This window comes from Stenotrophomonas sp. KH_052 (assembly GCF_057838755.1).
Genome location: NZ_CM174475.1, coordinates 2,445,365 through 2,671,020 on the forward strand (window position 1 = coordinate 2,445,365; position 225,656 = coordinate 2,671,020).

A 225,656-nucleotide genomic window follows, 5' to 3' on the forward strand; every position below is an offset into this window, starting at 1 on the left:
CAAATGGCCGGGTCGTACTTGCGGACCTCTGTGCCCACCGTTTCATATTTGCCGGTGCCAGTGGCCGCATAGAACCGCACCGAGTACCGCTGATCGGACCCCAGCGCGTCGAGCTTGGTATACGTGTTCTTCTTCGCCATGCGTTGGCATGGAACGTGCCCAAGCTGGACGAGCCCTCCTTCATAGTCGGGTTGAAGCGGCTCTGCTCTGCCCCCCGATAATCCTCCCAATCCCTGCCCGATGGGCGCCCCTCCTTCAAACGGGTTTGGCACCTCAATTTGACATCCACTTTGGGCAAGAAGCAGACTCCGCCCGTAGGCAGTTCGCAGTGTTGTCTGATGCCTATCATGGAGGCGCGCCATCATGCGCTGCTGCTCGAGGCGCTCGTTACGCGATCCACCGCGCTGGACCGATTTTTGAATATGACCAAGAAGCGTAACAAGCGTAGAAGGAAGAAGGGCAGGCCCGTGACGAAGCCACGACCGGTGGGCTTCGGTCTGCTCGAGCACCCCTTCAATCGCGTTGACCGCGAAGCGCTGCGCGCGGCATTCCATGAGCGGAGCCAAGGTCTACGCGAAGAACTGCCTGCTGTGCTTGCGCGACTTGTAGGCTATTTCCGTGACCACGACCCGGCCACCATCCTGTCGATCATCGCGTTCTATGGATCGTTTCAAGCCGTCACGTCGGAGGGCCCGGCCGGCGAGACTTTTCTGCCAACCCTTGAACAGCATCATCTCGAAGTTCTGCAGGCACTTGCGCTATCTATTCCCGCAGCTGAGGCCGGCCATCTTCCACCGCCGCCAGGGCTTGTCCAACATATCATTGATGACGCAGAACTTCTGAGCCAGGCGTTCGCTTGGTCGCGCCTCCTCGTCGCGCCGGACACCGCGACCCAGGAAGAGCTCGCACTAGTTGCGCTCCAGGAGCGGTTGCGGCTCCACACGCAGATCGTGCGCAACTGGGGCTATGTCCACCAAGTGCGTCAGGTGTCGTCTGAACTCTACGGTTCGATCGACCCCGAGTTCGAAAAAGCTGCGGGTTTCACTACCAAGGATGTCATCGAAGTTATCTATCGCATGGTGAAGCTCTACGAGGAGCGGGCATCACACCGTATGCAGCTGCTTGGCCGGTTCCTGACCGAGCCAACGCCGGAGCGCATGGTGCAGGCATATTACGCCACATTCCCGCACATGATCGGCAAACCAGAAGATTTGCTTCGCGACATCGGCCATCTCCCGAAGGAGAACGTGACCGCTCTGCTGTTGTCCCATTCCGAGTTGTCCCTGCCGCAACTCGCGCGCTTCGACGCGAGCACCCTCTCGCAGCAGACTGGCGTCCCGGAAACGCGCGTGGAACTCATCTTGAACAACCTGTGCATGGAGGCCGGGGATCTATCCAACCGCGATCCGATGCACTTCTTCATGGATAACCCGGTATGGAACCGGCCGGGCATGCGGCACGGTGCGGAATACGTGTTCCCCGCTCCTCAATCAGGCTTGAGCCATGTGCACCGGATCATGCGCCGGCTGATCGAGACTTATGGGGTTAAGGCAACTTATGAGCTGCGACGCGCTAAGTATCTGGAAGACAAGGTTGGCGAACTCTTGCGACGCGCGTTCCCCACAGGAAAGATTCTCTCGTCGGTGTCGTGGTCCCTTGGGGATAGCAGGTATGAAACCGATCACATAGTTGTGCTGGACCGAGCCTTGATGATCGTTGAGGCCAAGTCTGCAGCTCTGACGCCCGAGGCCCTCAGGGGCGCGCCGATGCGCGTTAAGCGACACCTCACTGACCTCGTGTTCGATCCTGCTCAGCAGTCCCAGCGCCTTGAACAGGTGATTCGTCTTTCGCGCGGCGGCGATCCGGCGAGTCACCGCATCACCGACGAGATCGGCATCGACGTCAGTCTGGTCGACACGATCATCCGCCTCTCTGTGACCCTCGACGACTTTTCCATGATCTCGATGGCTGAGGATGAACTCAGGGCGGTCGGCTGGGCACCGGACGATCTGGCGCTACCAGCGACCCTCAATGTTGCCGACTTCGAGACCGTCCTCGAGATCCTCGAGCGCCCAGCCCTCATTCTGCACTACTTTGCTGAGCGCCCCCGGTTCCAGCGCTCTGTAAACCTCCTGGCCGACGAGATCGACCTGCTCGGCGTTTATCTGAGCTCGCTATTCCATTTTCCAGAAATCAACACCGAGAAGATTCAACTCCTTGCATCGGGCGAGTCAAAGCCGATCGATACCTACTTTAATCGATTGGAAATTGGCCTCTCCGCTACCAAGCCGAGTGTTGCTGTCGCTCCAGCCTTCTTGGCCATTCTGGATCGACTCGCCGATCGGCAGGTGTCCGGCTGGATCACCATTAGCTTGGACCTGCTCAGCACCGGTGACCTGCGCCAGCAAACCGCATTCTGGAAAGGTGTCGAGACTCTGAGGCGTAAGGTGCCCAATACCGAAGGCGATCCACGTCATCTGTGCGCGATGATCGCAGAGCCCGCAAATAGCGATGCGGTGATCGCCGTGTACGTCTTCACGAGCGCACGCGCCGCGCAGCGCCGCGAAACGATCGAGCAGCTTGCAGCAGAGCTTCTGGAGCGCAGCGGACGCCAGCGTCTCACCGTCATCGGGAAGCAAGTTGAGTTCTGGGACGAGCCCTACCGAATTGCCGCCGTGGCCTACACGCGCGCCGACGATGGTCAAGGTGAGCCGACGGCGGACCGGTAAGCGTGTTTCGAAGTGACCGTGGACGCAATACAGCCCTTTTGAATTTTCCGCCACGTCATGCCACCGCAGAAGCAGACGTGCACCCTACCCCCGATAAATCTTCCTAATCCCCTGCCCCGCCGATGTCCGCTTCTGGCCAGGAGCGGACTCTGGGGCTTGCGCCGCTACTCTCGCATTACCCTTTCGGGGCAGGCGGGCTGCCGAGCCTACCGGCAGACTGCTGCCTTTCCTCTAAGAAGGACAACGAAATGAGTACATCCAACCGCAGGACGGCCAGCTTTGGCGTGCCGTGGGAATCGGCATATGGTTACGTGCAGGCGGTGCGCGTGAACAATTCGATCTTCGTGTCAGGCCAGCTCTCACACACGCCGGAGGGCCAACTGGTAGCGCCGGCGGCTCTGGGGGCTGATGGGAAGCCTGCCAACTTCGACATCATGGAGGCGCAGATGAAGCGCACCTATGAGAACGCCCAGGTGTTGTTGGCCGAGCTGGGTGGATCGCTGGCGGATGTGGCGGAAGAAACCCTTTTCGTAATCGATGTGCCGGCTGCGTTCGCCGCCAGCGGCAAGGTCAGGCCTGCCGTCTATGGCCAGGCTGTCCCGCAGGTGGCCAGCAACCTCATCGGAGTTTCGGCGCTCGCCTTCCCCGAACAGTTGATCGAGATCGCGTTCCGGGCTGAAGTGCAGTCGTAGGACGCCTTCTGGATCGAGCGAGCGATGCCATGGGAAGCCCGCATGCCACCAGGCGTGCGGGCTTTCGCTTTTCGGTATTCGGTTTGCAGGTCGCATAGCACATCAGACAGTCCCAGTCCGCTTCCGGCCAGAAGCGCGCATGCGAGCAATTAAGTGACTAGTACCCGCAGTTCGTCACACGTTGATGGTTCATGGAAGCTTGGTTAAGCTTCGCAGATGAACACTGCAACTGCCCCAGCTGGTCCCGGCCGTGGGCCGGCCACGCACGATATCCGCGACCAGATTGTTGTTGCGGCTACTGAACACTTCAGTCACTACGGGTACGAGAAAACCACCGTTTCTGACTTGGCCAAGGCGATCGGCTTTTCAAAGGCGTACGTCTATAAATTCTTCGAATCGAAGCAGGCCATTGGCGAGGCGATCTGCTCCAACTGTCTGGCACAACTTGAACAGGAAATCGGTCAGGCGCTCGAGGGTGTAGAGCAGCCTGCAGAGCGGATGAGGAAGCTTTTCAAGGCATCAACCGAGGCTCACCAGCGGCTCCTCTCCCAGGACCGGAAGCTCTATGAGATCGCGCAGTCAGCTGCCGCAGAGCATTGGCCTTCCGTGCTGGCATACGAAGACAGACTGCGCGCTCTGCTTCAGCAGCTTCTGCTGCAAGGTCGGGATTCAGGTGATTTTGAGCGCAAGACGCCTCTTGATGAAGCGACCGACGCCATCTATCTCGTGCTGCGCCCTTACCTGAACCCTCTCCTATTGCCGCATAGTCTTGACCACAACGATCAGGCCCCCACGCTGCTTTGCAGCCTCGTTCTGCGGAGCTTGTCTCCCTGAAGAGGCCGCTTAGTGACTATTGACTAGTTTGGTCACACGTAGCAAAGTTCCGTCCAAGTCGGATCGACGGAACTCCCATGCGGCAGATTGTTAAAAATTCATTATTCATTGCACTTGCCGTTGCCCTGGTCGGCTGCGGTACTGAAGCGCGGCCAGACCCTAGAACAAAGGCGCCCTTGGTCCGCACGGCGACTGTGGGGGGAGACAGCGCTGCGTCTCGCACATTCACAGGAACGGTAGCGGCGCGGGTCCAGAGCGATCTCGGATTCCGCGTTTCAGGGAAGGTATCGCAACGCTTGGTCGATGCTGGACAGAAGGTCCGGCGCGGGCAGGTCCTGATGCGAATCGACCCGGCCGACCTTCAGCTGTCGGCGCAGGCACAGCAGCAGGCCGTCGTAGCCGCACAAGCCCAAGCCCGGCAGGCTATTGCCGATGAGGCGAGGTATCGCACCCTGCTCGGTACGGGCGCCATCTCGGCCTCGTCATACGACCAGAGCAAGGCCGCAGCTGATGCAGCACGCGCCCAGCTCAGTGCCGCCAAAGCCCAAGCGCAGGTGGCAAGCAATGCCAATCGCTACGCAGAGTTGCTAGCCGATGCTGACGGAGTCGTCATGGAGACGCTGGCCGAGCCGGGCCAGGTAGTTAGCGCCGGCCAACCCGTCGTCCGACTGGCCAGAGCAGGAGAGCGCGAAGCCATCGTGCAGCTCCCCGAGACACTGCGCCCCGCCTTGGGCACGGTCGGGCAGGCCAAACTCTACGGGGATCGCGGAGGTCCAGTACCTGCCAGACTTAGGCAGCTCTCTGACGCGGCTGACCCGCTGACACGCACCTATGAGGCCCGCTACGTCCTGGACGGCTCGTTGGCAGAGGCTCCTCTGGGCGCCACGGTGACGGTGGAAATCGCAGTTAACGCCTCAGCGACTGCTCCACTTCTGGTGCCGATTGGCGCCCTGTTCGATCCCGGGAAAGGGAACGGGGTTTGGGTACTGGAGGGCAAGCCCGTCAAGGCCGTCTGGCGCCCCGTTCAAGTGGTAGGACTCTCGGATGACATGGCGCAGGTCAAGGGCGATCTGCAATCCGGGCAGAAGGTCATCTCGCTTGGCGCTCATCTCATAAGGAATGGCCAGGTGGTCACGCCCTTGGGTGAGGGCAAGGACGCACGCAATGGAGCTCAGCCATGAGCGAAGGCCGCTTCAATCTTTCCTCGCTGGCAGTTCGCGAGCGCCCCATAACCGTCTTTCTACTGTTCCTGATCACGGTGGCGGGGGTCCTGGCCTTCTTCCAGCTTGGCCGTGCCGAGGATCCCCCGTTCACGATCAAGCAGATGACCGTCGTCACTGCGTGGCCCGGGGCAACGGCGCAGGAAATGCAGGATCTGGTAGCCGAGCCGCTGGAGAAGCGTTTGCAGGAACTGCGTTGGTACGACCGTTCCGAAACCTACACGCGGCCAGGATTGGCCTTCACGATGCTGTCCCTGCGCGATGCGACGCCGCCCTCGCAGGTGCAGGAGGAGTTCTACCAAGCGCGCAAGAAGCTTGGAGACGAGGCAGCGAGACTACCGGCTGGTGTTATCGGGCCGATTCTCAATGACGAATATGCAGACGTGACGTTCGCGCTTTTCGCACTGAAAGCCAAAGGCGAGCCACAGCGGCTTCTGGTACGCGATGCAGAGGTGCTGCGACAGCAGCTGCTGCACGTGCCTGGTGTCAAGAAGGTCAACATCATTGGCGAGCAGCCCGAGCGCATCTTCGTATCCTTCTCGCATGATCGGTTGGCTACCGTAGGCGTCACCCCCCAGGACATATTCACGGCCCTCAACAGCCAGAACCTGCTGACGCCTGCCGGTTCGATCGACACCCGCGGACCGCAGGTCTTCGTTCGGGTGGACGGCGGCTTCGATAGCCTGGAGAAGATCCGTCAGACGCCGATCGTGGCGCGGGGACATACTCTAAAGCTATCCGATGTCGCCACAGTTGAGCGCGGCTACGAAGACCCCGCGACGTTCTTCGTTCGCAACAACGGGGAGCCTGCGCTGCTGCTGGGCGTCGTCATGCGTGACGACTGGAACGGACTGGATCTTGGCAAGGCACTGGAGTCCGAGGTTGGCAAGATCAACGAACAATTGCCTCTTGGCATCTCGCTCACCAAAGTAACCGATCAGGCCGTGAACATCAGTTCGGCGGTCGACGAGTTCATGGTCAAGTTCTTTGTCGCGCTGCTTGTTGTGATGCTGGTTTGCTTCATCAGCATGGGCTGGCGCGTCGGCATCGTTGTCGCAGCGGCCGTGCCCCTGACGCTTGCAGCAGTCTTCGTCATCATGGCCGCCACGGGCAAGAACTTTGACCGCATCACGCTAGGCTCGCTCATCCTGGCCCTGGGGCTGCTTGTGGACGACGCCATCATCGCCATTGAGATGATGGTCGTGAAGATGGAGGAGGGTTACAGTCGTGTGGCCGCCTCGGCCTACGCGTGGAGCCACACTGCTGCACCGATGCTGTCCGGCACGTTGGTCACCGCCATTGGGTTCATGCCCAACGGTTTCGCCCGATCCACCGCAGGCGAATACACCGGCAACATGTTCTGGATTGTTGGCATAGCGCTCATCGTGTCCTGGGTGGTGGCCGTGGTGTTCACGCCCTATCTTGGCGTGAAGCTGCTGCCCGACATCAAGACCGTGGAGGGCGGGCATCAGGCCATCTACAACACTCGCAACTACAACCGCTTCCGCGCATTTCTGACGCGCGTGATCGCGCGCAAATGGCTGGTCGCCGGCGCGGTGGTCGGCCTGTTCGCGCTGGCCGTCATCGGCATGGGCGTGGTCAAGAAGCAGTTCTTTCCTACCTCGGATCGGCCCGAAGTACTGGTCGAGGTGCAGATGCCTTATGGCACCTCCATCCAGCAGACCAGTGCCGCAACGTCGAAAGTCGAGGCCTGGCTGGCAAAGCAGGAAGAGGCACGTATTGTCACCGCCTACATCGGTCAGGGGGCTCCACGCTTCTTCCTGGCGATGGCGCCGGAACTGCCGGACCCGTCGTTTGCCAAAATCGTGGTGCTCGCTGGTGATGACAAGGAGCGCGAAGTTCTGAAGTTCCGGTTGCGCGAAGCAATCGCCAGCGGTCTGGTACCCGAAGCGCAGGTACGGGTCACCCAGATCGTGTTTGGTCCGCCATCCCCGTTCCCGGTCGCCTACCGGGTCATGGGGCCGGACCCGGACAAGTTGCGCGAGCTCGCTGATCAAGTGGGCCTGATCATGCGCAGCAACCCGATGATGCGCATGGTAAATACGGACTGGGGTCCCCGCACTCCGACATTGCACTTTGCGCTGAACCAGGATCGCCTCAATGCCGTGGGACTGACCTCAAACTCGGTGGCCTCGCAACTACAGTTTCTGCTCAGTGGTGCACCGCTCACCGACGTGCGCGAGGACATTCGCTCCGTGCAGGTGGTAGGCCGCGCAGCGGGCGATACGCGCCTGGATCCCGAGAAGATTGCAGACTTCACATTGGTCGGCAGTGCCGGTCAACGCGTCCCGCTCTCGCAGGTGGGAACCGTAGAAGTACGTATGGAGGATCCTATCCTGCGTCGACGTGATCGCACACCCACCATCACGGTCCGCGGCGACATTGCCGAGGGCCTCCAGCCGCCTGATGTCTCGACGGTAGTCCTGAAGGATTTGCAGCCGCTGATCGAGCGGCTCCCGGCCGGCTACCGCATCGAACAGGCCGGTGCGATCGAGGAGTCCGGCAAAGCTACGACGGCGATGCTCCCACTGTTTCCCATCATGATGGCCCTTACGCTACTCATCATCATTCTGCAGGTGCGCTCAATCGCCGCAATGATCATGGTGTTCGCCACCAGTCCGCTAGGCCTCATAGGCGTGGTGCCTACGCTGCTCCTCTTCCAGCAGCCCTTTGGCATCAACGCGCTAGTTGGATTGATCGCGCTGTCGGGCATTCTGATGCGCAACACCCTGATCCTCATCGGGCAGATCCATCAGAACGAGCAGGAAGGGCTGGGTGCATTTGATGCGGTCGTCGAGGCGACTGTGCAGCGGGCGCGCCCAGTCATCCTGACGGCGCTGGCTGCGATTCTGGCCTTCATTCCCCTGACGCATTCGGTGTTCTGGGGAACGCTGGCGTACACGTTGATCGGCGGGACATTGGCAGGAACCGTCCTCACGCTGGTCTTCCTGCCAGCGATGTACGCGATCTGGTTCAAGATCAAGCCATCCCTACCCGATGCAGTCGAGCCGGCGCTCGGGCCTGCGCACTGAGGAGCACTCCATCACATGAACGCGCATCCAATCCAGAATGCAGCCATGGGAAAGAAGATTGTTCTGGTCACCGGCGTCTCTTCCGGAATCGGGCAAGCCAGCGCAAAGGCGCTGGCCAACGCAGGTTGTGTGGTATATGGCAGCGTTCGCCAGCTTGAACATGCGCAGCCGATCAAGGGCGTGACGCTGGTACAGCTTGATGTCCGTGAGCAGGCAAGCATTGATCGTGCAGTGGCCATCATCTTTGCCAGGGAGGAGCGCATTGACGCTCTGGTGAACAACGCGGGTCACAACCTGATTGGTGCAGTGGAGGAGACCGAAGTAGCTGAAGTCGAGTCGTTGTTCGACACGAATGTCCTAGGCGTAATCAGGGCCATTCGGGCCGTACTGCCCTCCATGCGAGCGCAGCGCGCTGGTCGGATCATCAACGTGAGTTCCGTGCTCGGATTTCTCCCTGGGCCTTACATGGGCGTTTACGCGGCCAGCAAGCATGCCTTGGAAGGGCTGTCGGAGAGCCTGGATCATGAGGCTCGTCAGTTTGGGATACGGGTCACTCTTGTGCAGCCTTCCTTTACCAACACTGGATTCAAGATGAATACACAGCGAGCCAGTACATCCATCGCCGACTACGACTTCGAACGCGAACTCGCACTGGATGCGATCGCTCGCGCTTCCGATGAGGGCACGGACGCAGCGCTCGTGGCCGGCACCATCGTCGAGGCGGTTCTCGGCAATTGGAAGATGCGTCGCACACCCGCGGGCCAGGCGTCGCTGTTAGCGAAGTTGCGGCGCTTCATGCCTGCCGCGCCAGTGGATGGCAGCCTGCGAAGGGCCTTTGGGCTGACCAAGGCCAAGGCGCATAGCGGGCGCTCCTGAGATGAATGGATCTGCGAAGCGTTGGGAGCGCGCGCGCGCGCATACCCGGGCGTGCATTCTTGAAGCCGCCGCCGAAGCGTTCCAGTCCTCCGGCTACGACAATACGTGCATGCAGCAGATCGCCGATCTCGCGGGGTACACCAAGGCGACTGTTTATGCACACTATCGTGACAAGGCGCACCTCTTCACGGCCGTCATGAATCTTCACGCATCGAGCCTTCCCGAGCTCGTTATACGTACTCACCCTGGGGCGGACCTCAAAGAGGAGTTGGACTATGTCTCCCTGGCGATCCAGAAGCTGGCTCAGGTGGAGGTGTGTCGACGCTTCTGCGGGGCGCTCCGCCATTCCGTAACTGGCACAACCGCTTACGCCGAGCTCTGGAACGCTTACCTTGCCCCCTTTAGGGCATACATTTGCTCGGCTTTGGCTCGCAAGGGAGTCGAGAGGGCAGAAGAGCACGCCAGCCTGTACCTTCAGTTGCTGCTGCAGGCAAATTCCCTGCAGGTGGCGCCACAGCCGGCGACCGATGCCGGCGCAATGCTGGACGTGTTTCATCGGGCCTTTCAGCAGTACAGTTCACGTGGACCATCGCAACCGGTTGCATCCTCTGGCACGTCTTGCGTGCTTCGTTGGACCGTATGAGCCAGAGCACCTGCTGCCCTTCCACTGCCAACACGGAGCAATCAGTATGAATGACGTCATTATTATCGGCGGCAGCTTTGCCGGCCTCGCAGCCGCACTTCAGCTTGGCCGCGCCCGTCGGAAAGTCACCGTTCTCGATACTGACCTGCCGCGCAATCGATTCGCCGGCCATTCGCACGGACTGCTTGGTCACGATCACAAGCCGCCACTGGATATTCTGGCGGAGTCACGGTTGCAGCTGGCCCGTTATCCGGCGATCAGCCTGGTCAAGGCACGTGCCGAAGGCATTTTCGGCACGATCGATGACTTCTCAGTCCTGACGGCGGATGGCATGCGTCTTGGCGCACGCCGCTTGATCCTGAGCTATGGCGTGGTTGACCAGGTCCCCGATGTTCCAGGTTTTGCAGAATGCTGGGGGAAATCCGTGGTCCCTTGCCCCTATTGTGACGGTTTTGAGGTTGCGGGACAGCATTGGGGACTCGTCTGGTCCGGTACGCAGTCGCACAATCAGGCCAGGCTGTTCCTCGACTGGACCGACAGATTGACGGTCATCGCTGATGGTCACGACATTCCGCCCGACATCCGGGTCGACCTGGAGCATCGAAACATATCCGTCGTCGATGGCCGGATGGTCGAGATCGCACATCATGGAGGTCATATCACTACCGTCAATCTTGATACGGGCAGCAAGTTGGCCGTCGACATCCTGTTTGCGCATCCGCAGAATAGACCTTCGGCAAATCTGCACGAGTCACTGGGCCTCACCACGGTGGAGACGCCCGCCGGCATCACCCTTAAGGTTGACGAGCGCCGCCAGACCAGCGTGCCCGGTATCTACGCCGCGGGCGATCTCACCACGCCCTTCTTACCCTCGGTAACCCAGGCAACGTCGCAGGGCGCAATGGCGGGAATCTTCGCCCAGCAGTCGATGCTGGCCTGAGAGCATTGATTGGAGATAAGCATCGCCGTTGAGTCGGGCAGCGCGGGGGCGCGTATGCCGCCAGAATTCAACTGTCTGGTACAACCGTTCCACCCTCGATAAGAACCCGAATCCCGTACTTCGTCCGATGTCTGCTTACGGCCAGAAGCGGACGTTAGGTTGCACTGCCGAACCGCGCCTGACCGACCTAGCGGCGTTACCACGCCATCGCCCAACCCGCCATGGCAGCCAGCAACACGACCAGGACCGGCGGAGCACGCGCAACGACCAGTAGTCCGAACGCAGCCAGTGCCATCGCGACATCCCATCGGTCATGGATCGCGCTCGTCCACACCGGGTCATACAACGCCGCCAGCAGGATGCCGACCACCCCGGCATTGACGCCTGCAATCGAAGCTTGCAGATCCTTGCGGTGGCGCAGGAACTCCCAGAACGGCAGCACCCCCACGAGCACAAGAAAGGCTGGCAGGAAAATGATCACCAACAGTGCAAGGCCGCCTGCCCAGCCACCCAGCGGCCCCTCGGCCATAGCCCCTAGGTAGGCTGCAAAGGAAAAGAGAGGGCCCGGCACCGCTTGCGCCGCACCGTAGCCGGCCAGGAGATCCGCCGTGCTCACGGTGCCGCTCTGGACGACCGCGGTCTGTAGCAACGGCAGCACGACATGGCCGCCACCAAAGACTAGGGCGCCAGCGCGGTACACACCCTCCAACAGCACGGCCAACGGGGAGCCGCTAGCCACCGCCCATAAGGGCAGCAGAACGAGCGGCAGCACCAGTAGCACCAGTGCCACCGAGCCGGTCCTTTGCGAGACGGAATAGCCGCAGTCTGATTGGCCGGAGGCCGGCTCGATCTTCAGCATCCAGCGGCCAAGCAGTCCGCTGACGATGATCACCACGATCTGGCCGGCGACCGAGGGCATGGACAAGGTCAACACAGCCGCAAAGAACGCCATCGCTGCCCGTAGACGGTCCGGGCACAGGGATCGGGCCATTCCCCATACGGCTTGGGCCACCACAGCAACTGCCACTATCTTCAGGCCATGCAGCCAGCCGGATTCAACGATGCCCTGGTATTTGGCAACGCCCAAAGCGAAGAGGATCATCAGCACGGCCGACGGCAGCGTAAAGCCAGCCCAAGCGGCCAGCAGACCAGGCCAGCCAGCGCGGCGCAAGCCCAGCGCCATGCCTATCTGGCTGCTGGCCGGGCCTGGCAGCACCTGGCACAGGGCCACCAGATCGGAGTAGCTACGGTCCGTCAGCCAACGGCGGCGTTCGACGAACTCGAGGCGGAAGTAGCTCAGGTGGGCGATTGGACCGCCAAACGACGTCAGCCCCAGTCGCAGGAACACCAGGAAGACGCGCCATGCGCTGTCGCTTGTCGTGGGATCGAGCGCCGACATGGGGCATGACCTCCTGTGGTTCTCAGCTGCGGCAAGCCCAGCCTGGCAATGGGGTCACGGCGTCGAGCTTCCGGCGTGCCCGGTCACCCACTCTCCATCTTCCTTTCGGAACGGTCCGGGCAGCGGCGGCAGGATCTCCAGCACCACTTCCGAAGGCCGGCACAGACGAGTACCCCTATCGGTTTGTACGAGAGGACGATTGATGAGTATCGGGTGCGCCAGCATCGCATCAAGCAGCGCGTCGTCGCTCAGCGCTGCGTCGCCTAGCCCGAGTTCGTCATACGGCGTTCCCTTCTGCCGGATGGCATCGCGCACGCTCAACCCCGCCGCCGTAATGAGTTCGACAAGACGAGCGCGGCCGGGTGGGTTGGCCAGGTAGTCGATCACTTCCGGCTCGATCCCGGCAAAGCGGATCAGCGCCAAGGTATTGCGGGAGGTGCCGCACTTTGGGTTGTGATAGATGACAGCGTTCACGCACTTTCCTCTTGGTTCAAAACGGTCTCCACCACGCCTGCGGCAGCGGCCAGCGCTGCCGCCTCGACGGCCCCCTTGCGCTCGCTGTAGCGGTCCACCAGGTAGTCACTACGCCCGCGCACCAGCAGGGTGAACTTGACCAGTTCCTCCATCACGTCCACCACGCGATCGTAATACGCCGAAGGCTTCATTCGACCGTCGTCATCGAACTCCTGCCAGGCCTTGGCCACCGAGGACTGGTTGGGAATTGTCACCATCCGCATCCACCGGCCGAGCACGCGCAGCGCGTTGACCACGTTGAACGACTGGGAACCGCCGCAGACCTGCATCACTGCCAGCGTACGGCCCTGGGTGGGGCGCACGCTGCCCTCTTCGAGCGGCAGCCAGTCGATCTGGTTCTTGAACACTGCCGTAAGGGTGCCGTGGCGTTCCGGGCTGACCCACACGTGTCCTTCCGACCACAGCGAGGCCTGGCGCAGCTCCTGCACCTTGGGGTGAGTGGCCGGCACCGAGTCAAGCATCGGTAGCTCATGTGGATCAAAGAGGCGGGTTTCCGCCCCAAGCTGCTCCAGCAGCCGCTGCGCCTCCAGCGCCAGCTTGCGACTGAACGACTGCGGCCGCAGCGACCCGTACAGGATCAGGATGCGTGGCCGGTGTGGCTGCGCGGCCGGATCGTTGAGCTTGGCGGCCGTGGGAATGTCCATGGCACCCGGGACCACGTTGGGGATCTGCTGCACGGGGGTTGTCCTGTCATTTTGCTTCGATTATTCTAGAATCATGGAACATAAGAACGCAACCCACGCCCTGGCAGCCCTCGGTCATGCGACCCGCCTGTCGATCTTCCGTCTTCTGGTTCAGGCGGGCAGCGCCGGCAAGCTGGCCGGCGACATTGCCCAAGCCCTCTCTTTGCCTGGCGCCACGCTCTCCTTCCACCTGAAGGAACTGCTGGCTGCGGGACTGATCAGCGCCGAGCAACGTGGCCGGACCATCTGCTACCGGGCTGAGTTCGTGGCGATGAACGAGCTGGTGGCCTACCTCACCGAAAACTGCTGTGCCGACGAACCGGCCTGTGAACGCCCCGCAGGCTGCTGACCCCTTACCCCAGAGATCGCCAAAATGACCCGTCGTGTTCTGTTCCTTTGTACCGGCAATTCCGCGCGCAGCGTGTTGGCCGAATCGACCCTGAAAATGTGGGGCGAAGGCCGCTATCAGTCCTTCAGTGCAGGCAGCCAGCCAGCCGGTCGGGTCAATCCGTTCGCCATTGCCCAATTGCAGCGCGAGGGCTTCCCGGTGGAGGGCCTGCGCAGCAAGTCCTGGGACGAATTTGCCGAAGCGGATGCTGCTGCCATGGATCTGATTGTCACCGTGTGCGACAGCGCGGCCGCTGAGGCGTGCCCGGTTGTGTTTGGCGATTTCGTGCGCGTGCACTGGGGCCTGTTCGACCCGGCCGGTGTGGAAGGCTCGGATGCACAGAAGGCTGAAGCGTTCGACCGGGCACATCAGATCATCAAGGCCCGGCTGAAGGCCTTCCTGGAGATTCCTGACGGGGCATGGGATGACCGTGAGTCTCTCAAGGCCCAGCTTGATCCGATTGCGCAGATCCACTGACCGTCTTCCCGGAAAACCCCATGACCACTGACACCTCCCGCCTGTCGTTTCTGGACCGGTACCTGACGCTCTGGATCTTCGCCGCCATGGCGCTCGGCGTCTGCCTGGGCGCGATGTTCGAAGGCGTGCCCAGCGCGTTGAACAGCCTTTCCGTGGGGTCGACCAACATCCCGATCGCCATTGGCCTGATCCTGATGATGTACCCGCCGCTGGCCAAGGTGAAGTACGAGGAACTGCCCACCGTCTTTGCCGACAAGCGCGTGCTGATGCTCTCGCTGCTGCAGAACTGGATCGTGGGCCCGTTCCTGATGTTTGGCCTGGCCGTGCTGTTCCTGCGCGACTACCCCGAGTACATGACCGGCCTGATCCTGATCGGCCTGGCGCGCTGCATCGCCATGGTGCTGGTGTGGAACCAGCTGGCCCGCGGCGACGGCCAGTACGTGGCCGGCCTGGTGGCATTCAACTCGATCTTCCAGATCGCGCTGTTCAGCGTCTACGCGTGGTTCTTCCTTTCCTGGTTGCCGCCGGTGTTCGGACTGCAGGGCAGCGTCATCGATGTCAGCGTCTGGACCATCGCAGAGGCGGTTCTGATCTACCTGGGCATCCCGTTCCTGGCCGGTTTCCTCACCAGTCGATGGCTGAAGGCGCGCAAGGGCGTGCAGTGGTATGAAGAGAAGTTCCTGCCTGCCATCAGCCCGATAACGCTCGCCGCACTACTGTTCACCATCGTGGCGATGTTCAGCCTGAAAGGCGGTGACGTACTGCGGATTCCCATGGACGCGGTGCGCATCGCGATCCCGCTGACGTTGTACTTCATCATCCAGTTCGTCATCAGCTTCTTCATGGGCAAGCTGATCGCCAAGGATTATCCACGCACCACTGCGATCGCGTTCACCGCGGCAGGCAACAACTTCGAACTGGCCATCGCGGTAGCCATCGCGGCCTTCGGCCTGGCCTCGCCGGTCGCCTTCGCCGCCGTCATCGGCCCGCTGGTGGAAGTGCCGGTACTGATCCTGCTGGTCCATGTCGCCCTGCGGCTGGGCAAGCGCTACTTTCCTGCCGACGCACGGAGCCGCTGAGCCATGAGCACCACCCGACACATTCCATTGCTGATCCTTGGTTCCGGCCCGGCCGGCTGGACCGCCGCTGTCTATGCAGCCCGTGCCAATCTAAACCCGGTGGTGATCACCGGCCTGCAGCAGGGCGGACAGCTGATGACCACCACCGAGGTGGACAACTGGCCGGGCGACGCCCATGGCCTGATGGGCCCGGACTTGATGGCGCGCATGCAGGCTCACGCCGAGCGCTTCGAGACCGAAGTCATCTTCGACCACATCCACACGGCCGACCTGTCCCAGCGCCCGTTCCGGCTGATCGGCGACAGTCACGAATACACCTGTGACGCCCTGATCATCGCCACCGGCGCCACCGCCAAGTACCTGGGCATCCCGACCGAAGAGGCGTTCAAGGGCCGCGGCGTGTCCGCCTGCGCCACCTGCGACGGGTTCTTCTACCGTGACCAGGACGTGGTCGTAGTCGGCGGTGGCAACACTGCGGTGGAAGAGGCCCTGTACCTGTCCAACATCGCCCGCAAGGTCTACCTGGTCCACCGCCGCGACACCCTCAAAGCGGAAAAGATCATGCAGGACAAGCTGTTCGCCAAGGTCGCGGCCGGCAAGATCGAAACCGTCTGGCACCACCAGGTCGAGGAAGTGCTGGGCAACGATGCCGGCGTGACCGGTGTGCGCGTGAAGTCGACCCTGGACGGCAGCACCCGCGACATCGACGCGCACGGCTTCTTCGTGGCAATCGGTCATCACCCGAACACCACCCTGTTCGACGGCCAGCTGGCGATGAACAACGGCTACCTGGAAATCCGCTCGGGCCTGGGCGGCAATGCCACCCAGACCTCGGTGGAAGGCGTGTTCGCCGCAGGCGACGTGGCCGACCAGCACTATCGGCAGGCCATCACCTCCGCCGGCTTCGGCTGCATGGCCGCACTGGATGCCGAGCGCTATCTGGATGCACTCAAGATCTCCGATCAACAGCAGCACAAGAACGCAGCCTGAGTGCAGCGATGTGAGGAATTCCAGATGGACAGCGTCGATGTGGTGGTGATCGGAGGTGGGCAGGCGGGTCTTTCGGCTGGCTACTTCCTGCGTCGCAGCGGGCTGTCCTATGTGATTCTTGATGCTGAAACGTCACCTGGTGGGGCGTGGCAGCATGCGTGGAAATCCTTGCATCTGTTCTCGCCGGCGGGCTGGAGCTCGATTCCCGGTTGGCCGATGCCCGCCACCCGGGAACCGTACCCTTCGCAGGCGGAAGTGCTGGACTACCTCACGCGCTACGAGCACAAATATGCACTGCCCGTCATCCGTCCCGTGCAGGTGGAACGCGTCAGTCGTTCGGGAACGCGGCTGCTGGTGGAAGCAGATGACGGCCGACAGTGGCATACGCGTGCAGTGATAAGCGCCACAGGTACCTGGCAGCATCCCTACACGCCCGACTATGAAGGTATGGACGCATTCGGCGGCGTGCAGCTGCACTCGGCCCACTACAGCCATCCTGGATCCTTTGCCGGAATGCGCGTGGCGATCATCGGCAGCGGCAACTCAGGGGCACAGATTCTGGCCGAGGTATCAAAGGTGGCCAACACCACTTGGATCACCCAGGGCAAGCCAGCCTTCCTGGCCGACGATGTGGACGGGCGCGTTCTGTTCGCACGCGCAACCGAGAAGTGGAGGGCCCAGCAGGAAGGCCGCGAACCGGATGTTCCGCAGGGTGGTTTTGGCGACATCGTCATGGTGCCGCCGGTGGTGGATGCACGGCGCCGCGGTGTACTGGTCTCCATGCCGCCACCCGTCCGTTTCACCGCCACCGGCATACAGTGGGCAGATGGCAGCGAACGCAACTTGGACGCCGTGATCTGGTGCACCGGCTTCCGGCCGGCGTTGTCGCACCTGGAAGGAATGGGCATGGTCAACGCCCTGGGTCGGATCGACGTGGATGACACCCAGGTCCGTTCGGTCGCAGAGCCGTCGGTCTGGCTGCTTGGGTATGGCGACTGGAATGGCGCAGCCTCGGCCACGCTGATCGGGGTGACCCGATACGCGCGCGAGGCAGTAAGGCAAATCAGCGACTACGTCGGGGCTGTTTCTCCGCTGTCATCTGGCGCGTGAGCCTCGGCGCCATTGCCGAGCGCCCGCACCTGCGATTGCAGGGTCATGCGGTCCAGCGCTTCAGGCTTGAGCGCCAACAGCAGTCCCAGACGGTGCTGGAGCTGGTGAAGCGTGCTGAGGAACGCCTTGTGGACCTGCTCCGCGCTGCCCTGCACTGCGGCCGGGTCGGGGATACCCCAGTGGGCGGTAACCGGGTGACCTGGCCACACTGGACACGCTTCACCCGCGGCGCGATCGCACACGGTCACGATGAGATCCATCTGCGGTGCTTCCGGATCTGCGAATGCCTCCCACGGCTTGCTGGACAGCCCGGCAACGTCGAACCCAATCTCTGAGAGCACCTGCAGGGCAACTGGATGAACTACGCCTTTGGGGTGACTGCCGGCACTGTAAGCGCGGATACGTTCACGCCCTAAATGGTTGGCCAGTGCTTCGGCAAGAATGCTGCGCGCCGAGTTGCCTGTGCAGAGGAACAGAACATTCAGGGTACGCATGTCATCTCAACCATTTATCTGGAATATTCGAAGTATTGCCTTGCCATATGTCAGTTCGATTACTGCCGGGATGGAAAGCGGGCACTCTACTGTACCCGCTGGCATTATTGAGCCCGAACGCCTTCACGGTTGCGCCGTGCTCCTGCTTCTTCATCACGATCCGAACATGCCACCCACGAGTGGGTCGATTGAATTGCGTCTACCGGTTGAATCCAAGGCCAGAAGCGAACCTCCGCCTACCCCCGATAAACACCCCTTATCGCGACTGGACTGACTTGGCAGGCAAAACGTTTTTTTGCGCAACCACCAGCCTTCTCACGTCACCCACAGGCGCAGAGAACTGCAGTCCTCTGCGCCGGCTCCCAAAGCACGTAGCTGTCCCCCAAGCGCCCCACCAAACCCAGGCTGCCTTGCACCCTCTCGTCAATAGTCACGTTGACCGTGTACTCGCTGCTGCCAGAAGTAATCGCCTTGGCGCGCTCGAAGCCAAGCCAGTTTGACGAGATCGGGACATAGACAATCATCACGAGCGCATAGACCAGCCACGGTGAGTCCTTCACCGCGGCCGGCAACACTGGGGACAGGCGTACTGCCATTGCACATATGCCCGTCAGTGCCACACCTATCAGAACGGGCCAGGCATTGGACCACCAAAGCAAGGCACCCATTCCAACAAGACAAAGAGCCAGGGTCAGCCACATCAGCAGATTGGCTTGGGACGGCGCCGCTGTCACCTTCCTCTCGACCCAGCCTCCAAGCAGCAGCGCAATCAGTATGAAGAACAACACCATGCCGATCCCAGCAAGCCCTGCCAGCGCAAGCTCACTCACCGCAACAAACTGAAAGGGATCCAGGCCGAAGTGGCCCCAATACGCCTTCAGATAGAAGGCGCCTTGAATCAATCCGAACGTGACGAGCGCCGAACCCCATCCAGCAACATCGGCCATCGTCAGTGTCTTTTTCGTACGCTCCATGTATCCCCTCCATCGATGCAGCCCCGCCACATAGTGACATGCAGCGCTCTACCTCGCAGAACCCAACCCTATTAACGTGACGCGTCACGCCCGATCACCCTATCCCATTGGCGCCCCACCCCTCTCCCACTATAGTGCCAACCCCCACAAGGACGAGGCGGCACACATGCCCTATATCGGAATCGGACTCCACGTACTGGCGGCCATCTACTTCGCGGTGCACGCCATCCGCTCGGGCCAGAGCCTCTATTGGCTCATCCTGCTCTTCTCTTTCCCACTGCTCGGCAGCATCGTCTACTTCCTGGCGATCTACTTCCCGGAAGCCCGCAACTCGCGCGGCGCGCGTCAGGCTATCCGCTCCGCCAAGCAACTCATGGACCCGGGCCAGGACCTGCGCAACGCCCGTGCCGAACTGGCCCGCACGCCCACCGTGCAGAATCGGGTTCGCTTGGGCATGACGCTGCTGGATGCCGGCCAGGCCGAGGAAGCCAGAACCCTGCTGGAGCAGGCAGCCAGCTCGCCGTTGGGCGACGATCCCTACATTCTGACCGGCCTGGCGCGTGCCCGCCTCGATTCCGGGCAGCCCGCGCTTGCGGCGGAGACGCTGGACGGCCTGTTCGCCCGCCATCCGGATGTGCGCCGCAAGCCGGAACAGACCCTGCTCTACGCGCAGGCACTGGCGGCTGCCCAGGCGCCCGGCACCCGTGCCGCGTTCGAGCGAGCCGTGGAATGCGGAAACGATGCCGCCGCCCGCTGCCTGTACGGCGAGTGGCTGATGGCGCAGCCCCAGCCCGCCGACCGTGAGCAGGCCCGTAGCCTGTTCGCCAGCATCATCGATGATGCCCAGCATTGGTCGCGCCATGCGCGCAGTCACAATGCCGCCTGGCTGGAGCGGACCAAGGCCGCGTTGAAGGGCTACTGACGCCTGGCAGCCTTTGGCAATCCTGTCGCATTCGCCTCGCTTACAGCCCCGCCGGGCGAATGCCGACACTTGTCAGGCTTGCACCGCCGACATCGACAACAGCCTTGCGGCGCAAGGCTCCGGCCTCATTGAGCCGTATGCAAAGATTCTGAAAATGTTGAATGTGGTGACGGCATCGGCCTTACTGCATTGGCATCGCGCACAGCCGGGCGTATTCCTCTCCGTGCCACCGAAAACAGGTGGCCGGGATTCGAAACCCCGGTAGTTCGCTGAAGTAAACGCTTGCCAGCCGGCATCACCCTGTGTGGTGCCGGCTGGCAATCCGTCGGCCGGCTATGGCGGGCGGTGCGTGGAGGCCTTGTGCCTGCCGGTTTAGCGAACACCGGGTTTCGAACCCCGCACCGTCCGCCACCTTTATCGGTGGCGGCTTCTGCCTGCACGCAAGGAGCCCAGCCATGACCCAGCCCCACTCCCCTGCCTCGCACCCGATCCACGACGCGCCCGCCAATGGCCCCGCGTTGGACCCGAATACGCTAATCGCCCTGCTGCACAGCATCGGCTCCGGCGCTGCCTCCGATGGCCAGCCCTGGCCGGAGCGCCACCAGATGCCCGGCCGACGGCTCGCCCTCGCCGACACCGACTGCTCGCTGGCGGGCCTTCGCGTGGTGCTGGAAATCCTGCTGGCCGCACAGCGTGCCCGCGAGAACGGCGAGTTGGAGCAATACGTTGGCCCGCGCGTCATGGAGGGCCTGATCATGGCCGGACTGGGACTCACTGCGCACGCCATCGATCGGGTCCGCCCGGAGGGTTGAGTGGCGCGGTACTGCTGGGCGGCCACGCTGCTGTACATCGTGGCGGTGGTTGCGGCACAGACGCGGTGGCTGGCGCCCCCACAGCCATCTCCTATCGGGTTCCAGAGCATCAACGACGATCAATTCTCACAACTGCGCCGCCAGGCGATGCAGTTCGCGGAGTCTCGGCCACGACAGGGCTTCCAGTTCGTCGAAGAACATCGGGATGCCTCGTTCCAGATTCACTGCAAAGGCGTTCCGGTGCTGTGGCTGGAGAGGCGCTCGCGACATCTGCTGTTGCGTGTCTCACTGGACGCGAAGCAGCGGGCGCCCGCCGTTGTGCGGTTGCGGGCGCTCCTCCAATGGCAATTGGAGCCATTGGATTATCTGGAACAGGTGCTGGCTGGTGTGCCGGAGCCTGTTCTGTTGGATCGGGTGCTGCAGATTCTTGCTGGTGATGTGCCTGATGGGGCGCGATGTGGCGTGCCGTAGTCGAGCATGACTCGACTCTACAGGGCCGCCGGCTGCGAGGGATCAGGCTCCGGTTCTGCCGCTACTCACCTGCGCGACGGGCATTGGCCCAGTGATCATGCGGCTCACCCCCCGGCGTCGATCCAGCCCAAATACCGCGCACGCGCGAGATCTTCCGGCGTGTCGATATCCAGGCCCAGCTCCGGCGCTTGAAGGGCATGCACGGCATCGATGGTAAGCTGCCTCAAGCGCGCTCCGAAGCCGCGGTCACCGGTTGCACCCGCAGCGTTGAACCATGCACGCGGCACTACTGCAGGAATGCCAAGGGCGTTTCCATGACGGGTGCCAGCGCACCCTGACGCCGAGGCGCGGGCACCCGAAAGCAACGCCTGCAGATGGGAGTGCTCGATCGCGGGCTGGTCGCATGCCACGACCATCACGGCAGCCACCGCGGGCAGCAGATGTGTGCCTGCAACCTGCAGGCTGCTGGCTAGGCCGCTTTCCCAGTAGTGGTTGGCTACCGGGGTCGCATCCAGTCCGGCAATGCTGGATGTGACTGCCTGTGCGTTCGCGCCAACCACCACCAACACCTGCGAAGGCGCAAACTCCAAGGCCAGCCGCACCACGCGATGTACCAGGGTCTCGCCCTGCCGGGTCAGAAGCTGCTTGGGCTGGCCAAGCCGGGTGCTCCCGCCCGCAGCAAGCACGACGACTGCATGCGCGGCGGTCACGTGCCGGCGGTGCTTCGCCATTGCTGCAGCTGCGCGGCAATGCTGAGCGAAATTGCCTCCGGCCCCCGCCCTCCGATGTTGAGGCCGACCGGTGATCGAAGTCTCGGGGACAGGCGGTGGCGCTGATCCGGTGTCAGCAGCTTGAACAGGTCCTCACGCCTTCGCCGCGGCCCCAGAAGTCCAATGAAGGCAACCTCGGTATCGGCCAGGGCCACCAGCGCCTCGCGGTCCAGCTCGAAGTCGTGGTGCATCACCAGCACCGCGTCGCACGTGTCGGCATGGAGGGCCTCGGCCGGGCTCACCTGGAGCTGTGCATCCGCGCCCTGCCCCGCTGAGGCCCAGCGCGCTCGTCGTTCGGCCACGCTGACCCGCCATCCCAGGCCCTGCAGCAACGGAACCAGGAAGGGCGTTTCGGGACCGCCCCCCAATACCAGGGCCCGCGGAAGCCGGGGCAACGGCAAACGCCACGCTGCGTCTCCAAAGGGCTGCGTCCCGTCCATCGGGTTCAGCTGCCATGCCTGCTCGCGATGGCCGGCGCGGAAAACGATCTGCCCCGACGTGCGAAGGTCGCGCTGGAGTGACACGCCCTCGCGCAACCACGCCTCGATCACGTCGTCGATGCCGGACAACGCACGCAATGGCAGGAGCGCAATCCGAAGCCGGCCGCGGCAGCCGAGCGCGGACCCACTCAGCAGGTCGTCGTCACTGCGGGTGTCGATCTCGATCCAGTCGACCTGCCCTGCCGCACTCACCTGCTCCGCGCGGCGCGCGAGCTCGGGCTCCAGGCATCCACCACTGAGCCAGCCGGTCTGGTTGCCGTTGCAGAACAACACCATGTCGCCGGCACCCGCGTAGGTCGAACCATCGGTTTCGAGCACCAGCGCGAGCACGGCGTGCTCCCGCGCGCGCACGCGCGTCAAGGCCGTCTCGAGCACGCTCCGCGGGCTTCCTTTGGTGAGGAAGCCCGGCGCTGCGGACACGTCCCCGGCAGAATCCCTGGGCTCCACCCCCTCTACCGCAGAGGCCTCCAGGGCGGGTGAGGCCACGGGTTGTTCCATGCGCAACGGTCAGCCTACGTCGGGCAAGCCGGGCAACAGCTTGTCCAGGGTGATGGGATAGTTGCGCACGCGCACGCCGGTTGCGTTGTAGACCGCATTGGCGATCGCGGCCCCGACCCCACAGATGCCCAGCTCACCCACGCCCTTGGCCTTCATCGGCGAGATCACCGGATCCAGCGTATCGAGGAAGACCACCTGCTGGTGTGGAATATCGGCGTGCACGGGAACCTCGTAGCCTGCAAGGTCGTGGTTGACGAACAAACCAAGCCGTTTGTCGACCACCAGCTCCTCCATCAGGGTCGCACCCGCACCCATCACCATGCCGCCGATGACCTGGCTGCGTGCGGACAGCGGGTTGAGGATCCGGCCGCCATCGCATACGGCGAGCATCCTGCGGATGCGCGTCTCTCCCGTGTAGGCATGCACGGCGACCTCGCAGAAGTGCGCTGCATAGGTGCCAACGTCGTAGCCCTGCTTGAAGTTGCCGAAGGCAATGCCGTCCTCTGCCGAAAGTGTCCCCGCTTCGGCCAGCTCGATGGTCCGCCCACCCGCCTGGATACGGCCATTGGCGAAGTTTGCGGTATCGCCGTCGAAGCCCAGTTTCTCGCCCACCTTGCGGCGCAGGCTGACGCACGCCGCGTATACGCCTGCGGTGGAGCTTGCCGCGCCCCACTGGCCACCGGAACCGGCGGAGGCGGGATGACGCGAGTCGCCGAGGGTGACCTGGACCCGGTCCAGCGGCACGCCCATGGTCTCGGCTGCCGTCTGCGCGATGATCGTGTAGGAGCCGGTGCCGATGTCGGTCATGTCGGTTTCCACGATCACCCCGCCCTGGCCATCAAGCCGGACCCGCGCCGCCGACTTCATCGTCGGTGCACCGCGATAGCCCGCAGACACGCCCATGCCGACCAGCCAGTGCCCTTCCCTTACCTGCGCCGGCTTGGCGTTGCGCTTGTTCCAATTGAAGCGCTCCGCGCCCTCGCGCAGGCAGCGCACCAGGTTGCGGTCGGAGAACTTCTTGGACGGATCGCCGGGTACGACCTCGGGCTCGTTGAGGATGCGGAACGCGATCGGGTCGAGGCCCAGCTTCTCGGCCATTTCGTCCATCGCCACTTCCAGCGCCATGTGGCCCGGCGCCTCGCCCGGCGCGCGCATCGCATTGCCTTCGGGCATGTCGAGCGTGGCGATGTAGTTGGCCACCAGTCGGTTGGCGCCTGCATAGAGCTTGGGCGTCTGCAGGGTGCCGTTCTCGCCGTCCTCGCCGTTGATGTTGCCCGACCAGTTCTCATGGGCGATGGCGGAGATCCTGCCGTCTTTCGCGCAACCGATCCGGACACGTTGGATGGTCGCGTGCCGGTGCGTGGTGTTGTTGGGCATCAACGGGCGTTGCAGCGCGATCTTCACCGGCCGCCCGACCTGCTTGGCCGCCAGTGCGGCCAGCACCGCATCGGCGCGGATGAACAGCTTGCCGCCGAAGCCGCCGCCGATATAGGGCGAGTCCACGCGCACATTGCCAGAATCGATACCGAGGATCGCGGCAATGCCCTGCTTGGCCCAGTCGATCATCTGGTTCGAGGTCCACAGGGTGAGCTTGTCGCCTTCCCATGCGGCGATGGTGGCGTGCGGCTCCATCATCGAATGACTTTCGTCGGCGGTGTGGTAGGTCTCGTCGAGCTTGACCGCGGCGCCTGCGTAGGCGCTGTCGAAATCGCCGAGCGTCTGCCGGTCGGGCTTGCCACCGCGCCCCTTTGCCAGCGGCGCGGACGGCGCGAGCACTGGGAAATCGAAGCGCCCCTTGCCGCGCTCGTAACGGGTACGGATCAACGCCGCAGCGGCGCGGGCCTGCTCGAAGGTCTCTGCTACCACGCAGGCAATGGCCTGGTGGTAATGGGCGACCTCGGGCCCGCCGAACAATGGCGCATTGTTCCAGTTGGATGTGCCGACCGGTTTGGTCTCCGGTGCGGTGATCACCGCCAGTACGCCGGGGGCGGCACGTGCACGGGAGGCATCCATCGAGATGATGCGCCCCTTGCCGATGCCCGCGCCGACGATGTGGCCGTAGACCTGATTCGGCGCCACGTCATGGCGCTCGTAGGCATAGGGGGCGGTGCCGGTGGTCTTGCGTGGGCCGTCGATGCGCGGCGTCGACTTGCCGACGACCTTGGCCTTGTCGAACAGGTTGTCGCCGGCGGGGGCGTTGAATTCGAGGGGCATCAGCGCTCTCCTTCGGCCAGGACGGCTGCGAGCGTGCGCTCGGCGAGCGCGATCTTGAACGCGTTCTCCTGCGTTGGACGGGCACCGGCGAACACCTGTCGTGTCGCGGCCTTGACGCTGTCGCGCAGCAGGGGTTCGGCTGCTTCGATGCGCCACGGCTTCGGCGCGACCCCGCCGAACGCGAACCGCGCCGAGCCGTCACGCTGCACGACCGCGGCGACCGACACCAGTGCGAACGCATAGGACGCGCGGTCACGTACCTTGTGGTACACGTGCCGGCCGCCCAGCGGTTCCGGCAGCGTGACGTGGGTGATCAGCTCACCGCGCTGCAGCACGTTGTCCTGCTGTGGCGTGTCGCCCGGGGAACGATGGAAGTCGGCAATCGGAATGCTGCGCGTGCTGCCATCGCCCTTGACGGTCTGGATCGTGGCGTCCAGCACGCGCAGCGCCACCGCCATGTCACCCGGATAGGTCGCGATGCAGCTGTCCGAGGTGCCGATCACGCCCATCTGCCGGGAGAACCCTTCGAGCGCGCCGCAGCCTGATCCGGGCAGGCGCTTGTTGCAGGGCAGATGGGGGTCGTAGAAGTACGGGCAGCGGGTGCGCTGAAGCAGGTTGCCGCCGGTGGTGGCTTTGTTGCGCAGCTGCCCGGAGGCGCCTGCCACGATCGCGCGGGTCAGCACACCGTAGTCGCGGCGCACGCGCTCATGCGAGGCCAGCGCGGTATTGGTGACCAGCGTGCCGATGCGCAGGCCGCCGTCGTCTGTAGGTTCGATCCTGTCCAGTCCGATGTCCTGCACGTCGACCAGGTGCGCTGGCGTCTCGACCTCCAGCTTCATCAGGTCGAGCAGGTTGGTTCCTCCCGCCAGGAACTTCGCGCCCTCGGTGCCGGCGACGGCCTTGGCTGCCTCGGCAGGAGACTTCGCGCGCTCGTAACTGAAGACCTTCATGAGCGCCCCCGTCCAGAGGTCGCGCCAGCGACCTCTTGCATCGCCTCGGCAATGTTGGAGTACGCGCCGCAGCGGCAGAGGTTGCCGCTCATGCGTTCACGCATCTCCATGTTGGTGGCCTGGGGCCGTGCGCTGACATCGGCCTGCGCATGGCTGGGGACACCCCGCTTGATCTCGTCGAGTACCGCCACCGCCGAACAGATCTGCCCCGGCGTGCAGTACCCGCATTGGTAGCCGTCATGCTTTACGAAGGCGGCCTGCATCGGGTGCAGGTTATCGGGGGTTCCGAGGCCTTCGATGGTGGTGATGGCATCGCCCTGGTGCTGCACCGCCAAGCTGAGGCAGGCATTGATCCGCTCACCGTTGACCAGCACGGTACAGGCGCCGCATTGACCGTGGTCGCAGCCCTTCTTGGTGCCGGTCAGTTTCAGATGTTCGCGCAGGGCGTCGAGCAGCGTCGTGCGGGTGTCCAGTTCGAGCTCACGGTGCGTGCCGTTGACCGTCAACGCGACCTTGCTGGTGACCGGCGGCCTGGGTGGCGGTGACGCTGCCAGTTCAGCGGCGAGCGATGACGCCCCCGGTGCGGCGGACATCGCCACTGTCGTGGCCCCGCCGGCAATCACCTGCCGACGCGTCAACTTCATTCCTTCGTCCCAACTTGGCACAGTGACCTCCTGGCGTTCGGGGAAACCCCGTGGCTGGATGGACGCGCTCAGACTACCCAAGGGGCACTATGCCCGGCTGGGTAGTACAGATCTGTGAAGCCTGTCCAGGGTGTGCCATCGTCGGCCGAGCCTGCTGGCCGGTCATCTTCAACGCCGCCTCTGGCAAACGTGCGCCACTGACAGTGATCTTCGCCACTTGCTCACCGATGCGTGCCAGTTCGGCTCCATCCAACACCAGATCCACCGCGCCCAGATTCTCATCCAGCCGGTGAAGCTTGGTGCCGTGCCTGCGCGTGCTCGATGTGGTGACGGTCGATAGCCGAGCATGGCTCGGCTCTTGTGTCTTGGATCGTGCCCTGATCAGGCACAATCCCCCGGTGACCCGGGAGGCTCCGATGACGCTGCCTCGGCTCTTAAGCCTTCGAGCTTGCAAAGTAGATTCAGCGCGTCGGCGGCCTGACACCGCCATGGAACTTGAACGGTATCTTAGGCCCGCCATCGGGTGAGAGCCTGTACTCACAAGGGCAAGTCTGGCGGCTTCCGATCACGATCGTAAGTTCAAGCTGGAGCGAAATCATGCAATTTATCGGCATCGACGCAGCCAAGGCGACTTTTGACATCGCCCTGCCTCTATCTCACGGCAAGTATCGAACCAAGGCCAAACTCCCCAATACGCCAAAGGGTTTTGATGAGCTTCTGGCCTGGCGCGCCAAACATGCGCCGAACGCGGCGGTAGGTATGGAGGCTACAGGCATCTATCACGAGGCCTTGGCTCAAGCACTGGTGGAAGCGGGGGTAGTGGTTCATGTGGCCAATCCCGCCCGAGTAAAGGCGTTTGGGCAGGCGGAGGGGATGCGGACCAAGACTGACCGCAGCGACGCCAAGCTGATTGCCCGGTTTTTTGAGGCACAACGCTCGGAAAAGCTGTATCCCTACGTTCCACCGACGCCCTCGGAGGTGAAGCTGCGCGCCTTGGTACGGCGTCGAGATGACCTCCAGGAAATGCTGCAGATGGAGCACAACCGCCTGGACGTTGCCGATATCTCGGTCCAGCAAGGGATCAAGGATGTGATCCGGACGTTGGAAGAGCAGATCAAGCAGGTCCAGAAGGCGATTGAGGACCATATCGATAACGATCCGGACCTGCGCCGGCGTCATCAACTGCTTACCAGCATCCCCGGTGTAGGCAACACCAGCAGTGCCCAGCTGTTGGCCATGCTGGGGGATCTAAGCAAATACAGCGACGTGCGCCAGGTGGTTGCCCACGCGGGCCTGAATCCGGCCCAGCGTCAATCAGGAAACTACGAAGGCAAATGCCGGATATCACGCGTCGGCGACGCCAATTTCCGCAAAAAGCTGTACATGCCGGCGCTGACCGGGAAGACCCACAACCCCACACTGAAGTCCTTTGCAGACCGGCTCAGCGCGAAAGGCAAGCCCTTCAAGGTCGTCATGTGTGCAGTGATGCGCAAGCTCATCCATCTGATTTGGGGCGTACTGAGAAGTGGCCGACCCTTTGAGCCTGACGTCGCCCTTGCCTAGGCGAGGGCGACACGGTATCTACAGTGGCTCTGGCTGCGTCGGCTCAGGTTCGTGGATGGAGCCCTCGAGCAAGGCCACGTAAGTGTCCAGGCGGGTGCGCATGCTGATCAGCATCCAGCCCAACAGGTACAGCAGAAACATGGCGAAGATCAACAATGCGCCGACCCGGCTGACGTCGAAAGCGCCAGCCCAGTCGCCCCATTTCCATCCCCGGAACTGCAGGTAGAGCGCAATCAACAGCGGGAACGGCCCAAGGCGTTGCAGTCCGCCGTACATCAGGCCCATGCGCTCGATCATATTGGTTCGGAGCGTGCTGACGTAGCGCAAGCGTCGCTCGCGCTCAATGCGAGGGAAACTGCGAAGCTCAGTAACCACGGATTGCCAATGGGCGAAGTCGCCGTCCATCTCCATGGCGTGCGACAACCGTGGCTGACTGAACTGGCGGATGCCTCTGCGGGCGGCCAGAACGCCTCCAAGAATGAAGCCTCCGATCTCGATCGACAGGCACGCAACAACCACTTGCAACACCACACTGACGGGTAGCCACCGATCAGGCAGCTGGCCACAGAGAATGCCGACGATCGCGGCGGCCAAACCAACGCGAAACGCCCACGTCTCCACCCTGCCCGCCTTGGGGTAGATGCTGTGTTGAACCAGCCCCTGCACCCGCTGGTAGAGCCAGTGGAAGGTCAGTTCCTGTGAATTGGTCTTGGCCGGCGAATCGAGTTCGCCCCCTGTCTGCATGTCCATTGCGTCCCCTGCCCCGGCTACGATGCCGGCCGTAGCATCGTAGCCGACTCACAGCTGCTCTCAGAAATAGAAACCGATATTGAGGTTCAGCCGCGAATGCCAGCGCGATGGGCCGCCGTTGTTGATCCCGATGCCATCGCCGCCGGCAAACCACATGTTGCGGCCGGCAATCCAGTCGACATAGGTGAGCATCACCCCCTTCTGCAAGCTACAACCGCTAACGTTCTGCCAGGAGTCGCGCCCCCCGCTGCTGTGCCCCACCGGGCGCGTCATGCTGAGGTTGTTGTAGCAGGTCAGGTCGTCCAGCCAGCCGCGCGGGCCAAAGGAATAGGCAACGTTGGCACTGGGCACATCGGCCTCGGCCGCGATTTCAAACGGGGCCTGGAATGCCGACAGTGCGATGCGTTCGCCGGGCACGTTATAGCGGTACCGCGCCCATTGCAGCTGCGTGGTCCAGCCATCGCGCTTCCACTGCGCGTGGACGGCCGCGGCCTGATGGTCGTGATGGCGGCGGTTGCGGGTGTTCTGCACCTTGCCTACGAAGGCCGATGCGCCGACCAACAGCTCGCCGCCCGCCCAGTGACGCGATTGCTCAACGCGTGCATTGAATCGCTGCCGTTCGCGATACGGAAACGCATCGGTCTGCGCCACATCGAAGGAATAGCGGTCGTAGCGCGCCCCGGTTCCGTACTCGTCACCTGAGAACCAGCCGAGGTGCCAGGTGGTATTGCCGGCCTGGTGAATCACCACAACGCCTGGATCATAGTCATCCTCGATGCCCAGGTAGTACCCGGACCCGAACCAGAAACTCTGCGAGACCGTGGGCAGCAGCCCGAACGGCACCTGCTGGATACCGGTCTTCAGCTGCGTGGCGTCGGTGAACTGCCAGCCCGCGTAGGCGTGATGGATGGCGTTGAAGCCATCGTACCAACGGTACTGGGCGGAGAAGGAGAAAGGCCCGCTGCCGGCATCGATGTCGGCGCGAAGCAGCTCCAACTGCAGGCGGCTGGTGGGCCCGTAATCGAGCCAGCCATAGTTGAATCGAACTGCGCCACCGAGATCGAAGTGGGGCGCTGCATTGCGGTCTTCGCCGGCCGCGCGCGCTTCGAGCGATGGCGCGACCAGTGCTGCTGCGATGATGATGGGAAATGCCCTCACGGTCGCGTCCTGCCTCCTGTTCTGCGAGTGAAAGCACTCGATTCTAGCCTTGGCGCGCGTCATGCCTCAACGTGAGGCATGACGTACTGCGACGAGCAGGTTACGCAATGGAGGGTGAAGCGAACGTCGGCCAGCCGTGCTCACATACCCAGATCAGACAGCCCCGGGTGATCATCCGGGCGACGCCCCAGCGGCCAGTGGAACCTGCGCTCGCTTTCCTTGATCGGCATGTCGTTGATGCACGAAAAGCGGCGCTGCATCAGGCCATCCGCACCGAATTCCCAGTTCTCGTTTCCATAGGAGCGGAACCAGTTGCCGGAGTCGTCATGCCACTCATAGGCGTAGCGCACGGCAATGCGATTGTCGGTGAAGGCCCATAGCTCCTTGATCAGGCGGTACTCAAGCTCCTTGTTCCACTTGCGAGCCAGGAACTGCCGGGCTTCCTCGCGGCCATGGGTGAACTCGGCACGGTTGCGCCACTCGGTGTCCAGCGAATAGGCCAGCGAAACCTTGTCCGCATCGCGGGAGTTCCAGCCATCTTCGGCAAGGCGCACTTTCTCGATGGCCGATTCACGGGTGAACGGAGGAAGTGGCGGACGGGGTGCTTCAGTGGACACGGTGGGGCCTCCAATCAAGTGGATAAACGGGTGCTTCGACGGGTTTTTTGATGACTCAGGCGTCAGCGCCTGGCCTGCTCCAACAACACCGCTGCAACATCCCTTGCAGTGTCTGCGGCGTCGTAGTCGCCCATCACGCGCGAGACGGTGATGGCGCCTTCCATGAGAACCAGCAGCTGACGCGCCAGCGCTGCCGGCTGCTGGATATCCAGTTGCCCGGTCAGTTCCAGCGTGTAATCGAGCAGCTTCTGCTTGTGATCTTTTGCGATGTGGCGAATCGGATCGTCGGGATCGCCGACCTCGCCCGCGGTGTTGATGAAGGCACAGCCGCGATAGCCCTCGGACTGGAACCAGCCCTTGAGTACGGTGAACATGCCCAGGATGCGTGCTTCCGCAGTATTGGCCTTGTCGCACTCCTGCTGGAACCAGGCCAGCCAACGCACGTCGCGCGCTCTCAATGCCGCAGCGGCCACCTGATCCTTGTTTTCAAAGTGGCGGTAGATGCTCTTCCGGGCAACGCCGGAGGTCTTCACCAGCAGGTCCATGCCCGTGGCGTGGATCCCGTTCTGGTAGATCAGCGCCTCGGCCGTGGCCAGGATCTTCTGTTGGGTATCGGCGGTGGTTGTGTTCACGACGCCAAGGTAGAACGATCGTTCTACCCTGTCAACAGGCGGCATCGCGACCTTCCGGGTTGCCCGTTCGCTCAGGACGATCTATCAAGAAATTCGTACATGTCATCATCCAGAGGCTCGATTTCGGTCGCAAAGTACGTCTCACCACCCACCCATGAGACGCCTCGCATGAACACCTTTGCCCGTACCCTGGCCGTTGCCGCCCTCGCCCTCTCGGTCCAGGCCGGCCTGTCCGCGCAGGCCGCCGAACCGGCCAAGCCGGCTGCAGTCACCAGCATCGCGCGCACCGCCAGCTACATCACCACCGCCGATGGCGTGCAGCTCTACTACAAGGACTGGGGCCCGAAGGACGGCGCGGTCGTCACCTTCAGCCACGGCTGGCCGCTGAACTCGGACAGCTGGGAATCGCAGATGATCTTCCTGGCCAATCAGGGCTATCGCGTCATCGCTCACGACCGCCGTGGCCACGGCCGTTCCAGCCAGCCGTGGGATGGCAACGACATGGATCACTACGCTGATGACCTGGCCACGGTGATCAACACGCTCGACCTGCACGATGTCACCCTGGTGGGCTTCTCCACCGGTGGCGGCGAGGTGGCGCGCTACATCGGCCGCCATGGCACCGGCCGGGTGAAGAAGGCCGTGCTGATCAGCTCGGTGCCGCCGCTCATGCTGAAGACCGCCGACAACCCCAATGGCCTGCCGATCGAAGTGTTCGATGGCATCCGCAAGGCGCAGATGGACAACCGCGCACAGCTGTACAAGGACATCCCGTCGGGCCCGTTCTACGGCTTCAACCGCCCGGGCGCTAAGGTGTCTCAGGGCTTGATCGATGCGTGGTGGGCGCAGGGCATGCAGGGTGGCCACAAGAACACCTACGATTCGATCGCTGCGTTCTCGGCCACCGATTTCCGCGCCGACCTGAAGAAGTTCGATGTGCCGACGCTGGTCATCCACGGTGATGACGACCAGATCGTGCCGATCGACATCTCCGGCCGCCAGTCGGCGAAGCTGATCAAGGGCGCCAGGCTGATTGTTTACCCGGGCGCGCCGCACGGCCTGACCGATACCCACAAGGACAGGGTCAACCAGGATCTGCTGACGTTCCTGCAGGAAAAGTAAGCCACCGGGGCTCCGGCCTCAGGTCGGGGCCCTTCTCACGTGGAACGGTGTTGCAGGATTGAACCGTTCCCTCCTGCCTGCCAGCTTCCGGCCGTGGACATGCGTCAGCAGCCGCTCAGGCATCGGATTCATCGGTCAGCCTGGCAAGAATGTCTTCCCGGCAGGCGTCCAGAATCTCGTCCGCCAACGGCGAATCATCCGGGCATGATCGCGACAGCACCATGGCCCCCACTGCCTGGGCGATCCGCGCAATGCGCCGGGCGCGATGACGTGCGGCAGACGCTGCATCAGGTGGGTCAGCGTGACCTGTACCCGCTGTGAGCCGAGCATCAATGCCCGCCACGAACGCCTCCCTCACCGAATCCGGCTGACGCGCAGCATCGCCGCACAGTGCTGCCATCGTGCAGCCCTGCCCCGGCGCATCCCGGTGCACGCGGGACAGGTAATGAACCAGGAAGGTGCGGTGATCCATCCCAGCCAAGGCCTCGGCGGATGTCGAAAAGCCACACGCTGCGGCTTCGGCCATCAGGTCAGCCTTCGAAGCGAAGTGCTTGTAAAAGCCGCCATGAGTGAAGCCGGCTGCCGACATCAGATCCGCCACGCTCACGCCGTCATATCCCCGCTCGCGGAAGAGTGCGCATGCCGTTTCGACAATGTGAGCGCGGTTGGCCTGCGCCTGGGCCTTGGTGACCTTCATGACTCGATACCTGCTGATGACGTGCTGCGGCGAGGGCATCTTACCACGCATAGATTATGTTCATCATCAAACCATTGACATCAATGATGATGCTCATCATCATTGATGTGTCGCGCCGCTCGTCCCACGACTCCCCCCCCCCCATATTTCCAGCGCTGAGCCCGCATATCCCATGACAGACACCCCGCTCTTCCAGCCCTACGTTCTGGGGCCGCTGACCCTGGCCAACCGCATCGTGATGGCGCCGCTCACCCGCAACCGCGCGGGTGCAGGGCTGGTGCCCAATCCGCTGGCGGCTACCTACTACGCCCAGCGCGCCTCGGCCGGCCTGATCATCACCGAGGCCACCCAGATCTCCGCCCAGGCCCAGGGCTACCAGGACACGCCGGGGATCTACACGCCCGACCAGATCGCGGGTTGGCGTGAGGTCACCGACGCCGTCCACGCGCGCGGCGGGCGTATCTTCGTACAGCTGTGGCACGTGGGACGCATCTCGCATGTGGATCTGCAGCCAGGCAATGCGGCCCCCGTTTCGGCCTCGGCCGTCCGGGCCCAGACCAAGACCTTCGTCCACAACGGCTTCGTCGACGTCTCCGAGCCGCGCGCGCTCGGGATCGACGAGCTGCCCGCCATCATCGATGACTTCCGCCAGGCTGCGGCCAATGCCATGGTCGCCGGATTCGATGGCGTGGAGATTCACGGCGCGAACGGATACCTGCTTGAGCAGTTCATCAAGGACGGGGCCAACCAGCGCACCGATGCCTACGGCGGCTCGATCGAGAACCGCGCGCGCCTGCTGCTGGAGGTTACGGCTGCTGTGGCTCAGGAGATTGGCGCCGATCGCACCGGCGTGCGCATTTCGCCGGTCTCGCCAGCCAACGCCATCAGCATCAGTGATCCGCAGCCGCAGTACGACTACATCGTCGACCAGCTCAGCGCACTGGGGATTGTCTACCTGCATGTGGTGGAAGGTGCGACCGGCGGGCCTCGCGACGTTGCGCCGTTCGACTTCGATGGCCTGCGCCGGCGCTTTGCCGGCGCCTACATGGCCAACAACGGCTATGACCTCGACCTGGCCAATGCCCATCTCGCCGAAGGCAAGGCCGACCTGTTCGCATTCGGACGCGCCTTCATCAGCAACCCCGATCTGGTCGAGCGCCTTAAGACCGGTGCGCCGTTGAATGCGTTGAACCCGGCCACGTTGTATGGCGGCGGCGCCGAAGGCTACATCGATTACCCCGCCTTGACCGACACCGCGGCGCAGTAGGCACCGCAACACTCCGGCCGCCTCCCCGACCCCTGACCACATACACGCCAAGAGATGCCCACCATGAGCACGCTTCCCACCGTTCTGATCACTGGTGCTTCCAGCGGTATCGGCGCCGTCTATGCCGAACGCTTCGCACGCCGTGGCCACGACCTTGTACTGGTCGCGCGCGATCAGTCCCGACTGGATGCACTGGCCGCACGTCTGCGTCAGGACACCGGCGTCACCGTCGATGTACTGGCAGCTGACCTCACCCTCAACGCTGACCTGGCCGCCGTCGAAGCCCGCCTGCGTGACGATGACCGCATCGGCATCCTGATCAACAACGCGGGCGTTGCGCAGGCCGGCGGCTTCACCGAGCAGTCGGCCGAAAGCATTGACACGATGGTGACGCTGAACACGCTGGCGCTGACTCGGTTGGCCGCCGCCGCTGCCCGGCGCCTGACGCAGGCTGGCACCGGTGCGATCGTGAACATCGGCTCGGTGGTGGGCCTGGCGCCGGAGCTGGGCATGTCCGTCTACGGCGCGACCAAAGCCTTCGCGCTCTTTCTGTCGCAGGCCCTGAGCCTCGAACTGGCGCCCAGCGGTGTCTATGTGCAGGCGGTGCTGCCTGCCGCTACGCGCACCGAGATCTGGGAACGTGCGGGCATCGACATCAACACCTTGCCAGAGGTGATGGATGTCGACGAACTGGTCGATGCGGCCCTGGTCGGCTTTGATCGCCGCGAGGCGGTGACCATTCCGCCGCTGCATGTGGCCTCGCGCTGGGACACGCTGGACGCCTCGCGTCAGGGCCTGCTCTCGGATATCCGCCAGGCGCACGCGGCCGAGCGCTATCGCAGCGTCGCCTGATCCGCAGCCATCCTCGCCGCGCCTCAACCCGAGTGTCCATCCCATGAAAGCTTTTCTCATCGACCGCTATGGCAGGAAGGAGATGGGCCGCATCGGCGACGTCCCGCAGCCGGCGTTGCGCGACGACGATGTACTCATCCGCGTGCACGCGGCCAGCGTCAATGCACTGGATGCCAAAATCAGGACCGGGGAATTCAAGGCGATCCTGCCCTATCAGCTACCGCTGATTCTGGGCAACGACCTGGCTGGCACGGTGGAACGTGTCGGCGCTGCGGTTCGCCAGTTCAAGCCTGGTGATGAGGTCTATGCCCGCCCGGATGATGATCGCATTGGAACGTTCGCCGAATTCATCGCGGTCAAGGCTGCCTCCCTGGCGCTGAAGCCTGCCAACCTCAGCATGGTGGAAGCCGCCTCGCTGCCGCTGGTCGCGCTGACTGCCTGGCAGGCCCTGGTTGAAACCGGGCAACTGAAAGCCGGGCAGAAGGTCTTCATCCAGGCGGGCTCCGGTGGTGTAGGCACTGTCGCGATCCAGCTGGCGAAACACCTGGGCGCCTTTGTGGCGACCACCACCAGCACGGCCAACGTGGCATGGGTGAAGGCACTGGGCGCGGACGTGGTGATCGATTACACGCAACAGGACTTCGCCACGGAGCTGCGCGACTACGATCTGGTGCTCAACAGCCTGGGCAAGGAGGAGCTGACGCGCTCGCTGCCGATTCTGAAGCCGGGCGGGCATCTGCTCTCCATCTCCGGGCCGCCTACCCCGGCCTTCGCGGCGCAGCGCAGGCTGGCCTGGCCGCTCCAGCAGGTCATGCGCCTGCTCAGCCACGGCGTCCGCCGCAAGGCCAGGCAGAAACGCGTGACCTACACCTTTGTGTTCATGCGGGCTGACGGACAGCAGTTGACCACGATCACCTCGCTGGTGGAGTCAGGTGCGATCCGGCCGGTCATCGACAGGGTCTTTCCGTTCTCGCAGACCCAGAACGCGCTGGATCATGTCGAGAGCGGCCGTGCCAAGGGAAAGGTGGTTGTCGCATTGCGGTAAGGGCACGTTGCTGCCCGGGCAATAGCCACCGCAGGTGGGTGGCTTTCATTGTCCGGCAGGACGCCCCATTCAAGCGACGGCCACGCACCAACCGCCCTACCCCAGCTCCCGCGCAAGAAATGGCGCCGTCCTGCTGACTTTCGCGCGCGCCACCTGTTGCGGCGTTCCCTTCGCCACGATGGTGCCCCCTGCCCCGCCAGCTCCGGGGCCTACATCAATCACCCAGTCCGCCTGTGCAACGGCGCGCATGTCATGCTCGATCATCACCACTGTATTGCCCGCGTCCACCAGCCGCTGCAGTTGCACCAGCAGCCTGTCCGCATCCGATGCATGCAGGCCGGTGGTGGGTTCGTCCAGCACGTACAGCGTGCGCCCGCGTTGGCTGCGCTGCAGCTCGGTGGCCAGCTTGATGCGTTGCGCCTCACCGCCTGAAAGCTCCGTGGCTGGCTGGTCCAGCCGCAGGTAGCCCAGGCCGATTTCCTGCAGCAACTGCAGCGGGCGGGCAATGGCCTCTTCCTCGCTGAAGAACGCATGCGCCTGGTCGACCGTCATCTGCAGGACCTCGGCGATGTTGCGGTCATTCCACTGCACCTTCAGCGTGGCGTCGTTGTAACGGGCGCCATGGCAGGTGGGGCAAGGCGCATAGACGCTGGGCATGAACAGCAGTTCGACGCTGACGAAACCCTCGCCCTCGCAGGTCTCGCACCGGCCCTTGGCCACGTTGAACGAGAAGCGGCCCGCATCGAAACGGCGGCGGCGCGCGGCGGGTGTCGCGGCGAACAGCTTGCGCACGTGATCGAACAGCCCGGTATAGGTGGCCAGGTTGGAGCGTGGCGTGCGGCCGATGGGCTTCTGGTCGACCTGCACCACCCGCTGGATGGCGTCCATGTCGCCTGCCAATGTGCCCCGCGTCGTTTCGATCACGGTCGGCCCGTCGGTGGGAGTGCTGTCGGCGCTGTCGTCCGCAGGCTCATGCCCAAGGTGCAGCAGCAACAGCTCGGGCAGCGCCTGCGCCATCAGGCTGGACTTGCCGGAGCCGGAAATACCGGTCACCGCCGTCAGCAGCCCCAGCGGCACCTGTGCGTCCACGCCCTGCAGGTTGTGGCGGTGGATACCCTTCAGTTCCAGCCAGCGGGTGGCGCTGCGCTGCTGGCTGGCGGGCGCAGGCACCTGATCGAACAGATACCGCGCCGTGCGCGACTCCTGAACCTTGCGCAGGCCGTCGGGCTCGCCACTGTAGAGGACCTGGCCACCATGCTCGCCCGCCTCTGGCCCAACGTCCACCAGCCACTGCGCGCGGCGCATCAGCTCCAGATCGTGTTCAACAACGAACACCGAGTTGCCGCCGTCGCGCAGCCGTTCCAGTGCGTCGTACAGCGCCTGGCTGTCGGCCGGATGCAGGCCGGCCGAGGGTTCATCAAGCACGTACAGCACACCAAACAGCAAGGAACTGAGCTGGGTGGCCAGCCGTAGGCGCTGCAGTTCGCCGGCTGACAGGGTTGGCGTCGCACGGTCCAGCGAGAGATAGCCCAGGCCCAGGTCACGCAGCTGGCGTACCCGCGCCATCACACCGCCTGCCAATCGTTGTGCCGCCAGGCGCTTCTCTTCGGACAGGGCGGAGGTCAGGCGCACGTCGGGAGCACCCTCGTGGGTCGCCTGGCCACTCGCGGCCCTCCGGGCGCGATCGCGGGGTGTCGCGCTCCTGCTGGCGCGAGCGCCCTTGCTGTGCGCGCCGAAATCACCTTGTGCGATGGGCTCCAGCAGCGCCGCCAGCTGGTCCAGCGGCAGCCGCATGAACTCGCCGATATCCACGCCGGCAAAGGTGACCGAGAGCGCCTCCGGCTTCAGGCGTTTTCCATGGCAGGCCGGGCACAACCGGCCTTCCATGTAGCGGGAAACGCGCTTGCGCATCAGCGCGCTCTGGGTGTTGGCAAAGGTGTGCAGCACGTAACGCCGCGCGCCGGTATAGGTGCCCATGTAGCTGGGCTCCTGCTTGCGCTTGAGTGCGGCACGGGTCTCTGCGGGCGTGAAACCGGCATAGACCGGCACGCTGGGCGCTTCCTCGGTGAACAGGATCCAGTCCCGATCCTTCTTCGGCAACTTCTTCCACGGCACGTCGATGTCGTAGCCCAGCGTGACCAGGATGTCGCGCAGGTTCTGGCCATGCCATGCCGGCGGCCAAGAGGCGATGGCGCGCTCGCGGATGCTCAGCGAGGGGTCCGGAACCATCAGCGCTTCGGTCACTTCGTAGACATGCCCCAGGCCATGGCAGGTGCTGCAGGCACCCTGTGGCGTGTTGGGCGAGAAGTCCTCGGCGTACAGCATGGGCTGGTTGGCCGGGTACGCACCGGCACGCGAGTACATCATGCGCACCAGGCTGGACAGCGTAGTCACGCTGCCCACCGATGAACGTGCGTTGCTGGCCCCGCGCTGTTGCTGCAGGGCCACCGCCGGCGGCAGCCCGTCGATGGCATCCACATCGGGCACGCCCGCCTGGTCGATCAGGCGGCGCGCATAGGGTGCCACGGACTCGAAGTAACGCCGCTGCGCTTCAGCGAAGACGGTACCGAAGGCCAACGATGACTTGCCGGAACCCGACACCCCGGAAAACACCACCAGTGCATTGCGCGGGATGGAGACGTCGACATTCTTGAGGTTGTGCTCGCGTGCGCCGCGCACCTCGACGCAACCGCTGGCGGCGGCAGCACATGACGACTCACCAAAGGGGGTATTGGACATCGTTACGATCCTGCGGGCAGTGAGCGGCGCGCTTCAGGGCGCCCAGTGGTGCATTTTCGCTGCTACCGGGTGAATGTGGCGAGGGTGAGCGCGGTCTTGGCGCTCATGATCCGCCGTGGGCGCCGCCACGCCATCAACCTAGACCCGCAATGCCTCCAGCACCAGGCTGAACGCCGGGGAAGGCTGTCGCCTGCTCGGGTAATACAGGTGGTAGCCAGGGAACAGCGGGCACCAGTCCTCCAGTACCCGCACCAGGCGGCCACTTTCCAGATGGGGTGCCAGCTCATCAACGGGCAGATGCACCAGGCCCAGGCCGTCGAGCGCGGCATCGACCATGTGCGGTGACGTGCTGAACACCAGCGGGCCATCCACGCGCACATTGATCTCGCGACCCTTCTTCTCGTACTCCCACACATACAGTCCACCGCTGGTGGGAAGACGGATGTTTATGCACCGGTGACCAGTCAGATCGCCCGGCACCTTCGGCATTCCGTGCGCATCGAAGTAGCCCGGCGTCCCTGCGGTGGCCATGCGCAGGCGTGGGCCGATGGGCAGGGCGACCATGTCCTTGTCGATGGATTCGCCAAGGCGAACACCGGCGTCGAAGCGGTCGGCAACGATGTCACGCAGTGCATAGCTGACGTCAAACTCGATGCGGATGTCCGGATAGCGGTGCAGCAGCGGCATCAGCTTGGGAAGCAGCACCGTGCGCAGCACGTGGTCGCCGCTGGTGATCCTGACCTGCCCAGCCGGTGTGTCCCTCAACGCAGTAAGGGCTTCGAGCTCCATTTCGATGTCGTCGAAGTGGTTGCCGATCGATTGCAGCAGGCGCTCGCCGGCGGTGGTCGGCGAAACGCTGCGCGTCGTGCGGGTCAGCAGCCGGATTCCCAGACTCTCTTCCAGGGTCTTGATGGCCTGGCTCAGTGCGGACTGGGTGACCCCCAGCACGCCCGCCGCGCGGGTGAAGCTGCCCTCCCGCGCTACGGTCACGAAAGCCAGCAGGTCATTGAAGTTGCGTCGTGCCATGCGTGCAGTGTGTCACAGGGATTGATTAGCGCAACTAATTGACCCATTCGAAATTGATTATCTAATCAAACGCCAGCGTGTGGTCCAGACTGGCCCCCTCCCCTACCACGGGAGGTCCGGCCGCCGGGTCTTCCGCCGTCATCGCCCTTCTGGGCCTGGAAACCTTCATGAGTTCACTCAATCTTCCCCCGGCCGGGGCGGGCACGGCCGCGCCTGCGCGGTCGGCAACCCCCAGGGAATGGGGCGCGGTGCTGGCCCTTACACTCGGCGCGTTCGCTCTGGTTGCTTCCGAGTTCATGCCAATCAGCCTGCTGACGCCCATCGCCACCGACCTGCAGGTCAGTGAAGGCCAGGCAGGCCAGGCGATCGCGGTGTCCGGTGCATTTGCACTGGTCACCAGTTTGCTGGTCTCGCCACTGGCCGGGCAGCTGGACCGCAAATGGCTGCTGCTGGGCCTCACCACCGCGATGATTCTCTCGGGCACATTGGCGGCACTGGCGCCCAGCTTCCCGGTGTTCATGCTGGGCCGTGCGCTGATCGGCGTGGCCATCGGTGGCTTCTGGGCCATGTCGGCCGCCACCGCCATGCGTCTGGTTCCTTCGCACCAGGTGCCCCGCGCACTGGCCATCGTCAACGGCGGCAACGCGCTTGCCACCGTCATTGCGGCGCCGATGGGCAGTTACTTCGGCGCCATCGTCGGTTGGCGCGGTGCGTTCTTCTCGCTGGTGCCGGTGGCTGTGGTGGCCCTGCTGTGGAAGATCGCCGCGCTGCCATCGATGAAGGCGACCGCCGGGCGCGCGTCGTGGAATGTGTTCGCGCTGTTGAAGCGCCCGCCGGTGGCGTGGGGCATGGTGGGCGTGAGCCTGTTCTTCATGGGCCAGTTCTCGCTGTTCACCTACCTGCGCCCATTCGTGGAAGGCACGCTGCACGTATCGCCTTCGACGTTGTCGCTGTTGCTGCTGTTGATGGGTGCTGCAGGCTTGGCCGGCACGTTGTTGATCGAGCCCTTCGTGCACAAGGCACTGTTCCGCACGCTGGTGCTGCTGCCCGCACTGATGGCCGTGGTGGCTGTGTGCATGATCCTCATCGGCAACACGCTGCCGAGGGTGGCGGTGTTGTTCGCCCTGTGGGGCCTGCTTGGCACGTCGGCGCCCGTGGCCTGGTGGTCGTGGCTGGCCCGCACCCTGCCCGATGACGGCGAGGCAGGCGGCGGCCTGATGGTGGCCGTGGTGCAGATGGCCATCGCCATCGGCGCCACCGTGGGCGGCGTGCTGCTGGACCACCAGGGCTACCTCGCCACGTTCTGGTTCAGCGCTGTCCTGATGCTGGGCTCGGTAGTCACGTCCTGCATCGCTGCGCGCTCGGCGCAGCACCATCGCCTTCCTGTCCATTCCTGACGGAGCTCCCCATGCACTACACCTCTCTGGGCCGCTCGGGCCTGAAGATCAGCCGGCTGGGCCTTGGCACCATGAACTTCGGCGAACTTGCCGACGAGTCGACCAGCTTCACCATCATGGATGCCGCCGTGGATGCCGGCATCAACTTCTTCGACAGCGCAGACGTCTACGGCGGACCGCAGTCGCCGGACATGGCGCAGGGCTTCGGCGTGTCTGAGGAGATCATCGGGCGCTGGCTCAAGCGCAGTGGCAAGCGTGACGGCTTGGTACTGGCGACCAAGGTCTATCAGCCGATGGGTCTGGGCCCGAATGATCGCCGGCTGTCGGCGTACCACATCCGCCGCGCCTGCGAGGCCAGCCTGCGCCGACTGCAGACCGACCACATCGATCTGTACCAGATGCACCACGTGGACCGGGCAACGCCATGGGAAGAAATCTGGCAGGCCATGGAACAGCTGATCCGCGAAGGCAAGATCACCTACGTGGGCAGCAGCAACTTTGCCGGCTGGGACCTCGCTACCGCACAGGGCGTGGCCGCCGCACGGCACACCTTTGGCCTGGTGGCCGAGCAGAGCCTGTACAACCTGACCCAGCGCACGGTGGAGCTGGAAGTGATCCCGGCACTGCGCTACCACGGGCTGGGCCTGATTCCCTGGAGCCCGATCGGCATGGGACTGCTGGGCGGCGTGCTGAAGAAGGTCGCCAATGGCCGACGCGCTACCCCGCAGCTCCTGCAGCGTATCGAACAGCTGCGCCCGCAGCTGGAAGCGTATGAAGCGTTCTGCGATCAACTGGGCGAAGCGCCGGCCGATGTTGCCCTGGCGTGGCTGCTGCACAACCCGGTGGTGACCACCGCGCTGAGCGGGCCGCGCACGGTGGACCAGCTTTTGCAGAACCTGAAGGCCCCTGCCCTGAAGCTCTCAGGTGAGTCATTGGCTCGGCTGGATGCGATCTGGCCTGGCCCCGGTGGCGAGGCGCCCAATGCCTACGCCTGGTAATCCCCCAACTCCTGGAGTACTCCCCATGTCCATGCTTCTCGGCACGTTGATATCCATGGCTGCGCCTGCGACCGGCGGCGGCCCGGCCAGCGACGATCTGAGCATAACGCCTGCTGGCAGCGCATCGTCCGTGGCGGGCCCCGCTGACTACTTCACCGGCAACGTGCGCATCGACGGCGGCTTCCAACGCCCTGCGCCGGCACGCGTAGGCGGTGCAACGGTCACCTTTGAGCCCGGCGCACGCACGGCCTGGCACACCCACCCGCTGGGCCAGACCCTCATCGTGACGGCAGGCGTGGGCTGGGTGCAGCAGTGGGGTCAGCCACGCCAGCAGATCCGTCCGGGTGACACCGTGTGGATCGCCCCGGGCGTGAAGCACTGGCATGGCGCAAGTGCCGCAGTGGCGATGACCCACATCGCAATTGCCGAGGCGGTGGATGGCAGCCCGGTGACGTGGCTGGAGAAAGTGAGCGACGAAGAATATTCGGAGATGCGCGAATGAAAACGCTGCTGCTTTCTCTGGTCCTCGCGACCATCCCCCTCACTGCAGTTGGACAGGACATGGCCCACGGCGCGGACAACTTCTATCACAGCACTCAGCTCACCAGCGAGAAGGTGCGCTTCAACAACCAGTACCACATGCAGATCGTCGGCAATCTGTACGTACCGAAGAACCGTAGGCCTGGGCAAGCATTGCCCGCCATCATCGTGGGCCATCCCATGGGTGCGGTGAAGGAGCAGAGTGCGGATCTCTACGCACAGAAGCTGGCTGAACAAGGTTTCGTGACCCTGGCTATCGACCAGTCATTCTGGGGTGAAAGTGCGGGCGAGCCGCGCAATGCGGTTGCGCCGGACATCTATGCCGAAGCCTTCAGCGCAGCCGTCGACTACCTGGGCACGCAGCCACAGGTGGATCGCGAACGGATCGGCGTGCTTGGCATCTGTGGCAGTGGCAGTTTCGTGATCAGTGCGGCCAAGATCGACCCGCGCATGAAAGCCATTGCTACAGTCAGCATGTACGACATGGGCGCTGCGAACCGCAGTGCCCTCAACCGCTCGCAGAGCGTTGAGCAGCGCAAGGCCGTGATTGCTGCCGCCGCGCGCCAGCGTTGGATTGAAGCTGAGGGCGGCGCCGCACAGTACACCTCTGGCACCGTGCATGTGCTTGAGGCAGACACCCATCCGATCCAGCGCGAGTTCTACGACTTCTACCGAACGCCGCGTGGCGAATTCACGCCGGCCGGCTCATCACCGCAGCTCACCACCCACCCGACGCTGACCAGCAACGTGAAGTTCATGAACTTCTATCCGTTCAACGACATCGAGACCATTTCGCCGCGTCCGATGTTGTTCATTTCGGGTGATCAGGCGCATTCAAAGGAATTCAGTGAGGAGGCCTACCGACTGGCGGGACAGCCGAAGGAACTGCTGTGGATGAAGGGTGCGGGCCATGTGGATCTGTACGACCGCACCGATCTGATTCCCTTTACGGAGCTGGGGGCGTTCTTCCGGAAGCGCTTGGACGGAAGCATGTGACAGGCCGACGCCCCCTTGCCCTCACCCTGTCCGAAGCATCGCCACCAGCAACCCCATCAGGGCACTCCCCGCCGCCAGACTCAGCCACACCTTCCCAACACTGCGGGCGCTGAAAACGCCCACAGCAACGGCAATGAACAGCACGAACCCCAGCAGTGAACTGGCCAGGACCGAAACGGCTGTCCTTACCCCTGCCAGCACGGGCAACAACAACGCCAGTGCCGTGGCCGTAACGGCAGTGATCAGGTATCCGCCCAGCGAGGCGGCCAGCACACGGCTCGCCACCTGCCAGCGATAGGCCGCTTCCCGCCCGGCCGGAGGCTTGGCCGGGCGCGCCGCCTCCGGCGCCCGTGGCCAGCGGCGCTGCAGCTTCAGGGCCATTCTTGCCAGCATCAACCCGAATGCCAGTGCGACCAGCTCCACGCCGGCCTGCTGCCACGCGCCCCGCTGCAGATACATCAGCAGCCCCTGACCGGTGGTTGCCATGTTCACCAGCGGCAGTGCCAGGCATAGCGCTGCGGCCAGCCACAGCTGCTCGATCCAGGCCAGGCGAGGTGGGCGCCAAAGCGCGTGCAGCACCGAGGCAGCGCAGGCCGCAAGAAAAATGCGTATTTCCCACGCACTGCGACTGCTCATTTCCAGTGGCAGCAACCGATTGCCATACAGGTAGACGATGCTTGCCAGCGCCACCCCAGCCAGCGATGCGACGTTGAACGCTTCCACGCAGCGATAGATGCCCGCCGTGGCCGCGCCGAACTCGTGCTCGCTGCGCTTGCGCCGCTTGATCGAGAACAGCAGCGTGCCAATGGCGATCATCGCCGTGCCGAGCAGACCGCTGATGAAGTACAGCCACTTCATCGGCCAGCCGCCAAAATCGGCCTTGTGCAGTGCTTCGATGGTTTCGTGCACCTGTACGGCGCCAATGGCATGCGGATGTGCGCCATGCTGTTGCAGCAGCGTGCCGCTGGCAGCATCGAACGCCGCCCGGCTGGTCTCGGTCAGGAGATGCCTGCCCGCGCCCCCCTCCGGCTTGCGGCCGATCACCTCCACCACGCTGTGCACGGTGCCGGGCGCCTGGATCACGACCAGTGCCGGTGGCTGCCCGCTGATGGCGTGCGCGCGTGCCAGCAGTTGCTGCAGGTCCGGTAGTTGCGCGGTGGATACCAGGATGCCGGGCGGAGCTGGTTGCATAGGCGCCAGCTCGGCTTCGTAGCGCGCATAGGCGTCATCAGCATCGCCATAGGCCGCATGCACCGGCCACGGCAGATAGCTGCTGTAGAAGAAGGTCAGCCCGGTGTAGCCGATCATGAACAGGAACGGCAGGGTCAGCACGGCACTCAGGTTGTGCGCATCCAGCCAACTGCGCTGTCCCTTGCCCGGGCGGAAGGTGAAGAAGTCCTTGAAGATGCGTTTATGCACCACCACGCCGGACACCAGCGCCAGCAGCATGCAGGCGGTGATCCAGCCGACCAGCCAGTAGCCGGCCATGCCGCCGTGCAGGGTGTAATGGAACGACATGAAGTGGCGCCCGCCTTCGGTCTCCCGAAGACGAGGTGGAGGCTGTGGCATGCCGGTGCCGGCATCCACCCAGCCTTCGTGCCCCGTGCCGTCGCCATCCTCCCATGACAGCTCCAGCGGCCAGCCCTGCTGGACAGGCCAACGGATCTGCCATTCCCGGGCATCGGCAGCGTTTGCAGCCAGCCAGTGCTGCGCACGTACCGCCTGCATTCCCGTGTCCACCGCCGGCGAGGAGACCGGCACGGGGCCGGCCTCCATCCATCGCGTGATCGGCTCGCGGAACACGCTGAGCGTGCCGGTCAGGAAGATCGCGCACAGCAGCCAGCCACAGGTAAGGCCGCACCAGGTGTGCAGCCACGACATGCTCTGCCGGAAGCCCGCTTTCATGCCTGCCCCGTGGCGGGCAGGCCGTTGCCCCGCCGGTTGCGGAAGATCACAGCGAGCCGCGCAGCGTCAGCATCACATTGCGGGGTTCGCCAAAGAAGTTGCCGCGGCGGATCTGGCTGATCATCGCGTAGTAGCGGGTGTCGAACAGGTTGGCCACGTTGACGCCTACGCTCCAGCGCGGATTGATCCGGTAGCCGGCCCGCAGGTCCCACACGGCACGTCCCGCTGCGCCCATGCGCCAGTCCGGGTCGTCGTAGGCCGGATAGGAATAGCTGCTCTGTGCCGATACACCGCCGCCCACGGAGAACGCGTTCCACTTGCCCGGCAGCTGGTAGGACGTCGATAGGCGCAGCAGGTGGCGGGGCGTCTCGGCGCTGATGGTCGCGCCCTCATCATCGCGGCTGGTGACGTGGGTATAGCCGGCCATCATCTGCCAGCCAGGCGCCAGTTCGCCGCTGGCTTCCAGCTCAAAGCCCTTGCTACGCAGCTTGCCGCCATTGCGGTAGCAATCGGACGACGCCAGCGAGCCACGGCAGCTGCCCGGGTCGGATTCGTCCACCACGGCGTTGCCGGTCTTGCGGATGGAGAACACCGCGGCGGAGACATTCAGGCGGCCATCGTTCAACTCACCCTTCACGCCCAGCTCGTAGTTGGCGCCGATGGCCGGATCCAGCACCGAGCCGGACGCGGTGACATACGAGCTCTGCGGCTGGAAGGTATCGGCGTAGCTGGCATAGACCGACCATTGCGGACCCAGGTCGTAGACAAGGCCGGCGTACGGGGTGAATTCGTGCTTCTGTTCGTAGTCGCGGCTCTTGGCGCCGGTGAAGCCATCGCTGGACTGGTACTTCACCCAGCTCAGCCGGCCACCCAGCGTGAGGTGCAGCGGTTCTGCCAGCTGCAGGCGCAGGTTGCTGTACACGCCGCTCTGCTGGGCGCGGGCGTTTTCTGACCAGTCCCACGCGGGCTGCAGCGGCTGCGCAATGGCGCTGTGGTCGGGTGCGTAGACATCAATCGGCACGTCGATGGCCAGGTCCCCCGAGCTCTGGCGGGTACGCTGGCGCGACCACATGGCGCCCAGCAGCAGCTGATGGCTGCGGCCGAAGGCTTCGAAGTTGCCGGTGGTGTGCAGGTCGATGCCATCACTGCGCACGCGCGAGCGGTTGAAATAGATGTCATAGAAGCGCGAACCGATGCCGGTGGCGCGGTCCACCCCGCCCAGCGGAACTGCAACACGCTGGTCCAGGTCCGACTCGGTGCGGTTCACCGACAGGCGTGCCTTCCAGCGTTCGTTGAAGCGGTGCTCCGCCTCTGCAAAGGCTTCGTCAACGGAGCCCTCCTGCCGGTTCCAGTCCTGGATGAGCGAGGTGGAACGCTTGATGTCCAGCGCACCACCATCGGTGTAGCGCGGCAGGCCGAACAGCCAGTAGCCGTCGGTGTCACTGGCCTGATGGCGCAGGCCGAAGGTCAGCGTGGTATCCGTGCCCAGATCGGCATCGATCACCCCATAGGCCACCGGCGTCTTCGATGAGGTGCCCCGCTGGAAGTAGTCGCGGTCCTGATAGGCGGCGACCAGTCGGCCGCGCGCGCTGCCGGTAGCATTGAGCGGGCCACCGCCATCCACCTCGACGCGGTAGTTGTCCCACGAGCCCACGGTTGCGGCCAGATCCAGATGAGCCTGGTCGCGCGGGCGCTTGCGCACCATGTTGATTGCTCCGCTGGGGTCGGCCGCACCCAGCATCATGCCACCGGCACCGCGCAGCACTTCAACGCGCTCCAGTACCGCGGTGTCGATCGGCAGCCAACCCACGGGGGCATACACGATGCCGGCCACGCCATCGACCAGATAGTTGCTGTCGTCCACGGTGAAGCTGCGGATCGAGAACTTGTGGTTGCCGAAGTTGCGGGCGGTCTTGGTCACACCCGTGGTCTGCGCCAGCGCCTCGTCCAGCGTGGTGAGGTTGCGGTCGTCGAGCTGCTGGCGGGTGATCACGCTGACCGACTGCGGGGTCTGGCGGATGCTCTGCCCCAGCTTGCCCAGGCTCAGTTCACGTGCCGTGTAAGCGCCATCGCTTGGGGCATTGGCGGTCACGTTCACCGTCTGCAGGGTGGTCTGGGCATCCTTGCTGCGCGCAGGTGTTGCTGCTTCCTGGGCCAGGGTGAACACGCCCGGACGGGTGGCATTGACACGCACGCCACTGCCCTCCAGCAGGCGCACCAGTGCTTCCTGCGGCGTGTAACTGCCGCTCAAGGCCGGAGCGCGACGGCCGGCCACCGCCGATTCGCTGAACAGCACCTGCTGCCGGGACTGCTCGGAAAAGCGGCGCAGTGCGGCATCCAGCGGTTGCGCCGGAATATTGAACTGCACGCGCGCAGCCGGCTGCGCCTGTGCAATGGCCGGCGCTGCCAGCGCGCTGGAAATGCACAGTGCCAGCAACGGCAGCCGCTTGGCGTGTACCCCCGTAGAGAACGCGCCAGCAACAAGTGCGCGCTTGATCTTCATGTACCCCATTACCGCTCCATCATGCTTGGCCGCTACTGGCCTCACTGGGGTAAACGGAAAATGGCGGTGGGGTGGGAACCCTCGCCGGAAGAAATTTTCGTTCCGGCGTCAGCGGGCGACGGGCCGCTCGTCGATGCGATAGCCGCCCTGGGCAGTGCGCGTTACCTGCACCGGCAACAGATCCGGCAGTGCTTCCAGGAAGGTGGCCGGGGCATCGGTGGCTGCGTAGCCGGAGACCGGCAGGAACTTCAGCCCTGGCTGGCCCAACGTGACGGGATGGCCCAGATACTGCCCCACCTCCTGCGCCACTTCGTCCAGCGGGGTGCGCCGGAACACCAGGCGTCCATTGCGCCAACCGCCAATGCTGTCTGCGCTTGCGGCGATGGGGCGATAAGCAGCGGTGAGCGTGGTAACGGCCAGGCCCTGTTCGGCGTGCAGGCTGACCGGCGAGGCACCTTCGGCGCGATCCGGCTGCACCCGCACGTGCCCATGCAGCACCTTGACCACGACTTCGCCCGGCCCATTGCGCACATTGAAGGTCGTGCCGACCACCCTCACCCGGCTGCGCTGGGCATCGACGGTGAAGGGACGGTCGGCCGCCGGGGCGACCTCGAAGAACGCCTCGCCCTGGCTGAGCACCACTTCACGACGGGATCGATAGAAATGCACGGCCAGCGTGCTGCGTGCATTGAGCGAAATGCGTGAGCCGTCCGGCATTTGCAGATCACGTATCTCACCCGCACCGGTGGCCACGTCCTGGACATAGCTGGGCGCGGAATACCAGGCGTAGCCGACGTACCCCAAGACCAGCATTGCCACGGCCGCAGCCGCCGCAACGCGTGGCAGGCGCCACGAGCGTGCGTGCCGCACCGCCCTGCCCCGTCGTTGAATGGCAGGTACTGCTGGGGTGATCACCGCACGCGCGTCCGAGGCCAGCACGGGGCGCGGCAGCTGGCCGAGGTCGTCCCAGGTTCTGGCCACGTCGGCGAACGCCTGTCGGTGCGCTTCGCTCTCGGCCAGCCAGTGCTGCAGGGCCGCCTCATCCTTCGGTTGCCAGGCCGCATCCTGCCGCCGCACCAGCCACGCGGCGGCCGCCTCATGCAGGGCAAACGGGTCGGAACCTGCGGCAGAAGGGAGATCGGTCATCGGCAGGGAAAATCAGCATCGATGGCAGGCGCCAACGCCTTGCCTGTCCCACTGGGTTGATGCAGTTCCTGCATCTGTGCCAGAGACGCATAGCGTACCCGCACTTCGCAGTAGGCAACCGCTCGCGACAGGTGCTTGACCACCATGCGGCGGGAGATCTGCATGCGAGCGGCAACGTCCTCCTGGGTCAGTCCATCGAAGCGGCAGAGCACGAAGGCCTCGCGTTGACGCTCCGGCAGCTCGGCCAGCGCTTCTCGCAGGCGTTCCAGGCGCTGCCGCTGGGCGCTGAGCTGCAACGGGCACTGTGATTCATCGCTGGCGATGGCCTGGACCGCATCCTCGGCGTCTGCCAGCGGCAGCGTCTGGAGACGGCGGCCTGCGGTGTGCTCACGATATTCATCGGCCACGGTGTTCATCACCGTTCGCCGGAAATAGGCGCCTTGCTGGTCGCACGAGGCCAGTGCAGGGTTTGCCGCCAGCCATTTGACTGCACCGTCGTGCAGGGCGTCCTCACCGTCCGCACCTCTGACACGCGCAAGGCTGCGCAGAATGGGCCCGCGCCAGCGGGCATAGGCTTTCGCAAGGAGGTTCCCACCCATTGGCGAGGCGTCTTCCGGAATGCCTGCCTCCGTGGACGAGGCCCGATCCGCGTTGCTGCCCGTGCCCCGGCCTAGCGTGGACACATCACCCTCAGGGCAAATGCCTGCGGTCTGCACAGGTGGGGCGGGGAATTCACGTTGGGAGCCGGAGTTCTGGCCGCTACAAGCGGCGGAAGGGTTGGGATGCCGCAAGTGTAGTGAGAGTCATTTGCAATTGGAACTCCCTACCCCCTCCCGTTCCTGCAGCCGCGGTTCGGATGAAGCCTGGGAGCTGGGGTGAAGTGCGCGGCAGTTGCGCCCTCCGGGAAGCTGCCGTGATCGCACCATTGGCGCGACGAACTCCACCGCCTCAATCGCGAACCGGCCTGCAAGCGCCTTCGCGTGACCGTCCGGGGTGTAGCTTTTCCGGATGTCCCTCATATCGGCTTCGTCGGCGAGCAGCAGCAGTGCTACCTGCCTGCCAGTGCCTGCGTCGATCGCCTCGATCTCGAGGGAGAGCTGCCCCTTGCTCACCGGTCCCATCAGGACCGATGTGGCAATGTTCAGGCCGACAGACACCTCCTTCACCGAGGTGATCCTTGCAAGCAGCAACAGCCCCGTTCCCGGCCGCCCTGCCCCGCTCCAGCCCAGGCGCCTGTCGATCTGCCGCTGCAGCTGACTGCTTACGGCAGCCTTGAGGCGATCACCGACGCCCGGGCTCAGCGTTGCAGCTACCTCTGGCATCAGCAGGACGGGGGCGAGAGTCACCGTCTGGAAGTGCCCGTGCGTGCTACCCGCCGGCACGATCTCCATCCGACGCTCCCCGTGGATGCTGAGATCTGCATAGGTCCTGGCCTGGTTTGACCTGACCACATGCACCGGACTGCATGCGGCCAGCAACAGCATTCCCACTCCTGCGAGGAGCCGCGGAACCCGCCGCCACAAGCTGCCTTCCGCGACGCGTCCGGAACCGGGTGTTCTCGCCAGAGTGGCAGTTCGATCGCCGCCTGATGAATGACGACGGCAGCAGGGAATTGCAGAGCGCATGACTTTCACAGGTTGAGTGGAACGGAATCAATCGAGGTCGAACATCCCCGACGTGCGAGGCTTGCCTTGGCCGGTCCGGAATGCCGGGCCCGACGATTTCAGGGTGTCGGCAGGATGTCGGCAATCACCAATGCAACATGTGCTTCGGATCGAACAGCACGCACGACACTGCCATGATGATCACGACAAGCACCGCGAATCCTGTGGCAATGGCGCCTCTGAGAAATCCAATTCGGATGAGGATGTGCTTCAACAGGGCCACCTCGCCAAGCAGCAGGACAAAGAGAAGTCCTGCTTGTGCTGCGGCAAGCAGCGCATAGACCAATGCCCAGCACCCCCATGCGATGGCCGCCACACGAATGACGGACGCCGGAACGTCCATCAGCAGCCCCACCACGATCAGCATCGTCACCGCAATGGTGATCGTGCGCATGTTCTCAGCCACGTTCTTCAACGTGGCGCCTTCCCGCGCCAATCGATCGACCTCAAGGAATCTCGCCGCGAGTTTCGATTCAAACAGCCGTATGCGCTTCATGGTTCTACCCAGGTGAAGGAGGGGTGGCTGGAGAGGACTGCACACGCACTGGTGCAATGGACTACAGACGCGCAACCACCACCGGCAGCACGGCCCGGCGGCAGCCCCGACGTCAATGGGTGGCCCGGCCTCTACCGATGGCTGCCCGCCATGCTGGAACCACGGTGGATGATGTCTACCTGGATTCCCGGAACTCGGTTGGCAGGCAACCCGCCCAACGCTTGAATGCGCGGCGGAATGCACGGGCGTCGGAATATCCAACCGCGTCTGCAATTTCGGCGATGCTCAACTCTGAGTTCAGCAGGAGATCGCGGGCGCGCTCATACCTCGCTTCGTCCCGAATCTCCCTATAACTGGAATCCTGGCGGCTCAGGCGGCGGCGGAGCGTTCTTTCACTGACATTGATCAGGCTCGCAAGTTCGCTCTGCTTGGTCGTTGACTCGATATCACATCGAAGGTGGCTCGACAGGGATTCAACAATCTCATTGCGGCCCCCTCGCGTTGGAAGAAGTGAATCCAACTGCTCTCGGACAATTCTTGAATTGACCCGATCGAAACCGGGCAAGCGCGCGCTCAGCCAATGTGAGTCTATGGTCAGGCGATTGACGCCAGCATCGAAGCGGACAGGGCACTGGAAGAATCGTCGATAGACTTCAGGATCAGAGGGCTTGGGGAGTGAGAAATCAACCCTGAGTGGCGCGAATGATGGTCCAATCACGTATCTGCTGACCGCAACGAATCCGGCGAACGCGTCCTCGACCAGCACCGACTCCAGTTGAATGTCGAATCGTTTGAACCGGACTTCCATCCTCACTTCCCTTCCCACCTCCTCCACCGTGTGGATCAGCATCGAGCCGATGGCTTGCTGATGGGTGAGGCCGTACGTCAGTGCATCGCCGTAGGTCTCGCAGGTGAGCATTGCCAATCCGGGTACGCCCCAAGAAATGGGCGTCTGTCTGGCTCCCAGTGCCAGGCCCAGCGCAGGTTCGCCCAGCAAGCGCTCAGCCCGCATGAACAACTGGCGCATCTGGCGGTAGGACAGCCTCACGTCCCTCATTGATAGATCGCGATAAGTGAAGCCGAGCCCGCGGCATAGCTCTTCCGGAGAGAACCCCCGGTCCTCGACCAAGCCGAGGATTACCCTCGCCCCGGTAGGCACTATCTCGGCAATCTGCGATTCGCTTGCGGCGTTTGGATCTTCAGAAGCCTGGAGACCGGCAGCATCCAGCGCGGGATCCTCGCCGGCGACAGGCCAGTCCTTGAATGCCGGCAAATTCTTGGGGATAGGGGCCATCACGTATTCGAAAGGTAGTGCGACGCCCACATAGTCGGGCCGCCAGGGGACCTGTTTCAACATGGCGGACACATTCTGGCCTTTTGGGTCCCCTGCCCGACCTCCAATGTCCCTTTGAGGGCACCGACAGTAACCATGCCCTCACGTCGCTGACCAGATTCAGGCGGGAACGTCTCATGCGACGAGGGATCACTAGGCGAGCCATCTGTCCCAGTTGACCTGTTTGAGCCCCTGCGTGTCCATAACTGTCCTGTTCGTGGTCCAGGTGTCCCCCTAAATTTACGCCGCCTGCAGACCTGACTACACCGCGCTGGTCTGTGGAACTGACCACCCATACAAGGAATCGAACGTGAAAACCCATATGACCTGGTCATTGGTGCCTCGTCTCAGCGCGCTGGCCATTGCCCTGTCCGCGATGACGGGATGTTCCGATACACCAGAGAGCGGGACGGCAGAAGCCCGCACCGCGTATGTCGCCTCCGTTCGACAGGCTGCTGGCGATCAGCGCGCTTACATCGGCACCGTGCGTGCCACGCAGCGAGGACAGCTGTCCTTCCCGGTCTCCGGAAAGGTCTCCGCGGTACTTGTTGAACCGGGTGACGTTGTACGCAAGGGACAGGTGCTTGCTCGACTGGATCCGGTCCCCTTTGCCGCGCAGGAGGCGTCCGCTGCTGGCGACGTCGCACGCGCGCAGGCCGCACTGGACGAGGTCCAGCGACGCGTCGAGCGACTGGATGTTGCACAGAAGGCCGATGCGCTCAGCCCGGCGGAGATGACCGCAGCGAAGGCCGAACTGGCGGCCGCCAATGCGGCAGTTCGAAACGCGCGCGCGCAGCATGAACTTGCCGGCTGGTCACAGGGGGAGGCCACGCTGCGAGCCACCTTCGATGGGGTGGTCGCTGTCCGCAACGTTGAAGTTGGGCAGTCCGTAGGCCCGGGCGCCGTCGCCCTCCAGGTCGATGGTGCGGGCCGTGAGCTGTCTGTCGCGATTCCGGGCACCGCTCCCCTGGGTGTTGGGCAGGCGGTCAATCTGATCAGCGGCTCGGATACCGTGGAGAGCAAGGTGGTGCGTGTCGACGGCCGCGTGGATGCCGGCGGCGTGCGTACGGCATACGTCGCAGTTCCCGAGGCGTCGACCGTGGGCTCGACCTGGTCGGTCCAGATCACTGGCGCGGATACGGGCCCGGCCAGGCTTCAAGTGCCATTTCGTGCTGTTCTGCCGTCTTCCGTTGGCGGTAAGGGGCAGGTGCTTCGGCTGGCAAAGGATGGCAAGACGACCGAGCTTGCCGAAGTAAGCCTGGGTCAGTATCACGGTGACTGGATCGAGGTGAGCGGGCAGATTTCTGCCGGTCAGCGCGTCGTGGTTGCGGGTGCCAAGGCCATCCGTCCGGGCACGCTGATCAAGCCCATCGAAATGAAGATGGGATCAGAACAATGAGCCTCTCCTCATTCTCGCTGGCGCGCCCCCGCCTGACCTTGCTGGCGATTGTAGCGATCGTCCTCACCGGCCTCATTCTGGCGCTGGACTTCCCATCCACTGAAGAGCCCCCCATCACCATTCGCACGGCGACGGTACTCAGCTTCATGCCGGGCGCCGGCGTGGACCGGGTCGAGCAGCTGGTCGCTCGCCCGATCGAGGAGAGCATTCGTGGCATGCCGGAGGTCAAGCGCATCCGGACGACTGTTCGTCCAGGCTTTGCGTTCACCTACGTTGATCTCTATCCCACCGTGGAATCGGAAAAGATCCCCATCGTGTGGCAGCGTTTGCGCTCGCGCATGGGGGACATCCAGAGCCAGCTTCCCGAGGGAACGATTGGCCCGGTCGTGGACGACGAATTCGGTCGGGTTGCGGTGATGACCATGGGCCTGACCGGCGAAGGCTATAACGCAGGCGAGCTTCGGGCAGAGGCACGCCGCCTGCGCGATGAGCTGTTCCGGCTGCCCGGGGTGGAGCGTGTCTCGCTGCACGGCGTGAGGGACGAGCAGGTCCAGATCATCCTGGACGTGCCTTCCCTGGCTGCGCGTGGGCTCAACCCCAATGTGATTGCCGACGCGGTTTCCAGGCGCAATGTCATTGCGCCGGCAGGTTACGTCGAGATCGGAGGTTCGGAGATCGCGCTCAACGTGAGCGGTGACGCCGACAACCCCTCCCAGCTGAAGAGCACGCCAATTCCGCTGCCGAGGGGTGGCTCGGTGCCCCTGGGCGCCCTTGCGCGAGTGGAACGGGTGACCCAGGACCCGCCGATGACCGGTGCATTCGTCAATGGCACGCCGGCCGTGGTGATAGCGGTCTCCATGGCACCGGGACTCAACGTGGTGAGCTTCGCCGATCTGCTGCGAGGCGATGTTGAACGGCTTTCGGAAACGCTGCCGGCCGGCATGCAGCTTGTCCAGATCACGGATCAGGCCGAGGTTGTTTCCACCCAGCTGCTGCGCGTTGCCAAGGTTTTCCTGGAAACCCTGGCCATCGTCATGGCGGTCGTCGTCCTGTTCCTTGGAATGAGGACCGGCCTGATCGTCAGCGCCATCGTACCGACCACGGTGCTGGGGACAATGGCAATCATGAAGATCCTGAACATCGATCTGCACATGATCTCGGTGGGTGCAATCATCATTGCCCTGGGCTTGTTCGTTGACAACGCGATCGTGGTTGCCGAAGACATGGAGCGGCGGCTTTCGCTGGGTGAGACGCCGGACCAGGCTGCCGCTCACGCAGGCAGCACGATGTTCGTGCCGCTTCTGGTTTCTTCGCTGGCGATCATCCTCGCGTTCATGCCGCTGGCCATCTCCAGCACGGAAACCGGTGAGTATCTGCGCAGTCTCGGCATCGTGATGGCCATCGCCCTGCTGTTGTCGCTGGTCATCGGCGTTACCCTGATTCCGCTGCTGTGCAAGCACTTTGCCCATCACCATGCCGAACTCAGCCGCACCGCACGCGCGGTCGAGCGGCTGACGGGCTGGTACCGTGGCAAGGTCCGCTGGATCCTCGGGCACAAGGCCATCTACATCGGTGTAATGGTTGCGCTGCTGGCAACCTCCGGCTGGCTGTTCACCACCGTCCCCAACGAGCTGATGCCGCCGTCCGAGCGCCATCAGCTGCAGATGGCCATCGAGCTGTCCCCGGATTCCAGCCCGGCCAATACGATGGCGGTTGCTCACCAGATCAGCAAGGTACTGGCCGACGAGAAGCTCGTTCCGGAGATCTCCAGCCACGCCCTGTACATGGGCGATGGTGGCCCACGCTTCATTCTGGCACTGAATCCCCCTACTCCCGCAGGACACCGCGCGTATGCCGTGCTGTCCCTTGCGAAGGGCGTCAAGCATGAAGCGGCCATTGAGCGGCTGCGTTCTGTGATGGCAACACACTTCCCGGATGTGCGGGTGGAGCCCAAGCGGTTCTCGATGGGGTCTTCGGATGCCGGGGTTGCGACGTTCCGCATCTCCAGCAGCGACGGCGCACATCGGATTGCCGCCGAGAAGCTGCTGCGCACGCTGCAGGACACGCCGGGGATGGTGGATGTATCCAGCGATGCCGAACGACAGGTTGTCCAGCTTGATGTGGACGTCGATCAGCCCAAGGCCCAGGCCGCAGGCATCAGCAGCGCGGACATCGCAAAGAGCATGGACATGCTGCTGACCGGCGCAACGATCTCCCGTTATCGTGAGGGCGACACCGTTCTCCCGGTCATCCTCCGCGGAGAGGCGGCACTGCGTACGGATATCGGGCAGCTTGAGGCACTCCCGATCCAGAAGGCGGATGGCAGCGGAAGCGTGCCGCTGGGCCAGGTGGCCAAGCTTCGCTTGGCGCCGCAGCTGTCTTCAATCCAGCGAGTGAATCAGGCGCGGGCGGTCACCGTGCTTGCAAAGAGCTCCGAGCTGACAGCCCAGGGGATCGCGGACAAGGTCGAGCCACTTCTTTCCGAATTCCGCAAGCAGGGCGTGCGGGTTGAACTCGGTGGCGAGATCGAGGAAAGCAAGAGTGCCAACGAAGGCATCGAGAAGCTGCTCCCGCTCTGCCTTGCTGCCATGTTCCTGTTGTTCGTATGGCAGTTCGAGAGCATCCGCAAGAGCCTGATCGTCCTGGCGAGCATTCCGTTCGTGGTCATCGGCGCGACCTTGGCACTCAAGCTGAGTGGCACCAGCCTGACCTTCATCGGAACACTGGGGCTGCTCGCACTTGCCGGCATCATCGTCAACAACGCGATTCTTCTCATCGATGCGATCGACGAAGGCCAGCGCGATGGCTTGCCTCCTCTCCAGGCCATTGAAGAGGCTGCGGCAAAGCGCTTGCGGCCCATCGTCATGACCAAGATGGTCTGCATTCTAGGCCTTGTCCCGCTGCTGCTGTTTGGCGGCTCCATGTGGACCAGCATGTCGATCGTGATGATCGGCGGCCTCGCCCTTGGAACGCTGATCACGCTGGGTCTCATTCCAGCGCTGTATGCCGCGCTCTACCGCATTCACCCGACCGAGGAGGCATGATGATGTCTATTGGAAATCGAGTTGCCTGCCTGTCGATTGCTATGCTTGTGGCTCTGTCTTCTGGCTGCGCCTCTGTGGCCCCCAGGACCGGGATCCCTGACGCCGCAGCCCGGCATCATGTGGGCCAGGCACCCACGCCGGCGGCGCTGGATGCGGATGTCCTGCCCGGGACGCCCAACAGGCAATGGTGGAAGGACTTCTCCGACCCCAACCTGGATGCGCTGGTCACCCTGGCCATGCGCGGGAATCATGACCTGAAGTCTGCCCTTGCCGCCGTGGTGGAAGCGCGCGCACTGGCAGGCGCGGCGCGCAAGGACTATCTGCCGAGCGGTGCGCTGCAGGTCAAGGCCGAAGCCATGCAGTCCGCCCAGATCGAAGCGGATCCCTATCGCCAGGATCTTCCCCGGCCCCCTTCCCAGAGGCTGCTGTCCGCTGGACAGATGTTCTCCTGGGAACTGGACCTGTTTGGGCGCATTGGCACCGCCGCAGCCATGGCCGATCGCAAGGCCGATGCCGCGGCGGCTGACGCGAGGTCAGCGGCCGCAGTGCTCCAGGCCGAGGTTGCGAAGAACTACTTCCTGCTCAGGATGGACCAGATCAGCCTGTCCTCTCTTGATCGGGAGGTTGGCCTCAGCGAGGCCCGCGTTGCGCGAGTGAAGGCCCGGTATGCGGCCGGGCTGGTCGATCGCAGGGAGGCACTTGCGGTCGAATCCGAACATGCCGAGCTGGTAGCGCAGGAGGCGGCAACCGTTACCCGGCTGCAGGCGGACAGGGCCGCATTGGCGGTTCTTGCGGGCCGCTCGCCGACCGCGCGGGACGACACCTGGGAGGCGTTGCTGGCCCCGACTCCACTGCCGGCCCCGCCGGGTCTTGCATCGCTTGCGCAGCCGACCGACCTCCTGGCGCGGCGGCCTGACGTCGCCAAGGCCGATGCACTACTGCGGGCAAGCCTTGGCAACGTCGTACTCGCCGAGCGCGCGCACCTTCCGCGCCTCACACTGAATGTCTTCGGCGGCATCCTTGCACCGTTCGGTTCGCTGGGCGATTCCAGCGCAAAGCGCTTCTCGGCCGGCCCGGAGCTTCAGTGGGAGTGGCTGAGCTTTGGCCGGAAGAAGGCCAGGGAGGAAGCGGCGCGCGCCGGGAGCGATCAGAACTGGCATGCGTTCGAGCAGACCGTGCTGACTGCGCTGAAGGAGAGTGAGGACTCCCTGCATGCGTGGACGAGCTCCCAGGTCAGGATGCAGCAGGCGGTAAATGCCGAGGCACTCAGCAGCAGATCTTCGGCCTATGCCTCTTCCCGCGTGGACGCTGGAATCGAACCGAAGGATGCCGGCCTGCAGCAGCAGGCGATGCACGAGAAGGCGCGCAGAGAGCTTGCGGCGGCACAGGCCGGGCTGCTGATGGCCCACGTGCAGGTGCAGTTGGCACTGGGGGCATGGCAGCCCGAGAAGGGGGACCCGGAGATTGAAATCGGCAGGCCCATCGCTTCCCGGAAGAGCACCGAAAGCGAAGCATCCGCGGCGCATCACTGACTGGCTCGAACGACAACCCGCCCGGCCGTACCGGCCTGGCGGATAGTTCGTCGCCCGCTACATGAGGAAAACTCTCTTGAACGCTACCCACAGTTCGTCCGTGCGTGTGCCCGGCATACTCATCCGCGAAACGGCAGCGCTTATCGTCCGCAATGGTCGGTCTTCGGTGACCGTCAGTGAGATTCTTGAGTGCTCGGGCGTCAGCCGTGGCGCGATGTTCCATCACTTCTACTGCAAGCAGGATCTCATCGACGCCACTTTTTCGTGCTGGCTGCAGAACTTCAATCATGATGTGGAACGGAGAATGCGTGCCAACGGGCTCCGCCCCGGCGCATTCACCAACGCCTACGTGGAATCGGTGGTCGAGGGCTGCAGGCGGCACGACGTTGCAATGCTCTCGGCCCTGATCATTCGCCTGGACCTGACCCAGGTATCCGCGTCGCAGTGGATCGAGTGGATGAAAAAGAAGCTGGCCACCGAGCCGTCCGAGGCGGACGATCCCGCGCTGAAGTCTGAGCGTCTCGCCGCCGATGGTCTGTGGCTTGGCTCACTGTCCTGCCCTGCCCCCGCCAATGAACCGAAGATCGACATTCAAGCGCCGCAGATCCCGGTGCAGCGCTGTGGCCATGGCCCGTCCCATCGCCTTGTCTAAGGACGATCAGGACGCGCGGCCGCGCGCTCATCGAACAGCAGGGATGCAACCGTGCCATGGCTAGAAGAACCAGGGAGGACGCACACGCCACGCGTGAGAGGATCCTCGATGCCGCACTGGTGTGCCTGCTGCGCCACGGAGCCGCGGGCGCCACGCTGGAGCTGATCGCCACCGAGTGCGGCCATTCGCGCGGCGCGATCTACTGGCACTTCGGGTCCCGTCAGAACCTGCTGGGTGAACTTTCCGCGCGAGGGCGGCCAGATGCACCCGAAGGACTGCGGGAGGCCGCCATCCGGCAGTGTAATGACCCGTTCAAGCTTCTGTTTGCGGACCTGGTCAGAGTCTTTGATCACACGCGTCGTACCCCACGCGTTCGCCGGACAGTTGAGCTTCTGCTCCGCTCTGGCGCATCACGTGAGCTCGGCGGCCTAGGCGACGTGCTTGCAGCGTGCGCGATGCCGGAGGTCCGCATGCTGGAGCTTATATACCAGCGTGCAGGAGCACTGGGCCAGCTCCGTGAGGGCGTTGATACAGCCACTGCGGCGCGCAGCCTTCATGCGATCGCGGTCGGTGTTCTGCTGGGATCAATCCTGGAGCCCGGCATCCTCGACCTGGAGATGGGCGCGGCACGCACCGTGGAAGACCTGCTCAGGCTGCACATGGCTGTTCCCTTCGCGACTGCCGGAACGTGGTTCACCCCATGTGCGGGCTGAGCCGGTTCCTCATCGATCCACTTCGCCGAACACAATGTCATAGGTGCCAATCATGGCGACGACATCCGCCAGCATGTGGCCCCTGACGATTTCATCCAGTGAGGAGAGATGGGCGAAGCCGGGGGCACGCAGGTGCACCCGGAATGGCTTGTTGGCGCCATCGGAGATCAGGTAGCAACCGAACTCGCCCTTGGGCGCCTCGACCGCTGCGTAGGTTTCACCTGCCGGCACCTGGTAGCCCTCACTGAAGAGCTTGAAGTGATGGATCAGCGCTTCCATGTCGGACTTCATCTCCTGCCGGGACGGCGGCGCCACCTTGAAGTTGTGGAGCATCACCGGGCCGGGGTTGGCGCGAAGCCAGTCGACACATTGCCTGATGATGCGGTTGGACTGTCGCATCTCCGCGACCCGGCACAGGTAGCGGTCATAGCAGTCACCGGCGGTGCCGACCGGAATGTCGAAGTCAACGGCATCGTACTTCGCGTAGGGGCGCTTCTTCCTCAGATCCCATGCCACGCCCGAGCCTCTCAGCATCACCCCGGTCATGCCCCAGTCCATGGCCTGCTGCGGGCTCACAACGCCAATGCCCACCGTACGCTGCTTCCAGATTCTGTTGTCGGTGAGCAGGGTTTCGTAGTCATCAATCCGGTTGGGGAATTCGCGGGTGAAATTCTCGATGAAATCGAGCAGCGACCCTTCTCTTGCGGCGTTCAGCCGCCGCAGCTCCTTCCCCTTCTTCCAGCGTGACTCCTTGTACTTCGGCATCTGGTCAGGCAGATCACGGTACACACCGCCGGGCCGGTAATACGTGGCATGCATTCGAGCGCCGGATACCGCCTCGTAGCAGTCCATCAGCTCTTCGCGCTCCCGGAATGCGTAGAGCATCACGGCCATGGCGCCCAGGTCCAGCGCGCCCGTTCCGATGTTCATGAGGTGATTGAGGATACGGGTGATCTCATCGAACATCGTGCGGATGTACTGTGCCCTGATGGGCGCCTCGATTCCCAGAAGGGTTTCAATCGCACGTACGTAGGCGTGTTCGTTGCACATCATGGATACGTAGTCCAGTCGATCCATGTAGCCGATGGACTGGTTGAAGGGCTTGGACTCCGCCAGCTTCTCGGTACCCCGGTGCAGCAGGCCCACATGCGGATCCGCGCGCACAACGGTCTCGCCATCCATCTCAAGCACCAGGCGTAGTACCCCATGTGCCGCAGGATGTTGGGGGCCGAGGTTCATCACGTAGTTCCGGATCTCGGTATCCCGCCGATCACCGCGCATGGGAGCGGGGCCGCCCGCCGTCGTCCGCTTCATGTTCATCCAATAGCTTCCGTAGACCGAACGCATTCAGCGGAAGTGCTCAATGCTCCAAGCGTCGATGCTACTTCGACGTGGAAGGCCGGTTATGGACTGCTTGGTCTGGAATGTGGGGCGCTGGGATTGTTCCCGAGCCGAAGCAGTCTGCGGTCAACGCGCGGATTTTCTCGACGGCGGCACGTGCTGCCAACCCCGGTTGCGGCGGGGACCAAGCGTGGCAGATCACTTCAATGAGGTTGGGTCAGTTTCTCCTGGACTGTCCAATGCCACCGCGCGATGCCCGGCGCTCGCAAGGAAATGCTGTTCGCAGGCCTTCCACAACCAGCGAAGAAGCATTCTGTTGCAAGCGGTCCTGGGGCAGTTGCTGGAGATGGGAGGCGACACGATCGACCAGTTCATGTGGAAGGATCTGGCCTTGGCCACACCACTGGCCACGACTGGCATCGGCAGCACCCTGGATGTAGGCACTGGCACGGGCGCTGGACAGATTCCGGCACTGTTCGCCGGCACAGAATCCGTCAGCCCCTTTTCCCTGCAGTAGCGTGATCAGCTCTGCGCTGCTTACAAGCCAGGTGCGCTTCGGTGGTGATGTCTCCGCAAGCAAGGATCCGGCCAGGAAGCAGGCTCCAAGCGTAAGCAGCCGGCTCATGCGACGACCCGCCTGTCGGCCTTGATGTCCTCTCATGCCTTGGACCTTGGTTGTCGTCCTTCTGGATTCCATGCAGTTGATCCCCTCACCACGCATCGACCCGTCATCACCAACCGGCGCACCGGCAACTCCGGCGTGCGCAGTCGTTCCAGCAACAGCGACATCGCTGCGCGCCCCATCTCTTCGACCGGCTGTTCGATCACGGTGATGCCCGGTTCGACCAGCTCGGTCCAGCGTTCGTTGTCGAAACCCGCCAGCGCCAGCGCATCCGGAATCTCCAGCCCCGCGCTGCGGGCGGCCTTCAATGCCCCCATGAGCAGCAGGCTGTTGCTGGCGACCAGCGCCTCCGGCCGCGATGGGCCAGCCAGCCACTGTTCGACTGTTGCAATGGCCGCTTCAGCCGTGGGTTCAACCTCGCGATAATCCGGCTCCAGCCCGTGCGTGCGCATTGCAGCCAGGTAGCCGTCGCGACGTTCGGCCGCCGTGGTGCTGGTGCTGCCAAACAGGCCGCCGATGCGGCGACAGCCACGCGCGATCAGATGCTCGACCAGCCCCGCCATCGCGGCCGGATTGTCGAGCACCACGCTGTCGATCGACCCGCCGGGTGCGGCGCGGTCCACCAGTACCGTCGGATAGCCCAGTGCGAGCCGTTCCAGGCGCCCCACCGTGGTGCGGGTGGGCGCAAAGATCAGTCCACTGATGCGTTCCTCGTGCATCAACTGCAGATACAGCGCCTCACGCTCGGGGTCCTCGTCAGTGTTGCAGAGGGTGACGCGCAGGCCTTCACGATAGGCAACCTCCTCCACCGCGCGAATCAGTGCAGTGAAGAACGGGTTGCGGATGTCCGCCACGATCAGCCCGATGATGCCGGTGTGCCGGGCCCGCAGGCGTCGTGCCTGCAGGTTGGGGTGATAGCCGGTCTGGCGGATCGCCGCCTCCACCCGGCCACGCACGGCCTCGCTGACCGGGCCGCCGCCGAGCACGCGCGAGACCGTGGACTTGGAGACCCCCGCCACGCGCGCGACGTCGTTGATGCTGATGCTCATTGGAACCGTTCCCGGAAACTGCCGCTGTTCGAGGCCGGATGGCCGTTCAGGGCAATGCTAACGCCAAAGGACTATTGGTTTTTGTGCAGTGCACATTGAAATAGGAACTGGGAACGTTCCCAATACGCCACAGCACCCCCTTCCCGGAGCCCACCTTGCAGCCCTTGACCTCCCCAGCCCCCGTCAGCCGGGAACTGATCCGCCTGGATGCGCGGGCGCTCGACAAGGCCGACGCCATCGCCCAGGTGGCGCAGATGCTGGTCGCTGCCGGCTGCGTTGCGCCGGGTTACGAGGCCAGCATGGGGCGTCGCGAGGCGTTGGCGAACACCTTCCTCGGCCATGGCGTGGCCATTCCGCACGGGCTGGGCGAGGACCGCCACCTGGTGCGCCGCGATGGCATTGCCGTGCTGCAGTTTCCGGAAGGCGTGGAGTGGAATCCGGGCCAGGTCACCCGGCTGGTGGTCGGCATTGCCGCGCAGTCCGATACCCACATCACCCTGCTGCGCCGGCTGACTCGACTGATCCAGGATGAGGCAACGCTGCAGCGCCTGTTCACCACGGCCGATGCGAGCGAGATCATCAACGCGCTGGCCGGCGATGTTGCGACCACGGCCCCCAATGCGCCGGTGACTGACCTGGCCGAGCGTTTCGACTGGACCATCGCCTACCCCAACGGGCTGCACGCGCGCCCAGCCACGCGCTGGGCCGAAACAGCGCGCGGCTTCGCGGCCCGCGCACAGATCCGTGCGGGCGATCAGGCTGCGGATGGCAAGAGCCTGGTGGCGCTGCTGCAACTCGGGTTGCGCCATGGCGACGCGGTCAGCGTTTCTGCCGAGGGCGCCGATGCTCCAGCCCTGCTGGCCACGCTGCGCAAGGTCATGGACGGGCTGGTGGCACAGGAAAGGGCCGATGCCGAGCGCGCGGCGCAGCGCAAGGCTGCGCCGGTTGCGGGCTGGAATCCGCCCGACGCACAGGCGGCGATCGTCGGCATCGGCGCGAGCCCTGGGCTGGCAATCGGCCCGGTGCATGTACTGGCCAGCACGCACACCGACGTTGCTGACCGCCCCACCCCGCTCGGCGAAGGCGGCGCACGCCTGCAGGACGCGCTCAGCCGCACCCGCCAGCAGCTGGCTGCACTGCAGGATGACACCCAGCGCCGGCTCGGCGCCTCGGATGCGGCAATCTTCAAGGCGCAGGCTGCGCTGCTCGACGACACCGATCTGATTACCCGCACCTGCCAGCTGATGGTCGAAGGCCATGGCGTTGCGTGGTCCTGGCACCAGGCCATCGAGCAGATCGCCTCCGGGCTGGCTGCCCTGGGCAACCCGGTGCTGGCCGGGCGCGCCGCCGACCTGCGTGACGTGGGCCGGCGCGTACTGGCACAGCTTGATCCGTCCGCGGCGGGAGGCGGCCTTGCCGACCTGCCTGCACAACCCTGCATCCTGCTCGCCGCCGACCTGTCGCCGTCCGACACGGCCAACCTCGATACCGGTCGCGTGCTCGGCCTTGCCACCGCACTGGGCGGGCCGACCTCGCACACCGCGATTCTCTCGCGCACGTTGGGCCTGCCGGCGCTGGTCGCCGCGGGCGCGGAGCTGCTGGCGATCAGCCCGGGCCGCGAGGCGATCATCGATGGCAACAGCGGGCGCCTCTATCTGTCTCCGTCCGAGGCGGATCTCGCCTCGGCCCGTGCGTGGATCGCCGAACAGCAGCAGATCCGCGAGCGTGAAGCGGCGCAACGCGCGCAGCCGGCACAGACCCCTGACGGCCACCGCATCGACATCGGCGCCAACGTCAACCTTCCCGAACAAGTGCCGCTGGCACTGGAGCAAGGCGCGGAGGGCGTCGGCCTGATGCGCACCGAATTCCTGTTCCTTGAGCGCGGAAGCACGCCCAGCGAAGATGAGCAGTACGCCACGTACGTGGCGATGGCCAAGGCACTCGACGACCGCCCGCTGATCGTGCGTGCGCTCGATATCGGTGGCGACAAGCAGGTCGCGCACCTGGAGTTGCCGCGCGAGGAAAATCCGTTCCTCGGCGTGCGTGGCGCGCGCCTGCTGTTGCGCCGCCCCGACCTGCTGGAACCGCAGCTGCGTGCGCTGTATCGCGCGGCGAAGGACGGCGCACGCCTGTCCATCATGTTTCCGATGATCACCTCGGTGCCGGAGTTGATCGCACTGCGCGCCATCTGCGAACGGTTGCGCGCCGAGCTTGAGGCACCCGAAGTGCCGATCGGGATCATGATTGAAGTCCCTGCCGCCGCGGCCCAGAGCGATGTACTGGCGCGCCATGCCGACTTCTTCTCGATCGGCACCAACGACCTGACCCAGTACGTGCTGGCGATCGACCGCCAGAACCCGGAACTCGCGGCCGAGGCCGACAGCCTGCACCCGGCCGTGCTGCGCGCGATCCGCGCCACTGTGGAAGGCGCACGCCTGCATGGACGCTGGGTTGGTGTCTGCGGTGGCCTGGCGGGCGATCCCTTCGGCGCAATGCTGCTGGCCGGCCTGGGCGTGGACGAACTGTCGATGACCCCGAACGACATTCCGGCAGTGAAGGCGCGCCTGCGTGGCAACGCGCTGACCGATCTGCAAGCACTGGCCAACACCGCGCTGGACTGCGAAACCGCCGAGCAGGTGCGCGCTCTCGATGGAGCGCGCGCATGAGCGCCCGCGCCGTCACCATTACCCTGAATCCAGCGATCGACCAAACCGTGCGGCTGGCGCACCTGCGACCGGGCCATGTGCATCGTGCCCGCAGCTCCCGCGACGACGCTGGCGGCAAGGGCATCAACGTGGCCGCCTGCCTGGCCGATTGGGGCGTGCCGACCACCGCGATGGGCGTGCTCGGCAATGGCAACGACGGCGTGTTCAGCGCGTTGTTCGCCGAGCGCGGCATCGCAGACGCTTGCCTGCGCATTGCGGGCCGCACCCGCACCAACATCAAGCTGGTCGAAGAGGCCAACGGCGAGACCACCGACATCAACCTGCCCGGCCTGTCACTGCGTGATGCCGATCTGGACGCGGTATCGCGCCGACTCGACGCCCTGCTCCAGCCGGACCTGCCGGTGGTGCTGTCCGGCAGCCTGCCGTCCGGGCTGCCAGCCGATGCATGGGCGAGACTGCAGGCGCAGGCGAGCGCCGCCGGTGCGCGCGTACTGCTGGATACCAGTGGCGACGCGCTGGCCGCGGCGTTGAGCGGCGCACAGGGCGCACTGCCCTACGCGATCAAGCCCAACCGCCACGAACTGGAGGCTTGGACCGGTACGCCGCTGCCGGATCGCAGCGCCCTGCGGGCTGCGGGCCAGGCCTTGGTGGAACGCGGAGTTGCGCTTGTGGCGATCTCGATTGGCGCCGACGGCGCGTTGTTCATTGATCGCAGCGGCGCCCTGATCGCGCGACCGCCGCGACTGGCGCGCGGCAGCACGGTAGGCGCCGGCGATGCCATGGTCGCCGGCATCGCCGCCGCCTTGCTGGAGCCCTCCCTCGATCTGGCTGCCTGCGCACGACTGGCGACGGCGTTCTCGATGAGCCGGCTGGAAAGTGGCGACGCGCGACGGCTGGATCCGGCACAGGTGCGCGCGTGGACCGGCGACGTACTGATCGAGCAGTTGGATTGAAACCCCTGCAGAGGGAGCTGCGGCTGGCCCGGCCCCTCCTGCAAGGACGAACCCGAAGAATTCCAGGAGTTCCCATGCAAGCTTCCACCGTAGTCATCGCTGCCGGCGAACGCAGCATCGAGGCGGTCCTTGCCGCCGAAGCGCTGCGCCGCGCCGCCCGCCAGCAAGGGCTCGAACTGGCGATCGAAATCCGCAGCGACCAGGGCGTGACCGGTGCACTGCCCGCCACGCACGCCGCCGCCGCAACGCAGCTGCTGCTGGTGGGTGACGGCGAGGCGGATAGCTCCCGCTTCGGCAATGCCCAGGTCGTGCACGCCAGCCTCGGTGAAGTGCTGGACGACCCGCTTGCCGTGCTGGCGCAGCTTGCCGCGACATCGGCAACCGCGCCCACCGCCGACGCCGGCAAGCGCATCGTCGCCGTCACCTCCTGCCCGACCGGCATCGCCCACACCTTCATGGCAGCCGAAGGGCTGCAGCAGGCCGCCAAGGCATTGGGCCACGCGATCCGGGTGGAAACCCAGGGCTCGGTCGGCGCGCAGGACGCGTTGAGTGACGAAGAAATCGCTGTCGCCGACCTGGTATTGATCGCCGCCGACCGCGAAGTCGATCTGTCGCGCTTCGCTGGCAAACGCCTGTTCAAGAGCGGCACCAAGCCGGCGATCAACGATGGCCAGAACCTGATCCGCAAGGCGCTGGCCGAGGCCGGCGTGCAAACCGGCACGGCGTCTTCAGGCCGCGCGACCGAAAAGGCCAAGGTCACCGGCCCCTACAAGCACCTGATGACCGGTGTGTCGTTCATGCTGCCGTTCGTCACTGCCGGTGGCCTGCTGATCGCACTGGCGTTCGCGCTCGGCGGCATCTATGCCTTCGATGATGCACACAAGGGCACGCTGGCCTGGTCGCTGTTCCAGATAGGCGCCAAGTCCGGCTTCATGTTGATGGTGCCGGCGCTGGCCGGTTACATCGCCTACTCCATCGCCGATCGCCCGGGTATCGCGCCGGGCATGATCGGCGGACTGGTGGCAGTCAACATGGATGCGGGCTTCATCGGCGGCATCCTGGCCGGCTTCATCGCCGGCTACGGCGTGCACTGGATCAACCGTGCGCTGCGCCTGCCGCGCAGCCTGGAAGGCCTCAAGCCAGTACTGATCCTGCCGGTGCTGGGCACGTTGCTGGTTGGTTTGTTGATGATGTACGTGATCGGTACGCCGGTTGCCGGACTGCTGGCCTGGCTGACCGACTGGCTGCGCGGCATGCAGGGCAGCAGCGCGATCCTGCTCGGCCTGCTGCTGGGCGGAATGATGGCGGTGGACATGGGCGGGCCGGTCAACAAGGCCTCCTACGCGTTCTCCACCGCACTGATTTCCAGCCAGGTCTACACGCCGATGGCTGCGACGATGATCGGCGGCATGACGCCGCCGCTGGGCATTGCGCTGGCAACGTGGTTGTTCAGCAACCGATTCACTGCCGAGGAGCGCGGCACGGCCGGTGCCGCGGGCGTGCTCGGCCTCAGCTTCGTGACCGAGGGTGCGATCCCTTACGCCGCGCGCGATCCGCTGCGCACCATTCCGGCGTTGATCCTCGGCTCTGCCGTGGCTGGTGCGATCTCGATGGCCGCAGGCGTCGAGCTGAAGGTGCCGCACGGCGGGGTGTTCGTGCTGCCAATCCCGAATGCGGTCACCCACCTTGGCATCTACCTGCTGGCGCTGGTGGCCGGCGTGGCCGTCACCGCGGTCGCGCTACGCGTCCTCAAGAAGCCGGTCACGGCTCCCACCCTGTAAAAGGAACCTCGCCCATGACCTGTTCTTCCCGCCGCCTGTTGCCGGTAGCGATCCTGCTGGCCCTGCCTACCGTGGCCGCAGCCGCCGACGCGAGCGACGTCTTCACCCCCAAGCTGGCGTACACCGGCGAAGCGGCCGCCACGCTCGACGGCGGCAAGCGCAGCGGCACGGCGTATGCCGGCCAGCTGATGTTCGGCGCCGACGTGGATCTGGACGCCGCGTTTGGCTGGCGGGGCGCAACGATCAAGGCCTACGGCATCAACCGCCATGGCACCAATCTTGCCAACAGCAGTACAGGCAATAGCACGTCGGTGCAGGAAATCTACGGCGGCCAGGGCACGCGCCTGGCCAACCTGACGCTCGAACAGAAACTACTGAACGACCGATTGGTGCTGGAAGCCGGGCGCAGCGTTGCCAACATCCATCACCTCGGTTCGGAGTTGTGCCAGTACTTCCAGGGCAACTCGGCCTGCGGCAACCCGACCTACGTATTCCGCACCAGCAATTTCACCTGGTGGCCGGTATCGAGCTGGATGGCCGATGCCACGGCCTGGGTGACGCCCGATGTCTATGTGCGCGTCGGCGCCTACCAGGTGGATCCCAGCCAGGCCGAGGACGGCCAGCATGGCCTGAAATGGAGTACGCACCAGGCTACCGGCTGGATCGTGCCCTACACGATCGGCTGGCGCAGCCCCGCTTCGGCGCGCCTGAAGGCCCGCTACGAACTCGGTGGCTGGCAGGACAACTCGACCTACCGTGACCCGCTGCGCGATGCCAACGGCGTTCCGGCGCTGCTCAGCGGACAGGACTACGCGTCCCGCCGCGGCCGATCCGGTGCGTTCGCCCGCTTCGAGCAACAGCTCACCAGTGATGGTGCCGGCCGCGGTCTGACCCTGTTCGGTGCGGCGCTCAAGGGCACCTCCGGCCAGTTGATCGAGGATCATTTCCTGCAGGCTGGCATGGTCCAGAAAGGCACGTTCGCCAGCCGGCCGCAGGACAGCATCGCTTTCGTGGTGACCCAGCAGAAGTACAGCAGCATCGCCTTGGAGAACCTGCGCCTTGCCCGCGCCGCGGCCGGCGGTAGCGGCACGCCGCACGGGAGCCAGGTGATGATGGAACTGAGCTATGGCATCCAGCTCACCCCGCAGCTCCGGATCGCACCGAACCTGCACTACATCGTGCATCCCGACCAGTTCAACGAACCCGGACGCCAGCGAGACCTGTCGAATGCGCTGATCGCGGGCATGCGGGTTGATTGGAGCCTGTAGGGGCAGGGTTGTCGGCCAGCGGCCGGCACCATTCTTCGGGGCTATTAATGTGACGCGTCACGACGGAGCTGGTTTCAGCCTGCGACCCCAACCCCTTTACCTGCCTCGCCCAGTCGCAACGAGGCCAGGTAGCGGCAGTACTTGCCGACGAAGATGCCGGTGAATCCGCCTGCCAGCAGCAGGTAGGCGGCACTGAAGCCGGCGTTGGCGGTCAGCGACGGCGACACCGCAAATGCGACTTCGAAGCCGTACTTCACCAGGAAGGTGATCAGCAGCAGCGGCAGCAGGCTGAAGTCCGCGTTGCGCCAGAGCTTTCCGGTAGCGCCATCCGGGGTCAGCTTCACGTGGCCCAGCAGCAGCCATCCCAGTGCTGCCCCGGTGCCGATGCCGACCAACCACTCGCTCCAGGCGATCAGCGACGCGCCGAAGCGATGGCTGATCGACCACGCACTCCAGACGGCAAACAGGGCGGGCACGATCGCCAGCTTCTGCAGCGAGGTCTCGGCCGGCTTCATGGCGGCGATGCCACGGGTGACCAGGAAGGCCAGGAGCAGCCAGACCCAGATCGGCGTCTGCGAGGCGAGGTGCTGGAGCATGTTCATGAGCGGTCCCCTTGGTGAGTGGTGGCTGAGTGGTGGCGAGGTGCCCTCGCCTTGGCGCTCACTATTCGCTTCCGCCCGGGGTGTAGCCAGTGACAGCTGTCAGTCTTCGGGTGTTACTGGACGATAATCTGGCGCACTCAGGGTGCTCTCGATCCAACCCACATAGCGCGATACCCGAACGTTGTGCACCACCTGCCCGTAGAAGCCGGCCTCAAGGGCATGCTCGGGAACGGCGGTGATCCAGGAGCCCAGCCCCACCAGCTGCCAGGCGCCGTGATCCTTGATCACCAATGGGCCGCCGCTGTCCCCGTTACCGAGCACGCCTTCAAGCGGCAGGCCCTGTGGCGGGGCATCGAACCGATACCAGAGATAGCGATCATTGCCACCGGTAATGGCGTTGTACGCCCGCCGCAGCGTGGTGCGATGCGGCCCGTCCGGTACCAGTCCCATCGCACCATTGCCAGTGGCGCCCTTTCCGATCAAGGCGGCGATCTGCGTAATCTCGGCGCTACCGCGATACAGCGCCACGGGCTGCACATCGTTCACGGGCGCTGCGAGCCGGATCAGTGCAATGTCATCCGACCCGGCCAGGTACGCATGGATCTTCGCCGGGCTCCCCGTCGCCAGCGCCTCCTTACCCAGTGCGTCGGGCATTCTCCTGTAGCCGGGATGCACGATTACACGTTCCACGCCGTAGCCCTTGCCGTTGATGGCGATGGTCTGCCCCATCCCTTCCATCGGTGCGGCATGCGCTGCTGTCAGCACCCACTGCGGCGCGATCAGAACGCCCTGCCCTTCGCCCGGCATGTCAGCCAGGGCCGGAAACTCGGATCCATCGATCCGGTAGCGGGCATCGTCCACATCGTGGCGGATGACCACGGCCCCAGCAGCGAGCGGCAGCGCGGCAAGCGCCAGAAACAGCCAGCGGATCATGGGTGCCTTCATCCTTGCGGTCAGTCGCTGCAGCCTAGCCGAACGCATCCAGCCAAGGGGAAACGTCCGATCAACCTCCCCTGTCCGACGACGAATGCCGCAGATCCGGCCCCGAAACCGGGGCGGCCACGGGCCGTTAACAGCCCGCCTCTATGCTGGGGCCTCATTGGACACCCATGAGGCATGACCATGACCAAGCTGCACACCCTGATGTTGACCGGCTGCCTGCTTGCACTGAGCCCACTGGCCTCGGCCGAAACCGTGAACCTGACCAACAGCGCCGACGGTGCCAATCGCGATGCGGGCATCGCGGCGGTCAAGAAGAAGCTGCAGGACGCGTGCACCGACCGCAAGGGCTCGCCCGATGCGGCGTCGTTCGAGGTGGTCTTCGAGAAGACCAGCGAGAACCCGAACGTACCCAAGCCGTACTACGTAGATGGCAAGATGAAGTGCGAACTGCCGGGCTGAAGGGCCCGGCCACGCGATCATCGATAGAGCATCAAACGCTGGCGGCCGACGTGCGCCGCCGGTACCGCTCGATCCAGTCCAGTGATGGGGCAATGCCGCCGAACGGGAAGAAGTGCGGGCTGATCTGGCCGTGCCCGGCCGTCAGCCCACTCACCAACCGATCCACAAACACCTCCGGCCCCGCCGTGCCGAGCAGCCGGCCGATCGAGATGCCATACCGCGCCAGCATCGATGCACTGGCACCCACGCCGCACATCGCGGCGTAGCGGGCCAACCGCGCAATGCTGGCCGGCCCCGGCACGCCCACCAGCACTGGCACCGTGATGCCACGGGCCCGCAGCGCATCCAGCCAGGCCAGCACGATATCGGCATCGAAGCCGAACTGGGTGATGATCAGCGGTGCCATGCCCCGCGCCTCGATGGCCTGGCACTTACGCTCCAGCACGCGCCAACGGTCCTCGGCGTTCATCACCGGATGCCCTTCCGGATGCCCGCCCATGGCAACAACCTTGATGCCGCAACGTTCAAGAAGGCCAGTCTCGATGATCGAAGTACTGTCGGCATACGGACCTGCGGGCGTGGAAAGATCACCCGCGATAAGCAGGCACTTCGCTACCCCGGCTTCGTTGGCGGCACGTTCCAGGAACCGCTCAAGCGCTGCACGCGACCCGATACGGCGGGCAGAGAGATGCGGCATCGGCTCGAAGCCGAGCTCGCGTACCGTGCGAGCGGCCGCCAGCCGGGCATCGTCGTCCTCGTTCGCCAGGTAGGGAATCGAGATCGTCGTTCCGGGAGCGATGCGGCCCGCTTCCGCGCGCAGTGCCGGCATGGCCTTGGCGCTCACTTCCAGCGAAAACGTGTTGATGAAGGCTTCCGCCCGCTGCGATCCAGGTGCGGGCATCAACGGGCTCCGCCTGCATTGCCGGCAACCGGCGTGCTGTTACGCGCCAGTTCGACGAAGGCCTGCAGGTAGTCGATACCGGTATCGGCCTCGCGCGCGCCCAGGTAGATCTGCTTGGGAATGCCTTTCGCACCCAGGCGCACCGGCACCACGTCCATGCGTGCGGCATATTCCTCCACCAGCCAACGCGGCATGGCGGCCACGCCGCGACCGCTGGCCACCATCTGCATCATGATGTCGGTGGTTTCGATGGTCTTGTGGCGCCGCGGCGTAATGCCGGCCGGCAGCAGGAACTGGTTGTAGATATCCAGGCGCTCGAACGGTACCGGGTAGCTGATCAGCACTTCCTGGCCGAGCTGGCGCGGCTTTACGTGATCCACCTTGGCCAGGGCGTGATTCCTGGCCACCACCAGCACCTGCTCGTAGTCGAACACGGGCACGAACTTCAGGCCCGGCTTCAGCAGCGGGTCCGGCGTGACCAGCAGGTCGATCTCGTAGCCGAACAGTGCACCGATGCCGCCGAACTGGAACTTCTGCTTGACGTCCACATCCACGTCCGGCCACGCGGCCAGGTACGGCGAGACGATCTTCAGCAACCACTGGTAACAGGGATGGCATTCCATGCCGATGCGCAGCGCGCCTCGCTCGCCCTGGGCGAACTGGCCCAGGCGCTCCTCGGCCAGGTCCAGCTGCGGCAGCACGCGGTTGGCGACCGCCAGCAGGTACTGCCCGGCCTGGGTCAAGCGCAGGCTGCGGCCTTCGCGCAGCCAGACATCGGTGCCCAGCTGCTGCTCAAGCTTCTTCATGCTGTGGCTGAGGGCTGACTGGGTCAGGTTGAGCACGCCGGCCGCAGCGGTCAGCGAGCCCTGCTGCTCGACCTGCTGCACGATGCTGAGGTGGATCCGTTCCAGCATGACGATGAATCTCGCTCATGGATTGGTGAAGTAATACCATTTTACGTCATGGAAGTGCATGACTAGGATCGGGTCATGCCTTCGGTTGCCTGCCAGCCCGGTCACCTCGCCGGCCTGCAGGACTGCGCCCCCGCAGATCGCCCGAAGGAGCTCCCTCCCCTGCTGAAAGCGAACAGATGACCCGCCCCCTCCGTATCGTCGCCGTTTCCGGCGGGCTGCAGCGCCCCTCCAGGGCTGCGACTCTGGCCGAGCACCTGCTGGACCTGATCGGCGAGGACGTTGCCTGCGAGCCGCACCTGATCGAGCTGGGCGAGCTGGCGCCGCAGCTGGCCGGTGCGCTGTGGCGCTCGCAGCTGCCCGAGGCTGTCGAGCGGCAGCTGGCCGCTGTCGAGCAGGCCGATGTACTGGTGGTGGCCACGCCGGTCTACCGCGGCTCGTACACCGGCCTGTTCAAGCACTTCTTCGACTTCATCCACCAGGACGCGCTGGTCGACACCCCCATCCTGCTGGCCGCCACCGGCGGCAGCGAGCGCCACGCACTGGTGATCGATCATCAGCTGCGGCCGCTCTTCAGCTTCTTCCAGGCGCGCACCCTGCCCTTGGGCGTGTACGCCACCGACCGTGATTTCGCCGAGGGCCGCGTGCACAACGACGCCCTGATCCAGCGCGCACGGCTGGCGGTGCAGCGGGCGATGCCCCTGCTTGCCCTGTCCCATCGCGCAGCGCCTGCCACTGCCGAGGCCGCTGCAGTCCTTTGAATGCCGAATGCCAGCGACCTGCATTCGGATGTCACCCCCGCAACCCGGAACGCCGCCCATGTCGACCGAGAACTTCACCTTCAGCATCACGCGCATCCCTTTCAACGAGGACTACCAGCCCGCTGACGGCACGCGCATCACCACAAACTTCGCCAACCTGGCTCGCGGCGAGTCCCGCCAGGAGAACCTGCGCAACACGATCAGCATGATCAACAACCGCTTCAACGACCTGGCGCACTGGGACAACCCGAGCGCGGACCGCTACGCCGTCGAGCTGGACATCATCTCGGTGGAGATGCACATCGATGGCGGTGATGGCAGCGATCCGTTCCCGCTGATCGAAGTGCTGCGCCCGACCATTGTCGACACGCGTACCGGCGCTCGCACCGAGGGCATCGTCGGCAACAACTTCTCGTCCTATGTGCGTGACTACGATTTCAGCGTGGTGCTGCCGGCCAGCAACGAGGGCAAGGCCACCTTCGGCATTCCGGAAGGCTTCGGTGATCTGCATGGCAAGCTGTTCCAGCACTTCCTTGAATCGGAGGCCTACCGCGCCAATTTCAGCAAGGCGCCGGTGATCTGCATCAGTGTTTCCAGCAGCAAGACCTACCACCGCACCGAGAACCACCATCCCATCCTGGGCATGGAGTACCGCCAGGGCGAGTTCTCCCCCACCGACCAGTACTTCGACAAGATGGGCCTGCAGGTGCGCTACTTCATGCCGCCGGGCAGCGTCGCGCCGCTGGCGTTCTACTTCCAGGGCGACCTGCTGGGCGATTACTCGAACCTGGAACTGATCGGCACCATCAGCACGATGGAGGCGTTCCAGAAGATCTATCGCCCGGAGATCTACAACGCCAACTCCGTGGCCGGCAAGGTCTACCAGCCCAGCCTGAAGCACCAGGACTACTCCTCCACCCGAATCGTCTACGACCGCGAAGAGCGCAGCCAGTTGGCGGTCAAGCAGGGCAAGTTCACCGAAGAGCACTTCATCAAGCCGTACCGCGCCGTGCTTGAGCAGTGGGCTGCCCGCTGATCCATCGATTCCCCATTCGCCCCAGGACACAGAACGCAATGTCGACGAAGAAACTGCTCCCCACCTCCACCGCCGGCAGCCTGCCCAAGCCCTCCTGGCTGGCGGAGCCCGAAAAGCTCTGGTCGCCCTGGAAGCTGCAGGATGAAGGACTGACCGAAGGCAAGCAGGATGCCCTGCGCCTGTCCCTGCAGGAACAGCAGCACGCCGGCATCGATATCGTCAGCGACGGTGAGCAGACCCGGCAACACTTCGTCACGACCTTCATCGAACACCTCAACGGCGTCGATTTCGAGAAGCGCGAAACCGTGCGCATCCGCAACCGCTACGACGCCAGCGTGCCGACCGTGGTCGGTGCCGTGAGCCGCCCGAAGCCGGTGTTCGTGGAGGATGCGAAGTTCCTGCGCCGGCAGACCACGCAGCCGATCAAATGGGCACTGCCCGGGCCGATGACCATGATCGACACCCTGTACGACGCACACTACAAGAGCCGTGAGAAGCTGGCCTGGGAATTCGCGAAGATCCTCAACGAGGAAGCGAAGGAGCTGGAAGCCGCCGGCGTGGACATCATCCAGTTCGATGAGCCCGCCTTCAACGTGTTCTTCGACGAAGTGAACGACTGGGGCGTGGCCGCGCTGGAACGTGCGATCGAAGGGCTGAAGTGCGAGACCGCTGTGCACATCTGTTATGGCTACGGCATCAAGGCCAACACCGACTGGAAGCAGACGCTGGGATCGGAATGGCGCCAGTACGAAGAGTCGTTCCCGAAGCTGCAGACCTCCAGCCTCGACATCATCTCGCTGGAATGCCACAACTCGCACGTGCCGATCGATCTGATCGAGCTGGTCCGCGGCAAGAAGGTGATGGTCGGCGCCATCGATGTGGCTTCCAGCACGGTGGAGACGGCTGAAGACGTGGCCAACACCCTGCGCAAGGCGCTGCAGTTCGTGGATGCCGACAAGCTCTACCCGAGCACCAACTGCGGCATGGCGCCACTGGCCCGTGAAGTGGCACGGGGCAAGCTGCGTGCGCTCAGCGAAGGGGCAAGGATCGTGCGCGAGGAACTTTCGGCGTAGCCTTGGCCGGGAACGCACTCCCTTCCGGCCGCCGGGTTGACGGAGCCTGGCCTGGTATCGACCAGGCTCCGCCCCGCCCCGGCACCTCGGGCCTGGCCAGCATCGCTGGGGGCCGCGGCGCCAGCGCCGCCTTGATCCGCCCCATCTCCCCCGCCCCGGCCTCCGCCAGACGGCGGGCCTGCTGCCGTTGTTCCCGCGTGGGTGCCGGAGGTGATGGAGTACCTTTATCTACCAGCCGCGCCACCGCATCGCGCAGCCGCAACTGCGGGCAGAGCCGGGCGGCGCACCATCGTTCGGCGTAGCGTTTGGCCTGGCGAGTATTCACGGCGGCCACGATCTTGGGCTGGGGTGATTTCCGCGTGTCGAGGAACAGGCGGACACCGAGCACGGCATGCGGCACGACGCTGGCCACGCAGCGGCCGTTCCACCACAGGTCCCAGCGGTCACCGCTCTGCACCCAGCCGGAGGGCCGGGTAGCGGTCATGAAATCGGGAGGGCTGGAGGGGGAATGCATGGCCGGAAGAATACGGTCGGCCGTCGCACGGGCTGAGATTGCGGAGTTGCGCTGGCGACCTCTCAACGCTTCTGCCGTAGCGAAGCTCTCTTCACCACTCTGGGCCGAGCAGCTTCTCCACCTCGGTTTCGAGCTTCTTTGCGGCTTCGGCCTGCGAGGCCACCTTGATGCACAACCCGGACTGCGCGGGCCCCGGAGTCAACTGGTAGCGGTTGATGGTGCCGCCGCCGTCGGCATCCAGCTCCACCCGGGCCACCAGGGTCCGGCCGTTGGCATTGAAGGTCCAGTCTCGGTACTCGGACATCGTTGATTCCACGCGTGACACCATGAGTGGCCTTCACTCTAAGCGGAGCGACGGTGAAGAGCGCCCGAAGAAAACGTTCGCGGAGCGTGGGTGCCGGGGGCACGTGGTCAGCAGCCGAGCATGGGCCCGGCTCTACAGTTCGGGTGTAGCTCACGAGGTATGATGCCGCCTTCCCCGAACTGCCGTGATTGCAGCGGGCGCGTTCCTGCGAGGTACGCGTCGGCGCCGCTGAGACACCCCGCTCGATGCTCGCTTCCTACTCCTCTTTCCTCATCTGGGCGGCGGTGGCCGTTGCCACCGTCGGCCTGCTGTTCCGGCCGTTCCGCATTCCGGAATATGTGTGGGCACTGGGGGCTGCCCTTCTGCTTCCACTGCTGGGAGCGGTGTCGTTCGGCACGACCTTGCACGCGGTGGCCGAGGGCCGCGATGTCTATCTGTTCCTGGTCGGCATGATGGTGCTGGCCGAGCTGGCCCGGCGCGAGGGCCTGTTCGACTGGCTGGCGCTGTACGCGGTCCGCCACGCAGGCGGCTCGGGACGACGCCTGTTCGACCTCGTGTTCCTGGTCGGCACGTTGGTGACCGTGTTTCTTTCCAACGATGCCACGGCGGTGGTGCTGACCCCGGCGGTCTACGCAGCCTGCAAGGCGGCCCGTGCCAACCCCCTGCCCTATCTGTTCGTCTGTGCGTTCATCGCCAATGCGGCCAGCTTCGTGCTGCCCATTTCCAACCCGGCCAACCTGGTGGTGTACGGCCAGCACATGCCGCCCTTGATGCAGTGGCTGGCACAGTTCGCGCTGCCGTCGCTGGCCGCGATCGGCGCCACCTATCTGGTGCTGCGCTGGGTGCATCGGCGCGAGATCGCGCAGCCGCTGGTGGCGGCGCCGGCGCATCGCCCGCTGACCGAAGGCGGCCGGCTGAGCGCGCTGGGCGTGTTGTTCACCGGCACCGTGCTGCTGGTGACCTCCGCACTGAACGGCCCGCTCGGCCTGGCCACGTTCTGCGCAGGCACGCTGAGTGTGGCAGTGGTGGCGATGCGCCAGCGGCGCAGTCCGTTGCCGCTGCTGCGCCATGTGTCATGGGGCGTACTGCCGCTGGTGGCTGGCCTGTTCGTGCTGGTGGAAGCGGTGGCACAGACCGGTGTCATCCAGATGGCGGCCAGCGCGCTGCAGGCCGTGGCGCAGGCATCGCCACACCAGGCCAGCTGGCTGGCCGGTGGCGCGGCGGCGTTGCTGAGCAACGTGGCCAACAATCTGCCGGTCGGCCTGGCCGCTGGCTCGCTGGGCCAGATGGCCGATCTGCCGGCACAGACCCGCGCCGCGCTGCTGGTGGGCGTGGACCTGGGGCCGAACCTGTCGGTAACCGGCTCGCTGGCCACGATGCTGTGGCTGGTAGCGCTGCGCCGCGAGGGCGAGCATGTCAGCGCGCTCGACTTCCTGCGCGTCGGTGCGCTGGTGATGCCGCCGGCGCTGATCGGGGCGCTGTTGCTGCTCTGATCCGCGCAGGCGGCACACGGGAATCGGCACGCAGGCGCTAGAAGGCCACCTGCAGGCGGGTATTGAAGGTGGCTCCTTCGTCCCTGCCCTGCCCGGTGCCACTGCGATTGTGGGTCTGCCATCGGATCGCTTCGAACATCACGCGGCTGAAATCGTTGAGATACCAGTTCGCGCCCAGCGTCCACGCATGCCCCGTTCCGCCGGTGGGCAGCTCGGCATAGTCCACGTCCTCATAGCGGCCCTTCAACTCCCACGCGCCGGCACCGCCGCGGGTGACCGGATCGGCCACCTTCACCCGGCCCCATGTACCGGCCTTGCCCGAATAGGCCGGCATCGCACCGGCCAGGAACCAGCCGGCCGAGATCGCCCAGGCCTGATGGTCCAGATCGTAACGGCCGCTGGCGTCGGCGCCGCGCAGGTTGCGCGTGCCCCATTCGCCGGTCGCCCAGGCCGGGCCAAAGAAGCCGGCAAGCTCTGCGCCGTAGGCGGTGCTGCGATCAGCCCCCGACAAGGTGCCCGGCGCGATCTTCACCAGGTCGTTGAAGTGCCCTGCGATGGCCGAGCTGCGAACGACGCCACTCGCGCCTGCGGCGATCTCCTCGTGGAAGGCCCAGGCGCCCAGGTGTACGGTGGCGCGGTCGCTGGCCACGGGATTCCAGTGCACGCGCGTGGCCCAGGTCTGGCTGTCGTTGTCGGTGCCTGCATTGGTGAGGTCATTGCCGGCCATCGACAGGCTGGCATGCCAACCCTTGCCGTAAACACGTTCAGTCAGGCCCACGCCGAACAGGCCGCGTTGCGGCAGCATCAACGTGCCCACGGCGTTGCGGTCCTGGAACGGCGTGTTGGATGTGCTGCTGGAGCCGTCGATGCCGCGGTCGTTGAGGCGGTTGCCGACGGTGAGGTCGGCTGGCAACCCGAACAAGGTGTGATCCAGCGTGGCATAGACCGACTTCCAAGCCACTGCGTTGTCGGCGAAGTCGCCCTCCACCGCCCAGCCGAGGATGCCGTAGCGCCCTTCCGCACCCAGGCGCACCGAACGGATCTCGGTACCGGAGATGTTGCGATCGCCCAGGGTGGAGCCGTCGGTACTGGAGGCATCGACGAACAGGCGTCCACGTGGGCGGAAAGCCACAGTGCCGTCAGCACTGCTGAATTCCGGGGCGCCCTTGGACCACGACATCTTGGGCAGCCTGGACTGGCTGGACTCCAGTGCGGCGACCCGCGCCTCCACTGCAGGCTCGGGCGGGGCGGGCCGCATGGCCGCAATGCCCTGCTCGCCCTCCACTGCCCGCAGGCGCGCTTCCAGCTGTTGGATCTGCAGTGCCTGCTGCTGCACCAGGCGTGACAGTTCTGCCTGGCTGAGGGGCACCGGCGGGGATGACACGGCCTGTGCACCTGCAGGGCCGCTGGCCAGCAGCAGGCCGAGCGCGACCGATAGCGCTGCGCGTGGCAGCACACTGGAATGTTTCATGGCTCTCTCTCCGGCCAGCCGGCCCCCTGGTCTGGCGCTGGCCTGTTGCGGTGATGCGGGGGAATGACGGGGAGGTTCGCGCCGCCGGATCAGGCCGGCGGCGCGACAGGCAGGCTCAGGCGGCCGTGCTCAGCTGGTGGCCTGTGCCTGGGCGTTGGGACGCCAGGTGATCAGCTTGTTCTCGACCACGTCCAGCAGTGCGTCGATGACCAGCACGAAGGCGGCCAGGATGATGATGCCGGCAAACACACCTACGGCATTGAAGTTGCCCTCGGCCTGAGCGATCAGGTAGCCGAGGCCGGCCGAAGCACCGAGGTATTCGCCGATGATGGCGCCGACGACGGCGAAGCCGACCGATGTGCGCAGCGAGGACAGGATCCAGCTGGCGGCCGCCGGGAAGTACACGTGGCGCAACAGATCGCTGCGTCCGGCACCAAGGATGCGCGCATTGGCCAGCACCACCGGATTGACCTCGCGCACGCCCTGCATGGCGTTGAAGAACGTGGTGAAGAACACCAGGGTTACGGCCAGTGCGACTTTTGACCACAGACCAAGGCCCAGCCACAGCACGAAGATCGGCGCCAGCACCACGCGCGGGATCGCATTGAAGCCCTTGATGAAGGGATCCAGGATGCGTGCCGAGCGCCGGCTCAGGCCCAGCCAAACACCGCCGGCCACACCCAGCCCGGTGCCGATGATGTAGCCCAGCGCGGTCTCGGTCAGGGTGATGTAGACATGCTGGTAGAACGAGGTGTCGGACAGCCAGGTCCAGGCCTGCTGCACGATGGCCGTTGGCGACGGGAAGAAGAACGGATCGATCACGCCGAGCGCGATGCCGCCCTCCCAGCCACCGAACACGGCGACCACCAGGGCCAGTTGGATGAACTTGTCAGTCTTGGCGTGCATAGCTCTTCTCCACTTCACCGCGCAGGCAGGCCCAGATGTCGCGGTACAGGTCAGTGAAACGGTCATCCAGCTTGATCTCTGCGACGTTGCGCGGGCGTTCCAGATCCACATCGAAGCTGCGCACGACCCGGCTGGCCGGCCCGGACGACAGCACCACCACGCGGTCCCCCAGGGCAATGGCTTCTTCGAGGTCGTGGGTAATCAGGATCACCGAGCGCCGATCCTCCTGCCACAGGCGCAGCAGCTCGTTCTGCATCAGGTGGCGGGTGTGGATGTCCAGTGCCGAGAACGGTTCATCCATCAGGATCACCTTCGGCTCCACGATCAGTGCCTGCGCCATCTGCACGCGCTTGCGCTGGCCACCGGACAACTGGTGCGGATAGCGATGCTCGAATCCGGTCAGGCCAACCTTGGCCAGCCAGGCATTGGCCTTGGCCTTGCGTTCGGCTTCGGCGACGCCGCGGAAGCGCAAGCCCAGTTCGACGTTCTGGAATGCGGTCTTCCACGGCAGCAGTGCATCCTGCTGGAACAGGTAGCCCACCGATTCCTGCACGCCGCTGACCGCGCGGCCGTCGATGCTGACCTGCCCGGAAGAAGGCTTCAACAGGCCGGCCACGGAATTGAGGATGGTGCTCTTGCCGCAGCCGGTGGGCCCGACAATGGCGAGGAATTCGCCATTGCCCACCTGGATGTCGACATCACGGACGGCAGTGAATTCACCGAAGGACATGGTCACCTTGTTGATGGCGACCATGGTCTGTGCGGGCTCCAGCTGCGGCGCGCCGTTGAACTGGCGCACGGTGGCATTGAGGGCCATGGGTATACCTCCGCTTACGGTTGGGTTGCCGGCGCCGCAGCGTTGGCTCGCTCGACGAAGGCATTGGTGTAGGTCCTGGAGAGATTGATGTTGGCGTTGGCCACATCCGTGTTGAACTCGCGCAGTACCTTCAGCGGTGTTTCCAGGTCGGCGGGGGTGAATCGGCCATCGCGGGTGAAGATCGCGCGCGCATTCTCCACGGCGCGTGCATAGGTGGCGCGGTCTCTAGACACGTAGCTGTCCGGCAGTGCTGCAACGATGTCCTCGGCGCTGCTGTCGGCGATGAACTTCAGTGCCATCTGCTCGGCGCGGGCGATCTTCTCCGCCGCCTCGGGGCGCTTGTCGAGGAAGCTCTGGTTGGCGTACATCACCGAGGTCGGATACAGGCCGCCATAGACCTGGCGGGCACCGTCGTCGCTACGGGCGTCGATGATGATCCTGCCGACCTTGCGCTCGGTAATCAGCGTGGCGGCAGGGTCGTAGTTCACCGGCAGGTCGATCTTGCCCTGCTCCAGTGCGGCAACGGCTGCGGCGCCGGAGCCGACGCCGATCAGCGAGATGCTGTCGACCGGAATATCGTGTTGCGCAAGGAAATGGCGAACGAAGAAGTCCGACGACGAGCCGGGTGCGGTGATGCCCACCTTCTGGCCCTTGATGGTCTCCGGGCGTGCCGGATCGAAGGTTGCATTCTCGCGTCCCGCCATCACCAGGCCGGAATTGCGCGAGAGCAGCACGAAGGCCACCACGTCCTTGCCCTTGGCCTGCATCTGGATGGTGTGGTCGTAGAAGCCGACCGCCACGTCAGTGGAATTGGCCACCAGCGCCTGCAATACCTTGGAACCGCCCTGGGCGAAGTTCTCGGTCTTCACTTCGAGGCCGACGTCCTTGAAATAGCCCTTGGCGTCGGCGATGAAGAACGGCAGGTTGTTGAGGTTGTAGGAGCCGACGCTGATGCGCACCGGTGCGTTGTCAGCGCTGCCTGTGGTCGCACCTTCGGCGCGCCCGCTGTTGCTGCACCCGGCCGCGGCCAGGCCGGCCGCGCACAGCGCGACCATCAGGAACTGCTTGTACATCATCCCTCCCAGGAGTGAAGCATCTACGTTGTGGTGGCGGGACAGGCACGCCTGTGCCGACCCAGCCGGTTTCAGATCATGCCGCTGACGTCCATTGGCGGTCTTGGGTGGTACTGGCCGTGGCGTGCGCGGGCGAGGTTGCATACACCCGACCGTCGAACAGTCGGCGTGCGGTGCGGACCACGCTGGCAATCACCGGCGTATCGTCCGAACTGCCACTGAGACCCACCTCCAGGGCCCCGCTCGGATGTTCGAGGGTAATGCTGCCGGGAACGGACAGGCATCCGACCAAAGTGTGGGCCAGCGTGCCCGGCGTGACGGCGGCGGTGGCCAGGCCGACCGCACCGGTGATGGCCAGCGCGGTGTGGCATTGGTGCGGCATGAAATAGCGCACCTGCAGGTCGCCCCCATGTTGTGGCGCCGACAGCAGCACCGGCTTGGGGATGACCGTGTTGCCGGCGTTGGCGATGCCCATGCGGGCCCCCGCCTCGATGCGCAGCGTTTCCAGCCGGCGCATGAACGCCGCGTCCGCGTTCAGTTCGGCGGGCGAAGCATCACCACGTACGCCCAGGTCTTCGGCACGCACCAGCATCATCGGCATGGCGCAGTCCACCAGGCTGACCGGCACGCCATTGATGGATTCCTGCGCGTGCCCGCTGGGCAGCAGCTTGCCGGTGCGGGCGCCCGCGGCATCAAGGAAGGAGAGCCTGACCGGCGCGGCCGAGCCCGGCGCGCCGGCAATGCGCGTATCGCCGCGGTAGACCACGTTGCCGCCCGGCGTTTCCACCGTCGCGATGATCAGCTTGCCGGTGTTGACGTTGTGGATGCGCACCTCGGTCTGCGGATCCTTAGCCTGCACCAGCCCCCGCTCAATGGCATACGGGCCCACTGCCGCCAGCATGTTGCCGCAGTTGGGGGACGTGTCCACCACCTGCTGCTCCACCCGTACCTGGGCGAACAGATAATCCACGTCGGCGTCCGTCCTGCTCGAGCGGTCGATGATCGCCACCTTGCTGGTCAGCGCGTTGCCACCGCCGATGCCGTCGATCTGCAGCGGATGGCCCGAGCCCATCACTTCCACCAGCAGGCGATCGCGTTCGGCGGTGTCTGCCGGCAGGTCGCTGGCCAGGAAGAACGGGCCCTTGGAGGTGCCGCCGCGCATGAGCACGCACGGAATGCTGAGCAGATCGTTGGTCATACGTGTGCTAGATTGATGCGTATAGGGGATGAATGCCCCCTCTGTGATTCGATACTGGCATGACCTCAATTGATCTGTGAATTGCTGATTTTTGGATGATTGATACCCAATGAGCATCAATTGCGAAATCCTGGATCTGCGCGCATTCCAGCTGGTGTCGGAGACACGCAGCTTCCACCGCGCCGCTGAAATCCTGCACGTCTCCCAGCCGGCGCTCAGCCGACGGATACAGAAGCTGGAGCAGGCCGTGGGTTCGCCGCTGCTGGAGCGCACCACGCGCAGCGTCAGCACCACCGCCGTCGGCGAGAACCTGCTGCCGCTGGTGCGTCGCATGCTGGAGGAATTCGACGGATCACTGTTCTCACTGCGGGGCCGGGAGGACACGCGGGGCGCTACCGTCACCATCGCCTGCCTGCCTACGGCGGCGTTCTACTTCCTGCCCAGTGTGATGGCGCGCTTCCACGAAGCGCACCCCAACGTGCGCTTCCGGATCCTGGATATCCCGGCGACCGAGGGCCTGCAGGCGGTGGAACGTGGCGAAGTCGAGTTCGGCATCAACTTCATGGGCGCCAACGATCCGAATCTCGATTTCGACGTACTGGCCGAAGACCCGTTTGTGCTCGCTTGCCGACGTGACCACCCGCTGGCCCGCAAGCGCAGGGTGGACTGGGCCGACCTGGCAGAGCATCAGCTGATCACCGTGCATCGCACCAGCGGCAATCGCACGCTGCTGGACGGCGCCCTGGCGCGCGAGAACCTCAAACTGAGCTGGCACTACGAAGTGACGCACCTGTCCACGTCGCTGGGCATGGTCGAGGCAGGTATCGGCGTATCGGTGCTGCCGAAGATGGCCACGCCCGATGGTGATCATCCGAGTCTGGTGACGCGTTCGATCGGCAACCCGGTGGTGTCGCGCACGATCGGCATCGTGCGCCGGCGGGGCGCCCTGCTCTCGCCCACTGCCGAGCGGTTCCTGCGGATGTTGATGAGCCAGTGGCGCGGCGATGCCTGAGCACGACGGCGGCCCTTGAACCCGCAGGAGACCCGCATGCCGCCGCTGGCTCAGCGATCACTCTCCAGCTCGATCACCCGGTCAGTCGGGCTCACGATGCCTCGCCGATGGGTGATGGCCACCACGGTTACATCATTCGCAAGTGCGCGGATGTGGTCCATGATCTCGCGCTCGGTGGCTTCATCCAGCGCGGAGCTTGCCTCGTCCAGGAACAGGATCGCTGGCCCGCCATACAGTGCACGGGCTATCGCGATGCGCTGGCGCTCACCGCCGGATAACTTCAGGCCACGCTCGCCCACCGTCGTTTCAAGGCCCTCGGGCAGCGCCTCGATCAACGGCAGGATCGAGGCCTTGCGTGCGGCATGCCGCAGCCGATCATCATCGCGCGCGCGCCCCAGCAGGATGTTGTCGGCCAGGCTTTCGTTGAGCAGGATGACATCCTGCGGAACCACTGCGACGGCGGCATGCCACGCCGCACGGTCGATCCGGGACAGGTCAACACCATCGACCAGGATCCGGCCACGCTGGGGATCGATCGACTTCAGGGCAAGCTTGAACAGGGTCGACTTTCCTGCCCCGGTTGGCCCGATCAGGAAATTGATGCCGCCACGTTCGGCCTCGAAGGACATATCACTTACCCCGCGACCGTTGCCATAGCGGTGGCTGACCCGCTCGAACGCCAGCCGGCCGCTTTCACCCGCAAAGCGCTGGGCATCGGCTGCCTGTCGCTCCTCGGGCGCCGCCCACAAGGTGGAAAGCGGTGCCAGCATGCTCCACGAGCGCGCGACGTCATCGATCGAACGGGCAATCATCTCGAACGGCATGTTGAGCTGGAGCAGCAGCAGGTTGAACAGGACGATGTCGCCGACGCTCAGGCCGCCGCTCTGGTAGCGCGGCAGCAACAGGTGGAAGGTAACGATGAACTCGACCGCCAGGCCGATGCCCAGCAGTGCAATGAAGCCGATCCGCTGCAGTACGTAGGCGCGCCAGCTGTCGCGCACCTCCTGGGCCTTCTGCTCGAAGCGCTGCACCATCCAGGCGCTGCCGCCGAACTGGCGCAGCGTCTCCATGGCATTCATGGCATTGCCGACGAAGCGCGCGTTCTGCTGCCCGGCCTCGACCGCCGCTTCGCGATGGATGCGTGCACGCCGGGTAGCGATGGCGGAAAGCGTGACGGCTACCGTGCCGTAGGCCAGCACGATGGCCACCACCTGCAGGTTGATCAACGCACCCAACGTTATCAGCGTCAACAGGATCTGCAGCGCACTGGGAATGAAGGCCACCAGCCCCAGCTGCACCACGATCTTCAGCGCGCCACGGCCTTTCTCCCCTGCCACCTGCAGCTCGGCGGCGTTGTAGTCCAGGAAGAAGCTGTTGGTCTTCTTCAGCAGACGGGCGAAGTAGCGGGTACTGGTGATGAAGCCGAGGTTCTCGCCGCTGAGGAACGACAGGTACTGCACCGTGTTCTGCAGGGCACTGCCCGCGCCCAGGATGAAGGCGTAGAGCAGGAATCCCCCCGCCAGGGCACTGGCCCCGTCGATGGGCAACCGGTCGATCAGGCGCGAGAAAAGGTACGGCGCAGCAACGTTGGCCAGGCTGGACAGCAGGACACTGCCGGCGATGAGCAGCAGCAGCCGACGATCAGCCTTCCAGTACGCGCCCAGGATTTCAGCGACGGGCGGCGGAACAGCAGTCTTCTTCATCGGCCTTGTTCCGGCGTGGATTCAACCCTTGAATGATATGCTATAACATATCCATTCAGGAGCGACGTCACCACGTCGCAGGCCACTTTCGGATGGGATCGATGGACCGGGGAATGACGAACGTATCCGCTGCCGCGCCACGCGCACTCATGGCGCTCAGCATTGCCGCTGCACTGCTGGCCAGCGTGCCGGCGATCGCCCAGGACTCCAGCGACACCCGGGGTTCGGGGGCCGCAGGCGCACCGCCGCAAGCGCCGACCGCGACCCTGGACAAGGTGCTGGTGGTCGGCAGCAACATCCGCGATGCCATTGGCGGCGGCGCATCCCCGATCATCGTGATCGACAAGGAGGCCATCGACCGCACCGGCGTGGCTACCGTGCAGCAGCTGTTCGAGAAACTGCCACAGAACTTCGGCGGAGGCGCCAATGGTGCGAACGTCGCCAACCTTGGCGTCGACCGCGATACCGGCAACAACTTCGGCCAGGGCACCGCGATCAACCTGCGCGGCCTGGGAACCGGCACCACGTTGACCCTGATCAATGGCCACCGCGTGACCTCGTCGAACCGCTACCAGTACGTGGATGTCTCGCTGATACCGCTGAGTGCAGTGGAACGCGTTGAGATCCTCACCGATGGTGCTTCGGCCATCTACGGCACCGATGCGGTCGGTGGTGTGGTCAACATCGTCCTGCGCCGCGACTTCACCGGGTATGAGACCGCTGTGCGCTACGGCACCGTCACCGCCGGTGGCATGGAGGAGTACCAGGCATCGCAGTCGGCAGGCTGGTCGTGGGATGGCGGCCATGTGCTGGCCAGCTACGAGTTCCTGAAGCAGAGCAACCTGCCGGCGGTGGACAAGGACTTCTCGAAGAACGTGCGGGTCAAACCGTACGACCTCTACCCGGGGTCCAAGCGCCACAGCCTGTACGTGGACGGCGTGCAGCAGCTCAGCGATGTGCTGACCCTGAACGTGACCGGCTCGTTCGCCAAGCGCGAGATGGATACCACCATTTCCGGCACCGCCGACGAAACCCGGCTGTTCCCGCACACGCGGCAGTTCGACCTGTTCGCCGGACTCACGCTGGATCTTCCGCGACAGTGGCAGGCGCGCCTGAATTCCGGGTTCGGCAGGAGTGACGTTTCCTATCAGCGCACCACCATCACCGGCAGTTCGGCCAGTACGGCGCCACCGACCGATACGAACTCCGAATCCCGCTACCTGGATGTGGTCGCCGACGGCGAGTTGTTCAGCCTGCCCGCCGGGCCGATACGCGCGGCGTTCGGCGCGGGCTACCGCCGCGATGGCTATGAGCTGATCGATCATCGCGGCCTGGAAAAGCCACTCGACCTGCATCGAACGATCAGGTCCGCCTTCGGCGAGCTCAACATCCCGCTGCTGAAGGACATGCCGGGCGTGCGCAGCCTGTCCTTCACTGCGGCAGCGCGCTATGACGATTACAGCGATTTCGGTTCCACGCTGAATCCCAAGCTCGGCCTGCTGTGGGAGGCGACCCAAGGGCTTTCGTTCCGTACCAGCTATGGTCGTTCCTACCGGGCGCCGGTGTACCAGGACATGCAGTTGAACAACACCGTGGTGGTGGCGAACGTGCCCAACCCGAGCGCAGCCAATGGCAACACCATCCTGATGATGCTCTCCAATGGCAATCCCGATCTGGGCCCCGAACGGGCCAAGACCTGGACCGGCGGTTTCTCGTTCGCGCCGCCGTCGCTGCCCGGCCTCAAGATCGACGCGAACTACTACCACATCGAATACGCCGACCGGATCGGCAGTGGCTTCGGCGGCAGCTTCCCGTCGCTGTTCCTGCAGTCCACGGCGCCCTACACAGACATCCTGACCAGCAACCCGACGCAACAGCAGATCCAGCAGGCGCGCCAGCTGGGCATCTCGGGCCTGGGCCTGTTCGTCTCGCGCGTGGGGCCGTATGCGCTGCCACCGGGAACGGACGAAACCAACAGTCAGGTGATCCTGGACAACCGTTTCCGCAACAATGCCTTCACCCAGCAGCGCGGTATCGATTTCAGCGCCGGCTATGACGTTGATGCCGGCCAGACCCGCATCGCGACGAGCCTGGCCGGGCAGTACATCATCGAATCAAAGCGTCGTGTGACCAGTACGTCACCCGAGGTGGATGCGGTGAATTCGGTGTACTACCCGGTGGACCTCAAGATGCGCGGTGGCATCGCGCTGAGCCGGCAGCAGGCCGCGGCGGGGATCTTCGTGAACTACGTGGACAGTTACCGCGACCCCGCCAACGTCGCCCGGCCCCACGTCAGCTCCTGGACGACCGTCGATCTGAACCTCGCCTACCACTTCGGTGCATCGGCGGACCCGCAGCGTGGCACCTCGCTTGCGTTCAACGTGCAGAACCTGTTCGACCGGGATCCGCCGTTTATCGTCAACAGCATCAACACCGGCTACGACCCCACCAATGCGACAGCGCTGGGCCGCTTCCTGTCCATGTCGCTGACCCACCGCTGGTAGGCCCCTGCATGCGCGCCGTCTCCCCTGCCCAGTCGAGGTCCGTAGTGGCCATCCAGCAGGCGTTCGCTGTCGCGGCAACCCAGCTCACGCTGATGTGGCGAGAGCGGCGCGTGTTGTGGCTCGCCCTCGCCCTCTTGTTCATTGCAGGTGCGTCGGCGCTCAGCGGTGCTGCACGCCTTACCCTGCAGGCGCAGGAGCGCCAGGCAATGAGCGAGGAAGAGGCGCGGCTCTGGGACAGCCAGGGCACGATCGACCCGCATAGCGCAGCACATGTGGGGCGTGCCATTGCTGCCCCGGTGCGGCCCCTGGCTGCACTGGACCCGGGGCTGACGGATTACCTGGGAACCTCGGTGTTCATCGAGGGTCACGCACAGAACCCGGCCAGGCACCGCGCCGTGGATGGCGGCACCGCACTCAGCCGCTTCGAGGGTTTCTCTGCGGCGTGGGCGCTGCAGGTCGTCGCGCCGCTGCTGATCATCCTGGCCGGGTTCGCCACATTGTCCGGCGATGTGGCCCGCGAGACGCTGCGCCAGGAACTCGGTACCGGCGCCTCGGCCGGCGTGCTGATCTGTGGACGCTTGATTGCCCTGGCGGCCGCCTCGCTGCTGCTGGTGATGGCCATGCTGCTGATCAGTCTTCCGGGGCTGTCCATCCAGTACGGCGACGCCACGGATCTTGCCGCCCTGCTCGCACTGGCTTCCGCCTACCTGCTCTATCTGCTGGTGTTCTGCGCACTTACCGTGGGGGTCTCGGCACTTGCCGGCTCGGCACGGACGTCACTGGTCGTGCTGCTGGGCTTCTGGGTGGTGTCCACACTGCTGCTGCCGAGGGTGGCGCCTGCCATCGCCGAATCCCTGCACCCGACCCCTTCGGCACCGGCGTTCAGGACCGGCGTGACCGAGGAAGCGGAGAACGGCGCGGATGGCCATGACCCGGCAGACAAACGCCTTGATGCCCTGCGCGCCGCGTTGATGGCGCGCTACCGGGTCGACAGCATTGACGACCTGCCGCTGAACTTCCGCGGCGTGGCGCTTGAGTTTGCCGAGGCCAACTCGACGCGCGTCTACAATCGCCATTTCGATCGCCTGCATGCCACCTACCAGCAGCAGGACGCCATCCAGCGCCTGTTTGGCCTTGCCTCGCCGACATTGGCGCTGCAGTCCTGGTCGCGCGCCATCGCCGGCACGGATTTTCCGGCGCATCTGGCATTCCTGCGCGGCGTGGAGGACTACCGCTATCGGTTGATCCAGGCACTCAACCAGGAAGTAAAGCTGCACAAGGCACCACCGGGCGGGAAGCACATGGCCGACATCGCCGGCATCACCCGGTCGGTGCAGTACCGGCCACCACAGCAGACCCTGGCTGGCATCGCTGCCGCGCAAGGCGTGAATCTCGCCATTCTGCTGGCCTGGCTGCTGCTGGGTTGCGCGGTGGTCGCCCTCTCGGCGCGGCGGCTGGGGAGATCGCCATGAGCGTTGCGTCGATTGCACGCTACGAGATCCGCCGATTGCTGCGTGATCGAGCGCTGCCGGTGCTGCTTGTCCTGCTGCTCGGGCTGGGTGCCTACGCCGCGTGGAATGGCCGCACATGGGTGGACCAGCGCGAGGCGGCCATCGCCCTGATCAAGCAGGAAGAGCAACAGACGAAGGAGCGCAGCCGGGAATTCGTCGGCAAGGCGCCCTCGGTGCTGCCCCGCGCCCAGCCGGTGCTTGCGCCCGGCGCCATGGCGCCGCTGTCGATCGGCCAGGCAGACGCCTATCCGTACACCGCTGATGTGGTCGCGCTGGGCGATCCGACCCAGCTGCTCATGCACGTCTGGGCCGACATCGGCAATCCGACGGCACGGGCTGCGGGACGGTTCGACCTGGCGTTCGTGATCGTCTTCCTGCTGCCGCTGGTCATTCTCGTGGCCACCCATGATCTGTGGTCACGTGAGCGCGAGCGCGGTATCACAGCGCTGGTGCTGTCACAGCCGGTGTCGGCAACACGGCTGCTGGTGGTCAAGGCCCTGGCGCGTGGGCTGGTGGTGCTGCTGCCCGCACTGGTCATCATCGTGGCGGTGGCGATCGGGGCCGGCGCGCGCAGTCCTGCAGGCCTGGCCATGCTTGCACTGACCGTACTCTCATACGGCGCGTTCTGGCTGGCCCTTGCACTGCTGATCGGCTGCCTTGCCCGGCGCACCACCGAGGCGGCCATCGCCGCCGGCGCGCTGTGGCTGCTGATCGTGGTCATGGCGCCGTCGCTGGCGCTGGCCACGGTGAATCTGATCGCGCCGCCGCCGTCACAGATGCAGTTCGCCACCGAAGTAAAGGCGATGCAGTCCGATATCGCCACGCGCCAGCGGCGCGAGCATGCGACGTCGGCGCCAGTGAATTCGCCGTCCCCCGTCATCTCCGACACTGTGCGCCAGGCCTACGCCGATCGGGTTGCAGCTGACCGGGAACTGGAACGCCTGATCGCCTCGCATGCGCAGGCCGAGGCCGCACATCGCCAGGTTCTGGACAAGGTGCGGCTGCTGCTGCCGGCCGTCGCGACACAGGACGCGCTCGACCGCATCGCAGGCTCGGATGCCGACCGCGCGCTCGACTTCCAGGGGCAGGTCCACTCCTTCTGGCAGGCGCGGCGGCTGTTGCACAAGGCCTATCTGGATCGTGACGCGCCGCAGACCTTCGAAGAGTACGACACCCTGCCCCGCTTCCAGTTCCACGAAACAGCCGGCGTCGCCCAACGTGGTGTCCTCGCCGATCTCACCGCACTGATCATTGCCACCCTGCTTGTCCTGCTTACAGCCGGTGCATTGCGCAGCCGGCTGGCAACGCCCTGAGGAGACGTCCACATGCTGTCTGCAAAAAGCCTGGTCATGGAACACGGTGCACATCGGGCGCTGGATGACGTCAGCTTCGAGGTGAAGCCCGGCGAGATCTTCTGCCTGCTGGGCGCCAACGGCGCCGGCAAGTCGACCACCATCAAGCTGTTCCTTGGCTTTCTGAAACCCACCTCCGGTGCGGCCGAAGTGGACGGTCTCAGTGCGCACCAGCAGCCGCAGGAGGTACGCCGGCGGCTGCTGTACATCCCCGAGACCGTGGCGCTGTACGACGAGCTGACCGGCTACGAGAATCTGGACTACTTCGCGCGCCTGGCCGGTGTCGAGGAACGCTCGCCAGCGCGGTTGAAGGACGCACTCAGGTCCGCCGGCCTGGCGACCGACGCATTCGGGCGACGCGTGGGCCTCTATTCCAAGGGCATGCGGCAGAAGGTCGGCATCGCACTGGCCATCGTCAAGGAAGCCAGGGCCCTGTTGCTGGATGAACCCACCTCGGGCCTGGACCCTACGGCGTCAGCCGAGTTCCACGAGCTGATCGTGCGGGAACGCGATCGCGGCACAGCGATCCTGATGGCCACCCACGATCTGTTCCGTGCCCGTGAGGTGGCGACCACGATCGGCCTGATGCGGGCCGGCCGCCTGCGCAGGACGCTTGATGCCAGCACGATCACCGCGAACGATCTTGAGAGCCTGTACCTGGAAGAAATGAGCCGCAGCGCCTAGGCCACGGCGGCCGCCTGCGCGCCACGCTGGCCGGACCAGCGCCGCAGCCACGCTTCGATGTTGATCTGCGGGCCGAAGATGCCGAGCACCTGCGATGAGTGGTCCGGGCCGACCTGCTGGATGCCGGCATCGGCCAGCGCGCTGTCGAGATAGCCGCGCTTGGCCAGCATGCCGTCAACCAGCAGATTCCTGATGAACTGCTTGTGCCCCTGGGTGACCGCCACGGAGTGATCATCCAGATAGGATTTCACCTTCCGCGACAGCAGCGCATCCGGTAATAGTCCCTTCATTGCACGCCGCGCGATGGTGCGGTCTTCCGCGTCCGCGATGAGCAGGTGCAGCGGAATGCGCGCGAACAGTTCAACAAGCGGCTGCGCACTGATCGGCGATACACCATGCCAGTGGCCGGCGCCTTCGAACGGATCAAGGACGCTGGTCGGGAACACCATCCGGCCGATATGGGCCAGCTTGTAGGGTGATACGCGATGGCCCTGCGCCTGCGCATGCCGCAACCAGGCCGGCTGCAGGCCATCCTGTTCGGCGCGGTCCACCCGCACCCATGGGCACGGTTTGCCCCAACGGCCATTGATGCTGCCTGGCCGCTTGAGCAGACCATGGACCATCGCATCCTTCAGCACGCCGTACAGTGAATCGCCGGACTGCGCGGTTTCGAAGGCGACGCGGAAGAAATCCCGGTCGATGCCGCGCCGCCAGGCGTAGTCGATCGCAGCGGCATTGCCCTTGAAACGCAGGAACACCGCATCACCGCCAACACCGGTGAACTGCACGGTGTCACCGTCGAAGGCCACGTCACGGCGGTGGAGAAGATAGCCGGAACAATGCGCCGGCCGGGCTGTACGCGGGAAGGTCATGATCTCTTCCAGAGCGCAGTGAGGTTGCCTTCGGTACTCGATGTATTCGCAACGCCTGCCCGAGGAATCACTGGCCCCTTGCACTGCCATCCGCGCGAACAGCCGTTCGTCGGCGCCGATGCCATCATCGTAGTGGTGAACACACGTCACCTCCGGTGCCGACGGCGCCTGCAACAGGCCGGCCAGGATGATCGAGGAATCCAGACCGCCCGACAGCTGCAGCTGGATGCGCCGGTGCGGGCTGGCCAGTGCACCGATGCAGCCCAGCAGCGTGGAACGCGCCAGCGACACGGCTTGCTGAAGATCTTCGATCGGCGCGTCGCGGGCCAGCCGCACCACATTCCACTGGCACTGCCGGCCCACCGGTTCGCCGTTCCGGATCGAAACCGCCTCACCGGCTTCGACGGCAGTGACTTCCTCAAAGCCGGTCTGCAGGCCATCACGAAACGGATACAGCAGCGAATAGGACAGGAATGACCAGTCGACGTTTAACTCGCGCAGGCCCAGCAGCAGGCAGTCTTCCATGTTGGAGAAGACCACCGTCAACTGGCCCACGGTGGTCATGTAGCACGGGATCTCCGCGGTGGGATCGCGCAGCACGAACCAACTCGCTGTCTCTGGCTGGTAGCCAAACGCCACGTATCGCCCCCAGTACTGCTGGACGATGCTCCGGCCAAGGCTGCTGCAGGCGGTGTCGGCCGAGCCCGCATCGAGGCGCACGCGGCCGGGCACGGTGCCTTCGCTGAAATCCTTGTGGAACAACGCACCGAGTACCACCAGCGCATCCGATCGACTGGATTCGAAATAGCCTGGGTTGTCACTCTGCGCATAGATCGCAGCACCGTTGTCGTTCAACACGCAACCAATGCCAGGCAGCGCGGCCTCGATGCGTTGCACGGCCTGTTGCGCCTGGGCTGTTGCGGCGTCAGAGAGGGTGTTCCAGAGCACGGCGATGTATCGGTACATGCGTCAGGTTTGGTTACAGCACCAGAATGGGAACCATCCGGCGCAGGTTGAAGGGAATGTCGGTCAGCACGTGATCGCCGTGCTGCAACCAGCAGTGCGCGGCGAACGGCTGGGTTCTGACCGCGAACACCCAGCGCGGCACGATGCCGTACTTCGACAGGAACTCGCGCATCGCCAGGCAGTAGAGAAAGCACTCATCAGTTTTCCTGAAGGCCAGGGGTCGTAGCCAGTCGAACACCCGGACCCGCGACGCCAGTTCTTCAATGCTCACATGCGTGCCGTGGTGGTGATCCGCTCGACGGCGCTCGGCAGACACCGTGGCACTGAAAGGAAGGAATGTTCTGCTGCAGGCGGCATGGGCACACGAGACAATGAAACGACGCAGGTCCCGAGCCATGATCGGTTGACGGCCGCGAGGTGCGCCCTCGCGCACCCAGTACCGTGGCAGCGTAATGGCAGGGCTGGCGGCGGATTTGCCCAGCAGCGGGTCCGCGGTGATCAAGCGGCGGTCGAGCAGGGCCTGCAGAAGCGTGGGTATGCTTGCGCCATCGGGCCGCAGCGGCCAATCGAGAATGAGGTGGCCAAGGCCCGCGGCGCCGCGCCTTTCAAGGGAAAGATACTTACCCGTGGCCTGGTCCAGGATCACCATGGCATCGCCGGTGACACAGACGTGCGCGTGCTTTGACAGGAAGTACGGGGCGGCTGCCTGCTCCATCATGCGCTCCTGCGCCGGAACCGGAGAAGCGGTGCATGCAGGGCATGCACCGCAGATGCGACGTTGTGCGGAAGATCAGGGCGACGTGGTCGGGAACACGCCATCCCACAACGTGCCGTGGTTGTGCGCCTTCGTTTCCGAAACCACCGAGCCCAGCTCGATCAGTTCGCCACCCACACCCTGATCCTCAGGGTTCTGTCCTGCCACTACACCCAGCTCAATCAGCTCGTTCATGAACATCTCCTCTAGTCAGTGGATGTATCCATGCGTTGCGTTGGATCGCGTTGCATTGGATACGGAGCAGCCAAGCCATCATCGCCGCCACAGTGCGGGGCGATTGCCGCCAAGGCATCGAAATGTTACGATATAACATATTATTTTGGCGTGACGAACGACGCCAACGGCCCGCTGTCGATGCGACCCATGAGAGGCAAGAGGGATGAACACCGAAATCAATGCTGACGGGCTGGATCCCACGCTTCTGCTGAAGGGGATGTTTCCCCTGCCGAAGCTCATCCGCTTCGTACGGGAGCGTTGCCCCCCGGGACGCTTCGACGAGGCTGCGCTGGTGGAGGAATGGCGGACGGCACGTGCCGAGGTGCTGAGGCTGCAGCAGGAGGAAGCCGGTGAGGCCGACGCCATCAATGTCCATGCGTTGGCGGATGAGATGCTGCCGCTGGCTGAGCAGACGCTGCGACAACCCTCGATGCACCGGATGACGAGTGTTCTGCCACGCAGTTGGCAGATGGTCGAGATCGATCGACTGGTGATCTTCCAGGAGTGCATCAACCTGCGTCACATCGATCAGTTGGCGGCATCCCTGACCGCCTCGCCCACCGCGCAGGAGGTCATGCAGCTTGTCGCGCGCAGCGGCGGCCATGCACATCCGGAAGTGCGCTTCACCCAGTCCGATGGCAGCTACACCTTCGCGTCCACCTCGAACGACCTGCGCTTCCTCGATGTGGCAACCCTCGATCCGGCTGCCATCGCCGACTACGAGCCGTTCGGCGCAGCCAGCCACGCCGTCGTCATCTATCTGGGTTTCAGTGACAACCTGATCAGTGCCACCCGGTTTGGCAAGCGCATGGTGCTGACCAATGGCTCCCATCGCCTGTACCTGCTGCGCCGGCTCGGGTTCAGCCATGCGCCCTGCCTCGTCACCGATGCCTCCGACAGCGACCTCAGCGAGGTTCTGCTGCCGGCGGCGGTCAAGCAGGATCGCGGATTCTACCTGTCTTCCCCGCGTCCGCCGCTGTTCAAGGACTATGTCGATCCCCGCCTGACCTGCGTCGTGCCGGTCACCCGCAAGCACTACGCTCTGAGGGCCAAGCTCGACCTGCAGAGGATCACGGTTCCGGCGCTGTAATCCTGGGCCGAACCCTCCCTTCCCTGGGGCCACGTCGACAGAGATGGCCGGATTGGTGAATCACCTGGCGGAACTGTCGAATGACGCCTGCGGGCTTGCCGCATACGCTTCCCATCCTCAACAAGAGAGGATGTCAGCGTGATTGAACAGCCACGGACCACCGAAACCACAGGAAAGGACGCGCCGATCGTCCATGTCCTGATGGGACTGATCTGTATCTGGCACAGGCGCGAAGCGGTGTCGGCACGCGATGACGAGTAAGCGCCGCCGTACTGCCCGGCGTAGCTCTGAGTCGTAGGTCCGGCGTGGAGATTTCGATTGCGGGGCTGAGCGAGGTTGGGCCCGACTATCCGGACCGTGTCGATCTTCCGGTGATGGTGCTTGGGCTGGACCCCATTCCAGATGCCTGGCAGATGCCCTTCCATGCGCACCGGAAGGCACAGCTGCTGGTTGCCACGCGCGGCTTGATCATGCTGGAGACCGCAGCCGGCCTGTGGGTGGTTCCCCCGCAGGGCGCGATCTGGATTCCCGGTGGCCTTTCCCATCGGGCCAGCAGCAGTGGGCGGCCGCATGGGTTCGTGGTGTTCGTGGAACCCGGTGTCGTGCCGGGGCTGCCGACGCACTGCGCTGCAATGGCGATCACCCCGTTCATGCAGGCCCTGCTGGAGCGGGCATCCGCCCTTCCCGGGCACTACGAGCCTGGCAGCGCGCAGGACCGCCTGATGGCCGTGTTCCTGGATGAGCTGATCGCCGCGCCACCGGAGTGGCTCCATCTACCCATGCCATCCGATGCAAGGTTGCGCCGGCTGGCCAATGCGATGCTGGACACGCCTCTGGTGCTGCGCTGGGTGCATCGGCGCGAGATCGCGCAGCCTCTGGTGGCGGCGCCAGCGCATCGCTCGCTGACCGAAGGTGGCCGGCTGAGCGCGCTGGGCGTGTTGTTCACCGGCACCGTGCTGCTGGTGACCTCCGCACTGAACGGCCCGCTCGGCCTGGCCACGTTCTGCGCAGGCACGCTGAGCGTGGCAGTGGTGGCGATGCGCCAGCGGCGCAGTCCGTTGCCGCTGCTGCGCCATGTGTCATGGGGCGTACTGCCACTGGTGGCCGGCCTGTTCGTGCTGGTGGAAGCGGTGGCACAGACCGGTGTCATCCAGACGGCGGCCAGCGCGCTGCAGGCCGTGGCGCAGGCATCGCCTCACCGGGCCAGCTGGATGGCCGGTGGCGCGGCGGCATTGCTGAGCAACGTAACCAACAATCTGCCGGTCGGCCTGGCCGCAGGCTCGCTGGGCCAGATGGCCGATCTGCCGGCACAGACCCGCGCCGCATTGCTGGTCGGCGTGGACCTGGGCCCCAACCTGTCGGTGACCGGCTCGTTGGCCACGATGCTGTGGCTGGTGGCACTGCGCCGCGAGGGCGAGCATGTCAGCGCGCTCGACTTCCTGCGCGTGGGCGCGCTGGTGATGCCGCCTGCGCTGATCGGGGCATTATTGCTGCTCTGGTCGGCGCAAGCGGCACGCAGGATTCGGCACGCACACGCAGATGCTGGAAGGCCACCTGCAGGCGGGTATTGAAGGTGGTCCCCTCGTCCCTGCCCTGCCCGGTGCCACTGCGATTGTGGTTCTGCCAGCGGATCGCTTCTAACATCACGCGGCTGAAGTCGTTGAGATACTAGTTCGCGCCCAGCGCCCACGCATACCCTGTTCCGCCGGTTAGCAGCTCGACATGGTCCACGTCCTCATAGCGGCCCTTCAACTCCCACGCACCGGCACCGCCGCGGATGACCGGATCGGCCACCTTCACTCGGCCCCATGTACCGGCCTTGCCCGAATAGGCCAGCATCGCACCGGCCAGGAACCAGCCGACCGAGATCGCCCAGGCCTGATGGTCCAGATCGTAACGGCCGCTGGCGTCGGCGCCGCGCCGGTTGCGCATGCCCCATTCGCCGGTCGCCCAAGCCGGGCCAGAGAAGCCGGCAAGCACTGCGCCGTAGGCGGTGCTGCGATCAGGCGGGGCGGGCCGCATGGCCGCAGTGCCCTGCTCGCTCTCAACTGCCCGCAGGCGCGCTTCCATGAGGCGCATCCGAATGTGCGCTCCGCATCCTGGACATTCCGGCCACCGAAGGCCTGCAGGCGGTCGAGCGTGGTGAAGTCGAACTCGGCATCAACTTCATGGGCGCCAACGATCCCAATCTTGATTTCGACGTGCTCGCTGAAGATCCATTCGTGCTGGCATGCCGGCACGATCATCCCCTGGCACGCAAGCGTAAAGTGGAATGCGCGGATCTGCCCAACCACCAGCTGATCACCGTGCACCGCACCAGCGGCAACCGCACGCTGCTGGATGATGCGTTGGCGCGTGAGAACCTCAAGCTCAGCTGTCACTACGAAGTGACGCACCTGTCCACGTCGCTGAGCATGGTCGAGGCAGGTATCGGCGTATCGGTGTTGCCGAAGATGGCCACGCCCGATGGTGACCATCAGAGTTGCGCCGGCGGGGCGCCCTGTTCTCGCCCACTGGCGAGCGCTTCCTGCAGAAGTTGATGAGCCAGTGGCGTGGGGATGCCTGAGCAAAAACGTGGTGCTTGCGAGTGCCGGACGTGCCGTCTGGCACGTCCGGCAGAGCGCGCCCCCTCCCCTGTCCGCGGTAATTCCCTGCAGCGCCTACTGAAGGCTTCCTCGGTCCCGGTGCCTCAGAGTGGGTCGAGATTCAGATCCGCAACCTTGCCGAAGGGCATGACGGTCAACGCATTGCAGCTTCCCTTTTCGATTGAATCACTGGGATTCTCAGCGGATTTTACGATCCCGTAGCCTGAGCCGCTCTTGTTGAAGACGGCGGCGCCACTGTCACCGGACGCGCATGCAAGATCGGAGCCTTCCACTCTTCCCCAAGTGGGTGCACAGACTGCAGCGCCACATACGCCCAACGGGGCGTGCTGCACCGATGTGACGGTTCCGCAACTGAAGCCGGTGCGAGCCCCTCGGAAGCAAAGGAGGCCATGCAGTGGAAGGTCGGCATAGATCAGTATCAATGCCTTCGTCTGGTACTCACCCTTCAGTTCTGCAAACACTTCCTGGAGCGGTGTATTCCCAGCAGGAAGCGAGTGCCATTGAACATCGTGACTACCGTCGAAGAGCGCGTCCTGGAATGTCAGTGGCATCATGACCTGCGGGCCACCAACCTCATGACCGTAATTGCTGTAAAGCAACTGATCATCGCAGTGCGCAGCTGTAAGCAGCCCTTTTACCTTGGTCAGCTTGTGCCGAACTGCAAGGCCGCTTGTGCACATCCTGCCATTGGCAGTGAGGATCGCCCCTCCGGCGGTGTACGCCGAATTGCGGAAGGGGCCCCTCCCAGGAATGATGTTGACCTTCAGCTTCGCAGCCTCTTCAATCTTGCGCTTAGCCGCTTCATACGATTTGACATCGGCCCCACGAACCGAAACGTCAATCATGCCAAGCTCAGGCCGGCCGTCCACACTCACTGCATCAGGTATGAGTTCGACCACAAGTGGAACGACTCTATGCATGGTTTCGGAGAACTCCTTCTCCGTGTACGGATACCCCTCCTCGAACTCGACCCTGATAGATGAGTCGCTCACGCTGAAGTGCCGGGCCGCCTCCATCATGTTTCCCTTCAGTCCAACAACGAGGTGTTGATCGGGCATGTTTTCGATCGACACATATGCGAGCCGATCTTTGTATCGCCGTTTCAGTTCGGCGATGACCGAAGGTAGCTCGGATTCAACTTCAAGCCTGCGCTTGGCGGTGTCGAGTGACACGCCGTTCGCATTCATGTAGGCCTTGGCAGCGATATCCGATTCCTTCTCCGACAATGTCTGGCCTGCCGGCATAACCGCGAGACTCTGAGCTGACGCGAGAACAAACAGAACTGATGCTAGCGACATCTAGGTTTCCTCCATGGAATAAGCTCAGGAGCCAGTGCCGGCTCCACGGCCGAAGGTAGCAGGAAACCTCTTTGCGCTCTGCGGGGGAGCAGGGCTATGCACTGTTTCGTGACGCAGTGCGCGCTTCGACGCTGGTGTACGTCGCGCCAGATCAAGCTCAGCGCTGGTAGTCCTTCAGGAACAACCAGGTGATCAGCGTGGCATCCGGCCCCTTCGGGTCGGTGAACGGCAGGCCGGACTGGCTGCCGCTCCACGCATGGCCCATGCCCTGCACCACATAGTGCTGCACCAGCGTCCTGCCACCGTAGGCGTAGGTATCCACTGTATACGCACGCCCACCCGGCACCTGGCCGTGATAGGTGCTGGTCGGCACGTACTTCACCGAGTCGTTGTCCAGGCCGTCGTCGGCCAGATCGTTGGTCTGCAGGAACTGGCGCACGGCCTGCTGGCCGTTCACCGGATTGACGGTGAGATCGGCGCTGCCATGGAACACCAGCACCGGCAGCGGTCGGGGCGACGGCGATCCCGAGCACTGCCAGGCCAGACGGCCATTGCTGTCCGGCGAATAGATGCTGCCGGCCAGCAACGCATAGGCGCTACCGGAAATCGTGGTCGCACCCTTGAACATGCCACCGGAATGGATGGCGCCGGCAGCGAACACATCCGAATAGCAGGCCAGCATGATCGAGGTCATCGCGCCGCCCGCGGAAATGCCGGTGACATAGACACGGTGCGGATCCACGCTGTAGCCCGCTTTCACCTTGTCCACGATGCCGGCCAGGATCGAGGCTTCGCCGCTGTCGCGGGCCTGGTTGATCGGCAGCTGCCAGTTCCAGCAGCGGGCCGGATTGGAGGTGACGTTCTGCCGGGGGTAGACCACGATGAACCCCTCCGTGTCGGCCACATCATTGAAGCCTGACGCCTCGCCCATCAGGTTCGGCCCGGTCACACAGCCATGCAGCACCAGCAGCAGCGGCAGCGGCCGGCTGTCGTCATAGCCGGCCGGCACCCATACCTGGTACTCGCGGGCGCCGAACAGATTGCCGTAAAGGCCGATATCCCAATGACCGGCCGGGCCAGCGGCAACCGCGCTGCCCGCCATCGCCAGCCAGCTGCACAACACCAGCAGTACCGCCTTGATCGAATCGATTCCGGATTTCATGGCCAGATCCTCGCGCGTGAGTCGTGGATGAAGGAGTACCGGGGACCGCTTCCGGTTGGGGGCGCGCCCAGTATCCGCATCCACGGGCCGCTGCCGACTGGACCTAGGTCCACTCGCTGCTTGCCCATGACACCGCTAGCCTTGGCTGCAGGGGTGGCAATGGGCCATCCGCACGCTCATGCCTGGGGGAGGACCGAATGAAACGGAATTGTTTGAGTCTCATGATCGGCGCGCTGCTGGCCACGGGGCCGGTACTGGCGCAGGAATCACCGACGGCAGGCAGATCCGCTTCGCCGACCAACCTGGACAGCATCAAGGTCACCGCACGCAAGCGCGAGGAAACCCTGCAGGAAGTACCGGTGGCGGTCACCGCGTTTACCTCCGAAGCGCTGGACAGGATGAACGTCCAGGATCTCAGCGACCTCGATGCACAGGTGCCCAACCTGACCATCTACGCCGCACGCGGCGCCAGCAGCACCGTTACCGCCTACATCCGAGGCATCGGCCAGTCCGATCCCACCTGGGGCGCCGATCCGGGCGTAGGCATCTACCTGGATGACGTCTACATCGCGCGCCCGCAGGGTGCGCTGCTGGATGTGTTCGATGTCTCGCGTATCGAGGTGCTCCGCGGCCCGCAGGGCACGCTCTACGGCAAGAACACCATCGGCGGCGCGATCAAGTACATCTCGCGCGGCCTGCCCACCCAGACCGAGGGCTTCGCCCAGATCACCGTGGGCAACTACAGCCAGCTGGATGCGAAGGCGGCCATCGGCGGCCCGATTGGCGGCGCCGACAGTGGCCTGCGCGCCCGTGTGGCGGTGGCCAGCATGAACCACGACGGGTTTGGCGAGAACACCTTCAACGGCCAGCCGGTCAGCGACAAGCAGATCAATGCCGCACGACTGAACGTCGGCGCGTACGCGGGCGATGACTTCGACGTGCAGTTCGCACTGGACTGGATCGATGACCAGTCCGGCATGCGCGGTTCGAAGATGCTGGCGCCCAATCCGTTCCTGCGCGCATACCCGCCGATGGACAGCCGCTATGACATCCGCTCGGGCATGCGCAACCTCAACAACGTGGAGAGCAAGGGTGCCTCGGCCACGGTGAACTGGCGGCCGAACGACGACATTGCACTGAAGTACGTGGTCGCCAAGCGTGAATCGGACAGCGAGGCCAACATCGACTTCGATACCGCGCCGGTCAAGCTGGCCGACGTGGGTGGCACCTATCACGACGACCAGGTCAGCAACGAAGTGCAATTGAACTACGATGCCGGCGGCCGGGTGCGCGGTGTGGTCGGCCTGTACCAGTTCAGTGGCGAGGCGGGCGGCCAGATCCAGAACAACTACTTCAGTGCGCAGTTCGCCGACAACCAGGGCAAGGTGTTGACCGACAGCATCGCGCTGTACGCGGACTGGACCTTCGACCTGACCAGCAAACTCAAGCTGGATGTGGGCGCCCGTTACACCGACGAGGACAAGCGCGCGATCGTGCTGAACCGCCTCTACGCCGACCCCGGCTTCAGCCGGCCGGTGGCGGTGACCGCGGACTTCGACAAGAAGACCAACTTCAAGAACATCTCGCCCAAGGTCTCGCTGGACTACCAGATCACCCCGGACATCATGGTCTACGGCCTGGCCACGCGTGGCTTCAAGTCCGGTGGCTACAACATCCGCGCCAACGCTGTGGCCGTGCCGCGCTCGGCCGAACCGTTCGATGACGAGACCGTGGACAGCTACGAGGTCGGCAGCAAGATGGCCTTCCTCGACCAGCGCCTGTTCCTCAATCTGTCGGCCTTCTACAACAAGTACAAGGACATCCAGTTGTCGGTGTTCACCGGCATGGATACCAATGGCGATGGCGTCGATGACTCCTTCTTCGGTGATTTCACCAATGCCGGCGCAGGTACGGTCAAAGGCCTGGAAGTCGAGTACCAGTACCTGCCCAGCCAGCACTGGCTGATTTCCGGCAACCTGGCGTGGCTGGAAGCCAAGTACGACGAGTACATGGATCGTGGCGTCAACGTGGCCAGGCAGATGAAGTTCACCAACGCGCCGGAGTTCTCGGGCGCGTTCAACGTGGAGTACCGCACCGAGCTGGCCAATGGCAGCAACCTGTCGGCACGGGTGAGCTACAGCTACCAGAGTGAAGTCTGGCCGACCACCGACCTGAGCCCGGTGATCCGCCAACAGGGCTACGGGCTGGTCAATGCCGGCGTGATCTGGCGGCTGGATGATGCGTGGACCTTCTCGCTGCAGGGCACCAACCTGGCCGACAAGGAATACCGCACCACCGGCTACAACATTCCGGCGGTGGGCACGCTGATTGGTTTCTACGGTCCACCGCGCCAATATAGTCTCAGCGTCCGTTACGATTTCTAGAGCATCCGTTACGATTTCCAGGAAGCCCCTGCATGATGCAGTCTTACGTAGATCTGTATTGGAACAGCGACGACGGCCTGCGCCTGCACGCGCGCGACCATGCACCCGATGCAGGGCAGGCGCCCCGCGGCACCGTGGTCTGCATTCCCGGCCTGACACGCAATGGCGCCGACTTCGACGTACTTGCCGGTTCGCTTACCGCCGTAGGCTGGCGGGTGATCGCGGTCGATCTCCGCGGTCGCGCCGGTTCGGAACGTGCGCATGATCCGTCCAGCTACAACCCGCGCACCTATGCCGACGACATGGTCGCGCTGCTGCACGCGCAGAACATCGACAAGGCCGTGTTCATCGGTACCTCGCTGGGCGTGCTGGTGACCATCACCCTCGCCTCGCGTGCGCCCGAGCGGATCACTGGTGCAGTGCTCAACGATGCCGGCCCCAAGGTGCCGCGCGAGGCGCTGGCACGGATTGGCAAATACGCCGGCAAGCCGGTGCCGCCGATGGATCTGGAGCAGGCCACGGCTTACGTGGCGTCGATCGGCAAGGCCGCCTTCCCACGTTTCAGCAGCGATGACTGGCGGGCAATGGCGGTGCGCACCTTCCGCCCGCGCAGCGATGGGCTGCTGGAGCTGGACTATGACCCGGCGGTGATCCGTACCACGCGGCCGTGGCTGCTGTGGTTGCTGCGGCCGGTGCTGTGGCGTGCAGTTCGCGGGCTGACCGCACGGGTGCCGGTACTGGTAGTCCGGGGTGCGCTGTCGGACATCCTGCCGGCCGATGTCGCGCGGCAGATGGCCGCGACCTCGGAAAGCGCCCGCCTGGTCGAAGTGCCGGATGTCGGCCATGCGCCGATGCTGTCCGAACCCGAGGCGCGTGATGCGATCCTGGCGCTGCTGGAGCGTGTTCGGTGAGTGCCAGGGCTCCGATCGACGCGCTACCCACTGCCATGCAGGCGCTGCGGCAATGGGCAGCCAGCGAGCGCCTGAGCGCCGGCACACCCATCACGCAATCGCGCATCGACACTTTCGCCGACGCCACCGGTGATCACAACTGGATCCACGTCGATCCGCTGCGGGCACGGGCCGAACTGCCCGGCGGGCAGACCATCGCGCATGGCTTCCTGCTGCTGTCGCTCACCGTGGAAGACGATGTTGCAGCATTGGCCGGCTTTCCCGGCATCGCCCATGTGCTCAACTACGGCTTGAACAAGGTCCGCTTCCTGGCGCCGGTGCCCAGCGGCTCCGAGGTGCGGGTGCGCTCGCAGCTGGTGGCACTGGAGGCGCGGCAGCCCGGGCAATGGCTGCTTACCCAGCGCAAGGCTGTCGAACGCGTTGCCGATGGCGAGCTGGCACTGGTCGCTGAGCATCTGTCACTGATCGTGCTCGCCCCCTAGCACCACCCTGCCCGGTCCTCTGCCTACACTGGAGCGATGTTGACGCCCTCCGTCGTTCTGTTCGCCTGTATTGCGTGGACCGTACTGCTGTTCGGCGTGGCCCTCTGGGGTGAGCGCCGGGGGCATCGGCTTTCGAAGGTGTGGCCGCTCATCTATGCGCTGTCGCTGGCCGTGCACTGCACCGCGTGGACCTATTACGGCGCGGCGTCGCAGGGCCTGCAATGGGGCTTCCCGATTCCACCGACCCTGGCGGGCATGGCGCTGATATTTGCCTTCGGCCTGCCGTTCCTGCTCCGCCTGGGGCGGCTGGCCAAGCAGCACAACAGTGCCACCATCGCCGACCTGGTGGTCGCGCGGCTGCGTGCGGATCGGGGACTCGGGTTCACCATCACCCTGGTCGCGCTGTTCGGCATCATTCCCTATATCGCCCTGCAGCTGAAGGCTGTCAGCCAGGGCTTGGGCGCCCTGCTCGGTGATCGCTTCGCGCCTGCTGGCGCGCAGCTGGACATGTCGTTCTGGTTCGCGTTGACCATGGCCGCGTTCACGCTGCTGTTCGGCGCACGCAAGGCGTCGGCCACCGAACCCAATCGTGGCATCGTGGTCGCGCTGGGGCTGGAGTCGTTATTGAAGCTGGTGGCGCTGCTGGCCATTGGCCTCTACGCGGCGCTGTCGGTGCGCCAGGCGGGCACGCCACTGCTGGAAAAGATGGCACAGCTTCCACCACCGGCCATCATGCCGGACTACCTCACCATGGTCGCGCTGGGAGCGATCTCCGCGTTCACCCTGCCTCACCAGTTCCATGTCGGCGTGGTCGAGCTGCGCCAGACCTCGGACCTGAAGACGGCGCGCTGGATGTTCCCGGTCTACCTGTTGCTGATCGGGCTACCGTCGGTGCCGATGGCGCTGGCCGGTGCCGCGCAGCTGCCCGCATCGGTGTCGCCCGACCTGTACGTGCTGGCGCTGCCGCAGGCCGGTGGCCACCACCTGCTGGCCTTGCTGGCCTACCTGGGCAGCCTGAGCGCCGCCACCGGCATGATGATCCTGTCCGGGCTGACCCTGTCGATCATGCTCGGCAACCATGGCTTCGGTTCGAGGCTGCTGGACGGCATCGCCGGCGGCGCGGCGGCAGCTGACCTGCGTCCGCGCGTGCTCGCCTTCCGCCGTGCCGGCATCCTTGCCGTGTTCCTGATGTCGTGGCTGTACAGCCGCGCGATGAGCGACACCGAGGCACTCAGCGATTTCGGCCTGATGTCATTCACCGCTCTCTCGCAGCTGGCACCGGCGGTGCTGCTTGCGGTGTATCGCCCACGCACGCCCTCCCCGGCCATCATTGCCGGCATCGTGCTGGGTTCGCTGGCCTGGTTGTGGCTGGTGCTGTTGCCGATGGTGATCCCCGCCGCGCCGGCGTCGGCCGCCCGCGACGGACTGCATTGGCTGGCCGTGGTCTCGCTGCGCATGCAGCCGGGCCATATCGCCATCAGCATGGGCGCCAGCCTGGCGGTGAACCTGCTGACGGTTGCGCTGGTGTCGCGCGCGGTGCGCCCTTCGTTGCCGCGACGACGGGATGCGGTGGCGGCAGCCTCGCTGCGCAAGACGGCCGGACGCTTTCTCGGCCAGGAGCGGGCGCGGCAACTGATGGACGGGCATGCCGGACAGCTGCTGGATGACGACCGGGTCATCACCATCGAACGCGAACTGACCGCTGTGGTCGGTGCGGGCATGGCGAGGCTGCTGGTGGAGGCCGCTCGCGACGGCGGTGCAGCGCCACTGGATGCGGTGACCCGTGCCGTGGGCGAAGCCACCCAGGTGCTGCGCTTCAACCAGCGCCTGCTGGAGGCGGCGCTGGAGAACATGAGCCAGGGCATCAGCGTGGTCGACGCGCAGCTGCAGTTGGTGGCTTGGAACAGTCAGTACGCCGCGTTGTTCAAGTTTCCGCCCGAGCTGCTACAAGTAGGACAGCCGGTGATCAACCTTACGGCTTGGGCGCTGGACGAACTGAAGATCGGCGAAGGACCCGGTGACTCCCGCGACAAGGCCTTGCAGCGCCGCGTGGCACACATGCAGCGCGGCACGCCGCATCTGTCCGAACGGATTTTCCCCGACAACACCATCGTCGAGATCCGTGGCAATCCAATGCCGGGCGGCGGTTACGTGGCCACCTTCACCGACGTCACTGCGTTCCGCCGGGCCGAGGAAGCACTCAAGCGCAGCAACGAAACCCTGGAGCGCCGCGTGCAGGACCGCACCGCACGGCTGGAACAGGCGGTGCACGAAGCCGAGCGCGCGAACGTTGCCAAGACACGCTTCCTGACTGCGGTCGGTCACGACCTTATCCAGCCACTGCATGCGGCGCAGTTGCTGACCGATGCGATGTCGCAGCACATCGAATCGGTGTTCCTCGACAGCTTCCTGCGCCAGATCCGCGGTGCGCTGGATTCCACCGATGACCTGCTATCTGGACTTCTGGATATCTCCCGGCTGGAAGCCGGTGGTCTGGTGGCCGATCCACGCGCGTTCGCGCTGTCGACCGTGCTCGATCCGCTCGCGCAGGAGTTCGCGGTGCTGGCGGCGGCGCGCGGGCTGCAGTTCCGCTACCTGCGGACCGGTGCCTGGGTCCACACCGATCCGCTGCTGCTGCGCCGGGTGCTGCAGAATTTCCTGGCCAATGCCATCCGTTACACGCGCCATGGCGGCGTTCTGCTGGGCGTGCGACGCCATGGCCAGGCACTGCTGGTTGGCGTGCATGACAGCGGCCCCGGCATCGCGCCTGAGCAGCAGGCGATCGTGTTCGAGGAATTCCATCGCGGCGACCGCAGCAACGGCCAGGGACTGGGACTGGGCCTGACCATCGCGCAGCGCATCGCCGAGCTGCTCCATGCGCCGCTGCAGTTGCGCAGCGTGCTCGATCACGGCTCGACGTTCTCGATCAGCGTGGTGCGAGCAGCACCGCCGGCTGCCCCGCCCACGGAGCCCGCCGCAGCGGGTACCAGCACCGTCAAGGGCATCCGCGTGCTGGTGGTCGACAACGACGCGGACGCGCTGGAGGCGATGCGGCAGATGCTGCTGGCCTGGGGCTGCGAAGTGGTCGCGGTGCGTGCCGCCAGCGAGGTCGGCGCGTCAGCGCATGCGGCCGCGTTGTGGCTGTTCGACTACCACCTGGATGATGGCGATACCGGCGTGGCGCTATGGCAGCGGCTGCAAGCCGAACATGGGCAGCGGCCAACGGTCATTCTCAGCGCCGATACCGGCAGCGACACGCGCGAGGCGGTGCGTGCGGCAGGACTTTCACTGTTGAACAAGCCCTTCAAGCCACTGGCGCTGCGCTGGGCGATCAACCATCTGCTGGCAGCACCTGGCACAGCAACATCCTGAGAGATCAGGTGTCCTGGGTACCTTCAATCTGCCGGGACGGATCGGCCAGTCCCATTTCGTGCAGCACGCGGATCGCCTGTGCACGGTTGCGGACTCCCAGTCGCTCCATGATACGCGTCATGTGCGCCTTGACGGTGCGCAGCTGTACACCCAACCGGTCGGCGATCTGCTTGTTGAGCAGTCCTTCGGCCACCAGGCTCAGCACCTTGTACTGATGTGCGGACAGGCTGGCCAGGCGCGCGGCCAGGTCGGCATCCTTGCTGAAGGGCGCCACCCGCGCCACTGGCTCACGCAGCAGTGCAGGAATCCAGCGTTCGCCCTCCAGTACCGACCGCAGCGCGCACTGCAGCTCGTTCAGTCCGGAACTTTTGGGCAGGTAGCCGGCCGCGCCCAGGTCAACTGCGCGGCGGATCACCTGCGGCTCTTCGTTGGCCGAGACGATGATGATCGCCAGTCCCGGCTGCAATGCACGGATGGTCGCAAGGCCGGCAAGCCCATGATTGCCGGGCATGTGCAGGTCCAGCAGCATCAGGTCGATCTGCTGGTGTTCCAGGACCTCGAGCACGCTGTCCAGCGAGTCGGCCTCGCTGATCTGCAGATCGGCGACCGCCTCTTCGGCCGCGCGATGCAGTGCCGCGCGGAACAAGGGATGGTCATCGGCGATGAGCAGGGTCGGCATGGCAAGGCGAGAGTAGCAAATCGTCTGCCGTTGGACAGGGGTACCTAGGTACGCTGGCGCGCTCAGGCGGGATTGCTAGTGTGGACGAATGAAGACCGGCCACTGACAGGCCGCCCACGAGGTCACCCCATGTCATTCGCTCCCGATGCCTCTGCCTATCCGCTGCTGATCAAGCAACTGCTGCACACGCCGCTTGCGGTGAATCCTGACCAGGAGATCGTCTACGGCGATTCGGTCCGCTTCGACTACCGCACCCTGCAGGCGCGCATCGGCCAGTTGGCCGGATTGCTGACTTCGTTGGGGGTGAAGCACGGCGATACGGTTGCGGTGATGGACTGGGACAGCAACCGCTATCTGGAAGCGTACTTCGCCGTGCCGATGATCGGCGCGGTGCTGATGATGGTGAACGTGCGCCTGGCGCCCGAGCAGATCGCCTATACACTGAACCACAGCGGTGCACGGGTGATCCTCGCCAACCGTGAGTTCCTGCCGATACTGGAAGGCATCGACGGACAGTTGCCAGACCTGCGCACGCGCATCCTGCTGGACGATGCCGGCGGCCCGTTGCCAGACGGTTTCGTGACCGAGTACGAAGCCGGTCTGCGGGCTGCCACTGCGACGACCGATTTCCCGGACTTCGACGAGAACACCCGCGCAACGGTGTTCTACACCACCGGCACCACCGGCCTGCCAAAAGGTGTCTACTTCAGCCATCGGCAGCTGGTCCTGCACTCGCTGACGGGGATGGCGGCGCTGGGCAGCGCGGCCAGCCAGGGACGCCTGCACCGCGGCGATGTCTACATGCCGATCACCCCCATGTTCCATGTGCACGCCTGGGGCCTGCCGTATGTGGCGACACTGCTGGGCATCAAGCAGGTCTACCCCGGCCGTTATCTGCCAGCCAACCTGCTGGCATTGATCGCCCGCGAGAAAGTGACCTTCTCGCACTGCGTACCAACCATTCTGCACATGCTGCTGGAACACCCGCTCGCGGCGGAGACGGACCTGGGCAGCTGGAAGGTGATCATCGGCGGCGCGGCCCTGCCGCGGGCATTGGCGCAGCGGGCACTGGCACGCGGCATCGACATCTTCGGTGGCTACGGCATGTCCGAGACCTGCCCGCTGCTGACCCTGGCGCAGATCGATGCGGAAGCCGTGACCGATACGGATGATGTTCTTTCGCTGCGCACCAAAGCCGGCATTCCGGTACCGCTGGTGGACCTGCGCATTGTCGATCCGGACATGAACGATGTCGCCCACGATGGCATCGCCACCGGCGAGGTCGTGGTGCGGGCACCCTGGCTCACCCAGGGCTACCTGCACAATCCGGACGCATCGGCGGAACTGTGGGCACGCGGCTACCTGCACACCGGGGACATCGGCAACATCGACAGCGGTGGTTACCTGCGCGTGACCGATCGCATCAAGGACGTGATCAAGACCGGTGGCGAGTGGATTTCATCGCTTGCGCTGGAGGACATCATCGCGCTGCATCCGGCGGTCAACGAAGTCGCGGTGATCGGTATCGCCGACACGAAATGGGGCGAGCGGCCGTTGCCGCTGGTGGTCAGGCAGCCGGGCAGTGAAGTAAGCGAGGCAGAGATCATCGAACTGATCGCAGCCCGTAGCCGCGCCGGGGACATCTCACGTTATGCGATTCCAGAGCGGGTCAGTTTCGTGGATTCGATCGAGCGCACCAGCGTGGGCAAGATCAACAAGAAGAAGCTGCGGGAGCTGCATGATCTCGCGGTGGGCTTGGGCAGCGGCGGATGAATCGGGCCGGCGAAGGAGGCCGTCAGGCCCCGCAGATGGGGCAGTCTTGCGGCTTGCTTCGGTTCGCAGATGTTGGGTAAGTTGGCCCAACTTGATGAAGCAAGGAAGCGACATGGCAAGTGAGTTGAAGCTCTATCTGCAGCCGCTCAACGCCTCGAAGTGGCCACTGAGTTACGACCATGCACACGTGGCTGCGGCCTTCGCTCCCCCCTCTCTTTCGCCACTGCCACATCCGCACGCTGTCGACACCCTGTTCGCAGCACTCGACTGCGGCTATGGAAACATCCTTGCATTCCTTGGGCCGCCGGCGGCCGTGCCCGCGCCGGGATTTACCAACATGGGCTTGACGACCAAAGCTGAGTGGGAGCAGCTGGGGACGTACATCTACAGCAAGGTCAATCTGTTGGGCGATATTTTTGGAACTACCGTCGTGGCAGGGGCTCCTTGCGTCAATGCCCTCCCATTTGTTCCGCAGCTCGAGAAGAACGAGAAAGGCAGCTTCAGCTACTTCCTTGGCATGGTCTATGCCCGGTATGCATTGGAGCAGGTGGTCATTGCCGCGCCGGCAGCCCCGGGTTTCGTGAGCCGCATCCTTCACTTTCACACAGGTCAAGGTGGCCCCATCCAGATCCAGGGCTTGCCCTTCCCTCTAGTTGGGGCGGCTAAAGATGCTCCCGATTTCCTGGTTCAATTGAACAATGCCACGTGGGGTTTACTCGAAGCCAAGGGGTCGCTGGGTGCACGAGTAAACAAAAAGCTCGATGAGGCGCAACAACAGGTTGATCAGTACCCGATGGTCAATTTCTCCGTGGGGGGGCGGCACGCCTGCGCTTCTTGCCATCAGCTTTTGTGCCATCAGCTATGCCTACGTTCAGAACGGGAATCTGCAAGTCGAGTACATCGACCCTGAGCCAGACAATGACGCTCTGGAACGTGTGAGACGGGGCGACGCATGGGCAAATCCAGTTTTCATGCCCGCAGCAGACTGCCTGAGTTTCCTGCAAGCCTGTGGGCGCTTTGCCAGCCAAGCAGAAGATGGCGGCGAAGCCGAGCAGTACATGCGCTGGACGCGCTTCAAGGACGGTCTCTGGTTGGGGCTGCCCAATGGGATCTGGAGCAGATTCGACAAACTTGTCGCCCTGATGACGGTGTTCGAGGCTGTCTTTGGAAATGGCTGCGTGGAAAGTTGCGCACCCTTGATCGAGGAGAGCTCCGTCGACTTCGATGTAAGGTTCAGCGAGGAAGCAATCTTCCGCCTACGCCGTTTGGCCGATGACGAAGCCTTCCCCTTCCATCAGCACGCATCCGGGTTGCTTGCCAGAGTTGATGCATCACGGCGCTCCAATGAGGCAATCAGGCTGGGAGAATTCGCAAAGGATGTTGCTGATCCGAAGAGCGCCAACGGAATGATTGAAAATCTCAACGGCCTGCTGCATTCGCTCCGCAAATACTCCTACCTGAAGCATGGGGATGAGCCTGATCTTCATACCAGATTCCTGTCGAACGGCCTGTGCATCGCTGACGACGCAGGGCGACAGTTCCTTGATTCCACTCCACTTCACGATATCAGAAGGTTCTAGGGCCAGCGCGCTCGTAGGCCTGGTGTCATTGCCGGCCAGCGGCCGGCACTACCGGCTCGCAAGCGCAGTGAAACGCGCTGCGCTCAGGATGGTCGTTCAGATCCGCGTCGTCGCCATGAACCGCTCGCGATCCTGCTGCGTGCGGCGGCGGATCTCTTCCAGCGCCTGGCTTTCGGTCGCCTGCAGCATCGCTTCGAACAGGCGCTGGAAGTGATGGCGCATCGCATTGCGTGCCGCCACCGGATCACGGGCGCGCAGCGCTTCGAAGATGGCCATGTGCTCATCGGCACGGCTGGCGCCATCGTCATGGCAGACCCGCGAATAGACCTCGGTGACGCGCGGCAGTTCGCTGCGCATGCGCCAGATCTGCTGCACGAAGTACTCCACCACCGGATTGCCTGACAGGCGGGCAATGGTCAGATGGAAACGGCGATCGTACTCACCGGCTTCCTCGTCGCTCAGGTCGCGACGGCACAGCGCTTCGGCCAGCACCTGCAGTTCGGCGATGCCGGCATCATCCAGGTTGCTGGCGGCCAGCGCGGCAGCCTCGGCCTCGAACACCGCGCGGGCAGCGGTGAGGTCGAAGGCACTGACATCCGGCAACCCACCCGGAACCTGCGTCGGCCGTGGCTTCACATGCACGCCCGAGCCGATGCGGATGGCGATCCAACCCTGTGCTTCCAGTGCGATCTCGGCCTCGCGGATGGTCACCCGGCTGACGCCGAACCGTTCAGCCAGCTCACGCTCGCCCGGCAGGCGCGAGCCCGGCGGAAATTCGCCGTCCTCGATCAGCTTGCGGAGCTTGGCGGCGATGGTCTGGTAAAGGCGGTTGGCGGACATGCGGCTGACCCTTGGCGATTCCCTCCGGGCCCCTGCCCTGCCACCGCGGCCGGCAAGGGTCCGGTTGGAGCGACGGCGCGACCACTGGCCGCGCCGCCCTGTTCAGAACTTGTATCGTACACCGAAATACGCACGCCGCCCGTAGGTCACCACTTCGCGGAAGTTCCCATAAAGCGGCTGGTAGGCCACGCGCGGCTCGTTGGTCAGGTTCATCAGTTCCAGCGACAGCGACAACTGCTTGCTTACCCGGTAGCGCAGGCGCAGGTCGACGCTGGTGTTGTCGTCGTAGTAGCGGTTCTGCTGAGCGGTATTGCCAGTGAAGTCCTGGTAATAGTGCGAGCGGAATTTGCCGATGGCCTGGATGTTGAAGCGCCCAACGTCCCAGTAGATCGAACCGGACAGCACGTGCCGCGAGAAACCGCTCAGACCCGCCGGTGGCACGATGGCCGGAATGATCGTGCCATCACTGGCCAGCTGCTCGCCCAGCCGCGAATCCTGGGTCTGGTAGTCGGCATCGGCGTAGTTGTAGCTGACCTTGAAGCCCAGCCCGTCGAACGGCTTGGGCAGGTACGACAGTCGATGGGTAGCGCTCAGCTCGAAGCCGGTCAGCGTGCTGTCTTCGTCGGTGGTCACCTGCTGCCGCACCGGCACGGTCACGCTCTGTCCATCGATGGTGTAGGTCTCCGGCACCAGCGCCGTGGCGGTGCCGCCGTTGAACTGTTTCCAGTACACCGCACCGGCCAGCAGGGTGTCCGGGTTCGGGTACCACTCCAGCGACAGGTCTCCGTTCCAGGACATCAGGGGCTGTGCGGCCGGGTTGCCACTGGCGCTGATGTCATCCAGCGCATCGGCGAGGTTGCCATAGGTGGCGTCACTGCTGACGTTGATGGTGCGCCCCGCTCCCAGTGCCGAAATGTCCGGACGGGACATCGCGCGGTAGGCGCCGACCCGCAGCAGGACATCCGGCCGCAGCTCGAACGCGGCGTTCAGGCTGGGCAGCAGCTTGTCGTTGCCCGCCTTGAACACCTGGGTGCTGTAGTCGCCGGTAGGCTGCAGGCGGATCGTGCCGTCTCCGTTGTCTTCAATGCGCAGGCCGGTACGCACTCCTTCGGAACGCACATCGGTCTTCACCCAGCGCAGGCCCAGATTGCCGGTCACCGGCAGCCCGAACAACGAGCTGCTGAACTCGCCCATCAGGTAGAGCGCGCGGGTCTTCTCGGTGATATCGACATTGTTCGGATCCTGGAAGCCCGGATCGAGGCCGCTGTCCAGGCTGCCACGGAACGACTGGTACAGGCAGTTCGGATCGAAGTACGCCCAGGACGAAATCGTGTTGCCGCTGGCGGCATCCATGAAGTCATCCTGCGGGAACGGCGCGCGGCAGGCCTGGTTGGCGGCGATGATCTTCGCCTTGTCGGCCGACACGCGCTGGTCGTAGTCGGTCACCAGGGTGTTGTCTCGCAGGCGGTAGTCGGCCTGGCTGGCGCGCACGCCGCCCTTGATGCGGGTGAAGAAGCCCGACTCCGGCATGAAGCTGGCATCGAAGCGGCCGGCCCTGATCTTGTGATCGTTCTCCGTTGCGCTGGAGGTGACGCGCGCCGCGCCGGTGTAGGCGTCCCAGTTGTTGGGGTCGAAGTTCGGCGCCAGGGCAACACTGGGCACTTCGCCATGCCAGTCCCAGTCGTAGTCCACGTACCCGGTGGCGCCACTGCTGATGCCGGGCACGATGGCGTTGTTGACGTCGCGCTGGTTCGCGCGCAGCCGGGTCATGCGCTCGCTGTCGAGACGATTGGTGTGCGAGTAGGAAAGATCGGTGGACAGTTCCCACGCCGCGCTTGGCCGCAGGATCAGATTCAGGCCACCACCGGTGTATTCCTCACCGCGCCAATAGCGGTTGGAGGTGGAATCGATCGAAGTGCTGCCATGCAGGTGGCGCACGATACCCTCGTCGTCCACCTCGCGCTGAGTAATGCCGCGGCGCGCATTGGACAGGCTCAGGTCACTGCGGTTCTCGTACCAGTTGCGCTGGGTGTGTTCGAAGTCGACATTCAATTCGACCACGTCATTGGGCCGCCACTGCAGTGCGGCGAACTCGCTCTGTCGGTCGTTGCGCTCCTGCTTGAGCCGGTAGATGCGGCTGCTCGGCACCAGGTAATACGGCGCACCGTTGGCGATGGCCTGTGCACTGACTTCGCCACAGTTGGCATTGGCCACGTTCTGCGTGCCATCGCAGGCATACCAGGTGGAACCGCTGGTGATGCTCTCTTCCGGATCGGAACCTTCCAGGCGCTGGAAGCCCAGCGATATACCCAGCTTCTGCCCATTGCCGAACTCGAACTGGTCGATGTAGCTGGCGGTGCCGCGGTAGCCGATGCCGTCGTCGTCGCGGTACTTCTTGTCATACTCGGCCCAGCTGCCACGCATATCGATCTGCGCCGAGCGCTTGCCGTACTCCAATGGCCGTACCGTCTCCAGGCCGATGGTGCCGGCCACGCCACCTTCGATGATGTCGGCGCGCTGGGTCTTGTAGATGGCCACCGTGTTGATCAGCTCGGCCGGGAACATGTTGAAGTTGACCGAGCGGTCGCCACTGCCGTTGGTGATCTCGCGACCGTTGAAGTTGGTGCTGCTGAGGAAGGCGCCCAGGCCACGGATCGAGATCTCCGAGGCACCGGTCTTGTCGCGGGTCGAGGCGGCACCGGTCAGGGTCTCGATGGCATCGGCCAGCGACGGCGCCGGCAGGTCGCCGATGTCGTCGGCCGAGAGTACGTCGGCAATGACGGTGTCGTCGCGCTTCTTGTTGATCGAACTCTGCATGGACTCGCGGATGCCGGTGACCTGCACCTGGTCCAGCGTGGTGGGATCCTGCCCCGCCCCGTCCTTGCCGGACTGCGCCTGGGCAGTGGGTATGCCCGCCAATGCGGCGAGCAGCGCCACGATCAGCGGTGTGGGGGACAACGAGATGCTGTGCACTGCTCCGGCGGGTCGCCGCATGGTTTCCTCCTCCCAAAGGATCGCCTGCACGGCAGGCGTGGGATGCAGCTTCGGCACGGCGACATGAAAATGTCAACCAACTGGTATGCAATTGTTCAAATGCCTTTGTTTCATACCACTTGTCCGCCATTTAATGTGCTTGTGCAGCATGACTTTGCGCCAAAGCTGGCTTACAAAGGACGCCGAAGTGGTATGCAAGCCCACTCTGAAACGACGGCACGGCCGCCTCTGGAAGGATTTCATGCGCATTCGCTGGCTCGTGCGACACCCACTCAATAATTCATCACTGTTTTGCCTGGCCACTGGTCTAGCAATGTGCCTGACCACTTCAGCGGCAAGTGCAGCCAGCTGGCTCGTCCACGATGTCGCTGAGTTCGCTACGGCCGCCTCGGCGCTGCAGCCCGGTGATGAGATCGTGTTGGCTGACGGCATCTGGACCGACGCCCGGTTGCTGCTGAAGGGCCAGGGCACGGCAGCCGCGCCGATCGTGTTGCGCGCGCAGACGGCCGGCAAGGTCGTCCTCAGCGGACGCTCGGACCTGCGCCTGGCGGGTAGCTACCTGCAGGTGTCCAATCTGGTGTTCCGCAACGGCTACGCACCCGGCGACGCGGTGGTGGCGTTCCGCGAATCCAGCAAGGCGGTCGCCAGCAGCAGCCGCGTCACCGGCCTGGTGATCGACGACTACACCAACCCCGATGCCAGCGACCAGGACTACTGGGTTTCCTTCTATGGCAGCCACAACCGCCTCGACCACAGCCAGCTGCGCGGCAAGACCAATGCCGGCCCCACCGTGGTGGTGGTGCGCGATGCCACCCAGGGCCTGGACAACCAGCACCGTATCGATCACAACTGGTTCGGGCCGCGCCCGGCACTGGGCGTCAACGGTGGCGAAACGATACGCGTCGGCACCAGTGATAGCTCACTGAGCGACTCCAACAGCACCGTGGAGAACAACTGGTTCGAGGGATGCGACGGCGAAACCGAAATCGTCAGCAACAAGTCGGGTGGCAACACCTACCGTGGCAACGTGTTCTACCGCTCGGCCGGCGCGCTCACGCTGCGCCATGGCAACGGCAACCGGGTGATCGACAATGTCTTCCTCGGCGATGACAAGGCCGGCACCGGTGGCGTGCGCATCATCAATGCCGACCAGACCGTCAGCAACAACTACTTCGAACGACTGGCCGGCTCCAGCAACCGTTCCGCGCTGGCGGTGATGGACGCGCAGGCCGATCCGCCGCTGTCCGGCTATGCGCCGGTGGTGAATGCCACGATCAGCCGCAATACCTTCGTGGATGTGGCGAAGATCAGTTTCGGCGTGGGCCATGACGAGGCCAAGGGCATCGTGGTGGCCGCGAGCAACAGTCGCTTCACCGGCAACCTGATCGTCAACCGCACCAGCAGGAACCCGCCCGATGCCGCCAGTTCGCTGGCCGGCATCAGCTTCAGCGGCAACCTGCAGTCGCCGCAGGCCAGCCCGGTGTTCCCCGGCGGTATCGAAGGCCGTGCGGTCACCCTGCAGCAGTCCGCCAATGAGTTGTGGGTACCTGCGCCCGCCCTGCCCACTGTCGGCGCCGATCCCGGCCTGGCGATGACGGCGCGCACAGCAACCGGCGTGGACTGGTATCCCAAGGTGGGCGAGGTTGCCCTGTCACGCACCAGCACCGGAGTCGATCGATGAGGTTGCAACCGCTGTCCGTTTCCCTGGTCCTGGCCCTGGCCGTTCCGTTCGCCCTGCTTCCCGCAGCGCCGCTGCTGGCGGCACCCGCCGCAGCCACTCGCCAGGCCGATACCGAACCAGTGCTGGTGACTGCCACGCAATGGCAGCAGATGGCCAGCGAAGGTAGCCGTTACCCGTGGTTTGCCAAGGAACAGGCACGCACGCAGAAGACCCTGCAGAAGATGATGAAGGCAGGTATCGACGTGCCGGTGCCCAAGGACAAAGGCGGCGGCCGCACCCATGAACAGCACAAGCGCAACTACCAGGCACTGCTGGCGGCCGGCACGCTGTACCGGCTGACCGGCGACAAGGCTTATGCTGATTACGCGCGTGACATGCTGCTGCAGTACGCCAAGCTCTACCCCACGCTTGGGCCGCATCCGGAAGGCCGCGGGCAGATTCCCGGCCGCGTGTTCTGGCAGGTACTGAACGATTCGGTGTGGCTGGTCAACGCCATCCAAGGCTATGACGCGATCCGTGATGCGCTGTCTGCCGAGGACCGCAACACCATCGAATCGAAGGTGTTGCGGCCGATGGCGGAGTTCCTGGTGAGCGAACCGAAGAACTACGACCAGATCCACAACCATGCAACCTGGGCGGTAGCTGCGACCGGCATGACCGGCTACGTGCTGCGCGACCCGGAGCTGGTGGAGAAATCCCTGCGTGGCAGCCAGAAGAACGACCAGTTCGGCTTCCTGCGCCAGATCGACCTGCTGTTCTCGCCCGATGGCTATTACGAGGAAGGCCCCTACTACCAGCGCTATGCGTTGGCGCCTTTCCTGCTGTTCGCCAACGCCATCGAGCGCAACGAGCCTCAGCGGAAGATCTTCCAGCGTCGCGATGGCGTACTGCTGAAGGCAGTGGACGTATTGGTGCAGACCAGCTACGGCGGCCTGTTCTTCCCGATCAACGACGCCATCCTCGACAAAGGCATCGATACCGAGGAGCTGGTGGCTGGCATCGGCATTGCTTACGCACGCACCGGTGATGACCGCCTGCTGTCGGTGGCTCAGCAGCAGAAACGCCTGCTGTTGTCGCCCGAAGGCCTGCAGGTGGCGCAGGCACTGGCCGCCAACAAGGCCAAGCCCTTCGACTATCGACCGATGCTGCTGCGCGACGGGCCCGACGGCGATCGCGGCGGCCTGGCGATCCTGCGCATGAACGGCGAACGCGGCCAGGCGCTGGTGCAGAAGGACACGATGCAGGGCATGGGCCATGGCCACTTCGACAAGCTCAACTGGCTGTTCTACGACAACGGCAACCCTGTGGTGACCGACTACGGCGCCGCCCGCTTCCTCAACGTGGAAGCCAAGCGCGGTGGCATCTACCTGGCCGAGAACCGCAGCTGGGCCAAACAGACCGTGGCCCACAACACCCTGGTGGTGGACGAACAGAGCCATTTCAAGGGCGACTGGAAGCGCGGCGAGGAACATGCCCCGCAGGTGCGTTTCTTCCAGGCCGATGCCGATACCCAGATTGCCTCGGCGACGATGCGCGACGCCTACCCCGGCGTAGTTTTCACCCGCACCCAGGCGCTGCTGCGCCACCCCGGGCTGGGCCTGCCGGTGGTGCTGGACCTGCTGCAGGTACACGGCGAGAAGGCTGCGCGCTACGACCTGCCGCTGCATTTCAACGGCCACATCGTCACCACAGGTTTCGAGACCGAACACTTCACCAGCCAGCGCCCGGTGCTGGGCAGGGACAACGGCTACCAGCATCTGTGGCTGGATGCGCGCAGCAAGCCTGGCAGCGAACCGCGCTCGCTGGCCTGGCTGCTGGATGGTCGCTTCTACACCTACCGCTTCGGCAGCAGTGCGCCTGCGCAGGCACTGCTGGTGGAAAGCGGTGCCAACGATCCGGAATTCAACCTGCGCCGTGAACCGGCCCTGCTGCAACGCGTGGACGGCCAGAAGGACGTCACGTTCTTCAGCGTGCTGGAGCCGCATGGCGAGTACAACGGCACTGCCGAGTACGTGCACGGCGCCGACAGCCGCATCAAGGACATCGTGCGCACCCGCGGCAGCGATGCCGAGGTGATCGAGCTGCGCCTGGCAAGCGGTGAACGCATCGCCCTCGGCGTGGCTGACGACAGCAGCGCCAAGGGCGAGCACAGCGTGACCGTGGACGGCCATGCCTACCGCTGGAGCGGCAGCCATGCACGCATGGACCGCAGCAAGAGTGACGGAAAGTGAACGGCCCTGCCGTGGTGGCCAACCTGCGCAAGGTGCCGGTGCGTTCAGCAGTGCGCTGGTTGATCGTGGGCCTGATCGCCGTCGCTACGGTCATCAACTACATCGACCGCAATGCGCTGGCGGTGATGTGGCCGGAGATCGCCAAGGAAGTGGGCGCGACCAAGGACGACTATGCCCTGCTGGTAACGGTGTTCATGCTGTTCTACGCCGCCGGCCAGTTCCTGTTCGGGCGCCTGTTCGACATGATCGGCACGCGGCTGGGTTTCGCGCTGTCGATCAGCGTGTGGTCGATCTCCATCGCGCTGCATGCGGTCACCCACTCCATCCTGTCCTTCAGCCTGGTGCGCGCGATGCTGGGCATCAGCGAGGCAGGCGCATGGCCAGGCGCGGTCAAGGCCAATGCCGAATGGTTCCCGGCGCGCGAGCGTGCGTTGGCCCAGGGCGTGTTCAATGCCGGCGCATCGGTCGGCGCGATCATTTCCGCACCGGCCATCGCCGGCCTGTATCTGTGGCTGGGCTGGCGCGGCACCTTCGTGCTGGTTGGTGCCATCGGCTTCCTGTGGCTGCTGCCGTGGCTGTTCGTCTACCGCGCCGGCCCGGACAAGCACCCGTGGGTGAGCGATGCCGAACGCCGCCTGATCATGGAAGACCAGGCCGGGCAACAGACAGAGGCGGCGCCGAAGGCCGGCGTTCGCGAGCTGCTGGCCCATCGCCAGAGCTGGGGCATGCTCGCCTGCCGCTTCCTGCTGGATCCTATCTGGTGGCTGTTCGTGTCCTGGCTGCCGATCTACCTGGCTGAAACTTTCGGCTTCGATATCAAGCAGATTGGACTGTTCGCCTGGGTACCCTTCGTCGGCGCGATGCTGGGCAGCCTCAGTGGCGGCTGGCTGTCGGGTCGCATGATCCGCACCGGACACAGCGTGGACCGCGCCCGCAAGCTGGCCATCACCCTGGGCTGCGTGATCATGGCCCCTGCCCTGCTGGGTGCTGTGCTGGCCAACCAGCCACTGCTGGCCGTGCTGGCGATTGCCGCCGTGCTGTTCGGCTTCCAGGTAGCCATCGGCAACATCCAGACCCTGCCCGGCGACCTGTTCGACGGCCGTTCGGTGGGCACGTTGGCAGGTCTGGGTGGCCTGGCGGCGGTCGCCGGCACCTTGATCACCACCTGGCTGGTGCCGGTGCTGACCCGCCACTCCTACGCCCCGATCTTCATCCTCGTTGCCGCGCTGGTGCCGCTGTCGCTGGCTGCGCTGTGGTGGTGGACCGGGCCGATCCACAAGCTCGACCGTCGCGGCGGCTGAGCTTGGGTCTCCTTCTCTTCCAAGTACATCCATTCCCCCGCAAACCAAGGAGTTTCCCACATGTCGTTCCAGGACAAGGTGGCCATTGTCACCGGCGGTGGCCGCGATATCGGTCGCGCCGTTTCGATCAAGCTGGCTGCCGCCGGTGCACGCGTCTGCATCAACTACGCCAATGACGAGGCCAGTGCCCAGGAAACGCTGGCACGGATCCATGCGGCCGGTGGCCAGGCCATCGTGCATCGCGCCGACGTCACCGACGCCACGGCCGTCGCCGGCCTGGTCGCTGCGGCACAGGCCGCGTTCGGCGAGCGCATCGACCTGCTGGTGAACGTGGCCGGTGGCATGGTGCAGCGCCGGCCGCTGGCCGAGATCGACCCGGCGTTCTTCCACACGGTCATGGACCTGAATCTGACCTCGACCTACCTGACCACCCACGCGGTGGTGCCGCACATGCGCGAAGGCGCAGCCATCGTCAACTTCGCCTCGCAGGCAGGCCGTGATGGCGGCGGCCCAGGTGCATCGATCTACGCCACCGCCAAGGCGGCGGTGATGACCTTCACCCGCGCCATGGCCAAGGAGCTGGGACCGAAGGGCATCCGCGTGAACGCGCTGTGCTGCGGCATGATCGCCACCCGCTTCCACGACGAATTCACCAAGCCGGAAGTACGCACGGCCGTTGCCGGCGCCACTCCGTTGCGCCGTCAGGGGGCGCCGGACGAAGCCGCCGACGCTGCGGTGTTCCTGGCCTCGGATGCGGCGGCGTTCATCACCGGCGCGAATCTGGACGTCAACGGCGGCACCTACTTCTCCTGATACCTGACCGGACTCCTGCCCATGCAGCGCTGGACACTTCTACTTTCATTGACACTCTGTTCCGCCATGACCGCCCCCGCCGCATGGGCGGCGCCGGTCTGGGTCACCGCATGGACCGCGTCACCGGCACCCGACCGCAAGGACGGAATGCCCGAGGCACCGGTACAGTTCGCCGCGCAGACCGTGCGCCAGGACATGCGGATCGGCAGCCGTGGCGACGCGTTGCGGCTGCGCATCAGCAACGAACTCGGCACTGCGCCGTTACGGGTCGAGGACCTGCGCGTAGGAGTGAAGAACGGCAAGTCCGCTCCTCTGCCGGTAACGGTGGATGGCCGCGCGGTCATCGAGGTGCCGGTGGGTACCGCGCTGCTGAGCGACCCGGTACGGGTGCCGGTGGCGCCGCTGCAGGAGATCAGCGTGACCGCCTACTTTCCGCAGCCGACCCGCCCGGCGGTGCGCCGCACCGAGGTGCGGGTAGCGGACGGCAGGCAGACATCGGTCGCCGACAGCGTGCGCCTGAGCTACCAGCAGAACGTGTTCTCCGCGGTGCTCGTACAGCGTGCCGAACGCCCGCAGGTGATCGTGGCACTCGGCGATTCCATCACCGAAGGCGCCACCGCCCGCCGTGGCACCTTCAACCAGTGGCCGGAGCGCCTGGCGCAGCGCCTGCAGCAGGCCTGCCCGGACCGCTTCGTGGTGCTCAACCAGGGCATCAGCGGCAACAAACTGCTCGACCATGGCCGCAGCCACAGCGCCCTGTCACGTTTGGACCGCGATGTGATCGCGGTGGCCGACGCCGACCAGGTAATCCTGTTCGAAGGCATCAACGATATCCGCCATGGCGGCGGTGCGCAGCCGGTGCCGGGCCGCACTGTGGCAGACATGCTGCTGGGTTACCAGCAGGCGGCGACGCGATTGCAGGCACATGGCATCCGCGCCTGGTTGGGTACGTTGACGCCATTCGGCGGCTCCGAGCGCTATGAGCCGGTCTCCGCAGCGACCCGGAACGCGATCAACCAGTGGGCACGCGGCGGGAAGACCGGGTTCGATGGCATCATCGATTTCGATGCCGCAATGCGCGATACGAAGTCGCCCGAATCACTGCCGGCCGACATCACCCGCGACCACCTGCACCCCAATGACGAGGGCTACCGGCGCATGGCCGATGCCATCGATCTGCGCATGCTGGGCTGCACCCCTACCGAGTGAGAGAGAACCGATGAGCCGCGTCGTTTGTTTCGGTGAATTGCTGCTGCGCCTGGGCGCACCCGGTCGTGAACTGCTGCTGCAGACACCGCAGCTGCAGGTCCACGTGGGGGGCGCCGAGGCCAATGTAGCTGTCTCACTGGCCTGTCTCGGCCACGATGTGCAGATGGTCAGTGCGGTACCCGGCAACGCGCTGGGCCGGCATGCGGTGGCCGAGCTGCGACGGCATGGCGTGGGCGTGGCAGGTGTGCGCGAAGTCGACCGCGACCGCATGGGCCTATATTTCCTGGCCACCGGCGCACTGCAGCGCGCCAGTGAGGTGGTCTATGACCGGGCGGGTTCGGCATTCGCCAACGGTACCCTTGCCGATCATGACTGGCCGACACTGCTGCGTGATACGCAGTGGCTGCACCTTTCCGGCGTCAGTCCGGCCCTGGGCGCCAATGTTGCAGAATCCGTATTGAGCGCTGCACGGGCCGCACGCAAGGCAGGCGTGCGTGTGTCTTTCGACGGCAACTACCGCCCTTCGCTCTGGCAACGCTGGGGTGGCAACGCTGCCGCCATCCTGCGGGAGCTGTTCGCCGAAGCGGATATCATCTTTGCCGATCATCGCGATATCGAACTGGTGCTTGGGCTGCGCTTTGCCCAGGACGATGTGGTTGCCCGCGTTGAAGCCGCCGCAGCTGCCGCCTTCGCCAGCTTCCCGCAACTGCAGTGGCTGGCCTGTACCCAGCGCGAGCTGGTCAGCGCCGATCATCACGTACTGGGTGCGCTGCTGCTCGGGCGCGACGGCACCCGCGCACAGGCACCATCGCGACCACTGCCCGGCATCGTTGACCGGATTGGTGGCGGCGATGCATTTGCGGCCGGCATCCTGCATGGCTTGGTGTCCGGGTTTGATGCAGAGAGCACCGTCCGTTTCGGTCTGGCCGCAGGCACATTGAAGCACTCCATTCCCGGGGACTTCAGTCCCGTGCGCGAGGCCGAAGTCTGGGCGCTGCTGGAGAGCGAGCAGTTCGACGTCCGGCGCTGATCGGACCGGTTGCCCGATTACTCTGCAGTCCGCGCCGCAGTGCCCTGATTGAGCCGAAGGTAGACGCTGCCGGTGCGGGTATCGAGCAGGAGATTGAACTGCTGCAGCGCCTCACTGCCAAGGATTCCTTCACCGCCGGAGCCATCGTCATCAAGGGTGATCGAGGCCTTGGCATCTTTCAGCTGCAGGCTTGAAATGGTCGCCACAGGCACGCGCACGTCCACCGCCCGGATCTTGCGGCCCGCGCTGCCGCTGAACTGTGATGTTCCCAACCGCTCCGGGAACGCCGCCTGCAGATCATGGGTAGCACCGAATGCATAGGCCAGATCGATGCTGCCATTGCTGCCCGTGTCCAGTGCAAGCCAAGGCATGAAGGTACGACTGCCGTTGCTGAGCGCGACCTGGATGGCCGGGGTATTGTCGATCCAGCGCACGTTGGCCCTGACATACCCGACGAGTTCGGGTAGATCGTCATGCACGCGCAGCACGCTGCGGTCGTAGTCGATCTCCAGAACCCTTCCCAGGAAGAAGGTCCAGCCCAGCACCGCATCGAAGGGTCTCCCCTGGTAGTCGATCACTACGGCTCCCATCGGTCGCCGCATGGCGCCGATCTGGACGGAGTTATGCGTGCTGTAGTCGAGAAACGTCACTCCGTCGGAGCCGGTATTCTCGCTCTGGTCGTCAATGACCAGCTTTGCATCCTGTTGAACGTGCCTGGCAACCGCCAGCGCCGATGCGCCGGTATCGACGAGGAGGCGAAGCGGGCGCGAACCGTTGATTGCGCCTTCGACGTAGATCCGATGGTCTTTGCCCAGCTCGAAGGGGATCTCGGTGACCGCAGCGCTGGCCGTGAGCGGCCCCAGCAGGATCATCACCATGCATCGGAATGCTGCGCGAGGAATTGCATGCATTGAAAGGCTCCTTCCCAAAGCGTGGCGCAGCGGGCGCTGTGCTCATCGCGACTTGGATGCAGATGCCGATGAAAAGGTTTAACGCTCTGGTGCAATTGATTGCCGAGCCGCCAGGCCCGGATCATTTGCCCGATATCCATGCTTCCAGTGCCGCAGTGTCTCTCATGTCGCCCTCATACCGGCGATGGGGAACATGCGGTTGATTCGAACCACGCACCCGTCCCCGAAAAACCTTCATCGGCACCGAGATCCTGGCCAGCCCGCTGGGCAACCGTTCCGGCCGTACATCCATGTAAAGGCTGTCGGCCGAGGTCTCCACGCCTACCTGCTCTGCACCCAGCTGCTTCCACAGGTCCAGTGCATCCAGGCAGGCCGAGCCACAGGAGGCGTCGGCCAGCACCACCACCCTGCCGCTGCGCGTTGATCCGGCACGGACCGGCTTCGATGCCTCACCCGCCGGGATGCTGGAAGGGTCATGCCACAGCGCCTCCCCTCTCTCAGCCGCCTGTGTCATTCCCGCCGTCACGGTTTCCAGCATGCGCAGCAGCTCGGGCGATGCGTCGGGCGCCTGCTTCAACTTCTGCAGGAACCCGCGGAGCTGGGCGATGTTGGCATCGGACGTCCGCCATTCGACCCAGCTGTGGTCAGGCAGCGCATCCACGGCGGTACGCCCCCAGATCAATCGTGCCAGTTCAATGCTCCATTGCGAAGCACCGCCACTGTTGCCACGTACGTCGAGCACCACCAGCGGCGCCTGCTGAAGCGCTTCGGTTTTCAGCGAAAGCTGCTCAAGCAGGCCGGTCAGTTCCCTGAAGTTCTGCTCGGTCGGGTCGGCGTTGAAGCTGCTGGTAGTGATCCAGTAACCGTCATCGGGCATCGTGTGCCAATCATTGGCCGGGCGGAAACTGCGGCGGGTGTCGGCCAGGCGCTGCTTGCGGGTTTCCAGGTCAAGCGGCTTCCACTGCAGCGCATAGGCCTTCTCATGCCCACCCGCTCCGAAAATGCAGGAGTGCAGCGTAGTCACGAACGGATTGCCCTGGTCCAGCATCACTTCGCCGCCGGTCAGGATGCGGCTGGCCTGCAGATTCCAGCGCCCGCTGAAGTCACCCACCCGGCGTGCAGCCAGTGTCTGTGCATCAATGCCATCACACGACAGCAATCGCGCGCCCAGTGGCGGATGGCCCGGGCCACCCTCCACGGTCATGACCACCTGCCTGTCGCCGTCGAAGCCGGTCAGGAAGCCGGGCCAACGTGTCGGCAGCTCGGGCGCACCGGCAAGTGCATTGAGGCTGACATGGCCATCATTGAACGCCGCCGCATAGCCCTTCATCGCCCACCAGTACCCGGCGAAACTGCCGACACGGCCCGTACGTGAGCGTGCAAGCGCCAACGCATCGTCCAGCTGTGCAACGAAACCGGGATTCTGCCGGTCAACCATGCCTGGATGACTGCCGCGCATGGCCGCGTCGACGGCATCCAGATCCTTCATCAGTGTGGCCGACCAGTCGGTCGGTGCATCCTGCGCGCCCGGAGCGGCAAGCAGCGCACCCATCAGCAGCCCCGTGATCGTCATCGATTCAACCCTGCCCTGGATCAATCTGCAGTCTGGCAGCTTTCCGGCCTGCTGTGCCGAGCCCGCCGCAACGGGCGCACCACCCCATCAATGCAACGGCACCTTCAGTACCGAAGGTGCATTGGCCGGCGAACTGAAGGTCACCGCACCACCGAGCTGGCTGATGCCCGCATAGCGCAGATCCACCGTATCGACCACCAGGGTCAGGCGGCTGCCGGCCGGAATGTTCCAGCTGCTCGCCTCCAGGCGCAGGTCGAGCGTCTTCGGCTGGCCCGGCGTGGCACCGCGTAGCGTGTAGGGCTTGTGGCTGATCAGCTGGCCATTGCCCAGCACATCTTCCGCGTACAGGTACGCATACAGCGTGGTGTTGGCGCGGCTGGGGGTGACGGTCACGCGCACTTCGGGGGCACCATCCAGGCGCCGTGCGCTCCAGTAGATCGGCCCCTGCCAGACACCGGCGGCATTGCGTCCCACGAACGGCACGTAGGCCCCCGGTGGCAGATTGATCATCTGCAGCGCGCCAGACGCCATCACGATGCCGGAGTTGGCGGCCGTCAGCAGACCACTGCCGATGCGATAGTTCCAGCCCGTGGTACGCCCGTTCTCTGCCAGGCCACCGGTGGGCAGCAGCAGCCCGCCCGGTGCGGTCAGCCCGTAGCTGACGGCGCCACTGTTGGTGGCCTGCCAGTCCGGATAGCGGCTCCAGCTGCCCTTCTGCGACTTCAGCTGCACCGCCGCCTGGCGCTCGATCCCATTGGCCGTGCCTTTCAGGTAGTGATCGAACCACGCCCCCACCTGGTCATAGACCTCATTGGGAACACCCAGCGCACCGAAGGCCTCGTTGAGTGCGTGGTCACCGTGGCGCAGCTGCAGCTGCTTGGGCCCCTTCAGGCGATTGAAGAAATCCACCAGCTGGCCCGGCGGGAACAGGCTGTCGTTGAACGCGTTGGCCAGGAAAATGGCTGGCTGGTTTGCGTTGATCTCTTCGATGCTGGCGCCGGGGCTGCGCTGAGCCGCAACCGGCAACAGCGAATCCACCGCACCCTGGTAGTTGCCGAGCAGCACGCTGCGGTTGATCGTGGCCAGCTCCGCACCTGGGCGCCCCGTGGCCAGCCCGGCCGCCACCAGCAGGGCGATGCCCTGTGCGCTGGGGGTCTCGTTGCTGTACAGCGAAGCCTGCAGGTCGGCCCAACCGCTCAGGGCCGCTACCGCCTTGATCCGCGGGTCGCGCGCCGCTGCCAGCAGGCTGGTGCCGGCGCCGTAGGAGATGCCGGAGACGCCGATCCGCGCCGGATCAGCCTGGGTGTTGTCCAGCGCCCAGTCGATCAGGGCGCTGACATCTTCGACCGTGGCCGGTCCGGCAATGTCGATGGCGCCGCCCGATTCCCAGAAGCCGCGCGAACTGTAGCTGATGACCACGTAGCCACGTCGCGCCAATGACTGTGCCACGCCCACATATTCCACGCTCGGAACTGCCCAGCTGCTGGGCATCACCAGCAGCGGATAGCGGCCGCTGCCCGCGTCCTGCGGTTCGATGACGAAGGCCCCGAGAGGCGTTCCATCCCAGCTGGGAATGGTGCGGTGGGTAGTCTTGACCGTGGCCGCCCAGGCGGTGGGCGCCAGCCCTGTCAGCAGGATCAACAGCAGCAATATCTTGCGCATCGTCGTCTGTCCCCGTCGTTGGTGGTGCAACGGGTCGGACCGTACCAGTGCGAATGGTGGCTGACACCTTGCGACGCAACATGACGTTCGCGGCACGTTGCGCGCGGTTGCAGGCTGAACAGGGGGCGATACCTGCCCCCTGCCCGACCGTGCGCTTACAGATCCACGCCGAAGCCCATGCCGGCCGACTTCTCGCCGTTGCTGAAGGCACCGCCCAGGGAGAACGAGGCGCGCTCGCCGATGCGCTTGCCGTAACCGACCGACAGCGCCTGCTCACCGCCCTGGAAGCCGGCGCCGACGGCGATGCGGCCGCGCGGACTCTGCGAACCAGCGGCGTTGATGGCCATGTTCAACATCGCCGAACTCATCGCACCCATGCGGTCGATGCGCTGGTCCTGGTGGCGCAGGCGACGCTCCATCTCCTGCCGCAGGCCGTTGTTGTCCAGCGAGAACTGGGCCAGGCGCTGATCGGTGTAGGCATTGGCAGTGGTTACCGCCTGCGCGGACTTGGTATCGGTGTAGGTGTTGGCCGATGAAAGCGTGCTGGCGCTGCTGGCGTCCGTGTAGGCCTTGGAGGTGGTCACCGCAGCTGCAGCCTTCGTATCTGCGTAGCCATTGGCTGAAGAGAGCGTTGCCGCGCTGCTCGCATCGGTATACGCGTTGACCGAATTGACCGTGGCGGTGGCGCGCGCATCGGCATAGCTGTTGGCCGACGACAGCGTACTCGCGTTGGCGGTGTTCATCTGGTTGAGGTTGACCGCATCGGTGCCCTGGGTGGCGGCAGCAACGTTGGTCAACTGGCGTTCGTTGCCGGCACTGCCAACGGATACGGAATTGGCACGGTCAGCCACTGATCCATTACCGAGTGCGACGCTGTCGTTGGCGGTGGCCACCGCGCCGTTGCCAACGGCGCTGCTGTTGGCGCCGCTGGCTTCGGACAGGCTGCCCACGGCCGTGCTGTTCTCGCCGGTGGCATTGCTGCCGGCACCCGATGCCGTGGCGAACGAGCCGGTGGCGGAGCTGCCCGAGCCGCTGGCGCTGCTGAAGTCTCCGCTGGCGGTCGAACTGTCGCCGATCGCACTGCTGTTGGCACCCGTGGCCGATGCGCCTACGCCCACTGCAGCGCTCTGGTTGCCCGAGGCACTGCTGGCAGCGCCGATGGCGGTGCTTCCGGTGCCGCTGGCACTGGCACCGGTACCCACAGCGGCCGAGAGATCGCGGCTGGCATCGGCACCATTGCCGCAGGCCATCGAGGCGGCACCACCGGCACTGGCGCCGCCGTTGGACACGCCGCCGAAACCATCGTCCAGCTGGCAGGTATCGCCGGCCCACGCCGGCGCGGTTGCCATGGCCAGCGCCACGGCAAGGATGTGCTTGTGCATCGTCTTCACGGTACCCCCAAGGTCCATCAAGGAAGGTTCCCGGCCAGCGCCGGAAACAGTTGGATCCGGGCCGGCCCCTGCGCAGGGCCGGTCCGGGTGCCCGCGTCGCCCTACGGCGTCACGGTCAACGCCACGCGTACGGCGGTCTTCGGCGTGATCGGGTCGTTGCTGCCCACGCAGACGAAGCCGGAGTAGCTGCCGGGTGCAAGCCCGGCGGCGCTGATCGATACCTGCGTGGCCTGGTTGCCACCGGCCACGATGCGGCCCAGGGCACGGGTCGGTGCGCCGATCCAGGTGGCACCGCAGGAATTGCTGCCGCCGAGGCCGAACGCCAGGCCAGGTGCACCACTGGTGGCCGACCACGCACCGCTGCCATCAGGGTTGATGATCGCGCTTCGGTAGACGTTGTCGCCGCTGGTGGCATTGAACCAGAACCAGCTGGTTGCCAGCGGCGCACGTACCGAAACCACCAGCCAGTAGCGCCCTGCCGCCAGGTTCACGTTCTGTCCCGCCGCCGCCAGGTCCAGGTTGATGCTGGCAAAGCCGGACGCGCTTACACCAACACCGATTGCCGATGAGGTGTATGACCACACCGCCAGTTGCGGGCTGGATTCCGGATTGCCTTCCGGATTGCCGGCGACATCGCGGTAGATCGACCAGTTGATGTTGGTCGAAGTGGCCAGGCTGCCACCGTTGACGAAACCATCGGCGACGATGCGCCTGATGCCGGTTGCCTCGCCGAGGGTGAAGTCATCTGCAGACAGCTGCGCGCGTGCGCCGACCGTGGCAGCGTCGGTGAAACGCGTGGAGCGGCGGCCGTTGGCATTGTTCGGTGCCTGTGCGACCAGGGTGCGCGTACCCACGCCGGTGTTGTCGATCTGCCATTCCAGCGGCGAGCCACCCGTGTTGGCGATCTGCAGGTTCAACAGGCCGTTGCCACCGGCCGGCAGGCTCAGCGTGTTCGACGGCGGCGTCGCTGCGATCTGCGGCGGCGGTACCGAAACCGCAATCGGCAAGCGCAGCAGCGGCTGGCTGGTATCGCCGCCCTGCGGTGCCAGAGTCAGCCTGGCGAAGCGCCAGCTGCCATCGTTGGGTACCGATCCGGTGGTAACGATCACCCGCACCGCCTTGCTCTCGCCCGGCGCAAGGGTGAAGACCGACGGCGAGACAACGGCAGTCAGGCCCTGCACCTTCGCCGTCCAGGTCTGCCGGGTTGGCAGCACGTTGCGGAACACGCGGGTGAAGCTGCAACTGTCGGTGCAGGTGCGCTTGCCCATGCTGGCGATGTTGAGCGAAGCCACGTTGCCACCGTTGCCCGGATCGGCGGCGAGGAAGTTGGCCTTGGTTTCGTTCAGCACCAACCCCGCGCGCAGCGCCTGGTCGACCTGGATACGACCGGCACCCATCGCAAACGCATCGGCCGGAGTCACGCCGTCTTCCTTCAGCACTTCCTGGCGTGCGGTCATCATCAATGCCGAACGTACTTCCTGCACGGTCCAGCCTGGACGGGCCTGGCGCAACAGGGCCGCGGCGCCGGCATGGTGCGGCGATGCCATCGAGGTTCCATCCATCAGGCCAACGGCATTTTCCGAGCCGGTCACTTCATTGCCAGCGACCACGGCGAGCACGCGCACGCCCGGCGCAGTGACGTCCGGCTTCACCAGATCGAATATGCCGGCGGGACCACGCGAGCTGAAATCGCCCAGTACGTCCGGCGTGTTGCTGACCTTGGTCGCCGGATAGGCGATGCCAGCGGTGGCGGTGTTGCCGACGCTGCTGGCGAAGGTCCTCAACGCGTCGGCATCGGCCTGATCGATGGCGAAGGCCGGAATCGTGGCCCCGGCAACATTCGGCAGGATCGGCGTCGGCTGGTTGTTGCCGATCAGTACCGCGATCGCACCCGCGGCGGCGGCATTGTTGACCTTGTCGCTGAAGTTGCACGAGCCGCGACGGATCACCGCAATCGCACCCTGGAAGGTGTTGGCCGGGAAGGCCGCACAACCATCGTTGGCGCTGTCGATGCCGGCACTGACCCGCAGCGGCGTGGTCGCTGCAATCGGCGTGCTGAACGGCACGCCGCCCGAACCTTCGGTCAGCAGGATGACGCCCAGTGCGGGCGGCACGCTGCCCGGGCCACTGACCGCCGCGTACAGTTCGATGTCACCACGGCCATGGGTGGCGGCGGCGGTGCTGCCGGTCCACGGTTCCAGATGGCCCATCGTGTTCGGGCCCGGACCGGAGTTGCCGGCCGAGGTCGCGACGTAGATGCCTGCGTCCGACGCGTTGAGAAACGCCAGCGACACCGCTTCGCCCCAGGGCGCAGTGCCGCCGGCAATGGAGTAGTTGATGACATCGACCACGCCATCGGCCAGCGCCTGGTTCACCGCCGCCAGTGTCGACGTATTCGGGCACAGGCCGCGGCCTGTGGAAATCTCGGTGTAGCAGGTGTCGTAGGCAATGATGTTGGCGCGCGGCGCAACACCGGAAATATGGATCTGGTTGCCGCGATACGACGCCATGTGCGGATTGCCAGCCGCGGTCGACGCGGTGTGGCTGCCATGACCGTTGGTATCGCCGAAACCGGGTTCCTCGCGGACATCGGCCGCGCCGCACTGATTACCCGGTGCGGTGCAGACAAAGTCGTAGCCGCCGATCAGCTTGCTGTTGCAGCGGCCCTCATCGGCACCACCAGGCGCACAGGTGCCCAGGTAATTGCCCGCGCCCAGCGGGTTGATGTGCTCGTAGCCATCTTCGGCGCGGGCAGTGAACGCAGGACTACCGAAATTGATACCCGAATCGATGACGCCGATGACGATGCCCTCGCCACGGAATGGCGTGGGCGAGGCACTCCACAGTGCCGACGCGCCGATCAGGCCCGGTCCGACGTCGGTATCCTGCTCATACTCGCGGTACTCCTCCACCAGCTGCACGTCCGGCAATGCACGCACGCGCTCGGCTTCCTGCGGATTCATCTGCAGCACCGATGCATTGATCGCGTGCTGCATGCGGCGCTCCACCTTCACGCTGCGGCCGAGTGCCGAGCTGATGCGCGCTTCGTGCTGGCTCTGGCGGTCAGCCAGGAACCGTACGTAGTCACGTGATCGGGCACCCTGCACCGCGATACGGTCGGTGGCAACGCTACCGGTGGCTGCCGCGGCGCGCGCGGCACTGGCGGAGGGACGCTTGCGTTCCGGTGCGGGAAGACCCTGGATGTCACCCTTGTAGGTGGCCAATGGCTCTTCGCGGTACACCACGATGTAGCGGTGCGAGAGCTCGCCCAGACCGCTTCCTGGCCCGGCGGCAGCGGGCGCAGCAGGACCACCGGCGCGCGCATCCAGCGAGGGATTGCCCGTCTTTGACGGCGTGGACGTAGCCATGCCGCCTACGCTCACCGCCGCCGCAGCCAATGCCGCCCCTGCGACCAGGCCCAGTGCGATCCACTTGTTTCGTTTGATCCATGCATTGCGCATCGAATACCCCTTCCATTGAAAGCCCGAGATGCACGCCGGCGTCAGCGCCGGCGCTGTGATGTCTGGTGCTTCAATTGCAGGTGCGGCGCGTAGTCCCCGACGCCATGCACCCCGCTACCCCCCGGTAGCGGAATCGACACTACCTTAAAATTTGACGTAGTGCACAGTTTTTGATGACACGGCGATGACACCCATTCGATACGCACCGGTATGGGGGATGCCATGAGCAGCAGTGCAGCGCTGCACTACTGAAATGCCCTAGCACGCGCGCGTTTCATCCACGCGCCACGAAATCTGACACAGGTCCAGTGCTTGCGCGCGGTCACAGCTTCGCCCTTTCGTCGTTGACCGAAAGGCGACAGCTTGTGACGCTTACGACACCGCACGGCCTCCGCGGCCCTGTCATCGCGGTTACGCCCCACGCATTCCGCACTACCCGACTCCGCAGTGTCCTCACGTGACCTCGCTCAGGCCCGGTCGTGGCGGACGGCTGCGTCCTGAATCCTCTGCTGGAGAATCGCAATGCGCCTTGCAGGTTTCTTCTTCGCGTTCGTCCTCAGTGCCTTCGCCGGCGCTGCCCAGGCCCAGGTCGTCACCCTCAACAAGGGCGGCTTCGTGCTCACCTACGACTGCAGCATCCACAGCGCCACCCGCTACGAGTACACGCTCACCGCCGACACCGGCTCCGCCGCGCGCCCGTCCAGCTTCTACAAAGACCCGGACCTGCCGGCCGGCTGCCTCGGCCAGAACAGCACCGCGTCGTATGCCAGCATCCGCAGCGGCTATGACCGCGGCCATCTGGTGACCTCCAATCACATGGACTACAACGCGACCTACATCCGTCGCGCCAACTACATGAGCAACATCGCCCCGCAAGTATCCAGCTTCAACCAGGGCATCTGGGTGAAGGCCGAGAACGTGGCCGAGTGCTACCGCGACATCGCGCCGGTGGATGTCTACGGCGGCGTGGTCTACGGCGACGCGTCCAACGATTACTTCCTTGCCAGCCACGGTATTCCCACGCCGGAGTTCTTCTGGAAAACGATCATCACCCGAGACCCCAACACCGGCACCGCAAAGGCAATCAGCTGGATCATCCCCAATGAAGCCAACCTCGGCAGCCTGGACAACTATCTGGTGACCATCGCCGACCTGGAAGAGCTGCTCGGTACCAGCTACGTGGCGATCAACGCACCGGCTTCGCTCAAGAACATGCTGCCGGCCACCACGTGGCCGCAGCCGGCTGGCTGCGATCTCGGCTGAGCATCCTGATGCAGGGGTGCGGGGCGCCCGGCATGGCCACGGGTGCCCCGCTTGCGCGGCTGTGGGAAAATGACGGGTGATTGCCCCGCTGCACTGCCCCAGGAGTTGTAGATGTCCCGTTTCCCCTTCGATGCCGTGCTGTTCGACTGCGATGGCGTACTGGTCGATTCCGAGCCGCTGGTAGCCCGCGTGCTCTCGGAGATGCTGACCGAGCGCGGCTGGGCACTCACCCCTGCGCAGGCGGGTGAAGTCTTCCTCGGCCAGTCCGTGGCCCATCTGGCCGGGCTGATCGAAGAGCGCACCGGCAAGCCGTTCACCGAAGAATGGCTGGAAGAGTTCCGCCAGCAGCGCAACCGGGCATTGGAACGCGACCTGGTTGCGATCCAGGGTGCGCCCGAGGCCGTGCGTGCGATCGCCGCCGCCACCGGCGGGAGGATCGCCTGCGCGTCCGGTGCGGACCTGCACAAGGTGAAGCTGCAACTGGGCAAGGTTGGCATCCTCGATGCCTTCGGTGCCCACGTGTTCAGCGGCCAGGACATGCCGCACACCAAACCGCATCCGGATGTCTATCTGGCCGCAGCCGTTGCGCTGGGCGTGGACCCGAAGCGTTGCGCGGTGATCGAAGACACCGTGACCGGCGCAACGGCCGGTGTGGCCGCTGGCGCTACCGTATTCGGTTTCAGCGAAGGCGGTCCGCACCACAGTACGCCGGAGGCCCTGCGTGCCGCGGGCGCGCAGGTGATCTTCCAGCGCATGGAAGACCTGCCCGCCCTGCTTGCCGCCCATGCGGTCGACGCAGTCGCCTGATCCGCTCTCAGCCCGCAGCGCCCAGCGAGGCGCTGCGGCGCATGCCTGCGTAATGCAGGGCAAACAGATACAGGCCGGTCAACAGCTGCAGGAACAAGGGTGGCAGTGGCGCATAGGTAATCCACGCCGATGGCTCGCCCTGCCCCATCGCGCGCGCCACGAAATTGGCGACCACGGCCAGTGTGAACACAATCGATGTCCAGCGGTGCACAGGCCGTGCCCAGTGGCCGCGATTCATTGCTGGCGCCTCGCCTCGGACCGCGCTTCGATCATTTTCCAGCCATTGCCGGATGGATCACGGAATCCCGCATCCACCGCACCATAGCGTTCGATCGGTTCCTGGGTGAACTCAACGCCCTTGGCCAGCCATTCCACATGGCGCGCCCGGCAGTTCTCCACCGCCAGCACCAGCGGTGGCATCGCGCCCTTGGCCACCAGCTGCTGCAGCGCCAGAGCCGTAGCCGCGTCATGGGTGGGCGGGCCTGGCACGAACAGACCCAGCTGGAAACCGTCCTGGCCGGGGCTGCGTACGGTAAGCCAGCGATAGCTGCCATTGCGTACGTCGGTATGCACCTCAAAGCCAAGCGTGTCGACGTAGAACGCAAGCGCTTCATCTTGGTCGCGCACATATAGGCCGACCGTGTTCACAGTGTTTGTCATGGGACCTCCCTCAGGTGCGGTCCACGTTAGCAACCGCCTGCCGGCGGCGCTTCTCCAAAACTGCGATGTTGAGGTCCGGGCGCTGCGCGGCACGTGCGTGGCATTCCGGCACGGTGGCAGGTATCGACTGGCCGGCGCGCTCGCGCTCCCGCACATTGCCCGGACTATCGCCGGTGATGTCACGGAAGATGCGGCCGAACGTACCCAGGCTGGACCAGCCGGTCTGGGCGGCGATCTCGGTCACCGGCAGATCGGTGTCGCGCAGCATGGCCACCGCCCGCTCGATGCGGCGACTGAGCAGGTAGCGGTGTGGCGGCAGCCCGAAGGCCTGCTTGAACGAGCGCGCGAAGTGCGCCGGCGAGACCGCACTGACCTCGGCCAGGCGCGCGACTGACCACTCTTCGTGGCTGGCGCGGTCCATCCGGTCCTTGGCGCGCAGCAGGCGCCGCAGTAGTTCGGGGCTCTGGTTCATGGCGTCACCGCTTTGGCCAGATGATGACGTGCTGCACGTCGTGCCTCAGCCGCCTGCTCGCCAAGCCAATCGCGGAACGCGCTGACCTTGATGCTGCCGCTGCGCGCAGTTGGTGCCACGAACCAGAAACTGCGGCCGTCACTGGCCACACCTGGATGAGCCTGTACCAGTCGCCCGCTGTCCAGCTCTGCCTGGAACAGGATCGGCGAACCAATGGCGATCCCCTGCCCCGCAATCGCCGCACCGATGTCCAGGTGCTCGACAGCAAATGGTGCAACAAAATTCTCCCGCGCCGGCGGTGGGATCTGTCCATGAGCGGAGAACCAGACTGCCCACCAGTCTGGTCGCCCGAGCAGCGCGACATCCAGCCCGCCACGACCCAGGTCACGTGCGGCTGGCAGCAGCGACGGTGCGCACAGCGGTGTGAATACGCTGGGAAACAGGGGCGTGGCCTGCAAGCCGGGCCAGTCGCCATGCCCGTTGCGGATGGCCGCGTCGAAACGACCCGCTGCCAGGTCCTGCGGTTCCGCCGATAGATCCAGCTCCAGCACAAGCTGCCGGTGACGCGCGCGGAAGCCGCCCAGTCGCGGCGTCAACCAACTGGTGCCCAGCGTTGGCAATACGGACAGGCGCAGTCGCGCTGCATCCATGTCCGCACCACGCATGAAACTGGCACGAAGTGCATCGAATGCCCTTGTAGCCTCCTGCGCGATGCTGGCACCGGCAACCGTCAGTTCCACATGCTGTGCGTGGCGCAGGAAGAGGCAGGTACCAGTCTGGGCCTCCAGCCGCCGCACGTGGTAGCTCACTGATGCCGCAGTGGTGTCGAGCTCTTCGGCGGCACGCGCGAAGCTGCCCAGCCGCGCCGCCGCCTCGAAGGCGCGGATGGCGGCAAGCGATGGCAGCTGGCGTTGGGTGACCATAAGTGTGACTTAGCCTGAGCCCCGATATCTGCGTGGTCAATCCCCCGCGCACCCGCAACGATGGAGGCACCTTCGGTAGGGGATCACGCACATGGATCGACGGCAGTTCCTGGCCACCCTGACCGCTGCGGCGGCGTCCAGCGTCCTGCCCTCCGGGTGGGCCCTGGCCAGCCACAGCAAAGACTGGAAATGGCTGCAGGGCAACTGGCAGGTCCGGCACCAACGCCTCAAGGAGCGCCTGGCCGGCGATACCCGTTGGGAGTCCTTCACTGGCTCCAGCGCGGTCTGGCTGACCCTGGGCGGGCTCGGCACCATCGATGACAACGTCATGGCGCTGCCTTCGGGCCCCTACAGGGGCCTGGGCGTGCGTGCGTTCGATCCGGTGTCTTCCATGTGGTCGATCTGGTGGATCGATGGCCGCAACCCTGCCCACATCGAAGCCCCCGTGCGCGGCGCTTTCGAGGGCGATGCCGGCAGCTTCCGCGGCACCGACCGGATCGACGGGCGCCCGATCGACGTGTGGTTCCGCTGGCATGACATCCACGGCGAGGAGCCGTGGTGGGAACAGGCATTCTCCGACGATGCCGGTGCGCACTGGGAAGTGAACTGGCGCAACTGGTTTCGCCGCACTGCGGCGGCCCCCTCTCCACTTCCGAGGCTGCCGGATGCACCGGGCGATTTTGATTTCCTGGTGGGCCATTGGAACGTGCGCCATCGTCGCCTGCGCGCTCGGCTGGCAGGCAGCGATGCTTGGGACGTGTTCAACGGCACCCTGCACAACTGGCCGGTACTGGGAGGCTTCGGCAACGTGGGTGACAATCTGATGCACGTACCTGGAGCGCCGCTGCGTGGCATGGGCATCCGCGCCTGGAACGCGGCTGAGCGGCACTGGCTGAGCTGGTGGCTGGATGGCCGGGAGCCGACCCGGATCGGCGTACCACTGCGCGGTGGTTTCGAGGCCGAAGTCGGCCGCTTCTTCGGCGAAGACCAGCACGACGGGCGAGCGATCCAGACGCGGGTGATCTGGTCACGCATCACACCGCGTTCGGCGCGCTGGGAACAGGCGGCCTCGACCGATGGTGGGCGTAGTTGGGAAACCAACTGGGTCAGCGATTTCGAGCGACAGGCATGAAGGCGCTGCTGGCCGTGATGCTGCTGGTGTCTGCGTCGCCTCCCGCGTCTCCATCGAGGGTGCTGCAGATCGTCGGCCCCGGCGAACGCTTTGCCCCGGGCGTTGCCTCCACGCAGTACGACGAGATTCGACTGACCTTGAGCCCCGACGGCAAGACCGCACTGTGGTTCAGCCGCAACCGGCCCGGAGGTCCGGGTGGGTATGACATCTGGGTCTCGCGCCACGACGGGCAGCGCTGGCGACCGGCGACGCCGGTCTCGTTCAACACACCGGGACGTGAGTTCGATCCCGCGTTCTCCGCCAATGGCAGTGTGGTGTACTTCTGTTCGGATCGTGCAGGCGGCCAGGGCGGCGACGATCTGTATCGGGTCAGCATGGGTAGCGAGGGTCGATTCGGGGAGCCGGTCAATCTTGGCCCCGCAGTGAACAGCGCGGCCGATGAGTTCGCGCCAATGCTCTCGCCGGACGCAGGCACACTGCTGTTCTCCAGCAATCGTGCAGGCGGTGCGGGCGGCCATGACCTCTACGTCGCAGCGATGGTCCGTGGCGTGGCGCAGCCCGCGCGGCCGCTGCCCGGAGACCTAAACACCGCGGCACAGGAGTTCGATGCCACCTTCCTGGGCGACGGCCGAACGGTAGTGTTTGCCCGCGCTCTGGACTTCGGCAATGCACCGGTGCGCCAGTTCATTGCCTACGTTCATGGGGGCCGTTATGACGCGGGCCATGCGTTGCCGGCCCCCTTGAACGATGCCTCCGGCGACAGTTACGGCGCGATGCTCGATGGCTCGCAACCCGACACGTTGACCTATTCGGCGCGGCGCGCGGACGGCACAGGGCTGGATCTGTACCGCATCCGCTACCAGATGAAGCGCCCTTGACGGTGGATGTTGTCGATTTCCGCAGCCCCGGTTCGTCGAGAGAATGAATACCCCAGGAGAAAATGTAGATGCCCTCCCATCAGTCCCTCGCCTGCGCCTGCGGCCAGGTCCGCCTGACCGCCACGGGCCAGCCCATTGCCACCGTCGAATGCTGCTGCGACAGCTGCCGCAAGGCCGGCGCCATGCTGCAGTCGATGCCTCGAGCACCGGACGTACTGGGCCCGCATGGCCAGACGCATTTCGTAATGCATCGCAAGGATCGCGTCAGCATCGATGCAGGACATCCCTTGCTGCGCGCGTTGCGGTTGTCCAGCAGGGGCGGCAGCCGCCGCGTCCTGGCGAGCTGCTGCAATACGCCGCTTTTCCTGGAGTTCAGCGGCGGCCATTGGCTGAGTCTGTATGGCCTGTTGTGGCCGGCATCGACAAGACCCGCCGTGGAGATGCGGACGATGGTCAGTGATCTTGCTGATGCGTCTGCCCTTCCCGACGATGTGCCGAACCTGAAGACCCGGTCACTGCGGTTCTATGCACGGTTGATGAAGGCGTGGATCGCCATGGGCTTCCGCAGCCCACGCATCGAGGTCGCCGGAGACAGCCATGTCTGAGCCCGAGCGGATCGAGATCGAAAGCATCACCACGCCCGGTCACATCCAGCGCGTGGATCGCGCCAAGTATCTCGCCATGCGCCACGCCTTGCTCTTGAGCTTGCCTGCGCAACCGCCGGGCCTGACGGTTGCGCAGGCGAAACAGGCGCTGTTGCCGCACCTGCCCGCCTCCCTGTTCCCGGCAGGGGCCACCGCCGGTTGGTGGTTGAAGGCGGTGCAGCTTGACCTGGAAGCCAAGGGCGTGATCGAGCGCGTCGCGGGCAAGCCGTTGCGCCTGTTCAAGCACCTGCCGGCCGGCTGATCAGCGCTGCGCAGGCAGTTCCAGCCGGTGCTTGCGGCACAGGCGATACACCGTGACCCGCGAGATCTGCATCTGCCGCGCGCACTCGGAGACGTTGTAGCCGGTCTGGCGCAGGGTCTGCAGCAGCACATCGCGCTCGGCCTGGCCGCGTGCGTCGTGCAGCATCGCACCCGGCAAGCTCGGGGCCGGTGCGCCCAGTTCCAGATCGCGCTCGCTGATCAGCTCGCCCTCGGCCATGATCGCCGCCCGCTGCACGCGATTGAGCAGTTCGCGTACGTTGCCGGGCCAGTCGAAGCGCCGCAGGGCCTGCAACGCTGCCGGGGCGAAGCCACGTGCGCGCACCGCATGGCGCAGGCGGAAGCAGCGCAGGAAGTGCTCGGCCAACAGCTGCACGTCGCCTCCGCGCTCGCGCAGCGGCGGCATCGGCAGCCGCAACACGTTGAGCCGGTAGTAAAGATCACTGCGGAACCGCCCCTGCGCCACTGCCTGCTCCAGCTCTACATGGGTCGCGGCAAGCACCCGCACATCGGCGCGCAGGGGCTGGCTGCTGCCGACACGCTCGAAGGTGCCCTCCTGCAGCACCCGCAGCAGGCTGGTCTGTGCTTCGGCGGGCAGGTCGCCCACCTCGTCGAGGAAGACGGTGCCACCATGGGCCGACTCGAACACGCCAATCTGGCGCTTGTCGGCACCGGTGAAGGAACCGCGCTCGTGCCCGAACAGTTCCGATTGCACCAGGTTGGCCGGGATCGCACCGCAGTTGACCGCAATGAACGGCCTGCCGGCGCGGCCTGACAGCGCGTGCAGTGCATGCGCTGCCAGCTCCTTGCCGGTGCCGGTCTCGCCGGTGACCAGCACCGGCAATTCGACCGGTGCGAACTTGTGCAGGACGGTACGCACCGCGTGCAGTGCCGGGCTCTCGCCAATCAGTGCACGTGGCGTGCTGCCATTGCACGCTTCATCCGGCGGCGGGTCGTCAGCATCGAACTGCTGGCGCATTGCGCTGACCATGTCCTGCAGCCCGAACGGCAACGTAAAACGTGCCAGGCAGCGCTGCAGCAACGGCAACCACGCGGGCGGAGCGGCACCTGGACTCGGCGGCATTACCGCCAGACATGGCAGGTGCTGATGTTGTTCGATCCACGGCAGCAGCAGTTGCAGCGCGGCTGCATCCAGGTGCCGTAGATCAAGCACGGCGAGCAATCGATCGCGTCCGCGCAGGCCGATCGCCATGGCCGGATCAGGATGGATGCTGCGCACATACCAGCCCGCCGCAGCCAGCGCACTGCGCTCGCTGGCCGACGGCTCACCAAACCACAGCACGCAACGTGATGTAGAAGCTTCCGGGACCGCTGCCATGCTTCCCCCAGCATCCGGACACCGTCGGCGGACTGTCAGCCAATCACCGGCGTGCCACCCTCCGCCGGGACCTCTACGGCCACCGCGGCGGCCTTTGTTGGGCGGATCCTAGCGCTTCGCTAAACGGCAGCGCAATGAGCGCCGCGTCAAGGAATGCACGGCTGAAGCCGCACCGTTGCAGTCCGCGCCGACACCTGTAACAACAATGCGACAGTCCGCCGGGCGCCTTGCCCTGCGGCGCTTGGCGCGGCGCAATCGCAACATTTCTTCGACGTGCCTGTAACACCCTGGCAGCAGCGATGCCTCGCACCGTGTCCGTCCCGTGTTGCCTGGTGGGCCTTCTGCAGTTGGCACGGTTGATGCGTGGTTCCGCCGCACCCATCGCGGGAGATCGGCATGGACGGTGTCACCCCAGTTCTTCGCAGACTCGGCCCCTCAGTGGCCGTCCTGCTGTTGCTGCTGCCGGGGGTTGCGGCAGCATCGGGCGCCCGCCAAGGGGTGAAGCCGCAACCGGGCGAAATCGTCCTGTTGCGCGATGTCTCGGCACGTCCGGCCTATCGCATGGCGCCACCGGGGATGGCATTGATTGCCGACCCGAAGCCGCAGCGCGAGATCGCCGCGGCCCTCGGCAGCGGTGGCGCCTCGACCGGCATGGACGAGCTCAGCGACGACGACTATGCCGGGATGGGTGCAGGCCACACTGCCATGGTCGCGGCGCCTGGCGGCACAACGGTAGAGCGCGTGACCCAACAGGCCCTGGGCAGCACCCTGGGGCGTGGCGGCGATGGCATGGTCGGCAGCAGCCTGGGCGGCGCCATGAGCGGCCCGCTGGGCGCGGTGGGCAACAGCACCCGCGGCATCGGCGATACGGTGCGCGGCGCGTTGGCCCAGTTCCCGCTGCAGGGCACGGCCCCGGCAGGTGGAAAATGAAGGCCCTGCACGGGTTGCTTCTGCTGCTCGCTGCAGCGCCCTGGGCGACCCGGGCCGATGACTACAGCGGCATGCTCGCCTATCTCGACGTCGCCCGCATCGACGGCCACGCACTGGCTGGCGCCAGCGGTGCCATCGCCGTGAACCAGGCCGCCGGCGACCTCAACCTGCAGGCCAATCTGCGCGGCATCGCCCACGGCGAACGCGCCGACGTAGCGATCAGCGCCCAGCAGCTGCAGCGCGGCAACCGGGTGTTGTCGGCGCCGATGGAGGCGTCCGCGCTCATCGGCGGTAACGCACTGGCCGGTGCCAGCGGCATCGCTTCGATCAACCAGGCCAGCGGCATCGCCAACACGACGCTCAACGTCGTCAGCGCGACGCTGGCTCGACAGGGCATACGCGAATCCGACGACACGGCCCTGGCCGCCGAAGGTTCCGCGTTGGCAGGGGGGCGGGACGACGCCGGTCGCGGCGTTGCGACGGGGACCCGCAGCGCCGGTGTAGCCAGCACCGCACTGCGGGGATTCGACGGGGTCCTGCAACTCAATCAGATCGCGGGCAGCGGCAACGACACAGCCAACGTGCTTGGCCTGGTCGTGCAGGACCGCCCGTGACAACCACCCAACCGATGCACCACCTGATGAGAGAGAGGGCACCATGAAAGCGACCGTCAAACAGACCATGCTCGCCATGGCGATTGCCACTGCCTCGACCGCCGCTGCGGCCAATGGCTGGGACAACCAGAACGCCAATGCGAACATCAACCACAACCACACCGTCAGCGAAACCCGCAACGACACCCACAACCATACCGACAACGACGTACGCAACCGTACCGTCAACGTCAATGTGCAGAAGCACAGCAACATCCAGGCCGACGAACGCAAGGAAAAGAACAACCACGGCGTCGACGTGAACCTGGAGAAGGACCTGCGCCTGAGCACCGACATCAACTTCTCCGGTGACCCGAACATCACCGGCGACATTGATCTCGACTCCGCCGCCATCGCGGTGATCGACAACCGGCAGTCGATCAGCAACAACGCCACCAGCAACAGCCTGGTCACCAACAGTGCTTCCATCGGTGACAGCGTGGGTGCCGGCGCTTCGGGCAACCTCGGCTTCAACGTGGTGTCCGGCGACAACAACGCCCAGGACAACGCCGCGTCGCTGTCCGCTGCCGATGCATCCTTCAGCTTCGGCATGGCCGACGCTGAGGTGTTCGTGAACCAGGCCGGCTTCGGCAACGCCACCATGAACTCCGGCGTCACCAACGCCGCGGGCCTCGGCGGCAATGCCTTCGGTGGTGCTTCGGGCAACATCGGCGTGAACATCGCCTCGGGCAACAACAACGAGCAGAAGAACGCGCTCGCGGCCTCGGTAGCGACCACCGCGGTGGCGCAGTCGAGCATCAGCTCCAACCAGGTCTCCACCGGCAACACGGTCAGCAACGCCGGCTTCGTGCAGTCCTATACCGACACCGTGCAGGTCGGCATGCGCGGCGGCGTCAGCGGCCTGACCCTGGCCTACGGTGCCGGCACCTACCGCGGCACCGGCAACGCCTACCAGATGGCCAATTACTACCTGGACACCTGGAATGGCGAGCTACCGCACCCGGGCGGCAACAGCACCGGCCACATCGACCTGGACAACGAAATCCAGAACGCCACGATGAACCCCAACCGGCCGGGGGTGGGCGGCCTGGGCTTCGATACGCGTGAGAGCGGTACCAGCCAGTTCGTCGAACTGGGCGTGGCCGATCTGTACGCCAGCCTCAGTGGCACGGTCAGCACCACGCGCTGGGTGAACGTCAACGCGACCAACACCTCGGCGTTGTCCGGCAGTGCCTTCTCTGGCGCCTCTGGCAACATCGGCGTGAACGTGGCGGCGGGCACCGGCAACCTGCAGGCCAACAGCCTGGCCCTGGCTGTCGCCCAGCCCAGCACCGGTGGCGGTGGTGGCAGCGGCGAGTAAGCGCAACACCCCGGCCGTCCGCCAATGGCCGGGTTCCCGGGAGCCCCTGTTCCTCCTCCCCCTTGGGACAGGGGCTCCCCCCTGCTGCCGGAGAACGTGATGATCCGTTGCCGCCTCTCGATGCACCTGCTCGCGATGCTGTTGCTGCTGGGTACCACTTCCGCGTGGGCGGGCGAGGTGCGCTTCAGCGGCGTACTGCCCAATGGCGCGTTGCTGCAGCAGAAGGTGGAGAGCATGCAGGAGCGGCGCTACCGCAACGTGGTGCGCCAGCACACCGATTACAGCTGTGGGGCGGCTGCGCTGGCCACCATCCTGCGCCACGCCTACCACCTCGATACCGACGAGGCGACGGTGATCGAGGGGATGATGGGGGTCTCCGATCCCGCACTGGTGGCCGAGCGCGGCTTTTCGCTGCTCGACATCAAGCGCTACGTGGAATCGCTGGGCATGCGCGGCCGCGGCTACCGTATCGACGAATCCCGTCTGCGCACCCTGCGCGTCCCCGGCCTGGTGCTGATGGACGTGCGCGGCTTCCGCCATTTCGTGGTGCTCAAGCAGGTGCGCAACGGCATCGTGGAAGTGGCCGACCCGATCCTGGGCAACCGCAGCCTGGCGCTGCCTGAATTCCTTGCGGCCTGGCCATCACGCGCGGTGTTCGTGGTGATCGGCAGCGATTTCGATCGCAACACCGCCCTGCTGCAACCCAGCGAACGGCCCAGTGCGCGCGCGCTCTATGCGCGGCAGGGGCCGATCACCGATGCCGAACTGGTCGACTTCGGTTTCAGCCACGCCGACCTGTTCTGAAGGAGGTTCGACCATGTTCCGCCAACCGCTGATGATGGCCCTGCTGCTGGCCTTCCCTACCCTGCCCCTGCAGGCAGCAGAGGGCACGCCCGGTCGCGGCCTGAAGGAAATTCCGGACCCGGAACTGAGCCTGATGCGAGGCCGCTACACCGTGGGCGGCAACAACGTGGCCTGGTTCGGGGTGACCATGGTTTCGCAGTGGCAGGCCGGCAACGGCGCCACCCTGCAAGGCGCATTGACCCTGGCCATGGACTTCCGCGGCGGCGGTGCGCCGAAGCTGAGCTTCCAGCCCAGCGTGCATGTCACCGCTGCTGATGCGCCACTGCCGGACACCCGCGGCCGCAGCATCGACAGCAGCGGCCTGGCCAACGCCAGCGGCCTGGTGCAGAGCGTACAGGTAGCCGGCGATGGCAATGTCGCCCGCAATGTCACCACGCTGAGCGTGCGTGATGGCGAGGTGCCTTCTGCAGTGAGCGATGGCGCGCGTTCGGTCAGCGCGCAGCAGTCCGGTGCAACCGCGACCGCGGTGCTCGATGGCAACCAGGCCCGCCTGCTCCTGCAGGTGGATGGCCAGGGCCTGGTGCAGCAATGGATACGCAACGGCAGTGTCGGCCAGGGCATTGCCCTGGCCGGTGACGGCCAGATCGCCAGCAACCAGCTGCGGCTGGAGCTGGTGCGCGACACCGTGGGCGGCAACCTGCCGTTGAGCCAGAACGTGGCCCAGGCGATTGCGCTGAACCGCGGCATGGGGCCGGGCCAGTAGCGCGGCGCGGCATTGGGGGAAGCGCTTCACAACGCAGGACACGAACATGCACACCCTTCTGAGGATCACCCCGTTGGCGCTGGCGGCACTGGCGGGCACCGCGCTCGCCGCACCGCCCACAGGCGACGACGGCGCTGACGTGCAGGCCCTGGCCAACCAGCTGGAGCAGCTGAAATCCAACTATGCACAGGAAGTGCGGCGGCTGCGCGAACTGGACATGCAGGTACAGGCGATGCAGGCGCGATTGAGTGGCCGGGTGGGCCCAGCCACAGCCACGCCCGCCGCGCCGCTGGCCGCGGCGGCCGCCGCGGCCGTTCCACCCAGCAGCGAAGGCTACGCCAGCACCGCCGCCGAGGCGCAGCAGGCCAAGCAGGAGTCGAGGCGCAGCGTGGATGACGTCAAGCAGCAGCAATCCGCGTTGTTCTCGCGGCGCTTCACCATCGAGAACAGCCTCACCTACGCCCGCTACGACCGTAAGCAGCTCACCCTCAACGGCTTCCTTGCCCTGGACGCGATCTTCCTAGGCAACATCGCCATCGAGAACGTCGAATCCGATTCGTTGACCTACAACGTTGCGGCTCGCTGGGGCGTCAGCCCGAACCTGACGCTGAATCTGGATGTGCCTTACCTGGCGCGACGCACGGTCTACCAGAAGGGCGGTGCCGGTGGCGCAGCAGCGGCCATCGCGCAGGAGGAAACCAACGGCAACGGCCTGGGTGATATCGGTCTGAGTGCGAACTACCGCCTGTTCGGCGAGCGCGGCTGGCGCCCGGAAACCGTGCTCACTGCCGGCGTGACCGCGCCAACCGGGCGAGCGCCCTACGGCCTGGACTGGAAAGTGATCGAGCGCGACGACGATGACTACATCCGTTTCGCCGTGCCACGTGAGCAGCCCACCGGCAATGGCGTGTGGCAGGCCAATGTCGGCCTGTCGATGGTCAAGACCGCCGATCCGGCGATCCTGTTCGCCAACATCGGCTACGTGCACTCGATTCCGCGCGGGTTCAACGACATCGACAGCAATCCGGACACGGTCAATCCCGGCGACGTGAAGCTGGGCGGCTCGGTGTACTTCGGCGCAGGCGTGGCGTTCGCGTTCAACGAGCGCACCAGCCTCAGCCTGTCCTTCAGTGACCGCATCAGCGCCCGTGCCTCCACCCGATTCGAGGGCGGCAAGTGGATGAAGGTGATCGGCAGCGACGCCAACGCAGCGTCACTGAATCTGGGCGTGACCTATGCGCTGAACCAGCACACCACCTTGGTGACCCTGCTCGGCATCGGCCTGACCCCGGATGCGCCGGACTTCACCCTGGCGTTCAAGATTCCGTACATGCTCTAGCGCCTGCGGCCCGGCGATGGCGCGGCTGCGGCCCGCCGTCGTCGTCGATTCCGCCGCATCGGCACACATCCGCGCGATGACCCCGCATTGCGCGTCGATTCCGCCGATTCCCGCAGTCTCCCCGTTTCTAGCATGCCCCTGAGCCGGCCATTCCCGGTCGCGCACTCATGCAGGGGCTTTCGCATGGCAATCATCACAGAAGACAAGCGGCTTGGCTGGATCGTCAGCACGCGCCCGCAGGTCCAGGGCATCACGATTGGCAAGGGTGGCGAGGCGCTGACCGATAACACGTATGGCATCGAGATCGAATTCTGCACGCATGACAGCGTGATCTTCGCATTCACCCATGTGGTCGCAGGTTGCTTCGACATCGTCGGAACCGAACCGTGGAAGCTCGAATCCGATTCCGGCAACGTCTTCGAACTTGTCACGCCGCCGTTGCCTTTCGAGGCCATCGAGGACGCCTATGCCTTCAAGGAGCAGCTGGTGGCGATGCTGCAGACGTCGATTCAGCGTGCCGAGACGCAGGGCGTCAATGCCATCACGCTGGGGGACTGGGCGAAGCCGTTCGCGCTCAATCTCGTCGAGCTGCTCAACACCCACATCAACACCCGGCGGCTGAAGCTGGAGTCCGTGGCATTCAAGGCCGTCGACTACTCCGGCTGGAAGGAGGTCGGCGAAGGATTGAACGTGGGCAATGTGGATGACGGCATCAACATTCCCGCAGCACTCCTGCGCCACAAGCTGCGCGAGCCCGACTGGGAGAGCTACACGCCGGGCATCATCCTGGCCCGCTGCAGCAAATTCTGGTCGGAGGGCTACGCCTCGCAGATGAATCTGCCGATGACGCTGAGCGGCTATTTCCTCTACATGATGCACAAGACCCATGACAAGAAGTACTCGCAGTCCGTCCGCATCCAGGAGGCACTCACGGGTGAGAAGGCAGGGCAGAAAATCACGGCGTGGTACTGGCGGCACGTGCTCCTTCAGGCGTGGTGCCGGTATCAACGTGCGCTCAAGCAGGAACCTCTTGCGAAGAAGCTGTTCTGTCCCGACAACATCGCCCGTTCCGCGCTGCTCTACCTGGTCGTCGGAAAGCTTCTGACCGGAGCCCTGGCCGAACTGGGAGAGACGCCGCAACTGGCGCTGCAGCAGAAGGCTTGGGATGCCGGCTCCACCCGCGCGATCGATGCCGACGAGCCGGAGGTGACCCATAGCGAGTGGGCACCCTATCACAGCGCACTGAAGGACCTGACCGGCATCTGGCTGAAGGCGTCGCTTCTGGATGTGCTGCGCACCCAGAACCTGCAGACCTACATATGGGCCGTTACCGAGCTGCCGGACGTGCTGGCAACGCCCCAAGTATGGAAAGACGCGCTGCTGAACTGGAAAGGGATGGATCGCATCAAGGCGATGGGCTCGACCATCGAATGGACCGACCTGGAGGACTTCGCCGAGCCCGAGCGCAGGCAGATCCTCTGCGAGAAAGTCATTGAAGTTGCCACGCAGCTGGCCATCAGGCTCAAGGAGCTCGACCCCGACACGCCCGGCAAGCCGGATCTCCCGGACGAGCAGCAACGCCCGTTCCTCGACCGCCGCAACACCCCTCCTTGGGAGGCCCGCTACGACACCTTGCTTGCTCCCATTCCGCCGCGCGAGAACACGCGGCTTGAGTTCACCTATCTGGTCGAGCATCGCAATCACTGAGCTGCCGCCCGGATCGCCGCCCGCACCGAGGCATTCCCCACGACGGATCCCTGGCTACAGATTCCTCGCTGTCCACTACTGGAGAAACAAAATGACGCAGGTCTATGCAACCCTTCGCTCAGGCAATCAGTACCTGATCGCACGCAAACAGATCACCAATGCATGGTGGAGCGGATATGCGGCGCCGGTACTGGTCGCCGAAGCGGCCGCTGCGCTGGTGACGGTGGCCAATGTGGCCGCCGACGCACCGGTCGACGCCGACGCCCTCGCTGTGGCCGTCACCGCAATCAACACCACGCTTGGCAATGCCGCTCTCGCAGCGAAATCGGCCTGGCCCGGGTTGAACCCGGCCACCGGCGCCGCTACCCGTGCGGCCATCGATCTGGCGGTCGCGGCGGTCAGCAATGCCGGCCAGGCCCTCGACCAGCTACAGGCCGCAGTGCCAGCCGTGTTCACCGCGGTGAACCGCGCAGCGCGCATGGGCGCCGATCAGTGGCCACCGGCAGCACCGGGAGCACCGACGCCGCCGTGGGTCATGCTGACCGTGCCTGATATGGCTGTGTGGCCGATTGCGGGTCTGCAGGCTCGGGTCAACGCTGCGCTGGAGCGCATTCGCAACTGGGCCGGTACCCGGCCAGCGACGCTGGTCAACCAAGCCGGGCAATGGGCGTTGCCAGGAGGGCGCATGGGCGATGCGGAAGCCGCCGAAGACGCAGCCAGGCGAGAATTTCTGGAAGAGACGGGCATCGTGCTGGGAGCGCCCTTCGCAATGGCATTCCATACACTGTTCCAGACCGCACCGCAGGGCCCCCAGTTCTACCTGGTGTGCTTCGACATTCCCGCCGATCAGGATATCGCGGAGCTGGCAACGAACATCAACGTCAATCTGATGGCCCGTCCCACGTGGCTCAATCGGCCGACCGCCGGGGCGGTAGTCGACTGGGAGCTGGACATCGTCAGCACCGTGGCCCAGAACGAGCTGAGCGCGTACCTGGGGGCGTACCAGGCCACCCGGATTCCGGAAAGCTGCGTGCCGGTTCCCGTGCCCGTGCCTGTCGGGGCTGCGGCGATTGCCGCCTGGGAGTACAGGCAGCGGCGCTTCGCCGATTCCCAGTCCATCGACTGGTATCTGCGCATGGCCCGCTACATCGAACAGCAGTAGGCAACCGACGGACGATGCGGAGAAATCGATGGTCCGACAACGGCATCACCCGCATCGCCCCTGCCTTCTTCACACCATTTCCCCCGCATTCTCCGTCGATTCCACCAATCCGCCAACAACGCTTCTTTCTACTCTGCATCCACGGTGAAGCACAGGCAGTTACGCACAACGCACCGTGACGCTGGATACCACGCACTTCCACCTTTTCGCAGGAGCAGGACATGGCATTTCCAACCGCGGTAAACGACCAGATCACCGATTCGGTCACCCAGGCCAACACCAAGGTGCTGGGCGATGCGCCCGCCGTGGCGGTGGGCAATCTGTACCAGGCCACCGCCCAGGCACTGGCCAACGCCGCCCACAACGCCACCAACGCGCAGCAGCAGTCCTATGTGACCGCGCAGTCGGCCACCACCATGGGCGTGGCCACGCTGTACTCGATCGATACCGCCACCACCGCCGTGGCGAGCAAGGAAATCCTCAGCACCCGCGTCCGCGGCCTGGGTTCCTGATCCGTCGTTCCGTAGCTGACCCGCCAACCTCAAGGAGCTCGACATGGCTTTTCCGACCGCAGTAAACGACCAGATCACCGATTCAGTCACCCAGGCCAACACCAAGGTGCTGGGCGATGCCCCCGCCGTGGCCATGGGCAATCTGTACCAGGCCACCGCGCAGGCACTGGCCAACGCCGCCCACAACGCCACCAGTGCCCAGCAGCAGTCCTATGTGACTGCGCAGGCGGCCACCACCATGGGCGTGGCCACCCTGTACGCGATCGATACCGCCACCACCGGCGTGGCCACCAAGCAGATCCTCGGCGCGTGATGCGCCGCCAGGCAAGGAGCTGAGCCATGGCATTTCCCACGGCCGTCAACGACCAGATCACCGACTCGGTCAGCCAGGCAAACCTGCAGGTGCTGGGCGTGGCGCCGGCCACGGCGATGGGCACGCTCTACCAGGCCACCGCGCAGGCGCTGGCCAATGCCGCCCACAACGCGACGCTCGCACAGCAGCAGATGTACGTCACGGCCCAGGCCGCGACCACGATGGGCGTCGCGCTGCTCTACGCCATCGATACCGGCGCCACCGGCGCCGCCACCCGGAAGATTCTCGGCTGAATCCAGTAAGTGCCGGCAGTCTCCGTTCCTGTAGTGCTGTCCATCCAAGGAGTTTCCACCATGGCATTTCCCACCGCCGTCAACAGCCAGATCACCGATTCGGTCTCGCAGGTCAACACCAAGGTGCTTGGTGATGCGCCAGCCATCGCAATGGGCAATCTGTTCGTGGCCACCAGCCAGGCGCTGTCCAACGCCGCGCACAACGCCACCAACAACCAGCAGCAGTCCTACGTGACCATGCAGGCCTCGACCACCCAGGGCGTGTCCACGCTGTATGCGATCGACACCGCGTCCAACGGCGTGGCCACCCGCGAAATCCTGGGTCTGCGCTGACGTGTCGGCCCGGCGTGACGCCAGCCACCGCGCCCCCGCCAAGGACGGCGTCACGCCGGGCCCCTGATCCATGCCCACATCGCCTGCCATCGGCTACCTCCTGGATGCAACCAGCAGCGGATCCGGACTGGCGATCGCTCTCGCACCATCGTTCGCGATGTCTGCCAGTTACCTGGCGATGGCCGACACCATCGGCCTTGCAATGCAGAACGCCGTCGCCAACCAGCAGCGCGGCCAGGTCACCGCCAGCGCAAGCCTGGCGCAGGTCCTTGCCTTGATCATCCAGAAGGGAGCCGTTCCGTCATGAGCACTGAGAACACCGTCAACAGCCAGATCGTCGACAGCGTCAGCGCGGCCTCCACCCTGCTGGTGGGGCAAGGACCCGCGCAGTCCTTCAGCATGCTGGACATGGTGCTGCTGGAAACGCTGGGTACTGGCATGCACAACGCCGTCGCCCGCCAGCAGGGGGCCAGCATGGTCAGCAACGCGGCGGTCACCGCCGCCTGCGCGAAGATGATCAACGCGCCCTGGCCGGTGCCACCGCCTGCTCCAGAACCGCCTCCGCCGCCACCGCCGCAGGTGATCCCCCTGCCGGGACCGGTGCCAGCCCCCCCTTCGCCTGCGGCCGTCATCGCCGCGGCCACCGCAGAAGGAAAGACCGCCATCAGCGTCCTGCAGGCACAGACCCACGGTGCCACTGCCGATGCTGCGGCCGCCAACGCCAGCCTGCACACGCTCGAGCAGCTTGCAGGCAACGGCACGGCGCCCGCGCCCAATCCTGCGCCCGACTCCACGCCTGGTCCGGATCCAGCAGCGGGTCCCGTCCAGGATTCCGCGCCAGACTCCACTCCGCACCCGTCCGCCGACGGCGCTGACGCCCCGGCCTGACACCGCGCCGGCCCTGCCCGGCCGCACCCGCCCATCAAGGAGCCCGTATGGACCCGCGCAACGTCAACGCCCAGGTCATCGATGTGATCAACCAGGTGCAGACGGCCACCATGTCCGAGACCGTGGTGACCACCAGCGGTGCCGGCAAGGCCTACCAGGCCGTGGCCCAGTCCGCCGCCATCGCCGTGCAGGATGCCGCCGATGCCCTGCGCAATGTCTCGACCATCGCCACTACCGCCGCCGGCGTGGCCATGGCCCAGTACCTGGCCACCGGCGATGAAAAGTATGCGCGGGTATTGACCCAGACGCAGACCATGATGCAGGGGGCTACCGAAGACTTCACCCGCGTTGGCAGCGCTGCTGCGAACGTCCTCAAGGGATTTCCGGCCAAGTGAGGCCGTCAGGAGCCACGCATGAGCGTTTTCATCAACGGTCGAACCACTCCGCAGACCAGCCAGCTGGGCCCGCGCAGCCGGCACGTACTTGGCCTCATCGACGGTGGCCACCAATGGCTGCAATGGGCCATCGACTCCCCTGAGCACCGCTACAGCTTCGCTGACGAAGGCGCCCTGCTGGACGGCATCCAACAGGGCCTGCATGGGTCCAGGCTGGCCTGGCTGCCCCAGGTAGGGTTGCAGGTCAGCCCGATCAAGCTGCTGAGCCTGGACAACGATGACCTTGATGTACTGCGGCGTCAGGAGCATGGCGAACACAACCGGCTTCTGGCCAACGAAGTGCAGGAGGTACTGGACAAGTACGACCTGCTGACCAATACGGCGTTGATGACGTTCCGGCCGTTCCTGGCGGCTATCGGCGCAGGCACCGCGCCGTTGTTGCAGCAACTGGACTTCCGCGAAGCCCTGCAGTTGCACGAACTGGCTTCGGAGCAGCGTGGCGCAGCCGATGCCGGGGAGACGCAGGCCGAGGCGGCGCGCTTCGCCCTGTTGCATGCACGCCGTCCCATCGAGTTTGTCGACTACTTCAACTTCTACCGCTTGGTGGCCTCCGGCGGCGGCAGCGCGGAACGACGCATCGAGGATGCCACGGAACTGCTGCGTGCCCTTTTGCCGATGCTGCTCGGCTCGCTCGACGGCCCGCAGCTTCCACAGTTGCCTTCACCGGAGCAGGTGCGCAGCGCCATTGCCGCCACGCTCGACGCCCAGCGGCAGATCGGCTATCCGCGCATTTCCCTTGCCGCCCAGCAGGCAGCGCTGTGCCTTGATCGCGGGGCAGGCGACCTGCTGGGACAAGCCCATGCACACCTGCGCAGCAGAGTGCACCGCCAGCTCGACGCCGCAAAGGCGTTCCTGAAGGAGCATCCGGTGGCCGGTGGCAAGCTCGGCCAGGATGGTGCCAGCGTGCAGTTCCGCATCGAAGGACGGCATCAGGAAGCGCGCGTACAGGTCGAGGACAATGTCATCACCCTGCTGGGATACCGTCGTTTTCTTGCTGATGCCGGCTCACCGGCGATGGTGGGCTACCTGGCAGGCGAGCTGTGAGCACCGCCGCATCTCCCGGACCAACCGGGCCCAGCCCCCAGCAGGTCGCCACGCAGCTGGCCATAGCCGCCAGCGCTGCGGTGGCGACCGGCCGCCAAGCTGCCCGGTTGCAGGCGCAGCAGATCCTGGCCGATGCCGAGGCAGCATTGAGCCATATCCTTGGGGGAAGCAACCAAAGCGCCCCCACTCCAAACCCACCAGGAGCACAGACCATGACCTTCCCGACCCCGCTTTCCGGCACGCAGACACCGGCGTATCCGGCCGGCAAGACCCCGATGGAGATCGCCCAGGAACTGGCGGACGCCGCCGTTACGGCCAGTGACGAAGGTGTCCGTGCCGGCATGGCGGTTTCCGAAGCGGCGCTAGAAGTGGCTGCCGAAGCCAGTCGGCGCGCAGAACAGGCCGCAGAGCTGGCGGTGCAACGTGCCGCCGAGGCGAACGCCCGATAGCGTCCGCGACGGCAGCCACGCGCCCCGGGCAGGCCTGCGCCTGCGCCGGGGTGTTGTCATTGCTCTGGAGTACGACGATAGCTGCGCGGGCTCACGCCCACCGCGCGGCGGAAGCTCTTCTCGAAATGACTCAGGTCGCCGAAACCGACCTGCAGCGCAACATCGGTGATGCGCAGTCGTTGCCCGCCGCGCAGCAGTTGCTTGGCGTGCTCGATGCGCAGCTGCTGCAGCAGCAGCTTGAAGGTGGTCCCCAGTTCGCTGCGGAACAGGAAGCCGAGGTGTGACTGGCTGACATGCGCCTGGCGGGCCAGGTCACCCAGGGTGACCGGTTCGGCGGCATGATCCTTCAGATACGCCAAGGCGCGCTTCAGCCCGTCATGCAGGCCTTCGTGCGACAGGCGGGGTGGATCCAGCACGTCGGGGTCCAGTGCGATGTCGTGCTCCGGCAATGGTGCCTGTGATGCACCACGTTCATGGACATGGTCCGTGCTGGCAGCGGCCAGCCCCGGCGCATGGCGCAGCAGGTCCTCACGACGGATGCAGCGGCCGCCGGTCATCACCGCCAGGCGTACCACCACCCGTTCCATCTCCAGCAGGTTGCCCGGCCAGTCATGCGCGCACAGCGCCAGCAGGACGTCTTCACTGAGCACATGCGGATCGAAACCGTGCAGCTCCAGCGCACGTGCGGCCAGTGCACCGATGTCCTCGACCCGCTCCCGCAGCGGCGGAATGTCCACGATGAGGAACTCCAGCCCGGCCAGCAGCGCCCGTGAAAACTGCTTCTCGCGCACCCGTTGTTCCAGGTCCGCACTGGTCGAAGCGATGACCCGTATCGGCCGGATCGCCTCCGCTTCGGAGCGTGTGGCATGCAGGCCGCGGATTCGATGCGACAGCTGCCCCTGCAGGATCGCCGGCAGCTCGTCCACTTCGTGGAAGTACAGCGTGCCGCCCTGGGCATGCGCGAACCAATCGTCGGGTTCGCCCGCAGGATGCGCACAGTTCACTTCAACGAACGGCCCCTGCCTGGCGTGGCCGCCGCTATGCAGCGCCGCAGCCAGTTCCATCTTCTCGGTACCGAACTCCCCGCGCAGCAGCACCGGCAGTCGACTGGCCGCGGCGCGTTCAATGAACTCCTCGATCTGCTTCAGTGCTTCACCCGCCCCCACCAGCAGCAGCGGCCTGCGCAGTGCCTGCTCGGCCCATGCCTTGGCTTCGTAGCGCTTGATCAGGTGCGCGCAGCGCTGTGCAAACTGCTCCCCCAGCACCAGTGCACTGCCGTCCAGCGGGCCGCACTCCCCTTCAAGATGCAGCTCGCCCAGTACCTCGCCGGCATAACGGATGGGCACCCGGTGTGATCGACCGCGCTCGGCGTGCTTGGCCGGCAGCGGCATTCCCGCTGCCATGCCTGCCATGTCGCCATGCAGCTGCACCTCGCCACCACGCATCGCCTTGTGCTGGGCCAGCTCCTTCACGAATGCGCCCAGCAGTTCGGGCAGCGACGGATAAGGCCGATAAGCGCGCTGCAGCATCTCACTGACTTGCCTGTGCATTGAAACTCCCCTTCGGAATGGCAACCCACTGCAGATGCAGCGGGCGATCACGCGATGCAGGCCGCTCCGGCGTCATCGCGGGATGCTGCGACGTCCACGCCGCATGCCGTGCCCGCAGGTCGCACCGCTGTTGCCGCGCACGCTGTCCGCTCCCGTTGCACCGGGAACTGCCTTCACCGCTGGAGGTCGGCACGGCTGACGTCGTCCAGGCCTGGGTCGTGCGCGCTGGGGCGGCACTGCCGATGACGCGCCGCCCAGTTACGTCCCGGCAATCGCATCCCTGGATTATGGAGAGCGAGTTTCCAGAAAATCGGCATGATAATGACGTGAATATCCGCGCCGGATACTCGTCGCAGCCAATCCGCCGGTTGCCGATGGATCAATCGCCTGCGGCGCGGTCTGCCACCTGGCCGGATGAATGGGAGTCAGCCGGGATGCTGGCGGCGTGGCGGCCGGCTCCACTATAGTCAGCACAGCTAGGCAGGCATGGTGCCTGCCCTCGAATCACAGGGAGTTGGACATGGGTCTGGTACAGGCGGTCAAGGGTGCGGTAGGCGGTGTGCTGGCCGACCAGTGGAAGGACTTCTACACCGTGCCGGCGGGCCTGCCGTCCACCGCCGCGCTGTTCGCGGCGGTGCCGCAGGGCACCAACGCCGGGCGCGGCTCCAACACCAGCGGCTCGTCCAACATCATCAGCAACGGCTCGAAGATCGTGGTGCCGGAAGGCTACGGCCTGCTGCTGTTCCAGGATGGCGCGATCACCGCCTTCGTCGCCGAACCCGGTGGCTACGAATGGCGTTCGGATGATCTGAACTCGCAGTCGATCTTCGCCGGCGACGGCCTGGTCAGCACCTTCATCAAGCAGAGCTGGGAACGCTTCAAGTTCGGCGGCCAGCCCGGCTCGCAGCAGGCTGCGTATTTCGTCTCGCTGAAGGAACTGCCGGACAACCGCTTCGGCACCCAGTCGGAAATCTACTGGGACGACGGCTTCCTTAACACCCAGGTCGGCGCGGTCACCCGTGGCTCGTACACGCTGAAGATCGTCGACCCGATCCTGTTCGTGAAGAACTTCGTGCCGGCCAGCTACCTGCAGCCGGGCCAGGTGTTCGACTTCACCGATCTGGACAACGCCGCCGCCAGCCAGCTGTTCAATGAAGTGGTCGGTTCGCTGGCTCCCGCCTTCAGCCTGTACACGAACGATCCGAGCAAGGGCAACCGCATCACCAAGCTGCAGCAGGATTCGCTGGGCTTCGCGCAGAGCCTGTCGGCGGCAGTTGAACAGGGTTACCAGTGGAAGTCCGATCGCGGCCTGGCCATCGTCAAGACCGCCATCGTCTCCATCGAGTACGACGCCAACACCCGCGAGCTGCTGAAGACCGTGCAGCGCGCCGATGCGCTGTCCGGTTCGCGCGGCAATTCCAACCTGCAGGCCAGCGTTGCCCAGGGCATCCAGTCCGCCGGCGAGAACGGCGGCGCGGCAGGCCTGGTCGGCGTCGGCATGGCCTCGGGCATGTTTGGTGTCGGTGGCATGCAGCAGCCGACCACGCCGGCCGCCGATGATCCAGTGGCCAAGTTGAAGAAGGCCAAGGAAATGCTCGACCTGGGCCTGATCACCCAGAGCGACTACGACGCGCTCAAGGCCAAGGCGCTGGGCCTGTAACTGCAGGACGCACAACCACCATGTCTGATCCCCGAAACGGCCCACCGCCGCTGCCCGGATCCGCGCCCTCGACGCCGCCGCCCTTGCCGGCGGCGTCGCTGGATGGGCCGGGTTCGCCGCAGGACGTCCCTCCCCTGCCCGGCAGCTTCCCGCTGGACACCTCGAAGCTACCGCAGGCCATCCGCGATGAAGTGGAAGCGCCCGATCCGGTCGCCATCGACACCTCCGCCAGCGAGCTGAAGGACGGCCTCAACCGCTGCCCGAAGTGCGGCGCCACCGACATCCGGCCCAAGGCCGGTACCGATATTCTGGTCTGCCTGTACTGCCGTCACGAATGGCATGGCGCGCGGGTCGAGGAGGAATTCGGGCTGGGCGAGGCCATCGACCAGCTGCGCGGCACCGTCGTCGCCTCAGGCGCTCGTGACATCGATGCCGACACCTCGGCGTTGATGACGTTCAAGTGCACCGGCTGCGGCGCTGAGGTCACGGTCAATACCGAAAGCACGATGACGGCGCGCTGCCACTGGTGCCGCCATGTGTTCGGCGTCAACGAGCAGATCGCCAACGGCGCCGTCCCCGATGCCGTCCTGCCCTTCCATATCAAGAAGGACGACGCGGTCGCACGCATCCGCCAGTTCGTCGACAAGCGCCGGATGTTCGCGCTGAAGGCGTTCAAGGACCAGTTCACGCCGGAGAACGTGGTGGGCGTGTTCCTGCCCTATATGATCGTGGACAGCAATGTCAGCGCGGCCGTGGCCGGCAAGGGCGAGATCAAGACCCGCGAATACACGGTCGGCAGCGAGAAGAACAAGCGCACCCTGTACGACGCCGATGTCTACCAGGTCGAGCGCCAGGTGGATTTCACCGTCGATGACCTGCCGCTGGAATCCTCCGCCGAACGCGGCAATCTGGATACCCGCGCCAACACCAACAACATCATCAACACCATCCTGCCGTTCGATACCAAGAACGCGGTGAAGTGGAACGCCTCGTACCTGGCTGGCTTCACTTCGGAGAAGCGCAACCTGGATGTGGAAAAGCTGCGGCCGCGACTGGAAGACCAGCTGCTGTCGATTGCCCGCGCACAGGTGGAAGGCTCGGTGAAGCGCTACAACCGTGGCGTGCGCTGGGAACAGGAACAGCTGGAGGTGCATGGCACCCGCTGGGTGTCGATGTACCTGCCAGTGTGGCTGTATTCGTACCACCAGCCCGGCAAGAACGGCGGCATGCTGCACTACATCGCAGTGAACGGCCGCACCGGCGAAACCATGGGCAGCGTGCCCGTGCAACAGTGGAAGATGCTGCTGGCGGCCCTGGCCACCGGCACTGTCATTGAAGCCCTCGCAATCGCCTTCCTGGTGGCATCGACATGAGTGATGACAGTGGTCTCTGGCTGTTGGCGGCAGGCCCGGCCGGCGCAACCGCGCTGTACTGGGCGCTGTACCGCTATTACCGCAACACCGACAAATCGCATTCGTTCGAACACGAAACCGAGATCGAAGCCCAGCCGGTGACCGGCTCGGACCAGCAGGTGGGCCGGGTCACCGGCACCGAGGAAAAGCGTATCCGCGGTGACAATGTGTACGAGTACCGGAAACGGGTTGTGCGGGTGAAACCCGAGCCGTAGAACCAGGCCATGCCTGGCTGACGTGGGTAGTGCCGGCCGCTGGCCGGCATTCCTTTTGCTTCCAGACCTGAAAGGAATGCCGGCCAGCGGCCGGCACTACCCTCAGCCAGCCTGCCCCAGCCGTACCTTCAACTGCTGGATCTCCTGTTCGCTGACCCCGATCGACTTCAGGTAACCCTCTGCACCACCGTACTGGCTGTACAGTGCCGCCAGGAACTGCTCCATGTTGTCCGGCGCGGTACCGGCCATGCCGGCCATCTTGCGGCCGATCTCCGGATTCTGCTTGATCAACGCCATGATCTGCGCGTTCATCGCGCTGTCCTTCGGCTGCCCTTCCAGGTAGTGCGCGGAGATTGCGTAGTTGTGCACGATCTCTGCCTTCGGGACACCCGCCAGGTCCAGCAGCAGGCCGGCGATGATGCCGGTGCGGTCCTTGCCTGCAGTGCAATGGAACAGCACCGCGCCATCCTGCTGTGCAGCGATGCGCTGGAACACCTGCTTGAACTGCGGCTGGCTGTGGCCCAACCATTGCACATAGGCCTCGCCCAGCGTATCCGGGAAGCTGGTCATCATCTTCTGCAGGTCCATCTTCTCCGTGCCCATCAGCGAAATGCGCTGATAGTCGAAGCGATCGTCGCGGGCCAGCAGATCCGGTGACTGTGCTTCCTCATCGGCGGTGCGCAGATCGATGTCGAGCTTCACACCAGCGGCGACGAGGGCATCACGGTCGGCATCGGTCAGGCGGCCAAGGTCGGCGGTGCGCACGAAGGCATCGGCGGGAATCGGCCCTTTGCTGCCCTGCAGGCCAGCGAAGGTACGCACATTCCAGGCACCCTGCAGCGGGATCACCCGCTGTGCATCGGCGGCGGCGGGCTTGGTGTTGGCGGCAGCCACCTGCCTGGCAGCGACGGCCTGTGGCGCATCAGCGGCAACCGCTGCGGCAGCCATCGGAAGGGCCAGTATCAGGGCCAGGGCGAGTTCGGTACGAGCGATCTTCATTGGAGTCTCCAGTCGAATCAGAAGTTGACGGCCACATCCAGGCCGAAGGTGCGCGGGTCGTTGAAGATGCCGCTCTGGCCCAGCGCTGCGCTGTTGATCTTGTAGAACAGGTGCTGCTCATCCAGCAGGTTGCGCGCCCACAGCGAGAACGACATCGTGGTGCCGGTGCTGTTGACCGGCACATCCACCAGCGCCACCCGTGCGTTCACCACGAACGAGCTGTCGGTCAGCATCTGGTCGTACTCGCTGGTGTAGTAGCCATCGGACCAGTTGCCGTCCACATGGAACTTCAATGCCGAGAAGTTGGCGAACGGCACCAGGTAGTCGACCGACAGGCTGCCCGCGTTCTTCGGCGCCAGCAGCGGCTGGACCGTTACCTGCACCCCTGCACCGAACGGGTCCGTCGCGGTCTGCGCGTCGATCTTCGTATAGGCGTAGTTGAGGCCGAGGGTGAGGTTGTCCACCGGCATCACGTTGAACTCCAGTTCCGCGCCGCGCGACTTGCCATCGCTCAATGCATTGGTGGTGACCATGGTGGTGCGGGTCTCGCCACTGTTCGGGTCGAACGGCAGCGAGAAGTCCATCTGCTTGTGCGCGATGGTCGAATCGAACACGGCCAGGTTCAGGCGCGCGCGGTTGTCCCAGAACTGCGACTTGAAGCCGAGCTCGTAGGCCGTCACTTCTTCCGGCCCGAACGCGGTGTAGTTGGTCGAGCGCGAGTTGGCACCGCCGGCCTTGAAGCCGGTGCTGTACTTGGCATAGACCATCGCGTGCTCGCCAAGGTCGTAGGCGATGTTGACCATCGGGTCGAAGCGGCTCCAGCGGTCCTTGAACGCAAGGTTGGTCGCCGCACCATTGACGATGTACAGGCTGCCCTTCTTGTCATCGCGGGTATAGCGGCCACCGGCGGTCAGGTGCAGGCGCTGCAGCGCCTCCGGGGTCCACGTGGCCTGGCCGAACACACCCAGGCTGTCGGTCCAGGCCTTGCTGGCGCGGTCGATGCGCACCCGCGAAAGATCCAGTGGATTGGTCGCCGGATTCACCGTATAGCTGTTGCCACCTGGGCCCCACACCAGCATGTTCGGGGTCTGCGCATTGTCACCGGCGGTCTCGTGGTAGTAGAACGCGCCACCGAGGAACTGCACCTGCGAGGTGTTGCCGATCAACTGGAATTCCTGGCTGTACTGGTGCTGGTAGACCTGGGCCAGGCTGTAACGTCCGAAGGGCGTACCGGCGCCACCATAGGCCGAGATCGCGTCAACCAGGCCCATGTCGAACTGGCCCTGGGTGAGTTCACGGTATGAACTGATCGACTTCAATTCCAGGTTGTCGTTCAGCGTCCACGACAGGTTCAACAGATGGCCACTGGTGCGGCCGGTATTGTCTTCCTGCGCGCCGCCGAGGATGGCGCTGTCGCGGCGATCCTGGCTGGCGCCGGCCTTTTGCAGCGGGCTCAGGTAGGCACCCGGTACCAGCACCTGGGTGTGGTACGGCGTGGTGGCGTCGTAGGAACGATCGAACGCGTACAGCAGCGAGAAGTCATCACGGGGCTGCCACAGCGCGGTCAGGCGTGCGCCACGCTTGTCGTAACTGTTGAAATCGCGCTCGCCACGCATCGGATTGTCGGTGGTGCCGCCACGCCTGGCCTGCACTGCATCGATCTTGAAGCTGACATCGCCCACCTTGGGCAGGTCGAGGTGCAGCGCGCTGTTGTAGCCGCTGAAGTTGGACACACCGGCACTGACGCTGCCGCCGAATTCACCGGTCGGCTGCTTGGTCACGATGCTTACTGCGCCGCCTTCGGTGTTGCGGCCGAACAGCGTGCCCTGCGGCCCCTTCAGCACTTCGATGCGCTCCACGTCGTAGAGCATGCTGCCCAGGCCCTGCGCACGGCCCATGAACACACCATCGACATAGATGCCGACGCCGGCATCGCGGGCCGGTTGGTTGGCGTCACCGGAGGCACCGATGCCACGGATGCCGATGTTCAGCGCAGAACTGCGGGTAGCGAACGGCGTGACCCGCAGTGATGGGATGGAGCCATCGGACAAGCTGCCCAGCGAAATCGCGCTGCGGTCCTTCAGCGCTTCGGCATCGACCACCGATACCGAGATCGGGGTCTCCTGCAGGTTGGTGGCGCGTTTCTGGGCGGTCACCATCACCTGGTCGAGGGCAACCACGGCACGGGCCGCGTCGGCGGACGCCGTGGCCTCGGCGCTGGGACTGTCTTCGGCATGGGCCAGCACCGGCAGCGCGGCGGCGATGGCGAGGGTAAGCAACGGGCGGTGCAGCGGGAGGTGGCGCATCGGACTCATTCGCGGAAGGAGGAGGCCGGCGCAGTCTGGAAGGCGGCAATTACAAATGAATGACCGTTCATTCACATCTTTTATGACGTACTATCCCGCCCTTGGACGCTCCTACCTCTCGCAATGACGCCGAAAACCGCCGTAGCCGTATCCGCTGACGACCCTGCCGCCGCACACGCCGAGGCCCAGCGCCGGCGCATCCTCGATGCCGCCCAGAAGTGCTTCATCACCCGCGGTTTCCATGCCGGTTCCATTGCCGACATCGCCGCCGAAGCCGAGATCAGCCAAGGGCTGATGTACCGCTACTTCGCCAACAAGCGCGCCTTGATCCTGGCCCTGATCGAGCGCCAGCTGCGCCACGACCAGGCCTCGATCAGCGAGATGCCGGCAGCATCGGACCTGGTGGACGGCCTGCTGGAGTGCTACCAGCAATGGGCACGCGGCGAAGTGCTGCCGATCCACGGCAACGCCATCGCCAGCGTGGCCCTGTATGCGGAGATCAATGCCGAGGCGCATCGCGACCCGGTGCTGGCCGAGGTGCTGCGCACCCACGACAAGCAGACCAGTGCCGCGATCCATGCCTGGTTGCGCCAGCGCGATGCCGATCAGGGCCGGATCGTGGACGAGGAGCAGATTGCAGGCCGCACCCTGCTGCTGCGGTTGCTGGTGGAGGGCCTGGCGATGCGTGCGGTACGCGATCCGGACTTGCCGCCGGAGCGGGTGCGGGCGCTGCTGGCCGATGCCATCCGGCGGGTGATGGGGGATTGAGGGCCGCGTGCATCACCGCTCGTCAGAGCAAGAGCTGCAGTGAGAACAAGGCTGTGATCGTGGGATACAACCAACGACTTTCAAGGTAGCGATTAGGGCGGTGTATCTGACAATGCCGCGCCATGGCCCTAGGGATCATCGACCCGTCAGGCCTGATTGAAGGCCGATCCATTAAAGAATGCAGGCACCGGGCCGATAGCAGTCGCGACCCAATGCTTTAAGGATGACGCACAGTGTCTGCACACAGTTCCTATCCCTCAGGAATGAATTCGTCTACGCAGGAGGCACCCGCACTGTGGTCGCGTGCGGCAGCAGCATTGGATGTGATCAATGCACATAGGTGGGCATTCGCTGTCGCAGGCACATTTGCGATGGTGATCTTCTTCTGGCGCATCCGATATCTTCCCAGCCTTTCATTGACGGATATCGGCCTGGTCGCGTTCGCGATCGTGGTGTTCTCTTTCATCATGATGCTGGTTTTCGTCTTGGTCTTGCTAATTCCGGCCATTCTGTTGGTCGAGTGGCATAGGCTGGGACTGATCTTCGGTAAGAACAGTGTCGGCAAGGCCGATACCCGAGAACGGACGCTTACCATCTATAGCCTGGCTTGGCTGATCTTGGGAGCACTGATTGCAGAATGCCTCCTGTACGTTGCACTTATTTCTGAATTCGGCACTGCCCATGATTCCGTTTTTCCGATAATTATGGGCTTGGGGACCACAGCAGCGTTTGTTCCAATGATCTGGACCTCCACGCCAGATGTTGCTGCGCGCCGCATCAGCAATGCCGCCCCGTGGTGTGATTTCTGGTCGCTTCGGCTGGTCCTTCTCTCCGCCGGGCTCTACCTTTTCTCAATGCCACTCGTAGCGCTTGTGGTGCTCGGTACCCATGAAGCTGCGGCCTCGCTGGCGGACTGGCAGTTCGGTTTCATGCTGCTTGTGCTGCCAATCCTGCACTTCGCCTTCTTCAGCGTCTGGAGCTTGCCTACACGCCACAAACTGGTTGCCCTTGGCGCGATCATCATCTACGTACTGCTCTTCGCAGGTACGCTCTTCGAAGCGCTTGACCGTGCTGCGAGCACCTTCCAACTAGGCCTGTTGAAGCATCAAAGCGTGGTCGTTTCCAGCGAAGGTTGCCGCATTGCCAAGTCGTCGCGGATTGTGCGGGCCTGTCGCAAACTGGACGGCACAGGCGCAACCCTGTACGAGATTCGCGACGTACAGATCCTGAACCGGCTCGGTAGCCATGTCGTCATCGCCCATAACCAATGGAAGCCCACTCACCCAACCGGGTCAGTACCAATTCCAAGCGCGGACGTCAGGTCCTGGTTCCCGCTCGTCCCCGTGAAGGGCCTACCGCGTTCGCCCCGCTCAAGGGCACCGGCTGCCATGGTCGATGTTCCCGCACAAAGTTCTATCTCCACTCCCCCGATGACTCGCAAGTTCCTCCCTCGGCGCAAGGCGGTGACTTGCATTCCTCAAGAATCTGACAGCGGCAGCGCCGGCCATTTGTGATATGTGCTTGCGGTCACAGGATTGTGGCAGCACAACTTGGGCTCACATCGGCATCACCCCAATACGGACATAGATAACATCTGCTGACGTAGCGTCATGCCGACTGCCTTTAATGCTGCCCTCGCCTCCAGTCACGCCACGCGCCATGGACGAAGCCGACCGCCTGCTTGAAATCGACCGCCTGCATCTGCTCGACACGCCAGCCGAACCGGTGTTCGATGCAATCGTCGCCGCCGCGCGTGCCGCCACCGGCATGACCATGGCACTGATCTCGGTGGTCGCCGACGAGCGTCAGTGGTTCAAGGCCAACATCGGACTGGAAGGTGTCAGCGAGACCGCACGCGAGATTTCTTTCTGCACGCATGCGATCCAACAGGATGAGCTGTTCGAAGTTCCGGACGCGCGCCAGGATCCGCGATTCTCCACCAACCCGCTGGTGACCGGCGGCCCGCGCATCCGCCACTACGCCGGCATCTCGCTGGGCTCGGCGCACGGCGCTCGCATTGGAACGCTGTGCCTGCTCGACCCGATGCCGGGCGTTCTGTCTCCCTCGCAGCGCGAATTGATGGTGCATCTGGCCCGGGTCACCACCCAGGTGCTGGAGCAGCGCAGCACGCTGATGGCCCAGGTCGGCCAGGCCAAGGCCCTGCATCGTGAGCTGAAGCGCAGCGAGGACTTCCTGGAGCGCACGAACCGCGCGGCCCGGGTGGGTGGCTGGGAAATGGACCTGGTCAGCAACGAGGTCCGCTGGACCCGCGAAACCAAGCAGATCCACGGCGTGCGCAGCAACTTCGAACCGACGCTCGAAACTGCGCTCTCGTTCTATCGCGAGGACAGCCGAAACATCATCCGCACGGCGGTGCAGCGTTGCATCGATGAAGGCACGTCGTGGGAGGTGCAGCTGCCGATGACCACCGCCGACGGCCGTTCGATCTGGACCCGCGTGGTCGGTGGTCGGCAACAGGTTGATGGTCGCCCACGGCTGGTCGGCGCCATCCAGGACATCACCGAAGAGCGTGCCGCACTGGATGCGCTGGAAGCGAGCGAAACACGCTACCGGCGCCTGTTCCACTACAGCCTCGGCCTGATCTGCACGCATACGCTGGATGGCACGCTGACGTCGGTGAACCCGGCGGCCGTGCAGTCGCTGGGCTTCGACGAAAGCCAGATGATCGGGCGCAGCCTGTGTGACCTGATGCCGCCGGAGAAGCGCGCCGCCTTCAAGGCGTATCTGGAACGCATCGCGGTCAACCACACCGATGCCGGCGTCATCGAGCTGATCGCTGCCGATGGCACCCGCCACTACTGGGCTTATCACAACGTTCTCGACAGCGAGGCCAACCCACCCTACGTGCTCGGCCATGCGCAGGACGTCACCGCACTGCGGATGCAGGAACAGCAGCTGCGCGAGATGTCCTTCAAGGACCCGCTCACCCAGAGCTACAACCGCCGCTTCCTGCCTCGCCTGGACGAACTGGGCGAGCAGCCATGGGCCTGCCTGATGTTCGATCTCGATCATTTCAAACAGATCAACGACAGCCAGGGCCATGCGCGGGGTGACACGGTGCTGGTGGAGTTCGCCACCTTCCTGCGCTCTCCGCTGGGCACGGCGGAGAACGTGGTGCGGATGGGAGGCGACGAGTTCATGGTGGTGCTGACCGCCCCGGAACCCGGACGGCTGGCCGCGCTCGAGCAGTGGTATGCACAGCATGCCGGGCAGTCACCCACGCCCTTCTCGCTGGGCGCGACCCACCATGCACCCGGAGAGACGGTGGCCGACACCCTGCAGCGTGCCGACAGCCGGCTGTACCGCGAGCGGGCACGTGTGCGCAGGCATCCCCGGCCGGAGCCCTGATACCTCAGCCGGTATACATGTACCCCCAGCGTAGCGCTATTCTCGGCGGCGGCCACCAACGGCCCCCTGGGGAACGCACATGACCCGCAGCATCCGCCTCGTCCTGCTGCTGTTGCTGCTTCCTTCACTCGCATTGCCGGCGCCAGCCCCTGCACCGGTCGAAGCGAGGGTGCCCTTCGCGCCAGCGCCCTTCATCGGCAGCGACGGCCTGCGTCATCTGGCCTATGAACTGCACATCACCAATTTCTACGGCGATACCGGCGCGCTGCAGCCGCAGTCGCTGCAGGTGTTCGCCGACAACGCTGCAACATCGCTGCTGACGCTGGACGGCCCTGCTCTGCGCGGCTGGGTTCGGCCAATGCCGGCCGAGAATGTGTCCCTCAGCATTGCGCCCGGCAAGCGGCTGGTGGTTTTCCTGTGGCTGTCATTGCCCCCTGGCACCCCCGTTCCACACACCCTCCGCCACCGCATGCTGCTGGGCACCGAGCATCACGGCAACGTACTGCTGGATGGCGCCAGCGTGCAGGTCAATGCTGCGCCAGTGCTGGCCGTGGGGCCGCCGCTGCAGGGTGGCCACTGGCTCGCGCATGAAGGACCGGGCGCGGCGCAGTCGCACCACTGGGGCAGCCTGGTTGCGGTCAATGGTGAGCTGACCATTCCACAGCGCTTCGCCCTCGATCTGGTCGGCGTGGACGTACAAGGCCGCGCGTTGCGGCCCGGTACAAAGGATCTGCAGCACACCCGCCACTCGGACTGGGTGGGCTATGCGGCACCGGTGCTGGCCGTGGCTGATGGCATCGTCCGCGCCACCCGCGACGGACAGCCGGAGCATGCCCCACTGACCGCACAACCGGAGCCAACGTCACTGACCGCCGACGGCTTGTTCGGCAACTACGTGGTGCTGGAAATCGCGCCGGATGTCTTCGCCAGCTACGCCCACCTGCGCGCAGGCAGTGTCAAGGTCAGACCCGGGCAACGGATCCAGCGCGGACAGGTGCTGGCGCAGCTGGGGCAGTCGGGCAATTCCGCTGCGCCACACCTGCATTTCCAGCTTTCCAACAAGGCCACGTTCGAAGGGTCCGAAGGCATTCCCTATGTCTTCCAGTCCTTCGACGATTTCGGCCCTGAAAGCGAGGCACAACTGTTCGGCCAGGGTGACGTCTGGAAACCCGGCGTGGCCATGCCGCGCGAGAACCAGTTGCCGCTGAACGACATCGTCATTGCCTTCCCGCCGCGCTGACAGACCCACTCTGCTGTAGAGAGTGCTCCTGCCCATGCTCGGCTTGCTGCGCGCAGCGCAGGGTTCATCGTGGTCTGGCCGGAGAGCAGCCGAGCATGGCTCGGCTCTACAAGGTCGCGCAGCGGGTGCGGCCCTACTCCGCTGCCAGCGCCTGGATCGGGTCCAGCTGCGCGGCGCTGCGCGCCGGGAAGTAGCCGAAGCCCAGCCCGATCGCCGATGAGCACGCCAATGCAGCCAGTACCGGCCCGGGCGTGAACAGGAATGGCACGCCCAGCGACAACAGACTGGACAGCCCACCCACGCCGAACGCAAACAGTACGCCCAGCACACCACCGAACAGGCAGATCAGCACCGCCTCGATCAGGAACTGGCGCAGGATGTCACCCTGCCGCGCACCCACCGCCAAGCGCACGCCGATCTCGCGCACGCGCTCCTTCACCGACACCAGCATGATGTTCATCACCCCAACTCCACCCACCACCAGCGCCACCGCAGCAATGGCGGAGACCAGAGCCGCCATGGTCTGGCTGGACTTCATCACGGCCTTGCGGATCTGATCGGCGTTGTAGATGAAGAAGTCACGCCGCCCATGCAGCCGTTGCAGTTCGGCTGCCAGCGAGGCTTCGGCGGCGGTGGTCGGCACGTTGTCGCGCACCCGTACCGTGATGCTCTCCAGGCGCTGGCTGCCCAGCAGCCGTGAGGCGGCCGAGGTGTACGGCACGTAGACCGTCGGCGTCGCACCGCCGGCAAAGGCGCTTGCACCCACCACCCCGATCACCTCCACCGGCATGCCGCCCAACAGCACCGTACTGCCGATCGGGTTGCCGGTGAACAACGCCTTGGCCGCCTTCTGGTCGACCACGCCTACCGCACGATGCGCATCCACTTCGGCATCGGTGAAGAAGCGCCCAGCCTTCAGCCGCAGCCCGCGCACACGCGGCAGGTCCGCGCCCACGCCCTGCACCTGGGTGTTGGCACGGCGGCTGCCCTGCAGTGCTGCCACCGAGCCCGTCAGATTGGGGCTGACGCTGTCCACGTAGCTCAACGCGGCCAGATGGTCGGCATCGCCCACCACCAGTGTCTCGATCTCCGCCGAGCGCGGGTCGCCGAAATCGGCGCCGGGGAATATCTCCAGCGTGCTGGCGCCCAGTTCGTTGATCTGTGATTCCACCTGCGCCTGCGCGCCCTTGCCCAGCGCGACCACGGTCACCACGGCGGCCACGCCGATGATGATGCCGAGCATCGTCAACAAGGTCCGCAGTCGATGGGCCAGCATCGAACGCACCGCCATCCGCGCGGCCTCGCGCACCGCGTCCAGGCGTGCACGGCGCTCGGCGATCAGGGACGACCCGCGTTCGGCGATGGATGCAGCGGGCGCCACCACCGGCGCCCTCTCACCGCGATCGGAGACCACTCTTCCGTCGGCAATCTCGATCACCCGGCCGGCATGTGCGGCAATTGCAGCGTCATGGGTCACCAGGATCACCGTGTGGCCTTGCCCATGCAGGCGCTTCAGTTCGGCCATCACCTGCTGGCCGCTGGCGTGATCGAGCGCGCCGGTCGGCTCGTCGGCCAATACGATGGCGCCGCCGTTCATCAACGAACGGGCGATCGACACGCGCTGCTGCTGGCCGCCGGACAGCTGGCTCGGTCGGTTCGCGGTGCGTTCGCCCAGGCCCAGCGTTTCCAGCAGCCCGCGGGCACGCGCGGTGCGCGTCTCTGCATCCACGCCCGCATAGACCGCCGGCAATGCCACGTTCTCGGTGGCGCTCAGGTTCTCCATCAGGTTGTAGCGCTGGAAGATGAAGCCGAAGTGCTCGCGGCGCAGCCGGGCCAACGCATCCGGCGCCATCTGCTCGGTGGCCTCGCTGTTCACGCGATAGCTGCCTGCGGTCGGCCGGTCCAGGCAGCCGAGGATGTTCATCAGCGTTGATTTTCCCGAACCGGACGGGCCGATGATGGCGATGAACTCACCGGCGTCGATACGCAGCGAGACATCCTTCAGCACCACCACTTCACCGGCGGCCGAGCGATAGGCGCGCGATACGCCATGCAGCTCCAGCAGTGCGTCGGCCATGCTCACATCCCCAACAGGCTGGCAGCTTCCGGCTCAGCGCCGCTGGGCGCCTGGCCGACCACCACGTTCTCGCCTGCCTTCAGCCCGGACAGGATCTGCACCGCCGTAGCAGTGCGCAACCCCGTGCTGACCTCACGCTCGGTGACGCGGCCCTTGGCATCGACCACCTGCACCGTGCCGTGGTTGCTGTCCTTGTCTTCGGATTCGGTCAATGCGGTCAACGGTACCTGCAGTGCATTGGCAGCACGTGCCAGTTGCAGGGTGACCTTCACCGTCATCGATGGTTTCAGCTTCAGACCCGGATTGGCCACATCGAACAGGCCGGCGTAGTACACCGCCTTGGGCGTCTGCGCCGAGCCACCCGCACTGCCGGTGGCCACATCGGCAATCGTCGACGGCGCAGGTTCCAGCTGCTGCAGATGGGATTCGTAGCGGCGGCCACTCGGCCCCAGTGTCGAAAACCACAGCGGCTGGCCGGGCGCGACCAGTTCCACATCGGCCTCGGCGATCTCGGCGCGCACGGTCATCGTATCCATCTGCGCCAGCATCACGATGGTCGGCGTGGTCTGCATCGAGTTCAACGTCTGCCCGGCCTTGGTGACGATAGCGACGATGTAGCCGTCGCTGGGCGAAACGATGCGGGTATAACCAAGGTTGATCCGCGCGGTTTCGACCTGGGTCACGGCCTGGTCGATCTGCGCCTGCAGCGCGGCCATCTCTGAGCGCGCCGTATCACGTGCCACCCGCGCGGCTTCGAAACCTTCCTGTGACACCAGGCGCGACGCCACCAGCTGCGACTGCCGCTCGTAGACACGGCCGGCCTGCACGTAACGGGCCTGGCTGGCGGCATGCTGGGCACGTAGCGTATTGGCAGCCGCCTCGGCGCTACGCAAGGCGATGCGCTGCGGCTGCGAGTCGACCTCGGCAATCAGGTCGCCGGCCTGCACGCGCTGGCCCAGCACCACATGCAGGCGCTTGACCTGGCCGGACACCTGCGCACCCACCGCCACCAGCTCCTTGGGATGGACCCGGCCCACCGCCTGCACGGTCTTCTCCAGATCCGCCACCCTTGCCGGCGCGGTGATCAGCGCGGCATCATCGCTGTCTGCAAAGGCCCACCAGCCGGCGGCGCCCGCAATGAGAGCCACGGCTGCGGCGATGGTCCAGATCCTGCGGTTGTTCATCGAAACGCCCGGCTGCGGGCGGCCACCCAGTGCGACCGCTGAGGCCGCAGTCTGCAAGCCAGGGGTGGACGTTTCTTGGAGCCACTGTGGAGATTGCATGGAGATCCGGCAGCCGTTCAGGCACGCCGCCGGCGGCTGAACCAGTCGATCCGTGTCCACGCAATCTCGACACAATCTCGACCGAGTCTCCATCAATGGCGGCTAGCCTCGGCAACCTTGCCGACTGCCTGCCCACCGTGCTCCGTCCCCATCCAGACCTGCCGTCGATCGATGTGCGTCGTGCCTACCTGGCCTGGTGCGCGCCTTCGCCGTGGCTGCTCGCCCTGGTGCTGGCATCGACCACGGCCTGGACGCTGGCCAGTCCGCATGTGCTGGCGCCCCTGCTGGCAGGCTTCGGTGCTGCCGCCCTGCTGTGGTTCCGCAGCGATGGGCCAGGCCACGCGAGCCGCCTCGGATCGCCCGCTTCGCTGGCGCTGATCGGCCTGGCGGTCTCGTCGGAGACGAAGCCAACCGCCGCCGGTGCCACGCTGCCTCTTCTGCTCGCCCTCGCCACCCTGCTGGTCGCCACCCAGATGACGCTCCGCCTGCGCGCCATCATGCGCATGGCCACCCGCCTGCAGGCACGGGTGGATGCGGCGGACATGGCATCGCGCTGGGCCCGTTTGTCGGCAGCGCTATCCGCCCTTGCTGCACGGGATCTGCGCGAAGGGCGGCTGCTGGCGCCGTCGCTGCATCGCACGCTGGTGCTGGCCACGCTGGCCTGGGCCGCAAACGAGGAAGCACAGGCCATGGAACGCCGACGATGACCTCGCCACTGACGTCGCCCCGCCCTCACCTGCTCACTTTCCAAAGCCGCATCACGCAATGAAACCCGATACCCGCATGCGCCAGGCACCCCTGGTCCTGATTGCCGAAGACGAGGGCGAGATCGCCGACATCCTCGGTGCGTACCTGGCGCGTTCCGGCCTGCGCAGCGTCCGCGCGGTCGATGGCGAGGCGGCCCTGGCCAGCCATCGCCAGCTACGCCCGGATCTGGTGCTGCTGGATGTGCAGATGCCGAGGATGGATGGATGGCAGGTGCTGAGCGAACTGCGCAGGCGTGGCAATACGCCGGTGATCATGCTCACCGCACTCGACCAGGACGTGGACAAGCTGACCGGCCTGCGGGTCGGCGCCGACGACTATGTTGCCAAGCCATTCAATCCGGCCGAGATCGTCGCCCGTATCCAGGCGGTGCTGCGGCGGAGTGCCAGAGAACCCAGCGATGCGCCCGGCGGGGTGATCCGCCAGGGACCGTTCGAGATCGACCTGCGCAGCCATGAAGTGACCGTGCGCACAGATGAGCAACTGCACGCGCTGACCTTCACGCTCACCGAGTTCCGCCTGCTGGTACACATGGCGCGCGCACCACGCCAGGTGCACAGCCGGCTGGATCTTCTGCACAACTGCCTGCCCGAGGGCGATGCGCAGGAACGGACGGTGGACAGCCACGTCAGCAAGCTGCGCCGCAAGCTGGAGGACGTGGGCGTCATCGGCATTCCGGCCACCATCCGTGGCGTTGGCTACCGTTTCCTGGACTGAATGATGAACCCCAAAGGCAAGAGCATCGGCCGCCAGATCACGCTGTCCATCACGGTCGCCTCGCTGTGCTCGACGGTGCTGTCGATCAGCGGCTTCTACCTGTTCTACTACCTGATGGAAGTGTTCTACCCGCGTTGGTACGACGAGCCGGAAACGATCATGCCATCGGGGCTGGAGTGGCTGTGGATCGGCTTGACCGCCTCCGTTGTCGTCATCTTCGCCACGCTGGTCGCCTCGCGCCTGACCCGCCGCATCATTACCCCGTTGAACTCGGTGGCCGAAAGCCTGCGCCGGGTCGCCAGCGGTGATCTGGAGGCACGTGCACGCGGTGGCGATACCTCGATGACCGAAGCCGCCACGCTGGTCAGCGACTTCAACTCCATGGCAGAGCGGCTGAACCGGATGTCCGAGAACCGGGTGTTCTGGAACGCCGCGATCGCGCACGAACTGCGCACGCCGATGACCATCCTGCGCGGCCGCCTGCAGGGCATTGCCGAAGGGGTATTCGAGCCCGGGCCGGAGCAGTTCAACAGCATGCTCACCCAGCTGGAAGGCCTGACCCGGATCATCGAGGACCTGCGCGTGGTCAGCCTGGCAGAGAGTGGTCATCTGGATCTTCGCCTGCAGCGCAGCGATGTCAGCGTGCAGGTGGCCGCGGTAGTGGAAGCCATGTCCGAAGCGCTGACCGAAAGCGGCTTCTCGGTGACCTTGGATGCGCGCCCGTCACTGGCCGACTGCGATCCCGCACGCATCCGCCAGGCCGTGCTGGCACTGCTGGAGAACGCGCGGCGGCATGCCATTCCGTGTCCGCTGCGGGTGGCCGTCACCCTGGCCGAAGGCCATTGCACCGTAGCGGTGGAGGACGGCGGCCCCGGCGTGCCGGACGAGTTGCGCGACAGCATCTTCGAGGCCTTCCAGCGCACCGATGTCTCGCGTTCCCGGCAGAGCGGTGGCTCCGGGCTTGGCCTCGCGGTAGTACGTGCGATTGCCGTTGCCCATCACGGAACAGCGCAGTGCCGGGCCACCGAACGTGGTGGCAGTTCGTTCGAGATCCGCTGGCCAGTGCATGCGCGCCGTTGAGGGCGCAAGGTTGCGGCAGACGCTGCTCTGGTAGCGGCCCACCTTGGTGGGCATTCGCATCGCTGAACGGCGCCGATTTCTCCACGCAATCTCCATCGTCCCTCCATGCCCGCTCCAAAGGGCTGCAGATACTGGGCGTGACCAGGGAGGCGGCAGGTATCCAGCCCCCTGCCCTGTCTCCACCTTGCCCAGGCATCCCCATGAAACCCCCTCACGATCCGGCGGCCGCCGCCGGTAGCATCGGCCAGCAGAACGCGGCCGCCACCCTCAAGGCCATCCTGCGCACCTACCCGTGGCAGCTCACCGGCACGTTCTCGCTGGTGGCGCTGGAGAACGCGCTGCTGCTGGCGTATCCGCTGTTTGCCGGCTTCGCGGTGGACGCGATCATCCGCGGCGACATCGGCCACGCCATCTCCTACGCCGGCGTGGTGCTGTTGTTCTGGCTGGTCGGTGCCGCCCGCCGTGCGGTCGATACCCGCACCTTCACCCGCATCTATGCCGACCTGGCGGTGAACGTGGTGCAGGCGCAGCGCAGGCTGGGCCACGCCACCTCCACCTCGGCCGCACGCGTGGTGCTGGCTCGTGAGTTCGTCGACTTCTTCGAAAAGCACGTACCGATCATCGCTACCGCGCTGGTATCGATGTTCGGTGCGGCGGTGATGCTGCTGGTGATCGAACCACTGGTGGGCGCCGCGAGCCTGATCGCCCTGCTCGGAGCGGTGTTGCTGATGCCGTCGTTCGCACGCCGCAACGAGCAGCTGCATGGGCGCCTGAACAACCGGCTGGAACATGAAATCCGCCTGGTCGATCGGGTCAGTCCCTCGGTGCTGCGTCGCCATTACACCACGCTGTCGCGGCTGCGCATCCTGCTCTCGGACCGAGAAGCTGGGGCCTTCGTGGTAGTGGGCGCGGCGGCGGCGGTGTTGTTCGCGCTGACCATCGGCCGTCTCGCCACCACCGACGGGGTGACGCCGGGTCATGTGTACGCGGTGATGACCTACCTGTGGACGTTCGTCGGCAGTCTGGACGATGCACCGTCGATGGTGGATCAGCTGGCGCGCTTGAAGGACATCGGCCGCCGCGTCAGCCCTGGCATGGAAGATGCGGAGCGCAAGGACGCCGCTTGACCGGTAGCTGCCCACCTTGGTGGGCAACGATGTATAGCGGCGCCAACCAAGGTTGGCGACTACCGGCGCAACGGTGCCAACCAGGATTGGCGGTTACCTCGCTGAAGGACATCGGCCGGCGAGTCAGCCCTGGCATGGAGGATGCTGAGCGCAAGGACGCCGCTTGACCGGTAGCTGCCCACCTTGGTGGGCGCCGACACATCGCGGGGCCAATCAAGGTTGGCCACTACCACGACAACGGCGCCAACCTTGAATGGGGCTTACCCGGAGGCTGCCGTGCGCCCGCACATCGCCAACGCACCGATGATCAACGCCTCCATGCTGCGGTCGAACTCGGCCTGCTGTGCCTTCCTATCCAGTGGCCGCCGCGATGTATCGACCACCGCATTCCGCGAGTACACGGTGTCGGCCAACGCGACGGCGTGATACGCCACGGTCGACAGCAACCACGCTGCCTGCTCCAGCGACAGGCCATGTACACGACTGAACTCGGCATGGTGGCGCTGGATGCGAGCCAGCATCTCCGGCGTCTTCGCGCCGTGGCTGACCAGGAACGGCGCCAGGCCCGGATTCGCATCCACCAGCGCCCGCAATGAACACTGGAATGCGCGCAGGTCCGCTTCGATGGAAACATCGGCGTCGGCATCCAGCGCCGGCGCCTGCCAACGCTCGAAGATCGCCTCGGCCACCAGCTCGCGCAGTGCCGCCAGATTCGCCACATGCTTGTACAGCGCGATGTGGCTGACCCCCAGCGCCGCCGCCACGCCCACGAAGCTCAGCCCCGGCAGCGTCATGGCAATGCCGGCGTCGGCGATGCGCTCGCGGGTGATGGTGGGCGGTCGCCCACGGGCAGCGGTCTTTTTCGGTGCAGCCATGCGGTAACGGTTCCTGCGCGGTGCGCGGGCAAGGGCTGTCATGGTGGTCCGCAGCGACGCCGCGGTCAACGCGTCGCTGCGGTCCGTGGACAGGCCCCGGTTGCGGCACGATCAATTTAGTTTAATATGATGTAACTAATTCGCATTTGCAGTGTCCAGGATCGTTGTCGATGTCCGCGTCCCCCACTTCAATCACCCCGGCCGGGCCGCTGCGCGGCGCCGACCATGATCGCGGCCTGCAGGCGCTGCAGGTCCAGGTGGTCGCGGTTGCACAGCCGTGCGCCAGCCTGCTGCGCCTCGTGGTCCAGCTGCCGGAACATGCAGAACTCGCGCCCTGGCAGCGTGCCAACACCGCCGTGCGCATCCAGCTCGGCGCCACGTTCGGCGATGTGTCACGGATCTACACCGTGCGCAGCCTCGATCCCAACACCCGCCAGTTCACCCTGGACGTAGTGCTGCACGAGGCGCCGGGGCCGATTCTGGCCTGGGCGTGTGCGCTACGCCCCGGTGATGCCTTCGATCTGACCGGGCCGCGCCCGCATCTGCAGGTGCCGCAGCGCGAAGGCACCTGCGCCCTGCTGTTCGCCGATCAGAGCGCCATCCCGGCCCTGTTTGCCCTGCTGCAGCCGTGGCCCACCGGACTGCATGCGCAGGCCTGGATCGCCTCGGATGATGCTTTCCCGGTAGACGAACTGCCCGCCCTTGAAGGCGTTTGTGTGCACCGCCTCGCCACCGGTGACGCGCCGTTGCTGCAGCAGGCGCACCAACTGCGGCCGGAGCCCGGCAGCACGGTCTGGGCGGCCGGCGAGCGCGAGGAAATGCGTGCCCTGCGCCGCCACTTCATCGAAACGGTCGGCCTGGCACGCAGCGACGTTGCCGTGGCCGGCTACTGGAAACGTGGCGAGACCACCACCGAGACCGACCAGCGTCGCCGCCGCAACTACGAGCGCGTGCTGGCACGCGGCGGTGGCCTGCAGGACCTCGACGACCTCGCCGACGATATCTGATCCACCCCGCAGTATCCGCGCCCCGCGCTTCGTTCCACCCAGCCACAGATCGCCCACGCACCTCGCGTGCAGCACTGCCCCAGCGGCAGCGCCGTGCCCTCTGCCAGCCACTCCACAGCCCGCGTCGTCCTGCCCGTGCAGGTCATCGACGGCGCCGTGCTGGCCGATCGCACGACCCACCACGACGAGAACCGCCATGTCCCTCCCCGCCCGAACCCTGCCCCTCCCGCGCCGTACCGCGCTGTCCCTGGCCGCGCGCGCGGCATTGCTGCCTGCGCTGCTGATCGCCACTGCCGCCCACGCCGACGACGCGCCCGACGGCGCCCGCCAGCTGCCCACGGTTAACGTGCGCGCCGACAAGACCGCACCCACCGATGCCTATGCCGGTGGCCAGGTGACGCGTGGCAGCCGTGTCGGCCTGCTCGGCGACCTCGATTTCATGGACACCCCGTTCAACACCACCCGCTACACCGCCGAATTCATCGACAACATCCAGGCACCGGATCTGGTGCGGGTCATCGCACTGACCGACCCCAGCGTCTACAACAGCGGTTCCAGTGGCGGCATCACCGACTACTTCAACATCCGAGGCTTCGGCGTGGCCTCCTCGGACATCGGCTTCGGCGGCCTGTACGGGCTGATTCCCTACTACCGGGTCACCCCGGAACTGGCCGAGAACATCGAGGTGCTGAAGGGTCCGTCCGCGCTGCTCAACGGCATGCCGCCGGGCGGCTCGGTCGGCGGCAGCGTCAACCTTGTACCGAAGCGTGCCGGCGACACGCCGTTGACCCGCTTCACCGCCAGCTACGGCAGCGACGCGCAGTGGGGCGGTCATCTGGATATCGGCCGCCGCTTCGGCGCGGACAAGCAGTTCGGCGTGCGCCTCAATGCCGTGCATCGCGATGGCGACACCGCCACCGACCACCAGCAGCACAAGGCGCAGCTGGCATCGCTGGGCCTGGACTGGCGCGGCGAGCGCTCGCAGGTGTCGCTGGACCTGTTCAGCAGCCGCGACCACGTGGATGGCCTCAACCGTGGCGTCTCGCTGGCACCTGGCTTGGCCGTGCCACGCCCGCCCAAGGCCAGCACGCTGTTCGCACCGGACTGGACCTTCAGCACCGTCAAGGACTCGGCCGCCGCGCTACGTTGGTCGTTCGACATCAATGACCACCTGCAGGCACACGCCAGCTACGGCCACGGCCATACCGATTCCGATTCCGTCGCCAGCGGCACCACGCTGATCACCAACACCGCCGGCGACTTCCGCAACAACTTCGCCCACCAGCGTTTCATCTACAGCAAGGACACCGCCGAAGCCGGGCTGTCGGCACGCTTCCGCACCGGCCCGGTCGATCATGCACTGGCCATCAGCGCCGCCTGGTACCACCACGATTACAAGTTCGGCTTCCAACGCAACCTGCTCGCCCGCGACTGGGTGACCAATATCTACAACCCGCAGTGGGGCCCGGCCATCGACCGCAGCTTCAGCAATGCGTCGCTGCCGAAGACCGGCGAAGTCCGCACCACCAGTTTCGGTATCGCCGACACGCTGTCCTTCATCGATGACCGCGTGCAGCTGACCGTGGGCATCCGCCGCCAGACCGTGCTCAGCGACACCATCGACGGCAGCACCGGCAAGCGCACGTCGCGCTACGACACCAGCGCCAACACCCCGGCCGGCGCGCTGCTGTTCAAGGCCAGTGATCGCCTGTCGCTGTACGCCAACTACATCGAAGGGCTCAGCCAGGGCAGCACCGCCCCGGTCAGCGCAGCCAACGCCGGCGAAGTGTTCCCACCGTACAAGACCCGCCAGCGCGAGGTCGGCGCCAAGTTCGACTTCGGTCGCCTGGCCAGTGCGCTGAGCGTGTACGAGATCGAGAAGCCCGGTTCCTACACCGACCCGGCAACCAACGTGTTCTCGTTCGGCGGCCAGCAGCGCAACCGTGGCGTGGAATGGACCGTGTTCGGCCAGGCCACCGAACAGCTGCGCGTGCTGGGTGGCATCGGCTGGCTGCAGCCGAAGCTGACCCGTACCCAGGGCGGCATCAACGAGGGCCGGCTGGCGACGGCCACACCGCAATGGCAGGGCAAGCTGGGCGTCGAATGGGACGTCCCGACCTTGACCGGACTCACTCTCACCGGCAACGCGGTCAGCCTTTCCAAGGGCTACATCAATGCTGACAACAGCCAGTGGGTGGCTGGCCGCACCGTGTTCGATCTCGGTGCCCGCTATGCACTGCAGGCCGCCGGTCACCCGCTGGTGCTGCGCGCCACCGTGCAGAACCTCACCAACAAGGCGTACTGGGCCGGCAGCCTTGGCTCCGGGCTGGGCACGCCGCGCACCGCCCTGCTGTCGGCCACCGTCGATTTCTGATGCCTGATGCACGGGCGCCACGCCATCGCGCGTGGCGCCCCGGAGAACTGATGTGAGCGTTTCCCGTACCACCACCGTGCTGGCCTGGCTGCCGCTGGTCTCACGCATCCTCGCCGCGTTGTTCGGCGGCTATGTGCTGGCCGCGCTGTGCAGCATCGCCGCACTGGCGCTGCCCATCGATGGCCGCCAGGCCGTGTTCACCGGCATGCTGGCCAGCTTCCTGTTGTATGCCGGCGCCGTGGTCTGGGTGTTCGCGGTGCGATCGGCGTGGCGTGCGTGGCTGGGCCTGATCGTCGCCGCGCTTCCGCTGTGGCTGGTTGCACAGATGGTCGGCAACGGAGGCGGTGCATGAGCAAGGTCGAGCGCAGCCCGAAGCCACGCGGCATCCGCCAGACCATGTCCGACCTGCATATCTGGGTCGGGCTGCTGGCCGGCTGGATCCTGTACGCGATGTTCCTCACCGGCACCGCCAGCTACTTCCGCGACGAGCTCTCGCGCTATACCCGCCCGGAAATTGCCACGCCGTCTACATTGCCGGATGCCGCTATCGTCACGCAGCGCACCGTCGCCACGATCATGGCCGACACGCCTGCGGCCAGCCAGATCAACCTCAGCCTGCCGAGCACGCGCATGCCGTGGGTGTCGGCGATGTGGGCCAGCCCGGGTGGGCGTGGTCGGCATGGTTTCGACTCGGGCCTGTTCGATGCCAGCACCGGCGCGCCGCTGCAGGCACGTGACACCGGCGGCGGCGACTTCTTCTATGCCTTCCATTTCAACCTGCATTACATGCCTGCGATGTGGGGCCGCTGGATCGTCGGCCTGTGCGCGATGTTCATGCTGGTGGCGATCGTCAGCGGCGTGATCACCCACAAGAAGATCTTCGCCGACTTCTTCACCTTCCGTTGGGGCAAGGGCCAGCGCTCGTGGCTGGATGGTCACGCGGCGCTCTCGGTGCTCGGCCTGCCGTTCCACTTCATGATCACCTGGAGCGGGCTGGTGATGCTGGCGGTGCTGTACATGCCGTGGGGCCTGGCCAAGCTGCCGGACAAGCGCCAGCAGGCCGAGGTGGTCAGCGAGATGCGCCTGTTCCTGCCACCGCAGAAGGCCGCAGGCCAGCCTGCCCCGCTCATCGACGTCGGCGCGCTGGTGCAACAGGCCGAGCAGCGCTGGGGAACCGGATCGGTGGGCAGCGTGCAGGTGCAGAACCCCGGCGACCAGAACGCGCGCGTGGCCGTGGTACGTGCGCAGTCCAGCCGTGTTTCGACCACGCCGAACTATCTGCTGTTCGATGGCAGTGGCGGGCAGTTGCTGCAGGTCAAGGAGCACTCGGGCGTCGCCGCCGATACCCAGGGCGTGCTGTACGGCCTGCACCTGGGCCGCTTCGCCGATGCCGCCCTGCGCTGGCTGTACTTCATTGTCAGCCTGGCCGGCACCGCCATGGTCGGCACTGGGCTGGTGCTGTGGACGGTGAAGCGCCGTGCGCAGCTGCCCGATCCGCAGCGCCCCTACTTCGGCTTCCGCCTGGTCGAGCGTCTCAACATCGCCACCGTCGCCGGCCTGTCGGTGGCGATGACCGCCTACCTGTGGGCGAACCGCCTGCTGCCCGTTGCCATGGACGGTCGCGCGGCGTGGGAGGTGCATGTGTTCTTCCTGGCTTGGGCAGCCATGTTCGTGCACGCCACGCTGCGGACACCCAAGCGAGCGTGGATCGAACAGTTCCTGCTGGCGGCGTTGCTGCTTGCACTGCTGCCGGTGCTGACGGCGATGACTACGGCACATCCGTTGTGGCGCACGCTGGCCGCAGGCGATTGGGCGTTTGCCGGGACCGACCTGACCCTGCTGGGATTGGCCGCCCTGCACACGCTGCTGGCCTGGCGCACTTGGCGGCATGCACCAAAGGTGAAGCGCACACGGCCGTCTGCAGCGTCACGCAATGCGGTTTCCGAGGCCAGCGCATGATCCACGTCATTCTGTTCTTGCTGTCACTGGCCGCGTTCGGTTGTCTGGCGCTGGCGATGGAGCGCCATCAGCGGGACGTGTTGCGGCGTGTGTTGAGCACACAGGCGACCGAGAAGCTGCGCGCGGTCGGCTGGGCGCTGCTGGTATTCAGTGCCGTGTTCGCCATGCGCGGGCTGGGGGTGGGGTTTGGTCTGGCCGCGTTGTCCGGGCACACCAGCGTGGCCGCAGGTGTTGTGGTGGTGGCGATGGTGGCGCATGGGCGGCGAGATCGGTAGATGCCCACCTTGGTGGGCACCGGTGGAAGCCTGCGCCAACCAAGGTTGGCGACTACCGGGCCTGAGCGGTGTTGCTTTGGTAGATGCCCACCTTGGTGGGCGCCGGAGAAAGCGGCGCCAACCAAGGTTGGCGACTACCTGGACCGACAGGCGCCAATGCGCCGCTCGGGGCTACAGGAATGCTGCCATGCGCTGCAATTCGTCTTCCAACGCGCCGCGAAACACCTTGTCGCGGGCCAGCGACTTGCCGGCATAGCCCACGCTGGAAACCAATTCGCCCTCGCGTACGCTGAGATTGGCCCAGCCCACCACCTGGTCGTGCCACAGCATCGGCAGCGCGTAGTAACCGTATTGGCGTTTCGGCGCAGGCGTATACGCCTCGAACTTGTAGACCCAACCCCATAGCAACTCGAAGCGGCGGCGGTCCCACACCACCGGGTCGAATGGGGCCAGCAGGCGCACCTGCTCATCCGGTGCGTGGCGGCGCGAACGCGGGTTCTCATCGGCCGGCCAGTACCAGGTGGTGCCGTCCAGCGTGCAGCTGGCCAGCTGTTGCTTGGCCAGCATCAACGCCTGCCGGGTCTGTTCGGCCAGATGTGGTGCGCCATAGCCCAGCAGGCGCACCAGGTAGGTCAGGCTGGCCGATGGCAGCGGCGCGTACTTGCGCACCACCAGGTCGATCAGGGCGGCGGCGCGTTCAATCTGCGCCTGCTCGCTGGCATCCGCTTCTACGTGGTCGGCCACGGCGTAGATGCGGGTGCCGCTGTCGCGCCGCTGCACGCGCAGCAGGCCACGGTAATGCATGCCATCCAGCAGGTGCGTGCTGGCATTGCTGGTGCCGCCCCAGTAGTTGGTCACCCGCCCATGCGCGAACGCCTGATCAACCTCGCGCGGGTGCACGCTGCCGCGCTCGCGCACGAAGGCCAACACGTCCGCCGCGCGGCGCTGGGTCTCAGCGTCCCATTCGCGCTTGGACACGCGCGGATGCATCAGCGCCAGATGTTCGCGCGGCAGGAAGCCGTAGTTCACCAGGCAATCCTCTTCCACCGGCAGGCGCGCATAACGCCGCTCCAGATCACCGGCGCGGTAGTCCTTCACCCGGTGGCGCAGGGTCAGGTCCTGCGCGCGTGCCGGTGCGCGGATCGGGTCGGCCTGCACGAAGCCCAGGCGCCGGATCGCGGTCAGCAGCGTGGTGGGTTTGAACAGCGTGCGCGCCACCGCGTGGCGGCGCAGATCGTCAAGGGTGGGCGTGGCAGGCATGGCCGCATTGTATTCCCGTCGTTGCGTGGTCCGTCCAGTAGAGGCGGGCCGTGTCTGGCTCTGGGCGCCCCTTTTGTAGAGCCGAGCCATGCTCGGCTGCCCCAGGGGCCAAGCAGCCGAGCATGGCTCGGCTCTACAGCATCGGCATTACCGGCGACTCCGGATGCAGCGCCCCCTCATCATCCACCCAGCTGTAGCGGATGCTGCTCAGCGGACCCGCGAAGCCTTCCGGGAACGCCAGTGTGCGCGTTTCGCCCGGCGCCAGATAAAACTGATCAAGTGAACGTTCGCCACGGGCCGACACCAGCGTCATTTCGGCCACATTGAAATAATGTCGTGCCGCGTTGTGCAGCACCAAGCCGTCTGGGGCCTGGCGGATGCTCACCTGGGCGACGGGGTTCACCGGCGCGCCCAGGCCTTTGGGTCGGTAGAACACCTTCATCCGAAAACGAATGGCCACCTGCACCGCATTCTCGTCGGTTGCCGCTTCGCGCGGCGGCACATCCACCACGTTCAACCAGTACAGATGCTCGCGGTCGCCCTGAGGCGCCTGCGCGGGAAGACTGCGCACGCGCAGGATGTGCGACTGCCCGGGCTCCAGCCGAAACAGCGGCTTGTCCAGGATGAAAGGCGCCTTGGACGCTTCCGGCTTCTGCTCGAGATCGCCATCGGCAATCCAGGCCTGCAGGAGCGAAGCGCGCGCGCCTTCGTTCTTGAGCGGCACGCCCACCTCACGCTGCTCGGCCGGGTAAACCACCCGGGTTCCCAGCACGGAGACTTCCGCATGGGCCGGCGCACAGAACGCCAGCAGCGCTACCAACAGGAGATGCGGGAACGAGGGCTTCATGACTGCGCGGGCTCCGGGCCGTGGAAGGCGATCATGGGAAGGTCAAGCTGAAGACAAGGCCTGCATTGGCCACGCCCGGTGTAATAGTGGGTTCTGTCTGCTGGTAGCGCACACCGAAGGTCTTGCGCAGTACTTCCGCGTTGGACGACCCGTATCCAAATACATCCGAACCATAGAAGCGCATCGGTGAGCCATCTTCATTGAGAAATTGATAGGCCACACCCTTCACGCCACCAGTAGCTTCCGCCAGCCCCTGCGCACTGTTGAGTACAGGGGTTGTCGGTACCACCTGATAATCCACCTGGCCCACGCCGCCCTCGCAGTCCAACAGCAGCTCATAGCTGCGCTGCCCGGCATGGGTGCCAACGCCCTTGAACGCGGCCATTGAAAGCGTGGGCATCCGCACCTCCTGCGTCCGCATCCTGCAGCTGGGCCGGTCCTGGATCTGAAGTACGTTGGCCGCAATCTGGAGGTTCACCGACACAAGCAGCCTGTCGTTATAGTCAAGAATTCGCGATTGAACAATCATCCCGCCTGACGTACCAACGGTGCCACCTTTGATATCACCCGTACGGATGTACTTCATCATGATGCGCGTACCGAAGGTGTCGGTGCCACTGTCAGACTGGTAGAGGTCGACGTCACGATCGCCGAGCGCAAATGGTGTGCCGCGCCTGTCCCGGGAGTGCTCGACCAGGAACGCCATCCCCACCCCTTCCACACCCGTGGGGTACACCACGAACTGGGACCCACTTTCCGCATAGCGTAGACCAGGCAGGAAAGCGCCGGCACTCGTCGCCCAGTGTTTGATCCATTCGCTGCGATTACATTGGAAGTCACCCGTAGGCGCTCCGTTGTTGACCGCAAGCCAGGGCGTCAACGCCCCACCCACCTCCACGCCGCGGGCGCTGAACGTGACCTGCGCTGGGGGTGGCAAGGTGGTGCCCCCGCCTCCTTGCCAGCACGCAGCCTGGGCCAGCATGGGCGCGCACAACAGGGCGGACAGCAGCCACCACCTGCCACACGCGACGGTGCGGGAGCGCGACCTGCAAGTTGGAGTGAGCCCTGCCTGAGGCGTCATGGGTGTCATAGTGCACGACGGCTGGTTGAATACGGTGCTTATAGCCTAATCCGCCCTCGCCGACCATCACGCGCCCGCAAGGCGCGAGGCATGCATCCACTGGCTTCATCACCTGTAGAGCCAACGGCAACGGCAGACGCCGTTGCCGCGTCGCGCGCGACGGCCCGAAGGGTGCCGGCCAGGACCACCGGCATCGCCATGCTCGGCTTGTACCGGAGAGGAGCTATTCCGGCTGCAGCCGGAAGATGGCATGGCTGGTCAACGCCAAGGCGGCCAGCTTCAGTCCTTCCATCACGCGGTCGCCCACGTAGTGTTCCGGGCCGCCATTCTGGCGGGCGCGTTCCGCCGCCAGCAGAATCTCCTGCACGATGCGCAGGCCGGCCAATGCCCCATCGGCATCGGCCAGCGCCAAGCATCGCCCCGGCAGTTGATGGCGCTCGGGCCAGGGCTGGCCGTCGGCCGCCGCACCCAAACCAATCTGGTGCAGCAGGGCCATCAAGCTATTGGGGTCAGGCGTTGCGCTATCGACGTCATCGGCATTGGCCGGGGCGTACTGGGCGCGCAGCTGGGGAATATCCGTTGCGTTCATGGCAGGTCTCCGTGCAAGGCATACGGCACCGCCCCTTAACAAAGGTGGCGGACGGTACGTGTGTGGAAACCCGCGAGAGTGTGGTCGTACTCGGGTAGGCGCGCTTGCACGAGCCTGCACGTACCGTCCGCCATGGAACGCGAACGGATTGCCAGCCGGCGCCGCAGAAAGCGACGCCGGCTGGCAAGCGTATTCACCACTACTCTCGACGGGTTTCCACACCCGGCCACCCTTTTCCGGTGGCAACGCATCATGCGCACAGGAAGGCGACGGCCGACAAGCAATCGGCGCGTGCAGAGAGTGATGTCACGCAGGAGCGGAATTGTCGCATATCGACAATCAGCCCGTACTTTCAATATGTTGCGTCGTTGAATGCAGGCATCTATTCCCCCCGCACATGCAGGGCTCATTGCTCGACCGCAAGCGCCATTCGAGTCATCCGCCCTGCCGATGGCGACAAGCCGCCGGCAGCGCAACGCTTAGAACCGATGCTGCAAACCCAGCGTGACCGAACCGATATCCAGCTCACCGCGACTGGGCCCCGCCCGGTAGCTGCCATGGCTCAGGCCCTCCAGATCCAGCCGCAGCGCGGTGGCATCGTTGAACCAGTAGCGCGCGCCCATGCCCAAGCCCAGGTTCCACTGGTTCAGGGTCACGCGGTAGGGCTTGAGGCTGCCCTCGGTCCAGTGGCTGCGTTCGTTGCCCAGCGATACCTTGCCGACCAGCTCGAAGCGGTCGCCCAGCGGCAGGATGCCCACAACACCGGCACGCGCACCGTAGCTGCCTACCTTGCCGAGACCCTGCAGGTCCGCTTTACCCAGCGTTGAATGCCCTTCCACCTCCATGGCCAGGTGCCGATTCCAGCGGTAGCCGGCACCGGCTTGAAGGCTGCTCACGATGTCACTGCGCTCGAAGGATTTGCCCTCGTACGACAGGTCTCCATTCGGGACGGTGGCACCGATGCCACCGAAGGCGTACAGGCCCTCTCGGTCAGCAGCCTGCGTAGTGAAAGACGCGTTGGTCATCGCCGCCAGTGAGATGAGAACGGGAGGAAGGTGCTTTTTGATCATATAATGCGATACCTGTGTAGGTGGAGATGCCAGAATCGGCGTACTTCACCGGCAGGGGCATAGAACAAGTACCAATCAATCTCACTACGGTGTCCGGATATCACTGCGATTAATGTTGAAGCCTCCGAAAGCAATTGGGAAACAGGACAGACTCACATCCCACACTCCAGCAGTTCGGCAATTGCTCCCTGTCAAAGGGGAGAGCCTGTATCGACCTGCCTCGTCACGGGGTGCAGCGCGCCATTGTCATCCAACCAGCTGAAGCGAACCTCCATTACGCCCACACCTACCCCATCCGGAAGTGCAATGGCTGCCTCACCAAAGGGCGGAGCAAAAGGATTATTCAGCTCATACTGTTTGCCGCCAGCAACGATCGAAACCCTTCCAAGATTCAAATAGTAAGCGGTACTGTTACTAACAACGAGGAAGCCATTCCCGTGGCCCCTGCGCACGGACAGTGTCACCCCCTGCATCCGATCTGCAGGCGGCGGTGGTAAGGTTGGCGGGCGGAAAAGCAGTTTATAGCGACTGCGGACGGCGAGTTCCAGCTTGTTCTCCGACGACTCGGCACTCGGAGGGATGGCCAGGACGTTGAGCCAGTAAAGATGCTCCTTGGCATCCGTTGGCGCCCTGGCTGAGATCTGCCTGATGCGGAGATTCGCGTCCTTGGCCGGCTGCAGGCGGAGGACAGGCGGCGCCAGAACGAAGGGAGCACCGGACTGCTCTGGAAGCTGGTCGGCATCATCGTCGGAAACCCAGGTCTGAACCAGCACAGGACTTGCCGAAACGTTCTTGAGCGGAACCACCACCTCCGCCTGCTTTCCCGGATACACCACACGCGTTCCGGGCATGCTCACCTGGGCCCAACATACCGACGTGAATGCCCCGCCCAGCAGCAGGATGCATGTGCCTACCAACCGACGCCAGCATCCCCAAATATGCAAACGGGCAACGTTCAATTCCGCAATTGTGTGCACTAGAAGCCTCCAGATTCAAGGAGAGCGGCGCTAGCTCCATCCCACTCCCACAACCCGCCAAGGGCCGGGGCCCACCGAGTTCGTGGTGGCCCGGTGGATACCCTGCGCGCTCTGATCGCGAGCCCCTGCTACGGGTAGTCGACCCGATAGCGAACCTGTGCATCCGCACGGCCCGTTTCCAGCAGCGATCCATCGCTTTCGGTACGAATATAGCGTGCCTTGAATGCCGCGGTGCGCCGCCCATCGGCAGCACTGTTACCGAACGGATAGGCCTTCCCAATCTCGACCACACTTCCGGACTCACTCAGCAATTGAAGCCCGAAACCAACCGCGCCGCCGGTTGTGCTGATTATGCCTTTCTCTTTGTCCACCACGGGCGATACGGGCTCCAGATAGTAGTTCACGCGCCCGGCATCGACCTCGCACTCCATATCCACTGAATAGTTTACGGGAGGGGTGCCGTCACCTACTTTTTCGAAGTCGGCAAAGAACGCAATGCCCATGTTGACGGTCTTCGACTGCACATGACAAAGCGGGCGATGCTCCACAACTACCGAGAATGAGCCCAATGTATGCTCCTCGGTCTGGACTACTCGGCCACTGCTGGTGGTCACCAGTTGCATCTTCAGGAGCCGCCACGCGGGAAAGGTCTTATCGCCGGGCACCGTGGCAGCGAGCTTTATGAATCTGATGCTCAATCGCTGGTCCAAATACACATCGTCGCCGTATCCGGTCCGACCATTAACCCAATGGGTGCGGCCGGTCCGGAGCCCTGCCGGCCAGCCGGAGGGGTCACCAGCAGTATGCGGATGAAAGCGAACCACGACACCGATGCCCGCCATCGGCGTCGAGTAAACGCCATATGTTGTCCCGCCCTCTGTGTAGGTGCCAATCTCAGGAGACGTACCTTCGTATAGGAAGTGCTCGCTCCAGCTACCAGGGCCACACGCCGCTACGCCGTGTGTTTCCGACACAATCCACGGTGTCAGTGCTTCGCCAACGTCTGCGGCGTTACCCACAATTCTGACTGCCGTGATTGCCTGGAATTCTTTTGGATAGAGGGAGCAGACTGCTGCGGCCTCGCCGGCCGCTCCTAACCCCACCATGGCCAGAGCCAGTGTCAGCGGCGCGCGCTGAATCCAGTTGCTTCCGATCATCGTCTTTTCCTCTCGTTCAATGCGCCGCCGCGACAGACGCAAAAGCCTGACACTGCGTTTCGATTAGTTCGCCTGCTTCAGTGCTGGCCAGGTTGTAGGCAATGCGGCATTGCTGCTCGCCGCGATCACCATGCCGCACCAGCAATTCACCCTGCTCCTCAATGCCACGCACCCACAGGCGACTGCCCTGTCCAACAACGCCAACAACGGACCCATCCGCAGTGGTTACATCGTTGCCGAACGGCAATGGCGAACCATCGGGAAGCAGCGCCTCAATCAACGCATTGCGGCCCTGTTCGGTCGGCAACACCATCTTTACGATGGCCCCTGCATTGGGGATGGCCGTTATCGAGGCAGCACTCAGTTCGATGTCCATCGGCAACCCGGTGGGATCGACGTTGATTTCGTTCCTCCGGAAAGGACTCATGTACGGCATCACGGCATAACCGCGCCGATCGGTCTTGACACCGTTCATATGACCAACGGCAACACCCTTGGCTCCTGGGATGTGTACCAGGCCCGGAGTCTCACCCAGTCGCTGCGACAGCGTCAGCCCATTGCGGTGCAACATCAATCCACCAGTTGCACCGAGCGACAGCTGACGCGAGGCGCGCGCCTGGTTGTAGGATCCGGTCACTTGAACCGACGGGAACTGATAGTAGGCACCCCCACCGAAGCTGTTGCTCTTGTTGTCACGGCTTACGTATCCGTTGTAACCACCCAGATGGCTCTCGCCCATTGCGCCGGAGACGCCCAGCCTTTGGCCGCTCGAACCTCCGCTCTCGCGACTCGCACTGGCATCCAGCCGCGGCGCTGCTGGCGCCTTGCCCAGCGGCATGCTGTAGCCCACGTAGATGCTATTGCTGGCCTTGCTCGGGCCATCATCGAACAGCGACGACTCGAGGGTGCGGCGCGCCGTAAGGGTCAGGCTGCCCGGACCCAAACGGTTGCTGTAGCCCAACGAGAAGCTGGTCTGGCGCCGGCTGTCGCCCCAGAAATCGGTACTGCCGCCATTGAAATACAAAGAGCCACCGTGATCACCCAGCCGCTGGTTGACCGTCAGGTCCACGCGGCTGCGCTGCCTGACAAGCCCCCTACCGCCATGGTCCGCCTTCAACTGGGAGCCCAGGCGCATGGCATCGCTCAGCGTCAGGAAGTCGCTGGTCGAGTAGCGGTAAGCCGCCATGGTGATGTTCGTATTGTTGGAGAACAACGCTTTGTTGAACGCCACCCGATAGGACTGTCCTCGCAGGCGCTCGGCAGCCGAATCCCCATTGCCTGGCAGCCGTGCGTCGCTCAGAGTCACGTCGCCGGAAATGGCACCAATACGTGTGTTCCACGCTGCACCCACCACCGCCGAGGTGTAGCCCTCGGCAATCGTGAGGCCTGCATAGCCTGTGAGTTGATTGCCGAGACCGCGCCGCAGCGTCGCCTCCGCAAAGCGGGGCTTCTCCGACCAGGTGTCATCCAGCAACTCGCCCGCCGTAACGCTGTAGCGGCTCTGGCCGGGGCGCAGCAGTTCTGGCATGGCCGTGTAGGGAATCATGAAGCGTTCCACGCGGCCATCGGCCTCAGTGATCTCGACTTCGATATCGCCGCTCGAGCCAATCGCATGGAAATCGTCGATGACGAACGGGCCAGGCGCGACCATAGATTCATGGACCACCTGCTCGCGCTGGCGAATGGTGACGCGCGCGTTTGTCTGAGCTACACCCCGAACGACCGGCGCATACTCGCGCTGCGAGTCCGGCAACATGCGAGGGTCGGTTTGCAGGTTCACGCCGCGGTAATTCACAGGCGCCAGCATGTCGCCCGCCGTGGAGCCATCCCCCAGCGTCAACTGTGCACCCAATGACGGAAGATTCCGACGCAACTGGGTGGTGCCCACCGTGTAGCGGGTTCCATCCACATCAGTATGCTGAAGGTAGCCACTGTGGCGCACGCGCCATTCACCCAGGTTGATGCCGGCCTCCAGGGTCGCGCTGGTACGGTTGTACTCGCGATCCTGGTTGCGTTGACGGCTATGGCTGACACTGTAGTTGAGCGTTGCGGCCGCGATCCCCGCCTCCCACTGCGACGGGTCAACCCAGCCGCGCGGATTGCGCGCCAGGTACGCCTGCGGAATGCTGATGGAGAGCGACATCTCGCCCACATCGAAATCACTGCTCGCGCCAGGTACATAGCTGGACAGCGGTGCGCAAGTCTCACCGGTGGGTAGCGGTTGAATGCCTTCATTGGCAGTGTCGCCAGACGCACGTGCAACCTCAAGGCGATCCACGTTAAGCCCCATCAGTTCGAACAGGCCCGGATCTAGGCAGAGCCCGACCTCCCCCTGTTCATCTGCGCGAGCAACAATATCGCGCCGCCCAACGATGGCACCATTGATAAGAACGTCTACGTTGTAGGCACCCGGCAGAAGGCTGCCTTGTTCGAAGCGGCTGAGATCGATCTGGGAACCTGCGGAGCCAAACAGAAAGTCAGCATTGAACTCGACGTTCGGCGCTGCCAGTGCTGCGGAGGGTAGCAGGGCGGCTACGACTGCCGTTGCCAGGAGCCGCCGGTTCGAGGTGTTGTGCGAGCGCAGACGATTCATGGCGATCTTCCAGTCGATGAGCAAAGCGCTGCCGACCATGCTCGAGGCACAGGTTGGCGACGCGGCGAATTGGGATACTGCTTGCGGCTTTAGGGGCTTTCCACCGGCTTGGTGTGCTCGCTTGGCGAGCCATACTCGGTGACGAACTTCAAACGGACCTCGGCTTTGCCAACGGGACCGCTGAACCCTGGCACCTCAAACGGCGAGTGCTGAGTGGCGCGATGAGGTTCACGCCCGGGACTTCGATGCTGCGTCCTTCCACAAGCAGCGTTGCCTTCACGGCGTTCGCATGGAACGGGCTGTCGTTGCGAGCGCTCAGCACCCAGCGCCCTTCCTGCTTTGCAAGTGACCATTGCAGTTGGCTGATGACCCCGGTGGAGGCCTGGCCCTTTAGAGACTCCGGGCGATAGAACAGCTTGAAGCGATTGCGGACGGCAAGCTGAATCTGCGCAGAGGCTTCCGAGCTGACCGCCGGGGTATCGAAGACATTCAACCAGAACACGCTTTCACGATCCTGCGGTAGGGTTCCACCGGTGTAGCGGATACGGATGAGCTGCTTCTTGTTGCCGTCGATACGCATCAACGGCGGCATTGCAACAAACGGAGCCTTTGAAGCATCAGGGCCTGCATCAACGTCAAATTCATCGACCCAGACCTGAGCCAGAGACGCCGCATCGCCATGGTTCTTGACGCGAACCGAGATGTCCTTGCTGCCCTGCGGATAGATCACACGATTGCCTTCCAGCACCAGGCGTGCATGGGCAGGTGCCGCTGTCATCAGTACCGAAACGGTCAAGCTGCAGAACAGTGCGGAGCGGATGGAGCGCATCATGTCTATTTCCTCCTGCCGGAGCCGGAGCGCTTTTGCGCTCCGGCTGCGGGATCACTGGTTGATGACGTCGAACACCAGCTGACCGGTATACTTGCCGCCGGTAGCATCACCACCACCCTGAACCAGGTAGCGGGCAACAAATTCGTAATCGAATTCGTCGCTCACCTTCGAGGCCTCCAGTCGGTCGGTCTGCAGGTTCACCGCACTTTCCGCAAGGCCAATCTTGCGGTGCAACTGGACCACAACGTTCGATGCCGGATCACTAGCATCACCCGAGCCGTCGGTATGGGTATTGATGATGTGACCGTTGGCATTGATGCCGGACTTGCGGACAATCAAGTTGGTGGTGTCGCCGTCGCACTTCGGCGCGTCCGAGCCGACACCTGCCTTGAGCACGACGTGGAAGCGCTGGCTGCCGGCCGCTGCGTCGGCCTTCAGGGCGTCGGCGGTGATCGGAGTAAGCGTGATGGTGGTGCTGTTGCCACCACCGCCGATGTCCACAGCGCAGGTATCGGCAGCAATCTGGCCCACGAAGTTGATGGTGCCGGTTGCGGCCGACGCCGAAGCGGCTGCACCCAGCGAGAGCGCGGCGGACAATGCAATTGCAAGCTTGTTCATGTTTCTAAAGTCCTATCAGGAGTGGTTGTTTGCGTTCAAGCCGCGCGTTGCTGGGCTTGAGCGAAGGGCATTCCCTTCGAGAGGAAATGCTACGTACACCGCGATTCGGCAGGCATAGGACAACGACGAGTTTTGAACCCGCCTGCCGAGTCGCGGCTGTTCGTTCAGAACGCCCAGCGGGCACCCACGTGGATCTCGCTGGAGGCCAGGTCCAGGCGCATCTTTTCGTCCTGCAGGCTGCGGGCATTGCCGAAGGCGTTCCAGCCGCTTTCAGTGCTGCCCATATCGACGTAGCGGTAGCCCAGATCCAGCGTCAGCTGCTGGCTGGCGGCATACGAAACACCTGCGCCCAGCGACCACGCCAGGCCCGTGCGGGTGGCGCTGTCGTAACGGCGGCTTTCGTTGCCCTGCCAGCCACCCGAGGTGATGCGAGCGAGGCCAGCGCCGGCGCTGCCGTACAGGGTCCAGCCCTGTGCCAGGGTCAGGTCGCGGTAGACATTGAGCATCAACCGCTGCGAGCTGACATCGTGATTGTTGAAGCTGGTGGCGAAGATGCTGGAGCCGCTGGTGTAGGTGTCGCTGCGGCGCAGAGTGTATTCGCCTTCGGTACGCCAGCCGTTGCCGTGCGCATAGCCGAAGCCGACGGCGCCGGTGACAAAACGCTGGCGCTCGTCGCCGGCCACGAAACGGCCGATGCCCGGGCGGGCGCTGGCGTCCATGTTATTGGCGCGGTGGTCGGCCGCGATGATGCGGGCGGTGGCGTAGTGGCCGGCGGTGGTTTCGGCGTGGGACAGCTGCGGCAGGCAGCAGATACCCGCCGACAACAGAGCGGTAGCAAGGTGCTTCATGGGATTTTCCTTGGTGTTAATGCAGAAGCCACACGTGGCACGGGAGAATTCACCCGTGCCACGTGTGGGGGCGCGACTTACTGGCGCCAGGTGCGCGCTGCGGCGTCGTAGCGGAACGTGATGCCGTTCGCCGGCAGGCTGATGGCAGTGCTCAGGTTGCTGTGATCCGGCTGCAGTCGGGTGAAGTGATCGCCCGACGGATTGCTGAGGGTGTAGACATCGCCCTCTACGGCGGTGGCAGGCAGACGCAACATCGACGGCGTGGTGAGATCCTCCGCCGCACTGCCAACCACCACGTCCATCACGCGCGCGGTCGGTTCCGGCAGGTCAACCTGCGAGGGCTGGATACGCGCGTAGGCAGCGCGTGCGTGCCATGCACTGTCCATGTCATTGAAGATGTAGGCGCAGGTCCGCGTGGACGGGCACGTCGTGCGCTTGCCGCCACTGCGGATCTCAACGTCGTTCGTATTGGTGTTGACGAAGGTCAGTTGCGCAAGCTTGGGCGCCCATTCCGGAAGATTGACGCGAGTGATGGTCTTCGACATGGACGGGAACACGTCCGTCAGAACATGCTCCGACATCGGAACCGTCGCTTCACCCTCTTGGTGGAGGGTCAGAAAGCGTGCAGTTTCTCCGCCGAGCATGTGCCAACGCTGATAGTTGCTGGACCAGCGCAGTTGGACGTTGGTCCCCGCATTGATCGTCAGATCAAGCAGATCAGCGTGGGTGGTCTTGCTTGTATCCAGCGTGGAGGTCCAGGCCGCGCGCGAGCTCAACTCGACCACATCACCCTGGCGCGGGTGCTCCGGGAGCTTCAGTTCGCCGGCCCAGTCGCCATCAATCAGATCAAAATACAGCTTGCTGTAACCCGACGGCATTGCACCGCTGTCACCGTTGGAGCTCGGGGTGAGGCGGATTTCCGTGGCCGAAGCAGCCGCCGGGGCCAGGCACACCAGCAACGCGGCCAACAGGGAATTGCGACGCGAATTCTTCATAAGACAGCTCTCTCTCAGAAAGGGATGACCGGCATGCGCTGCACTGCCTGTGCAACTGCATCCCGGCCCGGCCACGATGGCCGAACCCATTCCTTCAAGCTGTCTGACTCGTCCTAATTTTCACGCGGATTTCACCTGCTCGCTGGCGCGTTTCCAGACCAATCCCTCAGGCCTTTTTCACGGGCAACTGCAACCACGCGCTTTCGTGATCTTCTCCACACGCGCACGGTTGGGCAACCGTGCCTTCCCAGTCCAGCCGCAACCGTCGTCGTTGCGTGGGCGATGCATACAGGTACTCGTTGAGCAGCGCCATGAACCGCTTCTGCCCGTGGGGCGACAGCTGGCTGAAGCTGCACATCAACGAGGCAATGCGGACATCGAGTAAAGGGGGCACGGCGGCTCCATGCGAGGAAGCAAACGGTACCTCCACCCTAGTTTCCTCAGCCGGTGTTTCCATCGGACGATGTCGGATTGCGGCCGTGTCATCCACCATGACCCCCGTCAGGAACGCCACGCGCCACCTGTGACGCCGACACCAGGCCCTGCGCCAGCGCGTAGTCGAAGATTTCACTGGTGCGCTCCAGCCCCAGCTTGCGCATGGCCGAGTGCTTCTGCGTGCTGACGGTCTGCCGGCTGCGCTTGAGCTGTTCGGCAATCTCCTTCTGGCTCATGCCCTGCGCGATCATCCGCAGCACTTCGATCTCGCGCTTGGTCAGCGCCACGTCCTGGGTTTTCTCCAGCTGCTGCACGATGCTGCCGGACAGGTAGCCATCGTGGCGATGGGCGGCCTGGATGGCGCGGGTCAACTCGGCAATGGGGTCGATCTTGCCAACGATGCAGTTCACGCCGGTGCGGCCGATGCCGGCCAGCACCTGCGCACCGGAGATGCTGGTCAGCACCACCAGCGGCAGCTTCGGGAAGCGGCGGCGCAGGAAGCCGAGCATGGCCACCCCATCACCGTAATCGCCCCCCGGCATCGAGAAGTCGGTCACGGCCACGTCCACCGAGTGCTTGCTGAGCGCCTCGACCAATGCCGTAGAATCGCCGGCGGTATCGATGATGTCGATGCTTGGCTCGGACGCGAGCGACTCACGCACGCCGGCCAGGATGACGGGATGGTCATCGGCAATGACGATACGGATTTTCATGGCATGATCTCCTTGTTGTTCTTCATAGCGGTACCGGCACCGGCTGCAGGTGCCCTGCACTTCCCCGCCTTCTTCGGACCCCTGCCTTGATGACCCAGTTGGCCATTCGCGTTGCCCTTGCCGACGATCACCCGGTGATCCGCCTTGGCGTGCAGAGCGCGCTGCATGAGGCGCCAGCCATCCAGTGCATCGGCGCGGTGGCCGACTCCACCGAGCTGGTCGCGCTGCTTGAGCGCGAACCTTGTGATGTACTGGTAACCGACTACGCGATGCCGGGCGGTGCGTTCGGCGATGGCCTGGAACTGCTGAGCTATCTGACGCTGCGCTTCCCGGCCCTGCGCATCGTGGTGATGACCGGAATGGATCAACCCGGGCTGATCCACAAGCTCGACGCCAGCGGTGCATCCGGCATCGTCAGCAAGGCCGACGATCTTTCGCAGGTACAGGCAGCGGTGATGGCGGTGTACGCGCACCGCCGCTACCACTCGCCAGCGGTGGTGGAACTGCTGCGGCGCAAGGAGCAGCGCCGGGTCACGGTGCTGTCGCCCAAGGAAGTAGAGGTGGTGAGGCTGTTCCTGGAAGGGCTGAGCATCACCGAGATTGCCGCCCGCCTGGACCGCAAGAAGCAGACCGTCAGCACGCAGAAGGTCAATGCCATGCGCAAGCTGGGCGTGGAACGCGATGCCGAGCTGTTCTCGTTCGCTGCGGATCTGGGGCTGAAAGCGGACAATCCGCAGCGCTGATCGGGCGCGCACCACGCACGTCACGATTCCTGCTCCAGTTCGTGCCGGTAGTCATCCAGGCGTGCCTGCAATGCCGCCTGCAGTGCATCCAGTTGTGATGCCGGAACGGCCTGGCCCTCACGCAGGGACTGTTCCACCTCGCCGCAGCGTTCGCCAAGTGCCTGCTCGCCCAGCATCTGCAACACGCCCTTGAAGGCATGCACTCTATCCAACAGCCGCGGCATGTCGTTCCCGGCACGCGCGGCGGCCATCACCTGCAGATCCTTGTCGCCGGTTTCCACGAACAGGCGACGGATGGCGGCGGGAACCTTGCGTGGCGTGCTGTTTGTTTCCACAACCGGTGGCGGCGCAACGACCGCCTTGCCAACCTTGCCCAGCCCGGCTTCCAGCCGGTCCAGGTTGAGCGGCTTCAGCAGCAGATCATCGATGCCGGCGGCCAGGCAGCGCTCGCGCTCACTGGCCAGCGCCGTGGCGGTGATGGCCAGGATCGGCAGTGACTGCCCGCGCTGGCGAAGCGCGCGCGCCAATGCGTAGCCATCCATCACCGGCATGTTGATGTCGGTCAGCACCGCTGTGTAGGTGTCGTCCTGCCACAGCGCGAGTGCAGCGGCACCGTCTTCGGCGGCTTCCACGTCGTAACCCAGTTCCTCCAGCTGCTGCTGGATCAATTCACGGTTGACCGCGTTGTCCTCCACCAGCAATACACGCCCACGCGACTGCGCCACGGGTGCACGCTCGGGAGGCGCCACCGCGGCGGGCGCACCCTCACTGCTGCCGATGGCCGCCAGCAGGGCGTCGCTGGCGTAGCAGGTCACCTCGGTACGGTCGTCACGGGACTCGGGGATCAGCGGGCCTTGTGCGTGGGCGAATACGGTGCACCGATGCGAGGCAGCCAGCTGTTGTTCCTCTTCCGGGCTCCATGGCCGGTGGTCACCTACGATCAACAGTACCTCGCCGCTGGCGTCGGTCTGCGGTGCCGCCAGCAGCAGGGGCTCGGCACCCCACGCCAACAGCAAGCGCTCGACTTCACTGCGCCATTCCGGGGTGGACGACAGCACGGTGATGCGCTGGCCGCGCAGCGGCTGCGCGGGCGGGTTTGTTGCCAGCTGCAGGCGCACCGGCAGCCGCAGGGTGAAGCTGCTGCCCACGCCCTCGGTGCTCTCCACCGAAACCTGGCCGCCCATGGCCTGCGCCAGCTGCTGGCACAGCGCCAGGCCGAGGCCACTGCCGCCGTAGCGACGCGAGACGCTGGCATCGGCCTGCTGGAACGGCTGGAACAGCTGCTCCGCCTGTTGCGGGCTCATGCCGATGCCGGAGTCGATCACCTGCACGCACAGTTGCGCGCCCTTGCCGTCCACCTGCTGCAGCTCGGCGCGCAGGATAATGCGGCCCGATGCGGTGAACTTCACCGCGTTGCTGACCAGGTTGTTGAGGATCTGGCGGATGCGGTGCGCATCGCCGATGCAGTCCTGGCACAGCGGGGCTTCCACGGCGAAGAACAGGCGCACGCCTTTGCGCAACGCGTCGGGTGCGTACAGCAGTGCCACGCCTTCGATAAGAGGACGCAGTGCGAACGGTGCCGGCTCCACGTCCAGCTGTCCGGCTTCGATCTTGGAGAAGTCCAGCACGTCGCTGATGATCCGCATCAGCGCATCGGCCGAGAAGCGGATGCGGTCCAGCCGCTCGCGCTGGCCCGGCTGCAGCGGCGAACGCGCCAGCAGTTCCAGATGGCCCAGTACACCGTTGAGCGGCGTGCGGATCTCGTGGCTCATGGTCGCCACGAAGGCGGACTTTGCGCGGGTTGCAGCTTCGGCGGCCTGGCGTGCGGCCTCGGCATCCTCGCGGGCACGGCGCAGCGTGTCTTCCAGTTCCACCTGCGCGGTGACGTCACGCAATGCGCAGACCCAAACGGCCTGATCGTGGTAGGTGGCCAGCGCCATGCTGATCTGCAGCTGGGTGTCAGTGCTCCCCTCCGCGGGCGACCATTGCAGCTCCAGTGCCTCGTCACCGTGGCTGCTCCGCCCCAGTTCGGCCAGGCGCGCGTACAGCGGTGCGGTTGCGATGCTGCCCTCCTCGGCCTCGTCGCCCACCAGCTGGCGTGCGGTGTCGTTCTGCAGCAAGGGCCTGCCACCATCGCGGGCCAGCAGCGCCAGGCCAATCGGCGCGGTGCCGATGATGGCGCGGCTGAGCGCTTCACTCTCATACACGCGCGATGCATCGGCCAGCGCCGGCGTGAACACGCGCCGATCGATGCGCAGCAGCAGCCACCACAGCAGGCCAATGATCAGCAGTGCGCTGAGGCTGCGCGCCAGCAGATACGGGCCCTGCGCTTTCCAGATGTCTGACCAGTCGTAGACATGGTTGAGGGTCCAGTCCACGCCGGGCAGGCTGCAACTGAGGATGAAACGCCCCTGCGCGTAGTGCCGGGAGGGCTTGGAGCCGGCGCGCGCCGGCAGGGTCTGCAGCAGCAGGTCCTGTTCCTGGCTGGTCAATCCGCCGCTGCTGAGCACCACCTCATGCTGGGCCGAGAGCACCAGGTAGCGGCCTTCTTCGCGGGCCTCCAGACGGTTCTTGATGTTGTCCACCGACTCGAACACCACACGTCGGAAGTAAGGTGTGGTGCCCTCGGCCATGGTCACCACACCCACCAGCGACGACTGGCCGGTGAGCGGATTGACGGCGAAGCGGGACAGCAACCGGCCCTCGCGGGATGCGGCGCGGATCGGGCCGGGACGCGGCAACACCTTGCGCACCTCCGGCTCGTCGCGCAGCAGGCGGGCAAAGGCCTGCTGGCGGGTGGCCACGCCGAGGGTCTGCAGCAGCTGCGCCTCGTCGCGGACATTGGAGACGGCCAACAGGCGTCCCTGTGGCTCGTAGGCGAACATCGCCACCGGGCCCGGCGCATCCTGCGAGGTGATCGAATCGGCGGTGTAGGCCGAATAGATATCGATCATGCCGAGGTAGGCCTTCAGCTCCTCGGGCGGCAATGGATTGTCACGCGCACCCAGCACCAGCCACGGCACCGCGGTACGGCCTTCCGCCCTCACTACCACTTCCTCGCCTTGGGCATGGAAGCGTTCGGCCAGCGGGGTGCCGACCGCCGTCAGCGCAGGGCGCTGGTCGCGCCACAGCACGTCGTTGCCGTTGACCGAGGTGGCATAGGCGCGGTCGCGCTGGTACAGGAAGTAATCGAGCGCCGCGCGGGCTTCCAGGAACGACTGGCGTTCGCGGGCGTGGAACTCTTCCACGTCGGCTATTGAGCTGACGATGGCCGCCAGCAGCACCAGCGCCGTTATCAATGCCCCTCCCCCGAACAGCAGGCGGCGACGCAGCCGGCGCAGATCGTCCAGGCGCGCGGCGGCGGCGCCGCCCGCGCCCTGGGCTGCTTCAGTGCCTGCCATGACCGTGATCCTGAGGTGGGTACTCATGCAATTTATCCGATTGCGCCAGTAGCTGGCGCATTTGGCATAGCTGGGGCCAGTGCCAGCACAACGGCCTGGCAAAGGGCTTCGCTGGCGTAGCAGGACACCACGTGGCCCCCGTCCTGCGCCTGCGGCCGCAAGGGACCCTCACGACAGGCCTGTATCCAGGGCTGGCCCGTGCGTCGTGCCCAATGGACATCGTCCGCTGACGCTTCGAACAGCACCCACGCTGCCCCCGGTGATGACTCCGGCGCCTGGCCCTGGACCAACTGCACCTGCGCCCCCCATCCGCGCAACCGCCGCTCCAGTTCACCCCGCCACGGGCCCGGCGCTGCCAGCAGGTTGATCCGCCGCCCGGCCAGCGGCAGCGGCACCGGAATGGCAATCGAGGTCAGCAACGGCACGTCGACCACGAAGCGACTGCCCACGCCCGGGGTGCTTTCCACCCAGATGCGCCCGCCCATGCGCTCGCACAGCTGCTGGCACAGCGCCAGGCCGAGTCCTGAGCCACCGAAACGCGAGACGATGCTGGGCCCGGCCTGCACGAAGGGCTGGAACAGGCGTTCGCATTCTTCCGGGCTGAGGCCGATGCCGGAGTCGGTGGTTTCAACCCGCAGGACACCACCCTCCTCTTCGCGCAGGTACGACACGCGCAGCTGCACCCGCCCGGACGCGGTGAACTTCAGCGCGTTGCTGGTGAGGTTGCGCAGAACGCGTTCAATGGCGGCCATTGGCGCAACCGCAGCCGCCGGTACGTCAGCGTCCACCACGCAGTCCAGCTGCAGGCCCTTGGCCTGTGCCATCGGCGCGTACAGCACGGCAACACGTTCCAGCAGCGCGGACGGCGCAAAGCGCTCCGGTGTCAGCGTCCATTGCCCGGATTCAATGCGCGACAGGTCCAGCACATCGGTGATGATGTCCATCAGTGAATCGGCGGACTGCCGCAACCGCAGCACGCGCTCCGCGGGCTCGGCCTGCAACGGCGTGCGTGCGAGCAGGTCGAGGTGGCCGATGATGCCGTGCAGCGGGGTGCGGATCTCATGGCTCATTGCTGCCACGAAATTCGATTTGGCCCGGCTGCACGCCTCTGCCGCCGCCGTGCGGGCGCGCTCGGCCTCGATCTCGCGCATGTCGCGGCTGATGTCCTCCACCATCAGCAGCACCCCGCCGGGCCAGGCATCGCCTCCCGAATGGATGTGGGTGCGATGGAACAGGCGCTGCCGGGAATCGCTGGCCAACGCGAGGTCGCCCACCACTTCCACGGCGCCGTGGCGGAGATCGGCCTGCATCATCGCTTCGCGCAGGTGCGGCATCAGCCGTGAACCAGCGGCACGATCCATGCGCTGAAGCGGACCATTCCAGTCCTGCACGTGGCCGGTACCGGCTTCGAGCAGGGCCACGCCCACCGGAACGTGTTCCAGCAGCAGGCGCAGGCGCCGATCGCGGGCATAGATGGCCTTCACCTGCCGGAGGGCTGGCGTGTACATGCGCCGGTGCAGCCACAACAACAGGAGCCACAGCAACGCCAGTGCAGCCAACAAGCAGCCAACGCCGCTGAGCAGCATCGGCGCGATGCCGCGCAGGATGTCGGTCCAGCTGTAGGTTTCCACCAGCGTCCAGGGCGTGCCTGCCACGGCCAGTGCGAGCGTGAAGCGTCCGTTGTGGAAGCGCGCACGGGTGGCGTCGCCCAGCAGCACCCAATCGACATCGGCACGCGGTGGCGATGCGCGGGCGTCGTCCGGGTTCGAGGCCAGCACCTGCAGCCCATCGCGATCCAGCAGGGCCAGGTGGCCCTGGCTGTTGCGGCGGAGCAGCGCCTGCAGCTGCGCCATCGGTTCGTAGGCGACGAACGTAGCAATGGGTTTGGCGCCCGCGCTGGCCTGGAACACCGACACCAGCGATGACTCGCCGCTGATCGGGTGGCGGCCAAAGGTCCGGCGTGGCGTGTCGCTGCGCTCCACGCTTTCCAGCAGCGGCACCTGGTCGTGGCTTGAGGCCGGCGACAGCAGCTGTGCCGGTGCGCGCAGATGCTCGAACACCTCGCGACGCGAACTGGCCGCCAGCGCGCTGATCAGGTTGCGCTCGGTCAGTCCCTTGTCCAGCGACAGATACTGGCCACTGGGGTCGAAAAAGTAAGACGCGCTGGTCGGCTCACCCTCATCCGCGCTGCGGCTCAGGCGCTGGATGAGCGACACGGCGGTGGTGAGCTGCAGATAGCGCTGCAGGTCCTGTGGCCGCCACTGCGTGGTCTCCAGGCCCAGCACCATCTGCGGGCGGCTGCTGTCATCGGCGACCACGACCAGGCGTTGCCCGCCCTCCAGGTAGGCGCGGCGCAGGCTCTCGGCGCTGGCCTCGCCGAGCTGGATGTTGCGGTCCCAGGCGTACTCGACCATGTCCGCCATGCGCCCATAGCTGGCGTCCTGGCGGGCCAGCTGGATCTGCAGCGCGGTATGGGCGCGGCGGAAGTCGGCGATGCGCCGTGCCTCGTAGCCATTGACCTGGACCACGATGAGCGTGATCAGCACGCTCAACGACAGCAGGCTGAGTACCACGCCGCAGGCCACCATCAGCCGCCGTGGGTACTGCCTCAGCGCCTGCAGCTCACCCGCGCCCGATACGTCCGGATCGGCACCGGAGTGCAGGCGGCGCAGGGACTCTGCAATGGAGGGAGAGGCGGAGGGCATGGCATCGAGCCGGCGCCGGCGGCGCGATGTGAAGGACATGGGAACGCCAGCATGCGTGGCGGCAGCGAGCGCCGATGTAGGACAAGGTCGAAAAAGGCGTCCATGCATGACGCATTTGCCCGTACAGACAGTTCTGTCCACATTTCGATCTTGTCCGGTTTCTGCGCGGCTTCAGGCTGGGGAGGCTGTACGCATTCCCAATCGACGAGGACATCGCGATGAAGCCTGCATGGAACGGTGAACGGCTGTGGGCGCTGCGCCTGATGGCTCGCCACGCCCTGCATCGTGCGAGCGTGCAGATCGGCGCGGCACTGCTGCCCATGCTGACGGCCCAGGCATCAACTCGCCTTGCCGAAGGGGCCTTTGCCACGCTCGGCCCGTTGCTTCACGCAGAGCGCCATGGCCGCGCCTTCCACACCCTGCAGCGACTGGGCCACGCCCCGTCGACCGCCGCCGAGTTGAGCGCCCGCTTCCTCGCCGGGCACTGGCTTCGCAAGGTCCATGTGCACCACCTGCAGTCGCTGCCCTTCCCCGCCCTGCAGCACCTGCTCCGGGGAATGGCCTGGCGTGACCCAGGCGCGCTATGGCCCTCTGCCGCAGGACGCCGGCGGGTGGTCTGCCTGCTCCCCAGCGGCAATATCGAACTGGCAATGGCGGCACTGCTGGACCGTCCGGGCGCACCCGCGCACTACTTCATCAACGCGCTTCACCATGAAGATTCCCCCATGCACCGCACGCTTCTGGCGCTGCAGCGTCAGGGCCATCGCCTGGACATCGGCCGACCTTCGCGCTGCGGCCAGGCATGGAGGAAGCTGCGGCGCGGGGCCACGGTGGTGACCGTGCTGGACCCCTGTCCCTGGCGCCAGACCGGAAACGCCACGGAGCCCCAGCCGCTGCGCCTGGCAAGGCTGGCGCAGGTGCCTGTGCTGCTGCTTGGACATCGTTGCGATGGTAGCGCCGCGGGCAGGCTGCACGTACTGGGCGAGTACAGCGCCGAGTCCATCGCCAATGGCGCCACGGCGCTGTATGCCAGCGCGCATGCGTTCCTGGCCGCAGCGCCGCATGACTGGCGCGATCTGGACCGGTAGATGCCGCCTTCGGCCGCAGCAGGTTGTCATCTGCTGCGGCCGATCCACTCAGGCGACGATCAGCGCCACATTGATGTTGTTGCGGGTGGCGTGCGAGTACGGGCAGACGATGTGCGCCTTGCGCACCAGCTCCTCGGCCTGCGCGGTGGGCACGCCGGGCATCGAGATGGTCAAGGCCACGTCGATGGCGAAACCGGTGCTGACCGCACCAATGCCGACACGGCCGGTCACCGAGGTGTTGTCAGCAATGGTGATGTTCTCCTGGCCGGCCACGTACTTCAGCGCACCGAGGAAACAGGCGGAGTAGCCGGCGGCGAACAGCTGCTCCGGGTTGGTACCGGTGCCGCCGGTGCCGCCCAGTTCGGCCGGAGTGGACAGGGCGATGTCCAGGGCCTTGTCGGACGAGGTGGCGCGGCCTTCGCGGCCGCCGACAGCGGTGGCCTGGGCCGAGTACAGGATCGATTCGATGCTCATGGAACACTCCGGTGGGTTGTTTGAGTAGGTGACGGCACTTGCCCTCACTTGTTCATCCTCTCCACCGTCGGGAGTACCTTCCATCGGACAGCGACGATAGCGCGCCCTTTTCTGCACCCTCAACCGTGAAGGTGCGCGTAAAGGGCCAGCAGCGCCAGATGGCCCACGTAGTAGCCATAGAACGCCCAGCGCCAACGTGGCAGCCGCCACGGCACGCGTGCCACCGCCAACACCACCGGAACGGCCAGCAGTGCCCAGCCATTGTGATTGGCCCAGCACACGGCCCCGAGACCAACCAGCAGCAGCCACCATGCGCGATGCCGGAACGCGATCCAGCCCAATAGCACGAAACCGACGCCGGCCCACTGGTAATCCACCAGCATCGGTGCCAAGCCCGCCGCCAACAGCAACAGTAGTGGGCGATTGTTGGCCAGCGCATGCACGGCCACCGCGGCCAGTGCGAAGGTGAGCAGGATGTTGAGCGGCAGCCAGTAGCCGAAGGCCAGTGCATGCAGCGGCTGCGCGATCACGCCCCATACGGCCAGGCGACGGATCGACTTGCGCAGGTCCGCACCTGGCTGGGCGAGGTTGCAGGCCATCACCAGCGCGAACAGCGGGAACGCTATGCGCCCCAGTTCGCTGAGTAACGGCACGTAGCCGCCGAAAACCACCTTCGCCACGTGGTCGCCGGTCATGGTCAGCAACGCGAGCCACTTCAGCAGCTCGCGGCCGCCGCTGCTGAGGCTGGGATCGTGCGTGGACGTCCCTGTCATGGTCGCATGCATCGCGGAAGCTTATGCGCATCGGCCAGCCCATTTCCAGCGCCGGGAATGCGTGTGCGGCTGCAGACCCCGGGCTGCAGCGCTATGCTGGCCGCCCCTGCTTGTGAGACACGCCCCATGCGCACCCTGTATCCCGCCATCGAGCCCTACCGCGAGTTCATCCTGCCGGTGAGCGATCTGCACACCCTGCACATCGAGGAATGCGGCACGCCCGACGGGATTCCGGTGGTGTACCTGCATGGCGGACCGGGTGCGGGCATTTCGCCCACCCATCGCCGCTTCTTCGACCCGGCGCGCTACCGCATCGTGCTGATCGACCAGCGCGGCAGCGGACGCTCCACACCGTTCGGCGAGCTTCGCGACAACACCACGCAGGACCTGGTGGCCGACATCGAGAAGGTACGCGAACACCTTGGCATCGAAGGCTGGCTGGTCTATGGCGGTTCCTGGGGTTCAACCCTGTCGCTGGCCTACGCGCAGGCGCATCCCGAGCGCGCCACCGGCCTGATCGTGCGCGGCGTCTTCTTGGGCCGCGAGATGGAAAACCGCTGGTTCGCGGAAGCCAACGGCGGTGCGCGCTGGATCTTCCCAGAGCGCTGGGACCGCTATGAGGCCTACATTCCAGAAGCCGAACGTGGCGACATGATCGCGGCCTACTGGACGCGCATGGACAGCGCCGATGAGTCCACCCGTATCGCAGCCGCGCAGGCCTGGCTTGGCTGGGAGGACAACGCCGCCACCCTGCAGCACGACGTGGATGCTGTTTCCACGGATGACCCGCTGGACACGCTGGCCAAGGCCCGCATCGAAGCGCACTATTTCCGCAACGGCACCTTCCTGGAACCGAACCAGCTGCTGCGCGACATCGACCGCATCCGGCACCTGCCCGGCGTGATCGTGCAGGGCCGCTACGACATCATCTGCCCGCCGCGCAGCGCCTGGGACCTGGCCAAGGCCTGGCCGGAAGCAAAGCTGGAGATGGTGACTTCCGGCCACAGCGCCAACGAGCCGGCGACGGTCGATGCACTGGTGCGGGCCACGGACGCGTTTGCCGACCGCTTCTGAAAGCACGGGGTAGTGCCGGCCGCCGGCCGGCATCCCAGCGTTCTGCCCGCCTGTCACGGATTGGCATCAAACACCACCGTCATGTTGCCCTCCCAATGTGAACCGGGCGACTTCAGCATCTCGTCCACCGCAGCTTTCTCAGCGGTGAATCGAAGCGTTGAACGTCGCTGGACCATGTATGCGTCGGGTGTAAGGCGAGGTGCGCGTAGATCACCCGGCGGAAGATGCATTCCTTGTACTGGCGAGCCATCGATCCGGCTCCGCATACCGGGAATGGTGACGTCCACCGCGACCGGAATCACGTCATTGTTATGCAGATTGCGGATGCCGCAGTGATTGTCCAGTTCATGCTCACAGCGGAGCTTGAGACTGAAATCCATGGACGAAGTGAGGAAGAACGGAAGCTCCTGTGAGAGGCGGGTGGGACGAATGGCATGATCGATCCATGCCCGCCATCCTCCGTCCGGCACCAGCGTGGCTTTCGGCATTTCCCCAGGGAACCGCACCTCCAATTCATGGGTCACGTCGAACACGAAGTTCAAGCGGATCATCTTGACACCCGAAACATTGTCCCCAAGGTCGATGTCGGCCTCCGCCCCACCGGTGGTCCAATCCTCCTGCGCAATGTAGCGACCGTTCTGCAGAGTGATGGCGTCGGGAAGCTCCACCTGAATGCCAATCCCCACATTGCGATAGGAGTAACTTCGCCCGTTGCGGCGTTGCGAACTGTAGCATTCCTGGGGATTGGAGGGATCACGCACACCCCATCCCCCATTCGACCATCCTCGGCCACCCGCACCCCGTATCGCGGTGCAACCGCCACTGACGCCGTGGTACCAGGGATCAGCCCCATTTCCGAAATTCAGCCGCAGCGACATTGCGACAAAGCCGACACGTGCCTGCGCCGTCGCCCCGGTTCGCTCGTCGCGCAGGGTGATTGAGCGGGGGGCGGGGAATCTGACGTAGGTCGTGTCACGACGGGATTCATTGTCGCCGTCTCCGTTCTTCTGCCAGAACTCACCCGTGCCAAGATCGAAGATGTAGGCTCCTGCCTTGTCACACTCCGTTGGCCTCCAGTTGCAGAACGCACCGCGAGGTGTGGTGTTCTCAAATGACGTATTGCTCGGGTTCGCAGCATTCGGCCGGAACTGCCCGGTAACCACGGTCTCCACCGTCTGGGCCCATGCGGGAATCACCATCATCCAGAGAACTGTAATGAATAGATAGGAGCGATGCTTCATGGGTTCCTCTCATCGTTGCTCAACGTGCCGGCCCTGGATGCGAGCAGATGAGGACAGCCGATCCCTCCCACCATCAACACGTCCCCCTCGCGCGGATACCGTCCCTCCTCCATCGTCAGCACACAGCTGATCATGTTCGGATAGCGCAACTCCACCACCGGCGCACGCGCACTCAGCTCCAGCGTGAAGAACCCCTCCTCCTGGCTGACGCTGCGCCCGGCGTGATTGATCACCTGCACACCCCGCACGCCGTTGCCATCGGCATCGAGCACCTGGCCCATCACGGTGAATGTGCGCAGCACATCCATGGTGGCGTGCATCACCCCACCCTTGTTGAGGTGGTAGCTGATGGTTGCCGGTTGTAGCGTGGCCGCGGGGGCATGCCGCCCCTGGAAGTCGAACTGCACGTGGCCCGCGCGGTAGGCAGTCACCGGCACGAAGTTGCGCCCCGGCTTCAACTCCACGCCTCCGCCCCGGCTGTCGTCGCCGCGCAACATCACGTCGGGGTAGTCGCTGCGTACGTCAACGATGATGCCGGTATCCACGCTGCCGCTGCGGCCCTGGCCAAGCACCGCTGCGTGGCCACCGCCGATCACCAGCGTACTGTCCAGGTTGGCACTGCCGCTTACGTGGCCCGAGCCCGCGCCACGGTATAGCTGCACGTCTCCCTCCAACAGCGAACTCTGCAGGTAGGCACCAGCACCAGCACCGATACCGCTACGCTCGGCACTGATCATGCCGTTCACGCTCTGCAGCAGCTTGCCATCCACACGCTGCGTGGCTGCCGCGCTGACATAGGTATCGCGCTGGCCAGCCTCGCCGGTACGGCTGCCGAGGCTGCCGCTGTAGCTGCGACGCTCGCTGCCCAGCGATACGCTGACGGTCAGATCAACGCCGCGCTGCCGACGGTAATGGGTGAAGCGGCTGCCAGGTCGATCGTAGGCCGAGACCCGCCAGTTCACGTCGTGCCTGCCGAGCAGGGTCTCCCGGCGCCCATAGGACACATCGATGCCGGTGCCTTTGGTGAAGCCGGAGCTGCGCGCCACACGCAGGCTGGCGTTGTCGCGATGGCTGAAGCGATGGGTGATCGACACGGCGGTGGTGTCCTGCCAGCCGCCACGGGTTTCCCAGCGCGGCGCCGAGCCGTCACTGGGCAGGACACGTTGGCGTTGCTCGGCCCAGCTGCGCGCGTGGTTGGCCACCACCGATCCGGCGCGGTAGCGGTACAACCCCTGCAGATCCACGCCGCGCCCGGCATCACTGGAGGTATAGAAGTTGGTGTAGGTGCTGAAGCGGTCACTGGCCTGCCAGTCCATCGACAGACCGGCCGCGTGGCGCGTGCCGATCTGCTGCACGGTGGCACCGGCCACCGCACGTGGATGCACCAGGTAGTTGACCACCGCGCCGGCGGCCAGCTTGCCGTCCTGCGATGCACGGCCACTGTCGAGCAGGCCACGCTGCTGGCCTGCGAACACGCTGTAGCGCCATCGGCGTGTGGGGTCGCTCCAGCGACTGGACTTGTGGATCGACGCGGTCTCACGCGAGGCCTCGTGGCCATCTTCGATGACACGCAGTTCCACGTCATAGATGCCGCCCGGCAGGCGACGGGTGTCGATCTCCTGGATACCAGGTTTGACTGCCTGCGTGGACAGTAGATTGCCGTCCCGCAGGATCTCCACCACGCCCTCACGGCTGGCGGTGACATAGACCGGGTACACACTGGGGCTGCGCGTGTCGGCCAGCAGCACATCCGACGAACCGAGCATGAAGCCCAGCGCGGTATCGTTCTGGGTACCCGGTGCACGGGGCTGGCGGATGATGCCCTCGAAGGTGGGCAGGAAGTAGCCGGCGCGCACGAAATGGTCGCCCAGCTCGCGCTGCGCATACAGCGCACTGAGATAGTGCTCGCGGCTGCCCGGTTGTGCGTAGTACTGGTAGCTGCCGACAGTGCTCCAGCGGCCAACACTGCCACGCAGCTCGGCGCTGTAGCGTGCGGACGTCTGTTGCTCCTGGCCGCCATGCACGGCCACGCTGTTGCGGACGATCAGGCCGTGGCTGCCGCGCTCCGGCAGCGCGATGTGGCGCCCTTCCTTCTGCGCACCCGCTGGTGTCAGCAGGCTGAGCAGGGAATTGGACAGGCTGTAGTGCAGCGCTGCCAAGCCCCGGCATTGCTGGCGGCACACACCCAGCGACATCGGCTCGGCCAGCGCCTCGGCCCAGCGCGCCCGCTCCGTCTGCGGCCATGGACTGTCATGGGCTTCGCCAAAGCCGATCAGGTGCACACGATTGTCTTCGTGCAGCAGCACCTCGGCATCACCCAGGTAGCGCCCGTCCAGTTCCACCCGCACGGTGAGTGGATTGCCGAACAGATGCGCCCGGAATTCTGCAGGCATGCGCTCGCGCTGCTCCAGCAGGCTGGGCAGCTCACCCAACGCGAGACCAGCGGCATGGCTGGACGCGGCAAATACCACGGCGCCGATGCCAGCAGCCAATCGCGCAAGGGCCGGATATGCGGGAGCGAGGGGAAGTCTCATGGGCGGACGCCTGTGCCCTGCCCCCCGCATCGACGATGCGGGAGGAAGGGCACGAAGCTGCACGATCGTCAGATGTCGCTTTCGAAGATCATGTGGAACTGGCCGCCGTAGCTGCCCTGCTCGTAGCCATCGGTCGGCACGGTGGGGGTGATAGCGAACGCCAACGACTTGCCGGCCGCCGCCTGTGCGGCATTGGCCACCGTGATCTTGGCGGCCGAGGTGGCCGGCACCACCACGTTGTCCAGCTTCACTGCCAGGTCGACCACATCTGCCGCCGAGGCCATCTGTGCCGGCGCGGACAGGTAGGCACTGATGGCCGCCGGCGACTTGATGTTGATGACGCGGCCGGTCAGCTCACCCAGCACCTGGCGGGCGGTATCCCACGGCAGGTTCTGCGGCAGGCCTTCCCAGCCATCCGGCGTGGACACCTGCAGGCCGGCGGTGTTCGGCACGTCGGCGGTGACGTTGACGGTAATCGACTTGGTTTCGGTGGCGGCCAGGGCAACGGCCGGGGTGATCAGCAGGGCGGTGGCCGCTGCCAGCAGGGTGGTCTTCAGGGACATGGATGCACTCCAGGTTCAAGGGTGGGAATCAAGGTGCCAGGCAAGGGCAAAGCAGTCCCAGCGGGCGCCTGACAGGCCCGTTCGGGACAGATCCATCGGTGGAAGTGGGCTTAACGGCGTGAGTCGATGCTGCGCTGGCTATCGCCTTCGCGAAGGTCGAAACGCAGGAACTGGTGCTCGGCGGCCTGCAGCGCATAGCTGTTGCCGGGACGCACATGGGCGATGATTCCCGGCGTGCAGCTATCAGGGCGATCTCGCTCGCACTGGCGCAGGTTGTCCAGCACCACGGTGGCGTTGCCACGATTGCGCACTTGCTGTTGTTCGATGAGCGTGTCGTAGCGCGGGTTCTCCGGCGCAACGAAGAAGATCGTGCCGTAGCCGGTGAACACACGGATGGCCGAAGTGAGCTCCGCCACTTCCCGAGCCTGGTCTTCGCTGAGCGAGAATTCCTCGGCCGACGGCGCCACCGGGATGAAGCGCAACCGGTAGTAGCGCTCTTCATCGCGGGCGCCGCGGTAGACCAGGCGCGTGGCCTGCTGCCCTTTGCCCGCAATGATCAGCCGGCTGGGGCTGGCGATGACGCCTTGGGCGTCCGGCCTATTGCGGACCAGCGCGGTGGTATCCACCGGCGTTTCGCTGGCCCTGCCATCCGTATCGAAGTGCATCTGAGTGACTTCCACACGCACGTAGGCCGTAGCGTCACCGGTGTTGCGGATGCGCTTGAGCAGGTTGCTGTGCGTGGGCTGCAGATAGTCGAACAGCACGCCTACGTTGATCTGGGGTGTGGATGCGTGCGCGCTACCAGACAGGATGACCAACAGAATCAATGAGAGAAGACGACGCATGGCGGGCCCGCAGGGAAAGGCGAGCGCGAATTTTCACGACCGCATCACAATCTCGATATGCAAAAAGTTGCAAAAGCCGGACATGTCCTACGCATCTGAAGCGATTCCTAGTCTGCCGGTCCTGACCCGCGGGACCGGCGCCATCGCGGTGAACGGCGCCCTACTTGCGTGCACGCTTGCCTGCATTCTTCGCAACCGGCTTACAGTCCCCCGCCGAAGATCCGGCCGTGGCCACCACACCGGTGGACCGCCCCCTCCTCAGGAGCACGCCATGACCGGTTTCCGCTACCTTCCCGCTCTCCTCATCCTCTCGGCCGGCATTCTGCTGGGCGGTTGTTCCAAAACGCAGGAAGCCAGCAAGGCCACCGCGGCCGAGGACGTAACCGAAGTGAAGTTGATTCCAGCCTATGAATCGCTGGACAAGGACAAGGACGGCATCGTCACCCTCGCCGAAGTCGATGCGGTTGCGCCGGACTGGGCAGAACGAATGCACGCCTGCGACACCGACCACGACAAGACGCTTACACGCGGCGAATATGACGTCTGCAAGCAGACCACGCCGGCTGCCCATTGATCCGCACCTTGGCACATCGCCGGGCCCGGCTATACAAAGGTATAGCCGGGCTAACCCACGAGCCTCTAGGACTACCCCATTCAGGGGCGGACAATAGCGCCACTGGCCAGGGCAACCCTGGCTGGCTCCCTCCCCTCATGGAGACGCAGATGGACCCCGACCCTGCCGGGCGCACCGCGCCCCGTATGCCCGCCTGTTGCCTGTTCCTGGCGCCTGCCTGTCGGTCCCTGCCTGCCTGAGTGACGGGGGATCGTCAGGCGCCGCCTGCCTGGAGATCACCCCCATGTCCTACAAGATCCTCTACATCACCCTGCGCCGCCTGATCGGCGAGCGCGATGTTGCCGCCCTGCGCAGCCACCTGCTGCAGCACGGCCCCGTGGTTTTCGCCCGTTCGCTGTCGCTCGGTTCGCCACGCGTGGTCGCCGACGCACTGTCGCTGCTGCCGATCAGCGAACGCATCAACGTGCTGCGCCATCTGCCCTACCCCCTTCGCGATGCGATGAAGCCGCTGTGCATCGGCGGCAGCCAGCGCCTGCACATGCAGCCGTGGTCGCCGGCGGTGCTGGCGATGCGCCACGCCTGAACCGTTGCATCCGTTCCGTTCGTGTTCCGGCCGCGGCCGGCTCTGACATTCAAGGAGTTCCCATGAGCCTGCTCAACGCCTGGTTCAATGCCTTCCTGCGCAGCCGTCGCGCAGGCAACCTGTTCGGCCGTCGCGCCATGCCCGAAGCCGGCTTCGGCCCGGGCAGCGCCGAAGCCGCACCGTTCGCGCTCACCACCGGCCTGGTGACCCTGTCGCAGCTGGACGAGCCGCGCCTGCTGGCTGCGCTCGACTCGCACGTCGATGGCCTCAGCCCGCATGAGGCCGAGGAGCGGCTGGCCACGCTCGGCCCCAACGAGGTCGATCACGAAAAGCCGCTGCCGTGGTGGCGCCACCTGTGGCAGTGCTACCGCAACCCGTTCAACCTGCTGCTGACCGTGCTGGCGGCGGTGTCCTGGCTGACCGAGGACATCAAGGCCACCGTGGTGATTGGTGCGATGGTGCTGCTGTCCACGCTGATCCGCTTCGTGCAGGAAGGCCGCTCCAATCGTGCCGCCGAGCGGTTGAAGGCGCTGGTCGGCAACACCGCGCGCGTGCTGCGCCGCAATCCGGGCACCGAGGCGGCAGACGTTGCCGACCAGTATTTCGGTGCACACCTGCACAGCCGTCGCCCGGCGCGGTTGCTGGACCTGCCGATCCGTGAGCTGGTGCCCGGTGACCACATCGTGCTGTCGGCCGGTGACATGATTCCGGCCGACTGTCGCGTGTTGACCGCCAAGGATCTGTTCGTGGCGCAGGCAGCGATGACCGGCGAGTCGCTGCCGGTGGAGAAGTTCGCGCACCCGGGCGATGGCCTGGCTGGCCTGCTGGAGCAGCACAACCTGCTGTTCATGGGTACCAATGTGGTGTCCGGCACCGCCACCGCCGTGGTGCTGGCCACCGGCAACCGTACCTACTTCGGCACCCTGGCCCAGCGCAGCACCGCCACCGACCGCGCGCCGACTGCGTTCCAGGCCGGCGTCAACAGTGTCAGCTGGCTGCTGATCCGCTTCGCGCTGGTGATGGTGCCGTTCGTGCTGCTGATCAACGGCTGGACCAAGGGCGACTGGACCGAGGCGTTCCTGTTCGCGCTGTCGGTGGCGGTGGGTCTGACCCCGGAAATGCTGCCAATGATCGTTACCTCCACGCTGGCCAAGGGTGCGGTGCTGCTGTCGCGGCGCAAGGTGATCGTCAAGCGTCTGGATGCGATCCAGAACTTCGGTGCGATGGAGGTGCTGTGCACCGACAAGACCGGCACCCTCACCCAGGACAAGATCGCGCTGGAACGGCACACCGATGTGTTCGGTCACGATTCGGAGGATGTGCTGAAGTTCGCCTACCTCAACAGCCATTTCCAGACCGGACTGATCAACCTGCTCGACCGTGCGGTGCTGGAGCACGTGGAGCTGCAGAGCTCGCTGCGGCTGTCGCAGGACTACCACAAGGTGGATGAGATTCCATTCGACTTCGAGCGCCGCCGCATGTCGGTGGTGGTGTCCGAACGCGAGGCCCACCATGAGCTGATCTGCAAGGGTGCGGTGGAGGAAATGCTGGCGGTGTGCAGCACGGTGCGCGAGAACGGCGAGGACAAGCCGTTGGATGAGCAGCGCCTGGCACGCGTGCGGCAGACCACCGAGGAACTGAACGAACAGGGCCTGCGCGTGGTGGCAGTGGCGATGAAGGAAACTGCTGCCAGCCAGACCGTGTATTCGCAGGCTGATGAGTGCGGCCTGACCCTGGTCGGCTACGTGGCCTTCCTCGACCCGCCCAAGGAATCGGCTGCGCAGGCGCTGCAGGCGCTGGCCGCGCATGGTGTGGAGGTGAAGGTCTTCACCGGCGACAACGAGCTGGTCACCGCCCGCGTCTGCGCCCAGGTGGGGTTGGACGCCGACACCATCCTGACCGGTCCGCAGATCGAGCGCATGGATGACGGCGCGCTGTCGCGGGCGTTGCATCACCACCGCGTATTTGCTCGCCTGACCCCGCTGCACAAGGAGCGCCTGGTGCGCGAGCTGCGTGCGCAGGGCAAGGTGGTCGGTTTCCTCGGCGACGGCATCAACGATGCGCCGGCACTGCGTGCGGCGGACATCGGCATCAGCGTGGACAGTGCGGTGGACATCGCCAAGGAGGCGGCCGACATCATCCTGCTGGAAAAGAACCTGATGGTGCTGGAGGAAGGTGTCATCCAGGGCCGGCGCACGTTCAACAACATGCTGAAGTACATCCGCATGACTGCCAGCTCCAACTTCGGCAACGTGTTCTCGGTGCTGGTGGCCTCGGCGTTCCTGCCGTTCCTGCCGATGCTGCCGCTGCAGCTGCTGGTGCAGAACCTGCTGTACGACATCTCGCAGATCGCCATTCCGTTCGACAACGTGGACGAGGAACTGGTGCGCAAGCCGCTGAAGTGGAACCCGGCAGACATTGGCCGCTTCATGGTGTTCTTCGGGCCGATCAGCTCGATCTTCGACCTGAGCTGCTTCGCGCTGATGTGGTACGTGTTCGATGCGCGCACAGCGGCCGACCAGGGCCTGTTCCAGTCCGGCTGGTTCGTGGTGGGCCTGCTGACCCAGACGCTCATCGTGCACATGATCCGTACGCCGAAGGTGCCGTTCCTGCAGAGCATCGCTGCGCCGCCGCTGCTGGTGATGACCGGCCTGATCATGGCCATTGGCGTGACCCTGCCGATGAGCCCGCTGGCTGGCTACTTCAAGCTGCAGGCCCTGCCGACCGGCTACTGGCCGTTCCTGGTGGCGATCCTGTTCGGCTACGCGGTGCTGACCACCGTGCTGAAGAAGATCTATATCCGTCGCTACGGCTGGCAGTAAGCGCCCGCCGCCTGGTCCAGGGAGAAGCACAATGGACATCAATCCGAACCTGCCGGCGTTCAACGCCGGCGCGACCCTGAGCTCGTTGATCAGCCTCTCGGTGGCCTTCGTGCTTGGCACCGTCATCGGCCTGGAGCGACAGCTGCGCCAACGCACCGCCGGTCTGCGCACCAATACACTGGTGGCGGTGGGTGCTGCCGTCTTCGTGGACCTGGCCGTGCGCTTCCATGACCTGTATGGCGGCCCGCCCTCACCGCTGCATGTGGTGGCCTATGTGATCTCCGGTGTCGGCTTCCTCGGCGCCGGCGCGATCATGAAGGACGGCGCACAGGTGTCTGGCCTCAATACCGCCGCCACCCTGTGGGGCTCGGCGGCGGTCGGTGCCTGTGCGGGTATCAAGCTGCTGCCGGAGGCGGTGATGGCGGCGGTGTTCGTGCTGGCCGCCAATACCCTGCTGCGCCCGGTAGTGAACCGCATCCAGCGGCAGCCGTTGCCGGAGGCGTTCAGCGAGGCGACCTATGCGATCAACGTGGTCTGCCAGCGTGAGCAGCAGGCCGAAGTACTGGACCAGCTGTTGCTGCTGCTGGAACAGGCGCACTACCCGGTGCGCGCGGTGGACCAGCGCCCGTTCGGCGAGCGTGACGTGGAGATAGAAGCGGTGCTGTATGCCACCACGGTGGATGCCGGTGAACTGGATGCGGTACTGGCCACGCTGGCGACCACCCCCGGCGTGCTGCAGGGGTTCTGGAACGCCAGCCTGGAGGAGTAGCCGCTCGGTAGTGCCGGCCACTGGCCGGCAACCTCATGGACGCCGGAAGAACCGTGCATTGCTCTTGTGGGTGCCGACCGTTGGTCGGCACAAACCGCAGAATCCCGGCCCCAGGCGTTCGTGCCGACCAACGGTCGGCATCTACCAAGGTCGGCATCTACCAAATCCGGCTTTGCTATCCTTTCCCCCCACGCCAGGGAGACGTCCCGATGCCATCGCTGTCGCCCCGCCGCCCTCTGGTGCTGCTGGCCCTGATCGTCGTGATGGCGGCGATCTTCCTGGTCGATACCGTCACCGACTACGCCGTGGCGGCCGCTTGCTTCTACGCAGCGGTCATCCTCGCCGCATCGCGCGTACTGGCCGCGCGCGGGCTGATCAGCCTGGCCATCGCCTGCATCGCACTCACCGCCCTGAGCTTCTTCCTGACCCGCTTCGGCACCTACCGCATCGGTCTGGTCAACTCGGTGATCGGCATGCTGGTGATCGGCATCACCACCTACCTCGCGTTGAAGATGGAAGCGGCCAAGGCCGCGGTGCAGGAAGCACAGGGCCGGTTGCTGCGGGTGGCGCGCGCATCGACCGTGGGCGAGCTGACCACCTCCATCGCACATGAAGTGAACCAGCCGCTGGCGGCGATCGCCAGCAGCGCCGAAGCCTGCCAGCGCTGGCTAGCGCAGGACCCACCAAACGTGGACAAGGCACGGCAGACCGTGGCCCGCATCCTGGCCGATGCGCATCGCGCTGGTGACGTGATCGCCCGCATCCGCGGCCTGACCCAGGGTGCAGCACCGGAACGACGCGCCTTCGACCTGAACCAGGCGGCGGAGGAAATGCTAGCACTGTCGCGCAGCGAGCTGGACCAGCACGGCGTGGCCGTGGCCCTGCTGTTCGATGCCGACCTGCCGCTGGTACAGGCCGACCGCGTGCAGGTGCAGCAGGTGATCGGCAACCTGATCCTCAATGCGGTGGACGCGATGGAAGCAGTGCCCGCTGCCGATCGCCGCCTGTCCCTGTTGACCCAACGCGACGGACAGCGGATCAGCCTCAGCGTGCGCGACCGCGGTGTCGGCCTGCCAATCGACCATCCTGAGCGCGTGTTCGATGCGTTCTGGACCACCAAGTCACATGGGTTGGGGCTGGGATTGAGCCTGAGCCGTTCGATGATCGAGGCCAATGACGGCAGGATCCGCGCTGAGCGGCCGGCAGGTGGCGGCGCCTGCTTTGTGTTCGACCTGCCCATCGCCACGGAAGTCCCCCATGCGTAAGCCCGCTGCACCCATCACCGACCCGGCACCTATCGTCTACGTGATCGACGACGATCCGTCGGTGCGCGCCGCGCTGGAAGACCTGCTGGCCTCGATGGGCCTGCAGGTGCGGGCCTTCACCTCGACCCAGGCGTTCCTCGAACACGATCTGGAAGACGCGCCAGCGTGCCTGGTGCTGGACGTGCGCATGCCCGGCCAGAGTGGGCTGGAGTTCCATCGCACGATGGGCAGCCACGGCCTGCAGCTGCCGGTGGTGTTCATCACCGGCCACGGCGACATCGCAATGGGTGTCAACGCGATCAAGGACGGTGCCATCGAGTTCCTGACCAAGCCGTTCCGTGACCAGGAACTGCTGGATGCAATCCACAAGGGCATCGACATCGACCGCCAGCGCCGTCGTGACGGCGAGGCGCTGGACGCCCTGCAGCAGCGCTGGAACACCCTCAACGCCGGCGAGCGCGAGGTGGTTGACGGTGTGGTGCGCGGCCGCCTCAACAAGCAGATCGCCGGCGACCTCGGGGTCAGCGAGATCACCGTGAAGGTGCGCCGCGCGCAGGTGATGCGCAAGATGGGCGCGCGTACGCTGGTCGACCTGGTGCGGATGTACGACCGCCTGCAGGCAGGTACCCCATGAGCGTGCATGTCGCACTGCTGCGAGCAGTCAATGTCGGAGGTACCGGCAAGCTGCCGATGGTTGAACTGGTGGCGATGTGCGAAGACGCCGGCTTCACCGACGTCCGCACCTATATCGCCAGCGGCAACGTGGTGTTCCGCAGCGGACTTGACGAAGCCGGCGTGCGGAAAGCCCTTGGCCAACGGCTGCAGGCCTATGCCGGAAAACCGGTGGGTGTATTGGTGCGCTCCGCAGCCGAGATCGCAGCGGTTGCCGCCCGCAATCCGTTTCCGCATGCCGCCGGCAATCGCGTGGTCGCGCTGTTCGTGGATGAGGCACTGCCCACGGATCCCTTGGCCGGGGTGACCGGCCTGCGCGATGAGCAGCTGGCTCTGGGTACCCGCGAGATCTTCTTCCACTATGGCGACGGCATGGCCGACTCACGCCTGCGGATTCCCTATGCCCAGCAGGGCACCGCCCGCAACCTCAACACGGTCGGCAAGCTTGCGGCAATGGCCGCCGCACTCGGCCAGGTCACCGCAGACGGTAGAGGGCGGCGGTAGAGTCGACTGTCAGTCGACTATCGCGCGCAGCGCGGGATTTTCCGCAACCTTGTGGAAGAGCAGTCGACCAACAGTCGACTCTACCCGGCACGTGCTGGATACCGGACAAGATCACGCCCGTTGCAGGCGGTGCTTCAACCGCGTATCCATCAACCCCACCGCCAGCAGCACCGCACTGGTCAGCCAACCGGCGGCCAACAGATGGGTCTGCGGCAACACCACGCCCAGCACGCCCAGCGCCACCGCACCGATCAGATGCGAGTACGGTGCTCGCCCGTACACCACGCGCTTGTACAGCGCGCTGCCCAGCAGGTAGATCAACGGGCCGGCCACCAGCACGGCCGCATACACCCGCGTCACCACAGCGTGCGGGTGGTCCATGACCAGGTCATTGCCCACCGCCGTCGCGATGATCCCGGCGATCAGCAGCGCGTGCACATAATGGAAGTTGGCGCCCATCCGGCCCGGGTCTTCGGCGTGGCTGATGGCCTCGGTGGCGTCGCGGCTGGAGATGCCGAAGTACAGCCACCACATGGCGATCGTACCGGCGAAGGTGGCGAGCACTGCGGACACCACCGCCCCGCTCCAGTGTTCGACCTCGCTGAGTACACCACCGGTGGCCAGCAACGTCTCGCCCAGTGCGACGATGACGAACAGCTGGCAGCGCTCGGCCAGGTGCCCACCTTCGATGGTCCACTCGCGGGTGTGCGAACGGCCCAGCCCCGGGAACGCGAAGCCGAACATCGGTGAGATGTATTCGCACGCCACCGCCACCGCCCACAGCGCCAACCGCGTATTGCCCTCGGCTGCAGCACCTGCCAGCCAGAAGCAGGCCGACACGCTCACCCAGGCCAACATGCGACGGAAGTTCGGCGCCAGCGGGTGCATGCGGCCAACTTCGAACAGCACGAAGGCGGTACGCCCGACCTGCATGGTGGCGTAGGCGCCGGCGAACACCCAGGCACGGTCGGCGAAGGCCTCGGGAATGGACGAGGACATCAGCAAGGCCAGCAGCATGGTGGCGAACAGCAGGCCGCGAATGCGCGGTGCTTCCGGATCGAACCAGTTGCTGACCCAGCAGGCGTACTGCCAGCCCAGCCACACCGCAAACCACAGCACCAGGGTCTGCAGCACCCCGGCCAGGTCCAGGTGGTGCAGCAGGTGGTGGCTGAGCTGGGTGACCGCGAACACGTAGACCAGGTCGAAGAACAGCTCTTCGTAGGTCACGCGCGCGTGGTGGCCATCGCGCTGGCGCAGGGCCGGCAATCGCAGTCGTGTACTCATGGCTGTCCTTCAGCGCGCCAGGCGCCAGTAGAGCAGACCGGCCAGCAGGGCCGGCACCGCGAACACCAGCAGCAGGATCGGCAGTTCTTCGCGCATCCCGTAGCCGGCCTTGCTGACCCCCACCCACAGGTTGGCCACCGTCACCAGCAGCCAGGTGGCAATGAACGCGATCAGGGCCGTGGGCAGCTGTGAGGTGCCCACGCTCCACAGCCGCCCGAACAGCAGGAACACCCCAAGCAGCACGACGCCACCCACCATCACCAGAAGCACATGCATGGTCCACCTCCTTGAGCCTGCAGGCAGGCTAGCCGTGGGCGATTCTGCGCTCCAGCCGATGATCGTGGATTCACTTTCCAGACGCGGCGAACAATCGCCCTGACGATCGCGGCATGGCAAACGAGAACAGTTCCCATTAGTATTGCGTCATTGCGCAGGGATGACCTCCCGGCACCCGCCTTTCACCCTTGCTACCCGTCCGGATGTCCCAGCCGACACTTCCCCGCCCACCTGCGCTGCCGCTGGTGACCTCGCTGGTGCGCCACTACGAGGAACTGGTGGACTACCTGCATCGCCGGTTCCGCTCGCCCGGGCTGGCCCGCGAAGTGGTGCACGATGTCTGCGTGCGCCTGCTGGAACGCCCGGCCGTGCATGACGCCCGCCAACCGATCGCGCTGCTGCGCAGGATCGCCCACGATGCGGCGGTCGACCGCTGCCGCGCCGAGGATCTGCGCCGGCACTGGGTGGAGCCCCGCGCCGAGCTCCCCGAAGGCGCCTGCGAGCGCCCCGGACCCGAGCGCCAGGCGCAGGGCCAGCAGGCGCTGCAGCGGCTGACTACCAGCATCGAGCGCATGCCCTGCCGGCGGCAGCAGGTGTTCATCCTGCACAAGATCCACGAGCTGCCCCAGGCCGAGGTGGCGCAGCGGATGGGCATCGGCCTGAAGGCAGTGGAACGTCATCTGCGCCTGGCCATGGCCGACTGCCGGCTGCACGGTGCGCTGCGGTGAGTCCTGCATCACCCGATCCGGTACCGCCGTCGCAGCCCACCGAACCGTCCGCCGAGGACATGCTCGACCAACACCGGGAGGCGCTGAAGGAGCGTTTCCCGTTGCCAGGCCCGGAGCAGTTGCAGCGCCGCCGCCGCGGATCTGGCGCGAAACGGGTACTGCCGGTGCTGTTGCTGGCGGTCGCCGCGCTGCTGCTGGCAGACCCGGCCTGGCAGGTGCGTGACTACCAGACTGCCGTCGGCGAGCGCCGCGACATCGAGCTGCCGGACGGCAGCCGCGTGCTGCTCGACGCGGGAACCCACCTGCAGGTCCGTCGCCATCTGCGTTCGCGGCAGGTGCTGCTGGCGCAGGGCCATGCGCGCTTCGAGGTGCAGCATTCGGCGTGGCGCCGCTTCCAGGTTGATGCCGGGCCGGTACAGGTACGCAACTACGGTACGGTGTTCGATGTTGACCGCCAGGGCGATCTCAGTGAGGTCACGCTTTGGCGCGGCGAGGTCGGTGTCAGCGTGGATGCCGGCGGCACCGAGCAGCGGCTGAAGCCGGGGCAGCGCCTGCTGGCCCAGCCAGGCTCGCTGTCTCCGCCGGAAGCCGTGGATCCGGACCGGGCCGACTGGACCACCGGTCGGCTGCAGTTCGACCGCATGCCACTGAGCGAGGTGCTGCGCATCCTGCAGCGCTATCACGACCGTCCGATCGTGCTGGACGACCCGGCACTGGGTCCGCTGCAGGTGTCGGGCGTGTTCGATGCCGATCGTGCCGAGACGGCGGTCGCGCTGCTGCCGGAGATCCTGCCGGTCCAGGTGCAGACCGCCGCCGACGGCACCCTGCATCTGCGCGCCCGCGATTGATTCCCACGCCGAGGGTGGGTTGCGCGCCGTCCCATCCGGCAAGTGCTTGAACCCTTCCGAAGGACCCCCGCATGACCCGCCCTGTTCCGCCCGCCGCACTGCGCCGGCTGGCCCCCACCCTGCTCGCTGCCTGCCTGTGTGCGGCGCTGCCCGCCACCGCGCAGACCGCTGCGTCCGCACCCGTCGAACTGCACCTGCCGGCCGGCCCGCTGCAGGCTTCGCTCACGACACTGGCGCGGCAGAGTGGCATCCAGCTGCTGTTCGCGGCCGACAGCGTGAGCGGCCGCAACGCGCCCGCCCTCGACGGCCGCTACACCCCGCACGACGCCCTGCAGCGCCTGCTGGCCGGGCAAGGCCTGGCGATGCAGGAGCGCTCGCCGGGGGTGTTCGTGGTGAGTGCCACGCCAGCATCCCCCAAGCCCCGCACTCCGGCCCGGGCCGCGTCATCGGCAGCGTCCCAGGCCACGACCACTTCGCTGGCCCGGGTCACGGTATCGGCCTCGACCGCGCGCATGCCGCAGGGTGAGACTGCGATGCCCAACACCATCACCGTGCTGACCCGCGAGGACATTGCGCAGCAGCTGGCGCTGGGCTCGGATGTCTCGCGCGTGCTGTCGGCGCAGATCCCGGCGTTTGCCCCGGCACGCGAGAAGATGTCCAACTACGGCGAAACCATGCGTGGCCGCGGCATCCTGTACATGGTCGACGGCGTGCCGCAGTCGACGCCGCTGCGCGATGGCTCACGTGATTCGCACACCATCGATCCGGCGATGATCGAACGCATCGAGGTCATCCACGGTGCCAACGCACTGCAGGGCATCGGCGGTACCGGTGGCATCGTCAACATCATCACCCGCAGCGCGCCCAGCGAGCCGGGCGCCTTCCTGCTCGACACCAACATCAGCTACAGCTCGGCGCTGCCCAGCCGCCGTGATGACAACGGCCAGCGCGGCTCGGCACTGGTCGGCGTGCGCGGCGAGCAGTTCGATCTGGTGGCCGGCCTTGCCTATGAGAAGCAAGGCCTGTACCACGACGGCGAGGGCCGATCGATCGGTACCAACGCGCAGGGCGAACTGATGGATTCGACCTCGTCGAACGTGTTCGCCAAGCTGGGCTGGAACATTGCCGAGGGCCACCGCGTGCAGCTGATGGCCAACCGCTACGAGCTGCGCGGGCTGGACAACTACCTGGCGGTGAACGGTGATTACCGCACCGGTCGCCCGACCATTTCGGTGCCCGGCGATACCCCCCTGGAGCCGCCGATGAACCGCTCGCGTTCGTTGACGCTGGACTACAGCGCCGCCGATCTGCTCGGTGGCCGCTTCCAGGCGCAGGCCTTCGCGGTGGACTTCGAAGGCCGCTATGGCGCCAGCCAGTGGGACCCGTGGGGCAACACCGGCGCCAACGCCGCCTGGGACCAGACCCAGAACGAATCGGACAAGCGCGGCTTCAAGCTGACCCAGAGCTGGGCCCGCATCGCTGACACCACGCTGGACGTGACCCTGGGCCTGGACGGCCTGCGCGACCGCACCCACCAGGTGCTGCTGGCCAGCGGCATGAACTGGGTGCCGCAGACCACCTACCAGAGCCTGTCACCGCTGCTGCAGCTGCACTGGTGGCCGACCGACCACCTGATGCTGTCTGGCGGCCTGCGCTACGAAAAGGGCGAGCTGGAAGTAGGCGACTACACCACCCTGCCCCGCTACGGTGCACGCAAGGTGGCCGGCGGCAAGCCGACCATGAGCGAGACCCTGCCCAACTTCGGCGCGGTCTGGTACATCAATGACCGCCTCAACGCCTACGCCTCGTATTCGGAAGGCTACACCGTGGCCGACGTCGGCCGCGTGCTGCGCGCGATCAACCGCGACGGCCAGCGCGTGGACAATCTGATTGACCTGTCACCGGTGGTGTCAGACAACCGCGAAATCGGTCTGGAGTACGACGATGGGCGCTTCAGTGGCGATATTGCGTACTACACCTCCGAATCCAAGCTGGGCTCGGTGCTGATCTACGACCCGGGCATCGACGCCTATGCGGTGCAGCGCCAGGCCACCCGCGTGGAAGGCTTTGAAAGCAACCTGCGCCTGCGCCTGGGCGACAGCCGACTGGGCCTGGGTTATGCACGCGCCAACGGCCGTTACGATGCCGACGTCGACGGCCGCCTCGACAGCGACCTGGCCGGCGTCAACATCGCGCCGAACCGGCTGACCGCGTTCTGGGAGCAGAGCTGGACACCACAGCTGAGCACCCGCCTGCAGGCCAGCCACGCCTTCGACCGCGATTTCGACCTGCGTGGCGCACGGGTGGCGGAGTTCAAGGGTTACACCACGGTGGACCTGGTGGCCCGCTACGTACTGGACAAGCACAGCTTCACCCTGGGCGTGCAGAACCTGGCGAACAAGCAGTACATCAGCTACTACTCGCAGACCACGCCGTCGAACCCAAGCTATTTCTCGGGCCGCGGCCGGGTGCTGACGCTGGGGTGGCAGTACCGGTACTGAACCATAGCGCCCTTATGGGAGCCATGAAATCTATGCGCGACGCGATGAAGGAGGCCCATGCTAGTTTCTGGGCCTCCTTCAAACGGACGTGAATCATGCGT

At 65.1% G+C, this 225,656-nt stretch carries 199 protein-coding genes and 5 pseudogenes (2 of these 204 running past the window's edge); 114 read left to right on the forward strand and 90 right to left on the reverse strand.

Annotated elements, in window-relative coordinates:
• Positions 1-140, reverse strand: partial view of a zonular occludens toxin domain-containing protein gene (locus AC3ITW_RS11310; RefSeq protein ID WP_489390344.1) — the 5' end (the start) only. 718 nt of this gene lie to the left of the window's left edge; 140 of the gene's 858 nt are visible here — the first part of the coding sequence; it begins with the start codon at positions 138-140; its stop codon lies beyond the left edge, outside the window.
• Positions 141-347: 207 nt separating this feature from the next.
• On the opposite strand from AC3ITW_RS11310, the gene AC3ITW_RS11315 reads away from it, so the two are divergent.
• From AC3ITW_RS11315 to AC3ITW_RS11350, 8 genes are all read left to right on the forward strand, one after another.
• On the forward strand, positions 348-2,729 hold the full coding sequence (locus tag AC3ITW_RS11315; protein ID WP_489389482.1) for a hypothetical protein: 2,382 nt from the start codon (positions 348-350) through the stop codon (positions 2,727-2,729).
• Between the two features lie 248 nt (positions 2,730-2,977).
• Positions 2,978-3,421, forward strand: a complete 444-nt coding sequence (locus AC3ITW_RS11320) for a RidA family protein (protein WP_489389483.1) — start codon at positions 2,978-2,980, stop codon at positions 3,419-3,421.
• 216 nt (positions 3,422-3,637) lie between these two features.
• Positions 3,638-4,255 (forward strand): TetR/AcrR family transcriptional regulator, encoded by a 618-nt coding sequence (locus AC3ITW_RS11325; RefSeq protein WP_478482503.1) that lies wholly within the window; start codon positions 3,638-3,640, stop codon positions 4,253-4,255.
• Positions 4,256-4,332: 77 nt separating this feature from the next.
• Positions 4,333-5,436: an efflux RND transporter periplasmic adaptor subunit gene (locus AC3ITW_RS11330; RefSeq protein WP_489389484.1), complete on the forward strand. Its 1,104-nt coding sequence runs from the start codon at positions 4,333-4,335 to the stop codon at positions 5,434-5,436.
• Positions 5,433-8,528, forward strand: coding sequence for an efflux RND transporter permease subunit (locus tag AC3ITW_RS11335; protein ID WP_489389485.1), 3,096 nt, complete (start codon positions 5,433-5,435; stop codon positions 8,526-8,528). The genes AC3ITW_RS11330 and AC3ITW_RS11335 overlap by 4 nt, the downstream gene beginning before the upstream one ends.
• Before the next feature lie 15 nt (positions 8,529-8,543).
• The gene (locus tag AC3ITW_RS11340) at positions 8,544-9,404 is read left to right on the forward strand and encodes an oxidoreductase (RefSeq protein ID WP_489389486.1); all 861 of its coding nucleotides are present in this window, start codon (positions 8,544-8,546) and stop codon (positions 9,402-9,404) included.
• A 1-nt stretch (position 9,405) separates the two neighbouring features.
• Positions 9,406-10,047, forward strand: coding sequence for a TetR/AcrR family transcriptional regulator (locus AC3ITW_RS11345; RefSeq protein ID WP_489389487.1), 642 nt, complete (start codon positions 9,406-9,408; stop codon positions 10,045-10,047).
• A 46-nt stretch (positions 10,048-10,093) separates the two neighbouring features.
• On the forward strand, positions 10,094-10,987 hold the full coding sequence (locus AC3ITW_RS11350) for an NAD(P)/FAD-dependent oxidoreductase (protein WP_489389488.1): 894 nt from the start codon (positions 10,094-10,096) through the stop codon (positions 10,985-10,987).
• Positions 10,988-11,183: 196 nt separating this feature from the next.
• On the opposite strand, the gene chrA is transcribed toward AC3ITW_RS11350, so the two are convergent.
• The 3 genes from chrA to arsH are packed head-to-tail and all read right to left on the reverse strand — an operon-like array spanning position 11,184 to position 13,597.
• Positions 11,184-12,386 carry a chromate efflux transporter gene (gene chrA / locus AC3ITW_RS11355; protein WP_489389489.1) on the reverse strand — a complete coding sequence of 401 codons (1,203 nt, stop codon included), beginning with the start codon at positions 12,384-12,386 and terminating at the stop codon, positions 11,184-11,186.
• Between the two features lie 54 nt (positions 12,387-12,440).
• Entirely contained in the window at positions 12,441-12,860 is a 420-nt protein-coding gene (arsC, locus tag AC3ITW_RS11360; RefSeq protein WP_489389490.1) for an arsenate reductase (glutaredoxin), read from the reverse strand.
• Positions 12,857-13,597, reverse strand: a complete 741-nt coding sequence (arsH, locus tag AC3ITW_RS11365) for an arsenical resistance protein ArsH (RefSeq protein ID WP_282272509.1) — start codon at positions 13,595-13,597, stop codon at positions 12,857-12,859. The genes arsC and arsH overlap by 4 nt, the downstream gene beginning before the upstream one ends.
• A gap of 40 nt (positions 13,598-13,637) precedes the next feature.
• Between arsH and AC3ITW_RS11370 the strand changes: the two genes are divergently transcribed.
• Genes AC3ITW_RS11370 through AC3ITW_RS11390 form a run of 5 tightly spaced genes read left to right on the forward strand, consistent with a single transcriptional unit; the run spans position 13,638 to position 17,647 of the window.
• Entirely contained in the window at positions 13,638-13,952 is a 315-nt protein-coding gene (locus AC3ITW_RS11370) for an ArsR/SmtB family transcription factor (protein ID WP_489389491.1), read from the forward strand.
• A gap of 24 nt (positions 13,953-13,976) precedes the next feature.
• Positions 13,977-14,468 (forward strand): arsenate reductase ArsC, encoded by a 492-nt coding sequence (locus AC3ITW_RS11375; RefSeq protein WP_005407578.1) that lies wholly within the window; start codon positions 13,977-13,979, stop codon positions 14,466-14,468.
• 20 nt (positions 14,469-14,488) lie between these two features.
• The gene (gene arsB / locus AC3ITW_RS11380) at positions 14,489-15,547 is read left to right on the forward strand and encodes an ACR3 family arsenite efflux transporter (protein ID WP_005407577.1); all 1,059 of its coding nucleotides are present in this window, start codon (positions 14,489-14,491) and stop codon (positions 15,545-15,547) included.
• 3 nt (positions 15,548-15,550) lie between these two features.
• On the forward strand, positions 15,551-16,537 hold the full coding sequence (gene trxB, locus AC3ITW_RS11385; RefSeq protein WP_313242944.1) for a thioredoxin-disulfide reductase: 987 nt from the start codon (positions 15,551-15,553) through the stop codon (positions 16,535-16,537).
• A 24-nt stretch (positions 16,538-16,561) separates the two neighbouring features.
• Positions 16,562-17,647, forward strand: a complete 1,086-nt coding sequence (locus tag AC3ITW_RS11390) for an ArsO family NAD(P)H-dependent flavin-containing monooxygenase (RefSeq protein ID WP_489389492.1) — start codon at positions 16,562-16,564, stop codon at positions 17,645-17,647.
• Here AC3ITW_RS11390 and AC3ITW_RS11395 read toward each other — a convergent pair.
• Both AC3ITW_RS11395 and AC3ITW_RS11400 read right to left on the reverse strand, forming a co-directional pair.
• On the reverse strand, positions 17,608-18,141 hold the full coding sequence (locus tag AC3ITW_RS11395) for an arsenate reductase ArsC (protein ID WP_012511046.1): 534 nt from the start codon (positions 18,139-18,141) through the stop codon (positions 17,608-17,610). The genes AC3ITW_RS11390 and AC3ITW_RS11395 overlap by 40 nt on opposite strands.
• Before the next feature lie 320 nt (positions 18,142-18,461).
• On the reverse strand, positions 18,462-19,115 hold the full coding sequence (locus tag AC3ITW_RS11400) for a hypothetical protein (RefSeq protein ID WP_489389493.1): 654 nt from the start codon (positions 19,113-19,115) through the stop codon (positions 18,462-18,464).
• A 166-nt stretch (positions 19,116-19,281) separates the two neighbouring features.
• Here AC3ITW_RS11400 and AC3ITW_RS11405 point away from each other — a divergent pair, with 166 nt between their 5' ends.
• The 3 genes from AC3ITW_RS11405 (at position 19,282) to AC3ITW_RS11415 (ending at position 21,320) form a co-directional block, all read left to right on the forward strand.
• Entirely contained in the window at positions 19,282-20,037 is a 756-nt protein-coding gene (locus AC3ITW_RS11405; protein ID WP_032970260.1) for a tetratricopeptide repeat protein, read from the forward strand.
• A 455-nt stretch (positions 20,038-20,492) separates the two neighbouring features.
• The gene (locus AC3ITW_RS11410) at positions 20,493-20,849 is read left to right on the forward strand and encodes a hypothetical protein (protein ID WP_100468474.1); all 357 of its coding nucleotides are present in this window, start codon (positions 20,493-20,495) and stop codon (positions 20,847-20,849) included.
• The gene (locus tag AC3ITW_RS11415; protein WP_489389494.1) at positions 20,850-21,320 is read left to right on the forward strand and encodes a hypothetical protein; all 471 of its coding nucleotides are present in this window, start codon (positions 20,850-20,852) and stop codon (positions 21,318-21,320) included.
• A gap of 104 nt (positions 21,321-21,424) precedes the next feature.
• Here AC3ITW_RS11415 and AC3ITW_RS11420 read toward each other — a convergent pair whose 3' ends face one another.
• From AC3ITW_RS11420 to paoA, 5 genes are read right to left on the reverse strand one after another with little or no spacing between them, the layout of a single operon-like run.
• Complete coding sequence (locus tag AC3ITW_RS11420) at positions 21,425-22,051, reverse strand: nucleotidyltransferase family protein (RefSeq protein ID WP_489389495.1); 627 nt, start codon at positions 22,049-22,051, stop codon at positions 21,425-21,427.
• Positions 22,027-23,088, reverse strand: a complete 1,062-nt coding sequence (locus AC3ITW_RS11425) for an XdhC family protein (protein ID WP_489389496.1) — start codon at positions 23,086-23,088, stop codon at positions 22,027-22,029. The genes AC3ITW_RS11420 and AC3ITW_RS11425 overlap by 25 nt, the downstream gene beginning before the upstream one ends.
• A 9-nt stretch (positions 23,089-23,097) precedes the next feature.
• Positions 23,098-25,302 carry an aldehyde oxidoreductase molybdenum-binding subunit PaoC gene (gene paoC / locus AC3ITW_RS11430; RefSeq protein ID WP_489389497.1) on the reverse strand — a complete coding sequence of 735 codons (2,205 nt, stop codon included), beginning with the start codon at positions 25,300-25,302 and terminating at the stop codon, positions 23,098-23,100.
• Positions 25,302-26,252: an FAD binding domain-containing protein gene (locus AC3ITW_RS11435; protein ID WP_012511054.1), complete on the reverse strand. Its 951-nt coding sequence runs from the start codon at positions 26,250-26,252 to the stop codon at positions 25,302-25,304. Before AC3ITW_RS11435 ends, paoC begins: the two co-directional genes overlap by 1 nt.
• Entirely contained in the window at positions 26,249-26,896 is a 648-nt protein-coding gene (gene paoA, locus AC3ITW_RS11440) for an aldehyde dehydrogenase iron-sulfur subunit PaoA (protein ID WP_012511055.1), read from the reverse strand. The genes AC3ITW_RS11435 and paoA overlap by 4 nt, the downstream gene beginning before the upstream one ends.
• Before the next feature lie 597 nt (positions 26,897-27,493).
• On the opposite strand from paoA, the gene AC3ITW_RS11445 reads away from it, so the two are divergent.
• Entirely contained in the window at positions 27,494-28,459 is a 966-nt protein-coding gene (locus tag AC3ITW_RS11445) for an IS110-like element ISStma4 family transposase (protein WP_012510657.1), read from the forward strand.
• Positions 28,460-28,477: 18 nt separating this feature from the next.
• Here the strand turns inward: AC3ITW_RS11445 and AC3ITW_RS11450 are convergent, their stop codons facing one another.
• The 4 genes from AC3ITW_RS11450 to AC3ITW_RS11465 all read right to left on the reverse strand — a co-directional run bounded on the left by AC3ITW_RS11450 (position 28,478) and on the right by AC3ITW_RS11465 (position 31,661).
• Positions 28,478-29,209 carry a hypothetical protein gene (locus AC3ITW_RS11450; protein WP_100434642.1) on the reverse strand — a complete coding sequence of 244 codons (732 nt, stop codon included), beginning with the start codon at positions 29,207-29,209 and terminating at the stop codon, positions 28,478-28,480.
• Positions 29,210-29,269: 60 nt separating this feature from the next.
• Positions 29,270-30,430, reverse strand: coding sequence for a hypothetical protein (locus AC3ITW_RS11455; RefSeq protein ID WP_229298119.1), 1,161 nt, complete (start codon positions 30,428-30,430; stop codon positions 29,270-29,272).
• A 77-nt stretch (positions 30,431-30,507) separates the two neighbouring features.
• Positions 30,508-30,984, reverse strand: coding sequence for a nuclear transport factor 2 family protein (locus AC3ITW_RS11460; protein WP_100434643.1), 477 nt, complete (start codon positions 30,982-30,984; stop codon positions 30,508-30,510).
• A 62-nt stretch (positions 30,985-31,046) separates the two neighbouring features.
• Positions 31,047-31,661 carry a TetR/AcrR family transcriptional regulator gene (locus AC3ITW_RS11465; protein ID WP_428993284.1) on the reverse strand — a complete coding sequence of 205 codons (615 nt, stop codon included), beginning with the start codon at positions 31,659-31,661 and terminating at the stop codon, positions 31,047-31,049.
• A 123-nt stretch (positions 31,662-31,784) separates the two neighbouring features.
• On the opposite strand from AC3ITW_RS11465, the gene AC3ITW_RS11470 reads away from it, so the two are divergent.
• Positions 31,785-32,738 (forward strand): alpha/beta fold hydrolase, encoded by a 954-nt coding sequence (locus AC3ITW_RS11470; RefSeq protein ID WP_012511066.1) that lies wholly within the window; start codon positions 31,785-31,787, stop codon positions 32,736-32,738.
• A 115-nt stretch (positions 32,739-32,853) separates the two neighbouring features.
• Here AC3ITW_RS11470 and AC3ITW_RS11475 read toward each other — a convergent pair whose 3' ends face one another.
• On the reverse strand, positions 32,854-33,435 hold the full coding sequence (locus tag AC3ITW_RS11475) for a TetR/AcrR family transcriptional regulator (protein WP_012511067.1): 582 nt from the start codon (positions 33,433-33,435) through the stop codon (positions 32,854-32,856).
• A gap of 172 nt (positions 33,436-33,607) precedes the next feature.
• Here AC3ITW_RS11475 and AC3ITW_RS11480 point away from each other — a divergent pair, with 172 nt between their 5' ends.
• The 3 genes from AC3ITW_RS11480 (at position 33,608) to AC3ITW_RS11490 (ending at position 36,599) form a co-directional block, all read left to right on the forward strand.
• Complete coding sequence (locus tag AC3ITW_RS11480; protein ID WP_012511068.1) at positions 33,608-34,702, forward strand: alkene reductase; 1,095 nt, start codon at positions 33,608-33,610, stop codon at positions 34,700-34,702.
• A gap of 63 nt (positions 34,703-34,765) precedes the next feature.
• Entirely contained in the window at positions 34,766-35,554 is a 789-nt protein-coding gene (locus AC3ITW_RS11485) for an SDR family NAD(P)-dependent oxidoreductase (protein ID WP_012511069.1), read from the forward strand.
• 43 nt (positions 35,555-35,597) lie between these two features.
• Positions 35,598-36,599 (forward strand): NADP-dependent oxidoreductase, encoded by a 1,002-nt coding sequence (locus tag AC3ITW_RS11490; protein ID WP_012511070.1) that lies wholly within the window; start codon positions 35,598-35,600, stop codon positions 36,597-36,599.
• A 96-nt stretch (positions 36,600-36,695) separates the two neighbouring features.
• Here AC3ITW_RS11490 and AC3ITW_RS11495 read toward each other — a convergent pair whose 3' ends face one another.
• The gene (locus tag AC3ITW_RS11495; RefSeq protein WP_489389498.1) at positions 36,696-39,338 is read right to left on the reverse strand and encodes an excinuclease ABC subunit UvrA; all 2,643 of its coding nucleotides are present in this window, start codon (positions 39,336-39,338) and stop codon (positions 36,696-36,698) included.
• A 138-nt stretch (positions 39,339-39,476) separates the two neighbouring features.
• Positions 39,477-40,364: a LysR family transcriptional regulator gene (locus AC3ITW_RS11500; RefSeq protein WP_012511072.1), complete on the reverse strand. Its 888-nt coding sequence runs from the start codon at positions 40,362-40,364 to the stop codon at positions 39,477-39,479.
• 167 nt (positions 40,365-40,531) lie between these two features.
• Between AC3ITW_RS11500 and AC3ITW_RS11505 the strand changes: the two genes are divergently transcribed.
• From AC3ITW_RS11505 to AC3ITW_RS11520, 4 genes are read left to right on the forward strand one after another with little or no spacing between them, the layout of a single operon-like run.
• Positions 40,532-41,761: an MFS transporter gene (locus tag AC3ITW_RS11505; protein ID WP_006367410.1), complete on the forward strand. Its 1,230-nt coding sequence runs from the start codon at positions 40,532-40,534 to the stop codon at positions 41,759-41,761.
• Positions 41,762-41,772: 11 nt separating this feature from the next.
• A complete protein-coding gene (locus tag AC3ITW_RS11510; protein WP_100434645.1) occupies positions 41,773-42,759 on the forward strand; it encodes an aldo/keto reductase in 987 nt (328 codons plus the stop codon).
• A gap of 25 nt (positions 42,760-42,784) precedes the next feature.
• Positions 42,785-43,261 (forward strand): (R)-mandelonitrile lyase, encoded by a 477-nt coding sequence (locus tag AC3ITW_RS11515; protein WP_080103060.1) that lies wholly within the window; start codon positions 42,785-42,787, stop codon positions 43,259-43,261.
• On the forward strand, positions 43,258-44,295 hold the full coding sequence (locus AC3ITW_RS11520; RefSeq protein WP_006367412.1) for an alpha/beta hydrolase: 1,038 nt from the start codon (positions 43,258-43,260) through the stop codon (positions 44,293-44,295). The genes AC3ITW_RS11515 and AC3ITW_RS11520 overlap by 4 nt, the downstream gene beginning before the upstream one ends.
• 21 nt (positions 44,296-44,316) lie before the next feature.
• On the opposite strand, the gene AC3ITW_RS11525 is transcribed toward AC3ITW_RS11520, so the two are convergent.
• The 7 genes from AC3ITW_RS11525 to AC3ITW_RS11555 all read right to left on the reverse strand — a co-directional run bounded on the left by AC3ITW_RS11525 (position 44,317) and on the right by AC3ITW_RS11555 (position 53,303).
• Positions 44,317-46,200, reverse strand: coding sequence for a PepSY-associated TM helix domain-containing protein (locus tag AC3ITW_RS11525; protein WP_012511077.1), 1,884 nt, complete (start codon positions 46,198-46,200; stop codon positions 44,317-44,319).
• A 46-nt stretch (positions 46,201-46,246) separates the two neighbouring features.
• Entirely contained in the window at positions 46,247-48,703 is a 2,457-nt protein-coding gene (locus tag AC3ITW_RS11530) for a TonB-dependent siderophore receptor (protein ID WP_489389499.1), read from the reverse strand.
• 108 nt (positions 48,704-48,811) lie between these two features.
• The gene (locus AC3ITW_RS11535) at positions 48,812-49,849 is read right to left on the reverse strand and encodes a FecR family protein (RefSeq protein ID WP_100468485.1); all 1,038 of its coding nucleotides are present in this window, start codon (positions 49,847-49,849) and stop codon (positions 48,812-48,814) included.
• Positions 49,846-50,532 (reverse strand): RNA polymerase sigma factor, encoded by a 687-nt coding sequence (locus AC3ITW_RS11540; RefSeq protein WP_006367541.1) that lies wholly within the window; start codon positions 50,530-50,532, stop codon positions 49,846-49,848. Before AC3ITW_RS11540 ends, AC3ITW_RS11535 begins: the two co-directional genes overlap by 4 nt.
• 120 nt (positions 50,533-50,652) lie before the next feature.
• Positions 50,653-51,333: a DUF3313 family protein gene (locus tag AC3ITW_RS11545; RefSeq protein ID WP_012511081.1), complete on the reverse strand. Its 681-nt coding sequence runs from the start codon at positions 51,331-51,333 to the stop codon at positions 50,653-50,655.
• A gap of 265 nt (positions 51,334-51,598) precedes the next feature.
• Positions 51,599-52,009 (reverse strand): hypothetical protein, encoded by a 411-nt coding sequence (locus tag AC3ITW_RS11550; protein WP_012511082.1) that lies wholly within the window; start codon positions 52,007-52,009, stop codon positions 51,599-51,601.
• Positions 52,010-52,184: 175 nt separating this feature from the next.
• The gene (locus AC3ITW_RS11555) at positions 52,185-53,303 is read right to left on the reverse strand and encodes an AraC family transcriptional regulator (RefSeq protein WP_489390359.1); all 1,119 of its coding nucleotides are present in this window, start codon (positions 53,301-53,303) and stop codon (positions 52,185-52,187) included.
• 349 nt (positions 53,304-53,652) lie between these two features.
• Here AC3ITW_RS11555 and AC3ITW_RS11560 point away from each other — a divergent pair, with 349 nt between their 5' ends.
• From AC3ITW_RS11560 to AC3ITW_RS11580, 5 genes are all read left to right on the forward strand, one after another.
• Positions 53,653-54,741 (forward strand): efflux RND transporter periplasmic adaptor subunit, encoded by a 1,089-nt coding sequence (locus tag AC3ITW_RS11560; RefSeq protein ID WP_232053916.1) that lies wholly within the window; start codon positions 53,653-53,655, stop codon positions 54,739-54,741.
• Complete coding sequence (locus tag AC3ITW_RS11565) at positions 54,738-57,785, forward strand: efflux RND transporter permease subunit (protein ID WP_100468493.1); 3,048 nt, start codon at positions 54,738-54,740, stop codon at positions 57,783-57,785. Before AC3ITW_RS11560 ends, AC3ITW_RS11565 begins: the two co-directional genes overlap by 4 nt.
• Before the next feature lie 119 nt (positions 57,786-57,904).
• A complete protein-coding gene (locus AC3ITW_RS11570) occupies positions 57,905-59,317 on the forward strand; it encodes a TolC family protein (RefSeq protein ID WP_489389500.1) in 1,413 nt (470 codons plus the stop codon).
• Between the two features lie 76 nt (positions 59,318-59,393).
• A complete protein-coding gene (locus tag AC3ITW_RS11575) occupies positions 59,394-59,969 on the forward strand; it encodes a TetR/AcrR family transcriptional regulator (RefSeq protein ID WP_238380120.1) in 576 nt (191 codons plus the stop codon).
• A gap of 56 nt (positions 59,970-60,025) precedes the next feature.
• The gene (locus tag AC3ITW_RS11580) at positions 60,026-60,682 is read left to right on the forward strand and encodes a TetR/AcrR family transcriptional regulator (RefSeq protein ID WP_100468502.1); all 657 of its coding nucleotides are present in this window, start codon (positions 60,026-60,028) and stop codon (positions 60,680-60,682) included.
• A gap of 9 nt (positions 60,683-60,691) precedes the next feature.
• Here the strand turns inward: AC3ITW_RS11580 and AC3ITW_RS11585 are convergent, their stop codons facing one another.
• The 3 genes from AC3ITW_RS11585 to AC3ITW_RS11595 all read right to left on the reverse strand — a co-directional run bounded on the left by AC3ITW_RS11585 (position 60,692) and on the right by AC3ITW_RS11595 (position 63,694).
• Positions 60,692-61,996: an NADH-quinone oxidoreductase subunit D gene (locus tag AC3ITW_RS11585; RefSeq protein WP_100469163.1), complete on the reverse strand. Its 1,305-nt coding sequence runs from the start codon at positions 61,994-61,996 to the stop codon at positions 60,692-60,694.
• 244 nt (positions 61,997-62,240) lie between these two features.
• Complete coding sequence (locus AC3ITW_RS11590) at positions 62,241-62,744, reverse strand: Rap1a/Tai family immunity protein (RefSeq protein WP_489389501.1); 504 nt, start codon at positions 62,742-62,744, stop codon at positions 62,241-62,243.
• A complete protein-coding gene (locus AC3ITW_RS11595; RefSeq protein ID WP_012511091.1) occupies positions 62,681-63,694 on the reverse strand; it encodes a LacI family DNA-binding transcriptional regulator in 1,014 nt (337 codons plus the stop codon). Before AC3ITW_RS11595 ends, AC3ITW_RS11590 begins: the two co-directional genes overlap by 64 nt.
• A 155-nt stretch (positions 63,695-63,849) precedes the next feature.
• Here AC3ITW_RS11595 and ptsP point away from each other — a divergent pair, with 155 nt between their 5' ends.
• The 4 genes from ptsP (at position 63,850) to AC3ITW_RS11615 (ending at position 70,362) form a co-directional block, all read left to right on the forward strand.
• Positions 63,850-66,360, forward strand: coding sequence for a phosphoenolpyruvate--protein phosphotransferase (ptsP, locus tag AC3ITW_RS11600; RefSeq protein ID WP_489389502.1), 2,511 nt, complete (start codon positions 63,850-63,852; stop codon positions 66,358-66,360).
• On the forward strand, positions 66,357-67,313 hold the full coding sequence (gene pfkB, locus AC3ITW_RS11605; RefSeq protein WP_448122978.1) for a 1-phosphofructokinase: 957 nt from the start codon (positions 66,357-66,359) through the stop codon (positions 67,311-67,313). The genes ptsP and pfkB overlap by 4 nt, the downstream gene beginning before the upstream one ends.
• Before the next feature lie 74 nt (positions 67,314-67,387).
• Positions 67,388-69,094 (forward strand): PTS fructose transporter subunit IIC, encoded by a 1,707-nt coding sequence (locus AC3ITW_RS11610; RefSeq protein WP_489389503.1) that lies wholly within the window; start codon positions 67,388-67,390, stop codon positions 69,092-69,094.
• A gap of 14 nt (positions 69,095-69,108) precedes the next feature.
• Positions 69,109-70,362: a carbohydrate porin gene (locus tag AC3ITW_RS11615; protein ID WP_100468517.1), complete on the forward strand. Its 1,254-nt coding sequence runs from the start codon at positions 69,109-69,111 to the stop codon at positions 70,360-70,362.
• A 74-nt stretch (positions 70,363-70,436) separates the two neighbouring features.
• Here AC3ITW_RS11615 and AC3ITW_RS11620 read toward each other — a convergent pair whose 3' ends face one another.
• Positions 70,437-70,964 (reverse strand): DUF6622 family protein, encoded by a 528-nt coding sequence (locus AC3ITW_RS11620; RefSeq protein WP_100468518.1) that lies wholly within the window; start codon positions 70,962-70,964, stop codon positions 70,437-70,439.
• 99 nt (positions 70,965-71,063) lie between these two features.
• Entirely contained in the window at positions 71,064-71,897 is an 834-nt protein-coding gene (locus AC3ITW_RS11625) for a S1 family peptidase (protein WP_489389504.1), read from the reverse strand.
• 189 nt (positions 71,898-72,086) lie between these two features.
• On the opposite strand from AC3ITW_RS11625, the gene AC3ITW_RS11630 reads away from it, so the two are divergent.
• A complete protein-coding gene (locus AC3ITW_RS11630) occupies positions 72,087-72,365 on the forward strand; it encodes a hypothetical protein (protein WP_012511098.1) in 279 nt (92 codons plus the stop codon).
• Positions 72,366-72,396: 31 nt separating this feature from the next.
• Here AC3ITW_RS11630 and AC3ITW_RS11635 read toward each other — a convergent pair whose 3' ends face one another.
• Positions 72,397-73,266: a methylenetetrahydrofolate reductase gene (locus AC3ITW_RS11635; RefSeq protein WP_489390360.1), complete on the reverse strand. Its 870-nt coding sequence runs from the start codon at positions 73,264-73,266 to the stop codon at positions 72,397-72,399.
• Complete coding sequence (locus tag AC3ITW_RS11640; protein ID WP_094001509.1) at positions 73,266-74,180, reverse strand: LysR family transcriptional regulator; 915 nt, start codon at positions 74,178-74,180, stop codon at positions 73,266-73,268. Before AC3ITW_RS11640 ends, AC3ITW_RS11635 begins: the two co-directional genes overlap by 1 nt.
• A gap of 176 nt (positions 74,181-74,356) precedes the next feature.
• Between AC3ITW_RS11640 and msuE the strand changes: the two genes are divergently transcribed.
• The 3 genes from msuE to AC3ITW_RS11655 are packed head-to-tail and all read left to right on the forward strand — an operon-like array spanning position 74,357 to position 77,047.
• Entirely contained in the window at positions 74,357-74,938 is a 582-nt protein-coding gene (msuE, locus tag AC3ITW_RS11645; protein ID WP_489389505.1) for an FMN reductase, read from the forward strand.
• A gap of 58 nt (positions 74,939-74,996) precedes the next feature.
• Positions 74,997-75,974, forward strand: coding sequence for a DUF1852 domain-containing protein (locus tag AC3ITW_RS11650; RefSeq protein ID WP_489389506.1), 978 nt, complete (start codon positions 74,997-74,999; stop codon positions 75,972-75,974).
• Positions 75,975-76,012: 38 nt separating this feature from the next.
• The gene (locus AC3ITW_RS11655) at positions 76,013-77,047 is read left to right on the forward strand and encodes a methionine synthase (RefSeq protein WP_485617056.1); all 1,035 of its coding nucleotides are present in this window, start codon (positions 76,013-76,015) and stop codon (positions 77,045-77,047) included.
• Here AC3ITW_RS11655 and AC3ITW_RS11660 read toward each other — a convergent pair.
• Together AC3ITW_RS11660 and AC3ITW_RS11665 are read right to left on the reverse strand one after the other, a co-directional pair.
• The gene (locus tag AC3ITW_RS11660) at positions 77,004-77,627 is read right to left on the reverse strand and encodes a hypothetical protein (RefSeq protein WP_489389507.1); all 624 of its coding nucleotides are present in this window, start codon (positions 77,625-77,627) and stop codon (positions 77,004-77,006) included. The genes AC3ITW_RS11655 and AC3ITW_RS11660 overlap by 44 nt on opposite strands.
• A 25-nt stretch (positions 77,628-77,652) precedes the next feature.
• Positions 77,653-77,865 (reverse strand): hypothetical protein, encoded by a 213-nt coding sequence (locus AC3ITW_RS11665; RefSeq protein ID WP_032970353.1) that lies wholly within the window; start codon positions 77,863-77,865, stop codon positions 77,653-77,655.
• 245 nt (positions 77,866-78,110) lie between these two features.
• On the opposite strand from AC3ITW_RS11665, the gene AC3ITW_RS11670 reads away from it, so the two are divergent.
• On the forward strand, positions 78,111-79,358 hold the full coding sequence (locus AC3ITW_RS11670; RefSeq protein WP_489389508.1) for an arsenic transporter: 1,248 nt from the start codon (positions 78,111-78,113) through the stop codon (positions 79,356-79,358).
• 37 nt (positions 79,359-79,395) lie between these two features.
• Here AC3ITW_RS11670 and AC3ITW_RS11675 read toward each other — a convergent pair whose 3' ends face one another.
• From AC3ITW_RS11675 to AC3ITW_RS11695, 5 genes are all read right to left on the reverse strand, one after another.
• Positions 79,396-80,829 (reverse strand): OprO/OprP family phosphate-selective porin, encoded by a 1,434-nt coding sequence (locus AC3ITW_RS11675; protein WP_100468528.1) that lies wholly within the window; start codon positions 80,827-80,829, stop codon positions 79,396-79,398.
• A gap of 129 nt (positions 80,830-80,958) precedes the next feature.
• Positions 80,959-81,735, reverse strand: coding sequence for an ABC transporter permease (locus tag AC3ITW_RS11680; RefSeq protein WP_006367989.1), 777 nt, complete (start codon positions 81,733-81,735; stop codon positions 80,959-80,961).
• Positions 81,719-82,552, reverse strand: a complete 834-nt coding sequence (locus AC3ITW_RS11685; protein WP_006367991.1) for an ABC transporter ATP-binding protein — start codon at positions 82,550-82,552, stop codon at positions 81,719-81,721. Before AC3ITW_RS11685 ends, AC3ITW_RS11680 begins: the two co-directional genes overlap by 17 nt.
• Before the next feature lie 14 nt (positions 82,553-82,566).
• Positions 82,567-83,625 carry an ABC transporter substrate-binding protein gene (locus AC3ITW_RS11690; RefSeq protein WP_489389509.1) on the reverse strand — a complete coding sequence of 353 codons (1,059 nt, stop codon included), beginning with the start codon at positions 83,623-83,625 and terminating at the stop codon, positions 82,567-82,569.
• A 76-nt stretch (positions 83,626-83,701) separates the two neighbouring features.
• Positions 83,702-84,823: a 4-oxalomesaconate tautomerase gene (locus AC3ITW_RS11695; RefSeq protein ID WP_100468531.1), complete on the reverse strand. Its 1,122-nt coding sequence runs from the start codon at positions 84,821-84,823 to the stop codon at positions 83,702-83,704.
• Between the two features lie 109 nt (positions 84,824-84,932).
• Here AC3ITW_RS11695 and AC3ITW_RS11700 point away from each other — a divergent pair, with 109 nt between their 5' ends.
• Entirely contained in the window at positions 84,933-85,835 is a 903-nt protein-coding gene (locus AC3ITW_RS11700; protein WP_006367996.1) for a LysR family transcriptional regulator, read from the forward strand.
• 50 nt (positions 85,836-85,885) lie between these two features.
• Here the strand turns inward: AC3ITW_RS11700 and AC3ITW_RS11705 are convergent, their stop codons facing one another.
• A complete protein-coding gene (locus AC3ITW_RS11705) occupies positions 85,886-87,538 on the reverse strand; it encodes an ABC transporter ATP-binding protein (protein WP_489389510.1) in 1,653 nt (550 codons plus the stop codon).
• A 113-nt stretch (positions 87,539-87,651) separates the two neighbouring features.
• Here AC3ITW_RS11705 and AC3ITW_RS11710 point away from each other — a divergent pair, with 113 nt between their 5' ends.
• From AC3ITW_RS11710 to AC3ITW_RS11725, 4 genes are read left to right on the forward strand one after another with little or no spacing between them, the layout of a single operon-like run.
• Positions 87,652-90,042, forward strand: a complete 2,391-nt coding sequence (locus AC3ITW_RS11710) for a TonB-dependent receptor plug domain-containing protein (RefSeq protein ID WP_489389511.1) — start codon at positions 87,652-87,654, stop codon at positions 90,040-90,042.
• Between the two features lie 8 nt (positions 90,043-90,050).
• Positions 90,051-91,514, forward strand: coding sequence for a DUF3526 domain-containing protein (locus AC3ITW_RS11715; RefSeq protein ID WP_100468538.1), 1,464 nt, complete (start codon positions 90,051-90,053; stop codon positions 91,512-91,514).
• Complete coding sequence (locus AC3ITW_RS11720; protein WP_489389512.1) at positions 91,511-92,866, forward strand: ABC transporter permease subunit; 1,356 nt, start codon at positions 91,511-91,513, stop codon at positions 92,864-92,866. Before AC3ITW_RS11715 ends, AC3ITW_RS11720 begins: the two co-directional genes overlap by 4 nt.
• 12 nt (positions 92,867-92,878) lie before the next feature.
• The gene (locus AC3ITW_RS11725) at positions 92,879-93,589 is read left to right on the forward strand and encodes an ABC transporter ATP-binding protein (RefSeq protein ID WP_100468543.1); all 711 of its coding nucleotides are present in this window, start codon (positions 92,879-92,881) and stop codon (positions 93,587-93,589) included.
• On the opposite strand, the gene AC3ITW_RS11730 is transcribed toward AC3ITW_RS11725, so the two are convergent.
• The 3 genes from AC3ITW_RS11730 to AC3ITW_RS11740 form a co-directional block, all read right to left on the reverse strand.
• On the reverse strand, positions 93,586-95,427 hold the full coding sequence (locus tag AC3ITW_RS11730; protein WP_489389513.1) for an asparagine synthase-related protein: 1,842 nt from the start codon (positions 95,425-95,427) through the stop codon (positions 93,586-93,588). The genes AC3ITW_RS11725 and AC3ITW_RS11730 overlap by 4 nt on opposite strands.
• A 13-nt stretch (positions 95,428-95,440) precedes the next feature.
• Positions 95,441-96,142 carry a lasso peptide biosynthesis B2 protein gene (locus AC3ITW_RS11735; protein WP_489389514.1) on the reverse strand — a complete coding sequence of 234 codons (702 nt, stop codon included), beginning with the start codon at positions 96,140-96,142 and terminating at the stop codon, positions 95,441-95,443.
• 75 nt (positions 96,143-96,217) lie between these two features.
• Positions 96,218-96,376 (reverse strand): hypothetical protein, encoded by a 159-nt coding sequence (locus tag AC3ITW_RS11740; RefSeq protein WP_489389515.1) that lies wholly within the window; start codon positions 96,374-96,376, stop codon positions 96,218-96,220.
• Between the two features lie 205 nt (positions 96,377-96,581).
• On the opposite strand from AC3ITW_RS11740, the gene AC3ITW_RS11745 reads away from it, so the two are divergent.
• Together AC3ITW_RS11745 and AC3ITW_RS11750 are read left to right on the forward strand one after the other, a co-directional pair.
• Positions 96,582-97,508: a hypothetical protein gene (locus tag AC3ITW_RS11745; protein WP_489389516.1), complete on the forward strand. Its 927-nt coding sequence runs from the start codon at positions 96,582-96,584 to the stop codon at positions 97,506-97,508.
• 305 nt (positions 97,509-97,813) lie between these two features.
• On the forward strand, positions 97,814-99,079 hold the full coding sequence (locus tag AC3ITW_RS11750) for an SLC13 family permease (protein WP_100468555.1): 1,266 nt from the start codon (positions 97,814-97,816) through the stop codon (positions 99,077-99,079).
• Here AC3ITW_RS11750 and AC3ITW_RS11755 read toward each other — a convergent pair.
• A pseudogene (locus tag AC3ITW_RS11755) lies at positions 99,054-99,512 on the reverse strand (porin); the annotation flags it as partial. The gene AC3ITW_RS11750 and the pseudogene AC3ITW_RS11755 overlap by 26 nt on opposite strands.
• Before the next feature lie 48 nt (positions 99,513-99,560).
• On the opposite strand from AC3ITW_RS11755, the pseudogene AC3ITW_RS11760 reads away from it, so the two are divergent.
• A pseudogene (locus AC3ITW_RS11760) lies at positions 99,561-100,074 on the forward strand (LysR substrate-binding domain-containing protein); the annotation flags it as partial.
• 123 nt (positions 100,075-100,197) lie between these two features.
• Here the strand turns inward: AC3ITW_RS11760 and AC3ITW_RS11765 are convergent.
• Together AC3ITW_RS11765 and AC3ITW_RS11770 are read right to left on the reverse strand one after the other, a co-directional pair.
• Positions 100,198-101,412, reverse strand: coding sequence for a chymotrypsin family serine protease (locus tag AC3ITW_RS11765; RefSeq protein WP_100468557.1), 1,215 nt, complete (start codon positions 101,410-101,412; stop codon positions 100,198-100,200).
• Between the two features lie 157 nt (positions 101,413-101,569).
• Positions 101,570-102,574 carry an extracellular catalytic domain type 1 short-chain-length polyhydroxyalkanoate depolymerase gene (locus AC3ITW_RS11770; RefSeq protein ID WP_478481642.1) on the reverse strand — a complete coding sequence of 335 codons (1,005 nt, stop codon included), beginning with the start codon at positions 102,572-102,574 and terminating at the stop codon, positions 101,570-101,572.
• A gap of 221 nt (positions 102,575-102,795) precedes the next feature.
• On the opposite strand from AC3ITW_RS11770, the gene AC3ITW_RS11775 reads away from it, so the two are divergent.
• From AC3ITW_RS11775 to AC3ITW_RS11790, 4 genes are read left to right on the forward strand one after another with little or no spacing between them, the layout of a single operon-like run.
• The gene (locus AC3ITW_RS11775; protein ID WP_489390361.1) at positions 102,796-104,958 is read left to right on the forward strand and encodes a TonB-dependent receptor; all 2,163 of its coding nucleotides are present in this window, start codon (positions 102,796-102,798) and stop codon (positions 104,956-104,958) included.
• A 32-nt stretch (positions 104,959-104,990) separates the two neighbouring features.
• On the forward strand, positions 104,991-105,869 hold the full coding sequence (locus AC3ITW_RS11780; protein ID WP_489389517.1) for an alpha/beta fold hydrolase: 879 nt from the start codon (positions 104,991-104,993) through the stop codon (positions 105,867-105,869).
• 35 nt (positions 105,870-105,904) lie between these two features.
• Entirely contained in the window at positions 105,905-106,351 is a 447-nt protein-coding gene (locus AC3ITW_RS11785) for a MaoC family dehydratase (RefSeq protein WP_219628751.1), read from the forward strand.
• Positions 106,352-106,387: 36 nt separating this feature from the next.
• Positions 106,388-109,723, forward strand: coding sequence for a hybrid sensor histidine kinase/response regulator (locus tag AC3ITW_RS11790; protein WP_489389518.1), 3,336 nt, complete (start codon positions 106,388-106,390; stop codon positions 109,721-109,723).
• A gap of 4 nt (positions 109,724-109,727) precedes the next feature.
• Here the strand turns inward: AC3ITW_RS11790 and AC3ITW_RS11795 are convergent, their stop codons facing one another.
• Positions 109,728-110,402 carry a response regulator transcription factor gene (locus AC3ITW_RS11795; RefSeq protein ID WP_489389519.1) on the reverse strand — a complete coding sequence of 225 codons (675 nt, stop codon included), beginning with the start codon at positions 110,400-110,402 and terminating at the stop codon, positions 109,728-109,730.
• Between the two features lie 129 nt (positions 110,403-110,531).
• Between AC3ITW_RS11795 and AC3ITW_RS11800 the strand changes: the two genes are divergently transcribed.
• The 3 genes from AC3ITW_RS11800 (at position 110,532) to AC3ITW_RS11810 (ending at position 113,755) form a co-directional block, all read left to right on the forward strand.
• Positions 110,532-112,175 carry a fatty acid--CoA ligase gene (locus tag AC3ITW_RS11800; protein WP_489389520.1) on the forward strand — a complete coding sequence of 548 codons (1,644 nt, stop codon included), beginning with the start codon at positions 110,532-110,534 and terminating at the stop codon, positions 112,173-112,175.
• Between the two features lie 112 nt (positions 112,176-112,287).
• Positions 112,288-113,085 (forward strand): hypothetical protein, encoded by a 798-nt coding sequence (locus tag AC3ITW_RS11805; RefSeq protein ID WP_489389521.1) that lies wholly within the window; start codon positions 112,288-112,290, stop codon positions 113,083-113,085.
• A gap of 61 nt (positions 113,086-113,146) precedes the next feature.
• Positions 113,147-113,755: a hypothetical protein gene (locus AC3ITW_RS11810; RefSeq protein WP_489389522.1), complete on the forward strand. Its 609-nt coding sequence runs from the start codon at positions 113,147-113,149 to the stop codon at positions 113,753-113,755.
• A 96-nt stretch (positions 113,756-113,851) separates the two neighbouring features.
• On the opposite strand, the gene AC3ITW_RS11815 is transcribed toward AC3ITW_RS11810, so the two are convergent.
• Both AC3ITW_RS11815 and AC3ITW_RS11820 read right to left on the reverse strand, forming a co-directional pair.
• Positions 113,852-114,595 carry a FadR/GntR family transcriptional regulator gene (locus AC3ITW_RS11815; protein ID WP_046985559.1) on the reverse strand — a complete coding sequence of 248 codons (744 nt, stop codon included), beginning with the start codon at positions 114,593-114,595 and terminating at the stop codon, positions 113,852-113,854.
• A 102-nt stretch (positions 114,596-114,697) separates the two neighbouring features.
• Entirely contained in the window at positions 114,698-117,589 is a 2,892-nt protein-coding gene (locus AC3ITW_RS11820) for a TonB-dependent receptor (RefSeq protein WP_100434786.1), read from the reverse strand.
• Between the two features lie 313 nt (positions 117,590-117,902).
• Here AC3ITW_RS11820 and AC3ITW_RS11825 point away from each other — a divergent pair, with 313 nt between their 5' ends.
• The 6 genes from AC3ITW_RS11825 to AC3ITW_RS11850 are packed head-to-tail and all read left to right on the forward strand — an operon-like array spanning position 117,903 to position 125,854.
• Positions 117,903-119,270: a polysaccharide lyase 6 family protein gene (locus AC3ITW_RS11825; protein WP_238378250.1), complete on the forward strand. Its 1,368-nt coding sequence runs from the start codon at positions 117,903-117,905 to the stop codon at positions 119,268-119,270.
• Positions 119,267-121,501: an oligoalginate lyase gene (locus AC3ITW_RS11830; RefSeq protein ID WP_489389523.1), complete on the forward strand. Its 2,235-nt coding sequence runs from the start codon at positions 119,267-119,269 to the stop codon at positions 121,499-121,501. Before AC3ITW_RS11825 ends, AC3ITW_RS11830 begins: the two co-directional genes overlap by 4 nt.
• Positions 121,498-122,802, forward strand: coding sequence for an MFS transporter (locus AC3ITW_RS11835; protein ID WP_100434682.1), 1,305 nt, complete (start codon positions 121,498-121,500; stop codon positions 122,800-122,802). Before AC3ITW_RS11830 ends, AC3ITW_RS11835 begins: the two co-directional genes overlap by 4 nt.
• 60 nt (positions 122,803-122,862) lie before the next feature.
• Positions 122,863-123,615 (forward strand): SDR family NAD(P)-dependent oxidoreductase, encoded by a 753-nt coding sequence (locus AC3ITW_RS11840; RefSeq protein WP_100434683.1) that lies wholly within the window; start codon positions 122,863-122,865, stop codon positions 123,613-123,615.
• Positions 123,616-123,636: 21 nt separating this feature from the next.
• Positions 123,637-124,824, forward strand: coding sequence for a GDSL-type esterase/lipase family protein (locus AC3ITW_RS11845; protein WP_006368425.1), 1,188 nt, complete (start codon positions 123,637-123,639; stop codon positions 124,822-124,824).
• A 10-nt stretch (positions 124,825-124,834) separates the two neighbouring features.
• The gene (locus AC3ITW_RS11850) at positions 124,835-125,854 is read left to right on the forward strand and encodes a sugar kinase (RefSeq protein WP_032970406.1); all 1,020 of its coding nucleotides are present in this window, start codon (positions 124,835-124,837) and stop codon (positions 125,852-125,854) included.
• A 17-nt stretch (positions 125,855-125,871) separates the two neighbouring features.
• On the opposite strand, the gene AC3ITW_RS11855 is transcribed toward AC3ITW_RS11850, so the two are convergent.
• The 6 genes and pseudogenes from AC3ITW_RS11855 to AC3ITW_RS11880 form a co-directional block, all read right to left on the reverse strand.
• Complete coding sequence (locus AC3ITW_RS11855) at positions 125,872-126,732, reverse strand: retropepsin-like aspartic protease (RefSeq protein ID WP_238378251.1); 861 nt, start codon at positions 126,730-126,732, stop codon at positions 125,872-125,874.
• A 154-nt stretch (positions 126,733-126,886) separates the two neighbouring features.
• A complete protein-coding gene (locus tag AC3ITW_RS11860) occupies positions 126,887-128,338 on the reverse strand; it encodes a S41 family peptidase (RefSeq protein ID WP_100434685.1) in 1,452 nt (483 codons plus the stop codon).
• A gap of 87 nt (positions 128,339-128,425) precedes the next feature.
• Positions 128,426-130,000 carry a S15 peptidase family protein gene (locus tag AC3ITW_RS11865; protein ID WP_100434686.1) on the reverse strand — a complete coding sequence of 525 codons (1,575 nt, stop codon included), beginning with the start codon at positions 129,998-130,000 and terminating at the stop codon, positions 128,426-128,428.
• A gap of 155 nt (positions 130,001-130,155) precedes the next feature.
• A pseudogene (locus AC3ITW_RS11870) lies at positions 130,156-130,395 on the reverse strand (YadA-like family protein); the annotation flags it as partial.
• 453 nt (positions 130,396-130,848) lie between these two features.
• Positions 130,849-131,409: pseudogene (locus AC3ITW_RS11875) on the reverse strand (YadA-like family protein); the annotation flags it as partial.
• A gap of 83 nt (positions 131,410-131,492) precedes the next feature.
• Positions 131,493-134,852, reverse strand: a complete 3,360-nt coding sequence (locus tag AC3ITW_RS11880; RefSeq protein ID WP_489389524.1) for a S8 family serine peptidase — start codon at positions 134,850-134,852, stop codon at positions 131,493-131,495.
• Positions 134,853-135,374: 522 nt separating this feature from the next.
• Here AC3ITW_RS11880 and AC3ITW_RS11885 point away from each other — a divergent pair.
• Both AC3ITW_RS11885 and AC3ITW_RS11890 read left to right on the forward strand, forming a co-directional pair.
• Positions 135,375-136,115: a DNA/RNA non-specific endonuclease gene (locus AC3ITW_RS11885; RefSeq protein WP_006368435.1), complete on the forward strand. Its 741-nt coding sequence runs from the start codon at positions 135,375-135,377 to the stop codon at positions 136,113-136,115.
• A gap of 111 nt (positions 136,116-136,226) precedes the next feature.
• Positions 136,227-136,922, forward strand: a complete 696-nt coding sequence (locus AC3ITW_RS11890) for an HAD family hydrolase (RefSeq protein WP_100434689.1) — start codon at positions 136,227-136,229, stop codon at positions 136,920-136,922.
• Between the two features lie 7 nt (positions 136,923-136,929).
• Here the strand turns inward: AC3ITW_RS11890 and AC3ITW_RS11895 are convergent, their stop codons facing one another.
• Genes AC3ITW_RS11895 through AC3ITW_RS11910 form a run of 4 tightly spaced genes read right to left on the reverse strand, consistent with a single transcriptional unit; the run spans position 136,930 to position 138,977 of the window.
• Positions 136,930-137,160: a hypothetical protein gene (locus AC3ITW_RS11895; RefSeq protein WP_100434690.1), complete on the reverse strand. Its 231-nt coding sequence runs from the start codon at positions 137,158-137,160 to the stop codon at positions 136,930-136,932.
• A complete protein-coding gene (locus tag AC3ITW_RS11900; protein WP_006368453.1) occupies positions 137,157-137,582 on the reverse strand; it encodes a VOC family protein in 426 nt (141 codons plus the stop codon). The genes AC3ITW_RS11895 and AC3ITW_RS11900 overlap by 4 nt, the downstream gene beginning before the upstream one ends.
• 10 nt (positions 137,583-137,592) lie before the next feature.
• Positions 137,593-138,054: a helix-turn-helix domain-containing protein gene (locus AC3ITW_RS11905; protein ID WP_100434691.1), complete on the reverse strand. Its 462-nt coding sequence runs from the start codon at positions 138,052-138,054 to the stop codon at positions 137,593-137,595.
• The gene (locus AC3ITW_RS11910) at positions 138,051-138,977 is read right to left on the reverse strand and encodes a LysR substrate-binding domain-containing protein (RefSeq protein WP_100434692.1); all 927 of its coding nucleotides are present in this window, start codon (positions 138,975-138,977) and stop codon (positions 138,051-138,053) included. Before AC3ITW_RS11910 ends, AC3ITW_RS11905 begins: the two co-directional genes overlap by 4 nt.
• A 91-nt stretch (positions 138,978-139,068) precedes the next feature.
• Here AC3ITW_RS11910 and AC3ITW_RS11915 point away from each other — a divergent pair, with 91 nt between their 5' ends.
• The 5 genes and pseudogenes from AC3ITW_RS11915 to AC3ITW_RS11935 all read left to right on the forward strand — a co-directional run bounded on the left by AC3ITW_RS11915 (position 139,069) and on the right by AC3ITW_RS11935 (position 141,893).
• Positions 139,069-140,109, forward strand: coding sequence for a hypothetical protein (locus AC3ITW_RS11915; protein WP_100434693.1), 1,041 nt, complete (start codon positions 139,069-139,071; stop codon positions 140,107-140,109).
• Positions 140,106-140,987 carry a TolB family protein gene (locus AC3ITW_RS11920; protein WP_100434694.1) on the forward strand — a complete coding sequence of 294 codons (882 nt, stop codon included), beginning with the start codon at positions 140,106-140,108 and terminating at the stop codon, positions 140,985-140,987. The genes AC3ITW_RS11915 and AC3ITW_RS11920 overlap by 4 nt, the downstream gene beginning before the upstream one ends.
• A gap of 68 nt (positions 140,988-141,055) precedes the next feature.
• A pseudogene (locus tag AC3ITW_RS11925) lies at positions 141,056-141,127 on the forward strand (GFA family protein); the annotation flags it as partial.
• Between the two features lie 42 nt (positions 141,128-141,169).
• Positions 141,170-141,592 (forward strand): GFA family protein, encoded by a 423-nt coding sequence (locus tag AC3ITW_RS11930; protein WP_232273969.1) that lies wholly within the window; start codon positions 141,170-141,172, stop codon positions 141,590-141,592.
• Positions 141,585-141,893, forward strand: a complete 309-nt coding sequence (locus AC3ITW_RS11935) for a DUF6958 family protein (RefSeq protein WP_006368465.1) — start codon at positions 141,585-141,587, stop codon at positions 141,891-141,893. The genes AC3ITW_RS11930 and AC3ITW_RS11935 overlap by 8 nt, the downstream gene beginning before the upstream one ends.
• Here AC3ITW_RS11935 and AC3ITW_RS11940 read toward each other — a convergent pair whose 3' ends face one another.
• Positions 141,894-143,249 carry a sigma-54 interaction domain-containing protein gene (locus AC3ITW_RS11940; protein WP_006368468.1) on the reverse strand — a complete coding sequence of 452 codons (1,356 nt, stop codon included), beginning with the start codon at positions 143,247-143,249 and terminating at the stop codon, positions 141,894-141,896.
• A 396-nt stretch (positions 143,250-143,645) separates the two neighbouring features.
• Between AC3ITW_RS11940 and AC3ITW_RS11945 the strand changes: the two genes are divergently transcribed.
• The 17 genes from AC3ITW_RS11945 (at position 143,646) to AC3ITW_RS12025 (ending at position 156,215) form a co-directional block, all read left to right on the forward strand.
• A complete protein-coding gene (locus tag AC3ITW_RS11945; RefSeq protein ID WP_006368470.1) occupies positions 143,646-144,179 on the forward strand; it encodes a hypothetical protein in 534 nt (177 codons plus the stop codon).
• Positions 144,176-144,793: a hypothetical protein gene (locus tag AC3ITW_RS11950; protein WP_489389525.1), complete on the forward strand. Its 618-nt coding sequence runs from the start codon at positions 144,176-144,178 to the stop codon at positions 144,791-144,793. Before AC3ITW_RS11945 ends, AC3ITW_RS11950 begins: the two co-directional genes overlap by 4 nt.
• 43 nt (positions 144,794-144,836) lie before the next feature.
• A complete protein-coding gene (locus tag AC3ITW_RS11955) occupies positions 144,837-146,153 on the forward strand; it encodes a hypothetical protein (RefSeq protein ID WP_012511147.1) in 1,317 nt (438 codons plus the stop codon).
• Between the two features lie 99 nt (positions 146,154-146,252).
• Positions 146,253-146,957, forward strand: a complete 705-nt coding sequence (locus AC3ITW_RS11960; RefSeq protein WP_100434698.1) for a C39 family peptidase — start codon at positions 146,253-146,255, stop codon at positions 146,955-146,957.
• Between the two features lie 13 nt (positions 146,958-146,970).
• Positions 146,971-147,720 carry a hypothetical protein gene (locus AC3ITW_RS11965; protein ID WP_012511149.1) on the forward strand — a complete coding sequence of 250 codons (750 nt, stop codon included), beginning with the start codon at positions 146,971-146,973 and terminating at the stop codon, positions 147,718-147,720.
• 46 nt (positions 147,721-147,766) lie between these two features.
• On the forward strand, positions 147,767-149,059 hold the full coding sequence (locus AC3ITW_RS11970; RefSeq protein WP_012511150.1) for a transporter: 1,293 nt from the start codon (positions 147,767-147,769) through the stop codon (positions 149,057-149,059).
• A 183-nt stretch (positions 149,060-149,242) separates the two neighbouring features.
• Positions 149,243-150,766: a hypothetical protein gene (locus AC3ITW_RS11975; RefSeq protein ID WP_065723361.1), complete on the forward strand. Its 1,524-nt coding sequence runs from the start codon at positions 149,243-149,245 to the stop codon at positions 150,764-150,766.
• On the forward strand, positions 150,729-151,928 hold the full coding sequence (locus AC3ITW_RS11980; RefSeq protein ID WP_489389526.1) for an NUDIX domain-containing protein: 1,200 nt from the start codon (positions 150,729-150,731) through the stop codon (positions 151,926-151,928). Before AC3ITW_RS11975 ends, AC3ITW_RS11980 begins: the two co-directional genes overlap by 38 nt.
• A gap of 221 nt (positions 151,929-152,149) precedes the next feature.
• The gene (locus tag AC3ITW_RS11985; RefSeq protein WP_005416648.1) at positions 152,150-152,440 is read left to right on the forward strand and encodes a RebB family R body protein; all 291 of its coding nucleotides are present in this window, start codon (positions 152,150-152,152) and stop codon (positions 152,438-152,440) included.
• Positions 152,441-152,483: 43 nt separating this feature from the next.
• Positions 152,484-152,753 carry a RebB family R body protein gene (locus AC3ITW_RS11990; protein WP_006368769.1) on the forward strand — a complete coding sequence of 90 codons (270 nt, stop codon included), beginning with the start codon at positions 152,484-152,486 and terminating at the stop codon, positions 152,751-152,753.
• A gap of 26 nt (positions 152,754-152,779) precedes the next feature.
• Positions 152,780-153,046, forward strand: a complete 267-nt coding sequence (locus AC3ITW_RS11995; RefSeq protein ID WP_006368771.1) for a RebB family R body protein — start codon at positions 152,780-152,782, stop codon at positions 153,044-153,046.
• Between the two features lie 60 nt (positions 153,047-153,106).
• Positions 153,107-153,379, forward strand: a complete 273-nt coding sequence (locus AC3ITW_RS12000; RefSeq protein ID WP_005416651.1) for a RebB family R body protein — start codon at positions 153,107-153,109, stop codon at positions 153,377-153,379.
• Positions 153,380-153,536: 157 nt separating this feature from the next.
• On the forward strand, positions 153,537-153,686 hold the full coding sequence (locus AC3ITW_RS12005) for a RebB family R body protein (protein WP_229298129.1): 150 nt from the start codon (positions 153,537-153,539) through the stop codon (positions 153,684-153,686).
• Complete coding sequence (locus AC3ITW_RS12010) at positions 153,683-154,267, forward strand: RebB family R body protein (protein ID WP_489389527.1); 585 nt, start codon at positions 153,683-153,685, stop codon at positions 154,265-154,267. The genes AC3ITW_RS12005 and AC3ITW_RS12010 overlap by 4 nt, the downstream gene beginning before the upstream one ends.
• Positions 154,268-154,314: 47 nt before the next feature.
• Complete coding sequence (locus AC3ITW_RS12015; protein WP_006368778.1) at positions 154,315-154,662, forward strand: hypothetical protein; 348 nt, start codon at positions 154,315-154,317, stop codon at positions 154,660-154,662.
• Positions 154,663-154,680: 18 nt separating this feature from the next.
• Positions 154,681-155,766, forward strand: a complete 1,086-nt coding sequence (locus AC3ITW_RS12020) for a hypothetical protein (protein ID WP_489389528.1) — start codon at positions 154,681-154,683, stop codon at positions 155,764-155,766.
• Positions 155,767-155,978: 212 nt separating this feature from the next.
• A complete protein-coding gene (locus AC3ITW_RS12025) occupies positions 155,979-156,215 on the forward strand; it encodes a hypothetical protein (RefSeq protein WP_012511154.1) in 237 nt (78 codons plus the stop codon).
• 56 nt (positions 156,216-156,271) lie between these two features.
• Here AC3ITW_RS12025 and AC3ITW_RS12030 read toward each other — a convergent pair whose 3' ends face one another.
• Positions 156,272-157,765 carry a helix-turn-helix domain-containing protein gene (locus AC3ITW_RS12030; RefSeq protein WP_065723364.1) on the reverse strand — a complete coding sequence of 498 codons (1,494 nt, stop codon included), beginning with the start codon at positions 157,763-157,765 and terminating at the stop codon, positions 156,272-156,274.
• A gap of 520 nt (positions 157,766-158,285) precedes the next feature.
• Here AC3ITW_RS12030 and AC3ITW_RS12035 point away from each other — a divergent pair.
• Genes AC3ITW_RS12035 through AC3ITW_RS12045 form a run of 3 tightly spaced genes read left to right on the forward strand, consistent with a single transcriptional unit; the run spans position 158,286 to position 161,052 of the window.
• Positions 158,286-159,425, forward strand: coding sequence for an SPFH domain-containing protein (locus AC3ITW_RS12035; RefSeq protein ID WP_489389529.1), 1,140 nt, complete (start codon positions 158,286-158,288; stop codon positions 159,423-159,425).
• Positions 159,426-159,445: 20 nt separating this feature from the next.
• A complete protein-coding gene (locus AC3ITW_RS12040) occupies positions 159,446-160,798 on the forward strand; it encodes a membrane protein (protein WP_012511157.1) in 1,353 nt (450 codons plus the stop codon).
• Entirely contained in the window at positions 160,795-161,052 is a 258-nt protein-coding gene (locus AC3ITW_RS12045; RefSeq protein WP_006368914.1) for a hypothetical protein, read from the forward strand. Before AC3ITW_RS12040 ends, AC3ITW_RS12045 begins: the two co-directional genes overlap by 4 nt.
• 102 nt (positions 161,053-161,154) lie before the next feature.
• On the opposite strand, the gene AC3ITW_RS12050 is transcribed toward AC3ITW_RS12045, so the two are convergent.
• Together AC3ITW_RS12050 and AC3ITW_RS12055 are read right to left on the reverse strand one after the other, a co-directional pair.
• Positions 161,155-162,051, reverse strand: coding sequence for a tyrosine-protein phosphatase (locus AC3ITW_RS12050; protein WP_489389530.1), 897 nt, complete (start codon positions 162,049-162,051; stop codon positions 161,155-161,157).
• A gap of 17 nt (positions 162,052-162,068) precedes the next feature.
• The gene (locus AC3ITW_RS12055; RefSeq protein WP_198283141.1) at positions 162,069-164,357 is read right to left on the reverse strand and encodes a TonB-dependent receptor; all 2,289 of its coding nucleotides are present in this window, start codon (positions 164,355-164,357) and stop codon (positions 162,069-162,071) included.
• A 123-nt stretch (positions 164,358-164,480) separates the two neighbouring features.
• Here AC3ITW_RS12055 and AC3ITW_RS12060 point away from each other — a divergent pair, with 123 nt between their 5' ends.
• The 4 genes from AC3ITW_RS12060 (at position 164,481) to AC3ITW_RS12075 (ending at position 169,734) form a co-directional block, all read left to right on the forward strand.
• A complete protein-coding gene (locus AC3ITW_RS12060; protein ID WP_489389531.1) occupies positions 164,481-165,125 on the forward strand; it encodes a TetR/AcrR family transcriptional regulator in 645 nt (214 codons plus the stop codon).
• Between the two features lie 371 nt (positions 165,126-165,496).
• Positions 165,497-166,639 carry a hypothetical protein gene (locus AC3ITW_RS12065; protein WP_153675724.1) on the forward strand — a complete coding sequence of 381 codons (1,143 nt, stop codon included), beginning with the start codon at positions 165,497-165,499 and terminating at the stop codon, positions 166,637-166,639.
• 145 nt (positions 166,640-166,784) lie between these two features.
• The gene (locus AC3ITW_RS12070) at positions 166,785-168,494 is read left to right on the forward strand and encodes a sensor domain-containing diguanylate cyclase (protein ID WP_489389532.1); all 1,710 of its coding nucleotides are present in this window, start codon (positions 166,785-166,787) and stop codon (positions 168,492-168,494) included.
• A 79-nt stretch (positions 168,495-168,573) separates the two neighbouring features.
• Positions 168,574-169,734, forward strand: a complete 1,161-nt coding sequence (locus tag AC3ITW_RS12075; protein WP_489389533.1) for a M23 family metallopeptidase — start codon at positions 168,574-168,576, stop codon at positions 169,732-169,734.
• A 133-nt stretch (positions 169,735-169,867) separates the two neighbouring features.
• Here AC3ITW_RS12075 and AC3ITW_RS12080 read toward each other — a convergent pair whose 3' ends face one another.
• Both AC3ITW_RS12080 and AC3ITW_RS12085 read right to left on the reverse strand, forming a co-directional pair.
• Positions 169,868-171,811 (reverse strand): ABC transporter permease, encoded by a 1,944-nt coding sequence (locus AC3ITW_RS12080; protein WP_489389534.1) that lies wholly within the window; start codon positions 171,809-171,811, stop codon positions 169,868-169,870.
• 2 nt (positions 171,812-171,813) lie between these two features.
• Positions 171,814-172,995 carry an efflux RND transporter periplasmic adaptor subunit gene (locus tag AC3ITW_RS12085; RefSeq protein ID WP_489389535.1) on the reverse strand — a complete coding sequence of 394 codons (1,182 nt, stop codon included), beginning with the start codon at positions 172,993-172,995 and terminating at the stop codon, positions 171,814-171,816.
• A 194-nt stretch (positions 172,996-173,189) separates the two neighbouring features.
• Here AC3ITW_RS12085 and AC3ITW_RS12090 point away from each other — a divergent pair, with 194 nt between their 5' ends.
• The 4 genes from AC3ITW_RS12090 to AC3ITW_RS12105 all read left to right on the forward strand — a co-directional run bounded on the left by AC3ITW_RS12090 (position 173,190) and on the right by AC3ITW_RS12105 (position 176,783).
• Entirely contained in the window at positions 173,190-173,801 is a 612-nt protein-coding gene (locus tag AC3ITW_RS12090; protein WP_489389536.1) for a hypothetical protein, read from the forward strand.
• 58 nt (positions 173,802-173,859) lie between these two features.
• Complete coding sequence (locus AC3ITW_RS12095) at positions 173,860-174,576, forward strand: response regulator (RefSeq protein ID WP_012511167.1); 717 nt, start codon at positions 173,860-173,862, stop codon at positions 174,574-174,576.
• A 3-nt stretch (positions 174,577-174,579) separates the two neighbouring features.
• Positions 174,580-175,656: an ATP-binding protein gene (locus tag AC3ITW_RS12100; protein ID WP_032970513.1), complete on the forward strand. Its 1,077-nt coding sequence runs from the start codon at positions 174,580-174,582 to the stop codon at positions 175,654-175,656.
• Positions 175,657-175,856: 200 nt separating this feature from the next.
• Positions 175,857-176,783 (forward strand): ABC transporter six-transmembrane domain-containing protein, encoded by a 927-nt coding sequence (locus tag AC3ITW_RS12105; protein ID WP_448123024.1) that lies wholly within the window; start codon positions 175,857-175,859, stop codon positions 176,781-176,783.
• A 260-nt stretch (positions 176,784-177,043) separates the two neighbouring features.
• On the opposite strand, the gene AC3ITW_RS12110 is transcribed toward AC3ITW_RS12105, so the two are convergent.
• Positions 177,044-177,658, reverse strand: a complete 615-nt coding sequence (locus tag AC3ITW_RS12110) for a TetR/AcrR family transcriptional regulator (RefSeq protein ID WP_448123025.1) — start codon at positions 177,656-177,658, stop codon at positions 177,044-177,046.
• A 170-nt stretch (positions 177,659-177,828) separates the two neighbouring features.
• Here AC3ITW_RS12110 and AC3ITW_RS12115 point away from each other — a divergent pair, with 170 nt between their 5' ends.
• The 5 genes from AC3ITW_RS12115 (at position 177,829) to AC3ITW_RS12135 (ending at position 183,273) form a co-directional block, all read left to right on the forward strand.
• Positions 177,829-178,665, forward strand: coding sequence for a siderophore-interacting protein (locus AC3ITW_RS12115; RefSeq protein ID WP_489389537.1), 837 nt, complete (start codon positions 177,829-177,831; stop codon positions 178,663-178,665).
• Positions 178,666-178,861: 196 nt separating this feature from the next.
• Positions 178,862-181,039: a TonB-dependent receptor gene (locus tag AC3ITW_RS12120; RefSeq protein WP_489389538.1), complete on the forward strand. Its 2,178-nt coding sequence runs from the start codon at positions 178,862-178,864 to the stop codon at positions 181,037-181,039.
• Between the two features lie 52 nt (positions 181,040-181,091).
• Complete coding sequence (locus AC3ITW_RS12125; protein WP_153675739.1) at positions 181,092-181,391, forward strand: DUF3649 domain-containing protein; 300 nt, start codon at positions 181,092-181,094, stop codon at positions 181,389-181,391.
• Positions 181,388-182,998, forward strand: a complete 1,611-nt coding sequence (locus AC3ITW_RS12130) for a PepSY-associated TM helix domain-containing protein (protein ID WP_153675741.1) — start codon at positions 181,388-181,390, stop codon at positions 182,996-182,998. The genes AC3ITW_RS12125 and AC3ITW_RS12130 overlap by 4 nt, the downstream gene beginning before the upstream one ends.
• Positions 182,995-183,273: a DUF3325 domain-containing protein gene (locus tag AC3ITW_RS12135; RefSeq protein WP_100468623.1), complete on the forward strand. Its 279-nt coding sequence runs from the start codon at positions 182,995-182,997 to the stop codon at positions 183,271-183,273. Before AC3ITW_RS12130 ends, AC3ITW_RS12135 begins: the two co-directional genes overlap by 4 nt.
• Before the next feature lie 171 nt (positions 183,274-183,444).
• On the opposite strand, the gene AC3ITW_RS12140 is transcribed toward AC3ITW_RS12135, so the two are convergent.
• The 14 genes from AC3ITW_RS12140 to AC3ITW_RS12205 form a co-directional block, all read right to left on the reverse strand.
• On the reverse strand, positions 183,445-184,533 hold the full coding sequence (locus tag AC3ITW_RS12140) for a DNA glycosylase AlkZ-like family protein (protein ID WP_489389539.1): 1,089 nt from the start codon (positions 184,531-184,533) through the stop codon (positions 183,445-183,447).
• A gap of 133 nt (positions 184,534-184,666) precedes the next feature.
• Positions 184,667-185,380 (reverse strand): fimbrial biogenesis chaperone, encoded by a 714-nt coding sequence (locus tag AC3ITW_RS12145; protein ID WP_489389540.1) that lies wholly within the window; start codon positions 185,378-185,380, stop codon positions 184,667-184,669.
• A gap of 31 nt (positions 185,381-185,411) precedes the next feature.
• On the reverse strand, positions 185,412-186,086 hold the full coding sequence (locus AC3ITW_RS12150; protein WP_489389541.1) for a fimbrial protein: 675 nt from the start codon (positions 186,084-186,086) through the stop codon (positions 185,412-185,414).
• 598 nt (positions 186,087-186,684) lie between these two features.
• Complete coding sequence (locus tag AC3ITW_RS12155; protein WP_100468629.1) at positions 186,685-187,050, reverse strand: hypothetical protein; 366 nt, start codon at positions 187,048-187,050, stop codon at positions 186,685-186,687.
• 479 nt (positions 187,051-187,529) lie between these two features.
• A complete protein-coding gene (locus AC3ITW_RS12160) occupies positions 187,530-188,075 on the reverse strand; it encodes an outer membrane beta-barrel protein (RefSeq protein ID WP_489389542.1) in 546 nt (181 codons plus the stop codon).
• Positions 188,076-188,311: 236 nt separating this feature from the next.
• Entirely contained in the window at positions 188,312-188,971 is a 660-nt protein-coding gene (locus AC3ITW_RS12165; protein WP_489389543.1) for a fimbrial biogenesis chaperone, read from the reverse strand.
• Positions 188,972-189,225: 254 nt separating this feature from the next.
• Positions 189,226-190,254, reverse strand: coding sequence for a fimbrial protein (locus tag AC3ITW_RS12170; protein ID WP_489389544.1), 1,029 nt, complete (start codon positions 190,252-190,254; stop codon positions 189,226-189,228).
• 16 nt (positions 190,255-190,270) lie between these two features.
• Positions 190,271-192,847: a fimbria/pilus outer membrane usher protein gene (locus AC3ITW_RS12175; protein WP_489389545.1), complete on the reverse strand. Its 2,577-nt coding sequence runs from the start codon at positions 192,845-192,847 to the stop codon at positions 190,271-190,273.
• 148 nt (positions 192,848-192,995) lie between these two features.
• On the reverse strand, positions 192,996-193,679 hold the full coding sequence (locus tag AC3ITW_RS12180; protein WP_489389546.1) for a fimbrial biogenesis chaperone: 684 nt from the start codon (positions 193,677-193,679) through the stop codon (positions 192,996-192,998).
• Positions 193,680-193,730: 51 nt separating this feature from the next.
• Positions 193,731-194,297, reverse strand: a complete 567-nt coding sequence (locus AC3ITW_RS12185; protein ID WP_489389547.1) for a hypothetical protein — start codon at positions 194,295-194,297, stop codon at positions 193,731-193,733.
• Between the two features lie 164 nt (positions 194,298-194,461).
• Positions 194,462-195,145: an outer membrane protein gene (locus tag AC3ITW_RS12190; protein WP_448123041.1), complete on the reverse strand. Its 684-nt coding sequence runs from the start codon at positions 195,143-195,145 to the stop codon at positions 194,462-194,464.
• Between the two features lie 77 nt (positions 195,146-195,222).
• The gene (locus tag AC3ITW_RS12195) at positions 195,223-196,113 is read right to left on the reverse strand and encodes a hypothetical protein (RefSeq protein ID WP_489389548.1); all 891 of its coding nucleotides are present in this window, start codon (positions 196,111-196,113) and stop codon (positions 195,223-195,225) included.
• 193 nt (positions 196,114-196,306) lie between these two features.
• Positions 196,307-196,453, reverse strand: coding sequence for a hypothetical protein (locus tag AC3ITW_RS12200; RefSeq protein WP_157806622.1), 147 nt, complete (start codon positions 196,451-196,453; stop codon positions 196,307-196,309).
• A gap of 169 nt (positions 196,454-196,622) precedes the next feature.
• Complete coding sequence (locus tag AC3ITW_RS12205) at positions 196,623-197,288, reverse strand: LuxR C-terminal-related transcriptional regulator (protein WP_100468653.1); 666 nt, start codon at positions 197,286-197,288, stop codon at positions 196,623-196,625.
• A gap of 89 nt (positions 197,289-197,377) precedes the next feature.
• Between AC3ITW_RS12205 and AC3ITW_RS12210 the strand changes: the two genes are divergently transcribed.
• A complete protein-coding gene (locus AC3ITW_RS12210) occupies positions 197,378-198,031 on the forward strand; it encodes a response regulator (RefSeq protein WP_100468655.1) in 654 nt (217 codons plus the stop codon).
• Positions 198,032-198,051: 20 nt separating this feature from the next.
• Here the strand turns inward: AC3ITW_RS12210 and AC3ITW_RS12215 are convergent, their stop codons facing one another.
• Together AC3ITW_RS12215 and AC3ITW_RS12220 are read right to left on the reverse strand one after the other, a co-directional pair.
• A complete protein-coding gene (locus tag AC3ITW_RS12215) occupies positions 198,052-201,432 on the reverse strand; it encodes a hybrid sensor histidine kinase/response regulator (RefSeq protein WP_489389549.1) in 3,381 nt (1,126 codons plus the stop codon).
• A gap of 32 nt (positions 201,433-201,464) precedes the next feature.
• Positions 201,465-204,176 (reverse strand): ATP-binding protein, encoded by a 2,712-nt coding sequence (locus AC3ITW_RS12220; protein WP_489389550.1) that lies wholly within the window; start codon positions 204,174-204,176, stop codon positions 201,465-201,467.
• 179 nt (positions 204,177-204,355) lie between these two features.
• Here AC3ITW_RS12220 and AC3ITW_RS12225 point away from each other — a divergent pair, with 179 nt between their 5' ends.
• Positions 204,356-205,225 (forward strand): hypothetical protein, encoded by an 870-nt coding sequence (locus AC3ITW_RS12225; RefSeq protein ID WP_489389551.1) that lies wholly within the window; start codon positions 204,356-204,358, stop codon positions 205,223-205,225.
• A gap of 48 nt (positions 205,226-205,273) precedes the next feature.
• Here AC3ITW_RS12225 and AC3ITW_RS12230 read toward each other — a convergent pair whose 3' ends face one another.
• Together AC3ITW_RS12230 and AC3ITW_RS12235 are read right to left on the reverse strand one after the other, a co-directional pair.
• Positions 205,274-205,699, reverse strand: coding sequence for an organic hydroperoxide resistance protein (locus AC3ITW_RS12230; protein ID WP_100468661.1), 426 nt, complete (start codon positions 205,697-205,699; stop codon positions 205,274-205,276).
• A gap of 119 nt (positions 205,700-205,818) precedes the next feature.
• Positions 205,819-206,484 carry a TraX family protein gene (locus AC3ITW_RS12235; protein WP_100468664.1) on the reverse strand — a complete coding sequence of 222 codons (666 nt, stop codon included), beginning with the start codon at positions 206,482-206,484 and terminating at the stop codon, positions 205,819-205,821.
• 114 nt (positions 206,485-206,598) lie between these two features.
• Between AC3ITW_RS12235 and pip the strand changes: the two genes are divergently transcribed.
• Positions 206,599-207,546 carry a prolyl aminopeptidase gene (gene pip, locus AC3ITW_RS12240; protein ID WP_100468667.1) on the forward strand — a complete coding sequence of 316 codons (948 nt, stop codon included), beginning with the start codon at positions 206,599-206,601 and terminating at the stop codon, positions 207,544-207,546.
• A gap of 53 nt (positions 207,547-207,599) precedes the next feature.
• Here the strand turns inward: pip and AC3ITW_RS12245 are convergent, their stop codons facing one another.
• The 4 genes from AC3ITW_RS12245 to AC3ITW_RS12260 all read right to left on the reverse strand — a co-directional run bounded on the left by AC3ITW_RS12245 (position 207,600) and on the right by AC3ITW_RS12260 (position 212,729).
• Positions 207,600-208,787, reverse strand: a complete 1,188-nt coding sequence (locus AC3ITW_RS12245; RefSeq protein WP_157806623.1) for a hypothetical protein — start codon at positions 208,785-208,787, stop codon at positions 207,600-207,602.
• On the reverse strand, positions 208,784-211,321 hold the full coding sequence (locus AC3ITW_RS12250; RefSeq protein WP_100468672.1) for a TcfC E-set like domain-containing protein: 2,538 nt from the start codon (positions 211,319-211,321) through the stop codon (positions 208,784-208,786). The genes AC3ITW_RS12245 and AC3ITW_RS12250 overlap by 4 nt, the downstream gene beginning before the upstream one ends.
• Before the next feature lie 68 nt (positions 211,322-211,389).
• On the reverse strand, positions 211,390-211,884 hold the full coding sequence (locus AC3ITW_RS12255) for a CS1 type fimbrial major subunit (protein ID WP_489389552.1): 495 nt from the start codon (positions 211,882-211,884) through the stop codon (positions 211,390-211,392).
• A gap of 110 nt (positions 211,885-211,994) precedes the next feature.
• Positions 211,995-212,729, reverse strand: a complete 735-nt coding sequence (locus AC3ITW_RS12260; protein WP_100468677.1) for a CS1 fimbrial subunit B flags: Precursor — start codon at positions 212,727-212,729, stop codon at positions 211,995-211,997.
• 271 nt (positions 212,730-213,000) lie between these two features.
• Here AC3ITW_RS12260 and AC3ITW_RS12265 point away from each other — a divergent pair, with 271 nt between their 5' ends.
• The 7 genes from AC3ITW_RS12265 to AC3ITW_RS12295 all read left to right on the forward strand — a co-directional run bounded on the left by AC3ITW_RS12265 (position 213,001) and on the right by AC3ITW_RS12295 (position 219,918).
• Positions 213,001-213,303: an EF-hand domain-containing protein gene (locus AC3ITW_RS12265; RefSeq protein WP_100468680.1), complete on the forward strand. Its 303-nt coding sequence runs from the start codon at positions 213,001-213,003 to the stop codon at positions 213,301-213,303.
• A 283-nt stretch (positions 213,304-213,586) separates the two neighbouring features.
• Complete coding sequence (locus tag AC3ITW_RS12270; RefSeq protein ID WP_006369764.1) at positions 213,587-213,886, forward strand: hypothetical protein; 300 nt, start codon at positions 213,587-213,589, stop codon at positions 213,884-213,886.
• A 62-nt stretch (positions 213,887-213,948) separates the two neighbouring features.
• Positions 213,949-216,708 (forward strand): magnesium-translocating P-type ATPase, encoded by a 2,760-nt coding sequence (gene mgtA / locus AC3ITW_RS12275; protein WP_489389553.1) that lies wholly within the window; start codon positions 213,949-213,951, stop codon positions 216,706-216,708.
• A 31-nt stretch (positions 216,709-216,739) separates the two neighbouring features.
• The gene (locus tag AC3ITW_RS12280; protein WP_088026119.1) at positions 216,740-217,477 is read left to right on the forward strand and encodes an MgtC/SapB family protein; all 738 of its coding nucleotides are present in this window, start codon (positions 216,740-216,742) and stop codon (positions 217,475-217,477) included.
• 209 nt (positions 217,478-217,686) lie between these two features.
• Positions 217,687-218,742 (forward strand): sensor histidine kinase, encoded by a 1,056-nt coding sequence (locus AC3ITW_RS12285; RefSeq protein ID WP_489389554.1) that lies wholly within the window; start codon positions 217,687-217,689, stop codon positions 218,740-218,742.
• Positions 218,735-219,376, forward strand: coding sequence for a response regulator transcription factor (locus tag AC3ITW_RS12290; RefSeq protein WP_448123054.1), 642 nt, complete (start codon positions 218,735-218,737; stop codon positions 219,374-219,376). The genes AC3ITW_RS12285 and AC3ITW_RS12290 overlap by 8 nt, the downstream gene beginning before the upstream one ends.
• A complete protein-coding gene (locus AC3ITW_RS12295) occupies positions 219,373-219,918 on the forward strand; it encodes a DUF1697 domain-containing protein (RefSeq protein WP_489389555.1) in 546 nt (181 codons plus the stop codon). The genes AC3ITW_RS12290 and AC3ITW_RS12295 overlap by 4 nt, the downstream gene beginning before the upstream one ends.
• Before the next feature lie 111 nt (positions 219,919-220,029).
• Here the strand turns inward: AC3ITW_RS12295 and AC3ITW_RS12300 are convergent, their stop codons facing one another.
• On the reverse strand, positions 220,030-221,202 hold the full coding sequence (locus AC3ITW_RS12300; RefSeq protein WP_489389556.1) for a low temperature requirement protein A: 1,173 nt from the start codon (positions 221,200-221,202) through the stop codon (positions 220,030-220,032).
• Positions 221,203-221,211: 9 nt separating this feature from the next.
• Complete coding sequence (locus tag AC3ITW_RS12305) at positions 221,212-221,478, reverse strand: hypothetical protein (RefSeq protein WP_032129472.1); 267 nt, start codon at positions 221,476-221,478, stop codon at positions 221,212-221,214.
• A gap of 203 nt (positions 221,479-221,681) precedes the next feature.
• Between AC3ITW_RS12305 and AC3ITW_RS12310 the strand changes: the two genes are divergently transcribed.
• The 4 genes from AC3ITW_RS12310 to blaL1 form a co-directional block, all read left to right on the forward strand.
• Positions 221,682-222,206: an RNA polymerase sigma factor gene (locus AC3ITW_RS12310; protein ID WP_065723390.1), complete on the forward strand. Its 525-nt coding sequence runs from the start codon at positions 221,682-221,684 to the stop codon at positions 222,204-222,206.
• Positions 222,203-223,054: a FecR family protein gene (locus AC3ITW_RS12315; protein WP_489389557.1), complete on the forward strand. Its 852-nt coding sequence runs from the start codon at positions 222,203-222,205 to the stop codon at positions 223,052-223,054. The genes AC3ITW_RS12310 and AC3ITW_RS12315 overlap by 4 nt, the downstream gene beginning before the upstream one ends.
• Positions 223,055-223,125: 71 nt before the next feature.
• Positions 223,126-225,555 (forward strand): TonB-dependent receptor, encoded by a 2,430-nt coding sequence (locus AC3ITW_RS12320; RefSeq protein WP_489389558.1) that lies wholly within the window; start codon positions 223,126-223,128, stop codon positions 225,553-225,555.
• A gap of 95 nt (positions 225,556-225,650) precedes the next feature.
• A protein-coding gene (gene blaL1, locus AC3ITW_RS12325) for a L1 family subclass B3 metallo-beta-lactamase (RefSeq protein ID WP_489389559.1) crosses the window boundary here: on the forward strand, positions 225,651-225,656 show its 5' end (the start). The gene runs 867 nt beyond the window's last position; the window shows 6 of its 873 coding nt (coding positions 1-6); it begins with the start codon at positions 225,651-225,653; its stop codon lies beyond the right edge, outside the window.

What these genes read in the sequence shown, in the direction of transcription:
- AC3ITW_RS11315 (WP_489389482.1), top strand. Translation starts at nt 348, where the DNA reads ATGGAGGCGCGCCATCATGCGCTGCTGCTCGAGGCGCTCGTTACGCGA.
- AC3ITW_RS11320 (WP_489389483.1), top strand. Translation starts at nt 2,978, where the DNA reads ATGAGTACATCCAACCGCAGGACGGCCAGCTTTGGCGTGCCGTGGGAA.
- AC3ITW_RS11325 (WP_478482503.1), top strand. Translation starts at nt 3,638, where the DNA reads ATGAACACTGCAACTGCCCCAGCTGGTCCCGGCCGTGGGCCGGCCACG.
- AC3ITW_RS11330 (WP_489389484.1), top strand. Translation starts at nt 4,333, where the DNA reads ATGCGGCAGATTGTTAAAAATTCATTATTCATTGCACTTGCCGTTGCC.
- AC3ITW_RS11335 (WP_489389485.1), top strand. Translation starts at nt 5,433, where the DNA reads ATGAGCGAAGGCCGCTTCAATCTTTCCTCGCTGGCAGTTCGCGAGCGC.
- AC3ITW_RS11340 (WP_489389486.1), top strand. Translation starts at nt 8,544, where the DNA reads ATGAACGCGCATCCAATCCAGAATGCAGCCATGGGAAAGAAGATTGTT.
- AC3ITW_RS11345 (WP_489389487.1), top strand. Translation starts at nt 9,406, where the DNA reads ATGAATGGATCTGCGAAGCGTTGGGAGCGCGCGCGCGCGCATACCCGG.
- AC3ITW_RS11350 (WP_489389488.1), top strand. Translation starts at nt 10,094, where the DNA reads ATGAATGACGTCATTATTATCGGCGGCAGCTTTGCCGGCCTCGCAGCC.
- chrA (WP_489389489.1), bottom strand. Translation starts at nt 12,386, where the DNA reads ATGTCGGCGCTCGATCCCACGACAAGCGACAGCGCATGGCGCGTCTTC.
- AC3ITW_RS11370 (WP_489389491.1), top strand. Translation starts at nt 13,638, where the DNA reads ATGGAACATAAGAACGCAACCCACGCCCTGGCAGCCCTCGGTCATGCG.
- AC3ITW_RS11375 (WP_005407578.1), top strand. Translation starts at nt 13,977, where the DNA reads ATGACCCGTCGTGTTCTGTTCCTTTGTACCGGCAATTCCGCGCGCAGC.
- arsB (WP_005407577.1), top strand. Translation starts at nt 14,489, where the DNA reads ATGACCACTGACACCTCCCGCCTGTCGTTTCTGGACCGGTACCTGACG.
- trxB (WP_313242944.1), top strand. Translation starts at nt 15,551, where the DNA reads ATGAGCACCACCCGACACATTCCATTGCTGATCCTTGGTTCCGGCCCG.
- AC3ITW_RS11390 (WP_489389492.1), top strand. Translation starts at nt 16,562, where the DNA reads ATGGACAGCGTCGATGTGGTGGTGATCGGAGGTGGGCAGGCGGGTCTT.
- AC3ITW_RS11395 (WP_012511046.1), bottom strand. Translation starts at nt 18,141, where the DNA reads ATGCGTACCCTGAATGTTCTGTTCCTCTGCACAGGCAACTCGGCGCGC.
- AC3ITW_RS11400 (WP_489389493.1), bottom strand. Translation starts at nt 19,115, where the DNA reads ATGGAGCGTACGAAAAAGACACTGACGATGGCCGATGTTGCTGGATGG.
- AC3ITW_RS11405 (WP_032970260.1), top strand. Translation starts at nt 19,282, where the DNA reads ATGCCCTATATCGGAATCGGACTCCACGTACTGGCGGCCATCTACTTC.
- AC3ITW_RS11410 (WP_100468474.1), top strand. Translation starts at nt 20,493, where the DNA reads ATGACCCAGCCCCACTCCCCTGCCTCGCACCCGATCCACGACGCGCCC.
- AC3ITW_RS11420 (WP_489389495.1), bottom strand. Translation starts at nt 22,051, where the DNA reads ATGGCGAAGCACCGCCGGCACGTGACCGCCGCGCATGCAGTCGTCGTG.
- AC3ITW_RS11425 (WP_489389496.1), bottom strand. Translation starts at nt 23,088, where the DNA reads ATGGAACAACCCGTGGCCTCACCCGCCCTGGAGGCCTCTGCGGTAGAG.
- paoC (WP_489389497.1), bottom strand. Translation starts at nt 25,302, where the DNA reads ATGCCCCTCGAATTCAACGCCCCCGCCGGCGACAACCTGTTCGACAAG.
- AC3ITW_RS11435 (WP_012511054.1), bottom strand. Translation starts at nt 26,252, where the DNA reads ATGAAGGTCTTCAGTTACGAGCGCGCGAAGTCTCCTGCCGAGGCAGCC.
- paoA (WP_012511055.1), bottom strand. Translation starts at nt 26,896, where the DNA reads ATGAAGTTGACGCGTCGGCAGGTGATTGCCGGCGGGGCCACGACAGTG.
- AC3ITW_RS11445 (WP_012510657.1), top strand. Translation starts at nt 27,494, where the DNA reads ATGCAATTTATCGGCATCGACGCAGCCAAGGCGACTTTTGACATCGCC.
- AC3ITW_RS11450 (WP_100434642.1), bottom strand. Translation starts at nt 29,209, where the DNA reads ATGGACATGCAGACAGGGGGCGAACTCGATTCGCCGGCCAAGACCAAT.
- AC3ITW_RS11455 (WP_229298119.1), bottom strand. Translation starts at nt 30,430, where the DNA reads ATGACGCGCGCCAAGGCTAGAATCGAGTGCTTTCACTCGCAGAACAGG.
- AC3ITW_RS11465 (WP_428993284.1), bottom strand. Translation starts at nt 31,661, where the DNA reads ATGCCGCCTGTTGACAGGGTAGAACGATCGTTCTACCTTGGCGTCGTG.
- AC3ITW_RS11470 (WP_012511066.1), top strand. Translation starts at nt 31,785, where the DNA reads ATGAACACCTTTGCCCGTACCCTGGCCGTTGCCGCCCTCGCCCTCTCG.
- AC3ITW_RS11475 (WP_012511067.1), bottom strand. Translation starts at nt 33,435, where the DNA reads ATGAAGGTCACCAAGGCCCAGGCGCAGGCCAACCGCGCTCACATTGTC.
- AC3ITW_RS11480 (WP_012511068.1), top strand. Translation starts at nt 33,608, where the DNA reads ATGACAGACACCCCGCTCTTCCAGCCCTACGTTCTGGGGCCGCTGACC.
- AC3ITW_RS11485 (WP_012511069.1), top strand. Translation starts at nt 34,766, where the DNA reads ATGAGCACGCTTCCCACCGTTCTGATCACTGGTGCTTCCAGCGGTATC.
- AC3ITW_RS11490 (WP_012511070.1), top strand. Translation starts at nt 35,598, where the DNA reads ATGAAAGCTTTTCTCATCGACCGCTATGGCAGGAAGGAGATGGGCCGC.
- AC3ITW_RS11495 (WP_489389498.1), bottom strand. Translation starts at nt 39,338, where the DNA reads ATGTCCAATACCCCCTTTGGTGAGTCGTCATGTGCTGCCGCCGCCAGC.
- AC3ITW_RS11500 (WP_012511072.1), bottom strand. Translation starts at nt 40,364, where the DNA reads ATGGCACGACGCAACTTCAATGACCTGCTGGCTTTCGTGACCGTAGCG.
- AC3ITW_RS11505 (WP_006367410.1), top strand. Translation starts at nt 40,532, where the DNA reads ATGAGTTCACTCAATCTTCCCCCGGCCGGGGCGGGCACGGCCGCGCCT.
- AC3ITW_RS11510 (WP_100434645.1), top strand. Translation starts at nt 41,773, where the DNA reads ATGCACTACACCTCTCTGGGCCGCTCGGGCCTGAAGATCAGCCGGCTG.
- AC3ITW_RS11515 (WP_080103060.1), top strand. Translation starts at nt 42,785, where the DNA reads ATGTCCATGCTTCTCGGCACGTTGATATCCATGGCTGCGCCTGCGACC.
- AC3ITW_RS11520 (WP_006367412.1), top strand. Translation starts at nt 43,258, where the DNA reads ATGAAAACGCTGCTGCTTTCTCTGGTCCTCGCGACCATCCCCCTCACT.
- AC3ITW_RS11525 (WP_012511077.1), bottom strand. Translation starts at nt 46,200, where the DNA reads ATGAAAGCGGGCTTCCGGCAGAGCATGTCGTGGCTGCACACCTGGTGC.
- AC3ITW_RS11530 (WP_489389499.1), bottom strand. Translation starts at nt 48,703, where the DNA reads ATGAAGATCAAGCGCGCACTTGTTGCTGGCGCGTTCTCTACGGGGGTA.
- AC3ITW_RS11535 (WP_100468485.1), bottom strand. Translation starts at nt 49,849, where the DNA reads ATGACCGATCTCCCTTCTGCCGCAGGTTCCGACCCGTTTGCCCTGCAT.
- AC3ITW_RS11545 (WP_012511081.1), bottom strand. Translation starts at nt 51,333, where the DNA reads ATGCTGTTGCTGGCCGCATGCAGTCCGGTGCATGTGGTCAGGTCAAAC.
- AC3ITW_RS11550 (WP_012511082.1), bottom strand. Translation starts at nt 52,009, where the DNA reads ATGAAGCGCATACGGCTGTTTGAATCGAAACTCGCGGCGAGATTCCTT.
- AC3ITW_RS11555 (WP_489390359.1), bottom strand. Translation starts at nt 53,303, where the DNA reads ATGGCCCCTATCCCCAAGAATTTGCCGGCATTCAAGGACTGGCCTGTC.
- AC3ITW_RS11565 (WP_100468493.1), top strand. Translation starts at nt 54,738, where the DNA reads ATGAGCCTCTCCTCATTCTCGCTGGCGCGCCCCCGCCTGACCTTGCTG.
- AC3ITW_RS11580 (WP_100468502.1), top strand. Translation starts at nt 60,026, where the DNA reads ATGGCTAGAAGAACCAGGGAGGACGCACACGCCACGCGTGAGAGGATC.
- AC3ITW_RS11585 (WP_100469163.1), bottom strand. Translation starts at nt 61,996, where the DNA reads ATGAAGCGGACGACGGCGGGCGGCCCCGCTCCCATGCGCGGTGATCGG.
- AC3ITW_RS11590 (WP_489389501.1), bottom strand. Translation starts at nt 62,744, where the DNA reads ATGCGTGGTGAGGGGATCAACTGCATGGAATCCAGAAGGACGACAACC.
- AC3ITW_RS11595 (WP_012511091.1), bottom strand. Translation starts at nt 63,694, where the DNA reads ATGAGCATCAGCATCAACGACGTCGCGCGCGTGGCGGGGGTCTCCAAG.
- pfkB (WP_448122978.1), top strand. Translation starts at nt 66,357, where the DNA reads ATGAGCGCCCGCGCCGTCACCATTACCCTGAATCCAGCGATCGACCAA.
- AC3ITW_RS11610 (WP_489389503.1), top strand. Translation starts at nt 67,388, where the DNA reads ATGCAAGCTTCCACCGTAGTCATCGCTGCCGGCGAACGCAGCATCGAG.
- AC3ITW_RS11615 (WP_100468517.1), top strand. Translation starts at nt 69,109, where the DNA reads ATGACCTGTTCTTCCCGCCGCCTGTTGCCGGTAGCGATCCTGCTGGCC.
- AC3ITW_RS11620 (WP_100468518.1), bottom strand. Translation starts at nt 70,964, where the DNA reads ATGAACATGCTCCAGCACCTCGCCTCGCAGACGCCGATCTGGGTCTGG.
- AC3ITW_RS11625 (WP_489389504.1), bottom strand. Translation starts at nt 71,897, where the DNA reads ATGATCCGCTGGCTGTTTCTGGCGCTTGCCGCGCTGCCGCTCGCTGCT.
- AC3ITW_RS11630 (WP_012511098.1), top strand. Translation starts at nt 72,087, where the DNA reads ATGACCAAGCTGCACACCCTGATGTTGACCGGCTGCCTGCTTGCACTG.
- AC3ITW_RS11635 (WP_489390360.1), bottom strand. Translation starts at nt 73,266, where the DNA reads ATGCCCGCACCTGGATCGCAGCGGGCGGAAGCCTTCATCAACACGTTT.
- AC3ITW_RS11640 (WP_094001509.1), bottom strand. Translation starts at nt 74,180, where the DNA reads ATGCTGGAACGGATCCACCTCAGCATCGTGCAGCAGGTCGAGCAGCAG.
- msuE (WP_489389505.1), top strand. Translation starts at nt 74,357, where the DNA reads ATGACCCGCCCCCTCCGTATCGTCGCCGTTTCCGGCGGGCTGCAGCGC.
- AC3ITW_RS11650 (WP_489389506.1), top strand. Translation starts at nt 74,997, where the DNA reads ATGTCGACCGAGAACTTCACCTTCAGCATCACGCGCATCCCTTTCAAC.
- AC3ITW_RS11655 (WP_485617056.1), top strand. Translation starts at nt 76,013, where the DNA reads ATGTCGACGAAGAAACTGCTCCCCACCTCCACCGCCGGCAGCCTGCCC.
- AC3ITW_RS11665 (WP_032970353.1), bottom strand. Translation starts at nt 77,865, where the DNA reads ATGTCCGAGTACCGAGACTGGACCTTCAATGCCAACGGCCGGACCCTG.
- AC3ITW_RS11670 (WP_489389508.1), top strand. Translation starts at nt 78,111, where the DNA reads ATGCTCGCTTCCTACTCCTCTTTCCTCATCTGGGCGGCGGTGGCCGTT.
- AC3ITW_RS11675 (WP_100468528.1), bottom strand. Translation starts at nt 80,829, where the DNA reads ATGAAACATTCCAGTGTGCTGCCACGCGCAGCGCTATCGGTCGCGCTC.
- AC3ITW_RS11680 (WP_006367989.1), bottom strand. Translation starts at nt 81,735, where the DNA reads ATGCACGCCAAGACTGACAAGTTCATCCAACTGGCCCTGGTGGTCGCC.
- AC3ITW_RS11685 (WP_006367991.1), bottom strand. Translation starts at nt 82,552, where the DNA reads ATGGCCCTCAATGCCACCGTGCGCCAGTTCAACGGCGCGCCGCAGCTG.
- AC3ITW_RS11690 (WP_489389509.1), bottom strand. Translation starts at nt 83,625, where the DNA reads ATGTACAAGCAGTTCCTGATGGTCGCGCTGTGCGCGGCCGGCCTGGCC.
- AC3ITW_RS11695 (WP_100468531.1), bottom strand. Translation starts at nt 84,823, where the DNA reads ATGACCAACGATCTGCTCAGCATTCCGTGCGTGCTCATGCGCGGCGGC.
- AC3ITW_RS11700 (WP_006367996.1), top strand. Translation starts at nt 84,933, where the DNA reads ATGAGCATCAATTGCGAAATCCTGGATCTGCGCGCATTCCAGCTGGTG.
- AC3ITW_RS11705 (WP_489389510.1), bottom strand. Translation starts at nt 87,538, where the DNA reads ATGAAGAAGACTGCTGTTCCGCCGCCCGTCGCTGAAATCCTGGGCGCG.
- AC3ITW_RS11710 (WP_489389511.1), top strand. Translation starts at nt 87,652, where the DNA reads ATGACGAACGTATCCGCTGCCGCGCCACGCGCACTCATGGCGCTCAGC.
- AC3ITW_RS11715 (WP_100468538.1), top strand. Translation starts at nt 90,051, where the DNA reads ATGCGCGCCGTCTCCCCTGCCCAGTCGAGGTCCGTAGTGGCCATCCAG.
- AC3ITW_RS11720 (WP_489389512.1), top strand. Translation starts at nt 91,511, where the DNA reads ATGAGCGTTGCGTCGATTGCACGCTACGAGATCCGCCGATTGCTGCGT.
- AC3ITW_RS11725 (WP_100468543.1), top strand. Translation starts at nt 92,879, where the DNA reads ATGCTGTCTGCAAAAAGCCTGGTCATGGAACACGGTGCACATCGGGCG.
- AC3ITW_RS11730 (WP_489389513.1), bottom strand. Translation starts at nt 95,427, where the DNA reads ATGTACCGATACATCGCCGTGCTCTGGAACACCCTCTCTGACGCCGCA.
- AC3ITW_RS11735 (WP_489389514.1), bottom strand. Translation starts at nt 96,142, where the DNA reads ATGGAGCAGGCAGCCGCCCCGTACTTCCTGTCAAAGCACGCGCACGTC.
- AC3ITW_RS11740 (WP_489389515.1), bottom strand. Translation starts at nt 96,376, where the DNA reads ATGAACGAGCTGATTGAGCTGGGTGTAGTGGCAGGACAGAACCCTGAG.
- AC3ITW_RS11745 (WP_489389516.1), top strand. Translation starts at nt 96,582, where the DNA reads ATGAACACCGAAATCAATGCTGACGGGCTGGATCCCACGCTTCTGCTG.
- AC3ITW_RS11765 (WP_100468557.1), bottom strand. Translation starts at nt 101,412, where the DNA reads ATGTCGCTAGCATCAGTTCTGTTTGTTCTCGCGTCAGCTCAGAGTCTC.
- AC3ITW_RS11770 (WP_478481642.1), bottom strand. Translation starts at nt 102,574, where the DNA reads ATGAAATCCGGAATCGATTCGATCAAGGCGGTACTGCTGGTGTTGTGC.
- AC3ITW_RS11775 (WP_489390361.1), top strand. Translation starts at nt 102,796, where the DNA reads ATGATCGGCGCGCTGCTGGCCACGGGGCCGGTACTGGCGCAGGAATCA.
- AC3ITW_RS11780 (WP_489389517.1), top strand. Translation starts at nt 104,991, where the DNA reads ATGATGCAGTCTTACGTAGATCTGTATTGGAACAGCGACGACGGCCTG.
- AC3ITW_RS11785 (WP_219628751.1), top strand. Translation starts at nt 105,905, where the DNA reads ATGCAGGCGCTGCGGCAATGGGCAGCCAGCGAGCGCCTGAGCGCCGGC.
- AC3ITW_RS11790 (WP_489389518.1), top strand. Translation starts at nt 106,388, where the DNA reads ATGTTGACGCCCTCCGTCGTTCTGTTCGCCTGTATTGCGTGGACCGTA.
- AC3ITW_RS11795 (WP_489389519.1), bottom strand. Translation starts at nt 110,402, where the DNA reads ATGCCGACCCTGCTCATCGCCGATGACCATCCCTTGTTCCGCGCGGCA.
- AC3ITW_RS11800 (WP_489389520.1), top strand. Translation starts at nt 110,532, where the DNA reads ATGTCATTCGCTCCCGATGCCTCTGCCTATCCGCTGCTGATCAAGCAA.
- AC3ITW_RS11805 (WP_489389521.1), top strand. Translation starts at nt 112,288, where the DNA reads ATGGCAAGTGAGTTGAAGCTCTATCTGCAGCCGCTCAACGCCTCGAAG.
- AC3ITW_RS11810 (WP_489389522.1), top strand. Translation starts at nt 113,147, where the DNA reads ATGCCCGCAGCAGACTGCCTGAGTTTCCTGCAAGCCTGTGGGCGCTTT.
- AC3ITW_RS11815 (WP_046985559.1), bottom strand. Translation starts at nt 114,595, where the DNA reads ATGTCCGCCAACCGCCTTTACCAGACCATCGCCGCCAAGCTCCGCAAG.
- AC3ITW_RS11820 (WP_100434786.1), bottom strand. Translation starts at nt 117,589, where the DNA reads ATGCGGCGACCCGCCGGAGCAGTGCACAGCATCTCGTTGTCCCCCACA.
- AC3ITW_RS11825 (WP_238378250.1), top strand. Translation starts at nt 117,903, where the DNA reads ATGTGCCTGACCACTTCAGCGGCAAGTGCAGCCAGCTGGCTCGTCCAC.
- AC3ITW_RS11830 (WP_489389523.1), top strand. Translation starts at nt 119,267, where the DNA reads ATGAGGTTGCAACCGCTGTCCGTTTCCCTGGTCCTGGCCCTGGCCGTT.
- AC3ITW_RS11840 (WP_100434683.1), top strand. Translation starts at nt 122,863, where the DNA reads ATGTCGTTCCAGGACAAGGTGGCCATTGTCACCGGCGGTGGCCGCGAT.
- AC3ITW_RS11845 (WP_006368425.1), top strand. Translation starts at nt 123,637, where the DNA reads ATGCAGCGCTGGACACTTCTACTTTCATTGACACTCTGTTCCGCCATG.
- AC3ITW_RS11850 (WP_032970406.1), top strand. Translation starts at nt 124,835, where the DNA reads ATGAGCCGCGTCGTTTGTTTCGGTGAATTGCTGCTGCGCCTGGGCGCA.
- AC3ITW_RS11855 (WP_238378251.1), bottom strand. Translation starts at nt 126,732, where the DNA reads ATGGTGATGATCCTGCTGGGGCCGCTCACGGCCAGCGCTGCGGTCACC.
- AC3ITW_RS11860 (WP_100434685.1), bottom strand. Translation starts at nt 128,338, where the DNA reads ATGACGATCACGGGGCTGCTGATGGGTGCGCTGCTTGCCGCTCCGGGC.
- AC3ITW_RS11865 (WP_100434686.1), bottom strand. Translation starts at nt 130,000, where the DNA reads ATGCGCAAGATATTGCTGCTGTTGATCCTGCTGACAGGGCTGGCGCCC.
- AC3ITW_RS11880 (WP_489389524.1), bottom strand. Translation starts at nt 134,852, where the DNA reads ATGCGCAATGCATGGATCAAACGAAACAAGTGGATCGCACTGGGCCTG.
- AC3ITW_RS11885 (WP_006368435.1), top strand. Translation starts at nt 135,375, where the DNA reads ATGCGCCTTGCAGGTTTCTTCTTCGCGTTCGTCCTCAGTGCCTTCGCC.
- AC3ITW_RS11890 (WP_100434689.1), top strand. Translation starts at nt 136,227, where the DNA reads ATGTCCCGTTTCCCCTTCGATGCCGTGCTGTTCGACTGCGATGGCGTA.
- AC3ITW_RS11895 (WP_100434690.1), bottom strand. Translation starts at nt 137,160, where the DNA reads ATGAATCGCGGCCACTGGGCACGGCCTGTGCACCGCTGGACATCGATT.
- AC3ITW_RS11900 (WP_006368453.1), bottom strand. Translation starts at nt 137,582, where the DNA reads ATGACAAACACTGTGAACACGGTCGGCCTATATGTGCGCGACCAAGAT.
- AC3ITW_RS11905 (WP_100434691.1), bottom strand. Translation starts at nt 138,054, where the DNA reads ATGAACCAGAGCCCCGAACTACTGCGGCGCCTGCTGCGCGCCAAGGAC.
- AC3ITW_RS11910 (WP_100434692.1), bottom strand. Translation starts at nt 138,977, where the DNA reads ATGGTCACCCAACGCCAGCTGCCATCGCTTGCCGCCATCCGCGCCTTC.
- AC3ITW_RS11915 (WP_100434693.1), top strand. Translation starts at nt 139,069, where the DNA reads ATGGATCGACGGCAGTTCCTGGCCACCCTGACCGCTGCGGCGGCGTCC.
- AC3ITW_RS11920 (WP_100434694.1), top strand. Translation starts at nt 140,106, where the DNA reads ATGAAGGCGCTGCTGGCCGTGATGCTGCTGGTGTCTGCGTCGCCTCCC.
- AC3ITW_RS11930 (WP_232273969.1), top strand. Translation starts at nt 141,170, where the DNA reads ATGCTGCAGTCGATGCCTCGAGCACCGGACGTACTGGGCCCGCATGGC.
- AC3ITW_RS11935 (WP_006368465.1), top strand. Translation starts at nt 141,585, where the DNA reads ATGTCTGAGCCCGAGCGGATCGAGATCGAAAGCATCACCACGCCCGGT.
- AC3ITW_RS11940 (WP_006368468.1), bottom strand. Translation starts at nt 143,249, where the DNA reads ATGGCAGCGGTCCCGGAAGCTTCTACATCACGTTGCGTGCTGTGGTTT.
- AC3ITW_RS11945 (WP_006368470.1), top strand. Translation starts at nt 143,646, where the DNA reads ATGGACGGTGTCACCCCAGTTCTTCGCAGACTCGGCCCCTCAGTGGCC.
- AC3ITW_RS11950 (WP_489389525.1), top strand. Translation starts at nt 144,176, where the DNA reads ATGAAGGCCCTGCACGGGTTGCTTCTGCTGCTCGCTGCAGCGCCCTGG.
- AC3ITW_RS11955 (WP_012511147.1), top strand. Translation starts at nt 144,837, where the DNA reads ATGAAAGCGACCGTCAAACAGACCATGCTCGCCATGGCGATTGCCACT.
- AC3ITW_RS11960 (WP_100434698.1), top strand. Translation starts at nt 146,253, where the DNA reads ATGATCCGTTGCCGCCTCTCGATGCACCTGCTCGCGATGCTGTTGCTG.
- AC3ITW_RS11965 (WP_012511149.1), top strand. Translation starts at nt 146,971, where the DNA reads ATGTTCCGCCAACCGCTGATGATGGCCCTGCTGCTGGCCTTCCCTACC.
- AC3ITW_RS11970 (WP_012511150.1), top strand. Translation starts at nt 147,767, where the DNA reads ATGCACACCCTTCTGAGGATCACCCCGTTGGCGCTGGCGGCACTGGCG.
- AC3ITW_RS11975 (WP_065723361.1), top strand. Translation starts at nt 149,243, where the DNA reads ATGGCAATCATCACAGAAGACAAGCGGCTTGGCTGGATCGTCAGCACG.
- AC3ITW_RS11985 (WP_005416648.1), top strand. Translation starts at nt 152,150, where the DNA reads ATGGCATTTCCAACCGCGGTAAACGACCAGATCACCGATTCGGTCACC.
- AC3ITW_RS11990 (WP_006368769.1), top strand. Translation starts at nt 152,484, where the DNA reads ATGGCTTTTCCGACCGCAGTAAACGACCAGATCACCGATTCAGTCACC.
- AC3ITW_RS11995 (WP_006368771.1), top strand. Translation starts at nt 152,780, where the DNA reads ATGGCATTTCCCACGGCCGTCAACGACCAGATCACCGACTCGGTCAGC.
- AC3ITW_RS12000 (WP_005416651.1), top strand. Translation starts at nt 153,107, where the DNA reads ATGGCATTTCCCACCGCCGTCAACAGCCAGATCACCGATTCGGTCTCG.
- AC3ITW_RS12005 (WP_229298129.1), top strand. Translation starts at nt 153,537, where the DNA reads ATGTCTGCCAGTTACCTGGCGATGGCCGACACCATCGGCCTTGCAATG.
- AC3ITW_RS12010 (WP_489389527.1), top strand. Translation starts at nt 153,683, where the DNA reads ATGAGCACTGAGAACACCGTCAACAGCCAGATCGTCGACAGCGTCAGC.
- AC3ITW_RS12015 (WP_006368778.1), top strand. Translation starts at nt 154,315, where the DNA reads ATGGACCCGCGCAACGTCAACGCCCAGGTCATCGATGTGATCAACCAG.
- AC3ITW_RS12020 (WP_489389528.1), top strand. Translation starts at nt 154,681, where the DNA reads ATGAGCGTTTTCATCAACGGTCGAACCACTCCGCAGACCAGCCAGCTG.
- AC3ITW_RS12025 (WP_012511154.1), top strand. Translation starts at nt 155,979, where the DNA reads ATGACCTTCCCGACCCCGCTTTCCGGCACGCAGACACCGGCGTATCCG.
- AC3ITW_RS12030 (WP_065723364.1), bottom strand. Translation starts at nt 157,765, where the DNA reads ATGCACAGGCAAGTCAGTGAGATGCTGCAGCGCGCTTATCGGCCTTAT.
- AC3ITW_RS12035 (WP_489389529.1), top strand. Translation starts at nt 158,286, where the DNA reads ATGGGTCTGGTACAGGCGGTCAAGGGTGCGGTAGGCGGTGTGCTGGCC.
- AC3ITW_RS12040 (WP_012511157.1), top strand. Translation starts at nt 159,446, where the DNA reads ATGTCTGATCCCCGAAACGGCCCACCGCCGCTGCCCGGATCCGCGCCC.
- AC3ITW_RS12045 (WP_006368914.1), top strand. Translation starts at nt 160,795, where the DNA reads ATGAGTGATGACAGTGGTCTCTGGCTGTTGGCGGCAGGCCCGGCCGGC.
- AC3ITW_RS12050 (WP_489389530.1), bottom strand. Translation starts at nt 162,051, where the DNA reads ATGAAGATCGCTCGTACCGAACTCGCCCTGGCCCTGATACTGGCCCTT.
- AC3ITW_RS12055 (WP_198283141.1), bottom strand. Translation starts at nt 164,357, where the DNA reads ATGCGCCACCTCCCGCTGCACCGCCCGTTGCTTACCCTCGCCATCGCC.
- AC3ITW_RS12060 (WP_489389531.1), top strand. Translation starts at nt 164,481, where the DNA reads ATGACGCCGAAAACCGCCGTAGCCGTATCCGCTGACGACCCTGCCGCC.
- AC3ITW_RS12065 (WP_153675724.1), top strand. Translation starts at nt 165,497, where the DNA reads ATGGTGATCTTCTTCTGGCGCATCCGATATCTTCCCAGCCTTTCATTG.
- AC3ITW_RS12070 (WP_489389532.1), top strand. Translation starts at nt 166,785, where the DNA reads ATGGACGAAGCCGACCGCCTGCTTGAAATCGACCGCCTGCATCTGCTC.
- AC3ITW_RS12075 (WP_489389533.1), top strand. Translation starts at nt 168,574, where the DNA reads ATGACCCGCAGCATCCGCCTCGTCCTGCTGCTGTTGCTGCTTCCTTCA.
- AC3ITW_RS12080 (WP_489389534.1), bottom strand. Translation starts at nt 171,811, where the DNA reads ATGGCCGACGCACTGCTGGAGCTGCATGGCGTATCGCGCGCCTATCGC.
- AC3ITW_RS12085 (WP_489389535.1), bottom strand. Translation starts at nt 172,995, where the DNA reads ATGAACAACCGCAGGATCTGGACCATCGCCGCAGCCGTGGCTCTCATT.
- AC3ITW_RS12090 (WP_489389536.1), top strand. Translation starts at nt 173,190, where the DNA reads ATGGCGGCTAGCCTCGGCAACCTTGCCGACTGCCTGCCCACCGTGCTC.
- AC3ITW_RS12095 (WP_012511167.1), top strand. Translation starts at nt 173,860, where the DNA reads ATGAAACCCGATACCCGCATGCGCCAGGCACCCCTGGTCCTGATTGCC.
- AC3ITW_RS12100 (WP_032970513.1), top strand. Translation starts at nt 174,580, where the DNA reads ATGAACCCCAAAGGCAAGAGCATCGGCCGCCAGATCACGCTGTCCATC.
- AC3ITW_RS12105 (WP_448123024.1), top strand. Translation starts at nt 175,857, where the DNA reads ATGAAACCCCCTCACGATCCGGCGGCCGCCGCCGGTAGCATCGGCCAG.
- AC3ITW_RS12110 (WP_448123025.1), bottom strand. Translation starts at nt 177,658, where the DNA reads ATGGCTGCACCGAAAAAGACCGCTGCCCGTGGGCGACCGCCCACCATC.
- AC3ITW_RS12115 (WP_489389537.1), top strand. Translation starts at nt 177,829, where the DNA reads ATGTCCGCGTCCCCCACTTCAATCACCCCGGCCGGGCCGCTGCGCGGC.
- AC3ITW_RS12120 (WP_489389538.1), top strand. Translation starts at nt 178,862, where the DNA reads ATGTCCCTCCCCGCCCGAACCCTGCCCCTCCCGCGCCGTACCGCGCTG.
- AC3ITW_RS12130 (WP_153675741.1), top strand. Translation starts at nt 181,388, where the DNA reads ATGAGCAAGGTCGAGCGCAGCCCGAAGCCACGCGGCATCCGCCAGACC.
- AC3ITW_RS12135 (WP_100468623.1), top strand. Translation starts at nt 182,995, where the DNA reads ATGATCCACGTCATTCTGTTCTTGCTGTCACTGGCCGCGTTCGGTTGT.
- AC3ITW_RS12140 (WP_489389539.1), bottom strand. Translation starts at nt 184,533, where the DNA reads ATGCCTGCCACGCCCACCCTTGACGATCTGCGCCGCCACGCGGTGGCG.
- AC3ITW_RS12145 (WP_489389540.1), bottom strand. Translation starts at nt 185,380, where the DNA reads ATGAAGCCCTCGTTCCCGCATCTCCTGTTGGTAGCGCTGCTGGCGTTC.
- AC3ITW_RS12150 (WP_489389541.1), bottom strand. Translation starts at nt 186,086, where the DNA reads ATGGCGTTCCTGGTCGAGCACTCCCGGGACAGGCGCGGCACACCATTT.
- AC3ITW_RS12155 (WP_100468629.1), bottom strand. Translation starts at nt 187,050, where the DNA reads ATGAACGCAACGGATATTCCCCAGCTGCGCGCCCAGTACGCCCCGGCC.
- AC3ITW_RS12160 (WP_489389542.1), bottom strand. Translation starts at nt 188,075, where the DNA reads ATGACCAACGCGTCTTTCACTACGCAGGCTGCTGACCGAGAGGGCCTG.
- AC3ITW_RS12165 (WP_489389543.1), bottom strand. Translation starts at nt 188,971, where the DNA reads ATGCCCGGAACGCGTGTGGTGTATCCGGGAAAGCAGGCGGAGGTGGTG.
- AC3ITW_RS12170 (WP_489389544.1), bottom strand. Translation starts at nt 190,254, where the DNA reads ATGATCGGAAGCAACTGGATTCAGCGCGCGCCGCTGACACTGGCTCTG.
- AC3ITW_RS12175 (WP_489389545.1), bottom strand. Translation starts at nt 192,847, where the DNA reads ATGAATCGTCTGCGCTCGCACAACACCTCGAACCGGCGGCTCCTGGCA.
- AC3ITW_RS12180 (WP_489389546.1), bottom strand. Translation starts at nt 193,679, where the DNA reads ATGATGCGCTCCATCCGCTCCGCACTGTTCTGCAGCTTGACCGTTTCG.
- AC3ITW_RS12185 (WP_489389547.1), bottom strand. Translation starts at nt 194,297, where the DNA reads ATGAACAAGCTTGCAATTGCATTGTCCGCCGCGCTCTCGCTGGGTGCA.
- AC3ITW_RS12190 (WP_448123041.1), bottom strand. Translation starts at nt 195,145, where the DNA reads ATGAAGCACCTTGCTACCGCTCTGTTGTCGGCGGGTATCTGCTGCCTG.
- AC3ITW_RS12200 (WP_157806622.1), bottom strand. Translation starts at nt 196,453, where the DNA reads ATGGCGCTGCTCAACGAGTACCTGTATGCATCGCCCACGCAACGACGA.
- AC3ITW_RS12205 (WP_100468653.1), bottom strand. Translation starts at nt 197,288, where the DNA reads ATGAAAATCCGTATCGTCATTGCCGATGACCATCCCGTCATCCTGGCC.
- AC3ITW_RS12210 (WP_100468655.1), top strand. Translation starts at nt 197,378, where the DNA reads ATGACCCAGTTGGCCATTCGCGTTGCCCTTGCCGACGATCACCCGGTG.
- AC3ITW_RS12215 (WP_489389549.1), bottom strand. Translation starts at nt 201,432, where the DNA reads ATGGCAGGCACTGAAGCAGCCCAGGGCGCGGGCGGCGCCGCCGCCGCG.
- AC3ITW_RS12220 (WP_489389550.1), bottom strand. Translation starts at nt 204,176, where the DNA reads ATGTCCTTCACATCGCGCCGCCGGCGCCGGCTCGATGCCATGCCCTCC.
- AC3ITW_RS12225 (WP_489389551.1), top strand. Translation starts at nt 204,356, where the DNA reads ATGAAGCCTGCATGGAACGGTGAACGGCTGTGGGCGCTGCGCCTGATG.
- AC3ITW_RS12230 (WP_100468661.1), bottom strand. Translation starts at nt 205,699, where the DNA reads ATGAGCATCGAATCGATCCTGTACTCGGCCCAGGCCACCGCTGTCGGC.
- AC3ITW_RS12235 (WP_100468664.1), bottom strand. Translation starts at nt 206,484, where the DNA reads ATGCATGCGACCATGACAGGGACGTCCACGCACGATCCCAGCCTCAGC.
- pip (WP_100468667.1), top strand. Translation starts at nt 206,599, where the DNA reads ATGCGCACCCTGTATCCCGCCATCGAGCCCTACCGCGAGTTCATCCTG.
- AC3ITW_RS12245 (WP_157806623.1), bottom strand. Translation starts at nt 208,787, where the DNA reads ATGAAGCATCGCTCCTATCTATTCATTACAGTTCTCTGGATGATGGTG.
- AC3ITW_RS12250 (WP_100468672.1), bottom strand. Translation starts at nt 211,321, where the DNA reads ATGAGACTTCCCCTCGCTCCCGCATATCCGGCCCTTGCGCGATTGGCT.
- AC3ITW_RS12255 (WP_489389552.1), bottom strand. Translation starts at nt 211,884, where the DNA reads ATGTCCCTGAAGACCACCCTGCTGGCAGCGGCCACCGCCCTGCTGATC.
- AC3ITW_RS12260 (WP_100468677.1), bottom strand. Translation starts at nt 212,729, where the DNA reads ATGCGTCGTCTTCTCTCATTGATTCTGTTGGTCATCCTGTCTGGTAGC.
- AC3ITW_RS12265 (WP_100468680.1), top strand. Translation starts at nt 213,001, where the DNA reads ATGACCGGTTTCCGCTACCTTCCCGCTCTCCTCATCCTCTCGGCCGGC.
- AC3ITW_RS12270 (WP_006369764.1), top strand. Translation starts at nt 213,587, where the DNA reads ATGTCCTACAAGATCCTCTACATCACCCTGCGCCGCCTGATCGGCGAG.
- mgtA (WP_489389553.1), top strand. Translation starts at nt 213,949, where the DNA reads ATGAGCCTGCTCAACGCCTGGTTCAATGCCTTCCTGCGCAGCCGTCGC.
- AC3ITW_RS12280 (WP_088026119.1), top strand. Translation starts at nt 216,740, where the DNA reads ATGGACATCAATCCGAACCTGCCGGCGTTCAACGCCGGCGCGACCCTG.
- AC3ITW_RS12285 (WP_489389554.1), top strand. Translation starts at nt 217,687, where the DNA reads ATGCCATCGCTGTCGCCCCGCCGCCCTCTGGTGCTGCTGGCCCTGATC.
- AC3ITW_RS12290 (WP_448123054.1), top strand. Translation starts at nt 218,735, where the DNA reads ATGCGTAAGCCCGCTGCACCCATCACCGACCCGGCACCTATCGTCTAC.
- AC3ITW_RS12295 (WP_489389555.1), top strand. Translation starts at nt 219,373, where the DNA reads ATGAGCGTGCATGTCGCACTGCTGCGAGCAGTCAATGTCGGAGGTACC.
- AC3ITW_RS12300 (WP_489389556.1), bottom strand. Translation starts at nt 221,202, where the DNA reads ATGAGTACACGACTGCGATTGCCGGCCCTGCGCCAGCGCGATGGCCAC.
- AC3ITW_RS12305 (WP_032129472.1), bottom strand. Translation starts at nt 221,478, where the DNA reads ATGCATGTGCTTCTGGTGATGGTGGGTGGCGTCGTGCTGCTTGGGGTG.
- AC3ITW_RS12310 (WP_065723390.1), top strand. Translation starts at nt 221,682, where the DNA reads ATGTCCCAGCCGACACTTCCCCGCCCACCTGCGCTGCCGCTGGTGACC.
- AC3ITW_RS12320 (WP_489389558.1), top strand. Translation starts at nt 223,126, where the DNA reads ATGACCCGCCCTGTTCCGCCCGCCGCACTGCGCCGGCTGGCCCCCACC.